165 protein-coding genes, 1 tRNA gene and 4 pseudogenes are annotated in these 165,730 nt (G+C 62.7%); 91 read left to right on the forward strand and 79 right to left on the reverse strand.

The annotated features are described in order from the left end of the window. Together XI04_RS20620 and XI04_RS20625 are read right to left on the reverse strand one after the other, a co-directional pair. A partial coding sequence (locus XI04_RS20620; RefSeq protein ID WP_271623755.1) for an Hpt domain-containing protein occupies positions 1 to 545 on the reverse strand: 545 nt, incomplete at its 3' end. 427 nt (positions 546 to 972) lie between these two features. Continuing rightward, entirely contained in the window at positions 973 to 1,455 is a 483-nt protein-coding gene (locus XI04_RS20625; RefSeq protein WP_038949377.1) for a response regulator, read from the reverse strand. 434 nt (positions 1,456 to 1,889) lie between these two features. Between XI04_RS20625 and XI04_RS20630 the strand changes: the two genes are divergently transcribed. From XI04_RS20630 to XI04_RS20645, 4 genes are all read left to right on the forward strand, one after another. Continuing rightward, positions 1,890 to 2,600, forward strand: coding sequence for a Crp/Fnr family transcriptional regulator (locus XI04_RS20630; RefSeq protein WP_271609482.1), 711 nt, complete (start codon positions 1,890 to 1,892; stop codon positions 2,598 to 2,600). A 188-nt stretch (positions 2,601 to 2,788) separates the two neighbouring features. Further along, entirely contained in the window at positions 2,789 to 3,487 is a 699-nt protein-coding gene (locus XI04_RS20635; protein WP_038949375.1) for a Crp/Fnr family transcriptional regulator, read from the forward strand. A 156-nt stretch (positions 3,488 to 3,643) separates the two neighbouring features. Further along, complete coding sequence (locus tag XI04_RS20640; protein ID WP_028139175.1) at positions 3,644 to 4,021, forward strand: Hpt domain-containing protein; 378 nt, start codon at positions 3,644 to 3,646, stop codon at positions 4,019 to 4,021. A gap of 99 nt (positions 4,022 to 4,120) precedes the next feature. Further along, on the forward strand, positions 4,121 to 4,369 hold the full coding sequence (locus tag XI04_RS20645) for a hypothetical protein (protein ID WP_038949373.1): 249 nt from the start codon (positions 4,121 to 4,123) through the stop codon (positions 4,367 to 4,369). Positions 4,370 to 4,451: 82 nt separating this feature from the next. Here the strand turns inward: XI04_RS20645 and XI04_RS20650 are convergent, their stop codons facing one another. Continuing rightward, a complete protein-coding gene (locus XI04_RS20650; protein WP_028139177.1) occupies positions 4,452 to 5,075 on the reverse strand; it encodes a helix-turn-helix domain-containing protein in 624 nt (207 codons plus the stop codon). Between the two features lie 336 nt (positions 5,076 to 5,411). On the opposite strand from XI04_RS20650, the gene XI04_RS20655 reads away from it, so the two are divergent. Next, the gene (locus XI04_RS20655; RefSeq protein WP_212477672.1) at positions 5,412 to 6,575 is read left to right on the forward strand and encodes a hypothetical protein; all 1,164 of its coding nucleotides are present in this window, start codon (positions 5,412 to 5,414) and stop codon (positions 6,573 to 6,575) included. 806 nt (positions 6,576 to 7,381) lie between these two features. Beyond that, complete coding sequence (locus XI04_RS20660; RefSeq protein WP_028139179.1) at positions 7,382 to 8,596, forward strand: EAL domain-containing response regulator; 1,215 nt, start codon at positions 7,382 to 7,384, stop codon at positions 8,594 to 8,596. Between the two features lie 10 nt (positions 8,597 to 8,606). Here XI04_RS20660 and XI04_RS20665 read toward each other — a convergent pair whose 3' ends face one another. After that, on the reverse strand, positions 8,607 to 9,467 hold the full coding sequence (locus XI04_RS20665; protein WP_271609483.1) for a DMT family transporter: 861 nt from the start codon (positions 9,465 to 9,467) through the stop codon (positions 8,607 to 8,609). A 163-nt stretch (positions 9,468 to 9,630) separates the two neighbouring features. On the opposite strand from XI04_RS20665, the gene XI04_RS20670 reads away from it, so the two are divergent. Then, on the forward strand, positions 9,631 to 11,007 hold the full coding sequence (locus XI04_RS20670) for an aminotransferase-like domain-containing protein (RefSeq protein ID WP_370155430.1): 1,377 nt from the start codon (positions 9,631 to 9,633) through the stop codon (positions 11,005 to 11,007). Between the two features lie 239 nt (positions 11,008 to 11,246). On the opposite strand, the gene XI04_RS20675 is transcribed toward XI04_RS20670, so the two are convergent. From XI04_RS20675 to XI04_RS20700, 6 genes are all read right to left on the reverse strand, one after another. Then, positions 11,247 to 11,672: a hypothetical protein gene (locus XI04_RS20675; RefSeq protein ID WP_223153792.1), complete on the reverse strand. Its 426-nt coding sequence runs from the start codon at positions 11,670 to 11,672 to the stop codon at positions 11,247 to 11,249. 146 nt (positions 11,673 to 11,818) lie between these two features. Beyond that, positions 11,819 to 12,349, reverse strand: a complete 531-nt coding sequence (locus tag XI04_RS20680) for a VOC family protein (protein ID WP_026192141.1) — start codon at positions 12,347 to 12,349, stop codon at positions 11,819 to 11,821. 105 nt (positions 12,350 to 12,454) lie between these two features. Then, on the reverse strand, positions 12,455 to 13,303 hold the full coding sequence (locus XI04_RS20685) for an alpha/beta fold hydrolase (protein WP_011090907.1): 849 nt from the start codon (positions 13,301 to 13,303) through the stop codon (positions 12,455 to 12,457). Continuing rightward, on the reverse strand, positions 13,300 to 14,178 hold the full coding sequence (locus tag XI04_RS20690; RefSeq protein ID WP_212452491.1) for an oxidoreductase: 879 nt from the start codon (positions 14,176 to 14,178) through the stop codon (positions 13,300 to 13,302). Before XI04_RS20690 ends, XI04_RS20685 begins: the two co-directional genes overlap by 4 nt. A gap of 104 nt (positions 14,179 to 14,282) precedes the next feature. Then, the gene (locus XI04_RS20695; protein WP_271609485.1) at positions 14,283 to 14,957 is read right to left on the reverse strand and encodes a L,D-transpeptidase; all 675 of its coding nucleotides are present in this window, start codon (positions 14,955 to 14,957) and stop codon (positions 14,283 to 14,285) included. 132 nt (positions 14,958 to 15,089) lie between these two features. After that, positions 15,090 to 15,698: a TetR/AcrR family transcriptional regulator gene (locus XI04_RS20700; protein ID WP_212452494.1), complete on the reverse strand. Its 609-nt coding sequence runs from the start codon at positions 15,696 to 15,698 to the stop codon at positions 15,090 to 15,092. A gap of 264 nt (positions 15,699 to 15,962) precedes the next feature. On the opposite strand from XI04_RS20700, the gene XI04_RS20705 reads away from it, so the two are divergent. The 5 genes from XI04_RS20705 to XI04_RS20725 all read left to right on the forward strand — a co-directional run bounded on the left by XI04_RS20705 (position 15,963) and on the right by XI04_RS20725 (position 20,021). After that, entirely contained in the window at positions 15,963 to 16,547 is a 585-nt protein-coding gene (locus XI04_RS20705; RefSeq protein WP_009734588.1) for a DUF308 domain-containing protein, read from the forward strand. A 303-nt stretch (positions 16,548 to 16,850) separates the two neighbouring features. Then, positions 16,851 to 17,615: an IS5 family transposase gene (locus XI04_RS20710; RefSeq protein WP_014498598.1), complete on the forward strand. Its 765-nt coding sequence runs from the start codon at positions 16,851 to 16,853 to the stop codon at positions 17,613 to 17,615. Positions 17,616 to 17,743: 128 nt separating this feature from the next. Next, positions 17,744 to 18,406 (forward strand): hypothetical protein, encoded by a 663-nt coding sequence (locus tag XI04_RS20715; RefSeq protein WP_131233037.1) that lies wholly within the window; start codon positions 17,744 to 17,746, stop codon positions 18,404 to 18,406. 35 nt (positions 18,407 to 18,441) lie between these two features. Continuing rightward, complete coding sequence (locus tag XI04_RS20720; RefSeq protein ID WP_271609487.1) at positions 18,442 to 19,182, forward strand: DUF1598 domain-containing protein; 741 nt, start codon at positions 18,442 to 18,444, stop codon at positions 19,180 to 19,182. 95 nt (positions 19,183 to 19,277) lie between these two features. Then, the gene (locus tag XI04_RS20725; protein ID WP_271609488.1) at positions 19,278 to 20,021 is read left to right on the forward strand and encodes an SEC-C domain-containing protein; all 744 of its coding nucleotides are present in this window, start codon (positions 19,278 to 19,280) and stop codon (positions 20,019 to 20,021) included. On the opposite strand, the gene XI04_RS20730 is transcribed toward XI04_RS20725, so the two are convergent. The 3 genes from XI04_RS20730 to XI04_RS20740 form a co-directional block, all read right to left on the reverse strand. After that, entirely contained in the window at positions 20,018 to 20,623 is a 606-nt protein-coding gene (locus XI04_RS20730; RefSeq protein WP_271609489.1) for a GDYXXLXY domain-containing protein, read from the reverse strand. The two genes, XI04_RS20725 and XI04_RS20730, sit on opposite strands and share 4 nt — an antisense overlap. After that, positions 20,620 to 21,891: a DUF2157 domain-containing protein gene (locus tag XI04_RS20735; RefSeq protein WP_271609490.1), complete on the reverse strand. Its 1,272-nt coding sequence runs from the start codon at positions 21,889 to 21,891 to the stop codon at positions 20,620 to 20,622. Before XI04_RS20735 ends, XI04_RS20730 begins: the two co-directional genes overlap by 4 nt. Before the next feature lie 200 nt (positions 21,892 to 22,091). Next, a complete protein-coding gene (locus XI04_RS20740; protein WP_244429157.1) occupies positions 22,092 to 22,484 on the reverse strand; it encodes a hypothetical protein in 393 nt (130 codons plus the stop codon). A gap of 185 nt (positions 22,485 to 22,669) precedes the next feature. Here XI04_RS20740 and XI04_RS20745 point away from each other — a divergent pair, with 185 nt between their 5' ends. The 3 genes from XI04_RS20745 to XI04_RS20755 all read left to right on the forward strand — a co-directional run bounded on the left by XI04_RS20745 (position 22,670) and on the right by XI04_RS20755 (position 25,355). Beyond that, positions 22,670 to 24,304 (forward strand): DUF6538 domain-containing protein, encoded by a 1,635-nt coding sequence (locus tag XI04_RS20745; RefSeq protein WP_157158086.1) that lies wholly within the window; start codon positions 22,670 to 22,672, stop codon positions 24,302 to 24,304. 116 nt (positions 24,305 to 24,420) lie between these two features. Then, on the forward strand, positions 24,421 to 25,095 hold the full coding sequence (locus XI04_RS20750) for a class I SAM-dependent methyltransferase (protein ID WP_271596222.1): 675 nt from the start codon (positions 24,421 to 24,423) through the stop codon (positions 25,093 to 25,095). A gap of 11 nt (positions 25,096 to 25,106) precedes the next feature. After that, positions 25,107 to 25,355 carry a hypothetical protein gene (locus tag XI04_RS20755; protein ID WP_157158085.1) on the forward strand — a complete coding sequence of 83 codons (249 nt, stop codon included), beginning with the start codon at positions 25,107 to 25,109 and terminating at the stop codon, positions 25,353 to 25,355. Between the two features lie 187 nt (positions 25,356 to 25,542). Here the strand turns inward: XI04_RS20755 and XI04_RS20760 are convergent, their stop codons facing one another. Together XI04_RS20760 and XI04_RS20765 are read right to left on the reverse strand one after the other, a co-directional pair. Continuing rightward, positions 25,543 to 27,045, reverse strand: coding sequence for a tetratricopeptide repeat protein (locus XI04_RS20760; protein WP_038949360.1), 1,503 nt, complete (start codon positions 27,043 to 27,045; stop codon positions 25,543 to 25,545). A gap of 129 nt (positions 27,046 to 27,174) precedes the next feature. Beyond that, positions 27,175 to 28,728, reverse strand: coding sequence for a winged helix-turn-helix domain-containing tetratricopeptide repeat protein (locus XI04_RS20765; protein ID WP_038949359.1), 1,554 nt, complete (start codon positions 28,726 to 28,728; stop codon positions 27,175 to 27,177). Positions 28,729 to 28,891: 163 nt separating this feature from the next. On the opposite strand from XI04_RS20765, the gene XI04_RS20770 reads away from it, so the two are divergent. The 6 genes and pseudogenes from XI04_RS20770 (at position 28,892) to XI04_RS20795 (ending at position 33,146) form a co-directional block, all read left to right on the forward strand. Next, the gene (locus XI04_RS20770) at positions 28,892 to 29,614 is read left to right on the forward strand and encodes a hypothetical protein (RefSeq protein ID WP_244429156.1); all 723 of its coding nucleotides are present in this window, start codon (positions 28,892 to 28,894) and stop codon (positions 29,612 to 29,614) included. A gap of 128 nt (positions 29,615 to 29,742) precedes the next feature. Continuing rightward, a complete protein-coding gene (locus XI04_RS20775; protein WP_249162664.1) occupies positions 29,743 to 30,066 on the forward strand; it encodes a hypothetical protein in 324 nt (107 codons plus the stop codon). An 834-nt stretch (positions 30,067 to 30,900) separates the two neighbouring features. Further along, the gene (locus XI04_RS20780; protein WP_038949356.1) at positions 30,901 to 31,713 is read left to right on the forward strand and encodes an aminoglycoside phosphotransferase family protein; all 813 of its coding nucleotides are present in this window, start codon (positions 30,901 to 30,903) and stop codon (positions 31,711 to 31,713) included. A 258-nt stretch (positions 31,714 to 31,971) separates the two neighbouring features. Continuing rightward, positions 31,972 to 32,167, forward strand: a pseudogene (locus tag XI04_RS20785) (hypothetical protein). 16 nt (positions 32,168 to 32,183) lie between these two features. Continuing rightward, on the forward strand, positions 32,184 to 32,450 hold the full coding sequence (locus tag XI04_RS20790; protein WP_083859335.1) for a hypothetical protein: 267 nt from the start codon (positions 32,184 to 32,186) through the stop codon (positions 32,448 to 32,450). A 6-nt stretch (positions 32,451 to 32,456) separates the two neighbouring features. Next, complete coding sequence (locus tag XI04_RS20795) at positions 32,457 to 33,146, forward strand: hypothetical protein (RefSeq protein ID WP_157158084.1); 690 nt, start codon at positions 32,457 to 32,459, stop codon at positions 33,144 to 33,146. Between the two features lie 568 nt (positions 33,147 to 33,714). On the opposite strand, the gene XI04_RS20800 is transcribed toward XI04_RS20795, so the two are convergent. The 3 genes from XI04_RS20800 to XI04_RS20810 are packed head-to-tail and all read right to left on the reverse strand — an operon-like array spanning position 33,715 to position 37,158. Further along, complete coding sequence (locus XI04_RS20800; protein ID WP_271596199.1) at positions 33,715 to 35,052, reverse strand: ABC transporter substrate-binding protein; 1,338 nt, start codon at positions 35,050 to 35,052, stop codon at positions 33,715 to 33,717. Between the two features lie 54 nt (positions 35,053 to 35,106). Then, a complete protein-coding gene (locus XI04_RS20805; protein WP_038949351.1) occupies positions 35,107 to 36,123 on the reverse strand; it encodes a methyltransferase in 1,017 nt (338 codons plus the stop codon). Positions 36,124 to 36,177: 54 nt separating this feature from the next. Continuing rightward, a complete protein-coding gene (locus XI04_RS20810) occupies positions 36,178 to 37,158 on the reverse strand; it encodes a Bug family tripartite tricarboxylate transporter substrate binding protein (protein ID WP_038949349.1) in 981 nt (326 codons plus the stop codon). A gap of 166 nt (positions 37,159 to 37,324) precedes the next feature. Here XI04_RS20810 and XI04_RS38710 point away from each other — a divergent pair, with 166 nt between their 5' ends. From XI04_RS38710 to tnpB, 4 genes are all read left to right on the forward strand, one after another. After that, positions 37,325 to 38,290, forward strand: coding sequence for a winged helix-turn-helix domain-containing protein (locus XI04_RS38710; protein WP_333915807.1), 966 nt, complete (start codon positions 37,325 to 37,327; stop codon positions 38,288 to 38,290). Continuing rightward, on the forward strand, positions 38,254 to 38,895 hold the full coding sequence (locus XI04_RS38715; protein WP_333915808.1) for a tetratricopeptide repeat protein: 642 nt from the start codon (positions 38,254 to 38,256) through the stop codon (positions 38,893 to 38,895). The genes XI04_RS38710 and XI04_RS38715 overlap by 37 nt, the downstream gene beginning before the upstream one ends. 234 nt (positions 38,896 to 39,129) lie before the next feature. After that, entirely contained in the window at positions 39,130 to 39,528 is a 399-nt protein-coding gene (gene tnpA, locus XI04_RS20820) for an IS66-like element accessory protein TnpA (protein ID WP_038949347.1), read from the forward strand. Continuing rightward, positions 39,525 to 39,848, forward strand: coding sequence for an IS66 family insertion sequence element accessory protein TnpB (gene tnpB / locus XI04_RS20825; RefSeq protein ID WP_038949345.1), 324 nt, complete (start codon positions 39,525 to 39,527; stop codon positions 39,846 to 39,848). The genes tnpA and tnpB overlap by 4 nt, the downstream gene beginning before the upstream one ends. 412 nt (positions 39,849 to 40,260) lie before the next feature. Here the strand turns inward: tnpB and XI04_RS20830 are convergent, their stop codons facing one another. Genes XI04_RS20830 through XI04_RS20840 form a run of 3 tightly spaced genes read right to left on the reverse strand, consistent with a single transcriptional unit; the run spans position 40,261 to position 42,698 of the window. Continuing rightward, positions 40,261 to 41,067, reverse strand: a complete 807-nt coding sequence (locus XI04_RS20830) for an ABC transporter permease (protein WP_038949344.1) — start codon at positions 41,065 to 41,067, stop codon at positions 40,261 to 40,263. Further along, positions 41,064 to 41,660 carry an ABC transporter ATP-binding protein gene (locus XI04_RS20835; protein ID WP_038949343.1) on the reverse strand — a complete coding sequence of 199 codons (597 nt, stop codon included), beginning with the start codon at positions 41,658 to 41,660 and terminating at the stop codon, positions 41,064 to 41,066. Before XI04_RS20835 ends, XI04_RS20830 begins: the two co-directional genes overlap by 4 nt. A gap of 3 nt (positions 41,661 to 41,663) precedes the next feature. Further along, positions 41,664 to 42,698: a Cj0069 family protein gene (locus XI04_RS20840; RefSeq protein WP_038949342.1), complete on the reverse strand. Its 1,035-nt coding sequence runs from the start codon at positions 42,696 to 42,698 to the stop codon at positions 41,664 to 41,666. A gap of 573 nt (positions 42,699 to 43,271) precedes the next feature. On the opposite strand from XI04_RS20840, the gene XI04_RS20845 reads away from it, so the two are divergent. The 6 genes and pseudogenes from XI04_RS20845 to XI04_RS20870 all read left to right on the forward strand — a co-directional run bounded on the left by XI04_RS20845 (position 43,272) and on the right by XI04_RS20870 (position 50,155). Next, on the forward strand, positions 43,272 to 43,505 hold the full coding sequence (locus XI04_RS20845) for a PepSY domain-containing protein (protein ID WP_038949341.1): 234 nt from the start codon (positions 43,272 to 43,274) through the stop codon (positions 43,503 to 43,505). A gap of 17 nt (positions 43,506 to 43,522) precedes the next feature. Then, complete coding sequence (locus tag XI04_RS20850) at positions 43,523 to 44,425, forward strand: DUF1259 domain-containing protein (protein WP_038949340.1); 903 nt, start codon at positions 43,523 to 43,525, stop codon at positions 44,423 to 44,425. 27 nt (positions 44,426 to 44,452) lie between these two features. Then, entirely contained in the window at positions 44,453 to 45,115 is a 663-nt protein-coding gene (locus tag XI04_RS20855) for a hypothetical protein (protein WP_038949339.1), read from the forward strand. 27 nt (positions 45,116 to 45,142) lie between these two features. Next, positions 45,143 to 45,641, forward strand: a pseudogene (locus tag XI04_RS20860) (GlcG/HbpS family heme-binding protein). Positions 45,642 to 45,815: 174 nt separating this feature from the next. Beyond that, complete coding sequence (locus XI04_RS20865; RefSeq protein WP_049806621.1) at positions 45,816 to 48,284, forward strand: family 16 glycoside hydrolase; 2,469 nt, start codon at positions 45,816 to 45,818, stop codon at positions 48,282 to 48,284. After that, positions 48,281 to 50,155, forward strand: coding sequence for an alpha-amylase family glycosyl hydrolase (locus tag XI04_RS20870; RefSeq protein WP_038949337.1), 1,875 nt, complete (start codon positions 48,281 to 48,283; stop codon positions 50,153 to 50,155). The genes XI04_RS20865 and XI04_RS20870 overlap by 4 nt, the downstream gene beginning before the upstream one ends. Before the next feature lie 354 nt (positions 50,156 to 50,509). Here XI04_RS20870 and XI04_RS20875 read toward each other — a convergent pair whose 3' ends face one another. Further along, on the reverse strand, positions 50,510 to 50,839 hold the full coding sequence (locus tag XI04_RS20875; RefSeq protein WP_157158083.1) for a hypothetical protein: 330 nt from the start codon (positions 50,837 to 50,839) through the stop codon (positions 50,510 to 50,512). A gap of 86 nt (positions 50,840 to 50,925) precedes the next feature. Between XI04_RS20875 and XI04_RS38865 the strand changes: the two genes are divergently transcribed. The 3 genes from XI04_RS38865 (at position 50,926) to mdoH (ending at position 55,106) form a co-directional block, all read left to right on the forward strand. Then, positions 50,926 to 51,276 carry a CsbD family protein gene (locus XI04_RS38865; RefSeq protein WP_376708916.1) on the forward strand — a complete coding sequence of 117 codons (351 nt, stop codon included), beginning with the start codon at positions 50,926 to 50,928 and terminating at the stop codon, positions 51,274 to 51,276. Positions 51,277 to 51,486: 210 nt separating this feature from the next. Continuing rightward, positions 51,487 to 52,998 carry a glucan biosynthesis protein G gene (locus XI04_RS20885; protein WP_038949335.1) on the forward strand — a complete coding sequence of 504 codons (1,512 nt, stop codon included), beginning with the start codon at positions 51,487 to 51,489 and terminating at the stop codon, positions 52,996 to 52,998. Next, the gene (mdoH, locus tag XI04_RS20890) at positions 52,986 to 55,106 is read left to right on the forward strand and encodes a glucans biosynthesis glucosyltransferase MdoH (RefSeq protein WP_038949334.1); all 2,121 of its coding nucleotides are present in this window, start codon (positions 52,986 to 52,988) and stop codon (positions 55,104 to 55,106) included. The genes XI04_RS20885 and mdoH overlap by 13 nt, the downstream gene beginning before the upstream one ends. 272 nt (positions 55,107 to 55,378) lie before the next feature. On the opposite strand, the gene XI04_RS20895 is transcribed toward mdoH, so the two are convergent. Beyond that, positions 55,379 to 56,677 carry an Nramp family divalent metal transporter gene (locus tag XI04_RS20895; RefSeq protein ID WP_038949333.1) on the reverse strand — a complete coding sequence of 433 codons (1,299 nt, stop codon included), beginning with the start codon at positions 56,675 to 56,677 and terminating at the stop codon, positions 55,379 to 55,381. Between the two features lie 166 nt (positions 56,678 to 56,843). Between XI04_RS20895 and XI04_RS20900 the strand changes: the two genes are divergently transcribed. From XI04_RS20900 to XI04_RS20910, 3 genes are all read left to right on the forward strand, one after another. Beyond that, a complete protein-coding gene (locus tag XI04_RS20900) occupies positions 56,844 to 58,223 on the forward strand; it encodes a carbohydrate porin (RefSeq protein WP_049806620.1) in 1,380 nt (459 codons plus the stop codon). 132 nt (positions 58,224 to 58,355) lie between these two features. After that, positions 58,356 to 58,694 (forward strand): DUF1236 domain-containing protein, encoded by a 339-nt coding sequence (locus XI04_RS20905; RefSeq protein ID WP_038949331.1) that lies wholly within the window; start codon positions 58,356 to 58,358, stop codon positions 58,692 to 58,694. A gap of 84 nt (positions 58,695 to 58,778) precedes the next feature. Next, the gene (locus XI04_RS20910; protein ID WP_049806619.1) at positions 58,779 to 59,189 is read left to right on the forward strand and encodes a hypothetical protein; all 411 of its coding nucleotides are present in this window, start codon (positions 58,779 to 58,781) and stop codon (positions 59,187 to 59,189) included. A gap of 78 nt (positions 59,190 to 59,267) precedes the next feature. On the opposite strand, the gene XI04_RS20915 is transcribed toward XI04_RS20910, so the two are convergent. Then, positions 59,268 to 59,687 carry a hypothetical protein gene (locus XI04_RS20915; RefSeq protein WP_038949329.1) on the reverse strand — a complete coding sequence of 140 codons (420 nt, stop codon included), beginning with the start codon at positions 59,685 to 59,687 and terminating at the stop codon, positions 59,268 to 59,270. Between the two features lie 274 nt (positions 59,688 to 59,961). Here XI04_RS20915 and XI04_RS20920 point away from each other — a divergent pair, with 274 nt between their 5' ends. The 4 genes from XI04_RS20920 (at position 59,962) to XI04_RS20935 (ending at position 62,693) form a co-directional block, all read left to right on the forward strand. After that, positions 59,962 to 60,162: a hypothetical protein gene (locus XI04_RS20920; RefSeq protein WP_038949328.1), complete on the forward strand. Its 201-nt coding sequence runs from the start codon at positions 59,962 to 59,964 to the stop codon at positions 60,160 to 60,162. 11 nt (positions 60,163 to 60,173) lie between these two features. Beyond that, entirely contained in the window at positions 60,174 to 60,572 is a 399-nt protein-coding gene (locus XI04_RS20925; RefSeq protein WP_271596200.1) for a hypothetical protein, read from the forward strand. 447 nt (positions 60,573 to 61,019) lie between these two features. Next, complete coding sequence (locus tag XI04_RS20930) at positions 61,020 to 62,060, forward strand: glycosyltransferase family 4 protein (protein WP_038949325.1); 1,041 nt, start codon at positions 61,020 to 61,022, stop codon at positions 62,058 to 62,060. 120 nt (positions 62,061 to 62,180) lie between these two features. Beyond that, positions 62,181 to 62,693 (forward strand): PRC-barrel domain-containing protein, encoded by a 513-nt coding sequence (locus tag XI04_RS20935; protein ID WP_038949324.1) that lies wholly within the window; start codon positions 62,181 to 62,183, stop codon positions 62,691 to 62,693. A gap of 267 nt (positions 62,694 to 62,960) precedes the next feature. Here the strand turns inward: XI04_RS20935 and XI04_RS20940 are convergent, their stop codons facing one another. Next, positions 62,961 to 63,188 (reverse strand): hypothetical protein, encoded by a 228-nt coding sequence (locus tag XI04_RS20940; protein WP_038949323.1) that lies wholly within the window; start codon positions 63,186 to 63,188, stop codon positions 62,961 to 62,963. A gap of 206 nt (positions 63,189 to 63,394) precedes the next feature. On the opposite strand from XI04_RS20940, the gene XI04_RS20945 reads away from it, so the two are divergent. The 3 genes from XI04_RS20945 to XI04_RS20955 all read left to right on the forward strand — a co-directional run bounded on the left by XI04_RS20945 (position 63,395) and on the right by XI04_RS20955 (position 65,065). Next, complete coding sequence (locus XI04_RS20945) at positions 63,395 to 64,492, forward strand: DUF1236 domain-containing protein (protein ID WP_038949322.1); 1,098 nt, start codon at positions 63,395 to 63,397, stop codon at positions 64,490 to 64,492. A 23-nt stretch (positions 64,493 to 64,515) separates the two neighbouring features. Continuing rightward, the gene (locus tag XI04_RS20950) at positions 64,516 to 64,833 is read left to right on the forward strand and encodes a hypothetical protein (protein WP_038949321.1); all 318 of its coding nucleotides are present in this window, start codon (positions 64,516 to 64,518) and stop codon (positions 64,831 to 64,833) included. 61 nt (positions 64,834 to 64,894) lie between these two features. After that, on the forward strand, positions 64,895 to 65,065 hold the full coding sequence (locus XI04_RS20955; protein ID WP_193375315.1) for a hypothetical protein: 171 nt from the start codon (positions 64,895 to 64,897) through the stop codon (positions 65,063 to 65,065). Positions 65,066 to 65,282: 217 nt separating this feature from the next. Here the strand turns inward: XI04_RS20955 and XI04_RS20960 are convergent, their stop codons facing one another. After that, entirely contained in the window at positions 65,283 to 65,648 is a 366-nt protein-coding gene (locus XI04_RS20960) for a response regulator (protein ID WP_038949320.1), read from the reverse strand. Positions 65,649 to 65,878: 230 nt separating this feature from the next. On the opposite strand from XI04_RS20960, the gene XI04_RS20965 reads away from it, so the two are divergent. The 4 genes from XI04_RS20965 to XI04_RS20985 all read left to right on the forward strand — a co-directional run bounded on the left by XI04_RS20965 (position 65,879) and on the right by XI04_RS20985 (position 67,831). Beyond that, positions 65,879 to 66,235: a sensor histidine kinase gene (locus XI04_RS20965; protein ID WP_244429155.1), complete on the forward strand. Its 357-nt coding sequence runs from the start codon at positions 65,879 to 65,881 to the stop codon at positions 66,233 to 66,235. Next, positions 66,232 to 66,693, forward strand: coding sequence for a sensor histidine kinase (locus XI04_RS20970; protein WP_244429154.1), 462 nt, complete (start codon positions 66,232 to 66,234; stop codon positions 66,691 to 66,693). The genes XI04_RS20965 and XI04_RS20970 overlap by 4 nt, the downstream gene beginning before the upstream one ends. A 394-nt stretch (positions 66,694 to 67,087) precedes the next feature. After that, on the forward strand, positions 67,088 to 67,540 hold the full coding sequence (locus XI04_RS20980; RefSeq protein ID WP_271596201.1) for a YidB family protein: 453 nt from the start codon (positions 67,088 to 67,090) through the stop codon (positions 67,538 to 67,540). Positions 67,541 to 67,627: 87 nt separating this feature from the next. After that, entirely contained in the window at positions 67,628 to 67,831 is a 204-nt protein-coding gene (locus XI04_RS20985) for a GlsB/YeaQ/YmgE family stress response membrane protein (protein ID WP_049806618.1), read from the forward strand. 83 nt (positions 67,832 to 67,914) lie between these two features. On the opposite strand, the gene XI04_RS20990 is transcribed toward XI04_RS20985, so the two are convergent. The 7 genes from XI04_RS20990 to XI04_RS21020 form a co-directional block, all read right to left on the reverse strand. After that, positions 67,915 to 68,652, reverse strand: a complete 738-nt coding sequence (locus XI04_RS20990; protein ID WP_271596202.1) for a hypothetical protein — start codon at positions 68,650 to 68,652, stop codon at positions 67,915 to 67,917. Continuing rightward, positions 68,649 to 69,065 carry a phage holin family protein gene (locus tag XI04_RS20995; protein WP_038949316.1) on the reverse strand — a complete coding sequence of 139 codons (417 nt, stop codon included), beginning with the start codon at positions 69,063 to 69,065 and terminating at the stop codon, positions 68,649 to 68,651. Before XI04_RS20995 ends, XI04_RS20990 begins: the two co-directional genes overlap by 4 nt. After that, the gene (locus XI04_RS21000; protein WP_038949314.1) at positions 69,062 to 69,742 is read right to left on the reverse strand and encodes a hypothetical protein; all 681 of its coding nucleotides are present in this window, start codon (positions 69,740 to 69,742) and stop codon (positions 69,062 to 69,064) included. The genes XI04_RS20995 and XI04_RS21000 overlap by 4 nt, the downstream gene beginning before the upstream one ends. A 12-nt stretch (positions 69,743 to 69,754) precedes the next feature. Continuing rightward, positions 69,755 to 70,714 carry a DUF3618 domain-containing protein gene (locus XI04_RS21005; protein WP_271623756.1) on the reverse strand — a complete coding sequence of 320 codons (960 nt, stop codon included), beginning with the start codon at positions 70,712 to 70,714 and terminating at the stop codon, positions 69,755 to 69,757. Between the two features lie 871 nt (positions 70,715 to 71,585). Next, on the reverse strand, positions 71,586 to 71,891 hold the full coding sequence (locus XI04_RS21010) for a hypothetical protein (protein ID WP_271623757.1): 306 nt from the start codon (positions 71,889 to 71,891) through the stop codon (positions 71,586 to 71,588). A 239-nt stretch (positions 71,892 to 72,130) separates the two neighbouring features. After that, on the reverse strand, positions 72,131 to 72,892 hold the full coding sequence (locus XI04_RS21015) for an IS5 family transposase (protein WP_271596203.1): 762 nt from the start codon (positions 72,890 to 72,892) through the stop codon (positions 72,131 to 72,133). A gap of 131 nt (positions 72,893 to 73,023) precedes the next feature. Beyond that, positions 73,024 to 74,253, reverse strand: coding sequence for an MFS transporter (locus XI04_RS21020; protein ID WP_271596204.1), 1,230 nt, complete (start codon positions 74,251 to 74,253; stop codon positions 73,024 to 73,026). Between the two features lie 55 nt (positions 74,254 to 74,308). On the opposite strand from XI04_RS21020, the gene XI04_RS21025 reads away from it, so the two are divergent. Continuing rightward, positions 74,309 to 74,917, forward strand: coding sequence for a bifunctional transcriptional activator/DNA repair enzyme AdaA (locus tag XI04_RS21025; RefSeq protein WP_271596205.1), 609 nt, complete (start codon positions 74,309 to 74,311; stop codon positions 74,915 to 74,917). 408 nt (positions 74,918 to 75,325) lie between these two features. On the opposite strand, the gene XI04_RS21030 is transcribed toward XI04_RS21025, so the two are convergent. Next, complete coding sequence (locus XI04_RS21030) at positions 75,326 to 76,606, reverse strand: amidohydrolase family protein (RefSeq protein ID WP_038949310.1); 1,281 nt, start codon at positions 76,604 to 76,606, stop codon at positions 75,326 to 75,328. 892 nt (positions 76,607 to 77,498) lie between these two features. On the opposite strand from XI04_RS21030, the gene XI04_RS21035 reads away from it, so the two are divergent. Further along, on the forward strand, positions 77,499 to 79,256 hold the full coding sequence (locus tag XI04_RS21035) for an adenylate/guanylate cyclase domain-containing protein (protein ID WP_333913370.1): 1,758 nt from the start codon (positions 77,499 to 77,501) through the stop codon (positions 79,254 to 79,256). 296 nt (positions 79,257 to 79,552) lie between these two features. Here XI04_RS21035 and XI04_RS21040 read toward each other — a convergent pair whose 3' ends face one another. Continuing rightward, complete coding sequence (locus tag XI04_RS21040; RefSeq protein ID WP_038949308.1) at positions 79,553 to 80,359, reverse strand: helix-turn-helix domain-containing protein; 807 nt, start codon at positions 80,357 to 80,359, stop codon at positions 79,553 to 79,555. Positions 80,360 to 80,502: 143 nt separating this feature from the next. On the opposite strand from XI04_RS21040, the gene XI04_RS21045 reads away from it, so the two are divergent. Together XI04_RS21045 and XI04_RS21050 are read left to right on the forward strand one after the other, a co-directional pair. After that, positions 80,503 to 81,483: a Bug family tripartite tricarboxylate transporter substrate binding protein gene (locus tag XI04_RS21045; RefSeq protein ID WP_038949306.1), complete on the forward strand. Its 981-nt coding sequence runs from the start codon at positions 80,503 to 80,505 to the stop codon at positions 81,481 to 81,483. A 2-nt stretch (positions 81,484 to 81,485) separates the two neighbouring features. Further along, positions 81,486 to 82,382 (forward strand): MBL fold metallo-hydrolase, encoded by an 897-nt coding sequence (locus XI04_RS21050; protein ID WP_049806614.1) that lies wholly within the window; start codon positions 81,486 to 81,488, stop codon positions 82,380 to 82,382. A gap of 1,546 nt (positions 82,383 to 83,928) precedes the next feature. On the opposite strand, the gene XI04_RS21055 is transcribed toward XI04_RS21050, so the two are convergent. Further along, complete coding sequence (locus XI04_RS21055; RefSeq protein ID WP_157158082.1) at positions 83,929 to 84,102, reverse strand: hypothetical protein; 174 nt, start codon at positions 84,100 to 84,102, stop codon at positions 83,929 to 83,931. A gap of 101 nt (positions 84,103 to 84,203) precedes the next feature. Between XI04_RS21055 and XI04_RS38870 the strand changes: the two genes are divergently transcribed. After that, positions 84,204 to 84,446, forward strand: a complete 243-nt coding sequence (locus tag XI04_RS38870) for a PilZ domain-containing protein (RefSeq protein WP_442869007.1) — start codon at positions 84,204 to 84,206, stop codon at positions 84,444 to 84,446. A 22-nt stretch (positions 84,447 to 84,468) separates the two neighbouring features. On the opposite strand, the gene XI04_RS21060 is transcribed toward XI04_RS38870, so the two are convergent. Continuing rightward, on the reverse strand, positions 84,469 to 84,630 hold the full coding sequence (locus XI04_RS21060; RefSeq protein WP_271596206.1) for a hypothetical protein: 162 nt from the start codon (positions 84,628 to 84,630) through the stop codon (positions 84,469 to 84,471). Beyond that, positions 84,630 to 84,992 carry a hypothetical protein gene (locus tag XI04_RS21065; RefSeq protein ID WP_038949303.1) on the reverse strand — a complete coding sequence of 121 codons (363 nt, stop codon included), beginning with the start codon at positions 84,990 to 84,992 and terminating at the stop codon, positions 84,630 to 84,632. The genes XI04_RS21060 and XI04_RS21065 overlap by 1 nt, the downstream gene beginning before the upstream one ends. Positions 84,993 to 85,385: 393 nt before the next feature. On the opposite strand from XI04_RS21065, the gene XI04_RS21070 reads away from it, so the two are divergent. Next, positions 85,386 to 85,568 carry a hypothetical protein gene (locus XI04_RS21070; RefSeq protein ID WP_038949302.1) on the forward strand — a complete coding sequence of 61 codons (183 nt, stop codon included), beginning with the start codon at positions 85,386 to 85,388 and terminating at the stop codon, positions 85,566 to 85,568. Positions 85,569 to 85,630: 62 nt separating this feature from the next. Further along, positions 85,631 to 85,996, forward strand: a complete 366-nt coding sequence (locus tag XI04_RS21075) for a hypothetical protein (RefSeq protein ID WP_271596207.1) — start codon at positions 85,631 to 85,633, stop codon at positions 85,994 to 85,996. Between the two features lie 9 nt (positions 85,997 to 86,005). On the opposite strand, the gene XI04_RS21080 is transcribed toward XI04_RS21075, so the two are convergent. From XI04_RS21080 to XI04_RS21090, 3 genes are all read right to left on the reverse strand, one after another. Further along, complete coding sequence (locus tag XI04_RS21080) at positions 86,006 to 86,767, reverse strand: IS5 family transposase (protein ID WP_083859327.1); 762 nt, start codon at positions 86,765 to 86,767, stop codon at positions 86,006 to 86,008. Between the two features lie 277 nt (positions 86,768 to 87,044). Further along, entirely contained in the window at positions 87,045 to 87,785 is a 741-nt protein-coding gene (locus XI04_RS21085; protein ID WP_038949298.1) for a dienelactone hydrolase family protein, read from the reverse strand. 58 nt (positions 87,786 to 87,843) lie between these two features. Then, the gene (locus XI04_RS21090) at positions 87,844 to 88,824 is read right to left on the reverse strand and encodes a Bug family tripartite tricarboxylate transporter substrate binding protein (RefSeq protein ID WP_038949296.1); all 981 of its coding nucleotides are present in this window, start codon (positions 88,822 to 88,824) and stop codon (positions 87,844 to 87,846) included. A gap of 157 nt (positions 88,825 to 88,981) precedes the next feature. Here XI04_RS21090 and XI04_RS21095 point away from each other — a divergent pair, with 157 nt between their 5' ends. After that, positions 88,982 to 89,893 carry a LysR family transcriptional regulator gene (locus tag XI04_RS21095; protein ID WP_162131341.1) on the forward strand — a complete coding sequence of 304 codons (912 nt, stop codon included), beginning with the start codon at positions 88,982 to 88,984 and terminating at the stop codon, positions 89,891 to 89,893. A gap of 111 nt (positions 89,894 to 90,004) precedes the next feature. After that, positions 90,005 to 90,355: pseudogene (locus XI04_RS21100) on the forward strand (ribonuclease HII); the annotation flags it as partial. A 29-nt stretch (positions 90,356 to 90,384) separates the two neighbouring features. On the opposite strand, the gene ligD (XI04_RS21105) reads toward XI04_RS21100, so the two are convergent. From ligD (XI04_RS21105) to XI04_RS21120, 4 genes are read right to left on the reverse strand one after another with little or no spacing between them, the layout of a single operon-like run. Beyond that, entirely contained in the window at positions 90,385 to 91,332 is a 948-nt protein-coding gene (gene ligD / locus XI04_RS21105) for a non-homologous end-joining DNA ligase (protein ID WP_271596208.1), read from the reverse strand. Positions 91,333 to 91,344: 12 nt separating this feature from the next. Further along, a complete protein-coding gene (locus XI04_RS21110) occupies positions 91,345 to 91,908 on the reverse strand; it encodes an MOSC domain-containing protein (RefSeq protein WP_038949292.1) in 564 nt (187 codons plus the stop codon). Further along, the gene (locus tag XI04_RS21115; RefSeq protein WP_038949291.1) at positions 91,908 to 93,587 is read right to left on the reverse strand and encodes a DNA polymerase/3'-5' exonuclease PolX; all 1,680 of its coding nucleotides are present in this window, start codon (positions 93,585 to 93,587) and stop codon (positions 91,908 to 91,910) included. The genes XI04_RS21110 and XI04_RS21115 overlap by 1 nt, the downstream gene beginning before the upstream one ends. Next, positions 93,588 to 93,872 carry a hypothetical protein gene (locus XI04_RS21120; protein ID WP_244429150.1) on the reverse strand — a complete coding sequence of 95 codons (285 nt, stop codon included), beginning with the start codon at positions 93,870 to 93,872 and terminating at the stop codon, positions 93,588 to 93,590. It lies immediately after the preceding gene. Positions 93,873 to 94,073: 201 nt separating this feature from the next. On the opposite strand from XI04_RS21120, the gene XI04_RS21125 reads away from it, so the two are divergent. Then, complete coding sequence (locus XI04_RS21125; RefSeq protein ID WP_038949288.1) at positions 94,074 to 94,256, forward strand: DUF3606 domain-containing protein; 183 nt, start codon at positions 94,074 to 94,076, stop codon at positions 94,254 to 94,256. Between the two features lie 6 nt (positions 94,257 to 94,262). Here XI04_RS21125 and XI04_RS21130 read toward each other — a convergent pair whose 3' ends face one another. The 5 genes from XI04_RS21130 to XI04_RS21150 form a co-directional block, all read right to left on the reverse strand. Beyond that, positions 94,263 to 95,159, reverse strand: coding sequence for a 3'-5' exonuclease (locus XI04_RS21130; protein WP_038949287.1), 897 nt, complete (start codon positions 95,157 to 95,159; stop codon positions 94,263 to 94,265). A 147-nt stretch (positions 95,160 to 95,306) separates the two neighbouring features. Beyond that, positions 95,307 to 95,804, reverse strand: coding sequence for a hypothetical protein (locus tag XI04_RS21135; RefSeq protein WP_049806612.1), 498 nt, complete (start codon positions 95,802 to 95,804; stop codon positions 95,307 to 95,309). Continuing rightward, positions 95,801 to 97,621, reverse strand: coding sequence for a DNA ligase D (ligD, locus tag XI04_RS21140; protein ID WP_271596209.1), 1,821 nt, complete (start codon positions 97,619 to 97,621; stop codon positions 95,801 to 95,803). Before ligD (XI04_RS21140) ends, XI04_RS21135 begins: the two co-directional genes overlap by 4 nt. A 254-nt stretch (positions 97,622 to 97,875) precedes the next feature. After that, entirely contained in the window at positions 97,876 to 98,436 is a 561-nt protein-coding gene (locus XI04_RS21145; RefSeq protein ID WP_271596210.1) for a sensor histidine kinase, read from the reverse strand. Positions 98,437 to 98,448: 12 nt separating this feature from the next. Then, the gene (locus tag XI04_RS21150; protein ID WP_157158080.1) at positions 98,449 to 98,607 is read right to left on the reverse strand and encodes a hypothetical protein; all 159 of its coding nucleotides are present in this window, start codon (positions 98,605 to 98,607) and stop codon (positions 98,449 to 98,451) included. 543 nt (positions 98,608 to 99,150) lie between these two features. Here XI04_RS21150 and XI04_RS21155 point away from each other — a divergent pair. The 3 genes from XI04_RS21155 (at position 99,151) to XI04_RS21165 (ending at position 100,062) form a co-directional block, all read left to right on the forward strand. Beyond that, positions 99,151 to 99,375 (forward strand): hypothetical protein, encoded by a 225-nt coding sequence (locus XI04_RS21155; protein WP_038949282.1) that lies wholly within the window; start codon positions 99,151 to 99,153, stop codon positions 99,373 to 99,375. A 33-nt stretch (positions 99,376 to 99,408) separates the two neighbouring features. Next, the gene (locus XI04_RS21160; protein WP_038949281.1) at positions 99,409 to 99,654 is read left to right on the forward strand and encodes a hypothetical protein; all 246 of its coding nucleotides are present in this window, start codon (positions 99,409 to 99,411) and stop codon (positions 99,652 to 99,654) included. A 237-nt stretch (positions 99,655 to 99,891) separates the two neighbouring features. Continuing rightward, complete coding sequence (locus tag XI04_RS21165; RefSeq protein ID WP_193375314.1) at positions 99,892 to 100,062, forward strand: hypothetical protein; 171 nt, start codon at positions 99,892 to 99,894, stop codon at positions 100,060 to 100,062. A 505-nt stretch (positions 100,063 to 100,567) separates the two neighbouring features. Here the strand turns inward: XI04_RS21165 and XI04_RS21170 are convergent. After that, entirely contained in the window at positions 100,568 to 100,816 is a 249-nt protein-coding gene (locus XI04_RS21170) for a hypothetical protein (RefSeq protein ID WP_038949280.1), read from the reverse strand. Next, positions 100,809 to 101,039 carry a hypothetical protein gene (locus XI04_RS21175; protein ID WP_049806610.1) on the reverse strand — a complete coding sequence of 77 codons (231 nt, stop codon included), beginning with the start codon at positions 101,037 to 101,039 and terminating at the stop codon, positions 100,809 to 100,811. The genes XI04_RS21170 and XI04_RS21175 overlap by 8 nt, the downstream gene beginning before the upstream one ends. 167 nt (positions 101,040 to 101,206) lie before the next feature. Between XI04_RS21175 and ku the strand changes: the two genes are divergently transcribed. From ku to XI04_RS21195, 4 genes are all read left to right on the forward strand, one after another. Further along, on the forward strand, positions 101,207 to 102,130 hold the full coding sequence (ku, locus tag XI04_RS21180; RefSeq protein WP_038949278.1) for a non-homologous end joining protein Ku: 924 nt from the start codon (positions 101,207 to 101,209) through the stop codon (positions 102,128 to 102,130). Positions 102,131 to 102,143: 13 nt separating this feature from the next. After that, positions 102,144 to 102,899, forward strand: coding sequence for a DUF72 domain-containing protein (locus XI04_RS21185; RefSeq protein WP_312015371.1), 756 nt, complete (start codon positions 102,144 to 102,146; stop codon positions 102,897 to 102,899). A gap of 263 nt (positions 102,900 to 103,162) precedes the next feature. After that, on the forward strand, positions 103,163 to 103,459 hold the full coding sequence (locus XI04_RS21190) for a hypothetical protein (RefSeq protein ID WP_038949276.1): 297 nt from the start codon (positions 103,163 to 103,165) through the stop codon (positions 103,457 to 103,459). A 188-nt stretch (positions 103,460 to 103,647) separates the two neighbouring features. Continuing rightward, a complete protein-coding gene (locus XI04_RS21195) occupies positions 103,648 to 103,818 on the forward strand; it encodes a hypothetical protein (protein ID WP_085971794.1) in 171 nt (56 codons plus the stop codon). Here the strand turns inward: XI04_RS21195 and XI04_RS21200 are convergent. Beyond that, positions 103,804 to 104,073, reverse strand: a complete 270-nt coding sequence (locus XI04_RS21200) for a hypothetical protein (RefSeq protein WP_271623758.1) — start codon at positions 104,071 to 104,073, stop codon at positions 103,804 to 103,806. The two genes, XI04_RS21195 and XI04_RS21200, sit on opposite strands and share 15 nt — an antisense overlap. A 240-nt stretch (positions 104,074 to 104,313) precedes the next feature. Between XI04_RS21200 and XI04_RS21205 the strand changes: the two genes are divergently transcribed. Then, positions 104,314 to 106,005: a recombinase family protein gene (locus XI04_RS21205; RefSeq protein ID WP_271596211.1), complete on the forward strand. Its 1,692-nt coding sequence runs from the start codon at positions 104,314 to 104,316 to the stop codon at positions 106,003 to 106,005. Positions 106,006 to 106,217: 212 nt separating this feature from the next. Here the strand turns inward: XI04_RS21205 and XI04_RS21210 are convergent, their stop codons facing one another. The 9 genes and pseudogenes from XI04_RS21210 to XI04_RS21250 all read right to left on the reverse strand — a co-directional run bounded on the left by XI04_RS21210 (position 106,218) and on the right by XI04_RS21250 (position 118,172). Next, positions 106,218 to 108,320 (reverse strand): exonuclease domain-containing protein, encoded by a 2,103-nt coding sequence (locus XI04_RS21210; protein ID WP_249162635.1) that lies wholly within the window; start codon positions 108,318 to 108,320, stop codon positions 106,218 to 106,220. A gap of 127 nt (positions 108,321 to 108,447) precedes the next feature. Next, positions 108,448 to 109,197: an SOS response-associated peptidase gene (locus tag XI04_RS21215; protein WP_038949273.1), complete on the reverse strand. Its 750-nt coding sequence runs from the start codon at positions 109,195 to 109,197 to the stop codon at positions 108,448 to 108,450. Between the two features lie 263 nt (positions 109,198 to 109,460). After that, positions 109,461 to 110,489 carry an IS110 family transposase gene (locus XI04_RS21220; protein ID WP_271596212.1) on the reverse strand — a complete coding sequence of 343 codons (1,029 nt, stop codon included), beginning with the start codon at positions 110,487 to 110,489 and terminating at the stop codon, positions 109,461 to 109,463. Positions 110,490 to 110,571: 82 nt separating this feature from the next. Next, positions 110,572 to 111,021, reverse strand: a complete 450-nt coding sequence (locus XI04_RS21225; RefSeq protein ID WP_038949272.1) for a hypothetical protein — start codon at positions 111,019 to 111,021, stop codon at positions 110,572 to 110,574. Positions 111,022 to 111,046: 25 nt separating this feature from the next. After that, positions 111,047 to 111,442 carry a hypothetical protein gene (locus tag XI04_RS21230; RefSeq protein ID WP_271596224.1) on the reverse strand — a complete coding sequence of 132 codons (396 nt, stop codon included), beginning with the start codon at positions 111,440 to 111,442 and terminating at the stop codon, positions 111,047 to 111,049. 106 nt (positions 111,443 to 111,548) lie between these two features. Continuing rightward, positions 111,549 to 111,803, reverse strand: coding sequence for a hypothetical protein (locus XI04_RS21235; protein ID WP_244429153.1), 255 nt, complete (start codon positions 111,801 to 111,803; stop codon positions 111,549 to 111,551). 2,853 nt (positions 111,804 to 114,656) lie between these two features. Beyond that, positions 114,657 to 115,247: pseudogene (locus XI04_RS21240) on the reverse strand (ATP-binding protein); the annotation flags it as partial. Then, positions 115,247 to 116,524, reverse strand: a complete 1,278-nt coding sequence (locus tag XI04_RS21245) for a metallophosphoesterase family protein (protein WP_038949268.1) — start codon at positions 116,522 to 116,524, stop codon at positions 115,247 to 115,249. The gene XI04_RS21245 and the pseudogene XI04_RS21240, both read right to left, overlap by 1 nt. Positions 116,525 to 116,687: 163 nt before the next feature. Then, positions 116,688 to 118,172, reverse strand: a complete 1,485-nt coding sequence (locus tag XI04_RS21250) for a TM0106 family RecB-like putative nuclease (protein WP_038949267.1) — start codon at positions 118,170 to 118,172, stop codon at positions 116,688 to 116,690. 347 nt (positions 118,173 to 118,519) lie between these two features. Here XI04_RS21250 and XI04_RS21255 point away from each other — a divergent pair, with 347 nt between their 5' ends. From XI04_RS21255 to XI04_RS21275, 6 genes are all read left to right on the forward strand, one after another. Then, positions 118,520 to 118,765 (forward strand): helix-turn-helix domain-containing protein, encoded by a 246-nt coding sequence (locus tag XI04_RS21255; protein ID WP_049806615.1) that lies wholly within the window; start codon positions 118,520 to 118,522, stop codon positions 118,763 to 118,765. A gap of 335 nt (positions 118,766 to 119,100) precedes the next feature. Then, the gene (locus XI04_RS21260) at positions 119,101 to 119,700 is read left to right on the forward strand and encodes a hypothetical protein (protein WP_038949266.1); all 600 of its coding nucleotides are present in this window, start codon (positions 119,101 to 119,103) and stop codon (positions 119,698 to 119,700) included. Between the two features lie 237 nt (positions 119,701 to 119,937). Next, the gene (locus tag XI04_RS21265; protein ID WP_271623759.1) at positions 119,938 to 121,914 is read left to right on the forward strand and encodes an AAA family ATPase; all 1,977 of its coding nucleotides are present in this window, start codon (positions 119,938 to 119,940) and stop codon (positions 121,912 to 121,914) included. Positions 121,915 to 121,967: 53 nt separating this feature from the next. Further along, the gene (locus XI04_RS21270) at positions 121,968 to 122,912 is read left to right on the forward strand and encodes a hypothetical protein (RefSeq protein WP_038949264.1); all 945 of its coding nucleotides are present in this window, start codon (positions 121,968 to 121,970) and stop codon (positions 122,910 to 122,912) included. 195 nt (positions 122,913 to 123,107) lie between these two features. Further along, entirely contained in the window at positions 123,108 to 123,539 is a 432-nt protein-coding gene (locus XI04_RS38875) for a helix-turn-helix domain-containing protein (RefSeq protein ID WP_038949263.1), read from the forward strand. Beyond that, positions 123,536 to 124,831, forward strand: a complete 1,296-nt coding sequence (locus XI04_RS21275; RefSeq protein WP_038949262.1) for a tyrosine-type recombinase/integrase — start codon at positions 123,536 to 123,538, stop codon at positions 124,829 to 124,831. The genes XI04_RS38875 and XI04_RS21275 overlap by 4 nt, the downstream gene beginning before the upstream one ends. Here the strand turns inward: XI04_RS21275 and XI04_RS21280 are convergent. From XI04_RS21280 to XI04_RS21295, 4 genes are all read right to left on the reverse strand, one after another. Continuing rightward, positions 124,803 to 126,032: a hypothetical protein gene (locus XI04_RS21280; RefSeq protein WP_157158079.1), complete on the reverse strand. Its 1,230-nt coding sequence runs from the start codon at positions 126,030 to 126,032 to the stop codon at positions 124,803 to 124,805. The two genes, XI04_RS21275 and XI04_RS21280, sit on opposite strands and share 29 nt — an antisense overlap. A 1,312-nt stretch (positions 126,033 to 127,344) precedes the next feature. Continuing rightward, positions 127,345 to 129,288: an ATP-dependent nuclease gene (locus XI04_RS21285; protein WP_271596215.1), complete on the reverse strand. Its 1,944-nt coding sequence runs from the start codon at positions 129,286 to 129,288 to the stop codon at positions 127,345 to 127,347. Positions 129,289 to 129,736: 448 nt separating this feature from the next. Further along, positions 129,737 to 129,826: transfer RNA gene (locus tag XI04_RS21290), tRNA-Ser, on the reverse strand. A 408-nt stretch (positions 129,827 to 130,234) separates the two neighbouring features. After that, positions 130,235 to 131,383, reverse strand: a complete 1,149-nt coding sequence (locus XI04_RS21295; RefSeq protein WP_038949258.1) for an ROK family protein — start codon at positions 131,381 to 131,383, stop codon at positions 130,235 to 130,237. Between the two features lie 332 nt (positions 131,384 to 131,715). Here XI04_RS21295 and rplU point away from each other — a divergent pair, with 332 nt between their 5' ends. The 3 genes from rplU to XI04_RS21310 all read left to right on the forward strand — a co-directional run bounded on the left by rplU (position 131,716) and on the right by XI04_RS21310 (position 133,222). Then, positions 131,716 to 132,102: a 50S ribosomal protein L21 gene (gene rplU / locus XI04_RS21300; protein ID WP_028139187.1), complete on the forward strand. Its 387-nt coding sequence runs from the start codon at positions 131,716 to 131,718 to the stop codon at positions 132,100 to 132,102. 103 nt (positions 132,103 to 132,205) lie between these two features. Beyond that, complete coding sequence (gene rpmA / locus XI04_RS21305) at positions 132,206 to 132,475, forward strand: 50S ribosomal protein L27 (protein ID WP_008137923.1); 270 nt, start codon at positions 132,206 to 132,208, stop codon at positions 132,473 to 132,475. Between the two features lie 153 nt (positions 132,476 to 132,628). Beyond that, on the forward strand, positions 132,629 to 133,222 hold the full coding sequence (locus XI04_RS21310) for a GNAT family N-acetyltransferase (protein WP_038949256.1): 594 nt from the start codon (positions 132,629 to 132,631) through the stop codon (positions 133,220 to 133,222). Positions 133,223 to 133,405: 183 nt separating this feature from the next. Here XI04_RS21310 and XI04_RS21315 read toward each other — a convergent pair whose 3' ends face one another. Continuing rightward, positions 133,406 to 134,320, reverse strand: coding sequence for a DMT family transporter (locus XI04_RS21315; RefSeq protein WP_028139189.1), 915 nt, complete (start codon positions 134,318 to 134,320; stop codon positions 133,406 to 133,408). 259 nt (positions 134,321 to 134,579) lie between these two features. Between XI04_RS21315 and XI04_RS21320 the strand changes: the two genes are divergently transcribed. The 3 genes from XI04_RS21320 to XI04_RS21330 all read left to right on the forward strand — a co-directional run bounded on the left by XI04_RS21320 (position 134,580) and on the right by XI04_RS21330 (position 138,047). Continuing rightward, on the forward strand, positions 134,580 to 135,062 hold the full coding sequence (locus tag XI04_RS21320; RefSeq protein WP_038972604.1) for a MaoC family dehydratase: 483 nt from the start codon (positions 134,580 to 134,582) through the stop codon (positions 135,060 to 135,062). An 85-nt stretch (positions 135,063 to 135,147) separates the two neighbouring features. Continuing rightward, positions 135,148 to 136,188, forward strand: coding sequence for a GTPase ObgE (gene obgE, locus XI04_RS21325; RefSeq protein WP_038949254.1), 1,041 nt, complete (start codon positions 135,148 to 135,150; stop codon positions 136,186 to 136,188). A 224-nt stretch (positions 136,189 to 136,412) separates the two neighbouring features. Continuing rightward, positions 136,413 to 138,047 carry an alkaline phosphatase family protein gene (locus XI04_RS21330; RefSeq protein ID WP_271609496.1) on the forward strand — a complete coding sequence of 545 codons (1,635 nt, stop codon included), beginning with the start codon at positions 136,413 to 136,415 and terminating at the stop codon, positions 138,045 to 138,047. A 137-nt stretch (positions 138,048 to 138,184) separates the two neighbouring features. On the opposite strand, the gene XI04_RS21335 is transcribed toward XI04_RS21330, so the two are convergent. Continuing rightward, positions 138,185 to 139,150, reverse strand: a complete 966-nt coding sequence (locus tag XI04_RS21335) for a Bug family tripartite tricarboxylate transporter substrate binding protein (RefSeq protein WP_271609497.1) — start codon at positions 139,148 to 139,150, stop codon at positions 138,185 to 138,187. Positions 139,151 to 139,351: 201 nt separating this feature from the next. Between XI04_RS21335 and proB the strand changes: the two genes are divergently transcribed. The 10 genes from proB to XI04_RS21385 all read left to right on the forward strand — a co-directional run bounded on the left by proB (position 139,352) and on the right by XI04_RS21385 (position 149,129). After that, positions 139,352 to 140,473 carry a glutamate 5-kinase gene (proB, locus tag XI04_RS21340; RefSeq protein WP_028139195.1) on the forward strand — a complete coding sequence of 374 codons (1,122 nt, stop codon included), beginning with the start codon at positions 139,352 to 139,354 and terminating at the stop codon, positions 140,471 to 140,473. A gap of 230 nt (positions 140,474 to 140,703) precedes the next feature. Then, a complete protein-coding gene (locus XI04_RS21345) occupies positions 140,704 to 142,011 on the forward strand; it encodes a glutamate-5-semialdehyde dehydrogenase (RefSeq protein WP_212428913.1) in 1,308 nt (435 codons plus the stop codon). Between the two features lie 22 nt (positions 142,012 to 142,033). Then, a complete protein-coding gene (locus tag XI04_RS21350; protein ID WP_212428914.1) occupies positions 142,034 to 142,678 on the forward strand; it encodes a nicotinate-nucleotide adenylyltransferase in 645 nt (214 codons plus the stop codon). Positions 142,679 to 142,901: 223 nt separating this feature from the next. Continuing rightward, positions 142,902 to 143,273 (forward strand): ribosome silencing factor, encoded by a 372-nt coding sequence (gene rsfS / locus XI04_RS21355; protein ID WP_028139198.1) that lies wholly within the window; start codon positions 142,902 to 142,904, stop codon positions 143,271 to 143,273. A 112-nt stretch (positions 143,274 to 143,385) separates the two neighbouring features. Beyond that, a complete protein-coding gene (gene rlmH, locus XI04_RS21360; protein ID WP_028139199.1) occupies positions 143,386 to 143,868 on the forward strand; it encodes a 23S rRNA (pseudouridine(1915)-N(3))-methyltransferase RlmH in 483 nt (160 codons plus the stop codon). 32 nt (positions 143,869 to 143,900) lie between these two features. Next, a complete protein-coding gene (locus tag XI04_RS21365; RefSeq protein ID WP_028139200.1) occupies positions 143,901 to 145,232 on the forward strand; it encodes a murein hydrolase activator EnvC family protein in 1,332 nt (443 codons plus the stop codon). After that, positions 145,229 to 146,587 carry a S41 family peptidase gene (locus XI04_RS21370; RefSeq protein WP_018318850.1) on the forward strand — a complete coding sequence of 453 codons (1,359 nt, stop codon included), beginning with the start codon at positions 145,229 to 145,231 and terminating at the stop codon, positions 146,585 to 146,587. Before XI04_RS21365 ends, XI04_RS21370 begins: the two co-directional genes overlap by 4 nt. Positions 146,588 to 146,750: 163 nt before the next feature. Next, entirely contained in the window at positions 146,751 to 147,983 is a 1,233-nt protein-coding gene (locus tag XI04_RS21375; RefSeq protein ID WP_271609499.1) for a divergent polysaccharide deacetylase family protein, read from the forward strand. Positions 147,984 to 148,059: 76 nt separating this feature from the next. Next, on the forward strand, positions 148,060 to 148,566 hold the full coding sequence (locus tag XI04_RS21380) for an RNA pyrophosphohydrolase (protein ID WP_038972607.1): 507 nt from the start codon (positions 148,060 to 148,062) through the stop codon (positions 148,564 to 148,566). 62 nt (positions 148,567 to 148,628) lie between these two features. Continuing rightward, a complete protein-coding gene (locus tag XI04_RS21385) occupies positions 148,629 to 149,129 on the forward strand; it encodes an RNA pyrophosphohydrolase (protein WP_038972610.1) in 501 nt (166 codons plus the stop codon). 289 nt (positions 149,130 to 149,418) lie between these two features. Here the strand turns inward: XI04_RS21385 and XI04_RS21390 are convergent, their stop codons facing one another. From XI04_RS21390 to XI04_RS21415, 6 genes are all read right to left on the reverse strand, one after another. After that, positions 149,419 to 151,065, reverse strand: coding sequence for an adenylate/guanylate cyclase domain-containing protein (locus XI04_RS21390; protein WP_271609500.1), 1,647 nt, complete (start codon positions 151,063 to 151,065; stop codon positions 149,419 to 149,421). 164 nt (positions 151,066 to 151,229) lie between these two features. Next, positions 151,230 to 151,637, reverse strand: coding sequence for a F0F1 ATP synthase subunit epsilon (locus XI04_RS21395; RefSeq protein WP_028139205.1), 408 nt, complete (start codon positions 151,635 to 151,637; stop codon positions 151,230 to 151,232). Between the two features lie 87 nt (positions 151,638 to 151,724). Continuing rightward, positions 151,725 to 153,167, reverse strand: a complete 1,443-nt coding sequence (gene atpD / locus XI04_RS21400; RefSeq protein ID WP_018318856.1) for a F0F1 ATP synthase subunit beta — start codon at positions 153,165 to 153,167, stop codon at positions 151,725 to 151,727. Between the two features lie 52 nt (positions 153,168 to 153,219). Then, positions 153,220 to 154,095, reverse strand: coding sequence for a F0F1 ATP synthase subunit gamma (locus XI04_RS21405; RefSeq protein WP_271623760.1), 876 nt, complete (start codon positions 154,093 to 154,095; stop codon positions 153,220 to 153,222). A gap of 178 nt (positions 154,096 to 154,273) precedes the next feature. Then, the gene (atpA, locus tag XI04_RS21410) at positions 154,274 to 155,803 is read right to left on the reverse strand and encodes a F0F1 ATP synthase subunit alpha (RefSeq protein ID WP_028139207.1); all 1,530 of its coding nucleotides are present in this window, start codon (positions 155,801 to 155,803) and stop codon (positions 154,274 to 154,276) included. Next, positions 155,803 to 156,363 (reverse strand): F0F1 ATP synthase subunit delta, encoded by a 561-nt coding sequence (locus tag XI04_RS21415; protein ID WP_212252252.1) that lies wholly within the window; start codon positions 156,361 to 156,363, stop codon positions 155,803 to 155,805. The genes atpA and XI04_RS21415 overlap by 1 nt, the downstream gene beginning before the upstream one ends. 700 nt (positions 156,364 to 157,063) lie before the next feature. Between XI04_RS21415 and XI04_RS21420 the strand changes: the two genes are divergently transcribed. Then, a complete protein-coding gene (locus tag XI04_RS21420) occupies positions 157,064 to 157,564 on the forward strand; it encodes a septal ring lytic transglycosylase RlpA family protein (RefSeq protein WP_212252250.1) in 501 nt (166 codons plus the stop codon). A gap of 234 nt (positions 157,565 to 157,798) precedes the next feature. On the opposite strand, the gene XI04_RS21425 is transcribed toward XI04_RS21420, so the two are convergent. Further along, entirely contained in the window at positions 157,799 to 160,009 is a 2,211-nt protein-coding gene (locus XI04_RS21425; protein ID WP_271611001.1) for a primosomal protein N', read from the reverse strand. 111 nt (positions 160,010 to 160,120) lie between these two features. Between XI04_RS21425 and XI04_RS21430 the strand changes: the two genes are divergently transcribed. Next, entirely contained in the window at positions 160,121 to 161,086 is a 966-nt protein-coding gene (locus tag XI04_RS21430) for a tyrosine recombinase XerC (RefSeq protein ID WP_028139211.1), read from the forward strand. Between the two features lie 100 nt (positions 161,087 to 161,186). Then, positions 161,187 to 161,777: a DUF4337 domain-containing protein gene (locus XI04_RS21435; protein ID WP_028139212.1), complete on the forward strand. Its 591-nt coding sequence runs from the start codon at positions 161,187 to 161,189 to the stop codon at positions 161,775 to 161,777. A gap of 210 nt (positions 161,778 to 161,987) precedes the next feature. Here the strand turns inward: XI04_RS21435 and XI04_RS21440 are convergent, their stop codons facing one another. From XI04_RS21440 to odhB, 4 genes are all read right to left on the reverse strand, one after another. Next, positions 161,988 to 162,518 carry a hypothetical protein gene (locus tag XI04_RS21440; protein ID WP_028139213.1) on the reverse strand — a complete coding sequence of 177 codons (531 nt, stop codon included), beginning with the start codon at positions 162,516 to 162,518 and terminating at the stop codon, positions 161,988 to 161,990. Positions 162,519 to 162,552: 34 nt separating this feature from the next. Next, a complete protein-coding gene (lpdA, locus tag XI04_RS21445; protein WP_028139214.1) occupies positions 162,553 to 163,953 on the reverse strand; it encodes a dihydrolipoyl dehydrogenase in 1,401 nt (466 codons plus the stop codon). A gap of 57 nt (positions 163,954 to 164,010) precedes the next feature. Beyond that, positions 164,011 to 164,760 (reverse strand): SDR family oxidoreductase, encoded by a 750-nt coding sequence (locus XI04_RS21450; protein ID WP_271609502.1) that lies wholly within the window; start codon positions 164,758 to 164,760, stop codon positions 164,011 to 164,013. A gap of 64 nt (positions 164,761 to 164,824) precedes the next feature. Next, positions 164,825 to 165,730 (reverse strand): 2-oxoglutarate dehydrogenase complex dihydrolipoyllysine-residue succinyltransferase (gene odhB / locus XI04_RS21455; RefSeq protein WP_271623761.1); only part of this gene is annotated, 906 nt, incomplete at its 5' end.

A 165,730-nucleotide genomic window follows, 5' to 3' on the forward strand; every position in this document is an offset into this window, starting at 1 on the left:
AGCTCGTCGAGCGAGACTTCGCCCGGACGCAGCGGGCGCTCCAGGGTCTGGTCGATCAGCGAACCCGTGGTCAGGTTTGCCGGCGCAGCAGCGGCAACCGGGGCTTCCGGCACCAGCGGCGGGGCTTCGGCAACGGGAGCTGCGGCAGCGCCCGCGGCCATAGCGGCCATGCCCTGCTCGACCATCGCTTCCAGCTTGTCGATGAGATCGCGGTCGGTCCCCTCGGGCTCGGCTTCGGTCGCCTCGAGGCCGGCGAGGATTTCCTTGATGCGGTCGATCGAGGACAGGATCACCGTCACCGCTTCGGCCTTCACCGGCATGCCGTCGCGGAATTTGCCCATCAACGTTTCGCCGGCATGCGCCAGCGCTTCGAGCCGCGGCAATCCGAGGAAGCCGCAGGTGCCCTTGATGGTGTGGACCAGGCGGAAGATGTTATCCAGGATCTTGGCGTTGTTCGGCTCCTGTTCGAACTTCACCAACTGGTTGTCGACGGTGTCCAGGCTCTCGCTGGTCTCCGTCAAAAACTCCCGCAACAGATCATCCATGAGCTACGCCTTACTGACCTGACCCCTGGACTTCGGCGCCTGCGCCACCTTTGGCACGGACGGAAGCCCTATTCTCGATCGTTAGACATCCCTTTTCACAGTCCCGTTAATTTCATCCTCCGTCCTAATACGGATATTGAAGAGAAGTTTGCGGTTCGCCCGCATGCGGCTGCGCCTTTCGGCAAAACCGGCTCCGCGCCGCGACGGTGGGGACGCGTGAGGTAAACGGGCCGATAACAGCGGGCGAAGCGCGCCGGAAAATCCTGCTCATGAAGGACGATAGGGGCGGCCTGCGGGACATCGAACCGCGCCGTCCGCAACCAGAGGCGCAGTCGCGCCCCTCAGTTCGCATTGGCGGCGCGATCTGCGTGGTCCGCGGACGCGGTAAACGAACCGTTACCCCGTGGCCATAGCCGCCCGCGCCGCGCTAACCCAATCGCGCGGCCGAGGCGATGTCGCCGTCGGGACGGTGCTCCGCCAGGCAATCGTTGATGGCGGCGAGCAGCGCGTGCGGCGTGAACGGCTTGCGCAGACAGCGTGCGGCACCGAGCTCGAGCGCCATCCGGAGGAAATCGGGTGCAGGCGAATTCAGATTTGCAAAGGCGTAGCCGGACATCGCGATCAGCGGAATGACCGGCGCCCGCTCGTGAAAGAGCCGGATCGATTCGAAGCCGCGCATGTGCGGCATAAAGATATCGATGATCATCAGATCGAATTGCTGGTGTTCGAGCGCGCGCAGTCCGGCTTCACCTCCTTCGGCAATCGTTACCCGAAAATTGTTGCGCTGGAGATAGACCTCGATGGCCATGCAGACCATCGGGTCGTCGTCGACAACGAGAATATGGCGCAGACCTTCTGTCCCCATTTGAGTTTCCCGTTTTGGCGATTCAATAATTGAACCGTGGGGCACGCCGTTCTCCTTTGCTTTCAATCGAAAAAATGGACGGTCGCGAATGTCGTTGGCGGCACGGGGAAGATGGACGCGAAATCTGCGGCCACGCGACGCCAGGCTTCATGGCAATATTGGTTGGCTGTAAATGCTGGTCCAGCGGACGACACTGCGCGGGTCGACCGGCCTCTGATCGCAGCGCGGATGCAATGCTTCCGGCTCATGAAAGCCCCTCGCAGCTTTTTCCTGCGCAACCCCCGCAGGACCGGCGCACAGGCTCATGAGCGAATCAGCGCGCCATTCTTATTTCCGCCGCAAATGCCGCAGCCTTGTCTGCCCTCTAACGGGTATATGGACAGCCCCACAACCTTTACAATATGTTTTTGTCACCGTGCAACTGGATGACGGGCGGGCTTTACACCGATCGTGCATCGAACACGCCGGATTGACCTTCAATGATTGCGAGCGGCTGCCCGTCCAACCAATTACTGCAAATGCTCGACGCGGCAGATCTCGATCTGCTGCGTCCGCATCTCGCCACAGTCGAAATGGTCAGGAAATCTGTCTTGTGCGAGGCGGGTGCTGCGCTGAGATATGTCTACTTCCCGCATGGCGGATCCGTTTCGATCACGGTGGGCCTGTCCGAAGGACAGATGATCGAGGTGGCGATGCTGGGCCGCGACAGTGTCGTCGGTGGCGGCGCGGCGCTTGCCGGCGGCATCGCGCCGACAGACGCGGTCGTGCTGTTCCCAGGGACCGCTTCCGTGCTGGAAATCGCAGCTTTCCGTACGGTCGCTGCCGCAAGCGCGCCGTTTCGCCAGCTGATGGTCCGCCATGAGCAGGCCTTGCTCGCGCATGCGCAGCAGTCGCTGCTCTGCAATACGCTGCACCCGGTCGAGGCGCGCCTCGCGCGCTGGCTCCTGCGTGCCCGCGATCTCTCGGACAGTGAAATCCTGCCGCTGACCCAGGAGGCGCTGGCGCAGATGTTGGGCGTACGGCGCAATGCCGTCTCGCTGGTCGCGCATGCGCTGCAGCGGGCCGGCATCATTCACTACAGCCGCGGCCAGATTGAAATCCTCGATCTGCGGGCGCTGGAGACGACGTCCTGCGACTGCTATTCGGCCGTGAAAGCCCACCACCTCCGCCTGGTAGGAACCGTGCCGTGACGACAGCTCGGCACAATCGACTGTATGCCGGCATGCACGCAGCGTGGCAGGACCGCTGCCGTGGTCGGACAACTTGTCCCAATTGCCAATATATCCCGGCGTGAACATGATGGAACTTACCCGCCGCCGGGCGTGATTTCGTCATCGCGATTCGATGGCGCGGGAACGGGAGGCAGCTTTTGGAAACGATGGTGCGCTCAGCCAACGGTTTCCTGTCCGCACTGTCGGCAGACGACTATGAATCGATCCGCCCGCACCTGCGAACAGTCGACCTGCCCCATGACGCAGTGCTGGTCGAGACCGGCGAGGCGCTGAAGCGCGCGTATTTTCCCCACCGCGGCGTCATTTCGCTGGTGGTGAAACTCGCCAAGGGCGAGCATGTGCAAGTCGCCATGATCGGCCGAGACAGCCTGCTCGGGACGCTCTCGACCATGGGCGATGCGTCCGCGCTGAACACCGCCATCGTGCTGGTTCCGGGCGTCGCGTCGGTGATGGATCTCGACCGGCTGCGGATCGCCGCCGATCAGAGCAGCACCCTGCGCACGTTGCTGACGCGCCACGGGCTCGCGGTCTACGCCCAGGTCCAGCAGACGGCAGGCTGCAATGCCGCCCATCCGGTGGAGTCGCGGCTGTCGCGCTGCCTGTTGCACACGCATGACCTCTCGGGCGACTACCGGCTGCTGCTGACCCAGGAGGCCATGGCGCAGATGATCGGCGCACGGCGCAACAGCGTGTCGCTGGTCGCCAACACCCTGCAACAAGCCAATTTCATCCATTACAGCCGCGGGCACATCCAGATCACCAACCTCGACGGCCTGCGCCAGACGGCGTGCGAATGCTACGCCACCGTGAAGGCCCAGTACGACCGGCTGCTCGGCGCGCGCTGATCGCCGCACGCGCATGGTAAACTGCCTGCTAATGCCGGCCTGCAAACACCTAGTGTCCTGCTACCGGAACTGAAATTCGAATGCCGTAGACACGGGGCATTCCTCGCGCCGGGACGTGCCGCGCGACAAATGACCCGTGATCAAGGCAGCAGGCCCATGTTTGAAGTCACCGTCGCGCCCGCGCAGAAGGCGCTCGATGCCGAGCCTGCGCGCGAGCCGCGCGCTTACGAAGCGCTGGTGCGCGAGATCGGCGAGGACGGTGCCTGCGAAGTGCGCGATGTATTCTGGAGCGAGACTTCCGCGCGCCTGCAATTGTTTCGCACGCTCCCGCCGGCGCAGCATCACGCCAGGATCGCGCGCGAAGCGCATTCGCTGAAGAGCGCGGCCGGAACGTTCGGCTATGTCAGGCTCGCGGCGCTGGCGCTGCGACTGGAGAAGTCCGCAGAGAGGCTCGGCGATGGCGAATTCCGCGATCTCCTGGACCTGATGGACGCCGCCTACGCCGCCGCGCGCGCGCAGGAGCCGCAGGGCTAACCACACGCGCGTGCATTCCCGCCGTACTTCTACGGCTTGGGATTTTTAGAGATGGCTAATCATAGGTGGCGATAGTCGCCGGAAACCAGGAGGGTTTCCATGTTCACCTACGAGACCGCGGACCAGAAAGAGGTTCGCCGCTTCCGTATTGCTCAGTTCAACGGCCGCATGGCGACGGTGAGGGCTGGCGAGTCCACGGTGACCGGCTTCGTGCGTTCGGTGCTGGAGCATGAATCGAGCATGCCGCCCCGCTGGACCATCACGATCATCCCGAACGGACCGAAGGAAGAGATCAAGCCGCTGCGTCCCGTCTCGCGCGCGCGTCCCTTCGCCGAAGATTATTTCTGAGCGCGATCGGGTTTTTCAGACGTCCCGGAAGATCTCTCGGGGCCTTGTCCGCATCGCCCGCCGGCGCTGCAACACACCAGCCTCAGTCGATCGAGTGCAGCAGCGCCGCGCGGACGAGATCCGCGGTGTTGCGCGCACCGAGCTTGCGCATCGCCTCGGCGCGATGGCTCTCGAACGTGCGCGGGCTGATCTGCATTCGAAGCGCACCCTGCTTGTTCGAATAACCTTCGCTGATCAGCCTCAGCACCTCGCGCTCGCGCTTGGTCAGCCGCTTCTGACCCGACAGGCTGAGGAGTTCGGCGCTCGGCACGCGCTGGGCCTGCTGGGCGCGGACGGCCTTCGATTCCGCGTCCTCGGCGCTGGAGGGGATCGACAAGCCACCCTTGTGAGGACCGGCAAGCTGCTTGACCAGGCCGCAAACGCGCTCGGTTTGTGCCAGCGCGTTCTCGACCACGCGCTGCAAATAGGCGCGGTCGCCGGTCACAGGCGCGAGTTGATCGCTGTGATGCTTGATCTCGCCCATGTAGAGCAGCAGGGCAGTCAGGGGGCCGTTGAGCTCGCGGGCGATGGCAGCAGCCATTTCGTCGGCGGCCTTGGCCCGGGCGGCGCTCAGGCGGACGAAATCGAGCTCTTCAGTTGGAGCAGCGCTGCTTTCGTACCATTCCGACGGCCGCGAATCGGTGGCCGTATCATTCTGTGACCCCATGTCACTCGTTTAGCGGAACCGGGGGCGGTCTGTGGTTAACTTTTTGCTCCGTAAGACTACGGTGATTTTGTCGGTTTTGCGTTAAAGTGGTGTCGCCGGCACAATTTGTGCTTGCGTTTGGCAGCGCCGGCCCACGCCAGGGTTGAGTTTCTCGCCCAAAACTTGGGCAGACGGACGAAATCATCCTTAACCGCTGCTTTGGCCCGACGCCGCCCCCCGGGTTTTACGGATTAATTAACGGCGACTTGCTTCTCTGAGGGGAAGTAGAGAGCGCGCAAATGCCTCCACGCATTGGGCCCGCACGCCCGCGGGAAACGCTGCGAAAGATTGCGTGCCATGAACGACATCGATCGGCTGTCGGAATTCCTGCAGAGGCTGACGCCGCTGTCGCGCAGCTGTCTGCTCAGCGAACTCGAACGGCTCGAGCTGTGCGGCATCGACATGCCCGGCTCGTCCGACATCCAGTCGCGCTTGCGCGCCGAGTTTCGCAAGGACGGATCGACCCAGGCGCGCGCCACCAGCCCGTCGCGCTATTTCTTCGCGCCGCTCGAGTTGCTCCTGATCGACGGCGCGCCCGAGCACGCCAATATGGGACGGATCTCGCGCAACACCCTCACCCCGATCTGGGAGTGGATCTGCCGCGACCTGCTGCCGACCATGGCACGCGATTACATCAAGGCGATCAACGACCAGGTCGCCGCCAACAACCCGAAGGAAGTCCTGAAGGTCGCCTCGACCTTCCAGACCAAGGTCGTGAAGGTCCTCGAGAGCACCTTTGCCTCGGCCGAGAGCACCGAATTCGCGCGCGGCAAACTCGCGCAATACACGGCCTCACGCACCGCCTTCGACGACGTCAGGAAGATGCAGCACGTGCTGCGTGCGGGCAATGCGCTGCCGAAGTTCAACGAAAAGCTGCCTGAGAAGATCGTGAAATTCGACGACGGCCGGGTTGCCCAGATCACCGCGCAGCTCGACGCCTTCAAGAAGTCTCATCCCGATGCGCTGCCCTTCGCGCTGGCGCTGGTGGCGAGGCGCCTGACGATGCCCTGGCAATTGGCGCGTCTCGCCACCAAGGCCGCTGCGAGCAAGAGCGTCACCGATGTCGCCGCGACGCCCTATGCCTGCGTCATTCCCATGGTACTCGACCGGCTCGACGACAAGCGCCTCGCGCTTCGGATCGCACTCCGGCACAACCGGGTGCTGGTCGCGCGCGACCTGCTCGCCGAGATCTACGACACCGAATATGCACTCAAGGTGCGCATCGACGGCATCGAGGGTTGCGAATGGGGAATCCGGCTCCAGCAATTGATGGACGCGATCGCGGCGCTGGTGTCGGCCGAGGTGAGCCGCTTCCCGTCCAATGTCGGCCACATTCTCGGCTCGCGCCGGCTGCGCAGCCACGACACGCTCGGCGGCAAGCTGACCTATCTGGCCTGGAAGGGCCGCGACGTGGTGCAGGACGGCGCGGCGGCGTTTCGCAAATTGATCGGGCAGACCTGATATCGCGCGAGGTGCCTAAAGCATGATCCGGAAAAGTGCGCAGCGGTTTTCCGAAAAGATCACGCTTGAACAATAACCCAAAGCGCGATGATCGCATCGCGCTTTAATGCGCACGCGGCAGGCACAGGAAGCGATCGAGAAATCGCCCTGACATCACGATCCTGAACCACCAATACATCATTCGCCGCATCGTCATTGTCGTAAATCCTCGACAGCCCACCACCGGCTGTGCGGAGCAATAGCGCAGGTGCAGCAATGCGCGTGTGATGCACTTCACATTTGCAGCCGTGGGCCCGGACGCGGTGTCGCAGAACCGTCACGAGCGAAAGCGAAACTTGCGCGCATCGCGCGAATGCAATCCTCCGAACGTCGCCGCCGCACGCTCCCAATCCACCCAAAGCCATCGGGGAGAGCGACCGCCGCAACGCAGCCCGCCCACCGCGGACGACGCGGTCCTGTTCACCGTCTTCGTCGCAACGAGCGGTCGCACACCCCGAAGAAACGCCGGAAATTAATCTCCGCTGGTCGCGTCGTTGCTTCGAAAGGGCACACATCTGCGTCGCTCGCTTCCATCCGTCGGCGAACAGGACGCAGCTCAGATCGCGCGAGAGACATTTCGCGTGCGCTGGCAGGCGTTGCGCGCGTGGTGCTCGGGTATGCGAGTTCTTTGCGAAGAGTCTGTCGACAAATTAGCTCGAATTGCAGGGCTTAACGTTACTCAGATAATTCAAGAACGATGTGAAGCTCTCCTTATTTGAACCCACGCTCGGCGTTTAAGAAACCGTCACGGAACGGGAGTGGTGTTGATGAACGATGGGATGGTTGAACTCGTCGGACGAAGGCCTGTGACCTTCGGACGACGAAAGGTAACGCCGCGCGCCTGCGTGGCCGACAGCAAGCGGCATCTGCGCGCCTTCCTCAGCGAGGTGCTGGAGGATCTCGGCTTCGTCACCAGCGAATGCGCCAGCTCGGACGAGCTGCAAACCGTGCTCGCCACCGAATTGCCGGACCTGATCCTGCTCGGCGTCGCCGCCGACGGCATCGAGCCGGGGAGATTCCTCGAAATACTGGTGCGCGAGGCATTCGCCGGCAAGGTTCTCGCCGTCGGCGCCCGCGAGTCGATCATCGTCAAGGCCGTGCGGCAGGTCGGCGAGGAATATGGCCTTGCCATGCTGCCGCCATTGACCACGCCCTTTGCGGCGGAAACGCTGCGCGAGCGCATCGCCATGCTGCTGCCGGAAGAGCCCGCGCCGAGTCCCGCCGTGCATGTCGGCGAGGCCCTTCATGCCGGCTGGCTCGAGCTCTGGTACCAGCCCAAGATCGACGCGCGCACGCTGATCCGCAGCGGCGCCGAGGCGCTGGTACGGATGCGGCATCCGACCTGGGGCGTGGTGCCGCCGGCTTACTTCATTCCCGAAGAGCGCGATCCGCATCTGCGCGACCTCTCCGAATTCGTGATCGAGCGCGCGATACGGGACTGGCATTATCTGCTGGAGCAGCAGACCCCGGTCGATCTCTCGATCAACCTGCCCGCGTCCTATCTTAAGGAGCCGCAGGCGGTGCGCGATCTCTGCCGCCGCGTGCCGACGCATCCGGCCTTCGGCGGGCTGACGGTCGAGATCGACAGCGAGGAGGCGATCCGCGATCTCGATCTCCTGACCGAGGTCGCGCGCGAGGTCGGGCTACACAATATCGGCCTGTCGATCGACAATCTCGGCGCCAACTGGCCGGCGCTGATGGAGCGGGACAAAGTCCCCTTCGTCAAGCTGAAGGCCGACCGGCAATTCGTCACCGGCAGCGGCAGTGACCGGTTGAAGCGCACGGTGTGCCGACACATCGTCGAGCTCGCGCAGGGCTTTGGCGCGCGCAGCGTGGCCCAGGGGGTCGAAAGCCGCGCCGACCTCGTCGCCGCCAACGAGCTCGGCTTCGATCTCGTGCAGGGCTTCCTGTTCGGCAAGCCGATGCCGCTGAAGAAGTTTGCAAAGGGCGCGCTGACGAAGACAGTGATGGGGCAGGCGTGAGGCACAAGCCTCACGCAAACCGGCGTGCGAAGAAGACGCAGGCGACAACGAGCGCGGTCGCCGCGATCATGCTCCAGGCGACGGGCTCGTGCAGCAGCAGGCCGGCGAGCGCGAGACCGAAGAACGGCTGGAGCTGCTGCAACTGGCCGACACGCGCAATGCCGCCGATCGCAAGGCCGCGGTACCAGAAGATGAAGCCGACGAACATGCTGAAGATCGAGACGTAAGCGAGCCCGATCCAGGCGGGCACGCTGACGCCGCTCCAGCTCGCCGGCCAGGTCAGAACCGCGACCGGCACCATCAGCGGCAGCGCGAGCAGGAGCGCCCAGGAGATCACCTGCCAGCCGCCGAGCCGGCGCGACAATGCGGCGCCTTCGGCATAGCCGAGGCCGCACAGCACGATCGCAGCCACCATCAGGAGATCGCCGGTGAGCGAGGCCGAACCGCCATTCGACAAGGCAAAGCCGGCCACCGTGGCGCTGCCGAGGATCGCGAACAGCCAGAACAAGGGCCGCGGCCGCTCGCCGCCACGCAGCACGGCGAAGACCGCGGTGGAGAGCGGCAACAAGCCGATGAAGACGATCGAACGGGCCGAGGTGATGTGCTGGAGCGCGAGCGCCGTCAGCAGCGGGAAGCCGACCACGACGCCGATGGCGACGATGGTGAGAGAGGCGAAATCCCCCCGCTGCGGCCGGGCCTGCCGCAGCACGCCGAGCACGGCCACACCGATCAGCGCCGCGATGACCGCGCGGGCCGATGTCAGGAACAGCGCGGAGAAACCGCCGACCGCGACGCGCGTCGCCGGCAGCGAGCCGCTGAAGATGATGACGCCGAGCAGGCCGTTGCCCCAGCCGCTTCCCACAGATTGCATGTCCGTTCCGCCTTTCCCGAGCCGCGATACTCGGCTGCCGGCGGTGGCACGACCAGTCACAATCCAGTACAATCCGGCAAATCTGTATGGGTATGGAAGGTGATACACCTTGGACATCGGAGCGTCATCGAAGGGACGCGGGGGCACGCGGACCATTGACGTGATGAGCGCGATCCGCGCCAAGGTCGCCGGCCGCGCGCTCAGTGCCGGCGACCGCCTGCCATCGGTCCGCAGCCTGGCCGCCACGATGGGCGTGTCGCCGTCAACCGTCGTCGAAGCCTATGATCGCCTCGCAGCCGAAGGCCTGATCCGCGCCCGTCGCGGCTCCGGCTTTTATGTCTCGCCGACCATCATGCCGCCGCTTGCGCTGACCGAGGCCGGGCCGCGGCGCGACCGGGAGGTCGATCCGTTCTGGGTCTCCAGGCAATCGCTCGATGCCGACGCCGCCGTGTCGAAGCCCGGCTGCGGCTGGCTGCCGGCGGAGTGGATGCCGGAAGCGGCCTTGCGCCGCGCCGTCCGTGCCCTTGCGCGGACCGATGCGGATCTCTTGACGGACTATGGCAGCACGCGCGGCGGCCTTTCGCTGCGCCGGCTGCTGCTCGCGCGCCTTGCCGAGGATTCGATTCCCGCGTCGGTCGATCAGCTCATGCTGACGGGCTCGGGCACGCAAGGCGCCGACCTCGTCTGCCGCTTCCTGCTCCGTCCCGGCGACACGGTGCTGGTCGACGATCCCTGCTACTTCAATTTCCGTGCGCTGCTGCGGGCGCATCAGGCCAGGATCGTCGGCGTGCCCTATACGCCGTCGGGCCCTGATGTCACCTGCTTCGAGCAGATCCTCGGTGCCGAACGTCCCAGGCTCTACGTCACCAATTCAGCGCTGCACAATCCGACCGGCGCGACGATGTCGCTTGCAACCGCGCACCGGCTTCTGACTGTGGCCGCCGCGCACGACCTCACCATCATCGAGGATGACATCTTTGGCGATTTCGAGCCGGAGCGCTCGCCGCGCCTAGCGGCGCTCGACGGGCTCACCCGCGTGATCCGCATCGGCAGCTTCTCCAAGACGCTGTCGGCCTCGGTACGCTCAGGCTACATCGCCGCGCGCGCCGACTGGATCGAGCATCTCGTCGACCTCCAAGTCGCAACCAGCTTTGGCGGCCCGAGCCCGGCCGCGACCGAGATCATCGCAAAGGTGCTAGCCGGCGGCAGCTATCGCAAGCACATGGACGAGCTCCGGCAAAAGCTGACGCGGACGCGCCGCGACGTCGCGCGAAAACTTCAGGCGTTGGGGCTGGAGCCATGGCTGATGCCACGCGGCGGATTCTTCCTCTGGTGCCGGCTCACAGGCGGACAGGACGCCGCGCAGGTCGCGCGCGCCGCGCTTGAGGACGATGTCGTGCTCGCGCCGGGCAACGTGTTCAGCGTGTCGCAGACGTCACATCACTTCATGCGCTTCAACGTGGCGCAAATGAACGATCCCCGCATGTGGGACGTGCTGCGGCGAGCATTGAAAAAACACGCCCGAAACCATGGCGCCTGATACCCGTCGCAACAACGGAATTAGGGTGCGTACTCATAAACTCTGCCGCTGAGAGTAGGCGCACCTATGTCCGCTTGTCCCCCAACAACGGCGCGAAAGCGGACATTGTCGGACTTCCGAGATGGGTCGACGCTTGGCCGCGACCGGCGTCAATGTCAGGAATTTCGTCCACTGGTAAGGCGTATGATCCTGCCAGTCGGAATTGACGAGTTAACGGGATGCATCGCGACATCCGCCCGTCAGAGCGGGGCTCCGATCATTCGGGTAACGTTGGCGTCAGTAAATCGGGGGACATCGTCCATAATTGCGTCGGTGTCGGCGGATGCAAGCGCAGCGTGAAGCGAAGCCTCATCGCGAAACCGATAAAACCCGACGGAAACATCTACCGAATTGACGTCTCGAGGGAAGAAGGCGGCGGCGCTTTCGAGGCCATGCTTCTGCCAGCATGCGAGCGCCAACGGTAGATGCACGTCGACATAATAGTCGCGATCGAAGTATGTGCCGCCGCTGCAGGTCACGACCATTGTTGCATTTGCCATCAGACGACTTTCTACAGAACCTTCGCATTCAGCGCGCGTCCGCTGTTTATGATTGCGATCGATATGTATGTCGGCCGCCGGACGGCCCTTGCCCGGTTTACGCGAACCGTGTGAATCGTCCGGCATCGCGCTGCCCCGCCGATTCGGGCACATATCGAGGATGAGACGGCGGCTTGGACTCTGTTTCGAAAAGACGCGCGGAGGACCGAGCGCCCAGCCGGTGCCGTGCAACCTGCATGTCGACGGCGCGAGCCGGCGCCGTCCCGCTCATCTCAATCCTCGTCTTGCCACCTCCGCAAGGCCGTCTGGTCGTGGTAAGGCATGCGATCTGGCGTGGTGATGAATTCCATCGTGGTGCCCCATGGCATTCGGCAGTAACAGACCTTGTTTCCAAGACCTTTCTCGGTTGCGTAAGGAATCGCGCGCGGCGCGGTGAGGCGTGTGCCTCCGGCCTTTTCGAAGCGCGTGACCGAGGCGTCGATGTCGTCGGTGTAGACACCGAAATGCGTGATGCCGAAGTCGCTCGCTCGGATCGGCTGGGCTTGTTGGGGGCCGTGCATTTCGAACAGCTCGATGTCGGGTCCGGTGCCGATCTTGACCATCGCCTGTCCACGCACGACCGTTCCCGGGAACGCTCCGACGGCCCGCTCGAATTCGGGGCCTTGCCGCGGCGGATCCTGCGGCCCGAAGGACTGATAGATCACCTGGCCGCCGAAAGCTTGCACCAGGAACGATTTCGCGGCTTCTATGTCGGGCACCGTGATGCCGATATGGTTGACGCCGCGGATGATAGGTGTGGTCATGACGGGTTGTCCTTTCTGATTGAATTGATCGATCGTGATGAGTGCGGGGCTCTGTTGCCGCAGTGTCGCGATTTCTCCGGCCCACAACGACACGGGCGCCGAGTTTCAATGGGCTCCGATGAACTCGATCAGAGCGGCTGCGACTGCATCCGGCCGCTCGTCCGCGACATAGTGGCTACAGCGGGCGATCGAGCCGCCCGTTACGTTGCTGGCGAATTCCTCGACCATCGGCACCATATGCGGACCAAAGCGATGATCCCCGCCGAGAGCCAGCACCGGGATCTCGAGCGGTTGCTTCTTGTACTCAAGCGCCGCTGCGTGGTCGGCGGCGAGGGTGCGATACCATTCCATGCCGCCGCGGGTGCGGCCGGGGAGCGCCATTGCTTTGGCGTAGATCTCGACATCCGCCGGATCGAAGCTGCTGTGATCGTAGAACCGCTCGGCCATGAAGCTCGAAACATAGTCGTATTCACGGCCATGGATCAGGCGCTCGGGGAGATCCCGGCTCATGTGGAAACCAAAGTGCCAGAGCGTTGCGATCGTCGCCTCCCATCCGCTCCAGCCGGGAAGCGGAACGTCCAGAACGGCCAGGTGGGTTACGGCCTCTCGATAGACAGCAGCCAGCGGCAAGGCCACCATTCCGCCGATATCATGGCCGCACACTGCGTAGCGTTGATGGCCAAGGGCAGCCATCACTTCGTGCGCGTCGCGCGCCATTGTCGCCTTGTCGTAGCCGCCGAGCGGACAGTCGGAAAAGCCGGCGCCGCGCAGATCGATCGCGACCACGCTGAAATGCGCGGCCAGTTGCGGCATCACATGGTGCCATTCCCACCATGTTTCCGGCCAGCCATGCAGCAGAAGAATCGACGGGCCTGAGCCGCCCGTGACGGCGTTGATCTTGATGCCGTTCACCGGCACCAGCTGTTGGGCAAAACCCTTCAGAGTCGCGATCATGGTCGCTGTCCCGTCGATGTTGACGTTCGATCGGAGCTCGCGACCCGCGTTCCGGGCGGGTCGAAATCGGTAGCGATCGTGATGTCGTGCCAGGCGTCGATATCGCTGCGGAAGGCAGCCAGCTTTCGCTCGGCGGCAGCATGCGCGACCGGGCCGAGCGGCAGGTGAAGCGGGGCGTCGTCGTCGTCGACGGCGCGCAGGATCACTGCGATCGCCTTGTCGGGGTCGCCCGCCTGATTGCCGTTATTGGTTTCGCGATAGTGCCTGCGCGAGGTCCCGGCATATTCCGGCATCTCGTTGGCGGCGACTGTGATCGAACGGCCGAGGAAATCGGTGCGAAACGGCCCAGGCTCCACGATCAGCACTCGGATGCCGAACGGCTTCAACTCGCTGGCGAGCGCTTCGGAAATCCCTTCCACGGCGAACTTGGCGGCGTTGTAGTAACCGCCGCCTCCGCCGCCCGAGATGCCGGCGACGGACGACATATTGACGATCGCTCCGCCCGAGCGCCGCATGACGGGCAGGGCGGCTCTGGTGGTTTCGATCAAACCGAAGAGGTTTACCTCGAACATCGGCCGGTATTCGTCAGACGTCCCCTCCTCAATCGCGCCATGCAGTCCGTATCCGGCATTGTTGACGAGCACGTCGAACCCGCCGAAGGTCTCGACCGCTTTTGCGACCGCGGCCTTGGCTGCCGCCGCATCGGTCACGTCCAGTGGCACGGTGATCATGCGGCCGTCGAAAGGCTCGGCCATATCCTCGATCGTCTTGACACTGCGGGCCGTCGCGACGACCTGATCGCCGCGCTCCGCCGCCGCGAGCGCGAGCCGCTGGCCGAAGCCGCTTGAGCAGCCTGTGATGAGCCAAGTCTTCATGCTTTCTTCTCCGAGTTGTTATCAGACGATGCAAATCGTTCGCCGCTATTGCGACCCGTGATATCGGCCAAGGCCGACCGACTCTCTGCGATCAGAGGCCATGCTCAAGAACTCACCGCTCGGCCGCCCTGGATGACGACGACGCGGCTGCCGATCTTGACCCGGCTATAGAGATCGATGATGTCTTGGTTGATGAGTCGAATGCATCCGCTCGAAACGGCGCGACCGATTGTCTCCGGCTCGGTCGTCCCATGAATGCGGAACATCGTGTCCCGTTCGCCCTGAAAGAGGTACAGCGCGCGTGGTCCGAGGGGATTGCCAAGCCCGCCGGCCATTCCGCTGGCGAGATGGCCATAGCGCGCAGGCTCCCGATTCATCATGTTCTTGGTCGGAGTCCAATGCGGCCATTCCGCCTTTCGCCTAATGGTCGCGGTGCCTGCGAAAGCGAGACCATCCTTGCCAACGCCAATGCCGTAGCGCATGGCCTTTCCGTCGCCCTCGACAAGATAGAGCTGATGAGCAGCCGTATCGATGACAATCGTCCCGACAGGCTCATTCGTCGTATAGTCCACGCGCTGGCGCAACATCGCCGGATCGACGCGGGATATGTCGACGGCTGGTAAGGTGTAAACTCCGTCGACGAGTTGCGCGTACTCACTCGGCGTGCTGATGATATCGGCCTCGACGAGGCCGCTGCGACTGGCACAACCCGAGAGAACGATCGCCATTGCACCGAATACCGAGAACCGCACAGAGCGCCTGGCATCTGAGTTCCTCATATCGAACCGTAACCTTCGCCGCAGTCCAATCGGTGACTCTGTTGCTGATATCCGAACATTGAAGCTCCCAGGAAAGCCAAGCGTGCCATCGGCACAACTGCAATAGGAACCAATTGGTTCCTAATTTTGCTTTTAAAAAAGCATCTCCATCAGGAGATCGGCATCTTTCAGCATCTCGTCGCGGCGTGATCCAACTTTACCAAGCACCCGCATGCCTTGTGCATGTGAGACGATAAAGTGCGCGATGACTTCAGGATCGGACCTATTGGCGATTTCGCCGGCGGCCTGTCCTTTCGCGATCGTTGCAGCGAACAGGGCTTGAAGCCTGGAGAAAAGACGCTTGATCACCTCTGCGATGTCGGGATCTCCCGGCAACATCTCGGCAGCCGTCAACACACCGAAACAACCGCGCACCCCTTTTTTCCCAGACGACAAATCCGCATACCGCACCAACGCGTTGCGGATTGCCGCCTTCGGCGAGGGGTCTGATCGCAAAACCTCCTGGACGTTTCGTACGCCATCGTCCGTGTAGAACTCGAGGGCGCGCAGGAAGACAGATTTCTTGTCACCGAAAGCCTTGTAGAAGCTGCCCTTCGAAAGCTGCATTCCGGCAAGCAGATCAGGCAACGATGCGTCGTGAAACCCACGATCCCAAAAGATTTGCATCGCTCGCCTCACCGCCTCGTCGAGATCGAATTCACGGGGGCGTCCCACAGGAAGTTTGGTATTGATGGTCATCATACGGGCAATATAAACCAAACGGTTCCTAATTGCAATAGTCGATTTATATGCAGGCCTGCGTTGCTCAGGCTGTGGGGACCGTCCAAAATTTTCGTTCGGCCTCAGTAACGGCTCCCGGCATCGCCTCGTAGTTGGTTACATCCTGTCCGACGCCGCCTCGCAAAGGAGGCGAAACGACAATCATGATGCTTCCCCTCTGCTACGCCGTGGCGTGAAAACATAATGACCAGGCGGACGGGTAACTGCCATCCAGGAAGAGACCACATGACGCTCAGCACTACACGTCCTTCTCCGAAAGCCAATGCCTGGCTCAAGCGCTACTATTTCATTCGCTCTGCCGTCGCGGCTCTATGGGCGGTTGCGGCCTTGACGATCGCCAGAGACCGTTCCCATCTCGCGGCCATCCTGCTGGTTGCCTATCCCTTGTGGGATGCCCTCGCCAACTATCTCGACGCGCAACGCAGCAGTGGGCTTGCTTCGAGCAAGAGCCAGATGGTCAATGTCATCATTAGCATTATTACTGCAATAGCGGTCACCATCGCGCTGACGCGGAGCATGAATGCCGTGCTTTTGATCTTCGGGGCATGGGCGGTCGTCGCGGGGCTTCTTCAGCTTGCGACCGGCGTGGGCCGCTGGGGATCGGCCGGCGCACAATGGGCGATGATCCTCAGCGGCGCACAGTCGGCGCTGGCGGGGTGCTTCTTCGTCTACCGGGCGGGGGTTGTTACCAATGTCGGGATTAGTGACGTTGCCGGCTACGCCGCGTTCGGTGCCTTCTACTTTATGGTTTCGGCCGTTTGGCTATGGAGCACCGGCTTGCGTCGCTCTTCTGTGCAAACCACTGCGTAGCACACGTTTGACGGACCTTCATCATGAAGGACCGGCAGCTGTCTTCGATACCGCCGGTTAGCCGATTGATGGTCCCCGCATCAGCCGTCAGGACGGCCCAGCCATCGCGCTGGCGCCGTCCTATCGAGAAAGATCACCACGTTGGCTACTTCGCGGGGCTCGGCGCAACGCCTCAGATCTGCTTTGGGTCAGGAACGACAAAACTCAAGGTGAGCATAATCGGTCGGCTTTCGAGTGCATAGCGACCAGTTGAGCCCGACAGCCGAGCCATGATTCAAGCCACACAACGGAAGGGGCCGAATCATGCGCTACGAACTCACGGACTATGAGTGGTCCGTCATTAAGCCGATGTTGCCGAATAAGTCGCGCGGCGTGCCGCGGGTGAATGACCGTCGTGTCCTCAACGGCATCTTCTGGGTCTTGCGATCCGGAGCGCCATGGCGCGACCTGCCAGAAAACTTCGGTCCGTACACCACTTGCTACAATCGATTCGTTCGCTGGCGACGGGCCGGCGTGTGGGCCAAGCTCATGAGCGCACTGGCCGGCGCCCATGATGCTGCCGTGCAGATGATCGACACTTCCATTGTTCGCGTACATCAACATGGGGCCTGCATCACAAGAAACTGGCGTCAATCGATGGGAAGGTCACGCGGCGGTCTGACGAGCAAAATCCACGCGGTGGTCGACAGCAATGGTCTACCGGTACAACTTGCGTTGAGTCCTGGCGAGGCGCACGACGTTCGACTTGCCGGTAAACTGCTCTCTCGTTTGAGATCCGGATCAATGCTGCTCGCCGACCGCGGCTACGACGCTGACTGGATCAGGGAGCTTGCCATGAAAAAGGGCGCATGGGCCAATATCCCGCCGAAAAGCAATCGGACCGATCCGATCTGCTTCAGCCCGTATCTCTACCGCGCCCGCAACCGCGTCGAGCGGTTCTTCAACAGGATCAAACAATGCCGTCGGGTGGCGACGCGCTACGACAGGCTTGCTGGAAACTACCTTGCCTTCATCCAACTTGCATCTATCCGGCTATGGCTCGCCGCTCGTTATGAGTCCGCGCCCTAGCCAAACTGTGCAAGGCCGATGCTAATTGGACGGAAAGAAGTTGCAGCATAGTTCTGCTGGTTTAAGCTGCGAGTGAAAATTGTTTTGCCGGCCGTCGATCCGGTCACATCATTAGCTGAATGACATTCATGCGCTACTTCATTCTCGCGGCAATTGCAGCTGTTGGAGCCTGCAATTTTCCGGCCCAGGCCGAGACCCTGCAGAAGAAGCACGGTCCCGGGTGGAACTGCAGCTACATCTCCGTCGAGTTGCAGGGTCTGTATAAAAAATGCATGGAGTGCGACAGTCTCAAGCAGGACGTCGCTCGAACTGCCTATGATGCCGGACAATGCATTGACAGGGCTTCGTTGAGAGAAAACCTCACGACCCGGCCGGACTACGAGAGTCCCCAGGAGGAGCGGATGCGGTTGAACGGCGCAGCCGCCGTCGCTCGCGAGTTGCAGGAGCTTCAGCGCTGGCGAAATCAGCGCACGCCGCTGGACTCGGACGTTTCAGGTGACGGCGGCGGACGAGTGGCCCCCAGCGCCCGGAGACCAAATTCCTCCCCAAGCGGAAATTCCTTCCCCACCAGAGAGTCGGGCGTCAGCGGCGCCGGCGAGCGAGCTGGATCAGGCTCGAATTCACCCGAAATCGGCTCAAAGCCATCCGGATCAAACGTCAGCAGTCCAACTCATTCGCCATCCGCGGCACCTGTCGGCGGCGTGCACATCGGAGCGGCTCCGACGGGGAAGGAAAGCGACCTGGGCGAGCTCAGGCGCAAGGTTCTCAATTTGAAGAAGCCGGATACTTAACTTCGAAATTTCTCGAAGCGGGGAAATAGACCTTCATGATGCACAGAGTGCTTGTCAATCGGCGCGGCTTCCTGGCGTCGGGCGTCAGCGCGCTCGTCGCGCAACAGCCCCTGGCTGCGGTGGCGGCTGACAGCGCCTGCAAGGCTCCCCCCGCGACGGCGATCACGGACATGCGGGCGGACGTCGCGGTTTCGCTGCGCGAAGCCTTGAAGCGGGCGAAGTCGGGCGGACCAAAGCGGCTTACCGGGACCCGCATCGACGCTGTCTGCCGGGACGACGACAACGATATCCTGCTTTGCGGAGTTGCCGAGAGGGGCCAACCGGATCTCTATCTCGACGATCTCATCGTCGCGATCAGATCGGCCGACAGAAAATACGGGAAGATCGAGCCGGGAATCTCTCTGGACCCGGACAGAAGCCAAACGCCCGGTCTCGACCAGATTGCCGGGCGCGACGCGGCGGCGAAGCAACAATACCTGCGCATGTGCTCGCAACAGCCGCAAATGGTTCGCGTGGACGCCCTGCCCAGGCATTCCCGCGTGACGAAGGTGCTCGTCGAAGCCGATTATCGCATGAAGCAGGTTTCGCAGGGCACGCTTCAATTGCCGGTTGATCCGCCCTTGCCCTCACGCGCCGGCTCAACCAGTCGCGGCAGATGCTTCGGGCTGGCACGTCCACGGGCGATTGGAGCAGCCGGCGCCGGTTCTGGTTTGAACCCGGCAAGTTCGAATATGCGCACGATTATGAAACAGCGTTCCTGCAGTCGGCCCAGGTGATCCTCAGCGACGCGGATGCCGACGCAGATGCAGGGGCCAAGAGCGGGAACGAAGATCCCATCGCAAGGGAGTTCGCCTGTGATTGGACCGCTCGCATGGAGGAGACAATTCGTGCCGAGCCGATCTGGCGCGACATGTACAATATCTACCGGCATTTCGCGATTGCACATATCCTGAAGGAGCGGAACCTCTACGCGTATGATCTCACGCGACTGATCGACGCTCATGAGATCGATCACGTTGCATTGCCGGATTCGCTTCCAGGCCTGGGGCGCTGGGAAACCCTCGAAGAAGCGAAGGGCAATCGTCGTCTGACGCTGGTCTCATCGGTCTGTGGTGGGGTTTCGCTCGGGCTCGCATCGCGTTTGACGGCGAACAGAGTCAGTTCTGAAAGCAAGTCGCCGTCGCAAATGGCACTGCTGTCGCGGGCGATCGTTCTTTCAAGACCGGAAAAATCATCGGTGAGCTGGACGGTTCCGCCGACGGCGCTTCAAGCCGCTGCAAAGTGGTATGTGGAACGGGAAGAGCAACGCTTACAAGCGGCGAGGGAGTCCGAGGAGAAGGAGCGCAAGGAGGCTAACGACATCAAGATGGGAATGGCGCTGCTGGGCGGGTTCGTGGTGACCGGAATATTGGCCGGGTGGCTGCTGAATCGTCGAAACGCACCGACCCCGGAATTGGCGGCCGCCGGTCCGGGCGCATCATCAACGTCACTCCTGAAGAGTCCCGGTGAACCAGGGACGTCGGGGGAGCTTGCAGGCTTGCGACGCAACGACCTTTGCCCATGCAATTCAGGAAAGCGCTTCAAGCATTGTCATGGCGCACACGAAGCAACTTAATACAGCGGCTCCTCATAGACCGGCTCGCCGTCGAGCAGCAGCCGCTTGATGGCGGCGCGGCCTGAGGGGAGCACGGCGGCAACGATCCGCAGCTTCTGCTGGTTGCGGGCCTGCTCTAGCTTGCCGCCCTCGCCTTCGGGCACGAAATAGCTTTCGAGACCGTATTTGATCGTCAGCCTGTCGCAGAAGGTGCGGATGTTGGATCCGCAGGAATGGCTGACGCGGCCGCGGATCAGCACCTCGGGCGCCGTGACCGGCACGGACTCGGCATGCACCGAGACGGCGGCGTAGACGCCATCGGCATTGGGCGCGAGCTTGACGAACACGACGGGGTTGCGCGCGTCGGCCGTCTTGCCGGCGAGCGCACCGGCCGGCAGCTGCGAGATGTCGTAGCGCAGCACGACATAGTCGCCGCGCAGGAGATCGCGCGGATCGACCGGCTGCGTCTGCAGAGTGACCTCGGTGCCCTCGCGCAAAATCTGCATGCGGTCGGCGACCATCAGCACCAGCAGAACGCATTGCAGCAGGACGGCGGCTGCGAACAGCACGGCTTTCGGGATGCGCTGCCAGAACTCGGAAACGGACGTGACCAACCTGTTCATCGCGCAGCCCTCGGCAGCGCGCGATTGAGCGCCGTTGCAAAGACGACAGTGACGATGCCGGCCGCCGCAAGGAACGCCGAGCGACGCAGCAACGAGCCCTTCACCGCCCAGGTGATGCCGGCGATGACGCCGGCGATCCCGAGCCAGCCGGCGACGATGCGCGGACGCACGTCATCGAGCACGCCTGACACGACGAGGCACAGCATGGCGCACAACAGCGCGGCATAAGCGAACCAGGGCTCGCCGGCCGTGGAGACCGGCCAGATCGGCGCGGCGAGCAACACCAGCCCGGTCGCGCAGGCGCCGAGGATCTCACCCGCACGCTTCGTGAACGTGGCGGAGACGAGGGCGAGGATCACCCCTGCGGCCCCGCACAGGATCGCCCACAGCGACTGGCCGGACGCCGTGCCGGTCCGGAAGCGAATGAAGTCGTCGACTGTCGTCACCTCCAGGACAGCGACAGCGGCGAGCGAGAACGCCCCGTAGATCGACAGGACGGTCCCGAGCCGGAGCGCCCTCGGCGAGGGCCAGGCTGCGAGCGCGAGCCCGGCGCCGAACAGCAGGGCGGCGCCGTTGGCGAGCACGAAGGACGGCTGGGCGCCGTCGAACTCGAAGCGGAGCGACGTCGCGATCCACCACGGCAGCACCGCGAGCGCGACGAGATGGGCGGCGGCGCGCGAATTCCAGGCGAAGGCGAGGCTTGCTGCGATCAGCCAGACCGCCACGAACGGAAGATGCAGGACGTCGGGCGCGTCGTAGATCCGCATGCAGGTCCAGATGCCGGCGGCGACGAGGCCGACCGCGAGCGCACCGCGCGAGCCGGTCAGCAGCGCCGCGGCGAACGCGCCGATCGACCACAGCAGCATGCCGCCGGCAAAGTCGTCGCCGAGATGATACATCTGGCCGACCAGCGCGATGCCCGCGCCAAAGATGATCGCGCCGACGCTGGCGCAGAGATCGGCGAGAACATTGCGGCCGCTCGCCGCGAACCAGGCCCCGAGGCCAGAGGTAGCGATCATGCCGGCGAGCAGGATCGCGAACCGCAACAGCCGCGCGATCTCGGTCCAGTGCGCCGCCACGAAGGCGAGGAATGCAGCCGCGATCAACAGACCGCCGACGATGCCGACGACCACGGCAATGTTGATGCCCGCAGGCAGCGGCGGCAGCGCATTACGGATCGAGGCAGCCGCCGCCGGCGCAATCACGCCATCGGCCTCCCATTGCGCAAGATCAGCCTCGAGGCGGTCGCGGTAGGACTTTTCGAACATTGGGGTGAGGTTACCTTGGGCCCGCATGATGGCGGGGCATTGCTAGGTCGGGTCGTGCGGGTGGTGGGTTCAAGCTGGCACCGCTTTGGTGGGGACATCGGGGTGTCGGTTGCTGCGTAGCAGGTCAACCGGTGAGGCTGCGTTCGCGGATCGCATGCGCGACCGCCAGAATACCGCTCTGGAGCCTGCGCGAGAAATATTCAGCCGGGATCCAACTCGCCTGTCCAGCGATCTCGTCCCCTCCAGAAGGAACACCTTGGGCAAGGCTCGCCCATCGGATAATCAACGCCTTCTTCGTGCGGACATCCAATGATTCCGTCCACCATCGCCACCGAGTGCACGGAGCTTTGACGCAGATGCGCAGCGATCTCCGAGAGAATTGTCGGATCGGTTCGCACGTCGCCGGTTTCCGAAAACCAGCGACGCAGATCGGGCTCAGCTCCTTCATACCGGATCACCGACACCGCAACCTTCGAGGCCCGTTGATTGTCGGGACCATAGAAGGCAAGCGTACCGACCGGATAGCCACGCATCCCTTGCTTGGCTTTTTTGTGCAGCCATTTCGCGGGCTGCGGTCCGATCTTCATCGCCATCACTGGATACTTTACTGCTCGCGCTCACAGATTGATGGAGGTCGGGCGCTAATTGGCGGAGAGGGAGGGACTCTCCCCCGCCGGTGCGAAAACACCCGGTAAATACAAGTTTATCTGTGTTTTTGGGCGTTCCTTGAGCCGTCGGTTCTACACCGAGGGTCTACACTACTATGGGAACGACGAAAATGCCGACCCCTTTCCGGCCCAAGAAGGCCAGCGGCAAGGAGCAGAACGTCTACTGGATCCGAAAGAAGGTACCGGCGCGCTACCGCGCTCTGGTCGGCCAGACCGAGGTCTGGAAGTCGCTGAAAACTACGGACCGCCGGACGGCCAACGCCCGGATCGTGGCCGTCTCGGAGGACCTGGAACGCGAATGGGCGCGCCTCGCTCTTGAGGCCAAGCGGGGCCCAGACGGTCGGGGCCCGGTGGCGCCCCTGACCCATCAGGACCTGTTCGCGATCCAGCGCGAGACCCACATCCGGATCCGCGACGCCCACATCGCCGAGCCCGGCACGGGATTCGGCGCACTGAGGTGGCTCGCACTCACGGAGAACCAGGATGATCCGGGAGCCGAAGAGGCGCTCGACCAATGGGCGCGCGAGGTCCTGACCCGCGAACTCGGAGAGCCGCCCGCGGAGGCGCAGGTCGAAAAGCTGAAGCCTCTTCTCGCCGAAGCGAGGAAGGGGGCCTACGGCGACGTCTTCCGCGCCTCGACCGGCGACTTCGAGGAGAACAAGAAACTCGGCAAACTGCCCAAGGAGCGGACGAAGCCCAAGGTCGACATCATGGAGGCCTTCGAGCTCTACTGCAGCCAGCCTCGGATCAAGGGCGGCCTCGACGGGCCGACCGCCAAGCGCTGGCGGCCGGTAATCGAACGTTTCGTCGAATGGATCAAGCACCGAGACCTCGCGCGGGTGACGCCGCAGGACGCGGTCCGTTGGCGCGACTACATGATCTCCCAGGGCATCGCTTCCAAGGCCGTCCGCGACGTCTGGCTGGCGGCGCCCCGGTCGGTGGCCACCCACATGCTCAACGCGCTGCGGCTCGAGGTCAATCCGTTTGCCGGGATCAAGGTCGAGGGCGTCAAGGCCTGGAAGGAGGACGACGAGCGAGGTTTCGATCCGGAGCAGGCGCTGAAGATCCTGTCGGCGACCGTAGCGACGCCGTCGCACTTGATGTCCGCCGAGATGAGGGCGGCCAGACGTTGGGTGCCCTGGGTCTGCGCCTATACAGGCGCGCGCGTCAACGAGATCACTTCGCTCCTGCCGTCGGACGTTCAGCCCATCCTCGGCCATTGGTGCTTCGTGCTTAGACCCGAGATCACGAAAGGCAAGCGGCTGCGCCGCGTGCCGGTCCACAAGCATCTGCGCGATCAGGAATTCTTGGTCTACGTCGAACAGCGCCGCAAGCTGGGCAAACCGCTGTTCTACGATCCAGTCCGCGCCCGCGGCGGAAAGGGGGCCAATCCCCAATGGCAAAAGGTCGCCGAACGGCTGGGAGAATGGGTGCGCGATACGCTCAAGATCACCGACGTGCAGCCCAACCACGGTTGGCGTCATCTCTGGCGTGAGATTGTGCGCGGCACGAAGATGAAACCCGAGTTGTGCGACTACATGTGCGGCCATGAAAGCAAGAGCGGGACTGGGGCGCGGTACGGCAAACGAAAGGTGCCGGTGCTCGCGAAGGAGCTGGCTCTCTTCCCGAGATTCAAGGTCCCAGCCTTGAATCGGCCGCCGGCGCCTCTCAAGCGGACGCGACGCTCGCCGCAGCAGATCGCCGCGGACAAGGCCGAAAGAGCGGCTCGGCGCGCGGCCGCCTGAAGGCCCAGCGACTAGGCATGCTTGGCGAGATCGAGACGCAGCCGCTCTACGTCCGCCTTCGCGGCGCGAGACGGTTCGTGCTAATTATCAGCGGACCGAGACAGCGACGGCCCGCCTTGACAGCCACGACCATTGCCGACCCGCAATCCTTCATCCGAGCCAACACCCGGCTGCGGTCGGTGCCCCTGGTGCCGGAAATCGCGGTCTTCCTCGCCGATGAATCAGTGCCGCTCTGGCAGAAGACCGAGAACGAGCTGAACGAGGCCGGCCTTCCCCCGCCCTTCTGGGCCTTTGCCTGGGCGGGCGGCCAAGCGCTGGCTCGCTACGTACTCGATCATCCTGATACCGTGCGGGACCGGCGCGTGCTCGACATCGCTTCCGGCTCCGGACTCGTCGGCATCGCGGCGATGAAGGCTGGCGCGGTCGGGGTGACCGTGTCCGACATCGACGCCTTCGCGATCGCGGCGGCGGAACTCAATGCGGAGGTCAATCAGGTCCACCTCACGTCGTGCGGCGAGGACGTGCTCGACACTCAACCAAGCGGCCGATGGCAGACCATCCTCGCGGGCGACATTTTCTATGAGCAGGACACCGCGGCGCGTGCCTTCGCATTTCTGGCCGACCATGCGCGCGCCGGCGCGACCATCTTGATCGGCGACCCTGGGCGCTCTTTCCTTCCGAAGACAAAACTTGTCCGACTCGCCGACTATCGCGTACCGGTGACCCGCGACCTAGAAGACGCGGAGATCAAGCATACGGCTGTTTGGACCATCTCGCCGGATTACCTGTAAGGATGCGTTGCATGACGTTAGCGGTTTCCGAGCGGCTCGACGAAATCAACTTGGATCAATTCTCAACGACTGAACATGCGCTTTATCGCGCACTGCGGCGGAGAGAGTGGGACTCTCTTCCCCTATGCCCCCAAATGCGCGAATTCCGCCGAAAAACAAGGATTCCCGAAAAGCCGGCCGGTGTTTTGCGACCACCGCTGTGTACCACCTGTTCGGCTGATTCGGCCGGCAATCTCGGCCGATTTCGAGGCGTGCTGTGAGAATCTATTTTGGACCTGGGCAGCGGAAGCGGAGCGCGTTTGGGTCAAGGGCTGCCCTGAGTAACAGCACGACCTTGTCAGCTCACCTGTTGAAAGGAGACCTCAAAGCGCGCCCGGCGGAGGTCAGGCAAGAGCCAGAAGGAGACCCCTGCTCGTAAGTAAGCAAGCAACGAAGGTCCTGGCCATCTCATTGCTCGCGAGCGCCGGCCTTCCTCAGTCCTTCGACGATGTCGTCGTACTCACGACGAAACTGCGGATTGCTCGAACGTGCGTAGCCGATTTGCTGAAACCATCGGATCGTGAAGTCCGGTCGGATTGCATTCAATTCGACCAACACTTGCTGGGCCATTTCCAATTGGCCAGTGGCTCCATAAGCTGAAATCAGATCTACATACGGAAACCAGTCCAATTTACTCAAGTTGATGGAGCGCTTACATTCCTCGATGCCTTCCGCGTATTGACGCAGATGGACATGAGCATGACAGAGGAAGTAGTGCCAAGTGCCAGCGGCCGGATCTTTGGGGCTTAGGCGCAAGGCGATCTGAATCGGAGGAAACGCTTCGCGCGCGCGACCCGCCGTAACAAGTACGATCCCCTTGGATGCATATGCGACGGGCGAATTAGGGTCGATTTCCAAAGCTGCGTCATACTCAGGCAAAGCTTCCTCAGGATTTCCATAATTCAAAATGTTTCCCTTGGCTACGTGCGCGCTTGCGGTCGCCGGGCGCTTTGCGAGAACTTGATCAATTAGCTTCAGCGCCGTTCTTTTGTCCTCAACCACGGATGTCGACCATCCGTAGATCACGCCCTCGGCTATGCACAACGCCTTCCCGATCATTGCATCGGTGTTGTCTGGATCGAGGCGCAGTGCGCTATCGAACAAGTCGTTTGCCTGTGCATTCGTAAACTTGGTCCGGGGGCCATAGCGCTTCGCCCAGCCGCGCATGCTGAAATCCACAGCATCTGGATTGGTTGGCCTGTCCATTTGGCTGCGCCGGCTTTCGGCCTGGATGAGTTCGACGTTGAGAGAGCGAGCGAGGCGCGCCGTGACCTGCTCCTGCAAGGCCGCAAGATTTGTCCGATCGCCGTCAAAGCGGTCAGACCAGACGTCACGACCAGTCGACAGTTCGGCAAGTGACACGTTCATCCGGACCCGATCTCCGGCCCGTTGCACCGCGCCCTGTACCGCCCATCGGATACCGAGATCCTTGCCGAGCGTCTTGAGATCGACCTGCTTATTCTTATAGGTGAAAGCCGTCCCGCGCCCGATGACGAATGTATCGGGCATTTGCGCGAGGTCTGTTGTTAGATCGGTCGTAATGCCGTCGGCAAAATAGTCCTGCTCCGCATCGTTGTTGAGGTTTGCGAATGGCAGAACAACGAGAGACAAACGGGGAGCAACGTCGGGCCGTGCGGTAGCCTTCTTCTGCGTTTTTTGGCTTTCCGGAAACACGTCTGTGCGGAGCGTCTTCCAAACAGTCCAGTAGCCGACGAGCCCGCCCGCAATCGCTCCCACGGCAGCAATTGAAGCGAGCGCGCCGCCGATCAACTGCAATCGTGCCCGCAACCGAATCTTTAGATTGCGATCGGATGGCGGCTTCCGCTCCTCATCGAATGCCGCTTTGTCTGGCTGCTCATTATTGGATGGCGGCTTGCCCGGAGGGTCATTGGAGACTTCCAAGTTTGTCACCCTCGCCTCCCTGCACGGGCCACACGCCCGGACTGCAAACACTAGCAGAATGCACGGCTTCAGGTTGGTCAAGACTTCTGACTCATTCGCTTTTTTTTGCGAAGACTATGTTCGGTCTACGAGGTCCGATTACTGGGGCAGACCGGCTTTGTGAAAGCCCTCAATCATCAGCTTCGCATTAGTTGATAGCCGGCTCCGAGCGACCCACGCCGATATTGTGAAGGTGGGGTCCAAGTCAAGCACACCAGCTGCCGCCTCACGAGCTTCAGCGTCCCGTCCGAGATGTGCGAGAGCGGATGCGAGGCAGCGGTACGATCCTGGATAGGAAGAGTTCTGGCGCAGGGCTCTCTTCCCTGCAACGACGGCCTCGTCAAAGCGACGAAGCTCAATAAGGGCAAATCCCATCCCGGTTAAAACTGTGAACTGTTGCGGGTCCACCGGGCTCATTCGGATTGCGTGTTCAAAGCTCCGGATCGCTTCCTCCGGCTGCCCCACAACGCTGTAGACCCAACCTCTGCGTCTCCATATGTGAGATGAATTTGGGTTGAGCGCGACCGCCCGATCGGCAATCTCAATCTCAGCCTCACGATCGCCTACCAAAAAAGCCGAGATTGATGCAGCAGTTGCTAACGTGTCTGGATCATGATCGTCGAGGCTCAATGCCAAGCGCATAAGCCGAACGGCTTCACTGCGTTCGAATTGTGGATCAATCGCATAGCTTCTAAAGACGTTTTCCATATGACAGTCGCCTGCCAACGCCGCCGCAGCAGCAAACCCGGTGTCAAGCTCCAAAGCGTGCTGAACCAGTCGGAGTGCCTCGGCCAAACTCTCGCGGGTCGATCGGACGGCTTGCTGTATTGCCTGGAGATAAAGATGATACGCGGTGAGGTCTTCCGGTCGCCGCCGAGTCGCCAGTGTAATTTCTGCTCGAAACAACTTTGGCTGGATCGCTGAGACAATGGCGAGCGTGACTTCGTCCTGCAACGCGAAAACATCTCTCATGTCACGCTCGAACTTGTCCACCCAAATGTGTGCGCCTGTAGCCGCTTCAATCAATTGGCCCGTAATGCGAACTTTCCCCGACGCCTTTCGCACCGCTCCTTGAAGGACATAGCGCACCCCAAGCCTGCGCCCGACTTCCTTGACGTCGACGGCTTTGCCCTTGAACGTGAAACTAGAGTTTCGAGCGATCACGAACAACCATTTGAAACGAGAAAGAGCGGTGGTGATCTCCTCAACCATTCCATCCGCGAAGTACTCCTGCTCGGGATCGCCAGACATGTTCGCGAACGGCAGTACGGCGATGGAGGGCTTGTCGGGAACTGCAGGAGCGCTCTCGGGCTCATCGCCCGGATCTGGGTTCGCAACTTCTCCCGCCTCCCGGACCCGTCCGATGAAGCGGAAACCCTTGCGTGGTAGTGTTTTGATTAAGCGCTGTTCCTCGCCAGAATCGCCGATTGCGGCCCGGGCGGCATTCAGGCGGGTCGTCACCGCCGCGTCGGATACGCTACGCCCATTCCAAATGGCCTTGATGAGCTCGTCCTTGGTGACAACTCGCTCCCTGTTGCGGATCAGGTAATCGATCAAGTCAAATACCTGCGGCGCGACGGGCACGAACTCGCCCCCGCGACGCAGCTCGCGCCGGTCGGTGTGGAAGACGTACTCCTCGAACAGATAGCGCAACTGCCATCCTCCGCCGTGTCAGCCCCGCAGCGAAACAACGCCTCTCCCGCCAGTCGGAATGGAAGAGAATAAGCCGCTGATAAGGAAAATGTAAGCCGCTCGTAAAGCGCACCGGACCGCGCTTCGGCAGTCTAGCCGCCGAGAATACGTAGCGGAGGCGACGATGAGTGCGACCTACGACTCCAAGAGAATGCGACGGGCTGGTGCATTTGCACAACGGAGTGCTGGCCTACTTGTCTGCTCTGCGCTTGTCGTCGCCTGCGCCAACGCTGCTGAAGCCCAATGCTCGGCGCAGGATGTCCTGCGCAATCACCTGGCGCTTAAGGGGACTCCACCAGCCCGCGACACTCGGACTTCATTCAGCTCCGCCGCCGAGGTTCCTTTCTGGAAGAGGATTACTGTCGGGACGTTTAGGGATTTGGCCGCTCTTCGGGACGCGATGAGTGCACTGGGCTGCGGTGTTGGGAGCTCGGCCGACGAGATTCTCGGAAGGCCGACCTTTACCCTCAGCACGAAGAAGACAGAGGTCGAGCTTGTTGCCGTATCGCCAGCCGAACTTGGCTTTGCGGGCACAACGGCAACGCTGCGAAAAGTCTATGCGCGCGCGCAATTGCTGGGCCTTCTGCTTGCACCCGCCGAAGTCGCGCTGCAGCTAAGGCTTCAGTATCTGGATCAGCCGATCGGCGAATTCCTTATCATGGCCATGGAGCCGATCAGGACATGGGCTGGTGTACCGGTCATCCTAACAGTGGCCAATGGTGGGGCGGGTCTCATTCTGATCGGGCAGGACGGCGAAGACGGTTTGGACCTGCCGGTGAGGTCGCGTTTTGTTTTCGTTCGGCCCGGTACATCCGGGCCTTCCCAGGCAGCCGCATTCGCTCCATAGCCAGGGGTAAAACCGATTTTGTCGCTTCCGTCCTCCGCATATCGCAGAGCGAGACAGTAGATAGGCGCATAGCGCGCTTGCAGCATCGTAGAGAGGAACGAATGTCCGCGAGAATACATGCAGCGCTCATGCTTGGCCTGATTGTGTTGGCGAGACCGGTGCTCGCCCGTGATGACGGGCGCTACGCTAATTCGCCGCTGAAGCCATGGTTCGAGAGCTTGCACAGTGAGTTTGGGCAGTGCTGTACGAATGCCGATGGGTACATCGTCTTCGACGCCGATTGGGAATCCGACCGTGGCCATTACCGCGTCCGCATCGAAGGGAAGTGGGTCGTGGTTCCTGAGGGCGCCGTCCTAAACCAACCGAACCGCGCCGGTCCGACTATGGTATGGAAGCACTACATCGATGGCCATCCGCGCGTTCGCTGCTTCCTGCCCGGCAGCATGATCTGAGAACGTGCCTCAGAATTCGATGCGCTATTAGTTATCAGTGGTCGATCAGGTCAAACACCTGGGCGCAAGGATACTAGGTCGGCCCCGCGACGCAGCTCGCGTTGATCGGTGTCGAATTCGTACCCGCAAAACGATAGAGCAGCTGCCAATTCCCCCGGTTGTAGCAAAACCTAGAACGCAAAGAGTAAGCTGCTCTTAATGGAAATGTAAGCAGCACGTGAAGCGTTCCCGCCGGGTTTCTGGCATCCTCTCTTGGTGGAAACAACGGAGCGCTGCAATGAGCACGCTTTACCAGACGGGCTTAGCCCAGACGACCGTATCGGACCGACACTATTCCGGTGCCTTGAAGAGTTTGTGGGGCGCGTTTCAAGAGTGGCGGAAATGGGAGCGGCTGCGGGGTGATCTTTGGCGCCTTACCGACCGGGAAGTAGCAGATCTCGGAATTACGCTCTGCGAGATCGACTATGTCACGTCGAATCGAGATGCCCACTCGTGAGGCATTCGATCCGGATGATGTCGATGTCTACCGTTTGGACGATTGGAATTGGACAGCGCCAGCTGCCTCGTGACGCAGATGCTGACTGACTTCCGACCCGGTCAAAGGCTGCCCTCGGTAGCCAGCATTACTTTGATCGGTTCACCTCTCGGAAGCGGACGTGGAGCCGCTCAGAGCTAAGGCAGAGACGGGACACAATCGGACTGGGACCATTTAGCGGAGAGAGCACGAAGGTCTCTGCAGGTTAAAAGGCGATCATTATGTCCGGCGGCCCTCGCGACGAGAGGGGTTCCTTTTTTCTCGCCGCCGGTATTTCATCTGCACAGCGGAGAACGGGCATGCAGGGATCGCTGGGGGAAAAGATCGGTGAAGGCGCCTTCTCCGAAGCCTATGCTTGGGCGCCCGGTCAGGTCGTGAAACTATTCAAGGCCGGCGTCTCTCATCTGCTCGGCCGGCACGAGGTACGCATGATCCACGCTGTGCGGGCCGCCGGCGTCCCGGTGCCGGAGGTGTTCGGCGAGGTGACGCTGGACGGCCGCTTCGGCATCGTGCTGGAGCGCGTCGACGGACCGACCCTGTGGCATCTCTCGCGGATCGGCGCGGTGACGTTCGAACAGGCGGGCGCGATCCTCGCGGCTCTGGCCATGTCTGTTCACAAGACGTCCCTGGCGTCGGAGCTCCCCTCCATGCGCGAGTATATGGACAGCGAGTTGAGGCACGACGGCGGCAAGGTCCCGAAGCACATCGCCACCGACATCCTCGCCCTGATCGATCGCCTGCCGACCGGCGACGGGCTTTGCCATTGCGACCTTAGCCCCGGCAACGTGATGATGACGGCGGAAGGCCCAAAGCTCGTCGACTGGACCTTCGCGATGCGCGGGCCCGCCGCCTTCGATCTTGCGTTCTTGCATATCATCCTGTCCGAGCTCGCCCCGGAAATAGCCGACAATCCGGAGCGGCCGCGCGCGACCAATGCGGCGGCGCAATCCGAATATGCGCGATTGGCCGGCATGTCTCTCGCTGAGCTGACGGCGGCAATGGAGCCGTATTTGCCCATCGTCCGCACCTTCGTCGTCCTTGGCAACGTGGTGCCTGCGCTGCGGGAGCCACTGATCCAGCGCATCGAAGCGGGGCTGCGTTCGGAACACTGAACCGTCTTGTCGCGCGCGCGAGCCGAAGTGGCCTCGAAGCGACGCATCAGTGTCTTGTTTGGGATCACTGGCGGTCCTCGACATGCAGCTGGCTCGATGTCCTCAATGAATATCGAAGCCGAAGTTGACTGGCCTGACATTCGGCCCATCCCAGCCTTCGCTAGAATTCCGAGCCATTTTCCGCAAAGCTTAATATGCCTGAATCCCCAAGCCGGCAAACGCGGCTAGGATGGGGTTTTCCCTTTTGGGGGGAACCTCATGTTCGACACGGAAACTACCGCGCTTTTGCGCGCCTCGATGAAGTCTGCGAAAGCGTTTCGCACCGCGAGATTGGAGCCGGACTCACGTCGCTTCGAAAATCCTGGAGGCCGCCACCAGAGGCGAGGTTTCGCCCGATGGGCTCAGGCGGGTCGGCCACGACGCGCTGTCCCGTGCACCCACGATGTGGCGCTGATTGATCCGGAGGGGGCGTGAACTTCCAGGTGACGGTCCTCAAGATCCTGGTGAGCTATCCGGATGGCTTCGCCGTCATGGAGGACCTCAAACGCGACATGGCCATCCTGGCGACCAGCGGCCGCGTTGCTTCTCGCCTCGATCGCCCCGGTAGCCGCCGCCCCGCCAGCCAGCTGCGCCGGCAAGTTCGTCGGCCGATGGACCCACACTGGCGGCAACAACTCCACAGTGACGGCCGACGGCCGCGCGACGTGCGAAGACCACGCCTTCTGCGTCAAGGGTGAGCACACTTGGACCTGCGACGGCAACGTCTTCATCTACACCAATTCCGTCGGGACCTGGAACTACACATTGGCGCCCGACGGCCGGACGATGTCGGTAGGCACTGCCGTCGCGACCCGCTCGGGCCGGTACCGGCCAGTGCGCGGTCGCGCGATATCGGCGGCGCTTCGAACGTCGCCGCCGGCGTTTTCGGCGTCGACCGCACGCCGTCGGCCGCGCCGCCCGCAGCTGCAGCCGTGGCACCCGCGAAGCCCGCCGCCGGCCGCCCGGCTGCGGATCCCGCAGCGGAGGCCGACGCTAGGGAGGCGCGCAGATCCTTTCAGGCCGGCCTGGCTGCCGCCAAGCGCCGCGACTGGTCCGCAGCGGAAGGCGCTTTCTCCGTGGCGAGGGAGCGCTTCCGCAGCGCCAAGATGCCAAACGAGGCCCAGACCGCCGCGGACAACGCCACCGTGGCCGGAAACAACCGTCTCCGTCAGTCGGCGGCCAGGCTCAACGGGACGACCGGCCCGGCGCCAAAGGCGACTCCCTCGAACAGCGGCACGCACGCGAACAAGCGGTCGAAGGAGCAGTGCGAGCAGATCGAGAGATACATCATCGACAGACAGATCGAACAAATGAAATCGGGCAAGAATAGCAGCGCCGCCGCCGGCCGCGAGTTGGCTGGCGCACGCGGTCAACTGCGCAGGGAATGTCAGTGACCCCCTACCGAGGCGGGTATGTCAATCGGCGTTCCGCACGACGCAGGGAAGGCTGCCATGGCACTACTGTAGGAAGAATTCAGCCCAAGGGCTGATTTACAAGCCCGTCCGAACCGTCTGATAGTGGCCCCGCTGCTGACCTTCACGCGAACTCCGGCAGCGTCTGCTATCCCGCGTACACCGGATCAGCCCTGAAACAGGGCTGAAGTCGCAGTTTGACCCGCAGCAGACTCAATCAATATTGAAGCAAATTCTTAAAACGCCTGCGAACAGCCGGCTGCTAAAGGCCTAGCAGGAGATTCCTGGGGAATGGATCGCCGGGCGACTCATCGGCGATGTCGAATGACCGGCGCGCGCCGCTTGTTCCCGGACGAGGGCATACCAAGATGATCAGCCACTCTTCCCCGACGATTGTCCTTACGGTGTCCGCTGTCCTCCTCGGCTTTGTCGCCGCCGCACCTCGATTTTCCGTAGCGAGCGGCGGCACGCAGTCCCGTCCAAAGTATAGGCGCTACGCCGTCAGGCAGCAGGACCGCGCTGTAGGCCGGTAATTGCATGCCCTCTCTTTTCAGGTCCGCATGAAGCCCTCGCACTCGCCTTCCGCCCAAGCGAGAACCCTCTCCATCGCTTCGCCTTGTGCGTAACGGAGACACATCTTGGTTAACGTCGCCTGGACATTGATCTGCGACGCAATCTTCGGCGGAGCCGGCGAAGCCACGACGGAGAGTTTCTGATGTTTGTAGGGATTTGGGTAGTGATAAAGGGTGCCCTTGGGGGGCTCTGCTTCCGCCCAAATCTTCAACGTCGTGAACTTCTCGTAGGCTGGAAGATCATAGCCTCCACTTGCAACCACCATTCTCTCAATCGATGACGGCTGTGAGAGATGAACGAGGAGGCTCTTGGCGGCTTCCTTGTTTCTAGTAAATTTCCATATCGCCCAGAAGAAGGGCAGGTACGGCGCGAAGCGGCCTTTCGGACCCGCCGGGAAGCCGTGGGTCCAGCATTGCGCGGCGATCTGTGGAGCATCTCGCTTCGCCACCGCCCAGGCACTGGGCGCATTCATGATCAGCGCTCCTCGGCCGGAGATGAGCCATTTATTATTGGATGCATCGTCCCACGCTGCTACATCGGGAGGCAAAAGCCCGATCAACTTCCTGTAAAATTCCAGAGCTTGACGCACTTCGTCGGTCCTGACTGTGATCTTACCAAAGGCGTCGACCAGCTGTGCGCCGAATGAGTGGAAGAATGCGCCGGCAGCAGCGACGCTATCGATCGTCTCTCCCAATCCGATTCCAAAGGGAAATCCTCCCTTGTGACAGGCTTCTGCTGCTTTCAGGAAGGTTTCTGTTGTCCAATTGTCGGCTCTCGGTGCTCCTCCGGCCGGATACATGTCCTGCGCGTCAATGCCGGCATATTTTTTCATTAGGTCGATGCGAGAGCATGAAGCCTGGATTTGGCTACCAGCCGTGGCCGGAACGGCCATCCATCCGCCGTTCACTTGGCCGAGATACTGCACGACGCTGTTAACTTCGCCGTTCTGCTTGACGATCGGCTCCATGATATCGTTGACCGGCTCGAGCTGCTCGGCATGCGTGTGAGGCCGCCACGTCGACATCGCGAGAATGTCGTGGCCAGCTCTCGCTTGCGCTTCGGCGGCGATGGTCAGCAAGAGCTTGTTGCCCTGGGTTGTAATGTAATCGATCTGGACCTCGACTTTTTCCTTCGCAGCCCATTCCTTGATGAGATCGCCCGACGCCTTGTTGGCCTCAGGCACGAAATGATCCCAGAGACCTATCGATAGTTTGCCGGCGGCGTAAGCACTGCGCACATGAGGCGCCGCGAAGAAGGCAACAGATGACATGGCGGTCGCTGCCGCAAATTGTCGTCGCGATATTCTGCGTGACATTGTTTCCCTCCAAACGGAGAAATCGGCCTTGCGATGCCCTTAAATTATCCGAGATCAGCTGGCGACCTTCTCAAACTGGATAAGGCTGAACGCACCGACACTGGACGTTTTGGCAAAAACGAAGCCGGCAGACTCAATCAGAGTGCAGTATTCGGATTCCGTTCGTTCGACGCCGCCGGTTCCCCGCAACATATTGAGATCGCTCATAGCGCGCGAACGGTGTTCAGGGTCGGCCACGGCAACCTCCGGCATGATCCGTTCGACAATGATCAGCTTGCCGCCGGATGGAAGTGCATCCCGGCAATTGCGTAGGATGATCCTGCAACGATCGTCCTTCCAATTATGGATGATGCTCTTCAATAAGATTGTGTCGGCGCCGCATGGCACCGTTTCGAAGAAGTTGCCGGCGACGAAGCGGCAGCGATTTGCGATACCCAGACGGTCGAAATGTGCCCGTGCTGCTTCCTCGCAGCGTGCAAGGTCAAAGGCGATCCCTTCAAGACCGGGGTGGTGGCGCAGCACGCCGCCGAGCAGTTCGCCGGTGCCCCCACCCACATCAAGGACGACACGCGCGGTCGAGAAGTCGAAGGCCTCAACGATCCTAGGAGCCACAGTCCGCGTGAGATTAACCATCGCGGCGTTAAACCGAGCGATCCATTCCGGCGAATTGCCTGCCGCGGCATAGCGGTCGTCGCCTTCTCCCCAGAGCTGGGTCGCGCTTTTTCCGGTGCGAACCGAATCGATTAGTCCGCTCCAGGATTGCACGAGCATCTCGCCCTCAAACAGAGCCCAGTCCTTGAAAGATTGATCGGCGCTGCCGTCGAGCTGCCGCCCAAGATCGGTCAGGGAAAATCGGTCCCGGTCCACTTGCTTGCAGAGGCCGACGGTTGTCATGCCAACGAGTAGTCTGCGTAGCGCGCGCTCGTCCGTGGATACCAGCCCGGAGAGCTCGGCGGCCGATTTCGCATCTTCGCCGATGGCCTCGGCGAGATTGAGCTTCGCCGCCACATAGATCACCGCCGTGATGCGATGCGCCTGCACGAGATCATGAATAGATTCTGATTGGCTCATGTGTTCCCCCGATGGTTCCTAAAATCGAAACTTCCGCCGGTCCAATCTCCTAGATCAATCGGTCGGGACGAAGCCGGTTGCCTGTACGATCGCCTTCCACCGATCGGATTCGGATGTAATCAGTCGCGAAAAGTCTCCCATAGCGATCGCGTCGGGCTCGACCGCCAATTTTTCCATGCCGGACTTGACCTCATCGGTGCGTAGCGCCGCTTGGATGGCGGTATTGAGCTTTTCAACGATGTTGGCCGGTGTCTTCGCGGGAACGAAGAACCCATACCATGTGAGGTCCTCTAGCGACGGATAGCCGGCTTCCCCCACCGTCGGTACCGCGGGAACGAACGGGCTGCGGCGCGGGCCGGTGGTGGCCAAGGCCCGAATATCGCCGGATTGGACGAGGCCGAGCGAGCTGCCGACCGGCATGATCGCCGACGCGATCTCGCCTTTGAGCAAATCCTGAATCGCGCCATTGCCCTGATAGGGTACGTGAAGATAATCGAAGCCGGCAGTGCGCCCCAGCATCGCACCAAGGAAATGCAGAGTGGTCCCGGCACCCGGCGTGCCGTAGGTGGCCTGTTTCGGATTGGCGCGGCACCAAGCGACGAAATCTGTAAGGGTCTTCACTTCGCCTGGCACCTTCGGACCGATCGTCAGCAATGTCGGGGTCGAGGCAATGGTCGAGACCGGGGTGAAATCCTGCGGCTGGTATCTGAGCGACTTGTAGACGTGCGGAAAGAACATCATGAATCCAAGCGGCGCGAGCAGCATGACCGATCCGTCGGCGTCGGCCGTTTTCACCGCCTCCACCGCGACACGACCGCCTGCACCCGGCCGGGTCTCAACTACAATCGTTTCAGCATAATCTTTCATCTGGCCGGCAACGACCCTTGCCAGGGCGTCCTGCAGCCCGGGCGTGAAACCCGACAATATATGTGCGGTTCTTGGCAGCTGTTGTGCGGTGGCCTGCTGCGCAATGTTCGCGGCGGAGAACGCGACGCCAGCCGTCGCCACGGTCAACAAATCACGACGTGTGATCATCAACTGTCTCCTCACCGCGGTTTGATGCCTCGGCCCCCGCTCTACGTTTTCATGTACCACGGCGGGGATGGGGCTGGCTTGGTTTCCGGCTTACTTTTTCTTTACCGTCAGCTTATTCTTGCACTCGGGTGTAAGAACATCGATGTCGCAGTTACGGGGAAGTGGCGTGCGCTATTTCTTTGAAGATTTTTCATTCGATACCGATCGGCGCGAGCTACGTCTCGGGTCGGATGTAATCGCCATCGCGCCGCAAGTGTTCGACTTGCTCGGCTATTTGATCGACAATCGTGAGCGCGTCGTCAGCAAGGACGACCTCATACGCACCATCTGGGAAGGCCGCGCTGTCTCGGAAGTGGCTCTGACCACACGCCTGAATGCAGCGCGGAAGGCCGTTGGTGACTCCGGCGATGAGCAACGTCTCATCAAGACCCTTCCGCGCAAGGGCTTCCGTTTCGTCGGCACGGTACGTGAAATGCCCGATCCGGCGAGCGCGACCATCGCGAGCGGCTCGCCGAGACCTGCCTTCGCCGTCCCTGACAAACCCTCACTTGTTGTTCTGCCGTTCGCCAATCTGAGCCCTGATCCCGACCAGGAATATTTTGTCGACGGCGTGACTGAGAGCCTGACGACGGATTTATCACGCATGGCCGGCATTTTCGTGATCGGTCCCAACACTGCTTTCACCTACAAGGGAAAGCATGTTGATCTGAAGCAGGTGGGTCGCGAACTTGGCGTTCGTTATGTTCTTGAAGGTTCCGTGCAACTTGGTGGTGGCCGCATGCGCATCAACGTCCAGCTCATCGATGCCGAATCCGGCAATCATCTATGGGCTGAGCGATTCGACAAACCGATCGCCGATATTTTCGACATGCAAGATGAAATCGGTGCGCGCCTTGCGGGCCAGCTCGGAACGGAATTGGTCACTGCCGAGGCCCGCCGGGCGGCGCGGGCGCCACATCCCGATTCGATGGATCTGTATTTCCAGGGCATGGCCAGTGTGAACCGGGAGGAGCTCCCGCCATCCTGTCACAAGCGCGCAAATTCTTCGAACGGGCCCTCTGCCTGGATGCCGGCAACGTTGAGGCCAAGGTTGGGATGGCATTCGTCGATGCCATGCGGGCCACGTCCATGATGACCAGCGACCGAACCGCGCGCCTGTTGGCGGTCGAGGCGTCCCTGGCCGAGATTCTGGCACACACGCCAGATCATGCGATGGCGCATTGCATCGTGGGTGTGACCCAGATTTTCTCCAAGCGCGCCGCCCAGGGTATCGCCGAATGCGAGCGCGCCTTGGCGCTGGATCGAAATCTGGCCGCCGCTCACGCGTGGATTGGACTTGGCAAGTGCTATCTCGGCCGGGCTGAGGAAACCGAAGCCTGCATCATGAATGCGTTTCGGCTGTCTCCTCGAGACAGCCGGGCGTCCAGCTGGATGAATACCGCGGGCGTCGCGCAGTCATATCTTGCCGCCGATGAAGCTGCGGTCAACTGGTTCAAGCGATCAATCGAGAACAACCGGAATGTCGCGGCATTCGTTCACTTCTATCTGGCGGCGGCGCTGGCGCATCTCGGGCGGATCGAGGAAGCGCAGGCGTCGTTGCAGGCGGGCCTCGTTCTCGACCCTGGTTTCAGCATCGCCGAATTCCACGCCAGTTCGCCCTCGGATCATCCGACCTGCCTCGCTCAGCGGGTGCGGATCGCCGATGGTTTGCGCAAGGCAGGACTTCCGCAAAAGTGAATGGGTGCCTGCGTCGCCGTCAGATGGATCGATCTGGCGAAGTCTGCTTGTGACCCGTGGCTTACGTTAGCCAAGAACCCGAGGGTGTCCGCTTCCGACGGCCGAGAGCAGACGTTTCCCCCTTGCAGGTGAAGATTCTGGACAAGTGGGAGGCAAGTATCCCTCCATTGAGGGCCGCCTTGTTTGACGGGCGCGATCGCTGCAGGTCCTAGGGGTAATCCTAGGAGAAGCGCTATGACGAATTCGAGGGCGGAGGTGATCACATCGGTCGAGCGGCGGCGCCGGTGGTCGCAAGACGAGAAGGAGCGGCTTGTTGCGGCGTCGCTCGAGCCCGGCGCCAATGTTTCCGAGGTAGCTCGCGTGGCCGGGCTTCATGTGAGCCAGCTGTTCAGGGGGCGCAAGGAGCTTTGCAGACACGGCGAAGCGAGCATAGCTCCGTTTGTTCCGGTCGAGATTGGGCCGTCTGCGTCACCGCAGGAGGTGGCCGAAGCGCCGTTGACGACGACGGCGCGTCGGCGGAAGAGCCAAGGCATCATCGAGATCGACCTTGGTAGTGGGCATCGCATCCGGGTCGATGGCGACGTTGATGGAGACGCGCTACGTCGCATTCTCGATGCTTTGGCCCGCCGATGATCCTGATTCCGACTGGCGCGCGAGTGTGGCTCGCGACAGGCTACACGGACATGCGCCGAGGCTTTCCGTCGTTGGCTCTCCAAGTGCAGGAGGTGCTGCGCAAGGACCCGCTCAGCGGTCATTTGTTCGTCTTCCGGGGGCGCCGCAGCGATCTTGTGAAGGTGATCTGGCACGATGGCCAGGGGGCATGCCTGTTCACCAAGAGGCTGGAGAGAGGAAAGTTTATATGGCCATCCGTTGCCGGTGAAGCTGTGACGATCTCGGCGGCGCAGATGAGCTATCTGTTGTCCGGAATCGATTGGCGCAACCCGCCGACCTGACAGCACGCATTTTGAATGGTGAGGAAGCTCATTGGACCCTCGATGACGCTGCAGGTTGGCAAGCTGACAACAATCATGCCATTTCGATCGTGAAGTTGCAGCTAGTCACCAACAAAGTTTTAAATTGCAGACCTCCAAGCATAAAACATTTGTGAGGTGGAATGTGGGGCTAAAATCCCCATAAAAAAATTAATACAGACAAATCAACTTGTTGATCAAACCCATTGGCGGAGAGAGTGGGACTCCCATCCCCGATGCCGCGATTGCGCAAAAACAGCCGAAAAACAAGGATTCCCGAAAAGCCCGGCCGAATTTTGTGACCACCGCTGTGTACCACCGCGACGGCCATTTCGGCCGTCAATCTCGGACGATTTCGAGACGCTTGAGGTCGCCGGACGCCCTGACCGTTGCTCTATCCGGACTTCCCGGCCTCTATGCGATCGAGACGTAGCCGGTGTCTATGGTCGGTAAGCAGGCGAGCGCCTCCCAGGACGGCCGCCAGCGTTCCCAGGCCGGTGCCACCGGCGATCAGGAACATGATCAGCAATTGATATTTGACCGCATCGACCGGCTCGACGCCGGCAAGGATCTGGCCGGTCATCATCCCGGGCAAAGAAACGAGGCCGATCGCCGCCATGCTGTTCACGATCGGCATGAACCCACTTCTCAAGGCGTCCCGTATGATCGGCAGCATTGCTTGGTGTCGGCCGCCGCCTAGCGCCAGACAAGCTTCTACGGCGGCCCGTTCGCGCACCAAGCTGTTCGTCAGCACGTCCAGGCCAAGGCTTATTCCGGTCATGGTGTTGCCCAGCATCATGCCCAGCAGAGGCAGCGCATAGCGCGGGTGATACCAAGGATCGGGGCGTAGCTCCGTGAGGAGCGCGAATATCGTGACGGTGCCGGCGGCGACTAGCGTGCATGTCGCTCCCAGACCGTACTTCCAGACCCCCCTCAGGCGTCGCTTCTGCCGCGCGACGATCTCCCGCGAGGCGAAGAGAACCATGACGAAGGCGGCGAGTGCGGTCCAGAGCGGCGAGACCGCGGCAAACAGGAACGTCAGCACGTATCCGACGAGGACGAGCTGAACCACCATCCGGACGGTCGCGATGGCCAGTTGCTTCTCGAGCTTGAGGCGGAGAACAAGAGAGAGGACGCCATCCATGACAACAAGGAGCGCGGGTAGGACCAGATCGCCGTACGAAAGCTGAATGTACGTCACGGCCGGCTTTCCTTGATGCCGCCGTCAGGGCCCATCGCGAAAATCCTTGATCCGACACGTCGCGCTTGAGCGTCATCGTGGGTGCTCCAGATGACGCTCGTTCCATGCGCGACACGTTCGGCAATCAATGCCTCGACGGTGGCGGCGGATGCAGAGTCGAGCGCCGAAGTCGGCTCATCCAGCAGCAGGACGCGCGACCGCAGCATCAGCCCCCGCACAAGCCCCAATCGCTGTCTCTCGCCCGTCGAAAGTCTCTGAACCGGCCAAGGTCCGCAGTCGCCCGGAAGGCCAAGACGCATGACCAGCGGTAGTGCATCATCCCAGGCCGTGAAGTGCTCCTGCACGATGTCGGACCACCAGCCGGGCTCGGCGGCGAGATAAGTCACTTGCTTTCGCCAGGCGGGCGCGAACACCGCCTCCCGCGGCGTTCCGTCAAGCTTGACCGCCCCTTCGTTGGGGTCGAGGTCCGCGATCGAGCGAAGCAGCAAGGTCTTCCCGACGCCGGATGGTCCCTGCAGGACGACGCATTCGCCGTCCTGCAGATCGAATGACACGGAGATGTGCAGGCGCTTGAGCCCGCTGACCGTCAGCATGCGTCAAAGCTTGAGCTTTAGCCGGTCGGCGACCCGTCGGGCGATCTCCGACGGCGCCTCTGCCGGGTACGGATGCACCGAGCTGACATTGATCTCGCCGAGCACGTAGCTGTCGCTCCCATCAGGCTGGACGGGGCCGAGCATGAAGTCGGCGTCCCAGATCGCCGGCAGGTCGCTTGGCGCGATATCCAGCAGCGAGGTTAGCTGCAGCGTCCACTCGTCTTCCATCAGCCGACGCAGCCGCTGGAAGCGCGGGTCGGCGTTGGACGTGTAGAGCCGCGGCCCGGCCGCGGCGCGCGCGGCCGGCGACTCCACCAAAGCTTTGACCTTGTGGTGACCGAAGCCGGCGCAGCGGTCGCCGGCCATGTAGCAACGCACGACGCCCTCATCTAACCGGGGCTGGAACGCCTGGTCGACCACGCTGCCGTTCTCGAAATACTCCGCACAGCGGCGGAGAAAATCGTCCAGCGTCAGTTCCTCCGGCGTGTCTTTGGTCGCTTCCAGCACCCTGATCATGGATGAGGTCGCCAGCTTCTCGACCTTCCAGACGCCTTGGCCACCGTTGCCTCGGTTGCGCTTGATCACGCGTGGGCCGGAGGCGAGCCGCGACGGCAGCTCGGCGCGCATCGCAGCGGCGGTTTGGTACAGCGCCATGTCGCCTCCCCAGCCCATGGAGCGGGTGCGATAGAGGACCTCCTTGGTGCCCATCTTGAGGATGACGTCCGGGTGGGCGCTCACCCAAACTCCTTGCGCGGCGACGTCGCGCAGCAGGGCGTCGAGACCGGCGCGGTTGCGGCCGTCTTGGATGGGGTTGACCCAGACGAGTACGCCGTCAAACGCGAGCAGTTCTTCGCGGGCGGCCTCCGCAAAACTCTCGTCGTAGATCACGGGGCGCCCCTCGATGCCGACGGCGGCAAGCGCATCGAATACGTCGACGAAGCGGCCGCTTTTCGGGGTGGCATCTCGACGCGCGGCGGCGTCTCCTCGCGAGAGGATGGCTACCGTGCGTCGGGCGGAGGAGTGTTTTTCGGTGTCCATGCGCGAGCTCCACGTGTTGCGTGCTGCGCAGAGCTTGGACCGAAGTCTCGCCGGGAGTCTGCTTGATCCCGCCCCGGCACTCTACGTGAGATCGCGTGGATCCTTCAAGCGGCGGTTTTCCGTGGCCGGCGCGTTGACCCGGCGGTGAGGCCTTTCCGCTCCGGACGGCGGTGAAATTTTCGTGACGGTCGGTTTCACGCGCCCGAGCGATCGCGGGTTGACAGCCTCGCCGAGTGAGTTTTTAGTCGCGTGACGGGGATATGCGATCTCCCCGCGAGGCGTCATGCTCAAGAATCGCGTCCTGATCACCAAGGGCGCAGCATGTCAGCATTGTACACCTACCTTTCACCCGACAAACTTTCTCGATCGGTAGGCTCGGCGGTCGCGCCGCGCTGGGCCGGCTCGCGGCTTCGCGCGGCGTTTCGCGCATCGAGCGGGTGAACCCAGGTCTTCTCCTACACGACCGATGTTGCCGCGACACGATCAGGGGATCGCACGATGGGCCGGCCAACAAGGTCAGGTGAGGCCGGATGCGGGACTACTTCTGGGGCTGGGACAACCAGGAGATCAGACATGCGAACTTCGACGATCTATCAGGTAGCGATATTCGTGGCGCTTGCAGCGGGACTCTCGCCTGCCCGCGCCCTGACCCAAGACGAGTTTGTCGCCAAGATCCAGGCGGCCGGGTACTCGCAGGTGACCGACGTCAAATCAACCGCCGAGGGCATCACCGCCAAGGCTGTGAAGGACGGCAAGCCGGTGACCCTCGTCGTCGACAGCAGCGGCCAGATCAAGGAGCGAAACTGAGATGGAGGACGCGCATGATGAAACGCAAAATCTTGTCCCTGGCAGTGACCGGCCTCGCTCTCGCCTACTTGCCCTTTGTCTACATGGCACGCGCGCAATCGATCGATTGGCAAAAGGTCGACGAGACCCTCGGCCGGAAGGCCGCGGTCTCCGATGACGTCCACCGCTACGGCTTTCCACGTAGCGACCTTTCGGTGACCCTGGACGGCGTGACGATCAAGCCTTCACTGGCGCTTGGCGGATGGGTCGCCTTCAAACCTGGGCACGGTGGCGCCATGGTCATGGGGGACCTTGTGCTTCTTGAGACCGAAATTAACCCTGTGATGGCGAAGACGGTCGCGAGCGGTCTCGAAATCACAGCCGTGCACAATCATCTGCTGCGCGCGAGCCCGGCGACGTTCTACATGCACGTGGCCGGCCACGGCGACCCCCTCAAGCTGGCCTCGGCGATCCATGATGCGCTGGCTGAGAGCACGACGCCGCTGACCATCGCGGCCCCCGCAAGCCCGCCGCCTGCCGTGGACCTCGATACGGCGAAGCTCGACCAGATCATCGGCGTTAAAGGCCAAGCAAACGGCGGAGTCTACCAGTTCACCGTGAAGCGGCGCGACCCGATCACGCAAGACGGCACGCCGTTGACGCCCGTCGGCCCGATGGGCGTGGCGATCGGCATCAATTTCCAGCCGACCGGGGGCGGAAAGGCCGCCATCACGGGCGACTTCGTGCTGACGGCCGACGAGGTCAACCCCGTCATCGTGGCGCTGCGGACACACAGCATCGAGGTGACGGCGCTACACAGTCACATGCTCGATGAGCAGCCGAGGCTGTTCTTCATGCACTTTTGGGCGAATGACGACGCGATCCGGCTTGCCGAAGGTTTGCGCGCTGCCCTGGACAAGACGGCGAGCACGAAGAACTAAGGCGTAGATCGCAAAGGAGGCGATCCGATGTCCTACCGGGCCAAGCCGCTGCTCGCCCTAGCGTTCATGTCGATCTCGTTGATGGGAGCGTCCGCCATGGCTCAGACCGTGAATTTCGATGACGCTCCCGCGGGAACGTCGCCTGAAGGTTGGATCCTTACGATGACTGGCCGAGGAGAGGCGAACTGGACCGTTGAGCCAGACCACACGGCGCCGAGCAAGCCGAACGTCCTCAAGCAATCCGGCAGGGCGACTTTCCCAGTGGCGCTCAAAATGGGTACCGACATCCGCGACGGCTTCGTCGAGGTGAAATTCAAGGCGGTCGCCGGCTCCGAGGATCGCGCTGCGGGACTCATCTGGCGCGCGAAGGATGCCGACAACTACTACGTCGTCCGGGCAAACGCTTTGGAGGACAATGTCGTGCTCTACAAGACGCTCAACGGCGTTCGAACGTCTCTGGATATCGCAGGTCGCAAGGGCGGATATGGCATGAAAGCGCCCGTGGCCTCCGGCCAGTGGCACGTGTTGCGCTGCGATTTCACAGGAACGCGGTTCAGGGTGACGTACGACGGACGGCAGTTGTTCGATGTGGAGGACGCCACGATCTCCCAATCGGGCATGATCGGCCTGTGGACCAAGGCGGATAGCGTGACCCTGTTTGATGATCTGACGTATGGTGAGGTCAAATAGGTCCCTGTCCCGTTGCCGGAGATAACCATGAACACTCGACCCCTGATGGTCGCGACTGCCTTGGTGATCGCTTCCGTCTGCCCGCTGCGGGCAGAAGAAAACTTGGTCGCCTACAAATCACTAGCTCCAGAGTTGGCATTCGATCTTGCACGCGCCGCGTTGAATAGCTGCCGCTCCCGGGGATTCCAAGTCGCAGTCGCCGTGGTCGATCGTTTCGGCGTGACGCAAGTGATGCTGCGTGATCGCTTTGCAGGTCCTCACATGCCACCAACGGCGGCAGGCAGGCTTGGACGGCCGCGTCGTTCAGGACCAGTACGACTGAGCTCAATGCGATCAGTCAACCCGGCATGATGCAGGCGGGCATTCGCCATCTTCCTGGAGTAGTCATCATAGGAAGGGGACTGGTGGTCGAAGCCACCGGCTCGCTGGTCGCAGCGGTAGGTGTCTCCGGAGCTCCGGGGGCGACGCTGACGAAGCGTGCGCGAGGGACGGCATCGACGCCATCCGCGACAGGCTGGAGTTCTGACCTGGATATGGAGCGGCTCCAGTATCCTAGATTGGAACCTGACCCAATCGCCAGCGAGGCCCCTCCCGCTGCAACGCTAGAAGTGAGAGCAATCTGTGAACTAGCTCATTTTAGATTGAAGGAGATCGTGCCCTAACAGGAAGGCGAGTTCGAGGATTGCACCAGGAGCGGGCAATGGCGATCACCACCGAAAGGACCTCGTTCACCAAAGACATCCAGGGCCGCTACCTCTGCAACAACCTGGCCGAGGTTGATGCGTGGAAATCCACAGGCGGGCGACCATTCGATTTCATCATCGTGGGAGGCGGTACGTTCGGCTCGGCTATCGCCGAGCATCTGTGGTTCCGACAGAAGCAGAGTGGCGGCGGATTGCGGACACTGGTCGTAGACGCCGGGCTGTTCACCGTTCCTGAGCACGTTCAGAACACGGGGATCCAGGGGTTCGGCGATCCGGCCAATCCATTCTTTCTGGACGAAAACTTGCCGCAGCCGGAGCCGCCACGCAACGAGGTTTGGGGCATTCCTTGGAAATCGACCATTCCCTTCAAGGGACTGGCGTATACACTCGGAGGCCGATCACTCTATTGGGGCGGTTGGTCGCCTCGTCTTCTGGACGAGGAGATGTCGGGTTGGCCGGCAAATACCGTAGCCGATCTGAACAGCCGCTATTTCGACGAGAGTTCGCGGCAGATCGGTGTCGACGAGGCGAACGACTTCATTTTCGGCGAACTGCAGAACGCGCTTCGTCGTCAGCTCTTCGATAATTTGTCCAGCGTGCCTGGGGCGATTACGCTCGACGCGCTCCCGCCCTCGCCGCTGCTGAAGCCCGGCGCGGACCCCGCACAGTTGCTCGGTCTGTCGTCGAGTGGCGGGCTTTCGCAAAACGACCTCCTGAACATGCTAAAGCTCGAAGCGCCGCTTGCCGTACAGGCGCGCCCGCCACATGCGGGGTTCTTCCCGCTCAACAAGTTCAGCGTCGTTCCGCTGCTCATGAAGGCGGCGCGAACCGCGGCGAGCGATTCCAACGGCAATGATTCCGTCAAGGAATTCATGGTGCTGCCCGATACGCATGTGCTGACACTGCGCACCGTGCCGACCGCGGCAGGGACATGGCGCATCTCCGGCGTCGAGACGAGCCGCGGCCCGATTGACCTGGCTCCGGGCGGCGCCGTCATCATGGCGCTCGGCACGATCGAGAACGCGCGGCTCGCTCTGGCGTCGTTCGATGCCACCGGACTTCCAACCCTGCCGCTCATCGGCAAGAACCTGATCGCTCACCTTCGCTCGAACCTCGTTATCCGCGTGCCGCGCTCGGCGATTCCCGGGCTTTCGTCGGCGGTGAACGAATTGCAGACCGCGGCCATGTTCGTGAAGGGCCGGGCGACGCGCCCAAATGGTGACCTGATCGGTCACTTTCACCTTCAGATTGCTGCGAGCGGCGGCGGCAATACCGTAGGCGGCGAGGACGAACTCTATCGCAAGGTGCCGGACGTCGACTTCTACGACCAACTGCGGACTTCGACCGATACGCATATCGCAATTGCAATCAGGGGCCTCGGAGAGATGGAGCCGGCCGACCCGGCCGATCCCGCCGCTCATCCAAGCCGGGTCGATTTGAGCGCGCGCACCGACGAATACGGGGTTCGTCGTGCATCGATTGCGCTAACACCGACACAGCGAGATTGCGATCTTTGGGCCGCTATGGATGCGGCAATGCAGAAGGTGGCCGCCACCTTCGCCAACGGGCAGCCGATGCAGGTGCTCCAAAGCAACCAGGACGGGCTCGGGACGACGCATCATGAAGCCGGGACGCTTTGGATGGGCACCGACCCGGCCGCGAGCGTCACCGATGGCAACGGACGCTTCCATCACACTGAAAACCTCTATGCGGCAGGCCCCGCGCTGTTCCCGAGCATCGGCTCTCCCAACCCCATGCTGACCGGGATCGCGCTGTCGCGCCGCACGGGCGACTTGATCATGGCGCCGCCACCTGTCGTGGCCGATGCGGGCTTCGAGACGCTATTCGACGGTAATACTCTTGGTGACTGGACAATGTCGACGATCAGCAACCAGCCCGGTCGGAACGACCCTGGCTCGTTCCGGGTTCGGCGCGGTGTGCTCGAGACGCGAACGGGAACGGACCTTGGGCTCCTCTGGCTGAAGCGCCCCACGCCTCCTCGCTACGTTCTGCGGCTGCAATGGATGTTGACCGCGCCCGACGACAATTCGGGTGTCTTCATCGGCTTCCCCGACCCTCGAAACGAAGGTTACGACAACACGGCCTATGTCGGCGTCAACTTCGGCTTCGAAATTCAGATCGACGAATTGGCCCGACCGGACAGGGCACCGGTCCACAGGACAGGTGCAGTCTACTCCTTCAAGGGGCCGACCGACGGTCCGCTGACTGTCCATCCTGTCGGAGAATGGAACAGCTATGAAATCACCGTCGATGGTGCGGACATCACCGTCGTGCTGAACGGGCAGACGGTAAACATCTTCCATTTCGCCGGCGATCCGCAGTCTCCGCGCCGCGGTCTGCCGTCCACCGCGCAGGACCCGCGGTTCATCGGCCTGCAGACACATACGGGCCGAGTGCTCTTTCGCAACATCCAGTGGAAGCCGCTGGAAGGCGCTGTGGCATGAACTTGATGCCACTCGGATCATTGGGCGCCGTCGAAACACACGGAACGGTGACGTTCGGACTGTGGCTCCCCTGGGTGTCGGCGGCCGACGGCGACGTCGTCACCGTGAAGATCATCCATGAGGCAGATCAGTTTCTCCAGGCCTTTCCGGCTCGAGAGTTCCAGCTTACGCACAGTGTTCGTCCGCCGTATGGGGACTTCTGGTCGGCCACCGAACCCATCGCCGGCACGCTGCCCGCAGTGCCGGGCTCAGCTTGGGGCAATCCGGGCCGCTACGTCTATCGCTACACGATCACGAATCCGAGCGTAGGCACGCTCGACTGGATCATCGATCCCTTCGCACGCGAGTTCGGTGTCGGCAAGCAATCCGCCTTCACCCTGGGCTATGAGCCCTACGTCTGGAGTGCGGGCGAGGCGCAATGGCGGACGCCGGCGCTGGCAGATCTGATCCTCTATGAGGTGAACATCGCCGAGTTCGGCAGCGACCTCAATCGGGCCCGCGGCTTCGCGGCCTACCTAGCTGACCTCGGTATCAACGCCATCGAGATCATGCCGCTGTCCAACGTCGGCAACTCGGTCGACTGGGGCTATCTGCCGATCGGCTATTTCGGCGTCGACGAGCGCTTCGGCAATCGGTTGGATTTCCAGCAATTGGTCGACATTTGCCATCAGCACGGGATCGCAGTGATCGTGGACGTCGTCTATGGCCATACGGGCGTGGATTTCCCGTACTACGACGCCTACACGCGGCTGCGGTACCGCGACAATCCGTTCATGGGGCCGTTTGCCAAAGACTACTTCAGCAATTTCGGGAAGAGCACGGACTTCAATCGGGAGATCACGCGCGACTTCTTTTTCACGGCCAATCACCATTGGCTCGAGGTCTATCACGTCGACGGCTTCCGCTACGACTGCGTCCCGAACTACTGGGACGGGCCCATGGGCGTGGGTTATGCGAGCCTCGTCTATGAAACGCACCAACTGACCAAGGCGAACATCGCGTCGGGTCGACCTTACTGGAGCCGCTTCGACGCAGGAGCAGGCAAGCCGCTGACGCTGGTGCAAATGGCCGAACAGCTCGAAGCCCCCGAGGAAGTGCTGCGCTCGACCTATTCCAACTGCACGTGGCAGAACGGCACCTACGGCGCTGCGCGCGCGGTTGCCCATGGGGATCGCGGCCGGCTGGCCGACCTGGGTCTGCAGCTGGGCCTCTTCGGCTACCCCGACCGGGAGACGCTCAATGGTGACGAGATCCCCAAAACTGCACTTCAATACGTCGAGAACCACGATCACGAACGCTTCCTTTGCAATTTCGGGACCTCCAATCCCGACGAAGCCGTCAATCCGCTGTTCGCCGAGGGCGACCGGACACTCTGGTACATGCTGCAGCCCTATTTGATCGGCCTGCTGATGAGCAAAGGCATTCCGATGCTCTGGCAAGGCGAGGAATTTGCCGAGAACTACTTTCTGCCCGACTTTGGAATGGGCCGCGTCTCCCTGCTGCGGCCGATGCGATGGGATTTCTTCTACGATGAGTCCGGCCGACCCATCGTGAGCCTGATCCGCAGGCTGCTGCGGATCAGGCGGCGACGCGACCACATTCGTCAGGGCACGTACTTCTTCTTCAACGATTGGGATCGCTATCAGCAGTTCGGAGTCCTGCTGTTCGCGCGCTATGCAGCCACCCAGTACACGTTGGTCGCAATCAATTTCAGCGACACCGGCCGGACTGTCCCGTTCTGGTTTCCGATGGGGGGTGACTACGTCGAAGAGCTGCATGGCGGCGCTCTCGACCTGAGGAACGTACTTTCATTCCGGCGAGTAGATCTTGATATCCCGTCGCACTATGGACGGATCTGGACGCTGATGTAAGTGCGGCTGCTGCCCTCACCCAGTTCACGGCAGGGTCGATTACCGATCGACGCGCTCTCAGTGGCAGCTGATCTGAATGCGGCCGAACTTCTAGGAACGATTGGGATCGTTCAACGTGGCACGATCGCCCATTGATGGAGGTAACTTAGGAAGCCGCAGATTTGCTGTAGCGATCTTCTCACATGCCCACTCTGAGCTCCGCAGCGGGCATATCCGCGCCAAGCGGGCCTTCATGTTCATGCAAACGCCCGCATCTCCTAAACAGCCAAAGGCCTCGCGCAAAAAAGAAGCCCCCTAGTGTTCTGGCGGGCTTCAGTCTGATCGCAGCCGGTCCTTTCTTAGGCGACCTCGACGCTATTTCTTCGGCGCAGAGCCGTCCTTCAAAGAGGCGTCGTAGTCCGCCTGCGAGCTATTGATGTGTGATTGATTGCCAGACGCACTGCTACCTGTTGTCGTCCCGACTGTGTTGGTTGTCTCCCCCGGCGCATGAGAAGCCGCGCCGGGCCGGTCCTGGTTGCCGACATAGCCCGATTCGCCGGAATTACGGGTTTTGATACCCTTATCAGCTTCGGTCTGCACGTTTTGAGCTGCTCCGGATTGCAACGTCGGCCCTGTTTGCTGGGCTTTAGTAGCTATCGGCATGATTGGAAGTGCGAGAAGCAATGCCGCAGACAAGTATCGCATGGCTATTCTCCATCTAGGTCCCGCCGCTTCGTCAACGTGTGCATTCCAGAAGATTTCCGCCAAAATTGATCAAAACTTGCGACTGCATGGCTGACACTTTCCGTGCAGGATCTGGCAGGAAAGAAGCAATCTCGTCCTTTGTCCACCGCTACAGCCAAGTCATGCTGCCAATCGCTTCGCGTCGCGCAGGAACGACCACGCGTCGGTTTCGTTGTGCTCGCTCCATGGACGAGAAGGGAAAGATCATGGACCGTGAACATGTGAAGGGCGCCGCCGACAAGGCGAAAGGCGCGATCAAGGAGGGGGCTGGCAAGCTCACAGGAGACAAGGACCTGCAAGCCGAAGGCAAGATGGATAAGGCCAAAGGAGCCGCCCACAACGCTGCGGGAGACGTCAAGGACGCCGCAAGAGACGCCGCTGACGCACTCAAGAAATAGACACAAGAAGCAAGATCTGAAACTAGCCGCCGCAGCGCGGCTCTTTTCTTTCTCACTTTTTGCGGGACTGCAGGTTGGAGGCAGCGCCGCCCGCAATGCCAAAACTCCCTCTTGTCGTGGCAGACACTCTGCCAGTGATGGCGGGGCGGTGGAACTCGCAGGCTCGGCGGCCGTTGCCTGCCGCGACAGCAGTAGCGAGTAGGAGAGCCCGTGAACCGACGCCAGCTTGTTCGAGGGTCGGCGTTGCTGCCGGCGGTGCTGCTCGCTGCGCGGAGCGGCTTCGCCGCAGCTGGACCGCCGGAGGGCGCGTTCAGCCCTTCCTCTGTGAGAGACCTCGCCCGTGCGTTGGCGAGCAAGCCGTACGAAGCGCCCGACGAAAAGCTGCCGGGCGGCTTGAAGGACCTGGACTACGATCAGTACCGTTCAATCCGCTTCCTGCCCGATCGCGCGCTCTGGCGCGGCAAGAATCTTCCTTTCCAAGCGCAGTTCTTCCATCGCGGCTTCTTCTACAAGAACCGCGTGAACATCTTCGAAGTCGCGGACGGAAAGGCCAGCGAGATCAAATACCGCAAGGAAGACTTTTCCTTCGGCGAGAAGGTGCCGGCGTTTGAGGAGACAGATCTCGGCTTCGCCGGCTTCCGCATCCACGCGCCGATGAACCGCCCTGACTACTACGACGAGGTCTGCGTCTTCCTGGGCGCGAGCTACTTCCGCGCCGTCGCCAAAGGGCAGACTTACGGGCTTTCCGCCCGCGGCCTTTCGATCGATACCGGCGAAGCCAAGGGCGAGGAATTTCCGCTCTTCAAGACGTTCTGGCTGGAGCGGCCGGCGCCGGGCGCGACCTCGTTGGTGATCCATGCCCTGCTCGACAGCAAAAGCTGCGCCGCGAGCTATCGATTTACCGTGCGTCCGGGGGACACGACGGTCTTCGACGTCGAAATGTCGGTCTACCCGCGCGTCGAGATGCCGCGCGCCGGGCTCGCGCCCATGACCAGCATGTTTTTCTACGGTCCGAACGACCGCAACGACATCGATGATTTCCGTCCCTCCGTTCACGATTCCGACGGGCTCGCGATCTTCAACGGCAAGGGCGAAAGCCTGTGGCGGCCGCTCAGCAATCCCCGTGACCTCCAGATCAGCACCTTTCAGGATCTCAATCCGCGCGGCTTCGGCCTGATGCAGCGGGAGAGAAACTTCTTCGCCTACCAGGACATCGAGTCCAGCTTCGAAAAGCGCCCCAGTCTCTGGATGGAGCCGATCGGGGATTGGGGCGAGGGCGGCGTCACGCTGTTCGAGATCCCGACCAAAGAGGAGGTCCACGACAACATCGCTGCGTTCTGGCGGCCGAAGAACCCGCTGCAGGCCAAGGGCGAACACAACTACACCTATCGGCTGCATTGGGGGCCGGATAGTCCGAAGCCGCATTCGCTGGCCCGCTTTACGCGAAGCGGGATAGGGGCGCGGGGCGAGGACGCACGCCTGTTCGTGCTCGATCTGCTCGGCGATAACCTCAAGGGCATCGATCCGGCGGGTGTCAAAGGCGTGGTCACGGCGGAGAAGTCCGAGGTGAAGAACATCGTCACGCAGCCCAATCCCTACACCGGCGGCTGGCGGCTGAGCTTCCAGTGCCAGGTGAAGGGAGAGCCGATCGAGCTGCGGGCGTTTCTGACCGAGGGCGACAAGCCCTTGTCGGAAGTCTGGGTCTACCGATGGGCACCCTGAACACGGCGCCCCGCCCGGTCGCCGGCGACATCACGACGCAGCGGCTGTTGCCTGGCGAGTCCCCGCTTTCGATGGCTCCTGGCGACCTCGGGAAAGGCCGGGTCCTCGACCGCGTTCCTGCGGCGGTAGGCCCCGCGATGGCCTGGCGACGCGGCGTCATTCTGCTCGCGACAGCGGCGCTCACGGGGGCGGGCGGTTATGAGATGTATCGCGTGCTGGAGGTCGGCGGCGTCACCGTCCTCGAAGCCATGGTGCTGGCGCTCTTTCTGATCCTGCTCGCCTGGGTCGCCTTTTCATTCGCCTCCGCGCTGGCGGGCTTCTTCCTGTTGCTCGCCCATCGCCCGGGCGCCTTCGCGCCGGACGCGGAACTGCCTGCGATCGCAAGCCGCACCGCCATGCTGCTTCCCACTTACAACGAAGACCCGCACCGACTGACGGCACGACTTCGTGCGATCATCGAATCCTTGGAGGCGACCTCGCACGGGGAGTTGTTCGACTGGTACGTCCTGAGCGACAGCACCGATCCGGACATCTGGGTCGCCGAGGAAAAGGCGCTTCTCGCGCTGCGACAGGCTGTCGGCGTGCCACGCCTGTACTATCGTCATCGGGCCGAGAACACGGCCCGGAAAGCCGGCAACATCTCCGAATGGATCACGCGATTCGGCGCCGTGTACGACTTCATGATCGTGCTCGACGCAGACAGTCTCATGAGCGGGCAGACCATCGTCCAATTAGTCCATTCCATCGAGACCAATCCAACCGCCGGGCTCGTCCAAACGCTCCCAATGGTCGTCAATGCGCGAAGTCTGTTCAGCCGCGTCCAGCAATTCGCGGGCCGCCTGTACGGACCGATGATCGCGGCCGGCGTCGCCTGGTGGCACGGCTCGGAAGGCAACTACTGGGGCCACAACGCGATCATCCGCGTGAAGGCGTTCGCGGAAGCTGCGGCGCTGCCGCAGCTTCGGGGGCCCAAGCCGTTCGGCGGGCACATCCTCAGCCACGACTTCGTCGAGGCCGCGCTGATGCGGCGGGCCGGGTGGGGCATCTACATGCTGCCGATGCTCGGGGGAAGCTACGAAGAGGTGCCGCCTTCACTGCTCGATTTCGCGGCGCGCGATCGGCGGTGGTGCCAGGGCAACCTTCAGCATCTCGCAGTGGTGCCCGCTCGCGGTCTCCACTGGGTATCGCGCCTGCATTTCATGGTGGGGATCGGAGCCTATCTGACGGCGCCCCTTTGGCTGCTGTTCCTCTTGCTGGGGATGCTAATCTCACTGCAGGCTCGCTTTGTGCGTCCGGAGTATTTTCCGAAGGGCTTCTCGCTGTTTCCGACCTGGCCGGCCCAGGATCCCGTGCTGGCCATCTGGGTGTTCGTCGCCACGATGGGACTGCTGCTGCTGCCGAAGCTGCTCAGCCTTGTCCTTGTCTGGCTACGGCGCGCGGAGCGACGCCAATTCGGCGGGGCTTTGCGGACCTTGGCCGGAGTTTTGGCGGAGATAGTGGTCTCCGCGTTGATGGCGCCTGTGATGATGATCTTTCAGTCTATCGCGGTCATCGAGATTCTGGCTGGCCGCGATGCCGGCTGGCAGACGCAAAGGCGCGACGACGGTACGGTAGAGCGCCGGGAGCTGTATCGGAAATACGGCGTCCCGACCCTGTGCGGCGTTGCGATGGCGGCGAGCGCTTACGCCGTTTCGCTGCCGCTTCTGCTCTGGATGTCGCCGGTGATCGTCGGGCTGCTGTTCGCCGTGCCCATCGGTGCGCTGACGGCCAATCCCGCTTCCGGCGAACTGTTTGCCACCCCTGAAGACCGGGAGCCGCCGTCGGTCTTGCGCCGGGCCAACGAATTGAGCGCGGCGGCGGATGTCAGCATTAAACCCGCTCTTGTGGCGCTGCGCGAAGACTCCGAGTTGCTGGCCTTTCACGTCGCTCAGCTGGCGCCTCCTGGCGCCGTCCGGCCTGACACGGTCGACGCGAACCTGGTGGTCGGGCGCGCCAAGGTCGATGCCAGCGATACTTTTCAGGAGGCCGCCGCGCATCTGTCCTCGCGAGAGATTTTCTCGATCTTGAACGACGGCACGGCGCTCTCCACCATTTTGCAGAAGCAATGACGGCGAGCGTCTGCGCGCCGGCTGGTATGGCAAAGCGCTGCGTCGAAGGCTTCGGTCATCGCCTGACCTGATGCTCTTCACGCCTGAAGGACCGACGGCGATCCCAAGGTTCTCGGGTTACAGGATGTAGAAAAGGCAGCCCAATGCAGCCCCGAAGGGACAAGTCCAGCAGCAGCCTTCGCTGAGGTCGGCAGGACCTTTGACCGGGGCGCAAGACGGCCTGGCAGCCCTTTCTGACGCCGGAAGCACGATGCGGTCGTCTCCGTGCGGGATTACGACCACACCATCGAGCAAGCCATGCCCATGATGCACATGAACATAGCCGCGGTCGCGACCCAGCCCAGCCAATAGACTGGCCCCGAAACCATGAGATCGCCCATCACTGATTTCCGCCGGACCAGCAGCATCATGACGGTCATGATCGGCGCAGCCAGTATGCCGTTAATGACGGCACTCCAATAGAGCGCCTTGATCGGGTCAAGCGCCGTGAAGTTGAGCCCGACGCCAAGCGCGACCGATAGTGCGAGTACACCATAGAACGCAACCGCCTCCTTCGGCTTTCGCGACAGGCCGACCGGCCACTTGCGACCTTCTCCGATAGCGTATGCTGTCGAGCCGGCGAGCACCGGGATCGCAAGCAGGCCCGTTCCGATGATGCCGAGCGCAAAGATCAACTCGGCCATTGCCCCCGCGACGGGCCTCAGGGCTTCTGCCGCTTGGGCCGACGATTCGATGTCGGTCTTTCCGGACGCGTGCAACGTTGCCGCCGTCGTCATGATGATCGCGATGGCGATGACGTTCGACACTGCCATGCCGACGAGCGTATCAATCCGAATTCTTTTGACCTCCTCGTCCTCCTTCTCGGGCTCGCGCTTGAGCGGCTTCTTGTCGGGATCGATCCGCTGCTCCTCGGCTTCCTGGGAGGACTGCCAGATGAACAGATAGGGCGAAATCGTCGTGCCGAGGATCGCGACTAAAGTCGTCAGAAAGGGCCCATTAAATTCGATTTTCGGAATTAGGAGTCCTTTCAGCGCCTCGCCCCAAGGCACCTTTGCGAGGAATAGGGCGATGACATAAGCGAGCAAAACGAGCGTCAGCCATTTCAGGATCGCCACATAACGCTCATACTTGAAGAAAATCTGCGCTATGACGGACACCGCGCCGAAGACTACGACGTAAAGGGTGCCAGGTCCGCCGATCAGAAGCTTGAGCGCATCGCCCATCGCCCCAAGGTCGGCGGCGACGTTGATCGTGTTGGCGACGAAGAGCAGCACGATCATGGACCAGATAACGGGCGCGGGGAAATTTCGGCAGACATTTCCGGCGATGCCGTGACCAGTGACGCGTCCGATACGACCCGAGATCTCCTGGATCGCGGCCATCAGCGGATAGGTGATCAGCATGGTCCAGCCAATGCCGAATCCTAGCTGAGCGCCAGCCTGGCTGTAGGTGCCGATACCGGATGGATCGTCGTCGGAAGCGCCCGTGATGAGGCCGGGCCCCAGGCGCTGCAAGAAGCTGTCCTGATCTTTATTCTCGACCGGCTTCTTGCGCGTTTTCCTCCTCGCCACTTAGTCGCTCCTCGCTGCATTGGATCCGATTCCGGAACTCATAACGTCCGTGCAGGCCTATTGGTTCGGCGTGTGCATTTTTGACCACCAGACCAAGTCGGCATGGACTGCAAAGTTGTAACCACGTCCAAAACCTGCATCATGCTGTCATGGTTGGATGGGTCACATGCGTCGTCTGTTGATTTTGCTTGGGGCATCACTGCTTTGTGGCGTCGCACTCGCTCAAGAGGACAAGAAGACCGACGACCTCAAGCCCGCCGATCCTGATACCGGCGAAAGTACCGTGCAGGAGACGACGCTGGGATTGCTGCCCAATCCCTTCGAGAGACAGGGCGTCAAGTTTGCGGTCACTTACATCGGCGAAGTTCTGGGCAACCCGTCCGGAGGCGCAAAACAGAGTGCCGTGTACGAGGATCGCATTAACTTCGCTTTTGATGCCGACCTCGAGAAGCTGGTCGGGCTTAAGCAGGTCACCTTCCACGCGAACGTCTTTCAGATCGACGGCGGCGGACTGTCCCGAGGTTCGTTGTTCAATTTCATGGATGTCAGCGGAATCGAAGCGCTGCCGACGACCCGTCTCTATGAGGCCTGGTTCGAAAAGAAATGGGGCGAGAAGATCGCGCTCAGGGCGGGACAGCTTGCCGCCGATACGGAATTCATGACGTCGAAGTACACCGACGTCTTCACGAACGCCTCTCTCGGTTGGCCGGCCGGTCTGTCGCTCAATCTCCCGAGCGGCGGTCCTTCGCCGCCGCTTGCCGCCATGGGAGCACGCCTGCGTGCCGACTTGAGCGACAATCTCTCGGTGCTGGGCGCCGTATTCGACGGCAATGCGGCTGGCCCGGGCTTCAACGACCCGCAGCTACGCAATCGCTACGGCGTCAATTTCCGCGTGAATGATCCGCCTCTCGTTCTCTACGAAGCGCAATTGCAATGGAACGCGAAGAAGGGTGATCCCGGCCTCGACGGCAAGCTCAAGCTTGGCGGCTGGCGCCATTTCGGCAGCTTCACGGACCTGCGCTTCGATACGACAGGCCTTTCGCTGGCGGATCCAGCGAGTTCGGGAACGCCTGCCGGCATCGCAGGCGACTACGGCCTCTACGCCGTGTTCGAACAGAAGCTCTTTCGCGTCGGCCGCGACGACGATCGCGGCATCGGCGTATTCGCTCGCGGGTCCTATGGACCGTCCGATCGCAATCTGATCGATATCTACGCCGACGGTGGCCTCGAGTTCATCGGGCTGTCCGACGCGCGTCCCCACGACAAGTTCGGCATCGCGGCTGCTTACGCCCATGTGTCGCGTTGCGCGCAGGCACTTGATCGGGACTTCCAGTCGGCCTCCGGGCTGCGATGGCCGCTGCGGACTTCAGAAGAGCTCCTGACGGCCGTCTACCAGTACGAAGTTCAAGCCGGTCTGACGATTCAGCCGAATGTCCAGTTCATCCGCCGTCCCGGTGGAGGCGCCACGGATCCCCTCGGGACATCGGCCGGGAGGCATCTCAAGAATGCGACCGTCGTCGGATTGCGGTCGGTCATCAAGTTCTGATTTCACCATGGCTCTATCCGCACGGCTCGCGCCATCATTTCGGGAAAAATAAGCAATCATCCTGCGTTTTCCCGGAACCTTGCCATCATTCCCGGGTTCTCGGATGCCGCATATGGCGGCGAGGAGAACAACATGAACAAGCTTCTATTGACGACCGCGCTGGCGGCGCTGATCTCGACGAGCGCGATGGCGCAGTCGACCGTCGTCACCACCACCGGCACTGGTCATGCGGCCGCCGTGCAGATCGAGCCGGAATACCGCACCAAGATCCGCACCTACGTTACCGAGCATAAGGTTCGTCCGGTGCAGCAGAAGATCGTGGTCGGCCAGCCTGTGCCGCGTGAAGTCGAGCTCGAGGCGGTGCCTGCCGACTGGGGTCCTTCGCTTACCAAGTACCGCTATGTCTACTCGGGCGAGCGCGTAATGCTGGTCGATCCGTCGACCCGCACGGTCGTCCAGGAGATCGACTGAGTTTCCCGGCGGGTCGCTGATCGCAGCGGCCCGCCACCCATCCGGCCCGGCCGATCCCCTGATTTCATTTGCGAGCGGCCGTACATGCCGATTCTGCGCTATTTCGTCTTCGTCGGCGGGTTCTTGCTGGCGCTGCTTTTCGCTGCGGATCGGTACCTGCCCGCACCGGTCGAAGCCGCCGCCCTGGCCGACCCCGACAGGACCATCATCCGCATAAAATCGGCGAGGAGCATCCCGGAGAAGATTGTCTTCGACACCAGCCAGCGGGCCGAAGCGCCGATTCTCGCGCAGGCCGACCCGGTCCCGGAAGAGCCGCTGCGAGAAGCCATGGCCGCCGTGCCCGCAGCACCCTCCGGCGAGACCCGAAAGGAAGCGCCGGCCCGCGCTGCGGCGGTCCTCACACATCCGAAGCGATCGGCAAAGCTGCAGAAGCGAACATCAGACAAGCGTCTCGCCTTCGAGCGGACTGATCCGTTTGCCGGCAGATGGTGGTGAGCGGAAGCGTGACTGGGGTTAAGGAAAAAGGCCGCTCCCTCGGGGTGCGGCCTTCGTCGCTTTCACGTGCGCCCGCACTCACCAGTGGCGGTGGTGCCGATGCCAGTGATGACGAACGACCGGATAGGACCCACGATAGTAGGCGTAGGCAGGGCGAACGACGCGGCGATAGCGATGACCGTAGGACACCGGCGCAGTGTAGTAGGTCGTGGTGTAGCCGCCGCCCCAACGATAGGGCTCGTCGTATCCGTAGTCGTAGGCGTAGGGACCGCCATAGTAGCCAGCCCCATAGTAGCCAGGGCCCCCGTAGTAGCCATAACCCGGTCCCCACCCATATGCCGAAGAGGCGAGGCCGCCGATCACGGCACCCGCGACGAGGCCGCCAGCGATGCCCGGGCCCCAGCCGCCTCGCCAGTGAGCTTCGGCAGGGGCCGTGGTGGCTACCGAGGCGAGACCAAGGGCGCCGACCATCAGCGCCGACATTGCAATCTTCTTCATTGAGCATCCTTTCAAGTTGTTCGTGCGCCCCACCGACAACGGGAAAAAATGGCAATGGTTTCGCTCGCCCGGCGGCGAGCCGACATCGGCGCCTGGGCAGCTTCGCTCGAGAGGATCGAGCTTGGACCACAACAGCAAGTCCCGGTTGGGTTCTCTTCATGTTGCGTCGCGGAAGCTCTCGACGGCCTTTCGCTTGATGTGACCGCGTTAACTTTGTTGAGTTCACCGTACAGCGTTTCCGAGTAGACTAACTCTTCTCGCGTTGGGGGTTCCCATGTTCGATCCGGCCACGACCGCGCTCTTGCGCGCCGTCTTCGACGAGGTCTGCGAGGACGTCTCGCGCCACGAAACCGCGGCACGCACCCATGTTGCCTCGAGAATGCTGGAAGCGGCCACCGACGGCGACACCTCGCCCGAGAGGCTGAAGCAGGTCGGACGCGAGGCACTCCACGACGCGCCGACGACGGGACGATAGGAGAAGGCGGGGTGAACTTCCAGGTCACCGTGCTCAAGATCCTGGTGAGCTATCCCGATGGATTCGCCGTCATGGCGGACCTCAAACGCGACATGGCGATCCTGGCGACGAGCGGGCGTGACTGGGCGGACCGCACCAAGCGCTTGGCCGCTCGCGTGCCGGAGCTCGACATCTTCTCGCAAGGACTGGTCGAGCGTCTGAATGGCGGATGGCGAATAACGGAGAAGGGCCGATCCGTGCTCGAGCTCATGGAAGCCAAGCCTGCCGAGCCGAGGACAGAGAGCCCGGCGCCCGCCGTTGATCCGCCGGCTTCAAGTCCAGCGGCGTCCCCACCTCTCGCCGCTGGCCGAAGCCAGCGGCTGCAGCGCCGTCGTGCGGCACGTGAGCGGGCCCGCGCAAAAGCTTGCTGAACGCGCGCTTGTCCGGTTCGCGAGGGTAACCGGGAAAAACTGGAAACTTTTGCTGACCCTGACGAGTTGCCAGCGATCGGATCGGTCGCCGGGAGCATGCAGATGGTCGACGAAGTCGTCTTGAAAAATGCCACGGAGACCGCCTGGACGGCGTATCGGGCACGGCACCCCGACGTCGACGCTCATGATGGCCGACGCTGCCTTATGGAGCGCTACCTGCATCGGAGATGGGAAGCGCGACAGAGCGACACCGAAGACCTCGCGACCTTCGGAATAGCCTACTACCTACACCGGCTCCCCAAAGACGAATGTTGACGTGCATGAAAATACTTGTCGCGCGCGTTGCCAACGGAAGCACACGGCCCAGTTGGACGCTGCTCGCGATTTCCTTTCTCATTTCCGCAGTCCTTGTGGTTGGCTTGCGCAGCGCATTCGGGGCCTAGCTCGATGCGGATCGCCCAGCTTGCCCCTTTGGCCGAGAGCGTTCCTCCGAAGCTGTACGGCGGCACCGAACGGGTGATCGCCTGGCTGGTGGACGAACTGATCGATCTCGGTCACGACGTCACCCTGTTCGCGAGCGGAGATTCCAGCACAAAAGCCAAGCTCCACCCCGTATGGCCGCGCGCGCTGCGCCTGGGGCGGCGGGGCGCCGATCCGAACGCCGCCTGCGCGCTGCTCATCGAGGCGATAGCCGAGCGCGCGCGCGACTTCGACGTCATCCACTCCCATATCGACTGGTTGCCGCTGCCGGTCCTGAGACGCACGGGAGTGCCGTTTCTGACGACCATGCACGGACGCCTCGACCTTCCCGGCCTGGCGGACGTGATCGGCGCTTTTCCGGAGGCCCCCTTCGTCTCCATCTCCGACAACCAGCGCCGTCCGCTTCCGGATGCGAACTGGATCGCGACGATCCCCCATGGGCTTCCCAAGGACCAGTTTCGACCGTCGTTCGAAAGCGGTTCGTATCTTGCGTTTCTCGGACGGCTCACGGCGGAAAAGGGGCCCGAAGATGCGATACGCATCGCACGCGCCGTCGGGATGCCGCTGCGGATTGCGGCTAAGATACCCCGGGCGGAGACGGCGTATTTCAAAAAGAAGCTGGAGCCGGAGATAGACGGCAAGGAGATCAAGCTCGTCGGCGAGGTGGACGAAGCCCGCAAGGAGCCTTTCCTCGCGGGGGCTGCCGCGCTCCTGTTTCCGATCGATTGGCCGGAGCCGTTCGGTCTCGTCATGATCGAAGCGATGGCTTGCGGTACGCCTGTGATCGCGTACCGCTCCGGATCGGTGCCGGAAGTGGTCGAGGACGGCGTCACCGGCTTCATAGTCAATGGCGAGGAGCAGGCGATCGAGGCGGTCGGGAAAGCGGGCCTGCTGGATCGGAGTAGGATCCGCGCCCGTTTCGAAGAGCGATTTGCAGCCGACCGTATGGCCCGCCGCTACGAAGAAAGCTATCGCGAGCTGGTCGCTCGCGGAGGCTGTCTCGCCTGAGGCGCATCCGAGCGCGCAGGATCGAAGAGATCGTCGCACGTTCCGATCTGGGAACAAGCGGCAATCATACGCGTTGGGGCGGGCATCCGAACGGGTGCGTCACCTGGAGGAGAAAATTCGATGAAAAGCTTTCTTGCCGTCGCTCTGCTGAGCACTGCCGTGATCGGCGGCGCCGCGTTCGCGCAATCCGCTCAGCCGGCCGACCGCGCCGCGCCGGCGGCCACCGCACAACCCGCCGACAAGATGATGCTGAAGGACAATTGGCGCGCTTCGAAGCTCATGGGCCTGAACGTCTATAACGAGGCCAACGAGAAGCTGGGCGACATCAACGAACTGCTGGTCGACAAGAGCGGCAAGATCAATGCTGTGGTGATCGGTATCGGCGGTTTCCTCGGGATGGGCGAGCACGACATCGCGGTCTCGATGGACAAGCTGAAATTCGTCGAAGAGCCGGTTCGGACCAGCTCGACCGGCAACTCGACCACTACGCGCGAGACGACGACCACCGGCGCGGCTTCGACTAGCACGACAAACCGCAACACGAACGATTGGGTCCCGGACCACGCGGTGATGAGCGGCAACAAGGAGCAGCTGAAGGCGCTGCCGCAGTTCAAGTATTCGGACTACAACTGAGGGACCAAGCATTCTCGGATTGAGGGGCCCCCATCGGAGGCCCCTTTTTCTTTGAGGTTCGATCACGCCCGCCAAACAGAAACGGCCCGTCCGGGGAGACGGACGGGCCGTTGGTGCGAAAGCTAGTAGTTTAGTGCATATGAACCAGGAAATAGCCGACGCCGCCAACAACGAGAACGGCGGGAACGGCCCAAAGAATCAAAACGGGCATTTTCTCCTCCAATTGCTGTCAGTAGTTCGCGGGCCTGTCGGCCCGCGAATGGTCGCTTACTGCTCGGTGCAGACCTTGGTGGTCTTGACAGCCGACTCGGCCTCGACCTTGGTCTTGTAGACGCCATTGCCGACAACCGTGGTGGTGGTCGTGGTCGGCTTGCTGTCGACAACAGTGCACTTCTTGGTGGTCGCATCGCGCACGATGTAGAACTCGGCGGCGCTGGCGGCCTGGGTGCCGAGGGCGAAAGCGGCGAGCGCGCCGCACACGATCAGCTTCTTCATGATGTCCTCCTCAGTGTTCGCAGGTAGTCACTGCCAACGGAGATTCTTCGTCGAAGTTCCGGTTGTTCCCGCCCCACTAACCCGTCGTGCCATTTCGCTACAGCACGAATTATCCGGCCTGCGGAAGAAATTGCCGAATTTTCCCGAAACGGAACCGAGACCGGCCCTTCGGGTTAACCGACGTCTGCTTTTAGGAGGTTTCAGAGATGAACAAGCGTTTATTCTTGGCAACGACCGCTGCCGTCGCCATCGCGACTTCGGCATTCGCGCAATCATCTCCGAGCACGTCGAGCTCCACTCCGTCCGCAACGCAGCAAAAGGACTCCACGGCGACGCCGTCCTCTCCGACGTCGACACCCTCGAATTCATCGGGCTCGGCTCAGACCACTCCCTCGAGCAACTCGGCTCAGAGCCAGTCGCCATCATCGACCAACCAGACCGCTGGTAGCCCGCCGTCCAATTCCGGGTCAGGCACCAACACCACCCAGGCGCCCGCCTCGGGCAACTCGACGAACCAGGCGCAGACCAATCAGCCGACGAACCAGTCCACGACGCCGTCCAACCAGGCGCAGACCAACTCGCCGTCTAGCACGACGCAGAGCGCCAATCCGCCGGCTTCCGGCACTAACCAGGCGCAGTCGCCCCCGGGTAGCGGCTCGACCAAAACCGCGCAGCAGCCGAACAATCAGCAGAACACGGCGGATCGTTCGTCGAACACCAACGTGAATGCGTCGGTGAACATCAACGACCAGCAGCGGACCCGCATCAGCACGTCAATCTCGCACCTGAACGTGCAGCCTCTCACCAACGTGAACTTCTCCCTGTCGGTGGGCACCGTCGTCCCGCGCGACGTCCGGCTGCAGCCGCTGCCGGCCGAGGTCGTCGAGATCGTGCCGCAGTATCGGGGCTACAACTTCGTCCTGGTGAAGGATGAGATCGTGATCATCGAACCATCGACCTACAAGATCGTGACCGTCCTGCCGTACTCGGGCCGTTCGACCGCGTCGGCGCCGGCGCGCACCGAGCAGCGCAAGGTGACGTTCAGCGACCGCGATCGCGAGGTCGCCCGCAAGCACGCGAAGGCGCGCCCGGTCGAGCGCGAGAAGCGGGTGACCACCGGCAGCTCGGTCCGGACCGAGCTCCGGACCGGCGAGCGCGTGCCGGAAGGCGTGGAGATCGAGGCGTTCCCTGAAGAGGTCTATCGGGATGCTCCGACCCTTCGCGAGTACCGGTACATCAACCGGGACAGCCGCACCTACATCGTCGAACCCCATGAGCGTCGCGTCATCGAAGAGATCGATTGATCTCGCAACGGAGGAGAAGAACCATGAAGACTATCGTGTTGGGAGCGCTCACGGCGACCCTGATGGCGGCGTCGGCGAATGCCGCCCCGCTCGCACCTGCGGCCATCGCATCGGCCGAGCTTGGCGGCACCGAGCAGGTCCGGCTCGTCTGTGACGAGTACGGTCGCTGCTACCGGACCCGCGGCCCGCGCTACGTCCAGCGCTACTACGGCGGGGACGACGGGTATGTGGTCCGCCGGAGCTACGGCTACTACGGCGGTCCCGGCTACTACGATCGCGGCTACGGCTACTACGGCGGCGGGCCGAGCATCGGTTTCAGCTTCGGCACCCGAAGCTGGTGAACTACGAAAGGGCCGCTCTCGAGCGGCCCTTTCTCGGTCGATTTCCTGTGGGGATGATGAGATGTCGGCTGTTGCGAAGCTCCTAGCTCAGAAAGAGCAATTGCTCGCTCGTCTCGAGACCGATCCGGGTCCGAACGAGCGGGCCGAGATCCAGGCGGTGCTTTCGAAAATCGAGACGGCGCTGAAGCTGCTCGGCGCCCAGGATTCCGCCGCTCCCGCGGCCGGCGAATAGTCTCGAGCGATTTCTCTAGAGCTTTTCTGAAAGACCCGTACAGAGAAGGCCCCAGCTCTGGGGGCTAGGGGGCTATGAGCTGGGGCCAGTACGGGGTTCGCCCCTGGGGCAGGGGCATTGGGAAAACTTGGCACTGGAGCCTTCGTTCCTGCGTGAAGGAAGTTTGAACCTTCCGCGTCCAACCCCGCTGAAATTCCGAAGGTCCGCCGGTTGATCGCTAACCCGGCGGCGCACCCCTCACTCGGTCGAATTCCTTGACCACCCGCACGATCTCGTCCGGGTGGAAGGGCTTTCTCACGATACGGCTGCCTTGGACCGGGCGAGGCGGGACCGGCGAGAAGCCGGTCGCGTAGACGACCGGCAAATTCGGGTACTGCTCCCGACAGCGTTCCGCGATCTGCCACCCGTCGACCTGTCCGGGTAGCCTCACGTCGGTGATCAGCACATCCGCGACGCGGCGGTCGCACCAAGCGAGCGCTTCCTCTCCCGTGCTCGCATGGATCACGTGATAGCCGGCCTCGCGCAGGGCATCGACGACGAATTCGCGGATCAGAGGATCGTCTTCGACGAGAAGTACGCTCACTGGTGGCTCTTGTGGATTTAGTGTCTCACATTCGAACGGCGCAACGTTGCGGTCGTTCCCGGCTCTGATGCAGCTTGCGAGAGAGCTGGTCCCGTGGCCTGGAGCCGACGCGCCGTAGTGAGGAACGGGCATGCGTGGCTGGCGGTTCTCGGTCCATGAACAGGCTCTTCCCTCTCGTCCTGGAGCATGGGCTTCCGACAGTAGCCAGGTACGCCATTTCGACGTGCATCATGCTGGGCTGCGCCGTCCTGCAGATGGCACTGCAGATGCAGACGGGTTCGCCGGGATATTTCCTGCTGCTTCCCGGTGTGTTTCTCTCGGGCCTGGTCTTCGACCGCGGCTCTGGAATTTTCGCAGTCATCATCGCGGTCGCCGTCGGTGCCTACGTCGGCTATGCCGGCAACAACGGCATGGACTACTTGGCGACTAACGCTCTCTTCGCCATCACCGCAGCCGGAACGGCCGCCGTCGCCGAATTCCAACGCTCCGAGCTGGGGCGGGTGGTTTTGGCGGACAAGACGAAGGCCCTGCTGCTGCAGGAGATGGCTCACCGGACGAAGAACAACCTCGCATCCTTGGCGGTATGATTAGGCTGGAGGCGAGACATGGCGGTTCGGAAGTCGCGGCCGCGCTGGAGGCCACCGCGCGTCGCCTGCAGGTGATGGCGGAGGCCTACGACCATCTCTCGCCAAAGCGGGATTCGAGCTCCGTGAACATGCGCTTCTTTTTGAACAACGTCGTGGAGAAGGTCTTCCAGTCTTTGGCGCCTCCCGGGCCGATTGCATTTCAGGTGGTCTGCGAGGACATCGACCTGGCCAGCAGCCATGCGCTCGCGATCGGCATGATCACGAACGAGCTTGTCACGAACTCGCTGAAGTACGCTTTTCCCGGCGACAGGCCCGGCCACATTGCGGTCTCGTTCGCTGCCCGAGGGGGCAGAGCCCGGCGGATTGGGGTCACGCATCGTCCAGTTGCTCGCCCAGCAGCTGGAACGGCCAAACCGCAACCGTCGAAGGAAGTTCACCAGTGGAGAGAGGACGAATGATAGAAGAACCGCGACAGTGATCGGTACAAGCACTTCCCTTGCGAAATAGAGCGCAGCTACGATGACGACGCCAATCTGCAGCGATAAGATGGTCGAGGCCGGACTGGCGGCGGCTGGGACATTTTCATCTTCCCAGGACGAGGAGCGATCCGCATTAGACATGGCGGCCCTATAAGGCAAGCGCCCCGAAAGCGGCGCGGCGCTAAGCCGAACCCGCCGTTCTTCTAAACGTTCCGACTGCGCAGTCATCGTTTGGGATACGCAGCGGGTGATGGCCAGAAGCGAGGCGCGCCGAGTGCCAAGGGAGCCCGCGTCCATCGTCCTGTCTGCCGGGCGTTAGGAACTCAGCTGTCTTCCCCGAGTTCGAGTGTTTAACCTGTTGAGGAGTCCTAAGATGAGCCGCGGAATGCCCTCCATGACCGCACTTCTCGGAATGCTGGCGATCGCCGGGTATCAAAATCGAGACAAGCTCGCGGAATTGCTTAGAGGGCCGGGCGCCGGATCGCTGGAGCCAGCCAACCCCCAGCAGCCGCTCGGCGGCCTTCTCGGAAATCTTACAGGTATGTTGAGCGGCGCAGGCGTTGGGGGCCTGCTGCAAGGAGGAATTGGCGAACTCCTGGAGAAATTCAACCAGAACGGCCATGGAGACACGGCCAAGTCTTGGGTCAGTTCTGGGCCGAACAAGGAAATCTCGCCTCCGCAGCTCCGGGAAGCAATCGGGCACGACGTCTTGGACAAGCTCGAGAAGGAGACCGGGCTCTCTCAAGAAGAAATTCTCGCAAGGTTATCGCGTGAGCTGCCCCAGGCGATCGACAAGTATACGCCTGAGGGGCGTCTACCAGCCTAATAGCAGTTGAACGGGTCGTTTATTCGAAGGAGAATTATTTGGACGATCATCATCGGCTTTATCGCAGGCGTGATCGCAAAATTTATCATGCCGGGTGACAACGAACCATCAGGGTTCATTCTCACCACCATTCTCGGCATTGTCGGCGCCTTCGTTGCAACCTATCTCGGCCAAGCTCTTGGCTGGTACCGTCCAGGAGAGGGTGCCGGACTCGTTGGTGCCGTGGTCGGCGCCATCATCGTGCTCTTTGTGTATGGCCTCTTCGCCGGCCGACAAAGGCGCGCGATTTGAAGAGCATCAATTCAGGCTTTTTGCTGAGCGACCATCTCGGATCGCAGGAGCGCGCGGTCGCCATCGGGCTCCTGCGATATCACTTATGAAGGGGACTTCACCTCCGCACGCGCAGCGGCGGCAACATCAGAGCCAGTTTGCTTGAGGCGGTCCACAAGTTCGGCACCGGTGTCGCTTATCTCCGCGACGACGGTGTCCGAAGCTTCCCTCAGAGCTTGCGAGACGGCACCGGCGCGTCGATTCAAATCCGCCTTCACATCGTCGCTGACGTCGCCGACGTACTTGTTCTCGATATCGGACGCGCGAAACGAGCCTGCAACCGCTGCACCGATCGCGATACCCACGACCCCGAGAACGAGAGGTTGCCGCTCGAGCACATCCGTAAGTGACGATTTCGCGCTGTTGACGGTCGGTCTGTCGGGAAACGAACTGCCGAGTTTGTTGAATTGCTCCCGTGCAAAGGCGACTCCCTCGTCGAAGCGGTCGCGCACGCTGTCGGCAGCTCCCGCCATCGCATCGGAAGCGGCAGCGGTCGCGCCCTGAAACGTGTCTCCGGCGCCCATCGACCCTTGGTCGTCCATCTCAGGTGCGGTCGGAGGCGCCACGGTCTGCTTGACCGCGGATGCCGCCGACCTGAGACCACTCGTCCCAGCATCGGCGGCGGATGCAACGGCCTCCGTCGCCGATCGCGCCGCACTCTTCAGCCTCTGGTCGCCCGCGAGCAACCAGAGCGCTCCGCCTCCGATCAGCGCGGCGGCGAGCGGGTTTTCCCGGGCGGCGGTCACCAAACTGTCTATAAAGCTGCTCTTTGCGCTGCTCATCGCACCATCCCCTTCACCGTATCCTTATCCTTTTCGAGCTGGCTGATCGTTTCCCGAGGGGTCAGCTGACGCGCATCGAGCCGGTTGACGCCGATAGCAACCAGTACGGCGGCGATGACCCCCGCAATTACTGCCGAGGTCAGATAGGAGACAGCCGGCGACCATCCGGCCGAGATCAACGCGGCGGACAAGGCGAACAGCACCATGATGATCGCCGGGATCACCAGAACGGCGCCACCTACAATCAGGCCTAACGCCCCACCGATCTTCTGAAGCTTCTCGCCGAGCTCCGCCTTTGCCAGGTCCATTTCATTCTGGAAGAGCTTGGCGAACTGCGACAGGGCGTCGCCGAGCAGCGTCGAGACAGCCCTGAATTCGCCCTGGCTGGTTTTGATATTGCGCTCGATGCTCATGGTACGTTGCTGCCCTGTGCCGACGAGGTTTGTTTCGTATCAGAACTACGCTGCATAGAGCCCTGAGACCAGGTTTGTTGTCCCGCCGAGAACGAACCGCCCGGCCTCTGACCGTGTTGCGACGACGAAGATCTCTCTGTCGTGTCGCGCTGCTGAGAGGATGACGAGCGCTCGCCCGATGCCTTGAGGAAGCGGACGGCCGCGAACCCTGCCAGCACCGATATCCCGAGAAAGGCGGCGGGCTGACGCTTGGCAAAATCGGTCGCACCCTGGAGGAGATCTCTGAAGCTCCCTTCCCGGATCTTCTGCGCAGCGTCCTCGACATAGTCGGCGGCGGAATCGATCCCCCGGGCCGCGAAAGGCACGTCTGCCTCAAACGCGCGGCCGGCTTCGCGAATGTTGCCCGCCAGGCGCTCGATGAATTCGGCGCCGGACCGCTGCTGCTCGCGGGCCTGGCTCTGGATCTGGTCAACGGCCCCGTCTGCGACGCCCTTCGCTGCATCCGCGGCCTCGCCGAACTTATCCTGTGCAAGACCGGCCGATGCCTGGAAAGCATCGCCGGCGCGCTGCTTCATCTCCGCTCCGACCTCACCAAGCTGTTCTTTCAAGTCCTTCGCGGCGCCCTTGTCCTGGTTCTTTCCGAATTGGGTGACGTTGTGTGGGTCCAAATCGCTCATGATGGTATTCCTTCAAGTGTTGGTTTGAGAGGGGCTAAAGGCAGCTTTGACCACGTCTTCGGCTGCCTCCTTCAATGTGTCCGCCATGTTCCGCGTCATACGGCTGGTATGGCTGCCAAGATCGGCTTCGGCGACCTTTTGCGTCGCAGCGTCGGCTGCGGATGTAGCCGCATCTTTCGCCGCCCCGAATCCGGATTGCGCTGCAGCGGCCGCAGCCTGCTTCACTCCGTCGCTTGCCCGGCCCATCACCTTGGCTTCAGCCTTGGTCTCAGGAAGAGCGGCAGCAATGATGGCGCCGATCGCGATGCCCAAGCCCCCAATCAGGGCGGCATTGTCGCCGATGGTCTGTCGGGCCTGCTCAGGCGCGTTCGCAGCGGCATCCTTGGCGGCGTCCATGCCGCTCTTCAGCTTTTCACTTGCGAAGCTGGCAGCCTGCGCTGCGCTCGCCCGCAGGTCAGAGGCGAGACCAGCGGCCTTGTCCTGCACGTCAGCAGCCATCCCGGCGGCTCGGCTTTGGGCGGACGACAGCGTCTCCTTAGCGTCACCCTGTACGGCTCGGGCGCCCTCCGTCACGTCCCCAAGCATGTGTTCCGCTTTGTCCATGACCGGGCTGGTGACGTCTGCAGCGCGATCCCGCACCGTCTTCGACGTCAGGGCCAGTCCGGCGCCGATCATGAGAAGTGGCAGCGGCGTGCCTCGCACCAAGCGGAGCAGCGGGATACCGATTGCGCCGCCCGCAGCCACTGCGCGCATCGGATTGTCCATGATCTGTTGCTTGAGCCCGTCAACCCAACTCTGGGTCTTATGGCTGACGTATTCGGTAACTTCGGACTTGATGTGCTGCGGCGAGATCTTGTGGCGAATGTCATCGGCGGTGTCCGATATCTGCTCCCTCAATCGCCCCACCGTCGCGGCCAGCTCCGCGCGGCTGCGCTCGGACTCGCGTCTCAACTCCTCCACGGATCGTGTCATCGGGTTACCTCTTCATATCTCTTGAATTTGTTTTCTTGAATTTGAGAATCGAACTCACCCTTTCTTGAATCGTTCCTCGCATCGCTTGGCAGCCTGCCTGGCGACAAAACGGTTTTGCTTAAGGGAAGGGGAGTGCTCAGCGATAGCGGTAAAGCTGCTTGCCGGATATCCGCGGAGAAGACGCCGGCGTAAGAAGACGCTGTCGCGAGGAACGTCAGGGCCAGAGAACGCTTCGCCGTCTGGCCCACGAAATAAAAAGGGCCGCGATTGAGCGGCCCTGGTTATGATTCACCAATGACGGTGGCGGCTCCAGCCATAGTGATGGCCACGGCCCCTTCCCCACCCGTAATGATGGCCGCGGCTACCGCGGTGCCCCCATCCGTGGCCGCCGCCATGACCGTGGCCACCTTTGACTTCGATCGCGGTCGAGGCAGGTCCACCAATTGCATTCGAAGTTGCAACAGGCATGGCCGAGACGGACGTTGTAGAAGCTATGGCAACAGCGCACGTCAGATAGCTAAGCCTGCAAATCCATTTCATGTATTGTGCCTCCCTGTAGCCGGCGCAACCGTCGCGACCGGGTATGACCCCAACAGTCCAACCGGGAAAAAGTTGCAATCCTGCGACTATGGTGTCGGAACGACGCTGCTGCAAGGCGAGGCTTGGTTGAACGAGGGTGGCGGCCGGTGTTCGGACGCCGTGTCTCCTCGCCTGCTACGACTGCTAAACGTCAAAGGCTTCCCTCGGCGTCTCCACGATGACTTTCCGCTCAGCCCTGAAGGCGGACCCTGCGAAACCGAAAGGGGAGGTCAGCCACGGGCCAATTCCGGACATACCAGCAAATCCGCGGTGGGAAGCCAATCGAGGTGGCCTATCGCCTGCGATGCTCGTCCAACCAGTCCTTTACCAGAAAATAGCCTGGCCGGATTGCGACCTCGCCCAGTTCGTCCGTTGCGAAAGTTGGCCGAAGAAGACCCTCTAATATCAACATGTCGGCATAGAACCGAAGCGGCCTATCAAGCCCGCGTATGCGGGTCCAAGCAAGTCCTTCGATGAACTCGCGCAGCAGCGACATGCACTCTTCATGCTTGGCCTCTTTCGAGATTGGTCGCTCGACGATCAACTGCCACTGATTGACCAACTCGGAGTATGCGCGGACTATTCGCGATACTGCCATAGGTCTCCTCCGCCCGACCGCTTAAGCACCTTATGCCGCGATTGAATAACCGTAAAACATCAACCTGTCGCATAGCAGAACGCAATAATTTTATGCATCCCTACAAGTCTGTTTCGGGTCGATACTGTTGAAAAAGTCCTCTGTGGCGCGCATCCCAAATTTCTAAAGGCTGCTGGTGCGCTCGACGCCGTCTGACGCGAGGGACCACGTCATTCCTTGCGGGATCGCTGTGTGTTTTCCTAGGACGTGGACTCATTAAGGCGCAGCCACAGCCTGATTGATGCAAGTTGAACGAAGGCAAGGTAGTTGGCGGCAAGCCTATCGTAGCGTGTCGCCACACGGCGACATTGTTTGATCTTGTTGAAGAACCGCTCGACCTGGTTGCGAGCGCGGTAGAGATAGGGGCTGAAGCAGATCGGATCGCTGCGATTGCTTTTGGGCGGGATGTTGGCCCACGCGCCCTTCCTCGTGGCAAGCTCCCTGATCCAGTCTGCGTCGTAGCCACGGTCAGCAAGCAGCATTGACCCCGATTTCAGTCGAGACAGCAGCTTTCCGGCGAGTCGAACGTCGTGGGCCTCACCAGGGCTCAGCGCCAGCCGTACCGGCAGACCGTTGCTATCGACGACCGCATGAATCTTGCTGGTCAGCCCGCCGCGCGACCTTCCCATCGCCTGGCGCTGGTTCCTTGTGACGCAGGCTCCATGCTGATGCACGCGGACAATCGAGGTGTCGATCATCTGGACAGCGGCATCGTGGGCAGCGGCAAGTGCGTCTATGATGCGGCCCCAGACACCAGCCCGCCGCCACCTAACGAAGCGGTTGTAGCAAGTAGTGTACGGACCAAACGCCTCGGGCAGATCACGCCAGGGTGCTCCGGATCGCAAGATCCAGAAAATTCCATTGAGAACCCGCCGGTCGTTTACCCGGGGAACGCCACGCGCCTTGTTCGGCAGCATTGGCTTGATCGCAGTCCATTCATAATCTGCGAGTTCGTAGCGCATGATTCGAGCTCCCAGTTCGGGAGGTTGAATCACGGGAGTCTGGCCGAAAGCAATGTCGTTGGTCGGCCTGGTACGGCACTTACGAGCGGACAGCAACCAGCCAACGATGCATGGTGAACCGGTCAAACAACCTAAGCGGACTTCCTGGACGGAAGGACGCGCTCGCGGCCAAGGAGAACAACCATTGCAGCCAAAAGCTGGATGCAAGCGACAATCCCGAACGCCAGACCATAGCCTGAAGTCGCATCGTGGAAGGCTCCAATAATGGCTGGCGCAAATGCAAAAACTGCTTGATTGATCGCGACGATCAGGGCAACCACAGCCAAGACGTCCTGGCGATTGAACTCTTTCTGCGCGATCAATGGCGGCAGAGTCGTGAGATTCCCGATCCCCAGGCCGAAGACAACGCAACCAAATGTCAGTACGATCCATCCATTGCCAAGGATGAGCAGCAGAACTCCTATGGTCTGGATAGCGAAGTTGATGGCTGCAGCGATCCGCCGGTCGTGATCTCCGATCCACCAACCTGTCAGGCTCCGTCCGATTACTGCGCATACCGTCGCTAAGCTGAGAAGCAAGCCTGCAGTTGCCGCACCAAGATCGGGTGTGAGCCGGGCTATCAAGTGTGACAGGAGGCCGATCTGCGCAAACAAGCCAAGAGCAAACGCTGCCGAAAGCGTGATAAATCCTGGTATCCGAATAATCTCGGAGCGAGATAGTCTCGGCCCCGGTTTCGCGACAAGTGTAGGCACTCCGTTGCCATCCGGGCCGAGGCCAAGGCTCGTTGGAGTCAGCTTGAAGTAACGGACAGAAAGCCCCCCAATCACACCGATAGCAACAATGGAGATCGCCTGCGCAGCGTTCTGGAAGCCGAATTGATCGATCAAGAAGAGCCACAACGGCACGAACAGAACTCCCCCGACACTTGCGCCATTGAATGCCAGACTCATTGCTTTCGGACGATCGCGGTCGAACCATCTGGCGACTATTGCGTTCAAGGCTGCACCGCTGGTCGCGGCCCAACCTCCCGCACTCGGAATAGCCGCCAAGAAGAGTTGCCACGGCTCCCACGAAACGGACCATCCGATCAACCCGATGGCCATCAGAAGTGCACCGCCCAGTGTGGTTCCGGCAATACCAATCTTGCGATGGATTTCGGGCAGATGCGCGACGAGGAGCGCACTGAGCAGGAAGTGGAAGGTAATGGCAGCCGAAATTTCTGATATGGGCCATCCGCGCGAAGCGTGCAGAGTCTGAAGGAAGACCGAAGGACCATAGAAACCGATGCCCCAGGCAAACACCGCCAAGGTAAAGGCAGCCCATGCCACCGACCAACCAACGAAACGCTTTTCGTCACCCATTGTCTCGCTCATTCATGCTGATAGGTTGATGGCGTGGTAGCAATCGGAGCGTGTTATGGCTCGCCGGAATCGGACTCCGTCGTCGGTCTTAACAGACATCGAGACACTCGATGCTGCCGCATGCGAACAGGCGCGAGTGAACCGCGACCCGCGCTATGACGGTTTGTTCTTCTCGGGCGTCAGAACAACGAGGATCTATTGCCGACCCGTGTGCCCCGTGCGACCCGCCAAGGCGAATAACGTGACGTTTTATCTTTCGGCCGCTGCAGCAGAGCAGGAGGGATATCGACCGTGCCTCAGATGCCGTCCCGAAACCGCGCCGTTCTCTCCAGCTTGGAAAGGCTCACGGACGACAGTTGAGCGTGCCCTACGTTTGATTAGCGGTGGCGCACTGGATGATGCCAGGGTCGAAGCACTGGCGGAACGTCTCGGCATCGGACCAAGGCATCTATCGCGGCTGTTCAACAAATATGTCGGCGCAAGTCCCGCCCAAGTCGCGCGAACGGGGCGTATTCAACGGGCGAAGCGTCTCTTGGATGAGACGAAGCTTCCGATGACCGAGATTGCACTTAGATCGGGATTCCGCAGCCTACGGCGTTTCAACACAGTATTTGCGGAGGTCTACAAGCGCCCACCGACGGCGATTCGACGGACGAAGGCATGATCAGCTAACACGGGCCTTCCCTCATCGGGACATATTGCGCTGCCGCACGAACTTAGCCGCTGTCGGAGGATCGCGGACATTGCCCTCGCCATATTATGCCGCTGCATTTATAGGTACACGGCCTAGTCTCGTGGCAACGGCCTTTATTGCCAAGACTCGACTAGAGCTGATCCGAGCGAGATTTTTGCTGTCTCTCTACTTTCGACTTTTTCAACAGTATCGGTCAACAGCGGAAATCGGCACGCGAGCGACAAGTCTCATGCGGCCCAGAAGCAGACCCATGCAGCGCAACAGGGCTAGAGAATAATGACGCCTTGCCGAGGCGATCCCGCAACCTTAATGCATCGATAGCTCACTCGGAGGCACTAGTTCAAACGGTTCCAAGAGCTGAGATTGCTGACCAATCCCCTATCTCACTGCAAACGGAGCCTGATAAGGCCGGCCGAACGGCACACCGTTGATAACGGTCTGGATCGGCTTGAGATAGGCCCTCCCGTCCCTCTTGTTGTTGCGGGTATCGAGAAAGCTGACCGGTCCCTCCACTAGTTCCATGACGCTGACGTCTCCGGGCGCTCCAACCTGCAGGGTGCCAATCATCGGCGCACGATTGATGACCTTCGCCGGAGAAGTCGTGGCCATGGCAACCACCTGCTCGAGCGTGAAGCCAAGCGCCATGAACTTGCTCATGACATTCGGCAGGAAAGGGATGCCCGGCGAATTGCCGGAGAAGACGTGGATGTCGGAGGAGATGGTGTCCGGCGTGCATCCGCCCGGGATCGCCACTTCAGCCACCGTGAAATCGAAGCTGCCACCGCCATGACCGACATCGAAGATGACACCGCGCTGCTTGGCCGCCAGGGCCGCAGGCAGCAGGTTGCCATCTTGAACGATATTCGTGAAGACGTTGGACATGTTCGGGGCGCCTGAATAGGCGTGGGTCAGCACGTCGCCCGAGCGAAGCAAGTCGAGAATTTGCGACATCAACTCCTTGGTCTCGACCCCGCCGATATGCACCATCATCTTCGCCGGCCAGCCGCACTTTTCGCAGGCCTGGATGCCGCGTTTGAGGGGCTCGAGCCCGTATTTGAAGATGACGTTCTCGGACATGCGTACCTTGACCCCGAGCAGGAAGTCTGCATTCTCGGCAAGGGCCATCGCGCAGGCCTCGGTTTGCGCGTTGTCGATGTTGTACAGCTCTGACACGGGGGCTGCGGAGAGGCCGTTATTTGCGATGTGGAGGAAGGCGTACATCCGGGCTCGGGTCTGCGCCACGATGAAGCGGCGCAAGGCCGCCAGATTGTTGACGCCGGCATCACCTGCCGACACGACGGTCGTGGTGCCCTGGAATTGCACGAGCTCGTCGGCGGGAATGCCGATAGCCGAACCGTATGGATAGACGTGACAGTGCAGATCGATGAGGCCTGGCATCACGAGCTTGCCCGACGCGTCGATGCTTTTCAGCGCGCGTTCGGCCGCGATCGTCTCCTGGACCGTTTCTATCCGGCCCCAGCGAATGCCAATATCGCGTCTGGCGCGCAGCGACTGGCTGGGGTCGAGTACCTCACCGCCACGGATCACCAAATCGTACTTGTCATTTGGCCCCATGGCGGCACGCGCGGGCGAGGCGAGACCGACCGCTGCGGCTGACGTCGAAAGTGCCAAGAAATCGCGACGCGACAACGCGGACATGATGGCCTCCTGTGCTCCTGTTCGCGAATACGGAATAAGCAGCCGCTCTTCGGCGGCAAACCTTGCGATCTTCCACTGCCACTCATGCTAAGTCCCGTCGGGTTGCGACTTTGACCTAAGCAAGAGGGCTCATTCGAAATCAGGAATTCGCGAAGTGAAAATCCTGGTTCTAGCCAGCTGGCGCTTTTACTTTAGCACGAGAAAAGTTGCGCGCGAGGTCCGAGAGGTACATCCGAAGAAGTCAATTTGAGCAAATCTCGTCCACCATGCGCCCAACGTAAGCGTAGAGACCCAATGTCAATCGGATTGAGGGGGTGGAGCTTTACCGTCCGGCGCGCCCTACCCGGGACACCGGAAATCTCATTACCCTAGTTTTCGTAAAGACTTCCGAAGGATGGCGTATTGCTCACGCTCACAAACTACCATTACCTCCGATCAAGCAGAAAATGGGTCATTAGTCGGCTTTGGGTCAAAATGCGAAAAACTCAGCGTTAGCAAATCTAGTCCGTTCCGCCCACTAAGCGGACCTCAAAGAGAGGTGTGGCCACTTCGCATCTGGGCCCAGCAGCAGACATCACATGCCTTGGCCTGTTATAAAGCGCGCTCGTTGAGGCAAGTGAAAATGAGCAAGACGCAGATTACCGATAGCCGACAATAAACTAGGGGTTTGTCATCAAGGCTCTGAGCTTTGGGGGCTGCAGCGATACATAGGGTTCCAGCACGCGCCCGCAGATGCAGCGTATGGACAATCTGACGAGATGCCACGTCCCAAGGCGGGGTCGGTTGGCAGCGACCCTCTCTCGAACGGCTAGAATTGTCGCCTGATCCCTTCTACACTTAATGGACAGGCGGAGCGGTCATGTCGCGAGAGAATGGAGGCCGAGGACGCAGGTTGGCGGCCATCATGGTCGCCGACGTGGCGGGCTATTCTCGGCTCATGCACAATAACGAAGAGGCTACACATGCCCGCCTCACGGCGCTTTTGACTGATGTTGTCGAGCCGACCATTAGGCAACACGGAGGCCGCATCGTCAAACACACCGGCGACGGCTTCCTCGCCGAGTTCCCGAGCGCGGTCGAAGCGGTTCGAGCAGCCGAGCACTTTCAGAGTGGCGTTGGAGACCTCGCAGCCGGAGAGGAGGAAGAGAAGCGCATTGTCTTTCGCGTTGGCATCAACATCGGCGACGTCATCGTCGAGGCGAACGATATCTTCGGCGACGGCGTCAACATCGCCGCCCGCCTTGAGGGGATCGCCGAGCCCGGTGGTGTTTGCCTTTCCGCGTCCGCCCATGATCAGGTCAGCGGGAAGATCGACGTCGAATTCATTGATCTCGGCGAGCATAGCCTCAAGAACATTGCGCGTCCGGTACGCGCGTATGCAGTGAAACGCAACCGGCTCGACTTTGTCGCACAGGGCTCAACGTCGCGTGAGCTCGCCGCGCCGCGTCTGTCGATCGTTGTGCTTCCTTTTGCTAATTTCGGTGGCAATCCCGATCAGGAATATTTTGTCGACGGTATCACCGAAAGCCTGACGACCGACCTGTCGCGCATCCCAAGCGCCTTCGTCATTGCACGCAATACTGCGTTCACCTTCAAGAACAAACCGGTGGACGCCCGCGTCGTCGGACGCGAGCTCGGTGTGCGCTATGTGATGGAAGGCAGCGTGCAGAGCAGTAGCGATCGCATCCGCGTGAATGCTCAGCTCATTGACGCGACAACCGGCGCGCACCTCTGGGCCGAGCGTTTCGACAAACCGCGCGCCGATATTTTCGACATGCAGGACGAGATCACCACGCGCCTTGCCCGGATCGTTGGTGTCGAGCTTGTAGCCGCTGAAAGCCGGCGGGCGGAGCGTGAGCGGCCAGGAAGCATGGACGCCATCGACCTCGCGATGAGGGGCTGGGCGATTCTGAACCAGCCCCTATCGCTGCGTGGCCACCGCGCGGCATGTGAGCTCTTTGAAGACGCGCTCCGACGGGACGATCGCAATGTCGAGGCGTTGATCGGCATTGCCAACTATCATTCTGATGAGGTTCGTACGTTTGCTTCGACAAACCGGGATGAACAGCTGCGTATCGCCGGGACGGCGATCACTAAAGCTTTGGATCTCGCTCCGCGTAACGCCGCGGCACATCTTATCTATGGGAATGTGCTTCATGTCTCGGGAGCGACAGAGCGGTCCCTGCGCGAATTCGAATTTGCCATCACTCTTGATCGCAACTTGGCTTGGGCTCACGCCAATGCCGGCTTTGCGAAGGTGTTGCTCGGGCGTGCAAAGGAGGCGGAAGCGGACCTCATGAACGCTATCCGGCTGAGCCCGCGTGATCCCGGGTTGGATCGCTGGCACGCCCTGCTCGGAATTGCAGACTTGTTTCTTGGGAGGCTGCAATCGGCGCTGGACCGATTGCGCAAGTCGATCGAAATGAACCCGAACGTCGCCATGGTGCATTTTTTCCTGGCCGCCGCATCCAGTCTGAGCGGGCTTATGGACGAGGCGAGCGCGGCGCGGGAAGCCGGCCTCCGGCTCGACCCGAACTTTACGGTGGCCCGATTTCGCAACGAGCGGCGCAGTCAGAACGCTACATTTTTGAGCCAGAGGGAGCGGATCTATGAAGGCCTGCTCTTAGCTGGCGTGCCGAAAGGAGAATAAATGTCCTCCACGGCTGGTGAAATGCATGTCTGCTTTGGGTCTTGGCTGTGTGAAAACGCCAAGATGGTTGAGAGCGATAGAAGAAGTTGTTCGTCCAAGGCCGATCTAGCGCTTATGCGCGCAACCGATTTCAAGCCAGACGGAACGCAATTCTAGCCGTTTTTCGCCTCCTCGCGTTTTTACACAGCAAGGGTCAATCGCGTCGATTCCCTCGCGTCCCCACGTGTCTGGTCCGGCCTCGACTGCCGACGTCCGGGACACGATGCCGATCTTCGCCTTCGGGCCAACAGCGAACATCACCGCTTCGTTCGTCTTTGGACTGAACTTACAATTTCCGCCGCTGCGTTTTGAAGCTCGGCCAGATGATGAGCTGCGAAGGCTTCGATGGAGAACGCTTTTTTGAGCCAGAGCATGTTGATCGCTCCAAGCACGCGGGGACCATCGCGCAGGGGAACCGCGATCGAAAATAAGCCGTCCGAGTGCGGCGGCCCACCATAATAGCCCCCGCTGTGCATTGAGTTGCGTATGCCATAACCGCGCTCCCGCACCTCGTCGAGAATAACGTTGAGCCGCCCCGGTTCACGTGCAAGCCGGTCTTCGGGACGGCTCGATTTGCGAAGTAAATCGAGCACGCGTTGACGTTCTTTCGTCGGACAGTACGCAAGATAGGCTGTCCCGACGGCGGACCACAGCCAGTTGACAGGCAGTCCGATCCGCTCCTGCTGCAACAGGAAGGGACTCCGGGCCCGGGTCGTTTCGCGGATTTGCATGTGATCGCCTGCGGGCACCATCAAATCTGATGGCCAGGAGACGCGCTCGCACAAGCGCTCCAGGATCGGCGCCGCGGCTTCCGCTATCCGGTCGTGATGTTCGCGACGCGAGGGTGCATGCGAAAGCATGGCACCGATCCGGTAACGCCCGTCACCAAGCCTCCGCGTCACAATACCTGCTCGGGCGCAGGTGTGCAGGATGCGCAGTATGCTTGGTTTCGAGATGCCCGTGAGGAGGTAAAGCTCCTGCAGCGACGAATCCGGCTGCATCTGCAGCGCTTGCAGAACACGTAATCCGCGTTCCAAGCTCTTGATAACTTTTGGCCCGGACATCGAGTGACCTCACACGTTCCACGGCGTGAAACGTACCATTTCACACTGCGGAACGCATGCCGATTTTCCTAGCTCGGCGCGAACAGGGGGCCGAAGCTGGCGTGCGTGCTGAAGTTCACTTTCATCGTTTGATGGAGACTTCCATGACATCTCACCTGTTTCGCCACTCCACCGTCTTATCAGTTGCGATCCTGCCTCTGCTTGCCGCCACAGGATTGGCGCAGTCATCCTTCCCAACGGGGACGATTCGGTTCGTGGCGCCTAACTCGGCTAGTACCCCGCCCGACATCATCAGCCGCATTATCTCGAGGGAACTAACGGAATCCGAAGGCTGGCGAGTCATTGTGGAGAACCGGCCGGGCGGCGTCACCACGATTGCGGCGAGCGACGTCCTGAACCAGCCGTCGGACGGCAACAGCCTCTTTGCGATGTCTGTACCATCGGTTGCAGCACCGTCGCTGTTGCCGAAAATCGCGTACGACCTAAGCAAGGACTTCGACCCTGTCATCAAGGCTACCGTCTCCTACAATGTGCTGGTCGTGAATCCATCGGTGCCGGCCACGACGGTGGCCGAACTGGTAGCGCTGCTGAAAAGCCAGCCGGACAAGTTGACGTTCTCCTCGGGTGGCTTCGGCACGCCCGCACATCTTATCGGCGAGCAGTTCAAGCAGCAGACCGGTACGCGCGCCCAGCACGTTCCCTACGCGCAATTTTCGCAAGCGATCGGCGATTTGCTCAACGGCACAAACACGTTTCAGTTCATCACCGTATTGCCGGTCGTTGACCTGATTAAGACGGGCAAGCTGCGCGCTTTGGCGGTGACTGGTCCGAAGCGTGTCCCGGCCCTTCCCGACGTCCCAACCATCATCGAAGCTGGCTATCCCTCTCTCGTGGTTGAGGACTGGACGGGTTTCGCGGTCAAGCACGGCACCCCCAAGGAAACTGTCGCGCGGCTTAATGCAGCGATTAACAAGGCGCTGCAAAAGCGATCGGTCCAGGAAGCGCTGGCAAAGATTGGCGCCGAACCGGCAGGCGGCACGCCGGAGCAATTTGGCCGCATGGTCGGCGACCAGGTCGCGCACTGGTATCAAATCGTCTCCGGCGCCGGCATAAAGGTAGAGTAGCAATGACCGCTGATTTCCGGGTGACGCTGCTCGGGACGGGGGTACCGATCCCCCGTCCCGACCGGTTCGGGCCCAGCACGTTAATCGAGGCCGGCGGCCACACTCTTCTTATCGACGCCGGCCGCGGTGCTACGATGAGGCTATTTCAGCTCGGCGTTCCCATAGGCAGCATCGATGCACTGTTGCTCACGCATTTTCATTCCGACCACACTACAGGGATTCCAGACCTCTGGCTCACCGGCTGGCTGAGCTCTTATTTCGGCAACCGCCGGCGGCCTCTTAATGTGATCGGGCCCGTCGGCACCGCCAAGCTGATGCATCATATTGAAGCAGCCTATGCGCACGATATCGACATCAGGGTCGCGGATGAGAAGCTCGCCCGTGAGCACGCCGCTATCGACGTGAAGGAATTTGCTGATGACGGCGCCGTTTATCAGGCCGGCGACCTAAGGGTTGTTGCCTTCGCCGTCGACCATGGTGAGGCCATTAAGCCGGCTTACGGCTATCGAATCGAATATCAAAATCGGGTTGCCGTGATCTCCGGTGACACCCGCTACAACGTCAATGTGCTGCGCTACGGCGCGGGCGCTGACCTGCTGGTGCATGAGGTCGCCATGGCGCGGCCGGAACTTTTGAGCGAAGTTTACATCCGGCGCATTCTCAATCATCACACCTCGCCTCAGGAGGCTGGGCGAGTGTTTGCGCAGACCAAGCCGAAAATGGCCGCTTTTACCCATCTCGTCATGCTCGCGAGTAAGACCGTCGCGGCGCCTGCTATAGCCGATCTAGTAGCGGCGACACGCGAGACCTATTCCGGGCCGCTTGTCGTCGGCGAAGATCTGTCGAGCTTCGAGATAGGCGAGACAGTTACAATCGGACGTTCAAAATCGGAGATCTGAAAATGTCGGCTTCGGGTCAAAATCGGTCGTCCAGAACGCCGCAATCAGTTTCTGCTCCACACTCGCCAGCCGACGTCCCATCGATCATTCCGTTTGGAAGCGACGCGCCAGAGGCTGACATCGAGCGTATGGCGTTTTACTTTCCGCCCCAGCAGACGCAGACGAATGCGGAAACGGCTCCGGGCAAGCTTCCGACAAAAACGGGAGGACTACGAAAGCCGAATGGAAGCGGCACAAAGTAAACGAGGCTGACCGAGAGCAAACCTCCGAAGAATAAGCAAGCGACACTGCTCGACCAGAGCGGAAGTGATCGATTGATCATCTCTCGATCAAGGCAATAGACGAAAACGGCAAGAGGAAGCCCGAACAGATAGATAAACGGCATGCCTACGATCGTGCCAAGGAATAGCAAGCCGGGCTGTCCGAGCACCGCGCAAAGCACAATCCAGCCAATGAGGGGCGCTACCAGCACAAAAATATATTGTCGGCGGACTTGTGTAGCGTCCATCAGTCAGCACAAGGCGGTTCGTTGATATTTACTCGTCGACGCTGGCGACGAATGGCGCGGATACACTCGAAGCCGACGTAACCGAGCATCAAGAGGACCATGAGAGCCGGGACAAACTTGCCGGGGTGAAGCGCAAGCTCGTGAACGCGGATCGTCCGCTAAGGGTCACAAGCAGTCCTCCACCGGCTGCGTGAGCTGAGGGACCACAAGCTGGCGAGAAGACTGATCACTAACAGCCATTAAAAAGCTTTAGGGGGAGGCCCACCATCCGTCGGGAAAAACAAGCAACGTCCAATCCACTTGGTTGTCGCTCTGAGGGGGGCTGACACCTCCTGCATTTCTGCCTGGTGGCGTGAAGCGACTGCGACGGACAGACAGGACGCGGAGATCGCGGCTTCGGAGGCGGCGAGAAGCATGGCGTCTAGAGCGCAATGCTGGTGCACCGCGGGCGCGCTCTGCATTTTCGACTAGACTTCGAAGGTCTTCCAGCTCTGAGAGCTGAGAGGCAAGGTCGCAAAGTCGTTGCAGATAAAGGATCGCGCGAGAGCTTCGCATAAATGTCCTCCACAGTACAAAACGCACTACTAGGACGGGAAAAATCGGCAATCTACCATGGCCAGAGACCGGCTTTCAATATGTCAGGCTCACTGGCTCTAAGAGGCGATCGCCTATTGCGCGCCTGCAAGCGGGCACATAAACCGCCAGACCAAATGCCACGGAGGGCTATAGCGATTTGCATAGTCCTGCCGCGCGGCATCGACATGGCGGAGCGGCTTCGCTGCCCTTGCGCAGCAGCAAATCTTGACAATAAATGCTGGGCGACTGGGGCGGACTGAGGCGTGCCGTGAAACTTCTGACAGAGTATCTCGAGCGCGCAGTTCAGCTGGAAGCTTTGGGACGAAGCGAAGCTGACCCGGCTTTCAGGCAGCAGCTGTTCGAACAGGCCAAATTATATCGTGAGCTGGCGGCAAGGCGGGCCAAGGATTATGGGCTGCCGCCCCCCAGCCCTCCGGAAACTCAAAATTGAGCAGACATGGCTTAATCACGATCTTGCTGAGCTGGACTCGTCTCAATCTGCTGAAGTTGCTCGAGCAGCTCAGCTTCCAGATCACGAAGGTTCTTCGCACTTACCCCTTCCGAAAAGTCTTTCTTTAACCGCCGACACCGGGCGAGCTTTTGCTCGACTGCCAGTTTTTCCTGTTCAAGGTCCATACCGCTGAAATTCCCGCGAGACGGAAATGTTCCGGGATTTCACGTGCCGAAGGTGTGTCACGGGGCCTGACGTTTTCAGGAAAAAGTGGCAATATGCGCAAATGGAGCAGGATAGATCATCGAAGCGACGCCGGGTCTTCAAATCTGGGAAAATCATATTTGGCCCGACAGCCCTTGATTGCGTCGTGAGAGATATTTCGGAAGTCGGAGCGAGGATCGCAGTCAAAAGCCCGCTCTGGTTTCCTGACAATTTTGTGCTCGGTATTCCCTCTGACGGTCTCTTGCGGCATTGCCACATCGTCTGGCGGCAAGACGGTCAGTTTGGGTTGGCGTTCGAAGATTAAAGGGCGCCTCGGTTGGCGGCCATTAGTGCTGCGTCGGCTGCTCTGGGATCTGCTCGCCGTGCAAATGGTCGAGGACCTCGCCGAGGTCGCGCATATCGAACAGTTCCCCGCATATGGTGCAGCGGATAAAGTGCTCGCGTTCGTCCTCCGCGGTGAAGCCGGGGGATTTGCCTTCGGTCGGCATCAAGCGACGCTGCGCAGCGGCAGGGCCAATTGTACGTTGAACGGACTTGTCGCATTGGCGTGTATGAAGTCCTGCAGGGCAGGCGAGATCTCCGCATCTGTGTTGGCGGCGCGTTCGGCCAGGGCGTCAGCGATGTCAGGGGTTGCGTCCCGCGACCACCCCTCGACCGCATTGAAGCACACGATGCGGAGCGGATAGGCGTATTGCCCGGAAAGGATATCCCGCAGGACGGTCTTGAGGTCGGTATCGGCTTCGTCGGTCTCGCGCCAGGCGCATCCCGCGCGAGCGCCGAAATCCTCGAGCACCAGGTAGATATCGCGGTCCAGACGGTCGGCCGGCACGATCGAGGGCGAGGAACGCATACGCAAACTCCGAACTCTGGGCGAAGAGACGGCCCCGGCAGGGGATTTTCAACGGGGGTAGGCCGGGGCCGCTCCGCCGGCTTGGCGGCAGCCGGCGAGACTCTTAATTTTTTCACAAGACCTTCGTTCCAGTCGTTCGATCCTGCAGCTGGGCTCTACGCAACGGTGCGGTTTGGTCGCGATTGCAGCTTGAGATGCCTAGTCACAGTCCAAAGTGCGTGAGAAAATCAAATCATAGTCGTGCGTCGCGGAGGGAAGCCCGATGCGCCTTGCTTTGCCTTATCTCGGAATTTGTCTCTGCACCTGCCTCGCGGCATGGCTGTCCTTGGTGCTGATCTACTGACCGAGTAGGTCCTCACCAGACGTCACCAACGTCACATAGGTGCCGCTTTCGTGGAGCGTCAGCCAGCCCTGCTGGATGGGGCGAGGCCGGCGCTGAATTCGCTGTGCCGCTACGCCGCCGCAAAGTCGCTCGGGCTCGCCGAGGTGCCGGTGGTGCCGCTCGGGCACCTGTCCGAGGCCGCCCGCCGGGCCTACTGCATGGCGGACAACCGCATTGCGGAAAGCTCGACCTGAGACGAGCAGCTGCTCGCCCGCGAGATGGCGTATCTGCGGCAGGCCGGCGCCGTCGACCTGGCGTGCTCGGTTTCTCCAAGAAGGAAATCGACCGGCTGCTCAAAGGTGCGCACGGCGGGCCACGCGGGCGCACGGAGCCCGATGCGGCGCCGGCGCGGCCGAAGGTCGCCGTCTCCCGGCTTGGCGACACCTGGCTTCTGGGCGGCCACCATGGCCCAGCAGCTCAGATATACGCCTATCCGTTGGCGCAGAGCCGCACGGTCCAGCAGGAGCAAACTGAGGCGGCATCTTCAATCGTGGAGTCATCCATGAATGGGATCATGGATATGATGACCGAGATGGGATGGAGCATAAGCCTGATCGTCCTGCTCGTTCTCGCGCTGATCGTGCTCGGCATCGCTGCGCTCATCAAGTACCTAGCCAAATAGCGCGACGAATTAGGACGCGGACTCATTAAGGCGCAGCCACAGCCTGATTGACGCGAGTTGAACGAATGCAAGGTAGTTGGCAGCGAGCCTATCGTAGCGCGTCGCGACCCGACGGCAATGTTTGATCTTGTGGAAGAACCGTTCGACCTGATTGCGAGCGCGGTAGAGATATGGGCTGAAGCAGATCGGGGCGCTGCGATTGCTTTTCGGGGGGATGTTGGCCCACGCACCCTTCTTCATGGCAAGCTCTCTGATCCAGTCGGCGTCATAGCCGCGGTCGGCAAGCAGCATTGCCCCGGATTGCAAACGAGACAGCAGTTTTCCGGCAAGTCGAACGTCATGGGCCTCGCCGGGGCTCAACGCCAGCCGTACCGGCCGACCATTGCTATCGACCACCGCATGTATTTTGCTCGTCAACCCGCCGCGTGACCGTCCCATCGATTGGCGCTGGTTCCTTTTGATGCAGGCTCCATGCTGGTGCACGCGGACAATGGAGGTATCGATCATCTGGACGCCGGTATCATGGGCGCCGGCAAGTGCTTCCATGATACGGCTCCAGACACCCGCTCGCCGCCACCTGACAAAGCGGTTATAACAAGTGGTATACGGACCAAACGCCTCGGGGAGATCACGCCAGGGTGCTCCGGATCGCAAGACCCAGAAAATTCCATTGAGGACACGGCGGTCGTTAACCCGAGGAACGCCACGCGGCTTGTTAGGGAGCATGGGCTTGATGGCAGTCCATTCATAATCCGCGAGTTCGTAGCGCATGATTCGGGCCCCAGTTTGGAAGTTTGAATCACGGCAATCGCACCGAAAGCAACGCCTAGATTTCCTCTGGTCCGGCGCTTACGGGCAGAGCGGACATCAAACAACCGATAGTCCCCGCCGAAACCGTCGAATATGACCCGAAGCACCGTTGGACCTGATGTGGCGAGTTCGCCAACTTAATCGGCGAACAGGCGCACCGCCGAGCGGCGAAGGCCGCTGACGGACGGCATTTTTAGTCGATCCGATATCATCTCTCTGCAAGACGGAATGGAATCTTTTAACGAACTGCCGACTCGAGACCTTGGAGAATTTCACGGGCGCGCTTTATTGAAAAATCATGTGCCGCCCGATCGAAGGACGGGCTCCCCCGCATCATGTAACCGTGGCGCCCCCCGAGAAAGATGTGCAGTTCGACGTTGTCCATACTCGCCGCTAGATCACGATACGCTTCCAGCACCTCGACCGGCGCGCGATTGTCCTCGTCGCCCCAAATGAGACAGACTTGCTCGCGAACCCCGACAAGTTCGTGAAGATAGTCCAGCATCTGGGATCCGTGGCAGCAGATACCGGCGGCATAGCCAAGTCGTTTCGGCCCGAGAATCGCATACGGGCCGCCGTAGCAAAACCCCATGACCACCGCCTGGCCATTGAATTGCGGAATTGTGCCGAGGTGCCTCAAGGTATCGATCATATCGTCTTCGCCGGCCTTGATTTGCTCAAGGCGCGGCTCGGCGCGCTGGGCCGTGCGCGGGTCGTTCCGGGAAAGCGGCCCGGCAATCGAACGCCAGAACAGATCCGGCACCGCGACAACGAAGCCGTATGCCGCAAGCTCGTCGGCGATTGCGAGCATGTCGGTATCCACGCCATGAATGGCGGAAGCAAGCACAACGCCAGCAGCCCGCTTTTCAGGCTCGGGCGTGACCAGATAGCAATCGAACGCGCCGCCGCCTTTCGCGCAAATCCTGCTGAACTTCCCTTGCATCTCGAATCCCACCTTTCGCTTGAGGTGCAGCGGCAATGCCTGGTCCAGCTGGGATGCGCGGTACAGAGATTGCGGCTGCCCAAGACACCGTTATCTATTCCGGTCGGATCTTCGCGAGGCGGATCACTTTGGCCCACTTCTTGGTTTCACCGGCCATCAGCTTGCCGAAATCGCCGGGCGAGCCGCCGAGTGCCGTCGCGTCGAGACCACGAAGACGCAACCTGAACCCCGGATCGGCCAGAACGGCGTTGGTCTCGTTGTTGAGCCTGTCGATAATCGCGGCCGGCGTGTCCTTCGGCGCGCCGAGGCCGAACACCGAACTCGCCTCGTAACCTGGCACGAATTCGCCGATGGCTGGAACATCCGGCAGCGCTTCGGATCGCGCGGCCGTCGTTATCCCAAGCGCACGCAGCTTGCCGCTCCCGATGTAGCCGATCGATGGCGCCAAGTTCACAAAGACGACCTGTACCTGCCCGCCGAGCAGATCCGTGATCGCGGGCGCAACGCCTCGATAGGGCACATGCTGAAGATCGAGTCCGCCGGCTTCCTGCTTGAACAGTTCCGCGGCGATATGGGTGATCCCGCCCACGCCACCCGAACCATAGGAGAGTTTCCCGGGATTGGCTCTGGCATAGGCGATGAACTCTGGAATTGTATGGGCAGGAACCGATGGGTGTATCACCATCACCAGGGAGCCACGGGTCAGACTCGCGACCGGCGCGATATCCCGCAGGAAATTGAAATTAAGATTTTCGTAAAGCGTTGCATTGATCGCGTTGGGGGAGCCAACCAGCAGGAGAGTGTAGCCGTCCGGAGGCGCACGCACGACCGCATCAGTGGCGATGTTGCTTCCCGCTCCGGGTCGGTTCTCGACGATGAATTGCTGGCCCAGCCGCTCCGAGCACCATTGCGCCACCAGACGCGCAAGGATGTCATTTGGCCCGCCCGCGGCGAAGCCAACCATGATGCGCACTGGCCGGGACGGGTAAGTATCGGCCCGAGCCAAGCCCGACAGCAGAGGTGGCGCAGCCATCCCCATTGCGAGGTGCAGAAATTGACGTCGGGAGGGCGTCATACGCATTGCTCCGTCGAACCTGCACTCGCACCGGCTCTCTTCAACGCGCTGAAGATAGTTGATGCTGTCATAAGCGCATAAGGCTATTGTCTGATGAGATCATCTCAAAACGGAAATGGGTACTCTCATGCAGATGAGTGATCGCATCGGAAAACGAATGAAGCTGCAGGACCTGCATGTGCTGATGGCGGTGGTGCAGGCTGGCAGCATGGGCAAGGCGGCGCTCATACTCGATACCACCCAGCCTAATATTTCGAGATCGATCGCGGAGCTTGAGCATGCGTTCGGCGTCCGCTTGTTGGATCGCCACCGGCGAGGGATAGAACCGACGGAGTGCGGCCGCGCCCTGCTCGATTGCGGTAGCGCCGTCTTCGACGAACTACGCCGCGGTGTGAAGAGCATCGAATTTCTGGCCGACCCCACCGCTGGTGAAGTGCGGATTGGAACCACGGCTTTTCTGGCGGCGAGCTTCGTCTCCGCTCTCATCGATCGGCTCTCCCGGCGTCATCCGCGGATCAGATTTCAGCTCTTGACCGGCTACCTAGAGACACTGCACCGCGATCTTAGCGAGCGCAAAGTCGATCTGTTAATCGTGCGGAGCAGCGGCCCGATGACTGACGAGCGGTTGCATTTCGAATTTCTTTTTGAAGATCACTATGTCGTCGCGGCTGGTGCGAAAAATCCTTGGACGCGGCGCCGCGACATCCAACTCTCGGATCTGGCGGAGGAACGTTGGGTGCTTCCACCGCGGGAGAGCGTGATCGGATCAATCATCACGCAAGCCTTTCGCGCCGGCGGATTTGAATATCCACGCGCGACGGTCGTCACTGATTCCCCCCATATGCGGGTCAGCTTGCTGGAGACAGGGCGGTTCATCACGGTTTTCCCGTCTTCCGCACTGAAATTTCTCACCAAGAGGGCAGCGCTTAAGGTGTTGCCCGTTGAACTGCCGGCGGCACGTCGACCGAACGGGATCGTCACTGTTAAGGATCGCGCCGTCAGCCCGCTTGTGCAGATCGTCATTGACAGCGCCCGTGAGCTCGCAAAGCCGACGGCGAAACGAAAGTGACAAACCGTATGTCTACTTTGGGCCATCGCGACATATTGCGCTGCGGCACGGACTTGGTCGCTATTGCGGTGGCGGACATCGCCTTGTCGCATCTCGGCGCTGGGTTTATGGGTACATGGCCTAGGGCTTGCGCCGCAGCACTTGCTGATCGACGCCAAGCGATTGAAGGAGATCGATATCCCCCAGCAGGCCATCATCAAGGGCACCAAGTCAGCCAGCATCGCTGCGGCGTCGATCCTCGCGAAAGTCGAGCGCGACACGGTCATGCGGACTCTCGACGTCCGATATCCCGGCTACGGCTTCGCGGATCACAAGGGCTATCCGGTGCCAGCTCATTACGAAGCTCTCGCCAGGCTTGGTGCATGCGCAGCTCACCGGAGATCGTTCGGACCAGTCCGCAAGGCTCTAGGGCTACCGCCCCTGCCGCCCTGGCCTTCAGCAGCCGAGCGCGAAGCCGGCTGACCAGGAGTTTTTGCTCCGCCTCGGGTGCCTTATTTTCGCGGCCAACTCCTTTCGCGAACGACGTCCTTAGCCTGTTTGTCGGACCGCAGGCCGAGATAGACTGGCTGGCGCAGCTCTCCCTTGCTGGTCCACTCGGCGAACTTCACCTCCGCGACCAACGAAGGACGCACCCAGGTCGTGACCTGCTCATCCTTTACCTTGGCGGGAAAGGGCGACTTGGGCGTCTTGAGCTTCAGGAGCTTGCCGTGAAGCTCTCCGAGAACCTGGTGGCTGAAGCCGGTGCCGACGTGGCCAATGTACCTCCATGCCTCGTCCTCGCGTACCGCCAGCACGAGAGCGCCGAAGAAAGGCCGGGTTCGCCTAGGCGCCGTGAACCCTGCGATCACGACCTCCTGCCGCTGTGCCGTCTTCACCTTCAGCCAATCAGCGGTCCGGCGTCCCGAGGCGTACGCGCTGTCGGCGCGCTTGGCCATGATGCCTTCGAGATGTCTCCGCTCGGCTTCTGCGAAGAACTTAGTTCCCTTGCCTTTGCGGTGGTAGCTGAATGCGATCAGCTTGTGGCGCGGCAGGATGCTCTTGAGCCGCTTCTTGCGCTCGAGGAGCGGCAGCGCGCGTAGGTCTTCGCCGTCCGCGAACATGAGGTCGAACGCGCAGTACAGAAGCTTGGCCTCATGGCGCAGGGCATTCTGGAGCAATTGGAAATGGGATGCGCCGTCCTTGCCGATCGCGACGAGCTCGCCATCGATCACGGCATCCGCCTTCACGCCCTCTAGCGCTTTCGCGACCTCGACGTAGGAGTGGCTGATGATCTTTCCATTGCGGCTGTAGAGCGCGACCCGACCACCCCGGACTTCCGCGACCATACGAAAGCCATCGTATTTGTCCTCGAAGACCCAATCGGCATCGTCGAACGGCGCGTCCGTCAGCGTGGCCAGCATGGGCTGCAGGCGACGAGGCAGGGTCGATTGTCGGGCCATGGTTCGATCTCTCTACAGGGCCGGCAACGGCCGAAACGAGGAGGATGGAAGGCGAACCCGCGCGATATCATCAGCCGCGACCGTCCCGCCAACCCGTACCACGCCCAGCACCCCGGACTTGAACGGAGGGCCCGTTTGCGCCGACGAGAGGACCTGCCGCTTGAGGCCAGATCGGAAGCGGTCGATGAGGACGCAGGGCGTCCGGAGGCCCGTCAGCTCGACGACCGCGGACGGCCCGAGCTCAATCAGGGTCCCGAGTGGCATCCGTTCGAGATCCAATCCGGCGGTGGTGACGTTCTCGCCGAGGTCGCCTGCGCCAACCTCGAAGCCAGCTTCTAGGAGGGACGGGAAGAGTTCGGACGGGATCAAGTGGACTTGCCGGAGATTGGGCAGGCGGGGCCGGCGGCGTGCCAAATAGCGGTGCCGGACGAAAGGGCCGGCGTGGGCGTCGCCTTCGACGCCGTGGCCTTGCACCAGCATTATGCGCTCCTGAGTTGGTTTGCTGAAGTGGTGCCCGCGCTCGGCGGCGACCGCCACGACCCTGCCCGCGAGCGCCAGATCGTGCCCCTGCGACATCAGGCGGCGCGCGCGAGCGAGCGCCGCTTCTGACGCAGATAGCGCGTGATCTCCGGGAGCGTCATCGCGTTCAGGACCCGGTCGGCAGGGACACCGCCCTTGCGGGCCATCTGAACGCCCCAGTGCATGTGGTCGAGTTCGGGGATCGAGTGCGCGTCGGGATTGATGCTCAGCATACAACCGAAGTCGAGGGCGGCCTGGTGCCAACGCCAGTCCAGGTCGAGACGCCATGGGTGGGCATTGATCTCGACCACAACGTCGTGCTTGGCGCACGCCCGCAGCACCTTCTCTACGTCGATTTCGTAGCCCGGCCGTCGCTGGAGCTGCCGCCCCGTCATGTGGCCGATGATGGTGGTGTGAGGGTCGGAGATGGCCCGAAGCAGGCGCTGCGTCTGCGCCTTGCGATCCAGCTTGAAGCGCCCATGGATGCTGGCGACCACGAAATCGAAGCGCTCGAGAACGTCGTCGTCATAGTCGAGCGACCCGTTCGCCAGGATGTCGGACTCGATACCCTTGAGGATCCGGAAGTCCTTGCCAAAGCGCTTGTTCAGTCGATTGGCTTCCCGGTGCTGCTGCGCGATCACCTCAACGGAGAGACCGCCGGCATAGTGGGCAGACTTGGAATGGTCCGCCACGCCGAAGTACTCGAAGCCGCGCTGGCGCGTGGCCTTAGCCATGGTCTCCAGCGTCTCGGTGCCGTCGGAGGCATCGGTGTGGCAGTGAAGAATGCCGCGCAGGTCCTGGTCGGTGACGAGCTTCGGGAGCTTGCCTTTCAGAGCCAGTTCGAGCTCGCCGCGGCCCTCGCGGAGCTCGGGATCGATGAAGGGCAGCCCGAGCGCCTGGTAGATGTCCGCCTCCTCGCCGGCGATCAGCGTGCCGCCCTCGTGCAGGCCGCCAGGGTCCAGCCGCATGCCCTTCTCGGCGGCCAAGGCTTGGAGCTGCTCGATGTGAGCGGCGGAGCCGGTGGCGAAGAGAAGGGCAGCACCGAAGTGCTTTCGGTCGGACACGCGGACTTGCAGTCCTTCGGCCGATGGCACGGACGTCTTGTCCGGCTTGGCAGCCTCCGCAACGATTGCGAGATCGCCGACGAGTTCGCAGCCGCGGCGGAAATCGCCGGCGATTGTCACACGCTTGAGTTCGGGGCGTGACGTGCGGATCGAGTCCTTCGAATGCGCGAGCAGCGCGGCAGCGCGGTGCAGGTGGAGGCGGCCTTCTCCGCTTTTGGCGATCGCGAGGTTCTGCAGGATCTTGGTCTGTAGCGCGGCGCCGAGTCCTTTCGCCTTCTTGATGCGGTCGCCCTTGGCGGCGGCCTCCAACTCCGAGAGCGAGCCGATCCCGAGATCCTTGTACAGGCGCAGCACCTTCTCCGGACGAAGGCCGGGTACAGCGAGCATCTCGAGCACGCCCGCCGGAATCTCCTTCCGCAGCTTTTCGAGGCTGGGGTGACTGCCCGTCTTGTGAACCTTGGTGATGATGTCGGCAATAGCATCGCCGACGCCCGGGATCTCGGTGAGCCGGTCCTCGGCGATGAGCACATCGAGCGGGTCGGCAAGAGCCGTCAGGCTATCCGCGGCCCGAGCGTAGGCTTTTACGCGGTACGGATTGCCGCCGCGCAAGGCGCTGCGCTGCGCATATTCTCGAAGGAGGCCTGCTACCGCGCGGGTGTCGAGGGCTGGCACTCAATGAGCCTCCCGCCCCATGTGCTGCGATGCCGGTGGAGCGACACGACGTCGATCGCTCGCGACCACGTCAGCCTCCCGATCGAGCGACCTCTCGAGCTTCTGCGCTGCGCGGAAGTCCTCGAGGTGCTGCATGTTTGGAGCGTAAGCGGCCTCTTTCTTCAGGAGGTTATAAATTCGTCCCACCACAAGCTGCAGGTGCTTCATCTTGCCCTGCGGCATCGAGCGGGCCTTGCACAGAGCCCGGACGGCATAGGCACGAAAATAGTCAAAGGCATCTGACATGATTCGATAACGTCCGTTGTCGTCTATGGTTCGGAAGCGGGCCTCCAGCTTGCGGGAGACGCGGCGAGCAGCTCATGGGCCGTATAAACGGCGCTCGCCGCAACAACCCGGCCCGTCAGCCGGCAGGTAGGAAACGGGTGTGGAACCTGCGAATCCTGGCGGCGTTGCACCCTCATTAATCATTCGCGATAGGAGTACCCGATGGCTGCAAAGAAGAAGACCGCGCGAGGGCGCAAACAGGACCGAGCGCGGGTAGCCAAGGGACAGGACTATGAAATCCGCTACGAAGCGAAGAAGACCGGCCGCTCGGCATCGGCGGTGAAGAAAGCCGTCAAGAAGGTCGGGAATTCCCGCAAGCGCGTCGAGAAGCGCCTCGGCCGCTAGATTCCGTCAAATCCTGCCGGAAAACCGCGTGAAGGCGGTCAGCCTCTGCACGGTTGGCTCGACGTCCTGCATGTAGATCTGGGTACGAAGGAAGGCGATCTCGTCGTCGAGAGCGGCCTCGTGGACGTCTATGAACCAGGACTTGGGGCGCCCGTCGCTCCCGTCGTTCCAGCGATAGCCTCGCCGCTTCAGCGAGTCCTTGAGCTCGAACGCGGTCTGCTCCGCCCACACCCGCATCGTCGGCTTGCGGGCGGTCTCCAGCAGCAGGGCCAGCGCCGGCGAGCCCGTCGTCGGCAGTTCGAGAGCGAGAACCTCCAGCAGAGCGTGGCAGTCGTCGACCGCCCGGTGCGCCTGATGGAAGTAGCCGGCTCCGTGCAGCAGATAGCCGAGCTGCGAGCCCGCGAAGCCGTGTTTGCGCCAGTCGATCTCACTCATGCTGCAGCCCCAGGCCTTGTGCTCGAACACAGGCCAGTAGCGCTCCGCGAACATCCGGTCGAAGCTGCTGTTATGTGCGATCACGATGACTGCGTCGTCGACGAATGAGGTCACAGCCGCATCGTCGAATTTGTGGCCGGCCACGTCTTCATCTGTGATGCCCGTGAGTGCCGTCACTTCCGCGGAAATCGGCACACTAGGCTCGTTGAAGGCGGAGAAGGTGTCGCGGACACCGATGATCCGCCCGTCCGCAGCGTAGTCGAATTTAACCATCCCGAGCTCGATGATCTCGTCCTTGGCGTGGTCGAGGCCGGTCGTCTCGGTGTCCAGAAGGATGCCCGTCCTACAATCCTGCCCGACGGTCGGCTGGTACGCGGGCCGCGGCACCAGGCGCCGCAGCACCCGGTAGTCCGCCGACCGGCTCAAGGCCTCCGCCATCGCGGCCAGATTCGTGGTGTCCCGAAGCATGGATATGGCTTGGCACGATATCTCGCCAGGAGGTACTTGAAAAACAAGCGATTCACGGGCTTTTCGGCTGGCATCGGCCCATTAGAGCCCTGCTGCGGGCTGCCGCTTCGCCCCGGACCAACCGATGCCCGCGCGCTTGTGCTCAGCTCAATCGTCGACCGGATATGACCAGGCCCTACCGTTGGGAGCGTTCTGCTCGAGCCACTTGTCGGCGGCCTGCTTGGAGGCGAAGAGCTTGGCCCAGGAGGCGTCGCCGATCGCTCGGGAGTTCTCATCGGCTAGATGGATCCAAACGGAAGTTTGCCGCTGCCCGCCATCGACCTCGTATTCCCAGGCAACGCCCTCCGGATCGTGCTTGTCGAACCATCGGTCGGCCGCCTCTGCGGACGCGAACACCTTTACCCATTCCGGATCGCCGACATTCCGCTGTTTTCCATGCTCGTAGTCGTTGAGATAAAGCCAGGCCGTCCTTCCGGTCCGAGTCAGCTCGGCCCGATGTTCGACGGCGGCGTTGACCTTCTGCCGGTCGACACGATCCTCTCGAGGGAGAGAGGCGAGAGTGGCGTGGATCTCGGACGGGAGCCCTGGTCTGTCGCCGGGCTTTTTGTTGGCCCATTCGATCCAACGGTCGAAGGCGTCCGTCATGAGGGCCTCCTTTGCTTCGCCCGAAATGGGCTGTCCATCGTGAACGCGTCCGGCCTGACGCCATTCTCGATGCGCGCCCAGGTGACGGGCGCAGCGATCGGAAAGGATGGGCGCGCTCGCGGCGAATAGGTGCCGATGGCGGTCGTGCCGCGTCCGTTGCGCAGGTAATCCAGGAAGATCCGGCCGCTGCGCCTCGCTTGCGCCGAAAGGAGGTAGCGCTCGGGCTGGCGCGCGGCAAAGTCGGAACAGAGGCGGCGCGCGAAGCGATGCGCTTGATCGTGCAGCATCGGCGTATCAAGCGGGGCCACCAGATGGATGCCCTTGCCGCCAGTCAGCTTCGGCCAGGCGTTCAGTCCTTCGCGCCTCATGAAGGCCCGGAGTTCGAGCGCGGTGTCGGCGACCTGCCCCCAGTCAACGCCGTCGCCGGGATCGAGATCGATGACGATGCGGTCCGCGTGCTCGATATCCTCGATCGTCGAATTCCAGGGGTGCAGCTCGACGGCTCCGATCTGCACCAGGCCAAGGAAGCCATCCAGGCTGTCGACCCACAGGCGCGTGCCTTGGCCTCCCTCGCGCTTCTGGATGCGAAGCTGGTGGACGGCTTCCGGAATATCCTTCGGAAGCGGCCCCTTGTGGTAGAAAGTGGTGCCGTGAAGGTGCCTCACCATCTTGAGAGGCCGGTGGCCGAGATGCGGGAGCGCCTTCTTCCATACCCGCTCCCAGTAGTCCGCAAGCTCTTCCTTGGAAGGCACGACCGCGTCGGGAAGAAGCTGCAGGATGTTTTCCTTGGGAATGCCCAGCTTCGGCCGTCCGGAAGAGGGCACCAGGCGCGGCGCCTTCACCTTACGCATCGGAAGATCGTCCCGAAGTCCTTTGAAGACGGCCTCTCGCAGCAGGCCATCGTCGGTCAGCGCGCCATACTCCACCTCGGCATTCACGCTCGGTTCGACCCAGGTGGCCTTCGGCTTCTTGACCTTCATGTCCAGCGGCGATGTGCGGCGGATCAGCGGATCCAGCCGCTCGCGCAATTCGCGCGCGGCTGCCTCGGTGTAGCCGGTGCGCACTTTGCCCGCGTAGAGCAGCTTGCCGTTCTCACGGCGGCCCACGTAAAGGGAGGCTATCTTGCGCGGGTGAGCTCCGAGCTTCTCGACGAACGCGACGATCGGAAACCTCTCGCTCTTCTTGCATTTGAGCTTGATCCAGGTCTCCTGCCGGCCCGAGCGGTAGAGCTGGCCGAGCCGTTTGGCGATCAGACCTTCGAGACCGAGCTCGCAACCTTTCAAGAAGACCTTGTCTCCGTCGGCTTCGAGAGCCTCGACGTAGATGAAGGTCTCCGGCGCCGCCTTCAGAAGCTCGTGCAACAACTGCTTGCGATCCTCATACGCCGCCCCGCGTAGATCGTACCCGTCGAGGTGCAGGAGATCGAAGGCGTGATAGCGCACACGCTCGCTGCGTTTGCGCCCGAGCTCGCGCCGAAGTTGCTGGAAGTCGGGCAGGCCGCCCGGGCCGTAGACGACGGCCTCACCGTCGATGATCGCGCTCTTCGCCTTCAGCTCGCGAGCCGCGGCTGCGATCGAGGAAAACTGCTCGGTCCAATCGAGTCCCGTGCGCGAATAGACGGTGACATCGCCAGCTTCCAGATGCAGTTGCGCACGGTAGCCGTCGGCCTTGATTTCGTAGACCCAATCCTGACCACGTGGCGGTTTCTCGCGCAACGTGGGATCACACGGCTCGATATAACCTGGAATAGCAGCTTTGCGCGCGCCGGCAACGCGCGGTACTCCCGAACGAGACTGACGCAACGCCACGGCACACATGCGGACTCAACGCGCACCGCCGGAATCGTTCCGTCCTGCCGCCGCGGCCGGGGGTTGGCAGCGAGTCGCTGGGATCGGTGCAGCGGCTGCCCTACGGGAGCGCCCTGCCCCTCAGATCGTGAGGCGTCGCCGACCTCCGGATCAGCCTGCTTGCCACGCGGGTCTCCGCCGCAGGTCAATGGCTGGGTCGTTCTCCACGGTCTATGACAACCGGTCTGCGGTCCCGGCCAGCTTCAATTTGATGCGCGCGGGAGTCAGGCGTCGAGTGCGAGGGAGACCTGCACCTCGCAGCCCTGCGGAAGAGGCCGTCTCACCACGGTGCCCTTCATCTGCGTCGCGAGAAGGCTGACGAGCCGGGTGCCTAGCCCGCTCTTGACTTCGGCCGGACAGCCCGCGCCGTCATCCTGCACCGTCACTAGGACGTGGCCGTTCCTGGCGCGAACGTCAACCTGCACTGCGCCGCTGCGCCTCTCCGGAAACGCATACTTGAAGCAGTTCGTCACGAGTTCGTCGACGATCAGCCCGATCGAGGCCGCCTGCGAGCTTCGCACCTCTATATGGTCGCAGCGAACGCCGATCGTGATGGCGCGGACGCCGCGATGGAAGTCGGCGAGGCTCCCGCACAGGGACTGGATGTACGGCGCGAGCGCGATGCGGCTGCTGTCGGCGGTATCGCGCAAGCGGTCGTGGACCTTCGCGACCACGTCCACCCGGCTCACCGCCGACGCGATCGCCATTTGTACGGCCGGATCGCTTTCATCGGAGCAACGTGCCCTCCGGGCTCCATGTTCCGATCGACAACGTGCGCTCCCCATTGCCTATGCGTCTCAAGCCGCGTTGGCCGCTCCGCGCCATTTCGTCAGCTTGTCGGGGAGAACGCGTATCGGCTTGAACTCGGTTTCTACGTCGTTCACGCCATTGCAACGTGGACAGACGAAGCGATGCAAAATCGTGCTTGCCGACGATTGGCGAACCAGCGTCGACATGATCCATATCATCTCGACCCTGCAGTTCACGCAGGCGGGCGGCTCCAAGCCGGCGAGTGAGTCCTTCAGACGATCTACCACGCGAGCCGAGCCCCTTTCGGCCACCATAGCACGGCCACGGCAGGCGTTTGTATCATTTGGTACAGAAGGGGGCGCGGTCGGCTCGAAGCTAACGGCTATTCAGTCCTGCGCGAGGCGCAGGGAACGGGGGATTCTTCTGGTCGTTGGCGGAGCTGTGGGGCGTACTGAGGAGCCGTCGCGATGTTGGAAACCAACGATCTGCTGGTGAAGTGTCCCCGATGCGGTGCGTGGCCGATGGCCGTGAGCGCGCAGAGAAGCATGGTTGCTCAGCCTGAGGTATCCTTTCGCTGCTCGCGCTGCGGCAGCGAGGAAGCTGGACGGCTGCGCGTTGCGGGGCCGTATCTCGCCGGTCGCGGGCGAGACGCTGCGTGACTGGATGGGCCGCCGGAGTCGCGGCCCTCGGAACGCACCTCGCACGGGCGACTTGATGGATCAGAGGTCAACCTGAAAGTGGAGACGATCATGAAACCTATCCTGGCCGCTGCGTGCCTGGTTGCACTGGCATCGATTTCACCGGCGAACGCAAAGGGCTGCATCAAGGGCGCCATCGTCGGCGGCGTTGCGGGCCATATGGCCGGGCACGGCAAGCTTGGTGCCGCCGCGGGCTGCGTGATCGGGCATCATGAGGCCAACAAGCAGAAGAACCCGAACGACTCGAATGCCCAGGCGCCCGGAGGGCGGAAATAGCGGCCGCGGGCCTTGGCCTCAGGGACGCCTCGAATGAAGATCCGCTCGCACTCCGAGAGCCACATCGTCGAGCTCGAAGACGGCTCGCGCTGGCAGATCTTTCCGGGCGATCTCGACCTGACGCTCGACTGGAAGCCCGAGACCGATCTGACGGTGGTGGAATCCGAGGACGAGGTGGCCACGCACGAGCTGGTCGGAGGCAGCGCGAAGGTGCGTGTCCGGCCCGCCGGCGGGAGCTGGCCGGCGAGCGAAGTGAAGGACGCGCTGAAGGACGGCTGACGCATGAGCGAAGGACCGCAACCCGCTCGAAGAAAGCGGGCCGGGAAGGCGATGGAAGACGAGAAGACCCGATGATCGAGGAAGCGCTGAGCAGCACGACCGGCAAGCTGCTCGGAGAGCGAAGCGAGGCCGATCGGACCCAGCGCTCCGCCTGATCCGGTTCGTCCGCTCAGGGACTGGCAAGTTGCTCGGTGGAGCACCAATTCGTTTGTAGACGCCCAACACGCGGGAGGTGCGATGTCGACCTTGGCAAAGCTGCTTGCGCGCAAGCAGGCGCTCATGGAGCGGCTGGAGCACGATCCCGGTCCCAACGAACGCGAGGAGATCGAACGGCTGCTCGCGCAGCTCGAGACGGCGCTTAGTCTGCTGGCGCCAGGAGACGCGGCCGCCACGCCGAGTGCGGAATAGGACGGAATGCAGATCGGCCTCGGCAGCCGTATTGCCGCCGAGGCCGATCGCGCTCTCAAAACTGTCAAATGCTTTGGCCGTCCGACCCGCAGGTCCGGGCTTCGTTCCATCGAACGTATGCCCGCGGGTCGCTCTCGGAGCCGACACCGTGTCTGCGGTCGCAAAACTGAGGCGGAGCCCGGAGTGCCTAGGAGTCCGGGTCTCCGCAACCGTAACAGCACCGGAGCGCGCGCTCATGCCGCTCGGTACGAAACCAACTCTAGACCAGCCGGTGCGGTTCGCTTTGAGCCAGCTCAACTTCGCGTGGCTGCAGCAGTCCTCTCGGGGCCCCTTCCTCAGGGTATCCCGTTCGCGGCAGAGGTCGTCCACCTTCGCCCGCATCCGGTCCAGCAGGAGCTCGGCGCGGCGGTCGCGACGCCAGCCCGTTGCAGCATTCGGATCGCGCACCCCTGAGCTCGGATCTGCCCGCGCATGCGCGTGATCTCGGTTCTCATCCAGTCGAGCTTCACAGCGTGCTCAGATCGTCCGGGACCTCGCCGAACTTCCGGATCAGCCTGGCGTCGCTGAAGTCCCCGCTCGACGGATCTCCGGTTCGACTGAACGCGATGGCGCCAGCGTGGCCGGGCTTTCGGGACAGCGCCTCGGCCCTCATCACCGCGGCGTTGGCGCTCAGGCACTCCGCGGGCTCCCCGGCGGCCACGCCGTCGTCGGAGAAAACGAACGGTAGAGCGACATAGTAGGTCACCTCAGCCATCTGCCTCATCCTTGCGTTCTCGCGCTCCTGGAAGCCGTCCGCGGGCGTAGCCGGTGGACACCTTCGACCGGAGCTCTTCGAGCTGGGTCTCGAGGAAGTCGTTGGCCACGATCAGGGCCTTCACGGCTTGCCGGGCGTCGCCTCCGCAGGCCGCGATCGCCTGGTCCGCGGCGGCCTCAAGACCGTCAGGGGCCGATGCGGCCTGGTCGGACGTGGCGTTCATCCGATTATGTTCCCGCTTTGTTCCGAGGAGTCAAGAGGCTCCCGCCGAATTCCCATGGCGCGGCAGCGGGCACTGAATGAATCTCCGGGATCGGCGGCTGGACTGTCGGAACTGCCGCCTGCCGTTCGTCTTGAATCCAAGCCGCCTCGAACCGGAGTTCTGCGTACATGGCCCCCCGCGCTAACTGGAAAGGCTTCCTGCGTCTGTCCCTGGTGACCTGTCCGGTCGCGCTCTATCCGGCCACTTCCGAGAGCGAGAAGATCTCGTTCAACCAGCTCAACCGGCAAACGGGCCACCGCATCAAGTACCTCAAGGTCGACGCTGACACCGGTGATGAGGTGCCGAACGAGGACATCGTTAAAGGCTACCAGCTCGAGAAGGACCAGTTCATCGAGGTCACCAAGGAGGAGCTCGAGGAGATCGCGCTGGAGTCCACGCGCACCATCGAGATCGACGAGTTCGTCGACAGGTCGGACATCGACCCGCGCTATCTGATCCGCCCCTATTACATCCGCCCCGACGGCAAGGTCGGCCACGACGCCTTCGCAGTGATCCGCGAGACCATCCGCGAGATGGACAAGGTCGCGATCGGGCGGGTAGTGCTGACTAACCGCGAGCACATCATTGCGCTGGAGCCGATGGACAAGGGCCTTGTCGGCACCCTGTTGCGCTACCCTTACGAAGTACGCAGCGAGCAGGAGTATTTCGACGAGATCCAGGACGTGAAGGTCACTAAGGACATGCTCGATCTCGCCAAGCACATCGTGAACCAGAAGGCTGGGCGGTTCGATCCGGAGAAATTCGAGGACCATTACGAAACCGCGCTGATCGATCTCATCAACCAGAAGCGCGCGGGCAAGGCCATCCGGCCAAAGGAACGGCCCAAGGGCGAGAACGTCGTCGACTTAATGGAAGCGCTGCGACAGAGCGTCGGGCGAGAAGCCGCACCGACCACGGAGGCCAAGCCCGGCAAGAAGTCGAAGAAGGCGTCAGCTGGCCAGAAGGAGATGCTGATGCCGATAGCCGGCAAGAAGCCTGCAAAGGATGCCGCGAAGAAGCCTGCAGCAGGAGCGCGGCGGAAGTCGGCTTGAGGTCCGGAATCCCGTGGCTCCTGATGACAGTTGCGGACTGACACGGGAAGAGGACGCGCATGTCAAGGCTGGGCTTCGGATCGGAACAGCGGGGTGGAATGTTCCTCAAAACTGCAAGGAAAGGGTTGGCGGCGCAGGTAGCCACCTTGAGCGCTACGCGCGGGTCTTGAACGCCACCGAGATCAACTCATCGTTTCACAAGCCGCACCGGCGTTCGACCTACGAGAAATGGGCAAGCGCGACGCCGGATGATTTCCGCTTCTCGGTGAAGGTGCCGAAATCTGTCACTCATTCGTCACGGCTTGCGCGACCTGAACTCGATCGGTTCATCGAAGAAAGCGCCGGCCTCGGTGCGAAGCTGGGGGTTTTGCTCGTTCAGTTTGCGCCTCGCAAGATGTTCGTTGAGTCAGACGCGGAATTCCTGTTCGGCGCACTGCGGGAAGGGACCTCAGCCGCTCTCGCGTGCGAACCACGTCACGTCAGCTGGTTCACGCCCGAGGTCGGTGCTTGGCTCAGGGAGCATCGGATCAGCCGCGTCGCTGCGGACCCGGCGCGCGTGCCAGATGCCGACCTGCCGGGCGGGTGGCCGGGACTGCGCTATTTTCGGCTCCACGGAACGCCGCGTATCTACTACTCCGCCTACGACGGGGCATACCTTCGCGCACTGAAGTCACGCCTCGGTGCTGCACCGTCCGGCGAGACCTGGTGCATCTTCGACAACACCGCCGCCGGCGCAGCACTCCAGAACGCACTCGATTTGCGCCCTTGAAAGGCCTCTTGGCAGAAGTCGGTTTCCCTCACATCCTGCATTTACCGAGAGCCCTTGAATTTCGCGCGCCTGCGCCTCTCCTATTCGGCGACATCTTCTTGCCAGCCAGCGCGGACTTTCCACCACGAGCTCATGCAGGTCGACGAACGGAAGCTGCCGCGGCTTCAGGCGGCGAGTTGAAGAGGAACGCAGGCGGCAACTGCACGTTCGAACTGATCGGAGCCGCGAGACGCGCTTCGAAGCCCCAAAAGGGAGGATCAGTCATGAGGTCTGTCGCAAGCGCACTTGCTTTCGCTCTGACACTTTCGGCGCCGGCCGCAATTGCCCAAACCACAACACCCGACGTCTCGACCGCGCCAAGCGCCCAGAACTCGGGCGCCGGCATCGCGGGCCAACCCGGCAACAAAAATGGTCCTGCTGCCAAGCCTGGCGATACGGTCGGCTCCAGCACCACGCTCAACCAACAGAATCCAACGGTGCAGCAGCAGGACACGTCCAACATCAAAGGGCTGCCGGGCAACAAAAGCGGCCCGCCGGCCAAGAAGCCCGAAAGCAAGTGACGCGGGGCCCGGGTCGGCCTAGGGCGGCGTACAGTCCGGACGATCTCGTCCGATCGTCTTGATACGCTGCCGCGCACGGGATGCTCCGCAGTGCGGCTGGAGGCGGAGGCGTGCGGGACCGCCCCCGGATTCGTACGGAGCTGAGCGCCACCGGCCGTTTACCTTAGTAGGCTACGACGTTCCGCATCATGGGTGACGAGTTCGATCCTAAGGGCCGTGCGGAAGAGGCGATCAAGGAAGCCGTCCTGGCGGATGGCTCCGAACGGCAGCGCTGGCTCCGGCTCGCGCAGGCTTGGCTCGAACTCGCCCGCATCCGTTGCCACGCGAAAAGCGCGACAGCCGAACTAATCGGGACTTGAAAGGCACTCAGGGCACGTATCGCCGATAGAATTCAAGACGTCGCGCAATTCCTGGGCGGCCTGGTCCGGGGACAAACCCTCGGGCGGCTCCTGCCTGGCGATGTCCAATGCGTGATCGCGCGCATGAGGGTCGGCCCGACCCCTAGCCCAGCCGTGCTCCTCGCATTCGCGGATAGCGCCCGCCTCCTGCAGCACGTGGATCGCCCAGCCGCGCAGCGTCCGGATCGCCGGTCGCCTTTCCTCCGTCATCGGCATCGAGGTCGCTCCTGCCAGGACGAATCTATCCGCCCTCCTGCTAGTTCCGGGCGGTTAGCACGGGTCAGAGATTCGCAAACGGTAGGGCTGAGGGTTGTCCCCCTGTTCCGCGTCGCTGTGCATAAACCAGAGGCGCTGGCCCGATGGAACGGGCCGCCTCGAGTTTGATCGGCGTTGCCAGCCCGAACGCGCGAGGTGTATTTGCTAGGCTTGGTGCCTCTGAAGTAGCAGGAGGGGTGCATGGGTAACTGGCTCGTCGTTCCCAAGGGGACAGGCTTGGCGAGGCGGACCCGAGCGCGTCGCGCCGCGCAATACGTCCGGATGTCGAGGGAACTCCAACGCTACTCGATCAAGAATCAGATGGCAGCAATCGCCACCTATGCCGAGGCGAACGCTCTTACAATCGTCCGCACCTATTCGGACGAGGGCCGCAGCGGCCTCCGGATCAAGGGACGGCCGGGTCTCATTGAGCTGATTGAGGACGTGCAGTCGGGGCAAGCCGACTTCGACCACATCCTCGTCTACGACGTCAGTCGCTGGGGCCGCTTCCAGGACGTCGACGAGAGTGCCTACTACGAATTCTTGTGCAAGCGGAGCGGCGTGCAGGTCGAATACTGCGCCGAACTCTTCAAGAACGACGGCACATTCGTCTCCGGAATCGCCAAGAGCCTAAAGCGCGGTATGGCCGCAGAGTGGAGCCGAGAACTTTCGGTCAAGGTGCACGCGGGGCACTGCCGGGTCGCGAGCCTTGGATACCGCGTCGGCGCTCCCGTGGGCTACGGCCTCCGGCGCTTGATGGTCGACGAGAGCGAGCATCCGAAGGGCTTCCTCGAAAAGGGCCAGTTCAAGGCTTTGCAATCGGACCGCGTTCGACTGCAGCCCGGCTCCGTCGAGGAGGCAGCCGTGGTCCGGATCATTTTTGACCAGTTCGTCAACGGCCGGAAATCCTACAGCGACATCCGGCGCCAACTGAACGATGCCGGCATCGCCAATCACAACGGTCGGCCGTGGACCGACGGCATGATCCCGACCATCCTCGCGAACGAGAACTACATCGGCAAGACCGTCTACAACCGTACCTCGCGACGCTTAGGGCAGAAGCTGGTTAAAAACCCGGATCACGCCTGGGTCCGGGGCGCTGCGGCGATCGAGCCTATCGTGGACCCGGGCATCTTCGCACGCGCACAGAAGCTGCTTGCCGAGCGCCGCGTGGAGATTCCGGAAGACGAGATGTTGCTGCGCCTTCGCCTTGCGCTCCGTCGGCGCGGTAAGCTCAATTCCCGCATCATCAACGAAACCCTAGGACTCAATCACGTCTCCTCCTACGTGAAGCACTTCGGTTCACTGCGGAAGGCCTATGCGCTGATCGGCTACGTGTCGCCGCGCGACTGCGACTGGATCGGCACCCGGGAGTTTTGGGCTGCCGAACAGGCGAGGCACGCAACCGAGCTCGCGGAGGTGTTGCGAAAGGACCTTGGTCTTCGGCCGGAGCTCGCTCAGGAAGGGATCGGCGTCGATGTCGAAGGCAGGCGCGTAGTTTCGTTTCTCGTCGCGCGACGGCTGGCGCGACGGGGAACGGATCACGCTGCGCAATGGAAGGCCTATCGAAGGCAGATCTCATCCGGCCTGCTTGCCGTGATGCGGTTGGATGCGGCAAATCGCGAGATCGAGGATTACGTTCTACTGCCTGCCTCGTTGAGGTCGGGACGCTACGTCTGGCTTGCATCAAGCTCCCTTCGCCGCCATCGCGGAGCGCTTTACCGGGAAAGGGAGACACTGTTCGCGGCCATCAAAGCAACGCTGGCAAAATCCACTCGTGCCGCCCCAACCAGCTCAGCACCGCCGAAAAAGCGATCGAGATCAGGCCAGCCCACAGCCAAGGGCTTCGGCGGGCGGCGCTCACGGTGCGGAGGTACAAAATTGCACCGATGAGAGTGCCGTAATTCCTTCGGAAGTCACCGTTCAGTTTCGCGATCTTGGACAATTCCGAGGAGGTGTCCACGTCATTCGCCATCGGGCTGGCTCCTTCGTCTCGCTAGGACCAGCGCGTTATGAACCACTGTTTTGCCCGACGGAGCAAGACAAAATTTCGCCTTATCGGAATTTTTCTGGGTCGTCTCCAAGTCGCCCCATTGCTCGAACCGCTAGGCGGCCTCGCCGATATATCTCTCCTCACTCCGTTTCTGGTTGATGAGATTCAACAACTGGGCGGAGGCCCGCGCGTCGCATAGGGCGCGGTGGTGATTGTCGAGTGATATGCCGTAGATCTCGCAGAGCTTCCCTAGTCCGTAGGACTTGTGTCCCGGATAGCGCCGCCGCATCCCGGCACATGTGCAGAGCTTCGGAAATCTGAAGCGCCGCCCGATCCGCTCGAATTCGTAGGAGAGGAAACCGTAGTCGAAGCTGACGTTATGGGCGACGAAGATGCCGTCGGCCATGAACTGCATGAAGGAATCCGCGACTTCGGCGAACAAAGGCGCGTCGCGAACCATCTCGTTCGTGATGCCGGTCAGCTGGACGATCTTGGCTGGAATGGAACGCTGCGGGTTGAGGAGAGAGTGCCACTCGTCCACGACCTGGTGGTTGCGGACCTTCACCGCGCCGATCTCGGTGATGCGGTCTCCGTTCGACCATGAGCCGGTGGTCTCGATGTCGACCACCACGTAATCCTGCTCGGGGTCGAAGCGGTAGTCGACCCGACCGATCTCGGCCACAATGCCGGCGTCGCCGAGTTGGCGGAGGCGGGTCAGCTGATTGCGGCGGATCACGTCCCCTTCGGCCTTGACCTCCATGAAGGACGCCTTGCCGTCCTGGACCAACATGAGGTCGGGGAAGCCGTCCCGCATGCCGCGGAAGTCGTCGCACATGCTGCCGAGGATGCTGGCGACGCCAGCCGGATCGGACCCTTCGAGCAGCGCGCGCAGCGCCTCCACTTGCACGTGATCCCAGCCGAAGATCCCGTTCGGGCGGCCCCATCTCGCTGCGACGGTGCGGAGGATCAACGGGAGGGCGGATCCGGATGCGATGGCTGCCAGCTTCTCGTCGATCGTCGCGGCGAAGAGCCGGCGGAAGCTGCGATCCTTCAGGCAGTGAGGTAGCCAATCGAACCCGCTGGGCATCCGGGTGCTCTCGAAGAGCTCGTCCCAGAAGAGCAGGCCGAACAGGCTGTGCCACAGCACATTCTCGGTGAAGAAAACCTTGGTGCCCTCGCGCCGCAGCACGCCGGCGACGCCCGCCTCGGGATTGCCGCGATGAGTGTCGTCTACGGTGATCGTGCGGCCGGACCGCAAAAGTTCGGTGTGGAGACCCGTGCGCCGTCCGCCGAACTTGCGGGCATAGAAGTCGGTAGCGAAAAGGTGTTCTTCGTCGCTGGCGGGATCATCGATCATGCGCTGCAGCAGCGCTTCGGCCTCTGTCTTGTCGCCCTCATTGTAGAGCAGTCGGACCAGTCGCTCGTTGCAGTCCGGCGAAGACCCCGCCCGATAAAGCGTAAGGGCGAGATCCCTTTCGCCTGCTTTCTCGAAGAAAAGCCCAGTTCGATGCGCGGCTCGGCTGCGGAGATCGGCGGCGAACTGGGTCATGCAGGCGGGTCCGCCGAGCACGTCGACGGCCGCCCGTCTGTGGGCAGGCTCCGATCCGTCCTCCAGACTGTCCAGAACCTTGCTGTAATGGAACGAGGCGAGCGCCTCCTCGGCATCGGTGAAGCGCGCGCTGAACGAGGTCTCTTGGTTGGTGCGGAGGATTCCCAGGTCGCGCAGCGCGAAGTTCTTCAGATCCACCTCGGTCTTGCCGAAGTAGAGGTAGAGCAGAAACTCGATCGGCTGTGTCCCGTCGAGCGCGATGAAGTTGCGGGCGCCGCAGTGCTGCGCGGCGACCGAAAAAGGGATGCGCTCCAGGTAGTAGTCGACGAACTTCGGCTTCGGCCAGGATTTGCGGACGTCTCCTCGCCCCGCCGCCTGCGCTCCGGTGACGAGGATGTCCTTCGGCAGGGATGAGACGAAGGCCGCATAGTCTGCCTCGCCGAGCTCGCGTGCGTGACCGGCCGCGGTCAGATCGGCTGCCGCACTCTCGACGTCATCGATCTCGGGGTAGCTGAACAGGGATCGGTTGAATATGGCACCCCGCCTGTTGATCATGCGGACCAAGAGGCATCGCGCATCTCTCGTAAGGCCCTCGAACCGCGCTACGAACGCGTGATGCTCCGGACCAAGCACGGAGGCGTACGTCCGCTGCACGAACCCCAGCATTTCGGTGAAGTGGTTCAGGTAATAGTAGACGGGCAGTTGGGGCAGTTTGGCCAAGCAGACCTTCGCGGCAGGAATCGTTTGTTCTATTTTTGTTCGAGAGAAGTCCTCTGAGTCAAGCGCCTAGGCGCTACAGGTAGCTCGAGCCGTGGACTTCGGTGGTCGCCGGCGCAGCGTCTTCCTTCGCGCCCCGAGCAACGATCTTCAACGTCCCGTCCGGTAGGGGCCGCTGCAGCGTCAGGGCTTCCTCCGCCGGCGCGGTCATCCAGGTCTCGACCTCGGCGGGCTTCGTTAGGATCACCGGCATCGCCTTCGGGTGGATGGCGCCGACCTCGGCGTTCGGCTCCGTCGTAAGGAACGCGTACAGGTCGTTGGTGGTCTCGCCTTCCTTGACCTTCCTGACCGACGTCCAGTTGGTCCAGATGCCGGCGAAGCAAAGCAGCGGGCGGGTCTCGTCGAGCGCGAACCAGATGTCGCCGCCCTCGGCCTTGTTGAACTCGCTGAATGAGTTGAAGGGCACCACACACCGGTTCTCGACGCCCAGCCACCGTGTCCAATGCTTCGACGTCACGTTCCGGATGTTGGTGGTTCCGGAATCCGGCTCCATCCGGAGCAATTCCTTGAAATCGACCTGTTTGCCCTTTGCCTGCAGTTTCTCGGCCCGCTTCTTCGTCGCGTCCATGAGCGCCTTCGACGACGACGGCATACCCCATCGGGCGGTCGCGAGCTCCCGACCTGCAGCGCCATTGCGGACGATCGGCGCCGTGTAGTCGGGAAAGACGCCGGGCATCGTCGCGAGATTGCCGACGTAGCGGTTGACGACGCGGAACAGCGCGCTGATGGCGGCCTGGTTGGTGGTGATCGAATAGAGATTGCAGATGTGGACGGCCCCCCACTTGCCAGGATTGTAGCAGACTTCTGACCAGATCGCTTGCTATCAGATGTCCGGCCTGTTTGCGCGGACAAAGTCCGCTGGCCGAGATGGTGTTCGCTACGCACGCTCCAAGCACATGGGCGACACTCGTGGTGCCAGTGTAATCTTCGGAAGCTCGCGCGTATCGACCGATCGGTCCTTCCATCTACTGCGTCCTGCAAGTTCGTGGGCAATCCGCCGAGCAACCTCGCTCGCGGTCCGATTTCAGATCAAGTCGGCATGGCTGCTACCGGCTGGTTGTACACGCCGCCCGATATCATCAAGCGCCAAGCGATGCGGGCAAACTTGTTGGCCAATGCCACCGCAACCAACTTCGGCGGCTTTCGCTCCAGCAGTGAGGCGAGCCATGGTGTGGGCTTATGACGACCCTTGCGGATATGCCTCAGCAGCGCGGTGGCACCGACAATCAACGTCGATCGCAGTACAGAATCTCCAGCCTTTGTGATGCCGCCGAGTCTTTGCCGGCCGCCAGTTGAATGATCCTTGGGTGTCAGTCCGAGCCATGCCGCAAAGTCGCGACCCGATCTGAACGTCTCGGGCGGCGGTGCCTTCATGCTGAGCATCGACGACCCAATCGGACCGATGCCGGGAATTGTCGCAATACGCCTGCTGATGTCATCCTCGCGATGCCACTTCATCAGCTTGGCCTCGATCTTCGCCAGGCGGGCTTCAACCGCGGCATACTCGTCCGCCTGAAAGCGGAAGAGATCCCGCGCCATTTCCGGCAGGCTATCGTCTTCCAGCACACGTTTGATGAGTGCGGCTACGTTCTGCCGGCCGGCGGGGCCGACGATACCAAACTCAGCGGCATAGCTTCTGAAAGCATTGGAGAGCTGAGACTTCACGCTGACCAGGCGTTCTCGCACGGTCATCAACATGCAAGCCGCTTGCCGTTCCTTCGATTTCACCGGTACGAACCGCATGCTGGGCCGGGTGACCGCCTCGCACAGCGCCTCGGCGTCGGCCGCGTCGTTCTTGCCGCGTTTCACGTAGGCCTTCACATACTGAGGTGGGATTAGCTTTACCTCGTGTCCAAACGATTGCAGCAGGCGCCCCCAATGGTGCGAGCTGCCGCAGGACTCTATGGCGACGAGAACTGGCGGAAGCCGCTCGAAGTAGCGGATCATCTCGGCTCGCCGAAATTGGCGCCGAACGACCACTACCTCATTCTCATCAACACCGTGAAGCTGGAACACCGACTTCGAAGTATCCATGCCGATACGAACGGGAATATTCATTAGACTTTCCTCTCATCTTCCGTGACGCCGAGGGCGCCATCAAACCGTGGGGATGAGAGGCCGTCCACACCAGCACAAGTCTTCAAATCTCCTGGTCCGGATGGCGCGCCCGCACCGCCAGTTGCAGCAGGGTGGCGGCCGGTCGTCGTTCCGCCTTTGCACACTTGCTGCAGCGAAGTCGGCTGGCCAGGTCGTGGACGAAAGTGGTCGGCGGATGGCGCAGCGTGGCCATGTCGACGTCGCGGGCGGCTTTGCAGCGGGAGCATTCGATCTGTAGCCAGCTATAGCCGCCGTTGATGGCTTGGTCGATCGTGGGAGAAGGGTCGATCGGCCCGCCGTCCGCCCAGATCCGTTCATTCCACGACTCGGAGAGCAATTTGTCGGCCTGACGAATGAGGGCCTCACCTTTGGCACGGGTCTCGCCGGCCTGCGTCGCAAGAATCGTCGTCATAGCGCGCGAGCGGCCGAGCTCCTTGGCGAGCGCCTTGCGATCGCCGCCGGAAAGTGGCGTCGGATGATGTTTCGGTGGCATAGCAACATCCCGGCCGCGCCGACGGCTACTCGAGCGTAGGCCAGCAGCCGTCTTCTTCATGTCGCCCAGTCCGCTCCGCGCAGGTACTGTCCAAGAGCCGCCGCGCGACATCCTTCCAGAGCGCCTCACGACTATAGAGGCGCACGGCGTCTGCCTTCTGGATCTCGACCAGCCTCGAGCAGCGGCGGCATCCCACTCTCAAGAGATGTCCCGGAATTTGGCTGAGCCGCAGCGTCGCTCCGGAGGGGACCGACCGCCCATCGGCTCGAGGGTCGTCCAGTATTGCCTGCCAGTACTCTGCCGGTAGATCGCTGTTGGGCGCCAAACCGGGCTTCTGCGGTATCTTTCTGCCGACGAGAGCGGCCATTTTATCCATCTGCTTCGGTCTCGGCATGCGCCAGCTCGCGGGTCGGTCGCTCATGCTGGAATAGAACATAACAAGAACATTGAGTCGAGTGGGACGAGAACCCGCAGGGCAAATAAACTTATGCGGTCGTCCTAAGCGCCGAGAGAGGCTTGCCGGAACCTCACCCCGATGCTCGGCTGCATTCGGGGCACCTGTCGCCGAAATCCTCCAGAACCTCACCGACCAGAGCTATGGCTGCGCTGTCGGAAAACCCGGCCGGCGGCTCCCGACGCGCGGTATCCAAAGCTCGCTCGCGGGCATGCGGGTCGCCGACGTCCTGCATCCAACCATGCTCCTCGCACTCCCGGATCGCGCCAGCCTCTCTGAGAACAGACACGGCCCATCCCCTGAGCGACTGGGTCTTCAGGACGTGAATTTTGACGGAAGGCTCAACGACTTTCGCGATCTCGCAGAGATGACGGTGATGGGTGAAGTAGACTACCTGACCTCTGCGGGCCATCGCGGCAAGCAAGCGGAAGGCCTCCTCCGCCCGGAAGTCATCGAATGTCTCCATGATATCGTCCGCAAGAAAGGGGGCTGGCGAGCGGGCTTGTGCGATCTCGTGATAGCCGGCGACACGTAGCGCCAAGTAAAGCTGAAATCGCGTTCCTTTCGACAGCTCGGAAGCGAGTTTCGAGCCGCCGTCGGATCCCTTTGCGATCAGGAGTTCGCTGCCGTTCGAGGGCTGAGTGGCGAGTCCTGAGTAGGCGCCACGGCTGATCAGTGCGAATGCCCCTGATGCCCGTGCCATCATCGAACTTCGATGACGCTCGCGATAGGCCCGCAGGGCCCTCTCGGCGCCGGCCATCCCAAGCTTCAGTTTGAGATACTCGAGCGCCTGCTCTTCGATGGTGAGCAATATCGTGCGTCGCTTGGATTCAAGGACGGCCACCGCCGCATCGCCGCCCACCCCGGCTATGCCGGCTTCTGCCCTGTCGAGTGCAGCGAAGCGATCGCGGGTTCGGCTGTCCTCGTCCTCGAACCGTGCTTTCAGTTCGATCAGTTCACTTTCCAGCGAACCTTGTTGTAGCGCGTCGAGGGCGTCTTCGGCCTGCTCGATCGTTTCGACCTTCATCACCTCGACTATCTCTCGCTGCGTCTGCTCCAGACGCGTTTGGAGGTCCGACCTGCGGTCGAGCGAGCGCAGACAACCTTCGACTTCCGCGAGGGAGCCGACATCGAAGTGCTTCATCATGAGGTCCGTTCGGCTCTGCACCTCCGCGATGTCATTTCCGAGCGAGCGAGCCTTGTCCTGCTCTTTGCCGAGCCGCTGCTCGAGTTCTTGCCGACGCTCCAGCGCCTTCGTTTCGGAGGCGATGGAGTTCACGATTTCTTCGCAGAGTGCCAGTACGTCAAGGCGACCTCGGGCGAGGCCGATCGCTCCAGCGAGCGCTTCCACCTCGGCCTCGAACTGGGTTTGGTCGCGCTGCATCTTCGCGATGCGATCGGCAAGTTCTGCTTTCCTTTCCAGCGCCGATCCCAATACGGCAAGCGCCTCCAAGGTTTCTCGCACGACGGCGGTCGTAGCTGCTCTGCCGCGCTCGCCCAGCCAGCATGCCGCGCAAGCCTCTTGCCATGCTTTGCGCCATGATCGGTCTGCGAGCCTCGCCTCCTCGAGCCGTGTCTCGCGGAAGTTCAGGTCCCGCCTTCGATCCTCGAGGGTCGCTCGTAGGTTCTTGGCGCCTGCTGCGCGATCCAGAGCTGCTTGTCCCGCGGACAGCATCGCCGCCATGTCGTCGCTCCGCGGAACCTCGAGGCCCGACCTGCGGAGCATCTCGGCAAGGCGCTCGCACGAAGAGGCGGCGGCGTCCTGGACCTGCTGCCATTCTCGCTCGGCTGCCGCGAGTTTTCTCTCGGCCCCGATCGCGCGGTCGAGCTTCTGCAGCCAAAGATTCAAACCGCTCAGACCCACAGTATGGTCCAGCCGGTTCCCTACGGCTCGAAGCGACTTCTCGACGTCCATGATCAACGTCGCACGTCTTGCGAGACTTTCTTCCAGGTGCCGCTGGACCTGCTCCCGCCGCGTGCGAACATCGGCACTGTCTAGAAGCGCGCGATTGAGGTCCGCGATTGCGGAGGCATGACGGGATCGCTGTTCCGTGATCAGGTCCAGTTTCCGCATCGCGGTCTCGAACTCGGCGGCCGTCCCTGCGTCGAGTGCCTTCTTGTGCTCGGCCCAGGCGGCTTCGCGGGCGGACCAGGCCTCCGCAGTTTCCTGGTCGCTGACGACGGCAGTGGCGGCGCCAAGCGCTCCAATCTTCGCCTCGAGGCGCTTCGCTTCCGTGTCGATGCGGTCGAACTCTAGTTGCGCGGCGTCGATCTCGCGAGAAAGCTGCGTTTCGGCCGCTGCCCAACGCTGAAGCTGGTCGGGCTCGGGCACCATAACGGCGAACAGATCGTCCCTGCCACCGGTCCAGGGGAGCAATTCGCGCAGCCGATCGGCGAATTCGTCCTCACGCTCGCGGCGCATCCGGTCGGCCTCCCGCAGCCGAGCCGCGTCGTCCGATTGTCGGGCGCTCGCGATGGTCGCGGACAGGACGGCAATCGTCGCCTCGTCAAGACCCGCCCCGTGTTCGCATACTCTCGCCTCGGCCTCCGCAAGCGCACCCTCGGCTTTGGCGAACTCGGCCTCGGCAGATGCAAGAGCCGCCTCGACGCCCGAGCGTCGCTCCATCAGGTCACGGAGAGATCCGGTCACGCCGGTGGAAAGGAGAAGTCGCGCGGGATCCTGCTCGGACGTCCGATCTAGCAGCGTCAAAACATGAGCGATCTTCTGCTCGGCAAGTCCAAGGGCGAGCCGACGATCCGGAAGGTCCTTCGCCGCCGTGACGTACCGTGCCCGCAGGTCCGTCAGCAATTCCATGCGGCTGTTCATGGCGCAAGCCGAGGCGTTCACGACGAGCCCATCGAGCTCACGCTGCAGAGCGACAATGGTCTCGGTCGCTGACCGCATCTGCGCCGCCAAGGCCGTCTCGCGGTTCGTCAACGCCGGAAGATCCCGCCCCCACGACGACGGTGCGACGGGCAACCGTGCGAGCGGAGACAGTTCGGTGCGAAGGGCGCGCAAGCCCCGCAACCGCGGCAAGGCGTTGATGAAGCTCTGCACTTGATCCATCCGTGCCTGCGTGCGGCTACGTTGCGCGATGGCTTCGGCGTAGGACGCGGCCGCGTCGTCGCGCTGGATCACTAGGCGGGCGTACTCGGTAGCGAGGGTATCTATGCGTTCCCGCTCCTCGTTGAGAGCCGCCAAATTCTTCTTGAGCTCGATGAGACCTCCCGATCGCTTCCCTGGACGGAAGAACGCCTCCGTTTCCGCCTGCACGGATCCGAGACGGGCGCTGAGATCGGCCAGACCGGCGGTTGCAGAAAACAGTAGATGACCGAGATCGCCCTTGCTGGCGAGGATGCTTTCCCCACCGGCCTCTAGGGTCTCGTCGTCGAGGCAGAACATGGTGTGGTAGGCGCCGCGATCGAGGCCTCCCAGTTCGCCGGGAAGCAGCGTATCGGGAACCGGATTGTCGGCCTCGTCCAGCAGGCTGTTGTGAGGACGCTTGATGCGGCAGAACCTGCGGATCCCGCCCGAGGTCTCCACTTCGGCTTCGATACGCATTGCTGCGTAGGGGTGAAGGAAGTTGAACCTGCTCTGGGCTGGGATGCCGAAGATCAGATCTGTGCACGCCGACATCGCGGTGGATTTCCCGGCCTCATTCGGCCCATAGACGATGTGCAGGTCGGCGCAACCCGCGACCCGGTCACCGAAGTCGATGAAAGCGTCCGTGAACTTGCCGTACCGACGAAGTCCGAGTTTGCGGATGCGCATCAGCGCGCTCCATCCGAGTCGCCGATCGAAAGGCGCGCCAGGACCTCTTCCGCGCCCTCTACCGCGAGCCGCGCGACAAGATTCTCGAGGGCGGCCTCGTCCGGAGCGATGGCTCGCCGGCACTCAGGCGGCAACTGCGCCAGCAGCTCCTTGACCGTGTCGGTCGCCTCGTTTTGGAAGCCTTCCGATGCGGCGACCTCGTCGTTCATCGTCTTTCGAAGAGCATCTAGCTGGTCGGTACTCGCTGTTGCGCCAGATTGCGTACGCCGGCAGTCGATTTCGAGCTTGTCGATCCATACGTCGCCCAGCGATTTCGCGCGAGTTTCGGCCTCGGTCCGCAGGAGATCGGCGTCCCGTCTCATGTTCCACGCCAACGGCGTCGTTCCGGAAAACGCGAGCCGCACGACGAGATGATCGCTGACGGATCGGGTCGCAGCGTCCTCAAGCGACGTATCGAGCCGCGCGACCAGATCGTGCCAAGTTGCCGTTCCGGAAGCATCAAGTATGACCCACTCGAACTGGGCCAGGCTCACGATCCGCTCCTCGAGCGTAATCGAGCCGTCGTCTAGCACACTCGCCAACGTCACGGACTTGGGTCCGCTCTCGCCGATGTCCCGCCCTTGTGGGATACCGGGCATCACGATGGCGCAGGATCCTTCGATCGTCGATCGCTTGTGTATGTGCCCCAGCGCCCAATAGCGGAAGCCAGATCCAAGGAGGTCGCTGGTGGAGCACGGCGCGTACACGTCGTGAGAGGGTGAGCCGCCAAGACTGGTATGCATCAGTCCGATGTTGGTCGCGTCCTGGACCGGTGGCCGGTACTTGGAGAGGAGACCCTCGGGGGCGTGCGGTTTCGCGAAGCTGAGACCGTGTATTGCAACGAGTCGCTCTCCGCGGTCCCGCTCTATCTCGACCGCTTCGGCGCGTCCGCCGAAAAGATGCACGTTCGGCGGAAAGACGAGCTCCTTCGTGATCCTGGAGAGAGCATCGTGGTTGCCCCGGATGATGAAGACGTCGATACCAGCAGCATCCAATCGGCGAAGTTGCTCGCCAAGAAACCGCGCGGTCTTCATCGACGTCTGATCGCCGTCGTAGAGATCTCCGGCGAGCAGAAGCGCCTGCACCTTTTCTTCGATGCACAGATCGATGATGCGAGTGAAGACCTGCCGGGTGGCGTTACCGATGAACTCGGCCAGCGCGGGATCACGCAGGGCGAGCGAGCGCAAAGGCGAATCGAGATGGATGTCGGCCGCATGGACAAAACGGTAGGCAGTCATCTAACAGCTCGCTTCTTTTCGAATCAGCGGAGTTTACCGCACCTCGGAAGCGGGGGGGTTCAGCGAGAGTGTCGATATCCTCGATATTCGCAGCCGACCAGGAGCTAAAACGGACCTCGACAGCCTTCGATGCCATGGGTGGTCAGCGCGGCCAATCGAAGCTCTACATTTCCTGGCCCACAGCAAGAGCTCTGATCGCGTCCAGCAGCACACGAGTCGCGCGGCAATCATCCTCATTGTACGCGAGGATTCTGTGCTTGAGCTCGGAAGTCCGGTGGGTACACCACCGATCGTACCACTCAATCGAGGCCGCGCCGGATGGGTTCGGGTCGCGCCAGGTGAATCCTAGATATCGGGCCAGCGTCTTGATGGAACGGTCTCTGGTCGGCCATTCAGTGGCCTTCAGGACTACGTCTCCGTACAGATCCGTTGCGCGTGCGGGGCTGAACAATCGATCCACGTCTTCCGACGAGCAGATCTCCGGATATTTCCGCTGAAGATTCCGGTAAGCGGTGCGTTCGTACTTCGAATAGTAATAGACTGTAGCTGCGTCTCGCTGCGCGAAATAATCGAGAGCCGCCGCAAAGGCATCGCGCTCCGCCAAGGACGACGTGTCCTCCGCAAAGAACGAGACGTAGCGCTCGGTAGTGCTGTCTCCATTCCGTCTTTCGACGACGCCGTGGAGGTAGCACACATTCCGCAGCGGATCGACCTCGACATCAAAGAACAGCTCCAACGCGGCGGCATCGAGCCTTATGGGGGTCTTAAGATAGGGCTTCGGCTCACGCTTCTTGAGCAGCGCGGCCCGAGCTTGCAACGCGCGGAAGCGCTCGGCCCCGATGCCTCGGAAAACCGACTTCTTGCCTCTGGTGAAGCAGTCGGGATCGATGGCCGCGAAGGCTGCTATGGATGGGATACGCTCGTGCATAGCGTCGCGGTCCGATCGCCGAAGGTCAGCGATCAGCGTCAAATCGTCCGCGTCGGTGAGCTCGTCGAGACAGCACGAATGCCAATGGCAAAGCTTGCACACACCCCCATAGGCAGGCAGCGGGACGGTCCGGCGGGCAAGTATCGAGCGGGCCGCGGCGAGCGTTTTCAAGTAGTCGCCCCAAAGATCTCTGCCCGCCGCATGGCTGGTGAAATCGTACTCGACCCGGTCGCCCCGAACGTCCAACACGAAGGCGCGCCGTCCGGCCGACCGACCGAGACGCTCGAGAATGTCGACGTAGCAGGCTAGTTGGACGGCATAGCTGAGCTTCGGCTTGCCGTCTCGACCCTCGCCTCCACCCTCCTTGCCGCGGCCGGATTTGATGTCTCCCGGCACATAACCGCCAGGCTCCTTGCGTAGCAGGTCGGGCATGCCCAGCAGATCTGCCGCGCTTATCCGGCCGCCGTAGATCAGCGGAGCGCCCTGCGCCATGGCCTCCAACGTGAGCCGTTGCCTGTCGATCTCGGCGGTATTCGACAGGTCCACGAACGGATCTCCCGGCGCGGCGACGGTCTCCCTCTCGAACCGCGCGCCGCGTTCCCACAGCAGCCTGACGAAGACGTTCGTCTCGTCTCGCCTCGCGACGTCGCCGAAGGCGTCGAGCGCGACGCGCCGCGGGCATGCGGCGAGATCGTAGAGGATGGACGCTGTTACCTTCATGCTCGCTCCACAGCCGGTACGAGCAGCTTGCCGCAGCGGATCGCCGGGCGGCAACGGATCGGAAGATGGCCCTTACCCGCGTCCGCTTGGAGGACGCTGAAGAGGCCATCGGCATCGCATCGCCGCTTGCCGCGCTCATGATCCCGCCATCTAGGGTTCTGCGCCGCATGTCCTCGGTCCATGCGCGACTTCCGTCGCCGTCCTTCCGCGGGGCGAGCGGCCATCGAGGTCCAGACGAATCCTTGGCGGAAGTCGGCGATTGCCCGTGGAGTGTCCGACCGTTTTGTGGCACTGCTCTTGCGATCACGGTCATCCCCTCATGGACGAAGGACCGGCGGAGCAGGCGAGTGGGTAGATCCGAGTCCTTTGCCAAAGCGGAGAGGCGGACGAAGGCCGCGCTCGGCCGCAAGGTCAAGGATCTGAGACGGTCGCTTACGATGAGCCAGACCGAGTTGGCCGAAGCGGCCGGGGTACGGCGGGCTTTGGTGAGCGACATCGAGAGAAGCGTGGCCAACCCGACCTTGGAATCCCTCTCCCGGATCGCGAAGGCGCTCGGCGTCGAACCCGCCGACCTGCTCGGCACCGACTCTTAAGCCCCCTATCGAAAGATATCGCCCGCACCGACCCGGCCAACTTCCGATCCGTCAGGATACATTGCGCTGGCCACAGCTTCGGCGCATTTTTTTTGTACGCTAAATAGGACAAAGAACGAAGCGCGAGCCCAATCGCCCCGACCGCCGAGCGTTCCAAACGCTCACCTTCCTCCGAACACCGTTTCGAAAATTCCTGACGCGACAGCGGCAAACACCGGCTGCATCCACCCTTCGCCGCGACCTCGAGTCGGCGAGGGGCGGCATGCATGCCAGCCCACAAGAGAAAGATCGTTCGGCAACCTCGTCATAAACATGCACATTACGGAGAGCTGAGCATGCGCATCGCTACCTTTCCGAAGGACCGCCATTCGGTGGCGCGACCTTCGTTCTTCACCAGCGCCAAATGCAACGTGGCGATACCGGTGCACGACGCGCTCCATTTGGACGCCCTGATGCAGGCGTCCTTGACGCCTTCCGTCCGGACGATCGACTATAGGACAGGTCCGCAGGTCGAGTGCCCACCGGTTTCGCTCGCTGGCGTGGTGCTGCACATGGACGATGGTCGCTTTCTCTTGCGGATCGGCGACCGGCCGCAGCGCAGCCCCGAGGAGGATGCTTGCCTTGCGCACGTCCTCGGATGCCACGGGCTGGTGATGCTGGAGCGCGGCGCGGCCGACGTGCGCCGCGAACCGCTGTTCTCCAACGCGCGCGCGGTCTGGACCCATGCAGGCCGCCAGGTGACGCTGATGGACAGGTTGAAGATCGGCATGGCGCTGGACGAGCATGGGCCGCAGCGGATCTGCGAATTGGAGCGTCGCGCACGCCCGGGACGCGATCTCCTGGCCACAGTCTGCGCGCTGGCCTGCGAGAACTTGCTGCGGCTGGACATCGAGTCCGCGGCCCTCGGTCCCCGGACGCTGGTGTTCGGCTCGTAGCTGCGCTCCGACAGAGCGCCTGATGACCGATCGGTCGAGTAACCCCCCGTCCGCCCGGCCCCCAGGACGGAGCGGGCGCCCTCCGCATCGGCTTTTTGCAGCGCGGGTCCGCCGGTCTTCCGCGGCGTCCGCGGATGTCGACGGCCCGGTCGGTGCTCCGCTCACTCTTTCCGAACCGCGATCCCGACCCACCGATGCGGGACTTGCCGCAGGCCGCTACCGCCAAGGAGAATACCCATGACCGACACAGAACACGACGACGGTCTCCCACAGTCTGGAGAGCCGTTTGACACCGGCTCGCGGTCGACCCGGCCGGATGCCGCGCGCTGTCTCGCGGACGCGGCCATCGAAGCTGCCCTCACCCCTGCCGTCCGGACGCGGCTGACGGGCGACGAGGCTATCGCCATCGTGGTGCGCGTGCCGGGTGCTTCATGGGTCGCGCCGATCGAAGGCGCGGTCCGGCGCCTGAACGACCGCGCGATTATCGTCGCCCGCGACGGTTCGAACAGGACGGTCCACAAGCCGGACTCGGGTAACAGCGAGGTGGCGCGCCAACTCGCCAAAGGCGCGCTTGTCGTCGGTATTGCGCCGCTGACCTCCATCCTGCCGCGCTCGCTCGCCGCCGCCGCCGATCTGACGGTCGAGATCGGGTCCGACGCGGCAGTCCTGGGCGCGGCGATTGCGCGCTTTACGAAATCCGACGCGCCTTACGGGCCCATCGAAGGCTGGGGTGTGCTCGATTTCGACGATCTGGTTTCAGGCTTTCGCGCGGGCTCCGGCCCAATGCAGATCGCCGAGCGGCTGCGGCGCACGGCGCACCGGCTTGCAGCTCCGCGCGAGGACCGGCTGCCCAACCTCGTCGATGCCGTCGAATACGGAGAGGCTCGTGAATGGGGGCTGGCGCTCGGTCGTCGATTTCGGAAAAACAGCATTATATGGAGCGAGACGGGCGCCGGAACCAACGCGCTGTTCGGAGGCCCGCCCGGACTCGGCAAGACATACTTCGCTCGCATCGTTGCAAACCACCTCGGCGTGCCCCTGATTTCGGCCTCTATCTCCGGCATTTTAGCAACGTCTGCGGGATATTTGGATTCTGTCATCAAGGGAGTGCGTGAGGTTTTCGCAAAAGCCGAAGCAAGCGCGCCGTGCGCTATCCTGTGGGACGAGCTGGACGCACTGCCTTCAAGAGAAAGCCTCACTAACGACAACTCGAAATCTAATTCGGCCAGCTGGTGGACCCCGGTGATAGCCGAATTCCTTCTGCAGCTGGATTCCGCGACCGTGGGCCGGCGCCGGGCCGTGTTCGTCTGGGCCGCTTCCAACCATCCGCATCGCGTTGACCCCGCGCTGCTGCGTCCGGGCCGGCTCGACCGCGTCATCCATTTCCGGCCGCCCGGCCCGGACGGCATCGTCTCGATCGCACGCCACCATCTCGGGGCCGATTTGCCGGAAGTCGATCTGACGGCGATCGGTCAGCTCGGCGTCGGCCGCTCGCCGGCCGAGATCGCCGCCGCGGTCTCTTCGGCAAGGCGCGCGGCGCGCGGCGCCAACCGTGCGCTCCGGTTAGACGATCTTGTGGAGGCGCTGGCGCCCCGCCCCGACGTCGACGAGGCGACCCTCCGGCGGATCGCGCACCACGAGTCCGGCCACGTCGTCACGGCGCTCGCGCTCGGCGTCGACGAGGTCGTGGCCGTCGACGTCCTCGGCAACGCGGGCGCATTCGGCCGCACCCTCATGCGCCGGCACAAGGGGCTCGAGACCCGTACGACGATCGAGAACCGGACGATCCACCAGCTCGGCGGCCGGGCGGCGGAGGTGGCGATCTACGCGGGGGACTGCGCCGCCAACGCCGGTGGGGATTTGTCAAGCGACCTCGCCGCCGCGACGGCCGCCGTCGCGGCGTTGCGGATCTCGTTGGGCCTGGGCGGGGGCCTCGCTTATCTCGGGGACCCGGATGCGTCAATCGATTTGCTTCGGGCCGACCCGGAGTTGCGCGCGGCCGTCGACGGTGATCTGGCGCGGCTGCACGGGCGCGCCGTTGAGATCGTCTGCCGTCACAGGTCGGCGCTCGAGGCCATCGCGGCCGCCCTGGTTGAGCGGCGGCATCTGACCGGCGACGATGCGCGAGCGATATTCGCGCGTCATCCGCCCGCGCCCGACACGCCCCGCGCGCGCAGGCGTCTGCGATCGGTGCCGCCCGACCGGCGAGACTAAGCGCCCGACTCCGGTGGAGACCCTACGTCCGTTCTCAATCAGATGGAGCGCACATGCCCACGAGCGACTCGAATCCTTCGACCGACTGCCCATCGTCCGCGGTGATCCATCGTCCGTTTGGCGGCGTCCGGGGCTACCGCCGGATCAGCGACCGCGCCACCCGACTCGTTGTGCATGCGTTCCCGATGTCCGATCTCCCGACGGTCGGGGCCGCCGGCCTGCTGAGCACATGCGGCGCATACGTCCTCACCGACGGCGAGACGGCGTACCTCGGCGAGAGCAGGCGTCCCAGCCGCCGCCTTTCTGAACACGCGGCCGACCCCGGAAAGGCATTCGCCCGCGAATGCTTCGTCGTGTGCGGCTGCGACAAGCTCTTGGCGGTCGATCTGCAGTTCCGGTTGACCCGTCTCGCCCTCGAAGCCGGAGTGGTCAAGGTCTGGAAGGGAGCGAATCCGCCCGAGCCCGATGTCACGGACGCGGAAAGGGCCACGCACGACCGCATCGCTGCCGATGCTCTCCGATTGCTGCACGATGTGGGCTGCCGAATCTTCCATCCAACGGGGGAGGCCGAGACGGCGGCGCCAGCCGGTACACCGCCGTCTGCCGAGATCCCGACGGACGAGCCGACCGATCCGGTGGATTGCGAACCGATGACCATCGGGGTCAGCACCGTCCCTTTGGGCAGCCAGGAGTTCGAATTGCGCTACGGGGGTTTGTTCGCCCGCGGCTATTGGGCGGCCGGACGTTTTGTCGTGAGCGCCGGATCGGAGGTCAGGCTGGCGATCAACGACAGCGCTCCCGCGCTGACCCGCAGTCGCCGGGATGAGTTGTTCGCGGCCGGCGTGCTGGCTCCGATCCCCGGCGTGGTCGACCGGCGCAGGCTCACCGTTGCGATTTCGTTTCCGAGCGTCTCGATCGCGGCCAAGGTGCTGGCCGGAGCCCACAGCGCGGGTAGATGGGCGGCTCGCGACCCTGCGCAGGCCGTCTGGCTGGCGTAGGTGCCACTGCGGCGGGGACCGCCTGCAGGAAGAACCGCAGACGAGGACATCGTTTTCAAGGATTCGATCTAACGACCCGATGCGAAGGTTTGCGATTTTCGATACCGGATCCGTCGAGAACCGAGGCATTGAAATCGAAGCCTCGAGGTCGAGCCCTTAGAGACCGGATCCGGTGCGATCCAGGGAGGCATCGAAATGCGGGCAACCGGGTCCGGTGAGGGAGAAGATATCGAATCCTTGACGGCGGCTAGGCCGGCCGGCCCGCCGCCCGACAACGTCCAAGGATTCGACCTCCACCTTCGCGCGCGCCTGCTCGCGGCGTTCGGAACCGCGCACACCATCGGATTCGCTGCTGCGGCTAAGCTGTTGAAATTGGACCAGAAAACATTGCGAAAGCACGTCCGGCAGGGTAGGATCGGTTCCCGGATCGTTGGAACCGGGCGGTGGCGCATCCGTAGGGAGTTCGCACTTTCCGACATCGAGGCGTTCTACGCCCCGATGGTCGAGAGGTCTTTAGATACCCTCGGCGCCCCCGTCCGGTGCGGCCAGAAGAAGCGGCAAGGCCGGATCGGTTTTCTGCTGCGTCATACGGCCCGCAGGGCGTCGGGAAGGAGGAAGAGAGCTTGAAGCGCAAGAAGGTTCCCGGGCTTCGCCGTCGGCCGGGTCAGCGCAATTACAGCGCGGACATCATGGTTGCGGGCATCAGATGCCGCGACAGCCTCGAAACGGACGATTTCGACGAGGCGGTACGCCGGCTGCAGGCGAAGCGCGAAGAGCTTAGAAGGCTCGCGGCCGCGCCGGCGAGGGCCGTCGCCGACATGTCCCTGAACGAGGCCGCTCAGGTCTACTGGGAGGAGGAGGGCGAGGGAAAGAGAGATGCGGACGCTACCGACGGGCTGATCGCTAGGGCCGTCCGGTTGGCCGGACCGAACGTCATGCTTTCCGAGATGGATGCCGCCTTCTACAAGAGCATCCGCCGCCGGCTGCGCGCCGTGCAGCCCAAGCGGGAGAGCGGCAGCGGCAGGCAGCTGAAGAACGGCAGGTACAAGCCGAAGTCCATCAACAAGTATCTGGACATCCTGCTGCGGATCCAGACGAACGGTGAGATCCATCTCCGCACGTCTTTCCCGAACAAGCCCGATCCAGGGCAGATCGGGTTGATGGAGAAGGTGACTCACCGCAAGCGCCGCCTCTCCGCCATGGAGCAGCGCGATCTGATGGCCGCAAGCGAGCAGGATCTGCGTGACATCCTCGAGTTCGACCTCGAGACCGGTTTCCGTGCCGACTGCCTGTGCGGGGCGAGGTGGGACGACGTCGCCGTCTTCGAAAAGACCATCACGCTCGCCGTCAAGGACGAGGGCCTGGACGACTCCCTCCATACGGTCCGCCTGACGCCCAAGGCACTCGAGATCCTCGACCGCCGCAAGCATCTGCATCCCGACCTGATCTTCACCTTCGTGTGCAAGCGCGCGTACTGGAAGGGCACGGTGCGCGTCGCCGCGGGCGAGCGCTACGAGGCGAAATACCCACAGCTCCAGCGCAAGTTCGCGAAGGCACGGAATGATGCCGGAATAGATCAGGACCTCATTCTTCACGACGTCAGGCGGACAGCCGCCCGGCGTGTCTTCGAGGAATCCGGGATCGACGAGGCGCAGCTCTTTCTGGGTCATCGCGACCGGAAAACGACCATGAACTATCTGGGCCTTGAGCAGAAGGACATCGTCCCGGCGCTTCTGCGCGCGAGTGCGCGTGCCGCGCGTGCCCAGCGCGAGCTTGAGGAGGCCCTCGCGGGGAGCAACGTCGTCGCGGTCGATCCCATCCACGCCTCGCTGCTGCGGTTCGAGGCGGAGCGGCGGGCGAGCCGGGCCGCGGCCAACCGCGCCCCATCCGTCAGCGGGGCAGCTTCGGGGTCCAGATGAACCCGCCCGCGGTGCGCCGGATGTTCGAACCGGGGTCGCGCGCAACCTTGTCCATTTTTCGTTCGAGCCAGTCCGGGGCGAAGTCGGCGAGGCGCTCCGCCCCGATCTTCTTCTCGATCGTCTCGAGCGCAAGCGCCCGGCGCGCGCTCCTCACGATCTCCTCCACGTCCGCAAAGACGAGCCGCGCAAGCCGCCTGTGCCTCCCCCACGCCGTGTCGACCGGCTCGTGGGCGCGCTGTCGCGTCCGAAGCCGGGGCGGGCGCTCGCCCAGAAACCAGATCAGCCCGAACGAGCCTTCGACACGTCCCATGCTGGATCCAACCAGGGCCTCGGCGACCCTGCGGGACGGAACCCGGGCCTCCCAGCCGATTTTTGACTTCAGGTGCGCGGCTATCTCGTAGGGCCGGAGGGCGCAATTGCGCTCGCGTAGCAGCAACGCGGTGAGCCTCGCGGCCTTCGGCTCGGCGGCGTGTTGCCAATCCGCCGGGGTCACCAAGGTGATCCGACGCCGCTTCTCCTCCTGCTCTATCCGCTCCAGTTTCTCCGACGCGCGCTCGCGCCGGGCAGGCGTCTGCGGATTCGCCCAGGCCCCCTTCGGCTTCCGTCGTGGCTTGGGCGCGGACGGGCGGAACGCCGCCGGCCGCGCATTCACGGCCTGAGCTTCCTTCCTCGCTTCGCGGCGGGAGGCGTGACCCGTGAGGAAATCCCGGCCGGGCGGCAGGGGGGCGGCCGGCGCGACCGCGAAGGATCTGTCGGGCGCCGGCACGGGCGGCGCAGCGACCGGGGGTGGGCGCCCCTCTGTCATCGCGAACCAGAGGTCGCGCGCCATCCGGTGGACCTCGTCGGGGACGGCCGCAAGGAAGGACTCGCGATCCTTGCGCCAAAGCCGGACCATCCGCCGGGTCGCTGGTTTGTTCAGGAAGGCCTCGACGATCTCCCCGTCGGATACCGCCTCGAGCGAACCGCGTTCGCGCAGCAGGGCGTCGCCGAGCGCTCGCACCGCCTTGACCGTCGGCTTCGGCAGTCCCGACGGCTTGGGTCCGCGCCGACCGCTCGTGTTTCCTCTTCGCCTAGCCTGCTCCGGCATGCCCGCGCGCCCCTGAAATTCCCGCCGAACGTGCACCGGCAAAGGTTGGCGTTCGCTGAACGCGGCGCTTGCCGGGACGGAATTTCCCGTTTTTTTCCCGCAGAGGCCGAGCAAGGGGGCTCGACGCCGATGGCATCGGCGTCGAACGCAACCGGTATTAGAGCGTCGGTCTCCAAAACCGCTTTTGCCCAAAGAGGACAAAAATCGGCTTAATGCCCGCCAAATATGGACTTCCTCGACCTGAACCGTCGATTTCCGTAGCGGAACGAACGGCAAACAAATTCACCGAACGGGAATTAATTTCCCGCACTTTTCCCACACGGTCTAAGGTTGTGTCGGCCGAGCACTCGTTCCTGTGAGAAATCACACGTTCGCTTGCCCTACGGTCCGATCGCTCGCCGCCGTGATCGCGTGCTGCGGCATACCCCGACAGCTTCCAGGCGGCGCCGCGCTCCCGATGAACGTTGAAGGTTCGAGCCGGCCGACCGCCACGTCCGCGAAGTAGTCTGTCTTCGGATCGAAGCCCACGATCACACATCGGCCAAAGAGGTTGTCATAGGCCTACCTCGACCGCCAGTGGTAGTCCCGATCGGGCTTTACCAACAGCAGGTAGTCACCCGTCGGCAGTCCTGATATACCAGTCTTCGGACGGCCAAGCAGGCGCTCTGCCGCCGGCATGCGGGCGGCGATGACCTTCTCCTAGATGAGGCCCAGCTTCCTGCTAGATGAGGCCCAGCTTCGCGTCGATGACGATGGCGCGCCACGTTTGCGGGCGGCGGGGGAAGCACTGGCCGCGGGGGCATCTCGACCGAGGTCCACGAACCATCGTGACGACGTCATCGATGGCGATGCGGACGGACGAGCGGTGGCCCCGCTTGGCCCGACATCCGACGATCACGCCGGGACCGATGAGAGGGGCGCGTTCCGCCGACGGTGAAGGCCTCCCCATACTCCATGGCTGTGATAAGCAGCGAGTCACCCTTCGGCAGCCTAGCCGCCAGCTTCGGCTTCTGCCTGAAGAAGTCGCGCAGCAATCGCACCTCGCGGCTGGTCTCGATTGCGGTGATCGACCGCGCGGCAGGATCGACCGAGATGGCTCTGATGCCTCGCATACTGTCTACTCCTCAATTGGTGGCGACATCCGCGCCGCTCCGGACTGCCCATTGCAGGGTGGGCACTGAAGAGAGGAAAAGGAACGTTCCCTCGTGGACGATGGTCGGAAATGCGGTGAAAACGAAGTGGTGGGAGACAAACTTGCCAAGGATCCCGCAGAGGTTGCTCCATCCTCCTCGATTGATCCAAAATCGGCTTGCGGAATTGCAATCAGAAGTGCCAAGTCCTCGTCGCAGATGTGACGGAGGTACGACCGGCCTGCAGCCAGTCGTGACCAAGGTGCGGACGCATTCGCGAACCTTACCCTCTTTGACTATGCTCGGTTAGCAAAGGTGAGGATCGTCTCGCAGAGTCGGTCGAGAGTGGCCGTATTCGCGCGCAGGTTCTGCAATTCCTTGAGCCTTGCACCGATATGGAGCGTGTTCTTCTTGAGGCCGGAAACATTCCCGTAATTGGCAGACGCGCGCGAGCCAGCAGGTTGCCAGTGCGCTCCAGCATCAACCTCCACACATTTTCCAAGGTCATGCGGCCAGGCGACTAGGCTCTCGGACCAAACTGCATCAGTGGGAAAGGGATCCTGCTGTTGCATGCCAGCCAAATGAAAGAGCGCACTGTTGTCACGCCGATGGCTTGCTTCTATTGATCGCTGCTGATCTGGATTGTTGTGTGTGAGCTTGTCTCCATCACAATCGAAGATCACAAAAGTCGGAATCTGCAGTTGTTGGGCGATGATCAACGGCCGGATAAGTTCGCTCTTGCCATTCACCGCAACGATATGAGCACCTCTTGCGCGGAAGCTTTCCCAACGTTCCGACAGTACCATCCAAGCATTGATATACGCGGCGTCTTCAAGACCCTCGACGAGGATGAGTTTGGGAGTGAAAAACATCTCACTAAGGTGCGGTTGCATGACTTGATGGAGCTTGGCTAACACCCCTTCTTGAGCGGTCGGGCGGTCGCCGGTCACGGCTGCATATCGCTGTCCTAGCCTGTCGACCGAACAGGAATGCACCGTGGCCCGCCCCTCGTTCCGACGTTTGCGAACTAGACGGACTCGCTCGAAGGTCGTGCCGTCCACGAAATAGGGACTATGAGTCGATGCAATGACCTGCGCGCCGTTCCTACTCAGCTCCTGAAGGACTGACGCCAGGTGTCGGGCTTGCGGCGGATGCTGATATAGCTCCGGCTCTTCGACGCCGAGAAGCAGCCGGGGCCCGGCGGCGTCCGCAACAGACAGTCCTTGGAGCAGCGCGATGATGTACGAGCGCTGCATGCCGTGGCCGAATCTCGCAATCGAACCCTCGAACTCTCCGTCGCCTGCCAGCAGCCTGGCCACAGGCTCTTCAATCCGAATGGATGACTTCGGATCTTGATGCCATTGCAGCTTGGCGGTGGCCTCGGGATGCGACCACTCCGCAAGTCGGTTCTGCAAGTCGCGGGAGATGTCGTCGAGTGTTCCCTGCTGCAGAGCCAGCATCTCTCGGTAATTGGCCTCGGCTTGAGCGCGAAGCTCGATCAATCGATCCGAGAAACTGACCTGTGATCGAACCGTGCGGGCGAGCAGTCGTCCGAGGGCGGTATTCTTTGCCTCTGCCTGTTCGCCTGCCGCGTCCTTCACCGCAGGGACGTATACCCACTGGACGAACTCGCGGAGGCGACCCTGGCCATGGGTTGCGCCGTAGAACTGATCCTCGCTCGGGATCGGCTTGCATTGATCGACCCGCTCTGCCTCGTACGCGCGGAGCGCGTCGGCCATATCGCCCTTCGTCTTGGCACTTGCTGGCAGATCGGTGAATTGTTGCCTCAACGCCGCGTAAGCGGCTTTTAACTCGTCTGCTTTGGCCCCATCCCCGTTCCGCTTGAAGTAGGGCGCGAATTCCTCCATCGCCAGGCGGTTGCCGTACTGTTTGACCGTTGCGGCTCCGCTGGCAGGATCATAGTCAGCCCGCGCGGTGACCATCAGCACACCCTGACGGTAGTAATCTGCGAATGCTTCCTGCGCTTCCCGCGAAAGGTCTGCGAACGTGACCGTGATTTCGATTGGCTCGTCGACATTACCGCGGTGGAAGTCTTCCTTGTCGAGGTTGCTCAGGTTGGTTGATGTGTTCTCGATCTCCCGAAAGAAAATGTTCAGTGCGCAAAGGACTGTCGACTTGCCGGCGCCGTTTGCGCCGACCAAGCAAGTGTAACTATCGAACTCGACAGTTTCATCCTGATAAGCGCGCAGATTTTTGATGCGTACCGATTGGATGCGCATGCCGAATCCCCCACCCGATACTGCTGAAAACAACCACAGCGAGCGAGATGAAGCTAGTGACCTTCTGCCACTGATCTGTGCATGATTTGTACGTCAGTTATACCCCCCGGCGGATAACGAAGTTTCAGCTCGAAGTCGCAGAACCATCTGTTGCAGCGGGACTTTTTGGGATGGAGCGGCCAAAGGGGATCGCACCCTCGTATGCAGCTTCGAGAGACCGGCGATCCAACGAGTCAGGCTCGCGGCGAAGCCGATCAGCCTAGAGGGATGGTCGTGGCATCAATGCCGGCATTTCGGCCCCAAGATCCGGCTTTCGCCATCTAGCGAATGGTGGCACTTTGGGCCGAATTCGAACGGCCCGCGGTTCTCCACCGCGGTTCTCCCCCAACGAATCCGGGGGCTCTCGGCGCCCCTTGTTTTACAGGGTTTTTCGAACGTCGCGGTGGGCTGGCGGAGAGGGAGGGATTCGAACCCCCGATAGGCTTGCACCTATGCCGCATTTCGAGTGCGGTGCATTCAACCACTCTGCCACCTCTCCTGAAGGCGCCATGGTAGGAGCAGGGCCCCTGTGGTTGGGGGCGTTAATAGGCGAGGATGGCGGGCCAGACAAGGCGCGCGGGGCGAAAATCAGACCGGTTTTCCGGCCGGACCCCACGATGTCGCGGCGGTGGCGGGGCTGACTTGCGGATTTCGGCGGCACTTTGCGGAAATACGGCCGCCGGTCAGCCGACGCGCCGGCTGAAACCGCGCGCGGGTCCCGAATCACGGGTCTGGTAAAAAACGGGGTGGGACCGCCAGACGCGGTAAACACTGGCGGTCCCGTGCCGCTCATTGAAATACTGGCTGGGAAGGGCGGCTTCGCCGGCCAGGGTGAGGCGACCGTTCGACCCTAGCGTGCGGCCCCGGCGCCGCAACGCGATCCGGTCCTTAACCTAACCAGTCAAGGTTACTCCTTGTCGCTTTTGGCGCTGTCCTTGTTGTTTTCCTTGGCCTTTTTCTTGCCGTTCTCCGTAGTGTCCCGGTCCTTTCCGCTGTCCTTGCGGCGGTTGGTGAAGCGCGCATTGCCAAGGCCCGTGCCGATGGTGAGCACGCCCCAGCGCTCGACGTCCTGCATGAACGGCACCTCGGAGAGGCCCTGAACCACGCCGTCATTGTGCATCAGGATCGCGGTGTCGTGCTCGCCGATCTCGGGGATGCCCTCGATCAGGCTCGCCGGCAGGTTGAACTTGCTGCTCTCCCAATTGCCCGGCAGGTTCTGCGCACCCTTCTCGATCGAGCCGTCGTCCTTGATCACGCCGGGACAGGCGATGCCGATGAAAGGCGCGAGCTTGAAGCCTTCGTTCTCGGCTTCCGTGATCAGCCCCTTCAGCATCTTGGTGAGCCGCTTGACCGCGCCTTCGCGCGTCGGCTCATCGTCGGCGTGACGCCACAGCTCGGATTTCACGACCTTGGCCTTCGACAGGTCTTTTGCCTTTTTCCAAGCGGTTTCGACCAGGCCACAGCGGATATTGGTGCCGCCGATGTCGACGGCCAAAATGCTGTCATGGGCCTCGAAGATCCAGGACGGCGCCAGATGCAGCGCGCCGATCAGGCCGGCTTCATCCGGGTGATGGCGGATCGGCATCATGTCGATCTTGAAGTCCTCGGATTTCAGGATGATCTCGGTGCGCGCGATCGCGAGTTCGCCGAGCCGGGAATCGCGGAAGCCGCCGCCGACCACGATGCGCTCGGTCTTGGCCCAGGCCTTGGTCTTGAGGAAACGCCGGGTGACGTAAGCGAGCTCCTGGGCGAAATCCTCGATCGCGCTGTGCACCACCGCGGAGGCCTCGGTGTCGTCGCCGACCAGGATGGCATCCAGCGTCTTCTTGCTGATCTCCTCCGACGGTTCCTTGCCGAACGGGTCCTCCCCGGTCTTGCGCAGCGGCTTGCGCCAGCGGTCGAGGATGTCGCGGAAGGCGCCCTTGCTGGCGCGATCGCCGAGAAAGCCGTCCTCGTCCTTCATCTCGATGTTGAAGCTGTCGATCTCCACCGACGGCAGCCGCTCCGCGCCGTGATGGGCGATGCCCGTCGTCTTGACCAGTTCGTCTGTTGCCATGAGAGCCCTTGCCCGCTTACCTGTTCCGGCGGACTAACTGCGAGGGAACCGCTTTGTTGCAAAGCCGGTCGGGATTCGGCCGAAGGCCGCAGGCCGGGCCAAATCCTTCAAATCCGGGCGCTTTTCGCCCGCTTTTCCTTGACTCTTTGCGGCCGGCGGCTATAAGTCCCACAACCGGCGCGGGGCGTTTCTCGCGCCGCTTGTTTTTGCGTGGGTTTTCAAAGGGATAACTCCCGCCCGCACAAAACTCGCATAAACCCTTAGCGACTGACAAAAAGCCGGCCCGGACGATATCCGTCGCGAGGCCGGGATTTGAACACGGAGAAAAAACGATGTTCGCAGTCATCAAAACCGGCGGCAAGCAATACCGCGTCGTGCCGGATGATGTTCTAGAAGTAGGCAAGATCGAAGGCGAAGTCGGCTCGATCATTCAGCTGAATGAAGTCCTGGTGGTCGGCGGCGACACGCCGGTGCTGGGTATTCCGACGGTCGCAGGCGCGTCCGTTGCGGTCGAGGTGCTCGACCACAAGCGCGGCCCCAAGGTCATCGCGTTCAAGAAGCGCCGCCGCAAGAATTCGCGCCGCAAGCGCGGCTATCGCGACGAGATCACGGTGCTCCGCATCTCCGAGATCCTGACCGATGGCGCCAAGCCCACCAAGGGCCCGCGTCCGAAGCGGGAGAAGGTGGCGAAGGAGCCGGCAGCGGAAGCCGCCGAGTAACGCGAAATCGATCACGCCAATTCACGAATTGATGCGTGAGAAATTTTGAAATGATTCCGTCAAGGAATTGATCTAGAAATACGCAGGATTTCGGAGACGAGCCATGGCTCACAAAAAAGCAGGCGGTTCATCGCGCAACGGTCGCGATTCCAAGGGTAAGCGCCTCGGCATCAAGGCGTTCGGCGGGGAAGTTGTGATTCCCGGCAACATCATTGCGCGTCAGCGCGGCACCACCTGGCACCCGGGCCTTAATGTCGGCATGGGCACGGACCACACTCTGTTCGCCAAGATCGAGGGTCGCGTCACGTTCCAGGCCAAAGCCAACGGCCGCACCTTCGTATCGGTGCTCCCGCTCGCAGAGGCGGCTGAATAGACGGTGGATCAAATTGGAGTCCGCCGGTCCTACCAAACCGGCGGAGTCCAGAGATCGCAAGAGATCGAAGGCTCCAAGGGGGAGGCGGGAAACCGGCCTCCCCTTTTCTTTTGACTTGCTCACTTTGACTTAGTGACTTTCACGGAGCCGGACATGTTGCAGGATTTCTCGAGCGCGACCTTGGCTGAGGCGAGACCTGGTGTCGTCGCCACCGAACGGCTGACCTTGCGGCGGCCGACCCTCGCCGATGTCAGGACCATCGCCCGGCTCGCCAACGACCGCCGTGTCGCCGAAAACACCCGCCGCCTCCCGCATCCCTATTCGCAGGACGACGCCGTCGCCTTCGTTCGCGCCACCGCCGCGCTCGGCAGCGAGACCGTGTTCCTGATCGAGCACGACACCGGGCCGGTCGGCATGGTCGGCATCGACTGCTCCACGCCCGGCAATGCCGAGCTCGGCTATTGGCTCGGCGTCGAGCACTGGGGCCAGGGCTTTGCCACCGAGGCCGCGCGCGGCGCGATCGACTTCTTCTTCGAGGAGTTCGAGGACGAGCACCTCTATGCCGGCGCGCGCGTCACCAATCCGGCCTCGCGCAACGTGCTGGAGAAGTGCGGCTTCCAGTGGAGCGGCGTGCAGCTACATCGCTTCCTGGCGCTGGGCTCCTCGACGCCGGTCGACTGCTTCCGCCTCTCGCGCGGCGTGTGGGCGTCGCTGAAGAGCTGGAGCAGTGCAAGACGGGTGAGGTAGGGCGCGGGCGCGTCCTCAATCACCGCTGTCGTCCCCGCGAAGGCGACGCGAAGGCGGGGACCCATAACCACAGGGAACAGTGCGGGGCGAAGCGCCCACTCCGAGCCTTCGCAAAACACTTCCCTGTGGGTATGGGTCCCGGGCTCGCGCTACGCGCGCCCCGGGACGACAGCGTGGGTGGGGCTACGCCGGCGGATTGATCTCTTCACTTGCGCGCCCCAAATCGCGCTCGCGCAGATAAATATAGAACCCCGCCCCGATGATGATCGCGGCGCCGATGAGCGTGGCCATTGACGGGACGTCGCCGAACACGACGAAGCCGAAGATCACGGCCCAGACGATCATGGAATATTGGTAGGGCACCACGACGCTGGCCGGCGCCAGCTTGAGCGAGCGGTTGACGCAGAACAGCGCGGTGACCGAGACGCATCCGGCCAGCGCGAAGATCACGAGGCTGCTCGGCGTCGGCGGCACCCAGTGAAACGCCGACAGCACCGCGCCCAGCGAAAACGTGCCGACGAATTGCGAGGATGCCATCACGATGTCGGGCGTCTTGCGCAGGCTGCGCGTGATCAGCATCAAGGTCGCAAACGACAGGCTGCCGCCGAGCGCGATCAGCGCCGGCAGGCTGACGGTCTGCGCCGACGGCCGCAGCGCGATCAGGACGCCGCAAAAGCCGATCAGGATCGCGGTCCAACGCCGCCAGCCGACCTTCTCTCCTAAGAAGATCGCCGACATCGCGGTGACGAAGATGGGACCGGCGAGATAATAGGTGATGACGTCGGCGAGCGGCAGATAGACGGTCGCGAGGAAGAAGGCGGCGACCTCGAGCGTCGACAGCACGACGCGAAACAGCTGGAGCCACGGCCGCTCGAGGCGGACGAAATCGTGGCGCTGCCGCCAGATCAGCGGCGCGAGCAGCAGCAGCGCCGCGCAGGCGCGCAGGAACAAGAGCTGCCCCACCGAATAAGTCCCGACCAGGAACTTGCCCATGGCGTCGCCGAACGAGAACATGAAGATCGACAGCACCATCAGCCCAATGCCGGCGAGGCGCGCGGAGCGATCGTCATAGGCGGAAAGGTTCTTGAACAGGGGCATTGCAGCGAGTCTGAGTGAGGGATTCGTCATTGCGAGCGCAGCGAAGCAATCCAGAGTCTTTCCGCGGCGGCAGTCTGGATTGCTTCGCTACACTCGCAATGACGGCGGAGAAAGCGCCGGGAATCGGCTGGTAGTGTCGCTTGCGGTCGTTTTAATGACGTGGCCGCGCCGGACAAGCCCGCATCCGGCGAATTGAACGGATTGTCGCACTCTTCGCATCGCGGTAGCGATAGGCCGATCACGAACAGAGAGCAGGGACATGCCCGACTTCGATCCGACCCAGCATCGCATGATCCCCACGCAACGCTGGTTTGAGGATTTCGTCATCGGCGAACGCTTCGTGCTGCCGAGCCGGACCCAGACCTCGGCGATATTCGCCGCGTTCCAGACCGCGAGCGGCGACACCCATCCTGTGCACTATGACGTGGAATATTGCCGCAGCCGCGGCATGCCGCATCTGCTCGCCCACGGTTTCCAGACGCTGATCCACACCGCGCCGGGCGCCGGCCTGTTTCCGTTCATGGTCGAGGACTCCCTGGTCGGCTTCCTCGAGCAATCGAGCCGGTTCCTCAAACCCGTGTTTGCCGATGACACCATCTACCCCGCGCTCGAGGTCACCGAGCTGATGCCGGGCCGCACCACCGGCGCGGTGACGCTTCGCAGCACCGTGTTCAACCAGCGCAAGGAGCTGGTGCTGGAGGGGATGCAGAAATTCCTGATCCGGCGCCGGCCGACTGGTTAAGCAAGGGGCGAAATCGCGAGAAATTCGGCCGATTTGCGGGTCTATCCGGGTTGCCGCGGGAGACCTGCTGGCCTACCTATGGCCCATGAAATTCCTCGACGAAGCAAAGGTCTATATCCGCTCCGGTGACGGCGGGAACGGCTGCGTGGCGTTCCGCCGCGAGAAGTTCATCGAATTCGGCGGTCCCTCCGGTGGCAATGGCGGCCGTGGCGGCAACGTCATCATCGAGGTCGCCGATGGCCTCAACACGCTGATCGACTACCGCTACCAGCAGCACTTCAAGGCGCAGAAGGGCGAGAACGGCTCAGGGTCGGACCGCCACGGCGCCAACGGCAAGAATATCGTGCTGAAGGTGCCGATGGGCACGCAGATCTTCGACGAGGACCGAGAGACGCTGATCCACGACTTCACCAAGGTCGGCGAAAAGTTCGTGCTGGCCGAGGGCGGCAATGGCGGCTTCGGCAACGCGCATTTCAAGACCTCGACCAACCGCGCGCCGCGCAACGCCAATCCCGGCCAGGTGGGCGAAGAGCGCTGGATCTGGCTGCGGCTGAAGCTGATCGCGGATGCCGGTCTCGTCGGCATGCCCAATGCCGGCAAGTCGACCTTCCTGTCCAAGGTCAGCGCGGCGCGGCCGAAGATCGCCGACTATCCCTTCACCACGCTGCATCCGCAGCTCGGCGTCGTGAATGCTGACGGCCGCGAATTCGTGCTCGCCGATATTCCCGGCCTGATCGAAGGCGCGCATGAAGGCACTGGTCTCGGCGACCGCTTCCTCGGTCATGTCGAGCGCTGCCGCGTGCTGCTGCATCTGATCGACGCAACCTGCGAGCACGCCGGCAAGGCCTACAAGACGGTGCGCAAGGAACTCGACGCCTATGGCGGGCTCTTGACCGACAAGATCGAGATCGTCGCGCTGAACAAGATCGACGCGGTCGAGCCGGACGAATTGAAGAAGCAGAGGGACCGGCTGAAGCGGGCTGCGAAAAAGACGCCGCTGCTGCTCTCCGGCGTCACCGGCGATGGCGTCAAGGAAGCCCTGCGTGCGCTGGTCGAGGTGATCGGCGAGGCCCCAGTGTCGGCCAAGGCCAAGAGCGCGGCCGAAGCGGAGCCGTGGTCGGCGTAATTGTCGTCCCTGCGCACGCAGGGACCCATACCGCGTGATCTCTCGACTGCGGATGGTTGCAGTACCCAGCGACGAATCTTCGCCAAACCACTCCCTGTGGTTATGGGTCCCTGCTTTCGCAGGGACGACAGCGGAGTGTGAGACTACGGGCACGCGCGTCACTGGCTTGTCTTCACCGCTCCGATAGCGCAGCATCAACAATCAAGAAAATGCAGGGGCGAGGCATGGCGCGCGCGAAGAATGTTCTCTGGATCATGTGCGACCAGCTTCGCTATGATTATCTCGGCTGCACCGGCCATCCCACGCTGAAGACGCCGAACATCGACGCGATGGCCAAGCGCGGCGTGCTGTTCAGCAAGGCCTATGTGCAATCGCCGATCTGCGGCCCGTCGCGGATGTCGTTCTACACTGGCCGCTACATGCGCTCGCACGGCTCGCACTGGAACGGCTGGCCGCTGCGCGTCGGCGAGCCCACGCTCGGCGATCACCTCAAGAAGATCGGCGTGCGCAACGTGCTGGTCGGCAAGACCCACATGGCGCCCGATCTCGAAGGCATGAAGGCGCTCGGCATTCCCCCGGAATCGATGATCGGCGTGCACGTCGCCGAATGCGGCTTTGAACCGTATGAGCGCGACGACGGTCTGCATCCGACCGGCCGCCCGCGCCCGAAGTACGACGAATATCTGCGCCAACAGGGTTTTGAAGCCAGCAATCCCTGGGAGCATTGGGCGAACTCAGGCGCGGCAGAGGACGGTAGCTTGCAGAACGGCTGGCTGTTGGTGCATGCCGACAAGGCGGCGCGCGTGCCGGATGAGCATTCCGAAACGCCCTACATGACGCGGCGCGCGATGGATTTCATCGGCGAGGCCGAGACCGACGGCCGGCCGTGGTGCCTGCATCTGTCCTACATCAAGCCGCACTGGCCCTATATCGCGCCGGAGCCCTACGCCAGCATGTATTCGACCGACGACATGATCCCGGTGATCCGCTCCGAGCGCGAGCGGCAAAATCCGCATCCGGTGTTCGGCGCCTATATGGACATGCGCTACTCCCGCAACATGGCGCGCGACGATGCCCGCGAGAAGGTGATCCCGACCTATATGGGCCTGATCACCCAGATCGACGACCAGATGGGCGTGCTGATGAAGTTTCTGGAAGAACGCGATCTGCTGGAAACCACCATGATCGTGTTCACCAGTGATCACGGCGATTATCTCGGCGATCACTGGATGGGCGAGAAGGATTTGTTCCACGAGCAGTCGGCGAAGATTCCGTTGATCATCATCGACCCGTCGAAAGAGGCCGACGCCCCGCGCGGCACGCGCAGCGATGCGCTGGTGGAGGGAATCGACCTCGCGCCGACCTTCGTCGATTATTTCGGCGGCAAGGTGCCGGGTCATATCCTCGAAGGGCGTTCGCTGCTGCCGCTGCTGCGCGGGCCGACACCGCCGGACTGGCGCAAGGTCGCCTTCTCCGAATACGACTACGCCATGCAGGACGTGCGGCTGAAGCTGAACCAGCCGATCGAGCGCTGCCGCCTGTTCATGGTGTTCGACGGCCGCTGGAAATACATCCACGCCTCCGGCTTCCGCCCGATGCTGTACGATCTCGAAACCGATCCGCAAGAATATGTCGATCGCGGCGACGACCCCGAATGCGCCGGCATCATCGCGCGGTTGCAGGCCGAGCTGTTCGACTGGGCGCTGCATCCGAACGACCACATCACCACGCCGCGCGAGAAGATCGCGGCTTATGCGGACAATCAGCTACAGGTGAAGGGCGGGGTGTTGATCGGCATCTGGGATGAGGCCGAGCTTGCGGCGATCAAGGACGGCATCGCGCAGCGCGCGAAGATGTGAGTGAGCGGAGTGCAACTCTCTCAACGCGTCATGCCCGGGCCTGTCCCGGGCATCCACGTCTTACGTCAATCGCGATAGCACGTGGATGGCCGGGTCAAGCCCGGCCATGACGGCCGAGTGTGGAGCGCGAGCGAGACTCAATTCTCGATCTTGTATCCCGTCGCCTTCACGATTGGCTGCCACAACGCGATGTTCGCAGCGAGCTCCTTCGTCAATCCCTCCGGCGTCGAGCCGACCGGGATCAGGCCGATCGCCGTGAGCTTCTCCTTCACCTCGGGCTTGGCGAGTGCGGCACTCGCGGCGGCTCCCAGCTTGCCGGCGAAGTCCGGCGGGCTGCCCGCGGGAAGCCACATGCCGTACCAGGCATCGGCAACGAGATCGATGCCGCTCTCCTTCAGCGTCGGGACATCGGGCGCGAACGGCGAACGCTCCGCGCTCGCGACTGCGATGATCTTCACGCCCTTGGCACGATGCTGCTGCAGCGCATCGGCCAGTGTGGTGATCCCGAACGAGATGTGACCGCCGATGATGTCGTTGAGGATCGGCGCGCTGCCGCGATAGGGCACGCGGGTCAGGGGAATGCCGAGATCCTTCTCGAGCCTGGAGCCCATGAAATGCGGAATGGTGCCGTTGCTCGGCACCCCGAACGAGGTCTTGTCCGGATGCGCCTTCAGCCACGTCACGAAGCTCTTGAAATCGGTGGCATCGACCGCGGGGTTGATCACCAGCGCGAATTCGAACCGCGCCAGCAGCGACACCGGCACAAAATCCCTGGCGGCGTCGAAGCTCGGCGTCGTCTCCACCATCGGCAGCAGGTACGTGGTGGGTCCTGTCGTCACCAGCACCATGCTGCCGTCGGCGCTCGCGCTCTTCACCGCCTTGATGCCGATCAGGCCGTCGCCGCCGGTGCGGTTCTCGACCACCAGGGTCCGTTGCAGCACCGGCGCCATCTCCTGCGCCATCAGCCGGCACAGCGTGTCGCCGCCCGCTCCCGCCGCGAATGGGAAGATGATTTTTGTCAGCCCGGCCTGAGCTTGCGCCCCACCCGCTTGCGCCAGCAACGGCAGGCCAAGGCATCCGGTCATGAATTTGCGGCGATCCATTCGTTTCCTCTTTGACCCCGTTTTAGTTGATAGCAATTAGGACCAGACGAGCGTCCCGGACAAGGCCGACCTTCGCCGTTTACCATCCCGGCCGCCTTGCGCCGGCCATCGTCCTGCTGCAAAAGCAGCCTACCGGCGCTGCCAGTCGCTCCGCCGTTTCCAATGCAAAGCAAGTCGTCACACGCGCCAGCACATCCACACATGGCCAGCCCCGAACTCAGTCAATTCCGCCGCATCGTCGTCAAGGTCGGCTCCGCGCTGCTGGTCGATTCCGACAAGGGCGAGGTGCGGGCATCCTGGCTCGCCGCGCTTGCCGACGACATGGCCAAGCTGCACAGGGAGGGGCGCGACGTCCTCGTCGTCTCCTCCGGCTCGATCGCGCTCGGCCGCAGCCGCCTCAAGCTGCCGCGCGGCCCGCTCAAGCTGGAAGAGAGCCAGGCCGCCGCCGCCGTCGGCCAGATCGCGCTGGCGCGGATCTGGTCCGAGGTGCTCGGGGCACACGACATCGGCGCCGGCCAGATCCTGGTGACGCTCCAGGACACCGAGGAACGCCGTCGCTATCTCAATGCACGCTCCACCATCGGCAAGCTGCTGGAGTGGCGCGCGATCCCCGTGATCAATGAGAACGACACGGTCGCCACCAACGAGATCCGCTACGGCGACAATGATCGCCTCGCCGCGCGCGTCGCCACCATGGCGAGCGCCGACTTGCTCGTGCTGCTGTCCGACATCGACGGGCTCTACGACGCTCCACCGAAGAACAATCCGAACGCAAAGCTCATTCCGGTGGTCGAGAGCATCTCCTCGGAGATCGAAGCCGTGGCGGGAGACGCCGAGTCCGAGCTGTCGCGCGGCGGCATGCGCACCAAGGTCGAGGCGGCCAAGATCGCGACCACCGGCGGCACGCATATGCTGATCGCCTCCGGCAAGATCGAGCATCCCTTGCAGGCGATCGCCGACGGCGGCCGCTGCACCTGGTTCCTGACGCCGGCCAATCCCATCACCTCGCGAAAGCGCTGGATCGCGGGCACGCTGGAGCCGAAGGGCACGCTGACCATCGACGCCGGCGCAGTGACGGCGCTGCGTGCCGGCGCCAGCCTGCTGCCGGCCGGCGTGATCAAGGTCGAGGGCCAGTTCGCCCGCGGCGATGCCGTGATCGTGCGCGGCCCCGACACCAGCGAGGTCGGCCGCGGCCTGATCGCCTACGACGCAGAGGTCGCCGAGCGGATCAAGGGCCGCTCGTCCCCTGATGTAATGACCATCCTCGGCATCAGCGGAAGATCGGAGATGATCCACCGCGACGATCTGGTGGTGGGCGGGTAAGGGCCGAAGAGCACCCAAGCCGTCATGCCCGGGCTCGTCCCGGGCATCCACGTCCTTTCGAAGGCCGGGCAAGACGTGGATGGCCGGGTCAAGCCCGGCCATGACGTTGGGGCTAGGCCGGTGGCCGAGCCCAGCAACCGCCCGCCGGGCCCCTGCCATACCCTCCCCGCCCTTCGCAAAAGCGGGATTTCCGTGCTAGGACACCGCCTTAGCAGAAGGTTTTGACCCCCATGGCCGCCCCCCTCAAAGCCGTTGACGGCAATGCCGATCGGACTACCGATCTCTTGGCGCTGATGTCCGATCTCGGAACCCGCGCCCGCGCTGCCGCGCGCGTGCTGGCGCTGGCGCCGCCGGAGCAGAAAAACCGGGCGCTGGAAGCCATGGAGCGGGCGATCCGCGCGAGCTCTGCGGCGATCCTCGCCGCCAATGCCGAGGACGTCGCCGAAGCCCGCGCCTCCGGCAATGCCACCTCCTCCTTCATCGACCGCCTGACGCTGACGCCGGCCCGCATCGAGGGCATGGCCGAGGGCATCGGCATCGTACGCGGCATCGCCGATCCCGTCGGCATCGTCACCGAGAGCTGGCAGCGGCCAAACGGCATGAGGATCGAGCGCGTGCGCGTGCCGCTCGGCGTCGTCGGCGTGATCTTCGAGAGCCGTCCGAACGTTGCGGCCGACGCCGGCGTGCTGTGCCTGAAGTCCGGCAATGCCGTGATCCTGCGCGGCGGCTCGGACAGTTTTCGGTCCTGCCGCGCGATCCATGAATGCCTGGTGCAGGGCCTGCGTGAAGCCGGCCTGCCTGAAGCTGCGATCACGCTGGTCCCAACGCGCGACCGCGCGGCCGTCGGCATGATGCTCTCGGGCCTGAACGGCGCCGTCGACGTGATCGTGCCCCGCGGGGGAAAAAGCCTCGTCGCGCGCGTCGAGCAGGAAGCGCGCGTGCCTGTGTTCGCGCATCTGGAAGGCGTCAACCACGTCTATGTCGATGCCAGCGCCGACCTCGCGATGGCGAAGTCGCTCGTGCTCAACGCAAAAATGCGCCGCACCGGGGTCTGCGGCGCGGCCGAGACGCTGCTGGTCGATCGCGCCGCGGCCGGCAAAAATCTGAAGCCGCTGGTCGAGATGCTGATCGAGGCGGGCTGCGAAGTACGCGGCGACGAAACGGTGCAAGGAACGGATGCGCGCGTAAAACCTGCGAGCGAAGACGATTGGGACACCGAATATCTCGACGCGATCATCGCGGCGAAGGTCGTCGACGGCGTCGATGGCGCAATCGCGCACATTCAGAACCATGGCTCGCATCACACCGATGCGATCGTGAGCGCGGATGAGGCGGCTGCGAGGAAATTCCTGAGCGAGGTCGATTCCGCGATCGTGCTGCACAACGCCTCCACGCAGTTCGCCGATGGCGGCGAGTTCGGCTTCGGCGCCGAGATCGGGATTGCGACCGGCCGCTTCCACGCCCGCGGCCCGGTCGGGGCCGAGCAGCTGACGAGCTTCAAATATCGCGTTCACGGCACCGGTCAGACACGGCCGTAAGTAACGTCGCGGGGCGCGGACATTGAGTAACAATTTCGTCGCCCCCCGCTTCTTCGCGCAGGCGATACCGCCCTACACCGAAGGCATGCGCATCGGCCTGCTCGGCGGCTCGTTCAATCCGCCGCACCAGGCGCATCGCGCGATCAGCCAGTTCGCGCTGAAGCGCCTTCAGCTCGACCGCGTGTGGTGGCTGGTGACTCCGGGCAATCCGCTGAAGGAGAACGGCAATCTGCATGAGCTCGGGGAGCGCATGCAGGCCGCGCGCGACGTCGCCGATGATCCCAGGATCGAGGTCAGCTGTCTCGAATCCGTCATCCGCACGCGCTACACTATCGACACGATCAACACCTTGCGCCGCCGCCTCAGCGGCCTGCGCTTTGTCTGGATCATGGGCGCCGACAATCTCGCTCAATTCCATCGTTGGCAGCACTGGCGGCGCATCGCCGGCCAGGTGCCGATGGCAATCATCGACCGCCCGCCGCAGAGTTTTCGCGCCCTCGCCTCCCCCGCCGCCCAGGCGCTGGCGCGCTATCGCCTCCCCGAGAACAAGGCAGCGCTGCTTGCGGATCAGCCGGCGCCGGCCTGGGTTTTCCTGACCGGAATGAAGCTGAATCTGTCCTCGACCGGCTTACGGAACCCGGACGGGAGCTGGAAAGGTACAATGTGAGGACAAGTGCGCGGATATCGTGTGGGCTTCAGCCTCTCTGGCATATTGAAACCCTTAACCCCACATGATGTAGTGTAACCGGTGAGCGCCGGATTCGGCGTTCGCGATACAGTGAAAGGAATGGTCCCTGACCACATCTGTATTGTCCAAGTCAGCTTCGACGAAGTCTGTTTTACCCAAGGTTGCCAAGCCGGCGCGTAAAACATCAGCCAAAGCTGCGGCCTTGAAGGCGCAACCCGACGCCGACAAGACGCTGAGCCTGATCCTCTCCCGCCTCGACGACATGAAGGCGGAAGAGACGGTCACCATCGACCTTCGCGGCAAATCGGCGTACTCCGACTACATGATCGTCACCACCGGCCGGGTGAACCGGCACGTTGGCGCGATCGCGGAAAACGTCGCCAAGGGCCTCAAGGAAAACGGCATCAAGAACATCCATGTCGAGGGCTTGCCCAATTGCGACTGGGTGCTGATCGATTCCGGCGACGTGATCGTGCACGTGTTCAGACCCGAGGTCCGCGAGTTCTACAATCTCGAGCGATTGTACACGCAGGGCCCAGGGGCTGCGAAAGCGATCGCGGCGAAGGCGATCTAGGCTGATCGAGCCGATTTCGAATCGGCTGACGCGCATGCTAGCGTCGTGCGCGCGCCATTTGCGCGCGGTCTTGAAAACACGACCCTGAAGATATCAGACCCCTGAAGATATCATGCGCGTTGCTGTCATTGCGGTGGGACGGCTGAAGCAGGGCCCCGAACGGGAGCTTGCCGACCGCTATTTCGAGCGGTTCGACGAGGCCGGCCGCAAGCTCGGATTCCGCGAGCTCCTGGTCCACGAAATCCCCGAGAGCCGCGCGCGCGACACCGCGACGCGGATGACCGAAGAGGCCGCCGCGATCTCCGCGCATATTCCGGACAAATCGATCCTGGTGGCACTGGACGAGCGCGGGCAAAATCTCGACTCCACCGTATTCGCACGGCATCTCGGACGCTGGCGAGACGAGGGAGCCGGACATACTATCTTCGTGATCGGAGGGGCGGACGGACTTTCGCCCGAATTGCGCCGTAAGGCGAAGCTCGCGATCGCGTTCGGCTCTGCGACCTGGCCGCACCAAATGGTCCGCGTCATGCTTCTGGAACAGCTTTATCGGGCCGCCACCATTCTGGCCGGCCACCCCTATCACCGCGCGTGATGCGCGCCACAACGAGCACCTTTGCCGACACGATGCGAGCGCCGCTCCTCAACCTGTTGCTGATCACAAGCGTTGCCGGCGCAAGCCTCGCGCAAGCCCAGACCGCGGCGCCGGCGCCCCAGACCGCCGCCGTCTCGCCCGACGCCATCAAGCAGCGCGAGCAGGAGCTCGAAGCCGCGCGTGCCAGGCAGAAGAGCGCGGAAGAGGCGCAGGCCAAGCTCAAGGCCGAGATCACCTCACTCGGCCAGGACCGTACCCAGCTCAATCAGCAGCTGATCGACACCGCCGCCAATGTGCGCAACGTGGAGACCAAGATCGACGAGACCGAAGCCCGGTTGCGCGCGCTCAACGGACGCGAGCAGGCGATGCGCTCCTCGCTCGATTCGCGCCGTGCCGACATCGTCGAGGTGCTGGCAGCACTGCAGCGGGCCGGACGGCGCACGCCGCCTGCGCTGCTGGTGCGGCCCGAAGATGCGCTGCAATCACTGCGCACGGCGATGCTGCTCGGCGCCGTGGTGCCGGAGCTGCGCGGCCGCGCCGAAAGGATCGCAGGCGAGCTCGGCGAGCTCGTGGCCTTGCGCAAGAATATCGCCACCGAGCGCGACCAGCTCGCCTCCGATCGGGACAAGGTCAGGAGCGACCAGACCCGGCTCACCGCCCTCGTCGACGAGCGGCAGCGCCAGCAGGCGGCACGCGAAAAGGACCTCGATGCCGAGAATTCGCGCGCCATCGCGCTTTCGAGACAGGTCGGCGATCTCCAGGGCCTGATCACCAAGATGGAGCAGGATCTGCAGAGCGCAGCCAAGGCCGCCGAGAAGGCAGCCGAGGCCGCAAGGCAGGCCGAGGCCAAGGCGGCCGCAAGCGCGAGCGTCAAGTCCGGCCCGGGCGTGTTCAAGGACCGGTCCCGGACCACCCCCGCGATCGTCTTTGCCTCCGCCAAGGGTCTCCTGCCTCTTCCGGTTAACGGTAACAAGATCAGGGATTTCGGCGGTTCCGACGGGGCCGGCGGGGTCCAGAAGGGCATTTCCCTGGCGACCAAGCCCGGCTCCCAGGTCACAACGCCGTGTGACGGCTGGGTGGTCTATTCAGGCCCGTTCCGCAGCTATGGACAACTCTTGATCCTCAATGCCGGGGGCGGGTATCATGTCCTGATCGCCGGGATGGAGCGCATTTCGGTCAACATCGGACAGTTTGTGCTCACGGGGGAGCCGGTCGCGACGATGGGATCGACCTCTCAGGTCGCCTCCATTCTCGCGACGAACGCGAGTCAACCTGTGCTGTATGTCGAGTTCCGTAAGGACGGCACTCCAATCGATCCAGGCCCATGGTGGGCCGCAAATGAAGGCGAGAAGGTTCGCGGATGATGCGCAAGACTTCAGTAATCCTCCTCAGCGCGGCCACCGGTGCGGCGCTGATGCTGTTCGTGACCCAGCCGCGTGCGGTGTTCATGGGCTCCAGCGCGCGAGCCGCCACCGCAGACACCTATCGTCAGCTCAATCTGTTCGGCGACGTCTTCGAGCGCGTGCGCTCCGACTATGTCGAGAAGCCCGACGACACCAAGCTGATCGAATCCGCCATCAGCGGCATGCTCACCGGCCTCGATCCGCATTCGAGCTACATGGACGCCAAGAGCTTCCGCGACATGCAGGTGCAGACCCGCGGTGAGTTCGGCGGCCTCGGCATCGAGGTCACGATGGAAGACGGCCTGATCAAGGTGGTCTCGCCGATCGACGACACCCCAGCTTCGCGCGCCGGTGTCATGGCCAACGACATCATCACCAATCTCGACGACGAGGCGGTGCAGGGCCTGACGCTGAACCAGGCGGTCGAGAAGATGCGCGGCCCCGTCAATACCAAGATCAAGCTCAAGATCATCCGCAAGGGTCAGGACAATCCGATCGACGTCACCCTGGTGCGCGACAACATCCGCGTCCGCTCGGTGCGCGCACGCGTCGAGGCCGACGACATCGCCTATATCCGCATCACCACCTTCAACGAGCAGACCACCGAAGGCCTGAAGCGCGAGGTCGCCAACCTCTCGAACCAGATCGGCGACAAGCTGAAGGGCTACATCATCGACCTCCGCAACAATCCGGGCGGCCTGCTCGAGGAAGCAGTCACTGTCTCCGACTCGTTCCTGGAGAAGGGCGAGATCGTGTCGACCCGCGGCCGCAATGCCGAGGAGACCCAGCGTCGCACCGCGCATTCGGGCGATCTGACCAAGGGCAAGCCTGTTATTGTGCTGGTCAATGGCGGCTCGGCCTCGGCCTCGGAGATCGTCGCCGGCGCGCTGCAGGACCACAAGCGCGCGACCATCGTCGGCACGCGCTCGTTCGGCAAGGGCTCGGTGCAGACCATCATTCCGCTCGGAAGCGGCAATGGCGCGCTGCGGCTGACCACGGCGCGCTATTACACGCCGTCGGGCAAGTCGATCCAGGCCAAGGGCATCGTGCCCGACATCGAAGTGCTGCAGGACGTGCCGGACGAGCTGAAGTCGCGCACCGACACCAAGGGCGAGGCTTCGCTGCGCGGCCATCTGAAAAACGACGGCGACGAGAAGACCGGCTCGCAGTCCTACGTCCCGCCGGACGCCAAGGACGACAAGGCGCTCAAGCTCGCCGACGACCTGCTCCACGGCATCAAGAACAGCGCCTCCGCCGCGCCCACCCCCGGCGGCGACAACAAGGCCACGACCGACAAGCCCAAAGCGGCGAACTAAGTCGGCGTATCCGCGCGATCCCACGAAAGGGCGGCTCCTGGGAGCCGCCCTTTTTGCTTGGAACTCCTGGTTGCTGATAACTCCTGGCATCCCCGGCCTATCCCGGCCTGCCGCCGCTTGACCCCGGCGTGGTATCGTCATTGGCAGTGATTCGGGATCGCGCATGACTGAAACGGCCGATGATCTGAGCGCCCCGCTCGGACAGGACAAGCCGCGCCGGAAACGCCGGCTGCGGCTGCCGTTCACGGCCATGCAGGCGCTCGCCGTGCTGCTCGGCCTGTTCCTCCTCACCTTTGCCGGCTTCGCCATCTTCAACAAGGATCCGCTCGGCGGCGAGCCGATGACGCGGATCGCCATCAGCGAGAAGGGCGCCGACAAGGCTGCCGACGAGAAGCCGGCCGCCGGCCAGGACAGCAAGCAAGCTAGCAAGCAGGACGGCAAGCACGACAGCCAGGAGGCGCCGAAGCAGGCCGCCCCCGGCGAGCAGAAGACCATCACCATGATCGACGGCTCCACCGGCGCCCGCCACGACGTGGTGATCGGTGAGGACGCAGGCGACAAGGCCGGGGCCGCTTCGGCCCCGCCGCCGGTCATGGCCGGGATCAATCCGAAGCTGTTGGAGAAGTCACGCTACGGCATGATCCCGGTGGTCGCCGACGGGCTGAAGCCGTTCAACGCCTATGCGGCGGACGCCGATCGCGCCAAGGCCGCCAAGATGCCGGTGGTCGCCATCGTGATCGGGGGCCTCGGCGTCGGCGCCGCCAAGACCGCCGATGCCATCATGAGGCTGCCGGCAGCGGTGACGCTGGCCTTCACGCCCTACGGCACCGATCCCGGCAAGCTCGCCGAACGGGCCCGCGCGCAGCGCCACGAGATCTTCCTCCAGATCCCGATGGAGCCCTACGACTTCCCCGACAATGATCCGGGACCGCAGACGCTGCTGACCTCGCTCAGCGCCGACCAGAACATGGACCGCCTGTACTGGCATTTCAGCCGGATGCAGGGCTATGCCGGCATCACCAATTTCATGGGCGCCCGCTTCGTCGCGACGGAGCCGGCGATGCAGCCGATCATCCGCGAGGCGGCCAAGCGCGGCCTCGGTTTCTTCGACGACGGCTCCTCGCCCCGCAGCATTGCAGCCCAGGCCGCGGCGAACCAGGCCATGCCATTCGGCAAGGGCGACATCGCGATCGACGTGGTGCCGACCCCGACCGAGATCGACCGCGCCCTGAACAAGCTCGAATCGGCGGCACGCGAGCGCGGCGCGGCTGTCGGCACCGCCTCCGCCCTTCCCGTCTCGATCGAGCGCATCGGCGCCTGGACCAAGACATTGGGCGACCGGGGTATCCTTTTGGTGCCATTGACAACCGCGATGCTGAAATCAAAATCCAGCTAAATCAACGGATTGGTACGGCACGGGTCCCGCGGGACCGGTCAAGCCGCAACCAGCAGCATGCGAGAGGTCTGGCGGAATGGCGCGTTACGAGGATCTGCCCTACCGGACCTGCGTCGGTGTGATGCTGATCAACACAGAGGGACGGGTGTTCATCGGCCGCCGCGCCGGCGGCATCGAGCATGTCGACGACACCCATGTCTGGCAGATGCCGCAAGGCGGCGTCGATCCCGGCGAGGACACCTGGGACGCCGCCAAGCGCGAGCTCTATGAGGAAACCAGCGTGCGCTCGGTCGAGCGGCTCGGCGAGGTCCCGGACTGGCTCACCTACGACATTCCGCGCACGGTCGCCGGGCGCGCCTGGAAGGGCCGCTACCGCGGCCAGCGCCAGAAATGGTTCGCCGTGCGCTTCACCGGCAAGGACAGCGAGATCAATGTCGCCAATCCTGGCGGCGGCGGCCACAAGGCCGAATTCGTGAGCTGGCGCTGGGAACCGATGAAGAATCTGACCGGGCTGATCATTCCCTTCAAGCGCCCGGTCTATGAGCGCGTGGTGCAGGAATTTTCTGCGCTGGCGGACCAATAAATCGAATTGTCGTCCCGGCTTCGGTGCTAATGCACCCGGGAATGACGATGAGAGATTTGCGCGTGACGAATGAAAAGCCCTACCGCCCCAACGTGGGGATCGCTCTCTTCAACACCGAAGGCCGCGTGCTGATCGGCCATCGCTTCAAGGGCGACGGTCCCGAGATCATCCTGCCCGGCCTCGATTGGCAGATGCCGCAGGGCGGCGTCGACGACGGCGAGAATTTGCGCGATGCCGCGATGCGCGAGCTCTGGGAGGAGACCAGCGTCGTCAGCGCGGACTATCTCGGCGAGACCGATTGGCTCAGCTACGAATTCCCGCCCTATGACGGACCGCAGACGCATCGCCTCGCGAAGTTTCGCGGCCAGCGGCAAAAATGGTTCGCGCTGCGCTTCACCGGCAAGGATGACGAGATCGACCCGCTGACGCCGCGCAACGGCCAGCCCGCCGAGTTCGACGCCTGGCGCTGGGAGCGTCTGGACCGTGTTGCCGACGTCGTGGTGCCGTTCCGACGGGAGGTCTATCGCGCGGTGGCAGGAGAGTTTGCGGCCTTCGCAAACTAAAACTGCGAAAACAACCCCATGCACAGTAGAAGGCCGCCGCCGGCGCGGTGCGGTGTGGTTGTTGTGAAGCGATTGACACCGCGGAAGAAGTTCACCGCGCTGCGCAATCCGTCACGGGTGTCCAACCTCTCCCGCTTGCGGGGGAGGTCGGCGCGAAGCGCCGGGTGGGGGCTCTCTCCACCCAGGGAGTGTCCCGTTGCGGAGACACCCCCACCCCAGCCCTCCCCCGCAAGCGGGAGAGGGAGCGCATCTCGCGCCCGGCAACGATCGGGCTCAATCAAAGCACGCGCTAATTGATCGGTCCCACCGTGAACGGGCCGAGCGCGATGACGTGGCAGTCGCTGTCGCGCTTGGCGCAGTCGGCGAGTGCGGAGGTGACGGCGGCCTGCTCGTCGGCGGCCTTGAGGCCGAGGCCTGGCCGGCCCGCGGTGCCGACCGCGACCGCGTTCCAGCCCATGCCGTCACCGAGCTTGCGCACGACCTCGCCGCGCGCATCCGCCATGATCGAGGCGTTGGAGGCGGCATTGAAGAAGCCGGTGATCCTGAACAGCGTCGGGATCGGAACGACGAAATTGTCGTCGATTGCGACCACGAGGCACGCCACGCCGGCAATCGCGCCGCACGATTCCAGCGAACGGCGCGCTGCATCTTCGGCGGACGAGGCGCCGAGCACCATGAAATATTGTCCGCCGGGGCCGAGCGCAACCGAGCGGGATTTCGCCGCCGGCACGAACATATTCTCGAGCCGGACCTTTTGCGGTTCGCGCACCATCGGAAAATCCTTCGATGCGAAGCTCCGCTCGGTCATGGCGTCATGCCTGAAATAGGGAGACGGCGGCATCGGCGGCTTGCCGTGCGTGTAGACGACGTTGTTGCCGACCGCATAGAGCTCGCAGCGCCGCGGCGATTGCGCGGCATCGGCGCGCTTCTGGCACTGCTCGAGCGCGGTGTTGCGCGCGGCCTCCTCGTTCGGCTGATTCAGGGCCGAGCCGGTGAAGGCGCCGACATTGAGCGCGAAGGCCTTGTAGTCGCCGGCGGTGGAATAGTCTCCGGCAAGAAAGGTGCGGACGCGCTCGTTGATGAAGGGCACGCTGTCGGCCGCAAACTTGCCCGCTATCGGCGCGGCCGAGGGTGACGGCGCAGGCATCGGCGCCATCGCAGCGCCAGCATTCTGCGGCGCCATCGGCGACATCGGCGCCTTGGCGAGCTGCGTCGGCGCGGAGCTCGGCTCCGCGCTTGGTGCTGCGGCCGGCGTCGCCGCGACATTCGCCGTCTGCTTGAGCTTGGTGTTGTAGAGGAAGCCGGTGACGCCGATGGCGACGATCGAGACGATTGCGACCACCAGCGGCCACATCCACACCGGCGCCGTGGCGAGCTTTGAGCCCACCTTCTTCAGCTGCGGCTTGCTATAGCTGCCGTCCTCGCGCCGCATCGCCACCATGTAGGCGTGCACCGGCGTCGGGATGTTCTTGACCTCCTGCGCGCCGATATCGGCGAACTGCACCGAGAGCTTGTTGGCGACCTGCTCATGCACCGCGCGCGAGACGCAGATGCCGCCGACCTCGGCGAGGCCCTCCAGCCGCGCCGCGATGTTGACGCCGTCGCCGAGCAGATCGCCGTTGCGCTCGACCACGTCGCCGATGGTGATGCCGATGCGGAACGACATCTGCCGGCTCGGCGGATAGGCCATGTTGCGGGTCCGCAGGGATTCCTGAATGTCGATCGCGCAACGCACCGCATCGACCGCGCTCGGGAATTCCGCGAGCACGGCATCGCCCGCCGTATTGAAGATGCGCCCGCCGGCCCTCGCGATGAAATCGTCGACAACTTCGCGATAGGAGGCCAGACGCCGCAGCGTCTCCTCCTCGTCTTCCGCGACCAGTCTCGAGTAGCCGGCAATATCGGCCGCGAAAATCGCTGCGATCTTGCGTTTCATCCGCCACCGGCCCCCGGACCAAATTCGCACCGGCAGAATGCCGTTATCGGCGGCGGGGTGCAACAAAGTTTCAGCGCCCGCCACGGGTGTGACGAGCGCTGCACTTTGGTCAGGGAATGTCTTGCAGGAATTCTCGTTCGAGCCCCGGAGCGGTGCCCCGGGGCTTAGTGCATAGCCGTCGAGTTGAGCTGCTGCTGGATGCTCTTGAAGTGGTCGAGCCGCTCGATCGCCTGATCGAGCTCGCTGCCTTCGTGCTCCTTCAGCCCCTCTTCCATCTCCGAGACGGTCGCGGCGAACTGGGCGCGGTCGAGCTCGGCCAGCGATGTCGCGACGTCGGCGAGCACGGTCAGGCCCTTTTCGGAGACTTCGGCGAGACCGCCGAGCACGATGACCTTCTCATGGCGGCCAGCGGTGGTGATGGTGAGGATGCCCGGACGGATCGCGGCCACGACCGGCGCATGCCCTGCCAGCACGCCGAAATCACCCTCGACGCCGGGGATGTCGACCTGATCGACCTCGCCCGAGAAGGCGAGCTTTTCCGGAGAGACGAGATCGAAGTGGAAGGTGGCCATAACAAACCTGCGAATGGTGAGTAGCGAATGGCGATTGCTTGAAACAGGGAGCAGCTATTCGCCACTCCCTATTCGCTATTCGCCAGCTTAGGCGGCTTCCGCCGCCAGCTTCTTGCCCTTCTCGACGGCTTCTTCGATCGTGCCGACCATGTAGAAGGCGGCTTCGGGCAGGTGGTCGTACTTGCCTTCCACCAGGCCCTTGAAGCCCTTGATGGTGTCGGCGAGCTCGACGAACTTGCCCGGCGATCCCGTGAAGATTTCGGCGACGTGGAACGGCTGCGACATGAAGCGCTCGACCTTGCGGGCGCGCGCCACCGTCAGCTTGTCTTCTTCCGAAAGCTCGTCCATGCCGAGAATGGCGATGATGTCCTGGAGCGCCTTGTAGCGCTGCAGCACCTGCTGGACCTGACGGGCAACCGCGTAGTGCTCCTCGCCGACGACCAGCGGGGAGAGCATGCGCGAGGTCGAGTCCAGCGGGTCCACCGCCGGATAGATGCCCTTTTCGGCGATCGAGCGCGACAGCGTGGTGGTCGCGTCAAGATGCGCGAACGAGGTCGCGGGCGCCGGGTCGGTCAAGTCGTCGGCCGGAACGTAGATGGCCTGCACCGAGGTGATCGAACCCTTCTGCGTGGTGGTGATGCGCTCCTGCAGCGCGCCCATGTCGGTGGCGAGCGTCGGCTGATAACCCACCGCCGAAGGAATGCGGCCGAGCAGCGCCGACACTTCCGAGCCGGCCTGGGTGAAGCGGAAGATGTTGTCGACGAAGAACAGCACGTCCTGGCCCTTGTCGCGGAAGTCTTCCGCGATGGTGAGACCCGTGAGCGCGACGCGGGCGCGGGCGCCGGGCGGCTCGTTCATCTGGCCGAACACCAGCGCGCACTTCGACTTCACGCTCGGATCCGGATTCTTCGGATCGGCGTTGACCTTGGATTCGATGAACTCGTGGTAGAGGTCGTTGCCCTCGCGGGTACGCTCGCCGACGCCGGCGAACACGGAGTAACCGCCGTGCGCCTTCGCGACGTTGTTGATCAGCTCCTGGATCAGCACGGTCTTGCCGACGCCGGCGCCGCCGAACAGGCCGATCTTGCCGCCCTTCGCATAGGGAGCCAGGAGATCGACGACCTTGATGCCGGTGACCAGAATTTCAGCTTCGGTCGACTGGTCGGTGTAGCTCGGCGCGTCCTGATGGATGGGGCGCAGGCCTTCGGCGTTGACCGGGCCGGCTTCGTCGATCGGCTCGCCGATGACGTTGATGATGCGGCCGAGGGTGCCTTCGCCGACGGGAACGCGGATCGGCTGGCCGGTGTCGGTCACTTCCTGGCCGCGCACCAGACCTTCGGTCACGTCCATCGCGATCGTGCGGACGGTGGACTCACCGAGATGCTGCGCAACTTCCAGCACGAGGCGGATGTTGCCGTTCTTGGTTTCCAGCGAATTGAGAATGGCCGGGAGGTGGCCCTCGAACTGAACGTCGACGACGGCGCCCATGACCTGGGTGACGCGACCGACCGGGTTAGCTGCTGTAGCCATGAAGCTCTCCTTCGAAATTCTGTACTTGAACGACCGTCGTTGAATTCGTGCGTCAGACCGCCTCGGCGCCGGAGATGATCTCGATCAGCTCCTTGGTGATCTGGGCTTGACGGGTTCGGTTGTAGATCTGGGTTTGCTTGCGGATCATTTCGCCGGCGTTGCGGGTGGCGTTGTCCATCGAGCTCATCTGCGCGCCGTAGAACGAAGCGGTGTTCTCCAGCAGCGCGCGGAAGATCTGCACCGCGATGTTGCGTGGCAACAGGCCCGAAAGGAGTTCGTCCTCCTCCGGCTCATATTCGTAGGACGTCGTCGGCGCATTCGCCGCCTTTTCTTCCACGACCAGCGGGATGATCTGCTGCGCGGTCGGGATCTGGGCGATCACCGACTTGAACTGCGCGTAGAACAGCGCGCAGACGTCGAACTCGCCGTTCTCGAAACGGGCCAGCACCTTCCTGGCGATGTCCTCGGCGTTGACGAAACCGAGCTGACGAACGCTGCGCAGGTCGAGATGTTCGACGATCTGCTTGTCGAACTGGCGGCGGAGCTGCTCATAGCCCTTGCGGCCGACACAGAAGAATTTGACTTCCTTGCCCTGCGCCATCAGCGCCTGGGCACGATCGCGCGCGAGACGCACGATCGAGGAGTTGAAGGCGCCGGACAGGCCGCGCTCGCCGGTGCAGACCAGCAGCAGGTGAACCTGGTCCTTGCCGGTGCCGGCAAGCAGCGCCGGCGCGCCGGGCGAACCGGCGGCAGCGCTGGCTATGTTGGAGATCACCGCGCTCATCTTGTCGGCATAGGGGCGCGCAGCTTCGGCCGCCTGTTGGGCGCGGCGCAACCTGGACGCAGCGACCATCTGCATGGCCTTGGTGATCTTTTGCGTCGCCTTGGTGGAGGCGATGCGCACGCGCATGTCTTTAAGTGACGCCATTCTTCGTTCACCCCGGCGGTTCGATCTCTTGGATCAAGCCGCTAGCCTATCCCAGTCGTCATGCCCGGGCTCGTCCCGGGCATCCACGTGCCGTCTCACACGTCGCTAGACGTGGATGGCCGGGACTTCAATTGCGAAGACGCGCTTCGCGCTTTAGCCCGGCCGCGACGGTTCTTTCTTACGCGAAGCTCTTCGCAAAACCTTCGACAACCGACTTCAGCTTGGCAGCCACGTCGTCGGAGAGGTCGCGGGTGTCGCGGATCGAATTGAGGATCTCGACGTTCTTGCCGCGCAGCAGCGACAGCAGGCCGTCCTCGAACGCGCGCACCTTGTTGACCGGGAGCGGATCGAGATAGCCGTTGGTGCCGGCCCAGATCACGCAGACCTGCTCTTCCATCTTCAGCGGCGCGAACTGCGGCTGCTTCAGGAGCTCGGTCAGGCGCGAGCCGCGGTTCAGCAGGCGCTGGGTCGAGGCGTCCAAGTCGGAGCCGAACTGCGCGAAAGCCGCCATTTCGCGGTACTGCGCCAGCTCGCCCTTGATCTTGCCGGCGACCTTCTTGGTGGCCTTGGTCTGCGCCGAGGAGCCGACGCGCGACACCGACAGACCGACGTTCACCGCGGGACGGATGCCCTGGAAGAACAGGTCGGTTTCCAGGAAGATCTGGCCGTCGGTGATCGAGATGACGTTGGTCGGAATGTAGGCCGACACGTCGTTGGCCTGGGTTTCGATGACCGGCAGTGCGGTCAGCGAGCCCGAGCCGTGATCCTTGCTGAGCTTGGCCGCGCGCTCGAGCAGACGGGAATGCAGATAGAACACGTCGCCCGGATAGGCTTCGCGGCCCGGCGGGCGGCGCAGCAGCAGCGACATCTGGCGGTAGGCGACGGCCTGCTTGGACAGATCGTCATAGATGATGACCGCGTGCATGCCGTTGTCGCGGAAGAACTCGCCCATGGTGCAGGCGGTGAACGGCGCGATGTACTGCATCGGCGCCGGATCCGACGCGGTGGCGGCGACGACGATCGAATATTCGAGCGCGCCCTGCTCTTCCAGCACCTTCACGAACTGGGCAACCGTCGAGCGCTTCTGGCCGACCGCGACGTAGACGCAGTACAGCTTGATGTTCTCGTCGGGCTGCGCGTTGAGCGGCTTCTGGTTCAGGATGGTGTCGAGCGCGATCGCGGTCTTGCCGGTCTGACGGTCGCCGATGATCAGTTCGCGCTGGCCGCGGCCGATCGGGATCAGGGCGTCGATCGCCTTGAGGCCGGTCGCCATCGGCTCGCTCACCGACTTGCGCGGAATGATGCCGGGCGCCTTGACGTCGACGCGCATGCGCTTGTCGGCCTGGATCGGGCCCTTGCCGTCGATCGGATTGCCGAGTGCGTCAACGACGCGGCCGAGCAGGCCCTTGCCGACCGGCGCGTCCACGATGGCGCGGGTGCGCTTGACGGTCTGGCCTTCCTTGATCTCACGGTCGCCGCCGAAGATCACGACGCCGACGTTGTCGGTTTCGAGGTTCAGCGCCATGCCGCGGGTGCCGTTCTCGAACTCGACCATTTCGCCGGCCTGGACGTTGTCCAGACCGTAGACGCGAGCGATACCGTCGCCGACGGACAGCACCTGTCCGACTTCGGAGACTTCAGCTTCCTGGCCGAAATTCTTGATCTGGTCCTTGAGGATCGCGGAAATTTCCGCGGCGCGGATGTCCATCAGCCTGCCTCTTTCATCGCGTGCTTGATCGAATTGAGTTTGGTGCGAAGCGAACTATCGATCATGCGGCTGCCGAGCTTGACGACGAGGCCACCGATGATCGAGGGATCGACATTCACGTTGAGCGCGACGTCCTTGCCGGTCACCGACTTCAGGGCAACCTTGAGGGCGTCGAGATTCTTGTCCGAAAGCGTTTCCGCCACGGTGACGTCGGCCGTCACCTCGCCCTTGAACCTGGCGACCAGGGCCCGGTAGGCGCGAATGACGTCAGTCACCACGAACAGGCGGCGATTGGCGGTCAGGACCTTCAGGAAATTGGCGGAGATGCCGGCGATGCCGGCCTTGGCCAGCACGGCCGAGAGGGCCCTGGACTGGGCATCGGCTGCGAAAACCGGGCTGCGGACGAGGCGCTTCAGATCGGCGCTCTCATTCAGCATGGCCTCGAATTTCTCGAGATCGGCTTTGACCTCGTCGACCACTTTCTGGTCGCGGGCCAGTTCAAACAAGGCCGTTGCATAACGGCCGGACACACCTGAAACGGACGTATCTTCTGCAGCCACAGACGCGCTCTTTTTGCTGTCAAACTCGCAAGGGAAAAACCGTCGCCACAACGCGGCGCCAAGCGATCCAAGCCCTTGGAATTCAAGCGGGACTTCGATTTCCGGCCGGCACGGGACGTGCCGGATCCGTTAAAATCGCGGCTTTGCTAACATAGCAGGCGCGCAGGTGCAACATGACGCCAAATTAAAGGCACCGGGTTCTGCCGCCAGTTCGTCGCACGCCGGATGCAGCGATCACCGCCCATACGACCACCGTATCAAAGGATCTGATCAAGAACTTGATCAAGTCCTTGGGTGACGAGGTGCCGCGTCACGGAATTGTCGCGGGGGACTTCAGCGCGGCCTCCCCCTTGTTGGTTCCTGCCCTCAGCGCATAGCGGCCATGAACACGGATCGCAGAGGTGTGATTCCGGCCTCGTTAGCTCCACTCGCCGAATACTTACCCAATTCTAAACGCTCGCGGCGATGACTTCGTTTTACAGTATTCATAAGTAATTCATAAGTTAACAAATCGTTAAAGGCGAAGATTACGGAATATCGTCTGAATATCTGGTGCCGGTAACAAGATATTACATGACGACACAGAATGGATTTACTGCCCAATTCACGCCTCATTAGGAATCGAAACGCCAACTCGCTCACAAACTGATGGGGGCTCCACTAGCCACATATGTGGCAATACTAGCTTAGGGACCACTAAATGCTGTCTTTGAAGACGCTGGGCGTTGTGACCCGGCCGCGTACGGCGATCGCTTTCATTGCCGCAACTCTCCTCATCGGTGGAACTGCCACCGAGGCTTCCGCCAAATCCCGGCATCACCGGCATCATCATCACCGCCACCACGCTCAGACCGATACCAACGCGACCTCCGATTGGCGCAACGCCAATGCGTCGATGACGCCGACCTCGGGCACGGGCCACAGCTTCTCCGGCATGGCCTCCTTTTACGGCAACGAGTCCGGCAGCCGCACCGCCTCGGGCCAGCGCTTCAACCAGAACGCCCTGACCGCGGCGCACCGCTCGCTGCCGTTCGGCACCAAGCTGCGCGTCACCCATGGCGGCCAGAGCGTCGTCGTCACCATCAACGACCGCGGGCCGTTCATTCGCGGCCGTGTGCTCGACCTCTCCACGGGTGCCGCCCGCGCCATCGGCCTCACCAGTCGCGGCGTCGGCCGCGTCACCGCGGAAGTCGTCTCCTAAGGCGCGATAAAGCGTCTCATCGAGCGCGCGCAGTTTTCATCAGTTTGATGCGCGCATGAAACAAGCCCGCGGTCTTGGGGGACCGCGGGCTTTTTGTTGCCTGCGTCATTCCGGGGCGCGACGAAGTCGCGAGCCCGGAATCCATCGGGCGACAGAATTGGCGGATAAATGGATTCCGGGCTCGCGCTTCGCGCGCCCCGGAATGACGACTGAGGATGTGGCCGCGACGGACTCTTACAAAAAGCTCTGCGGGTCGACGTCCACCTCTAGCTTCTGATTGCCCGTCGGCTTCGGGCAGACCGCGAGCCAATTGCGCAAATAGTCCGAGAGGTCGAAACCGCGCGCCGATTTCACCAGGATGCGGAAGCGGTAGCGGCCCTTGATCACGGCGAGCGGCGCCTCCGCCGGTCCCAGCACCACGACGCGCTCGTCGCGCGGGGCGAGCGCGACGAGGCGGCGGCCAAGGCCTTCGGCGCTCGGGCGGTCGCCGGCGGAGATGATCAGGCTGGCGAGCCGGCCGAACGGCGGATACAGCGTGCGTTCGCGTAAGTCGATCTCGCTGTCGTAAAAGGCCTCGCGGTCGCAGGCGATCAGCGCCTTCATCACGGGATGATCGGGCTGGTGGGTCTGGAGATAGCCGACACCGCGGCCCTGCTCGCGGCCGGCGCGGCCGATCACCTGGTTGAGCAATTGCCAGGTGCGCTCCGCCGCGCGCGGATCGCCGTTGGAAAGACCAAGATCCGCATCCACCACGCCGACCAGATTGAGCCGCGGGAAATTGTGGCCCTTGGCGACGAGCTGCGTGCCGATGATGATGTCGACCCGGCCCTCCGCGATCTCGGCGAGCTCACTGCGCATCGTCTCGATCGAGGTGATGAGATCGCTCGACAGCACCATGGTGCGCGCCTGCGGAAACAGCGCGGCGGCCTCCTCCTGCAGGCGCTCGACGCCGGGCCCGACCGCGACCAGCGATTCCTCGGCCGAGCAGTTCGGACAGAGATGCGGCCGCGGCATCGAGAAGCCGCAATGATGGCAAACCAGGCGCTGACGGAAGCGGTGATCGACCAGCCAGGCATCGCAGATGGTGCAGGCGAAGCGGTGGCCGCAGCCGCGGCACAGCGTCAGCGGCGCATAGCCGCGGCGATTGAGGAACAGCAGTGCCTGCTCGCGCTTTTCGATCGCGCCTCTGATCTCGCCGGCCAGCCGCGGCGAGATGAAGCGGCCGCGCGCGGGCGGCTCGCGGCGCATGTCGATGGCCTCGATATGCGGCATGTGCTGGCCGCCGAAGCGCGAGGGCAGCGCGATGCGCTGATAGCGGTTCTTGCGCGCATTGACTTCGGACTCGACCGACGGCGTCGCCGAGGCCAGCACGACCGGAATCTTGGCGATATGCGCGCGCACCACCGCCATGTCGCGGGCGTGATAGTGCACGCCCTCATCCTGCTTGTAGGCCTGGTCGTGCTCTTCATCGACGACGATCAGGCCGAGATCGGCGTAAGGGAGAAACAGCGCCGAGCGTGCGCCAACCACGACCGGCGCGGTGCCTGCGGAGATCGCCGCCCAGTTGCGCGCGCGGGTGCGCGGCGTCAGCTCGGAATGCCATTCGATCGGCTGTACGCCAAAGCGTTGCGCGAAGCGTTCGAGGAACTGGCCGGTGAGCGCGATCTCCGGCATCAGGATCAGCGACTGTTTTCCGCGACGGATGGTTTCAGCAATGGCCTCGAAATACACCTCGGTCTTGCCCGAACCGGTAACGCCATCGAGCAGCGCGACGTGAAAGGTACCGTTGGACGCAAGCGCGCGCATCGCGTCCACACCGGCACGCTGCAACGGCGAGAAATCCGGCCGGCCGAAATCCGGATCGGGCACGGGCGGCGGCGCAGGCGGCGGCATCGGCTCGACCGTGAGCGTGCCCTCGTCGACGAGCCCGTCGATCACGCCTGAGGAGACGCCGGCTTCCTTGGCGGCTTCGGACTTGCCGTGGAGCAGCCGGTCCGACAGCACCTCGATCACGCGCTGGCGCGCCGGCGTCAGCCTTTTCGGCGGGTCGCCGACCAGGCGCACGCCGGGGCGCACCCGCTCGGGGCCGAGATTCTCGCCCATCCGCAGGCACATGCGCAGCACCATGCCGCGCGGGCTCAGCGTGTAATTGGCGACCCAGTCGACCACGGACCGCAGCTCGGGCTTGAGCGGCGGGATATCGAGCTTCTCGTTGACCTCCTTGAGACGGTTGTGCAGGCGCGGATCGGGATTGGCGTTCTCTCCCCAGACCACGGCCAGCACCTCGCGCGGCCCGAGCGGCACGGCGACGAGATCGCCCGCCTTCAACTCCATGCCGCGCGGCACCTTGTAGGAATAGGTCTGGTCGAGCGCGACCGGCACCAGCACGTCGACCATGCCGGTCGCGTTGGTGGGGGCGGTGGTGCTGCGCGAGGTGTGATCCATGAACGAAGAATCGGAACCGGGGGCCTCAAGGCTAGCGCCCTGAGGCGGCCTTAGCGAACGATAAACGGGTGTGATGCGATATACTGGGTGGAATCACCACGTCCAGTGCGCATGAGCAAAGCCGTCGCCCCACAAATCGAGCTCGCCAGCGCCGATCCCTCGATCGCGCAGGAGATGACGCGCTGGCTGTCGCATCTCGGCGCCGAGCGGCGGTTGTCGCCGAAGACGCTGGAAGCCTATGGCCGCGACTTGCGGCAGTGCCTGGATTTCCTCTGCAGCCACTGGGGGGAACGCGTGACGCTTGAGCGCTTCGCCGCGCTGGAAGCCACCGACGTCCGCGCCTTCATGGCAATGCGCCGCGCCGACGACATTGCCGGCCGCAGCTTGATGCGTGCGCTGGCGGGCCTGCGCTCCTTCGGCCGCTTCCTCGAGCGCGAAGGCAAGGGCAAGGTCGGCGCACTCTCGGCGATCCGCGCGCCGAAGGTGGCCAAGACCTTGCCGAAGCCGCTGCCGATGGCATCGGCCAAGCGCCTTGCCGATGCCGACGAGCGGGCGGGCGAGGATCGCGAGACCTGGATTTTGGCGCGCGACGCTGCCGTGATGGCGTTGCTCTACGGCTCCGGCCTGCGCATCTCCGAAGCACTCGGGCTGAAGCGCCGCGAGGTGCCGCGTCCCGGCGAGGGCGACGTGCTGATCGTGACCGGCAAAGGCAACAAGACCCGCATGGTGCCGGTGCTGCAGAACGTGCTCGAGCTCGTGCAGGAATACGTCGCGATGTGCCCGTATCCGTTGCCCGCCGAGGGCCCGATCTTCGTCGGCGCGCGCGGCGGTCCCTTGAGCCCACGCATCATCCAGCTCGCGATGGAGCGGCTGCGCGGCGCACTCGGCCTGCCCGACAGCGCCACGCCGCACGCGCTCCGGCATTCCTTCGCCACGCATCTGTTGTCACGCGGCGGGGACTTACGCGCCATCCAGGAATTGCTCGGCCATTCCTCGCTCTCGACCACGCAGATCTATACCGGAATCGATTCCGAGCGCCTGCTGGAAGTCTATGCCAGCGCGCATCCAAGGCGCTGAACGCCACTGATTCCTGACATGAAGCTGTCACAGCGAGCGTGCCTCTTGCGCTCGCCGCGCGGTTCGGTCAATCGTTGCGGAACCGAGGCAGGAGAGACTGATGAGCGCACATGAAAGCATGGAGCATGCCGAGCACGCCGAACACGCGTCCGGCTCGAACAAGAAGATCGCGCTCCTGATCGCCGTGCTGGCGCTGTTCCTGGCGATCTCGGAGACGCTCGGCAAGGGCGCCCAGACCGAATCCATCAGCAAGAACGTCGAGGGCGCCAATCTCTGGGCGTTCTTCCAGGCCAAGAGCATCCGCCGTACCGTGGTGGTGACCGCGGCCGAGCAGGGCAAGCTGACGCTGGCCGGCACCACCGACGACGCCATGAAGGCGACGGTGCAGAAGCAGATCGACGACTGGACCAAGACCGCGCAGCGCTACCGCTCCGAGCCCGAGACCGGCGAAGGCACCGAGCAGCTCGCCGAGAAGGCCAAGCATGCCGAGCACGAGCGCGACGAGGCGACCGCGAAATACCATCACTTCGAGCTGGCGTCGGCCGCCTTCCAGATCGGCATCGTGCTGGCCTCGGCCACCATCATCACCGGCATGTTCGCGCTGGCCTATGTCGCCGGCATCCTGACGCTCGGCGGCCTGCTCATGACCGCGCTCGGCCTGTGGTGGCCGCATCTGGTGCATTTGCATTAGTTGGCGCAGCAGCGTCGCACCAACTCCGTCATCCTGAGGTGCGAGGAGCGCAGTGCATCAGCACTGCGCCCGGAGCCTCGAAGGATGAACGGCCGAGATGCAGCCGGGCCGTCGCCCTTCCAGGGCGGCCGCTGAAGAAGCGGCCACCTCCAGCGACAACCGCTTCGCGGTTGCGCGGGGGTGACGGTGAGAGACTGAATGTGCGGGCAGCTACCGCGCCTGGTGCACGCTCTTCCTGAAGCGCTGGATCACACGCAGCGTGCGTGACGACCAGCCCTCGCCGTTGCCGGCGATCAGCTCGCGGATACGGCGCTTGATCGGGTCGACCAGCTCGGCGGCCTTGGCGCGGACCTTCATCACCAGATCGTAGATCCGCTCGAACCAGTGCATCTCCAAAAGCTTGTCGCGCGTCACGTCGAACACGAAGGCGGTGACGCCGACGCCGAGCAGCTTCGCGAAAACGATCGTGAAGACCGCGCTGGTCCAGTATTCATGCGTGAGCAGCCACAGGCCGACCAGCTTGAGCGGAAACAGCGGGACGATGGGGACCGCGAACACGATCAGCGTCATGGCCGGCGACAGCGCATCGACGCGCTCCGTCAGCCATTGCTTGAAACGTGCGAGCGGGACGGCTGCGACAACCCGCGCAACGATCGGCTCGAGATGGTCCCACAGCCAGGCTTCGATCAGGAAGACGATCGCAAGCAGGACCCAGACCGGTTGAAGAAGGCGGCGCAGCATGTGTTTCCCGCCCGATTCGGCGCTGGGCGCTTGGCTACATATGGATGGCCCGCTTGCCGACTGCAAGCGCGGCTTCCTTGATGGCCTCCGAGCGGGTCGGATGCGCGTGGCAGGTGCGCGCGAGATCTTCCGCACTGCCGCCAAACTCCATGAGAACACAGGCCTCATGGATCATTTCGCCGGCTTCGCGGCCGATAATGTGCACGCCGAGCACGCGATCGGTCTTCGCATCTGCGAGAATCTTCACAAAGCCGTCAGTGGTCTGGTTGACCTTGGAGCGGCCGTTGGCGGTAAAGGGAAATTTCCCGACGGTATAAGCCACGCCCGCCTGCTTCAGTTCCTCCTCGGTCTTGCCGACGGAGGACACTTCCGGCGTGGTATACACGACGCCTGGGATCACATCGTAATTCACGTGGCCGGCCTGGCCGGCGATGATCTCGGCCACCGCCACGCCTTCATCCTCGGCCTTGTGCGCGAGCATCGGGCCTGCGACGACGTCGCCGATGGCATAGACGCCCTTCAGGCTGGTGGCGAAGTGCGGATCGATCTGCACGCGGCCACGATTGTCCAGCGCGACGCCGGCCTCCTTCAGGCCGAGCGCGTCGGTGTAGGGCACGCGGCCGATACAGACCAGAACGACGTCGGCTTCCAGCGTCTCGGCGGCGCCGCCGGCGGCGGGCTCGATGGTCGCCTTCAGCGTCTTGCCTGAGCTGTCGACCGCGGTGACCTTGGCGCCGAGCTTGAACGCAAAGCCCTGCTTTTCCAGGATGCGCTGGAATTGCTTGGCGATCTCGCCGTCCATGCCGGGCAGGATGCGATCCAGGAATTCGACGACGACGACTTCGGCGCCGAGACGGTGCCAGACCGAGCCGAGCTCGAGGCCGATCACGCCGGCGCCGACGATCAAGAGCTTGCCGGGCACCTTGTCGAGCGACAGCGCGCCGGTCGAGGACACGATGCGCTTCTCGTCGATCTCGATGCCCTTGAGGCGCGCGATGTCCGAACCGGTCGCGATCACGATGCTCTTCGTTTCGATCGTCTGCGACTTGCCGTCGGCGGAGACCGCGACCTTGCCGGTCCCCAAGATCTTGCCGGTGCCCTTGAGCACGTCGATCTTGTTCTTCTTCATCAGGAACTCGACGCCCTTGACGTTGCCGTCGATGCCCTGCTGCTTGAAGTTCATCATCGCGGGAAGATCGAGCTTCGGCGAGGAGACCGACACGCCCATCTTGGCGAAGGAGTGCCCGGCTTCCTCGAACATCTCGGACGCGTGCAGCAGCGCCTTCGACGGCATGCAGCCGACATTGAGGCAGGTGCCGCCGAGGGTTGCGTTCTTTTCGACCACGGCGACTTTCATGCCGAGCTGGGCTGCGCGCACCGCGCAGACATAACCGCCCGGTCCGGTGCCGATGACGACGAGATCGTAGGTAGCCATGAGAGAAAGTCCCGTAAGGTTAGGCGTGATGAGGATGTGTCAGCGTCCGCCGGTGCGTCAGCGTCCGCCGGACACATCGAGAATGGCTGAGGTGACATAGGAGGCCTCGTCCGACATCAGCCAGACGATGGCATTGGCGATTTCATCCGATGTGCCGACGCGCTTCATCGGCACCAGATGGGCCAGACGATGGGCGCGATCGGGCTCGCCGCCGGCGGCGTGGATTTCGGTGTCGATCAGGCCGGGGCGGATCGCGGCGACGCGGATGCCTTCGGCTGCGACTTCATGGCCAAGACCGATGGTGAAGGAATCCACCGCGCCCTTGGACGCGGCGTAATCGACATAGGTGTTGGGCGAGCCGAGCTTGGCGGCGACCGACGACAGATTGACGATGACGCCGCCGTTGCCGCCGTGCTTGGTCGACATCCGCTTCACCGCTTCGCGCGCGCAGAGGATCGACCCGGTGACGTTGACCGCCATGACGCGCTGGATGCGCTCGGCCGACATCTCGTCGACCCGCACGCCGCTCTGGCCGACGATGCCGCCATTGTTGACGAGCGCCCCTAACGTGCCGAACTTGTCGGCCGCCTTGAACAGCTCGATGATGTCGCTTTCCTCGGCCACATCGCATTTCACCGCGATCGCCTTGCCATTGCTGGCCTCGATCAGCGCGACCACCTCGTCGGCGGCCTTCTTGTTGCTGGCGTAACCGACCACGACACGAAAGCCGCGCGCGGCCGCCGCAATCGCGGTCGCCCGCCCGATGCCGCGGCTGCCGCCGGTGATGACAACGACTTTATCCGTCACGCGCGCCTCCATGGTTCGACACGCGCCGTCGCGAATGGCGACGGCGCTCGCAGAGCATCAGGGATCAGAGATCGAGCACCAGGCGCGCCGGATCTTCCAGGCTCTCCTTGACGCGAACCAGGAAGGTGACGGCTTCCTTGCCGTCGATCACGCGGTGATCATAGGACAGTGCCAGATACATCATCGGGCGGACCTCGATCTTGCCGCCGACGACCATCGGCCGCTCCTGGATCTTGTGCATGCCGAGGATGCCGGACTGCGGCGCGTTCAGGATCGGGGTCGACATCAGCGAGCCGTAGATGCCGCCATTGGTGATGGTGAAGGTGCCGCCCTGCATCTCGTCGATCTTGAGCTGACCGTCACGGGCGCGGCGGCCGAAATCGGCGATGCCCTTCTCGATGTCAGCGATCGACTTGTGGTCGCAGTCGCGCACCACGGGCACGACGAGGCCCTTGTCGGTGCCGACGGCGACGCCGATGTGGTAGTAGTTCTTGTAGATCAAATCGGTGCCGTCGATCTCGGCGTTGACGGCCGGGATGTCCTTCAGCGCCTGCACGACGGCCTTGGTGAAGAAGCCCATGAAGCCGAGCTTGGAGCCGTGCTTCTTCTCGAACGCATCCTTGTAGTGGGCGCGCAGCGCCATCACGTTGGTCATGTCGACCTCGTTGAAGGTCGTCAGCATGGCCGCGGTGTTCTGCACGTCCTTGAGGCGGCGCGCGATGGTCTGGCGCAGCCGGGTCATCTTGACGCGCTCTTCGCGGGCGGCATCGTCGGCCGGTGACGGGCTGCGCATCTGCACGGCGGCGGCGGGCTGGTTGACCGGGGTCGGCGCGGAGGCCGCACGCTCGATCGCGGCGAGCATGTCGCCCTTGGTGACGCGGCCGTCCTTGCCGGAGCCCGGAACGGTGGAGGCATCGACGCCGGTCTCAGCCGAGAGCTTGCGCACGGACGGGGCGAGCGGTGCGTCGGC

Source organism: Bradyrhizobium sp. CCBAU 11430 (assembly GCF_028128855.1).
Lineage (GTDB): Bacteria > Pseudomonadota > Alphaproteobacteria > Rhizobiales > Xanthobacteraceae > Bradyrhizobium > Bradyrhizobium ottawaense.

What these genes read in the sequence shown, in the direction of transcription:
- XI04_RS21320 (WP_038972604.1), top strand. Translation starts at nt 134,580, where the DNA reads ATGCCCGACTTCGATCCGACCCAGCATCGCATGATCCCCACGCAACGC.
- tnpB (WP_038949345.1), top strand. Translation starts at nt 39,525, where the DNA reads ATGATCCTGATTCCGACTGGCGCGCGAGTGTGGCTCGCGACAGGCTAC.
- XI04_RS21245 (WP_038949268.1), bottom strand. Translation starts at nt 116,524, where the DNA reads ATGACTGCCTACCGTTTTGTCCATGCGGCCGACATCCATCTCGATTCG.
- XI04_RS21210 (WP_249162635.1), bottom strand. Translation starts at nt 108,320, where the DNA reads ATGCTGGGGTTCGTGCAGCGGACGTACGCCTCCGTGCTTGGTCCGGAG.
- XI04_RS21365 (WP_028139200.1), top strand. Translation starts at nt 143,901, where the DNA reads ATGCGAGCGCCGCTCCTCAACCTGTTGCTGATCACAAGCGTTGCCGGC.
- XI04_RS20755 (WP_157158085.1), top strand. Translation starts at nt 25,107, where the DNA reads ATGACGTTAGCGGTTTCCGAGCGGCTCGACGAAATCAACTTGGATCAA.
- XI04_RS21335 (WP_271609497.1), bottom strand. Translation starts at nt 139,150, where the DNA reads ATGGATCGCCGCAAATTCATGACCGGATGCCTTGGCCTGCCGTTGCTG.
- XI04_RS20915 (WP_038949329.1), bottom strand. Translation starts at nt 59,687, where the DNA reads ATGAAGAAGATTGCAATGTCGGCGCTGATGGTCGGCGCCCTTGGTCTC.
- XI04_RS20680 (WP_026192141.1), bottom strand. Translation starts at nt 12,349, where the DNA reads ATGACCACACCTATCATCCGCGGCGTCAACCATATCGGCATCACGGTG.
- XI04_RS21315 (WP_028139189.1), bottom strand. Translation starts at nt 134,320, where the DNA reads ATGCCCCTGTTCAAGAACCTTTCCGCCTATGACGATCGCTCCGCGCGC.
- XI04_RS20770 (WP_244429156.1), top strand. Translation starts at nt 28,892, where the DNA reads ATGAGTGCGACCTACGACTCCAAGAGAATGCGACGGGCTGGTGCATTT.
- XI04_RS20710 (WP_014498598.1), top strand. Translation starts at nt 16,851, where the DNA reads ATGCGCTACGAACTCACGGACTATGAGTGGTCCGTCATTAAGCCGATG.
- rlmH (WP_028139199.1), top strand. Translation starts at nt 143,386, where the DNA reads ATGCGCGTTGCTGTCATTGCGGTGGGACGGCTGAAGCAGGGCCCCGAA.
- XI04_RS21430 (WP_028139211.1), top strand. Translation starts at nt 160,121, where the DNA reads ATGAGCAAAGCCGTCGCCCCACAAATCGAGCTCGCCAGCGCCGATCCC.
- XI04_RS21310 (WP_038949256.1), top strand. Translation starts at nt 132,629, where the DNA reads ATGTTGCAGGATTTCTCGAGCGCGACCTTGGCTGAGGCGAGACCTGGT.
- XI04_RS20965 (WP_244429155.1), top strand. Translation starts at nt 65,879, where the DNA reads ATGCTGGGCTGCGCCGTCCTGCAGATGGCACTGCAGATGCAGACGGGT.
- XI04_RS20940 (WP_038949323.1), bottom strand. Translation starts at nt 63,188, where the DNA reads ATGAAGAAGCTGATCGTGTGCGGCGCGCTCGCCGCTTTCGCCCTCGGC.
- XI04_RS21270 (WP_038949264.1), top strand. Translation starts at nt 121,968, where the DNA reads ATGCCCACGAGCGACTCGAATCCTTCGACCGACTGCCCATCGTCCGCG.
- XI04_RS20740 (WP_244429157.1), bottom strand. Translation starts at nt 22,484, where the DNA reads ATGGCGATGAAGATCGGACCGCAGCCCGCGAAATGGCTGCACAAAAAA.
- XI04_RS21345 (WP_212428913.1), top strand. Translation starts at nt 140,704, where the DNA reads ATGGCCGCCCCCCTCAAAGCCGTTGACGGCAATGCCGATCGGACTACC.
- XI04_RS38715 (WP_333915808.1), top strand. Translation starts at nt 38,254, where the DNA reads ATGGCATTCGTCGATGCCATGCGGGCCACGTCCATGATGACCAGCGAC.
- XI04_RS20905 (WP_038949331.1), top strand. Translation starts at nt 58,356, where the DNA reads ATGAACAAGCTTCTATTGACGACCGCGCTGGCGGCGCTGATCTCGACG.
- XI04_RS21405 (WP_271623760.1), bottom strand. Translation starts at nt 154,095, where the DNA reads ATGGCGTCACTTAAAGACATGCGCGTGCGCATCGCCTCCACCAAGGCG.
- XI04_RS21065 (WP_038949303.1), bottom strand. Translation starts at nt 84,992, where the DNA reads ATGCGTTCCTCGCCCTCGATCGTGCCGGCCGACCGTCTGGACCGCGAT.
- XI04_RS20690 (WP_212452491.1), bottom strand. Translation starts at nt 14,178, where the DNA reads ATGAAGACTTGGCTCATCACAGGCTGCTCAAGCGGCTTCGGCCAGCGG.
- XI04_RS20835 (WP_038949343.1), bottom strand. Translation starts at nt 41,660, where the DNA reads ATGCTGACGGTCAGCGGGCTCAAGCGCCTGCACATCTCCGTGTCATTC.
- XI04_RS21145 (WP_271596210.1), bottom strand. Translation starts at nt 98,436, where the DNA reads ATGGGGAGCGCACGTTGTCGATCGGAACATGGAGCCCGGAGGGCACGT.
- ku (WP_038949278.1), top strand. Translation starts at nt 101,207, where the DNA reads ATGGCCCCCCGCGCTAACTGGAAAGGCTTCCTGCGTCTGTCCCTGGTG.
- XI04_RS20780 (WP_038949356.1), top strand. Translation starts at nt 30,901, where the DNA reads ATGCAGGGATCGCTGGGGGAAAAGATCGGTGAAGGCGCCTTCTCCGAA.
- XI04_RS21005 (WP_271623756.1), bottom strand. Translation starts at nt 70,714, where the DNA reads ATGACACGATCCGTGGAGGAGTTGAGACGCGAGTCCGAGCGCAGCCGC.
- XI04_RS20775 (WP_249162664.1), top strand. Translation starts at nt 29,743, where the DNA reads ATGCTTGGCCTGATTGTGTTGGCGAGACCGGTGCTCGCCCGTGATGAC.
- XI04_RS20955 (WP_193375315.1), top strand. Translation starts at nt 64,895, where the DNA reads ATGTCGGCTGTTGCGAAGCTCCTAGCTCAGAAAGAGCAATTGCTCGCT.
- XI04_RS20910 (WP_049806619.1), top strand. Translation starts at nt 58,779, where the DNA reads ATGCCGATTCTGCGCTATTTCGTCTTCGTCGGCGGGTTCTTGCTGGCG.
- XI04_RS21125 (WP_038949288.1), top strand. Translation starts at nt 94,074, where the DNA reads ATGGCTGCAAAGAAGAAGACCGCGCGAGGGCGCAAACAGGACCGAGCG.
- XI04_RS21200 (WP_271623758.1), bottom strand. Translation starts at nt 104,073, where the DNA reads ATGCCGATGACGGAGGAAAGGCGACCGGCGATCCGGACGCTGCGCGGC.
- XI04_RS21195 (WP_085971794.1), top strand. Translation starts at nt 103,648, where the DNA reads ATGGGTGACGAGTTCGATCCTAAGGGCCGTGCGGAAGAGGCGATCAAG.
- XI04_RS20640 (WP_028139175.1), top strand. Translation starts at nt 3,644, where the DNA reads ATGTTTGAAGTCACCGTCGCGCCCGCGCAGAAGGCGCTCGATGCCGAG.
- XI04_RS20875 (WP_157158083.1), bottom strand. Translation starts at nt 50,839, where the DNA reads ATGCGATACTTGTCTGCGGCATTGCTTCTCGCACTTCCAATCATGCCG.
- XI04_RS21395 (WP_028139205.1), bottom strand. Translation starts at nt 151,637, where the DNA reads ATGGCCACCTTCCACTTCGATCTCGTCTCTCCGGAAAAGCTCGCCTTC.
- XI04_RS20705 (WP_009734588.1), top strand. Translation starts at nt 15,963, where the DNA reads ATGACGCTCAGCACTACACGTCCTTCTCCGAAAGCCAATGCCTGGCTC.
- XI04_RS20650 (WP_028139177.1), bottom strand. Translation starts at nt 5,075, where the DNA reads ATGGGGTCACAGAATGATACGGCCACCGATTCGCGGCCGTCGGAATGG.
- XI04_RS20865 (WP_049806621.1), top strand. Translation starts at nt 45,816, where the DNA reads ATGGCGATCACCACCGAAAGGACCTCGTTCACCAAAGACATCCAGGGC.
- XI04_RS20985 (WP_049806618.1), top strand. Translation starts at nt 67,628, where the DNA reads ATGCCGGGTGACAACGAACCATCAGGGTTCATTCTCACCACCATTCTC.
- XI04_RS20810 (WP_038949349.1), bottom strand. Translation starts at nt 37,158, where the DNA reads ATGATCACACGTCGTGATTTGTTGACCGTGGCGACGGCTGGCGTCGCG.
- XI04_RS20700 (WP_212452494.1), bottom strand. Translation starts at nt 15,698, where the DNA reads ATGATGACCATCAATACCAAACTTCCTGTGGGACGCCCCCGTGAATTC.
- XI04_RS20850 (WP_038949340.1), top strand. Translation starts at nt 43,523, where the DNA reads ATGAAACGCAAAATCTTGTCCCTGGCAGTGACCGGCCTCGCTCTCGCC.
- XI04_RS21000 (WP_038949314.1), bottom strand. Translation starts at nt 69,742, where the DNA reads ATGAGCGATTTGGACCCACACAACGTCACCCAATTCGGAAAGAACCAG.
- XI04_RS21285 (WP_271596215.1), bottom strand. Translation starts at nt 129,288, where the DNA reads ATGCGCATCCAATCGGTACGCATCAAAAATCTGCGCGCTTATCAGGAT.
- XI04_RS21120 (WP_244429150.1), bottom strand. Translation starts at nt 93,872, where the DNA reads ATGTCAGATGCCTTTGACTATTTTCGTGCCTATGCCGTCCGGGCTCTG.
- XI04_RS21080 (WP_083859327.1), bottom strand. Translation starts at nt 86,767, where the DNA reads ATGCGCTACGAACTCGCGGATTATGAATGGACTGCCATCAAGCCCATG.
- mdoH (WP_038949334.1), top strand. Translation starts at nt 52,986, where the DNA reads ATGGGCACCCTGAACACGGCGCCCCGCCCGGTCGCCGGCGACATCACG.
- XI04_RS21015 (WP_271596203.1), bottom strand. Translation starts at nt 72,892, where the DNA reads ATGCGCTACGAACTCGCAGATTATGAATGGACTGCGATCAAGCCAATG.
- proB (WP_028139195.1), top strand. Translation starts at nt 139,352, where the DNA reads ATGGCCAGCCCCGAACTCAGTCAATTCCGCCGCATCGTCGTCAAGGTC.
- XI04_RS21010 (WP_271623757.1), bottom strand. Translation starts at nt 71,891, where the DNA reads ATGGCAGTATCGCGAATAGTCCGCGCATACTCCGAGTTGGTCAATCAG.
- rplU (WP_028139187.1), top strand. Translation starts at nt 131,716, where the DNA reads ATGTTCGCAGTCATCAAAACCGGCGGCAAGCAATACCGCGTCGTGCCG.
- XI04_RS21020 (WP_271596204.1), bottom strand. Translation starts at nt 74,253, where the DNA reads ATGGGTGACGAAAAGCGTTTCGTTGGTTGGTCGGTGGCATGGGCTGCC.
- XI04_RS20670 (WP_370155430.1), top strand. Translation starts at nt 9,631, where the DNA reads ATGAGCGCGATCCGCGCCAAGGTCGCCGGCCGCGCGCTCAGTGCCGGC.
- atpA (WP_028139207.1), bottom strand. Translation starts at nt 155,803, where the DNA reads ATGGACATCCGCGCCGCGGAAATTTCCGCGATCCTCAAGGACCAGATC.
- atpD (WP_018318856.1), bottom strand. Translation starts at nt 153,167, where the DNA reads ATGGCTACAGCAGCTAACCCGGTCGGTCGCGTCACCCAGGTCATGGGC.
- XI04_RS21420 (WP_212252250.1), top strand. Translation starts at nt 157,064, where the DNA reads ATGCTGTCTTTGAAGACGCTGGGCGTTGTGACCCGGCCGCGTACGGCG.
- tnpA (WP_038949347.1), top strand. Translation starts at nt 39,130, where the DNA reads ATGACGAATTCGAGGGCGGAGGTGATCACATCGGTCGAGCGGCGGCGC.
- XI04_RS20980 (WP_271596201.1), top strand. Translation starts at nt 67,088, where the DNA reads ATGAGCCGCGGAATGCCCTCCATGACCGCACTTCTCGGAATGCTGGCG.
- XI04_RS20675 (WP_223153792.1), bottom strand. Translation starts at nt 11,672, where the DNA reads ATGCCGGACGATTCACACGGTTCGCGTAAACCGGGCAAGGGCCGTCCG.
- XI04_RS21060 (WP_271596206.1), bottom strand. Translation starts at nt 84,630, where the DNA reads ATGCCGACCGAAGGCAAATCCCCCGGCTTCACCGCGGAGGACGAACGC.
- XI04_RS21165 (WP_193375314.1), top strand. Translation starts at nt 99,892, where the DNA reads ATGTCGACCTTGGCAAAGCTGCTTGCGCGCAAGCAGGCGCTCATGGAG.
- XI04_RS20920 (WP_038949328.1), top strand. Translation starts at nt 59,962, where the DNA reads ATGTTCGATCCGGCCACGACCGCGCTCTTGCGCGCCGTCTTCGACGAG.
- XI04_RS21090 (WP_038949296.1), bottom strand. Translation starts at nt 88,824, where the DNA reads ATGACGCCCTCCCGACGTCAATTTCTGCACCTCGCAATGGGGATGGCT.
- XI04_RS21175 (WP_049806610.1), bottom strand. Translation starts at nt 101,039, where the DNA reads ATGAACGCCACGTCCGACCAGGCCGCATCGGCCCCTGACGGTCTTGAG.
- XI04_RS20870 (WP_038949337.1), top strand. Translation starts at nt 48,281, where the DNA reads ATGAACTTGATGCCACTCGGATCATTGGGCGCCGTCGAAACACACGGA.
- XI04_RS21295 (WP_038949258.1), bottom strand. Translation starts at nt 131,383, where the DNA reads ATGGCAACAGACGAACTGGTCAAGACGACGGGCATCGCCCATCACGGC.
- obgE (WP_038949254.1), top strand. Translation starts at nt 135,148, where the DNA reads ATGAAATTCCTCGACGAAGCAAAGGTCTATATCCGCTCCGGTGACGGC.
- XI04_RS21220 (WP_271596212.1), bottom strand. Translation starts at nt 110,489, where the DNA reads ATGAATATTCCCGTTCGTATCGGCATGGATACTTCGAAGTCGGTGTTC.
- XI04_RS20715 (WP_131233037.1), top strand. Translation starts at nt 17,744, where the DNA reads ATGCGCTACTTCATTCTCGCGGCAATTGCAGCTGTTGGAGCCTGCAAT.
- XI04_RS20995 (WP_038949316.1), bottom strand. Translation starts at nt 69,065, where the DNA reads ATGAGCATCGAGCGCAATATCAAAACCAGCCAGGGCGAATTCAGGGCT.
- XI04_RS20745 (WP_157158086.1), top strand. Translation starts at nt 22,670, where the DNA reads ATGCCGACCCCTTTCCGGCCCAAGAAGGCCAGCGGCAAGGAGCAGAAC.
- XI04_RS21110 (WP_038949292.1), bottom strand. Translation starts at nt 91,908, where the DNA reads ATGTCGCAGGGGCACGATCTGGCGCTCGCGGGCAGGGTCGTGGCGGTC.
- XI04_RS38870 (WP_442869007.1), top strand. Translation starts at nt 84,204, where the DNA reads ATGGAGCAGGATAGATCATCGAAGCGACGCCGGGTCTTCAAATCTGGG.
- XI04_RS20970 (WP_244429154.1), top strand. Translation starts at nt 66,232, where the DNA reads ATGATTAGGCTGGAGGCGAGACATGGCGGTTCGGAAGTCGCGGCCGCG.
- XI04_RS21030 (WP_038949310.1), bottom strand. Translation starts at nt 76,606, where the DNA reads ATGTCCGCGTTGTCGCGTCGCGATTTCTTGGCACTTTCGACGTCAGCC.
- XI04_RS20730 (WP_271609489.1), bottom strand. Translation starts at nt 20,623, where the DNA reads ATGAACAGGTTGGTCACGTCCGTTTCCGAGTTCTGGCAGCGCATCCCG.
- XI04_RS21160 (WP_038949281.1), top strand. Translation starts at nt 99,409, where the DNA reads ATGAAGATCCGCTCGCACTCCGAGAGCCACATCGTCGAGCTCGAAGAC.
- XI04_RS20735 (WP_271609490.1), bottom strand. Translation starts at nt 21,891, where the DNA reads ATGTTCGAAAAGTCCTACCGCGACCGCCTCGAGGCTGATCTTGCGCAA.
- XI04_RS21095 (WP_162131341.1), top strand. Translation starts at nt 88,982, where the DNA reads ATGAAGCTGCAGGACCTGCATGTGCTGATGGCGGTGGTGCAGGCTGGC.
- XI04_RS21135 (WP_049806612.1), bottom strand. Translation starts at nt 95,804, where the DNA reads ATGACGGACGCCTTCGACCGTTGGATCGAATGGGCCAACAAAAAGCCC.
- XI04_RS20695 (WP_271609485.1), bottom strand. Translation starts at nt 14,957, where the DNA reads ATGAGGAACTCAGATGCCAGGCGCTCTGTGCGGTTCTCGGTATTCGGT.
- XI04_RS21130 (WP_038949287.1), bottom strand. Translation starts at nt 95,159, where the DNA reads ATGCTTCGGGACACCACGAATCTGGCCGCGATGGCGGAGGCCTTGAGC.
- XI04_RS38875 (WP_038949263.1), top strand. Translation starts at nt 123,108, where the DNA reads ATGCGGGCAACCGGGTCCGGTGAGGGAGAAGATATCGAATCCTTGACG.
- XI04_RS20930 (WP_038949325.1), top strand. Translation starts at nt 61,020, where the DNA reads ATGCGGATCGCCCAGCTTGCCCCTTTGGCCGAGAGCGTTCCTCCGAAG.
- XI04_RS20840 (WP_038949342.1), bottom strand. Translation starts at nt 42,698, where the DNA reads ATGGACACCGAAAAACACTCCTCCGCCCGACGCACGGTAGCCATCCTC.
- XI04_RS21425 (WP_271611001.1), bottom strand. Translation starts at nt 160,009, where the DNA reads ATGGATCACACCTCGCGCAGCACCACCGCCCCCACCAACGCGACCGGC.
- XI04_RS20900 (WP_049806620.1), top strand. Translation starts at nt 56,844, where the DNA reads ATGCGTCGTCTGTTGATTTTGCTTGGGGCATCACTGCTTTGTGGCGTC.
- XI04_RS20935 (WP_038949324.1), top strand. Translation starts at nt 62,181, where the DNA reads ATGAAAAGCTTTCTTGCCGTCGCTCTGCTGAGCACTGCCGTGATCGGC.
- XI04_RS21435 (WP_028139212.1), top strand. Translation starts at nt 161,187, where the DNA reads ATGAGCGCACATGAAAGCATGGAGCATGCCGAGCACGCCGAACACGCG.
- XI04_RS21260 (WP_038949266.1), top strand. Translation starts at nt 119,101, where the DNA reads ATGCGCATCGCTACCTTTCCGAAGGACCGCCATTCGGTGGCGCGACCT.
- XI04_RS21040 (WP_038949308.1), bottom strand. Translation starts at nt 80,359, where the DNA reads ATGTCCGGGCCAAAAGTTATCAAGAGCTTGGAACGCGGATTACGTGTT.
- XI04_RS21230 (WP_271596224.1), bottom strand. Translation starts at nt 111,442, where the DNA reads ATGAGCGACCGACCCGCGAGCTGGCGCATGCCGAGACCGAAGCAGATG.
- XI04_RS21155 (WP_038949282.1), top strand. Translation starts at nt 99,151, where the DNA reads ATGAAACCTATCCTGGCCGCTGCGTGCCTGGTTGCACTGGCATCGATT.
- XI04_RS21225 (WP_038949272.1), bottom strand. Translation starts at nt 111,021, where the DNA reads ATGCCACCGAAACATCATCCGACGCCACTTTCCGGCGGCGATCGCAAG.
- ligD (WP_271596209.1), bottom strand. Translation starts at nt 97,621, where the DNA reads ATGTGTGCCGTGGCGTTGCGTCAGTCTCGTTCGGGAGTACCGCGCGTT.
- XI04_RS21390 (WP_271609500.1), bottom strand. Translation starts at nt 151,065, where the DNA reads ATGAAACGCAAGATCGCAGCGATTTTCGCGGCCGATATTGCCGGCTAC.
- XI04_RS21205 (WP_271596211.1), top strand. Translation starts at nt 104,314, where the DNA reads ATGGGTAACTGGCTCGTCGTTCCCAAGGGGACAGGCTTGGCGAGGCGG.
- XI04_RS20945 (WP_038949322.1), top strand. Translation starts at nt 63,395, where the DNA reads ATGAACAAGCGTTTATTCTTGGCAACGACCGCTGCCGTCGCCATCGCG.
- XI04_RS21050 (WP_049806614.1), top strand. Translation starts at nt 81,486, where the DNA reads ATGACCGCTGATTTCCGGGTGACGCTGCTCGGGACGGGGGTACCGATC.
- XI04_RS21440 (WP_028139213.1), bottom strand. Translation starts at nt 162,518, where the DNA reads ATGCTGCGCCGCCTTCTTCAACCGGTCTGGGTCCTGCTTGCGATCGTC.
- XI04_RS21150 (WP_157158080.1), bottom strand. Translation starts at nt 98,607, where the DNA reads ATGTCGACGCTGGTTCGCCAATCGTCGGCAAGCACGATTTTGCATCGC.
- XI04_RS21170 (WP_038949280.1), bottom strand. Translation starts at nt 100,816, where the DNA reads ATGGCTGAGGTGACCTACTATGTCGCTCTACCGTTCGTTTTCTCCGAC.
- XI04_RS20845 (WP_038949341.1), top strand. Translation starts at nt 43,272, where the DNA reads ATGCGAACTTCGACGATCTATCAGGTAGCGATATTCGTGGCGCTTGCA.
- XI04_RS21045 (WP_038949306.1), top strand. Translation starts at nt 80,503, where the DNA reads ATGACATCTCACCTGTTTCGCCACTCCACCGTCTTATCAGTTGCGATC.
- XI04_RS21190 (WP_038949276.1), top strand. Translation starts at nt 103,163, where the DNA reads ATGAGGTCTGTCGCAAGCGCACTTGCTTTCGCTCTGACACTTTCGGCG.
- XI04_RS20800 (WP_271596199.1), bottom strand. Translation starts at nt 35,052, where the DNA reads ATGTCACGCAGAATATCGCGACGACAATTTGCGGCAGCGACCGCCATG.
- XI04_RS20685 (WP_011090907.1), bottom strand. Translation starts at nt 13,303, where the DNA reads ATGATCGCGACTCTGAAGGGTTTTGCCCAACAGCTGGTGCCGGTGAAC.
- XI04_RS20990 (WP_271596202.1), bottom strand. Translation starts at nt 68,652, where the DNA reads ATGAGCAGCGCAAAGAGCAGCTTTATAGACAGTTTGGTGACCGCCGCC.
- XI04_RS20805 (WP_038949351.1), bottom strand. Translation starts at nt 36,123, where the DNA reads ATGAGCCAATCAGAATCTATTCATGATCTCGTGCAGGCGCATCGCATC.
- XI04_RS20855 (WP_038949339.1), top strand. Translation starts at nt 44,453, where the DNA reads ATGTCCTACCGGGCCAAGCCGCTGCTCGCCCTAGCGTTCATGTCGATC.
- XI04_RS21265 (WP_271623759.1), top strand. Translation starts at nt 119,938, where the DNA reads ATGACCGACACAGAACACGACGACGGTCTCCCACAGTCTGGAGAGCCG.
- XI04_RS38865 (WP_376708916.1), top strand. Translation starts at nt 50,926, where the DNA reads ATGGCTGACACTTTCCGTGCAGGATCTGGCAGGAAAGAAGCAATCTCG.
- lpdA (WP_028139214.1), bottom strand. Translation starts at nt 163,953, where the DNA reads ATGGCTACCTACGATCTCGTCGTCATCGGCACCGGACCGGGCGGTTAT.
- XI04_RS20950 (WP_038949321.1), top strand. Translation starts at nt 64,516, where the DNA reads ATGAAGACTATCGTGTTGGGAGCGCTCACGGCGACCCTGATGGCGGCG.
- XI04_RS20725 (WP_271609488.1), top strand. Translation starts at nt 19,278, where the DNA reads ATGGAGGAGACAATTCGTGCCGAGCCGATCTGGCGCGACATGTACAAT.
- XI04_RS20645 (WP_038949373.1), top strand. Translation starts at nt 4,121, where the DNA reads ATGTTCACCTACGAGACCGCGGACCAGAAAGAGGTTCGCCGCTTCCGT.
- ligD (WP_271596208.1), bottom strand. Translation starts at nt 91,332, where the DNA reads ATGGCCCGACAATCGACCCTGCCTCGTCGCCTGCAGCCCATGCTGGCC.
- XI04_RS21055 (WP_157158082.1), bottom strand. Translation starts at nt 84,102, where the DNA reads ATGGACCTTGAACAGGAAAAACTGGCAGTCGAGCAAAAGCTCGCCCGG.
- XI04_RS20660 (WP_028139179.1), top strand. Translation starts at nt 7,382, where the DNA reads ATGAACGATGGGATGGTTGAACTCGTCGGACGAAGGCCTGTGACCTTC.
- XI04_RS21025 (WP_271596205.1), top strand. Translation starts at nt 74,309, where the DNA reads ATGGCTCGCCGGAATCGGACTCCGTCGTCGGTCTTAACAGACATCGAG.
- XI04_RS21375 (WP_271609499.1), top strand. Translation starts at nt 146,751, where the DNA reads ATGACTGAAACGGCCGATGATCTGAGCGCCCCGCTCGGACAGGACAAG.
- rpmA (WP_008137923.1), top strand. Translation starts at nt 132,206, where the DNA reads ATGGCTCACAAAAAAGCAGGCGGTTCATCGCGCAACGGTCGCGATTCC.
- XI04_RS21250 (WP_038949267.1), bottom strand. Translation starts at nt 118,172, where the DNA reads ATGAAGGTAACAGCGTCCATCCTCTACGATCTCGCCGCATGCCCGCGG.
- XI04_RS20720 (WP_271609487.1), top strand. Translation starts at nt 18,442, where the DNA reads ATGATGCACAGAGTGCTTGTCAATCGGCGCGGCTTCCTGGCGTCGGGC.
- XI04_RS21370 (WP_018318850.1), top strand. Translation starts at nt 145,229, where the DNA reads ATGATGCGCAAGACTTCAGTAATCCTCCTCAGCGCGGCCACCGGTGCG.
- XI04_RS20665 (WP_271609483.1), bottom strand. Translation starts at nt 9,467, where the DNA reads ATGCAATCTGTGGGAAGCGGCTGGGGCAACGGCCTGCTCGGCGTCATC.
- XI04_RS20630 (WP_271609482.1), top strand. Translation starts at nt 1,890, where the DNA reads ATGATTGCGAGCGGCTGCCCGTCCAACCAATTACTGCAAATGCTCGAC.
- XI04_RS21330 (WP_271609496.1), top strand. Translation starts at nt 136,413, where the DNA reads ATGGCGCGCGCGAAGAATGTTCTCTGGATCATGTGCGACCAGCTTCGC.
- XI04_RS21380 (WP_038972607.1), top strand. Translation starts at nt 148,060, where the DNA reads ATGGCGCGTTACGAGGATCTGCCCTACCGGACCTGCGTCGGTGTGATG.
- XI04_RS20635 (WP_038949375.1), top strand. Translation starts at nt 2,789, where the DNA reads ATGGTGCGCTCAGCCAACGGTTTCCTGTCCGCACTGTCGGCAGACGAC.
- XI04_RS20655 (WP_212477672.1), top strand. Translation starts at nt 5,412, where the DNA reads ATGAACGACATCGATCGGCTGTCGGAATTCCTGCAGAGGCTGACGCCG.